The organism is Candidatus Spongiihabitans sp. (assembly GCF_965237845.1).
In the GTDB taxonomy this organism is placed as follows: Bacteria; Pseudomonadota; Gammaproteobacteria; order Arenicellales; family Poriferihabitantaceae; genus Spongiihabitans.
This window is the reverse complement of sequence record NZ_OZ250154.1, coordinates 805770-1036455: the sequence shown is the minus strand read 5'-3', so window position 1 is coordinate 1036455 and position 230686 is coordinate 805770. Positions and strand designations below refer to the sequence as shown.

Annotated in this window: 184 protein-coding genes, 12 tRNA genes, 3 rRNA genes and 9 pseudogenes (2 of these 208 only partly in view); 83 read left to right on the top strand and 125 right to left on the bottom strand. The window is 48.4% G+C overall.

The features are described from left to right. Positions 1-319: the 5' end (the start) of an NAD(P)H-dependent oxidoreductase subunit E gene (locus ACPXXB_RS05055; RefSeq protein WP_423910084.1), read on the bottom strand. Its footprint begins 1394 nt before the window's first position; only the first 319 of its 1713 coding nucleotides appear in the window; the start codon lies at positions 317-319; its stop codon lies off the left edge, out of view. Between the two features lie 288 nt (positions 320-607). Next, complete coding sequence (locus tag ACPXXB_RS05050; protein WP_423910081.1) at positions 608-1612, bottom strand: zinc ABC transporter substrate-binding protein; 1005 nt, start codon at positions 1610-1612, stop codon at positions 608-610. Between the two features lie 188 nt (positions 1613-1800). Between ACPXXB_RS05050 and ACPXXB_RS05045 the strand changes: the two genes are divergently transcribed. From ACPXXB_RS05045 to cfa, 5 genes are all read left to right on the top strand, one after another. Further along, entirely contained in the window at positions 1801-2289 is a 489-nt protein-coding gene (locus tag ACPXXB_RS05045; protein ID WP_423910078.1) for a Fur family transcriptional regulator, read from the top strand. A 32-nt stretch (positions 2290-2321) separates the two neighbouring features. Next, on the top strand, positions 2322-3110 hold the full coding sequence (gene znuC / locus ACPXXB_RS05040; protein WP_423910979.1) for a zinc ABC transporter ATP-binding protein ZnuC: 789 nt from the start codon (positions 2322-2324) through the stop codon (positions 3108-3110). Further along, positions 3103-3906 carry a metal ABC transporter permease gene (locus ACPXXB_RS05035; protein ID WP_423910075.1) on the top strand — a complete coding sequence of 268 codons (804 nt, stop codon included), beginning with the start codon at positions 3103-3105 and terminating at the stop codon, positions 3904-3906. Before znuC ends, ACPXXB_RS05035 begins: the two co-directional genes overlap by 8 nt. Positions 3907-4217: 311 nt before the next feature. Beyond that, positions 4218-4709 (top strand): RDD family protein, encoded by a 492-nt coding sequence (locus ACPXXB_RS05030; RefSeq protein WP_423910073.1) that lies wholly within the window; start codon positions 4218-4220, stop codon positions 4707-4709. Between the two features lie 414 nt (positions 4710-5123). After that, on the top strand, positions 5124-6287 hold the full coding sequence (gene cfa / locus ACPXXB_RS05025; RefSeq protein ID WP_423910070.1) for a cyclopropane fatty acyl phospholipid synthase: 1164 nt from the start codon (positions 5124-5126) through the stop codon (positions 6285-6287). Between the two features lie 344 nt (positions 6288-6631). Here the strand turns inward: cfa and rrf are convergent. The 14 genes from rrf to tyrS form a co-directional block, all read right to left on the bottom strand. After that, positions 6632-6747, bottom strand: a 5S ribosomal RNA gene (gene rrf, locus ACPXXB_RS05020). Between the two features lie 147 nt (positions 6748-6894). Beyond that, a 23S ribosomal RNA gene (locus ACPXXB_RS05015) occupies positions 6895-10113 on the bottom strand. 411 nt (positions 10114-10524) lie between these two features. Beyond that, positions 10525-10600: transfer RNA gene (locus tag ACPXXB_RS05010), tRNA-Ala, on the bottom strand. A gap of 571 nt (positions 10601-11171) precedes the next feature. Beyond that, positions 11172-11456, bottom strand: coding sequence for a hypothetical protein (locus ACPXXB_RS05005; protein ID WP_423910067.1), 285 nt, complete (start codon positions 11454-11456; stop codon positions 11172-11174). 10 nt (positions 11457-11466) lie between these two features. Continuing rightward, positions 11467-11543: transfer RNA gene (locus ACPXXB_RS05000), tRNA-Ile, on the bottom strand. Positions 11544-11893: 350 nt separating this feature from the next. Next, positions 11894-13438 (bottom strand): 16S ribosomal RNA (locus ACPXXB_RS04995). The 16S, 23S and 5S rRNA genes sit together here with 2 tRNA genes alongside, the layout of an rRNA operon. 332 nt (positions 13439-13770) lie before the next feature. Further along, positions 13771-14751 (bottom strand): hypothetical protein, encoded by a 981-nt coding sequence (locus tag ACPXXB_RS04990; protein ID WP_423910064.1) that lies wholly within the window; start codon positions 14749-14751, stop codon positions 13771-13773. After that, a complete protein-coding gene (locus ACPXXB_RS04985; protein WP_423910061.1) occupies positions 14748-15830 on the bottom strand; it encodes a VWA domain-containing protein in 1083 nt (360 codons plus the stop codon). Before ACPXXB_RS04985 ends, ACPXXB_RS04990 begins: the two co-directional genes overlap by 4 nt. Beyond that, positions 15830-16609, bottom strand: a complete 780-nt coding sequence (locus ACPXXB_RS04980; protein ID WP_423910059.1) for a MotA/TolQ/ExbB proton channel family protein — start codon at positions 16607-16609, stop codon at positions 15830-15832. The genes ACPXXB_RS04985 and ACPXXB_RS04980 overlap by 1 nt, the downstream gene beginning before the upstream one ends. 182 nt (positions 16610-16791) lie before the next feature. Then, the gene (locus ACPXXB_RS04975) at positions 16792-18852 is read right to left on the bottom strand and encodes an SUMF1/EgtB/PvdO family nonheme iron enzyme (RefSeq protein ID WP_423910056.1); all 2061 of its coding nucleotides are present in this window, start codon (positions 18850-18852) and stop codon (positions 16792-16794) included. Between the two features lie 9 nt (positions 18853-18861). Beyond that, entirely contained in the window at positions 18862-20448 is a 1587-nt protein-coding gene (locus tag ACPXXB_RS04970) for a hypothetical protein (RefSeq protein ID WP_423910053.1), read from the bottom strand. After that, positions 20448-21701 (bottom strand): hypothetical protein, encoded by a 1254-nt coding sequence (locus ACPXXB_RS04965; protein WP_423910050.1) that lies wholly within the window; start codon positions 21699-21701, stop codon positions 20448-20450. The genes ACPXXB_RS04970 and ACPXXB_RS04965 overlap by 1 nt, the downstream gene beginning before the upstream one ends. 29 nt (positions 21702-21730) lie before the next feature. Beyond that, positions 21731-22381 (bottom strand): hypothetical protein, encoded by a 651-nt coding sequence (locus ACPXXB_RS04960; RefSeq protein ID WP_423910047.1) that lies wholly within the window; start codon positions 22379-22381, stop codon positions 21731-21733. 46 nt (positions 22382-22427) lie between these two features. After that, on the bottom strand, positions 22428-23642 hold the full coding sequence (tyrS, locus tag ACPXXB_RS04955; protein ID WP_423910044.1) for a tyrosine--tRNA ligase: 1215 nt from the start codon (positions 23640-23642) through the stop codon (positions 22428-22430). Between the two features lie 186 nt (positions 23643-23828). On the opposite strand from tyrS, the gene ACPXXB_RS04950 reads away from it, so the two are divergent. Together ACPXXB_RS04950 and ACPXXB_RS04945 are read left to right on the top strand one after the other, a co-directional pair. After that, a complete protein-coding gene (locus tag ACPXXB_RS04950) occupies positions 23829-25340 on the top strand; it encodes a peptidoglycan DD-metalloendopeptidase family protein (protein ID WP_423910041.1) in 1512 nt (503 codons plus the stop codon). Between the two features lie 25 nt (positions 25341-25365). Beyond that, on the top strand, positions 25366-26580 hold the full coding sequence (locus tag ACPXXB_RS04945; protein ID WP_423910039.1) for an anhydro-N-acetylmuramic acid kinase: 1215 nt from the start codon (positions 25366-25368) through the stop codon (positions 26578-26580). A gap of 17 nt (positions 26581-26597) precedes the next feature. Here the strand turns inward: ACPXXB_RS04945 and ACPXXB_RS04940 are convergent, their stop codons facing one another. Continuing rightward, positions 26598-27707, bottom strand: coding sequence for a M48 family metallopeptidase (locus tag ACPXXB_RS04940; protein ID WP_423910036.1), 1110 nt, complete (start codon positions 27705-27707; stop codon positions 26598-26600). A gap of 2 nt (positions 27708-27709) precedes the next feature. Then, positions 27710-28912: a YjgN family protein gene (locus ACPXXB_RS04935; protein ID WP_423910033.1), complete on the bottom strand. Its 1203-nt coding sequence runs from the start codon at positions 28910-28912 to the stop codon at positions 27710-27712. A gap of 208 nt (positions 28913-29120) precedes the next feature. Here ACPXXB_RS04935 and ACPXXB_RS04930 point away from each other — a divergent pair, with 208 nt between their 5' ends. The 6 genes from ACPXXB_RS04930 to pyrC all read left to right on the top strand — a co-directional run bounded on the left by ACPXXB_RS04930 (position 29121) and on the right by pyrC (position 37154). Beyond that, positions 29121-29507, top strand: a complete 387-nt coding sequence (locus ACPXXB_RS04930) for a RidA family protein (protein WP_423910030.1) — start codon at positions 29121-29123, stop codon at positions 29505-29507. Positions 29508-29748: 241 nt separating this feature from the next. Further along, the gene (gene recG, locus ACPXXB_RS04925; protein ID WP_423910027.1) at positions 29749-31842 is read left to right on the top strand and encodes an ATP-dependent DNA helicase RecG; all 2094 of its coding nucleotides are present in this window, start codon (positions 29749-29751) and stop codon (positions 31840-31842) included. Continuing rightward, entirely contained in the window at positions 31835-32704 is an 870-nt protein-coding gene (gene ubiA / locus ACPXXB_RS04920) for a 4-hydroxybenzoate octaprenyltransferase (protein ID WP_423910024.1), read from the top strand. The genes recG and ubiA overlap by 8 nt, the downstream gene beginning before the upstream one ends. Positions 32705-32718: 14 nt before the next feature. Continuing rightward, positions 32719-33249: an NUDIX hydrolase gene (locus ACPXXB_RS04915; protein ID WP_423910976.1), complete on the top strand. Its 531-nt coding sequence runs from the start codon at positions 32719-32721 to the stop codon at positions 33247-33249. Positions 33250-33640: 391 nt separating this feature from the next. Next, entirely contained in the window at positions 33641-35887 is a 2247-nt protein-coding gene (locus ACPXXB_RS04910; protein WP_423910022.1) for a primosomal protein N', read from the top strand. Between the two features lie 199 nt (positions 35888-36086). Then, complete coding sequence (gene pyrC, locus ACPXXB_RS04905) at positions 36087-37154, top strand: dihydroorotase (RefSeq protein WP_423910019.1); 1068 nt, start codon at positions 36087-36089, stop codon at positions 37152-37154. An 82-nt stretch (positions 37155-37236) separates the two neighbouring features. Here pyrC and ACPXXB_RS04900 read toward each other — a convergent pair whose 3' ends face one another. The 12 genes from ACPXXB_RS04900 to ACPXXB_RS04845 all read right to left on the bottom strand — a co-directional run bounded on the left by ACPXXB_RS04900 (position 37237) and on the right by ACPXXB_RS04845 (position 46846). After that, the gene (locus ACPXXB_RS04900) at positions 37237-39159 is read right to left on the bottom strand and encodes a SurA N-terminal domain-containing protein (protein WP_423910017.1); all 1923 of its coding nucleotides are present in this window, start codon (positions 39157-39159) and stop codon (positions 37237-37239) included. Positions 39160-39424: 265 nt separating this feature from the next. Further along, positions 39425-39501, bottom strand: a tRNA-Asp gene (locus ACPXXB_RS04895). 11 nt (positions 39502-39512) lie between these two features. Then, positions 39513-39588, bottom strand: a tRNA-Val gene (locus ACPXXB_RS04890). A gap of 13 nt (positions 39589-39601) precedes the next feature. Beyond that, positions 39602-39874, bottom strand: a complete 273-nt coding sequence (locus ACPXXB_RS04885) for an HU family DNA-binding protein (protein WP_423910014.1) — start codon at positions 39872-39874, stop codon at positions 39602-39604. A gap of 407 nt (positions 39875-40281) precedes the next feature. Continuing rightward, positions 40282-42720, bottom strand: coding sequence for an endopeptidase La (gene lon, locus ACPXXB_RS04880; protein ID WP_423910011.1), 2439 nt, complete (start codon positions 42718-42720; stop codon positions 40282-40284). An 84-nt stretch (positions 42721-42804) separates the two neighbouring features. Further along, positions 42805-44088 carry an ATP-dependent Clp protease ATP-binding subunit ClpX gene (clpX, locus tag ACPXXB_RS04875; RefSeq protein WP_423910008.1) on the bottom strand — a complete coding sequence of 428 codons (1284 nt, stop codon included), beginning with the start codon at positions 44086-44088 and terminating at the stop codon, positions 42805-42807. A gap of 132 nt (positions 44089-44220) precedes the next feature. Beyond that, positions 44221-44844: an ATP-dependent Clp endopeptidase proteolytic subunit ClpP gene (gene clpP / locus ACPXXB_RS04870; RefSeq protein WP_423910973.1), complete on the bottom strand. Its 624-nt coding sequence runs from the start codon at positions 44842-44844 to the stop codon at positions 44221-44223. Between the two features lie 100 nt (positions 44845-44944). After that, positions 44945-46249: a trigger factor gene (gene tig / locus ACPXXB_RS04865; RefSeq protein WP_423910005.1), complete on the bottom strand. Its 1305-nt coding sequence runs from the start codon at positions 46247-46249 to the stop codon at positions 44945-44947. Between the two features lie 80 nt (positions 46250-46329). Beyond that, positions 46330-46414: transfer RNA gene (locus ACPXXB_RS04860), tRNA-Leu, on the bottom strand. An 87-nt stretch (positions 46415-46501) separates the two neighbouring features. Further along, positions 46502-46577, bottom strand: a tRNA-His gene (locus ACPXXB_RS04855). Between the two features lie 82 nt (positions 46578-46659). Beyond that, a tRNA-Arg gene (locus ACPXXB_RS04850) sits at positions 46660-46736 on the bottom strand. A 33-nt stretch (positions 46737-46769) separates the two neighbouring features. Further along, positions 46770-46846 (bottom strand) — tRNA-Pro (locus tag ACPXXB_RS04845). A 441-nt stretch (positions 46847-47287) separates the two neighbouring features. Between ACPXXB_RS04845 and htpG the strand changes: the two genes are divergently transcribed. Beyond that, a complete protein-coding gene (gene htpG / locus ACPXXB_RS04840) occupies positions 47288-49336 on the top strand; it encodes a molecular chaperone HtpG (protein WP_423910003.1) in 2049 nt (682 codons plus the stop codon). Between the two features lie 22 nt (positions 49337-49358). Here the strand turns inward: htpG and ACPXXB_RS04835 are convergent, their stop codons facing one another. Both ACPXXB_RS04835 and ACPXXB_RS04830 read right to left on the bottom strand, forming a co-directional pair. Next, on the bottom strand, positions 49359-50357 hold the full coding sequence (locus ACPXXB_RS04835) for a DMT family transporter (RefSeq protein ID WP_423910000.1): 999 nt from the start codon (positions 50355-50357) through the stop codon (positions 49359-49361). Next, positions 50314-50883 (bottom strand): DNA-3-methyladenine glycosylase I, encoded by a 570-nt coding sequence (locus ACPXXB_RS04830; protein ID WP_423909997.1) that lies wholly within the window; start codon positions 50881-50883, stop codon positions 50314-50316. Before ACPXXB_RS04830 ends, ACPXXB_RS04835 begins: the two co-directional genes overlap by 44 nt. A gap of 139 nt (positions 50884-51022) precedes the next feature. Here ACPXXB_RS04830 and ACPXXB_RS04825 point away from each other — a divergent pair, with 139 nt between their 5' ends. The 3 genes from ACPXXB_RS04825 (at position 51023) to ACPXXB_RS04815 (ending at position 54359) form a co-directional block, all read left to right on the top strand. Then, the gene (locus tag ACPXXB_RS04825; RefSeq protein ID WP_423909994.1) at positions 51023-51457 is read left to right on the top strand and encodes a GFA family protein; all 435 of its coding nucleotides are present in this window, start codon (positions 51023-51025) and stop codon (positions 51455-51457) included. Positions 51458-51560: 103 nt separating this feature from the next. Beyond that, complete coding sequence (locus ACPXXB_RS04820; RefSeq protein ID WP_423909990.1) at positions 51561-52814, top strand: cation:proton antiporter; 1254 nt, start codon at positions 51561-51563, stop codon at positions 52812-52814. A 171-nt stretch (positions 52815-52985) separates the two neighbouring features. Then, positions 52986-54359: a hypothetical protein gene (locus ACPXXB_RS04815; RefSeq protein ID WP_423909988.1), complete on the top strand. Its 1374-nt coding sequence runs from the start codon at positions 52986-52988 to the stop codon at positions 54357-54359. On the opposite strand, the gene ACPXXB_RS04810 is transcribed toward ACPXXB_RS04815, so the two are convergent. Further along, positions 54340-55083 (bottom strand): glycosyltransferase family 2 protein, encoded by a 744-nt coding sequence (locus ACPXXB_RS04810; RefSeq protein WP_423909986.1) that lies wholly within the window; start codon positions 55081-55083, stop codon positions 54340-54342. The genes ACPXXB_RS04815 and ACPXXB_RS04810 overlap by 20 nt on opposite strands. A 4-nt stretch (positions 55084-55087) precedes the next feature. Continuing rightward, on the bottom strand, positions 55088-55939 hold the full coding sequence (locus ACPXXB_RS04805; RefSeq protein WP_423909984.1) for a DUF547 domain-containing protein: 852 nt from the start codon (positions 55937-55939) through the stop codon (positions 55088-55090). A gap of 187 nt (positions 55940-56126) precedes the next feature. On the opposite strand from ACPXXB_RS04805, the gene ACPXXB_RS04800 reads away from it, so the two are divergent. The 7 genes and pseudogenes from ACPXXB_RS04800 to ACPXXB_RS04770 all read left to right on the top strand — a co-directional run bounded on the left by ACPXXB_RS04800 (position 56127) and on the right by ACPXXB_RS04770 (position 59820). After that, complete coding sequence (locus tag ACPXXB_RS04800; RefSeq protein WP_423909982.1) at positions 56127-56282, top strand: hypothetical protein; 156 nt, start codon at positions 56127-56129, stop codon at positions 56280-56282. Positions 56283-56620: 338 nt separating this feature from the next. Next, positions 56621-56802: pseudogene (locus ACPXXB_RS04795) on the top strand (SLC13 family permease); the annotation flags it as partial. Between the two features lie 249 nt (positions 56803-57051). After that, a complete protein-coding gene (locus ACPXXB_RS04790; protein ID WP_423909980.1) occupies positions 57052-57399 on the top strand; it encodes a hypothetical protein in 348 nt (115 codons plus the stop codon). A 106-nt stretch (positions 57400-57505) separates the two neighbouring features. Further along, a complete protein-coding gene (locus ACPXXB_RS04785) occupies positions 57506-57670 on the top strand; it encodes a hypothetical protein (protein ID WP_423910971.1) in 165 nt (54 codons plus the stop codon). Further along, a complete protein-coding gene (locus ACPXXB_RS04780) occupies positions 57664-57942 on the top strand; it encodes a glutathione S-transferase family protein (RefSeq protein WP_423910968.1) in 279 nt (92 codons plus the stop codon). Before ACPXXB_RS04785 ends, ACPXXB_RS04780 begins: the two co-directional genes overlap by 7 nt. Positions 57943-58111: 169 nt before the next feature. Further along, a tRNA-Pro gene (locus ACPXXB_RS04775) sits at positions 58112-58188 on the top strand. Positions 58189-58491: 303 nt separating this feature from the next. Then, positions 58492-59820 (top strand): NAD(P)/FAD-dependent oxidoreductase, encoded by a 1329-nt coding sequence (locus ACPXXB_RS04770; RefSeq protein WP_423909978.1) that lies wholly within the window; start codon positions 58492-58494, stop codon positions 59818-59820. Here the strand turns inward: ACPXXB_RS04770 and ACPXXB_RS04765 are convergent. From ACPXXB_RS04765 to ACPXXB_RS04745, 5 genes are all read right to left on the bottom strand, one after another. Continuing rightward, positions 59814-60710: a DMT family transporter gene (locus ACPXXB_RS04765; RefSeq protein WP_423909975.1), complete on the bottom strand. Its 897-nt coding sequence runs from the start codon at positions 60708-60710 to the stop codon at positions 59814-59816. The two genes, ACPXXB_RS04770 and ACPXXB_RS04765, sit on opposite strands and share 7 nt — an antisense overlap. Beyond that, a complete protein-coding gene (locus ACPXXB_RS04760) occupies positions 60688-60840 on the bottom strand; it encodes an SET domain-containing protein (protein WP_423910965.1) in 153 nt (50 codons plus the stop codon). The genes ACPXXB_RS04765 and ACPXXB_RS04760 overlap by 23 nt, the downstream gene beginning before the upstream one ends. Positions 60841-61274: 434 nt before the next feature. Beyond that, positions 61275-61535, bottom strand: coding sequence for a gamma-butyrobetaine hydroxylase-like domain-containing protein (locus ACPXXB_RS04755; RefSeq protein WP_423909972.1), 261 nt, complete (start codon positions 61533-61535; stop codon positions 61275-61277). A gap of 4 nt (positions 61536-61539) precedes the next feature. Further along, positions 61540-61851, bottom strand: coding sequence for a hypothetical protein (locus ACPXXB_RS04750; protein ID WP_423909969.1), 312 nt, complete (start codon positions 61849-61851; stop codon positions 61540-61542). After that, the gene (locus ACPXXB_RS04745; protein ID WP_423909966.1) at positions 61851-63056 is read right to left on the bottom strand and encodes a D-cysteine desulfhydrase family protein; all 1206 of its coding nucleotides are present in this window, start codon (positions 63054-63056) and stop codon (positions 61851-61853) included. The genes ACPXXB_RS04750 and ACPXXB_RS04745 overlap by 1 nt, the downstream gene beginning before the upstream one ends. Before the next feature lie 113 nt (positions 63057-63169). On the opposite strand from ACPXXB_RS04745, the gene ACPXXB_RS04740 reads away from it, so the two are divergent. Together ACPXXB_RS04740 and ACPXXB_RS04735 are read left to right on the top strand one after the other, a co-directional pair. Continuing rightward, complete coding sequence (locus ACPXXB_RS04740; protein ID WP_423909963.1) at positions 63170-63796, top strand: NnrU family protein; 627 nt, start codon at positions 63170-63172, stop codon at positions 63794-63796. A gap of 67 nt (positions 63797-63863) precedes the next feature. Continuing rightward, positions 63864-64247, top strand: a complete 384-nt coding sequence (locus ACPXXB_RS04735) for a GFA family protein (protein ID WP_423909960.1) — start codon at positions 63864-63866, stop codon at positions 64245-64247. A gap of 49 nt (positions 64248-64296) precedes the next feature. Here ACPXXB_RS04735 and betC read toward each other — a convergent pair whose 3' ends face one another. The 3 genes from betC to ACPXXB_RS04720 form a co-directional block, all read right to left on the bottom strand. Further along, positions 64297-65874 (bottom strand): choline-sulfatase, encoded by a 1578-nt coding sequence (gene betC, locus ACPXXB_RS04730; RefSeq protein WP_423909957.1) that lies wholly within the window; start codon positions 65872-65874, stop codon positions 64297-64299. Between the two features lie 118 nt (positions 65875-65992). Continuing rightward, positions 65993-67519 carry a M81 family metallopeptidase gene (locus tag ACPXXB_RS04725; RefSeq protein ID WP_423909955.1) on the bottom strand — a complete coding sequence of 509 codons (1527 nt, stop codon included), beginning with the start codon at positions 67517-67519 and terminating at the stop codon, positions 65993-65995. 168 nt (positions 67520-67687) lie between these two features. Further along, the gene (locus ACPXXB_RS04720; protein WP_423909952.1) at positions 67688-68719 is read right to left on the bottom strand and encodes a COX15/CtaA family protein; all 1032 of its coding nucleotides are present in this window, start codon (positions 68717-68719) and stop codon (positions 67688-67690) included. A 185-nt stretch (positions 68720-68904) separates the two neighbouring features. Here ACPXXB_RS04720 and ACPXXB_RS04715 point away from each other — a divergent pair, with 185 nt between their 5' ends. Genes ACPXXB_RS04715 through ACPXXB_RS04705 form a run of 3 tightly spaced genes read left to right on the top strand, consistent with a single transcriptional unit; the run spans position 68905 to position 71719 of the window. Continuing rightward, a complete protein-coding gene (locus ACPXXB_RS04715; protein ID WP_423909949.1) occupies positions 68905-69786 on the top strand; it encodes a HalD/BesD family halogenase in 882 nt (293 codons plus the stop codon). Between the two features lie 11 nt (positions 69787-69797). Then, on the top strand, positions 69798-70574 hold the full coding sequence (locus tag ACPXXB_RS04710; protein WP_423909946.1) for an SDR family oxidoreductase: 777 nt from the start codon (positions 69798-69800) through the stop codon (positions 70572-70574). Positions 70575-70600: 26 nt separating this feature from the next. After that, positions 70601-71719, top strand: coding sequence for a mandelate racemase/muconate lactonizing enzyme family protein (locus ACPXXB_RS04705; RefSeq protein ID WP_423909943.1), 1119 nt, complete (start codon positions 70601-70603; stop codon positions 71717-71719). Positions 71720-71857: 138 nt separating this feature from the next. Here the strand turns inward: ACPXXB_RS04705 and fabB are convergent, their stop codons facing one another. Then, complete coding sequence (fabB, locus tag ACPXXB_RS04700; protein ID WP_423909940.1) at positions 71858-73090, bottom strand: beta-ketoacyl-ACP synthase I; 1233 nt, start codon at positions 73088-73090, stop codon at positions 71858-71860. Between the two features lie 89 nt (positions 73091-73179). Next, entirely contained in the window at positions 73180-73698 is a 519-nt protein-coding gene (fabA, locus tag ACPXXB_RS04695; RefSeq protein ID WP_423909938.1) for a bifunctional 3-hydroxydecanoyl-ACP dehydratase/trans-2-decenoyl-ACP isomerase, read from the bottom strand. Between the two features lie 450 nt (positions 73699-74148). On the opposite strand from fabA, the gene ACPXXB_RS04690 reads away from it, so the two are divergent. Beyond that, positions 74149-74520, top strand: a complete 372-nt coding sequence (locus ACPXXB_RS04690; protein WP_423909935.1) for a hypothetical protein — start codon at positions 74149-74151, stop codon at positions 74518-74520. A 236-nt stretch (positions 74521-74756) separates the two neighbouring features. Here the strand turns inward: ACPXXB_RS04690 and moaA are convergent, their stop codons facing one another. The 9 genes from moaA to ACPXXB_RS04645 all read right to left on the bottom strand — a co-directional run bounded on the left by moaA (position 74757) and on the right by ACPXXB_RS04645 (position 81456). Continuing rightward, positions 74757-75797, bottom strand: a complete 1041-nt coding sequence (gene moaA, locus ACPXXB_RS04685) for a GTP 3',8-cyclase MoaA (RefSeq protein ID WP_423909933.1) — start codon at positions 75795-75797, stop codon at positions 74757-74759. A gap of 99 nt (positions 75798-75896) precedes the next feature. Beyond that, positions 75897-76145, bottom strand: coding sequence for a MoaD/ThiS family protein (locus tag ACPXXB_RS04680; RefSeq protein ID WP_423909930.1), 249 nt, complete (start codon positions 76143-76145; stop codon positions 75897-75899). A gap of 28 nt (positions 76146-76173) precedes the next feature. Next, positions 76174-76503 (bottom strand): hypothetical protein, encoded by a 330-nt coding sequence (locus ACPXXB_RS04675; protein ID WP_423909927.1) that lies wholly within the window; start codon positions 76501-76503, stop codon positions 76174-76176. Beyond that, the gene (locus ACPXXB_RS04670; RefSeq protein ID WP_423909924.1) at positions 76500-76748 is read right to left on the bottom strand and encodes a MoaD/ThiS family protein; all 249 of its coding nucleotides are present in this window, start codon (positions 76746-76748) and stop codon (positions 76500-76502) included. Before ACPXXB_RS04670 ends, ACPXXB_RS04675 begins: the two co-directional genes overlap by 4 nt. A 76-nt stretch (positions 76749-76824) precedes the next feature. Further along, the gene (locus ACPXXB_RS04665) at positions 76825-78069 is read right to left on the bottom strand and encodes an NAD(P)/FAD-dependent oxidoreductase (RefSeq protein WP_423909921.1); all 1245 of its coding nucleotides are present in this window, start codon (positions 78067-78069) and stop codon (positions 76825-76827) included. A gap of 17 nt (positions 78070-78086) precedes the next feature. After that, positions 78087-78563: a hypothetical protein gene (locus ACPXXB_RS04660; RefSeq protein ID WP_423909918.1), complete on the bottom strand. Its 477-nt coding sequence runs from the start codon at positions 78561-78563 to the stop codon at positions 78087-78089. Positions 78564-78614: 51 nt separating this feature from the next. Continuing rightward, positions 78615-79019 (bottom strand): hypothetical protein, encoded by a 405-nt coding sequence (locus ACPXXB_RS04655; RefSeq protein ID WP_423909915.1) that lies wholly within the window; start codon positions 79017-79019, stop codon positions 78615-78617. A gap of 91 nt (positions 79020-79110) precedes the next feature. Next, positions 79111-80967 (bottom strand): aldehyde ferredoxin oxidoreductase family protein, encoded by a 1857-nt coding sequence (locus tag ACPXXB_RS04650; protein ID WP_423909913.1) that lies wholly within the window; start codon positions 80965-80967, stop codon positions 79111-79113. A gap of 12 nt (positions 80968-80979) precedes the next feature. After that, entirely contained in the window at positions 80980-81456 is a 477-nt protein-coding gene (locus ACPXXB_RS04645; RefSeq protein ID WP_423909910.1) for a 4Fe-4S dicluster domain-containing protein, read from the bottom strand. 186 nt (positions 81457-81642) lie between these two features. Here ACPXXB_RS04645 and ACPXXB_RS04640 point away from each other — a divergent pair. Together ACPXXB_RS04640 and ACPXXB_RS04635 are read left to right on the top strand one after the other, a co-directional pair. Continuing rightward, a pseudogene (locus tag ACPXXB_RS04640) lies at positions 81643-81996 on the top strand (IS1595 family transposase); the annotation flags it as partial. Between the two features lie 6 nt (positions 81997-82002). Further along, positions 82003-82116: pseudogene (locus tag ACPXXB_RS04635) on the top strand (IS1595 family transposase); the annotation flags it as partial. Between the two features lie 41 nt (positions 82117-82157). On the opposite strand, the gene ACPXXB_RS04630 reads toward ACPXXB_RS04635, so the two are convergent. The 14 genes from ACPXXB_RS04630 to ACPXXB_RS04565 form a co-directional block, all read right to left on the bottom strand. Next, positions 82158-82234: transfer RNA gene (locus ACPXXB_RS04630), tRNA-Pro, on the bottom strand. 69 nt (positions 82235-82303) lie between these two features. Beyond that, positions 82304-82687 carry a MerR family transcriptional regulator gene (locus tag ACPXXB_RS04625; protein WP_423909908.1) on the bottom strand — a complete coding sequence of 128 codons (384 nt, stop codon included), beginning with the start codon at positions 82685-82687 and terminating at the stop codon, positions 82304-82306. A gap of 5 nt (positions 82688-82692) precedes the next feature. Continuing rightward, positions 82693-83079: an integration host factor subunit alpha gene (locus ACPXXB_RS04620; RefSeq protein ID WP_423909905.1), complete on the bottom strand. Its 387-nt coding sequence runs from the start codon at positions 83077-83079 to the stop codon at positions 82693-82695. Then, a complete protein-coding gene (gene pheT / locus ACPXXB_RS04615; RefSeq protein ID WP_423909902.1) occupies positions 83079-85481 on the bottom strand; it encodes a phenylalanine--tRNA ligase subunit beta in 2403 nt (800 codons plus the stop codon). Before pheT ends, ACPXXB_RS04620 begins: the two co-directional genes overlap by 1 nt. 12 nt (positions 85482-85493) lie before the next feature. Then, complete coding sequence (pheS, locus tag ACPXXB_RS04610; RefSeq protein ID WP_423909899.1) at positions 85494-86534, bottom strand: phenylalanine--tRNA ligase subunit alpha; 1041 nt, start codon at positions 86532-86534, stop codon at positions 85494-85496. Between the two features lie 220 nt (positions 86535-86754). Continuing rightward, entirely contained in the window at positions 86755-87114 is a 360-nt protein-coding gene (gene rplT / locus ACPXXB_RS04605; RefSeq protein WP_423909896.1) for a 50S ribosomal protein L20, read from the bottom strand. A gap of 15 nt (positions 87115-87129) precedes the next feature. Beyond that, a complete protein-coding gene (gene rpmI, locus ACPXXB_RS04600) occupies positions 87130-87327 on the bottom strand; it encodes a 50S ribosomal protein L35 (protein WP_423909893.1) in 198 nt (65 codons plus the stop codon). Between the two features lie 178 nt (positions 87328-87505). Beyond that, a complete protein-coding gene (gene infC / locus ACPXXB_RS04595) occupies positions 87506-88000 on the bottom strand; it encodes a translation initiation factor IF-3 (RefSeq protein ID WP_423909891.1) in 495 nt (164 codons plus the stop codon). A gap of 125 nt (positions 88001-88125) precedes the next feature. Beyond that, positions 88126-90024, bottom strand: coding sequence for a threonine--tRNA ligase (gene thrS, locus ACPXXB_RS04590; RefSeq protein WP_423909888.1), 1899 nt, complete (start codon positions 90022-90024; stop codon positions 88126-88128). Between the two features lie 151 nt (positions 90025-90175). Further along, positions 90176-90252 (bottom strand) — tRNA-Val (locus ACPXXB_RS04585). A 71-nt stretch (positions 90253-90323) separates the two neighbouring features. Continuing rightward, positions 90324-90414: transfer RNA gene (locus tag ACPXXB_RS04580), tRNA-Ser, on the bottom strand. 120 nt (positions 90415-90534) lie between these two features. Continuing rightward, on the bottom strand, positions 90535-91203 hold the full coding sequence (gene pdxH / locus ACPXXB_RS04575; RefSeq protein ID WP_423909886.1) for a pyridoxamine 5'-phosphate oxidase: 669 nt from the start codon (positions 91201-91203) through the stop codon (positions 90535-90537). A gap of 485 nt (positions 91204-91688) precedes the next feature. Then, complete coding sequence (ssb, locus tag ACPXXB_RS04570; RefSeq protein ID WP_423909883.1) at positions 91689-92171, bottom strand: single-stranded DNA-binding protein; 483 nt, start codon at positions 92169-92171, stop codon at positions 91689-91691. A gap of 176 nt (positions 92172-92347) precedes the next feature. Then, complete coding sequence (locus tag ACPXXB_RS04565; protein ID WP_423909880.1) at positions 92348-93544, bottom strand: MFS transporter; 1197 nt, start codon at positions 93542-93544, stop codon at positions 92348-92350. A gap of 92 nt (positions 93545-93636) precedes the next feature. On the opposite strand from ACPXXB_RS04565, the gene uvrA reads away from it, so the two are divergent. Further along, a complete protein-coding gene (uvrA, locus tag ACPXXB_RS04560; RefSeq protein WP_423910962.1) occupies positions 93637-96498 on the top strand; it encodes an excinuclease ABC subunit UvrA in 2862 nt (953 codons plus the stop codon). Between the two features lie 353 nt (positions 96499-96851). Here uvrA and ACPXXB_RS04555 read toward each other — a convergent pair whose 3' ends face one another. After that, a complete protein-coding gene (locus ACPXXB_RS04555; protein ID WP_423909877.1) occupies positions 96852-97151 on the bottom strand; it encodes a hypothetical protein in 300 nt (99 codons plus the stop codon). A 162-nt stretch (positions 97152-97313) separates the two neighbouring features. After that, the gene (locus ACPXXB_RS04550; protein WP_423909874.1) at positions 97314-99482 is read right to left on the bottom strand and encodes a RelA/SpoT family protein; all 2169 of its coding nucleotides are present in this window, start codon (positions 99480-99482) and stop codon (positions 97314-97316) included. A gap of 80 nt (positions 99483-99562) precedes the next feature. On the opposite strand from ACPXXB_RS04550, the gene ACPXXB_RS04545 reads away from it, so the two are divergent. From ACPXXB_RS04545 to ACPXXB_RS04520, 6 genes and pseudogenes are all read left to right on the top strand, one after another. Next, a complete protein-coding gene (locus tag ACPXXB_RS04545; RefSeq protein ID WP_423909871.1) occupies positions 99563-99838 on the top strand; it encodes a hypothetical protein in 276 nt (91 codons plus the stop codon). A 16-nt stretch (positions 99839-99854) separates the two neighbouring features. Further along, positions 99855-100510 (top strand): annotated as a pseudogene (locus tag ACPXXB_RS04540) (IS1595 family transposase). Positions 100511-100864: 354 nt separating this feature from the next. Then, the gene (locus ACPXXB_RS04535; RefSeq protein WP_423909869.1) at positions 100865-101806 is read left to right on the top strand and encodes an NAD-dependent epimerase/dehydratase family protein; all 942 of its coding nucleotides are present in this window, start codon (positions 100865-100867) and stop codon (positions 101804-101806) included. Then, positions 101763-104096 (top strand): glycosyltransferase, encoded by a 2334-nt coding sequence (locus ACPXXB_RS04530; RefSeq protein WP_423909866.1) that lies wholly within the window; start codon positions 101763-101765, stop codon positions 104094-104096. The genes ACPXXB_RS04535 and ACPXXB_RS04530 overlap by 44 nt, the downstream gene beginning before the upstream one ends. Before the next feature lie 86 nt (positions 104097-104182). Continuing rightward, entirely contained in the window at positions 104183-105787 is a 1605-nt protein-coding gene (locus ACPXXB_RS04525; RefSeq protein WP_423909864.1) for a methyltransferase, read from the top strand. Further along, the gene (locus ACPXXB_RS04520) at positions 105784-106509 is read left to right on the top strand and encodes a histidine phosphatase family protein (protein ID WP_423909861.1); all 726 of its coding nucleotides are present in this window, start codon (positions 105784-105786) and stop codon (positions 106507-106509) included. Before ACPXXB_RS04525 ends, ACPXXB_RS04520 begins: the two co-directional genes overlap by 4 nt. 218 nt (positions 106510-106727) lie before the next feature. Here the strand turns inward: ACPXXB_RS04520 and ACPXXB_RS04515 are convergent, their stop codons facing one another. From ACPXXB_RS04515 to rpsP, 7 genes are all read right to left on the bottom strand, one after another. After that, entirely contained in the window at positions 106728-107042 is a 315-nt protein-coding gene (locus ACPXXB_RS04515) for a fused DSP-PTPase phosphatase/NAD kinase-like protein (protein WP_423910959.1), read from the bottom strand. 21 nt (positions 107043-107063) lie between these two features. Next, the gene (xerD, locus tag ACPXXB_RS04510; protein ID WP_423909858.1) at positions 107064-107960 is read right to left on the bottom strand and encodes a site-specific tyrosine recombinase XerD; all 897 of its coding nucleotides are present in this window, start codon (positions 107958-107960) and stop codon (positions 107064-107066) included. 48 nt (positions 107961-108008) lie between these two features. Then, the gene (locus ACPXXB_RS04505) at positions 108009-109868 is read right to left on the bottom strand and encodes a tetratricopeptide repeat protein (protein WP_423909855.1); all 1860 of its coding nucleotides are present in this window, start codon (positions 109866-109868) and stop codon (positions 108009-108011) included. 170 nt (positions 109869-110038) lie between these two features. Continuing rightward, positions 110039-110389 carry a 50S ribosomal protein L19 gene (rplS, locus tag ACPXXB_RS04500; RefSeq protein WP_423910957.1) on the bottom strand — a complete coding sequence of 117 codons (351 nt, stop codon included), beginning with the start codon at positions 110387-110389 and terminating at the stop codon, positions 110039-110041. Positions 110390-110445: 56 nt separating this feature from the next. Beyond that, positions 110446-111150, bottom strand: a complete 705-nt coding sequence (gene trmD / locus ACPXXB_RS04495; protein ID WP_423909852.1) for a tRNA (guanosine(37)-N1)-methyltransferase TrmD — start codon at positions 111148-111150, stop codon at positions 110446-110448. A 79-nt stretch (positions 111151-111229) separates the two neighbouring features. Then, a complete protein-coding gene (rimM, locus tag ACPXXB_RS04490) occupies positions 111230-111802 on the bottom strand; it encodes a ribosome maturation factor RimM (RefSeq protein WP_423909850.1) in 573 nt (190 codons plus the stop codon). 130 nt (positions 111803-111932) lie between these two features. Beyond that, the gene (rpsP, locus tag ACPXXB_RS04485; protein ID WP_423909847.1) at positions 111933-112190 is read right to left on the bottom strand and encodes a 30S ribosomal protein S16; all 258 of its coding nucleotides are present in this window, start codon (positions 112188-112190) and stop codon (positions 111933-111935) included. 223 nt (positions 112191-112413) lie between these two features. On the opposite strand from rpsP, the gene xseA reads away from it, so the two are divergent. Continuing rightward, a complete protein-coding gene (gene xseA / locus ACPXXB_RS04480) occupies positions 112414-113745 on the top strand; it encodes an exodeoxyribonuclease VII large subunit (RefSeq protein WP_423909845.1) in 1332 nt (443 codons plus the stop codon). A gap of 94 nt (positions 113746-113839) precedes the next feature. On the opposite strand, the gene der is transcribed toward xseA, so the two are convergent. The 12 genes from der to ACPXXB_RS04420 all read right to left on the bottom strand — a co-directional run bounded on the left by der (position 113840) and on the right by ACPXXB_RS04420 (position 142429). After that, entirely contained in the window at positions 113840-115252 is a 1413-nt protein-coding gene (der, locus tag ACPXXB_RS04475) for a ribosome biogenesis GTPase Der (protein ID WP_423909842.1), read from the bottom strand. An 82-nt stretch (positions 115253-115334) separates the two neighbouring features. Then, positions 115335-116495 carry an outer membrane protein assembly factor BamB gene (bamB, locus tag ACPXXB_RS04470; RefSeq protein WP_423909840.1) on the bottom strand — a complete coding sequence of 387 codons (1161 nt, stop codon included), beginning with the start codon at positions 116493-116495 and terminating at the stop codon, positions 115335-115337. Continuing rightward, complete coding sequence (locus ACPXXB_RS04465; RefSeq protein ID WP_423909837.1) at positions 116492-117160, bottom strand: YfgM family protein; 669 nt, start codon at positions 117158-117160, stop codon at positions 116492-116494. Before ACPXXB_RS04465 ends, bamB begins: the two co-directional genes overlap by 4 nt. A gap of 30 nt (positions 117161-117190) precedes the next feature. Beyond that, positions 117191-118480 carry a histidine--tRNA ligase gene (gene hisS / locus ACPXXB_RS04460; RefSeq protein WP_423909834.1) on the bottom strand — a complete coding sequence of 430 codons (1290 nt, stop codon included), beginning with the start codon at positions 118478-118480 and terminating at the stop codon, positions 117191-117193. Positions 118481-118510: 30 nt separating this feature from the next. Continuing rightward, positions 118511-119578 (bottom strand): helix-turn-helix domain-containing protein, encoded by a 1068-nt coding sequence (locus ACPXXB_RS04455; protein ID WP_423909831.1) that lies wholly within the window; start codon positions 119576-119578, stop codon positions 118511-118513. A gap of 143 nt (positions 119579-119721) precedes the next feature. After that, on the bottom strand, positions 119722-120873 hold the full coding sequence (gene rlmN / locus ACPXXB_RS04450; protein ID WP_423910954.1) for a 23S rRNA (adenine(2503)-C(2))-methyltransferase RlmN: 1152 nt from the start codon (positions 120871-120873) through the stop codon (positions 119722-119724). Positions 120874-120911: 38 nt separating this feature from the next. After that, on the bottom strand, positions 120912-121343 hold the full coding sequence (gene ndk / locus ACPXXB_RS04445) for a nucleoside-diphosphate kinase (protein WP_423909829.1): 432 nt from the start codon (positions 121341-121343) through the stop codon (positions 120912-120914). A 149-nt stretch (positions 121344-121492) separates the two neighbouring features. Beyond that, positions 121493-122893 carry a tRNA (N(6)-L-threonylcarbamoyladenosine(37)-C(2))-methylthiotransferase MtaB gene (gene mtaB, locus ACPXXB_RS04440; RefSeq protein ID WP_423909826.1) on the bottom strand — a complete coding sequence of 467 codons (1401 nt, stop codon included), beginning with the start codon at positions 122891-122893 and terminating at the stop codon, positions 121493-121495. 230 nt (positions 122894-123123) lie between these two features. Further along, the gene (locus tag ACPXXB_RS04435) at positions 123124-123450 is read right to left on the bottom strand and encodes a HesB/IscA family protein (protein ID WP_423909823.1); all 327 of its coding nucleotides are present in this window, start codon (positions 123448-123450) and stop codon (positions 123124-123126) included. Positions 123451-123768: 318 nt separating this feature from the next. Next, complete coding sequence (locus tag ACPXXB_RS04430; protein ID WP_423910951.1) at positions 123769-128922, bottom strand: putative Ig domain-containing protein; 5154 nt, start codon at positions 128920-128922, stop codon at positions 123769-123771. 16 nt (positions 128923-128938) lie between these two features. Continuing rightward, the gene (locus ACPXXB_RS04425; protein ID WP_423909820.1) at positions 128939-141553 is read right to left on the bottom strand and encodes a BspA family leucine-rich repeat surface protein; all 12615 of its coding nucleotides are present in this window, start codon (positions 141551-141553) and stop codon (positions 128939-128941) included. A gap of 12 nt (positions 141554-141565) precedes the next feature. After that, the gene (locus ACPXXB_RS04420; RefSeq protein ID WP_423909817.1) at positions 141566-142429 is read right to left on the bottom strand and encodes a BspA family leucine-rich repeat surface protein; all 864 of its coding nucleotides are present in this window, start codon (positions 142427-142429) and stop codon (positions 141566-141568) included. 602 nt (positions 142430-143031) lie between these two features. Here ACPXXB_RS04420 and ACPXXB_RS04415 point away from each other — a divergent pair. The 3 genes from ACPXXB_RS04415 (at position 143032) to ACPXXB_RS04405 (ending at position 144772) form a co-directional block, all read left to right on the top strand. After that, positions 143032-143172 (top strand): hypothetical protein, encoded by a 141-nt coding sequence (locus tag ACPXXB_RS04415; protein ID WP_423909593.1) that lies wholly within the window; start codon positions 143032-143034, stop codon positions 143170-143172. Then, on the top strand, positions 143139-143363 hold the full coding sequence (locus tag ACPXXB_RS04410; protein ID WP_423909814.1) for a hypothetical protein: 225 nt from the start codon (positions 143139-143141) through the stop codon (positions 143361-143363). The genes ACPXXB_RS04415 and ACPXXB_RS04410 overlap by 34 nt, the downstream gene beginning before the upstream one ends. A 710-nt stretch (positions 143364-144073) precedes the next feature. Further along, entirely contained in the window at positions 144074-144772 is a 699-nt protein-coding gene (locus tag ACPXXB_RS04405) for an HAD-IA family hydrolase (RefSeq protein WP_423909812.1), read from the top strand. Between the two features lie 26 nt (positions 144773-144798). On the opposite strand, the gene ACPXXB_RS04400 is transcribed toward ACPXXB_RS04405, so the two are convergent. Continuing rightward, positions 144799-147231 (bottom strand): GcvT family protein, encoded by a 2433-nt coding sequence (locus ACPXXB_RS04400; protein WP_423909809.1) that lies wholly within the window; start codon positions 147229-147231, stop codon positions 144799-144801. Between the two features lie 101 nt (positions 147232-147332). Beyond that, positions 147333-148865: a trimethylamine methyltransferase family protein gene (locus tag ACPXXB_RS04395; RefSeq protein WP_423909807.1), complete on the bottom strand. Its 1533-nt coding sequence runs from the start codon at positions 148863-148865 to the stop codon at positions 147333-147335. A 265-nt stretch (positions 148866-149130) separates the two neighbouring features. Between ACPXXB_RS04395 and ACPXXB_RS04390 the strand changes: the two genes are divergently transcribed. Then, positions 149131-149943, top strand: a complete 813-nt coding sequence (locus ACPXXB_RS04390; RefSeq protein ID WP_423909804.1) for a phosphate/phosphite/phosphonate ABC transporter substrate-binding protein — start codon at positions 149131-149133, stop codon at positions 149941-149943. On the opposite strand, the gene ACPXXB_RS04385 is transcribed toward ACPXXB_RS04390, so the two are convergent. From ACPXXB_RS04385 to ACPXXB_RS04365, 5 genes are all read right to left on the bottom strand, one after another. After that, positions 149935-153054 (bottom strand): aminotransferase class III-fold pyridoxal phosphate-dependent enzyme, encoded by a 3120-nt coding sequence (locus tag ACPXXB_RS04385; protein ID WP_423909801.1) that lies wholly within the window; start codon positions 153052-153054, stop codon positions 149935-149937. The genes ACPXXB_RS04390 and ACPXXB_RS04385 overlap by 9 nt on opposite strands. Before the next feature lie 65 nt (positions 153055-153119). Further along, a complete protein-coding gene (locus ACPXXB_RS04380) occupies positions 153120-155435 on the bottom strand; it encodes a DEAD/DEAH box helicase (RefSeq protein WP_423909798.1) in 2316 nt (771 codons plus the stop codon). 9 nt (positions 155436-155444) lie between these two features. Further along, complete coding sequence (locus ACPXXB_RS04375; protein WP_423909795.1) at positions 155445-157646, bottom strand: site-specific DNA-methyltransferase; 2202 nt, start codon at positions 157644-157646, stop codon at positions 155445-155447. A 17-nt stretch (positions 157647-157663) separates the two neighbouring features. Next, positions 157664-159331, bottom strand: a complete 1668-nt coding sequence (gene betA, locus ACPXXB_RS04370) for a choline dehydrogenase (RefSeq protein WP_423909792.1) — start codon at positions 159329-159331, stop codon at positions 157664-157666. 148 nt (positions 159332-159479) lie between these two features. Continuing rightward, positions 159480-160256, bottom strand: coding sequence for a dimethylarginine dimethylaminohydrolase family protein (locus ACPXXB_RS04365; protein ID WP_423909789.1), 777 nt, complete (start codon positions 160254-160256; stop codon positions 159480-159482). 98 nt (positions 160257-160354) lie between these two features. Between ACPXXB_RS04365 and ACPXXB_RS04360 the strand changes: the two genes are divergently transcribed. Beyond that, positions 160355-160564, top strand: coding sequence for a hypothetical protein (locus ACPXXB_RS04360; RefSeq protein ID WP_423909787.1), 210 nt, complete (start codon positions 160355-160357; stop codon positions 160562-160564). Between the two features lie 4 nt (positions 160565-160568). On the opposite strand, the gene hepT is transcribed toward ACPXXB_RS04360, so the two are convergent. The 6 genes from hepT to ACPXXB_RS04330 all read right to left on the bottom strand — a co-directional run bounded on the left by hepT (position 160569) and on the right by ACPXXB_RS04330 (position 164493). Beyond that, positions 160569-160988: a type VII toxin-antitoxin system HepT family RNase toxin gene (gene hepT / locus ACPXXB_RS04355; RefSeq protein ID WP_423909784.1), complete on the bottom strand. Its 420-nt coding sequence runs from the start codon at positions 160986-160988 to the stop codon at positions 160569-160571. Continuing rightward, on the bottom strand, positions 160981-161403 hold the full coding sequence (mntA, locus tag ACPXXB_RS04350) for a type VII toxin-antitoxin system MntA family adenylyltransferase antitoxin (protein WP_423909781.1): 423 nt from the start codon (positions 161401-161403) through the stop codon (positions 160981-160983). The genes hepT and mntA overlap by 8 nt, the downstream gene beginning before the upstream one ends. A 31-nt stretch (positions 161404-161434) precedes the next feature. After that, the gene (locus tag ACPXXB_RS04345; protein WP_423909778.1) at positions 161435-161647 is read right to left on the bottom strand and encodes a hypothetical protein; all 213 of its coding nucleotides are present in this window, start codon (positions 161645-161647) and stop codon (positions 161435-161437) included. A 106-nt stretch (positions 161648-161753) separates the two neighbouring features. Further along, positions 161754-162305, bottom strand: coding sequence for a GNAT family N-acetyltransferase (locus ACPXXB_RS04340; RefSeq protein WP_423909775.1), 552 nt, complete (start codon positions 162303-162305; stop codon positions 161754-161756). A gap of 75 nt (positions 162306-162380) precedes the next feature. Continuing rightward, a complete protein-coding gene (locus ACPXXB_RS04335; RefSeq protein ID WP_423909773.1) occupies positions 162381-163628 on the bottom strand; it encodes a M24 family metallopeptidase in 1248 nt (415 codons plus the stop codon). Between the two features lie 82 nt (positions 163629-163710). Further along, entirely contained in the window at positions 163711-164493 is a 783-nt protein-coding gene (locus ACPXXB_RS04330) for a carnitinyl-CoA dehydratase (RefSeq protein WP_423909770.1), read from the bottom strand. Positions 164494-164895: 402 nt separating this feature from the next. On the opposite strand from ACPXXB_RS04330, the gene ppc reads away from it, so the two are divergent. The 4 genes from ppc to mobA all read left to right on the top strand — a co-directional run bounded on the left by ppc (position 164896) and on the right by mobA (position 169885). Next, complete coding sequence (gene ppc / locus ACPXXB_RS04325; RefSeq protein ID WP_423910948.1) at positions 164896-167712, top strand: phosphoenolpyruvate carboxylase; 2817 nt, start codon at positions 164896-164898, stop codon at positions 167710-167712. Between the two features lie 151 nt (positions 167713-167863). Continuing rightward, positions 167864-168541 (top strand): ABC transporter permease, encoded by a 678-nt coding sequence (locus ACPXXB_RS04320; protein ID WP_423910945.1) that lies wholly within the window; start codon positions 167864-167866, stop codon positions 168539-168541. Next, entirely contained in the window at positions 168538-169293 is a 756-nt protein-coding gene (locus ACPXXB_RS04315; RefSeq protein ID WP_423909768.1) for an ABC transporter ATP-binding protein, read from the top strand. The genes ACPXXB_RS04320 and ACPXXB_RS04315 overlap by 4 nt, the downstream gene beginning before the upstream one ends. Further along, positions 169280-169885, top strand: coding sequence for a molybdenum cofactor guanylyltransferase MobA (gene mobA / locus ACPXXB_RS04310; protein ID WP_423909765.1), 606 nt, complete (start codon positions 169280-169282; stop codon positions 169883-169885). The genes ACPXXB_RS04315 and mobA overlap by 14 nt, the downstream gene beginning before the upstream one ends. A gap of 30 nt (positions 169886-169915) precedes the next feature. Here the strand turns inward: mobA and ACPXXB_RS04305 are convergent, their stop codons facing one another. Together ACPXXB_RS04305 and ACPXXB_RS04300 are read right to left on the bottom strand one after the other, a co-directional pair. After that, on the bottom strand, positions 169916-170623 hold the full coding sequence (locus ACPXXB_RS04305; protein WP_423909762.1) for an alanyl-tRNA editing protein: 708 nt from the start codon (positions 170621-170623) through the stop codon (positions 169916-169918). 66 nt (positions 170624-170689) lie between these two features. Next, positions 170690-171670: a Gfo/Idh/MocA family protein gene (locus ACPXXB_RS04300; RefSeq protein ID WP_423909759.1), complete on the bottom strand. Its 981-nt coding sequence runs from the start codon at positions 171668-171670 to the stop codon at positions 170690-170692. A gap of 595 nt (positions 171671-172265) precedes the next feature. Here ACPXXB_RS04300 and ACPXXB_RS04295 point away from each other — a divergent pair. Further along, positions 172266-173009, top strand: coding sequence for a glutamine amidotransferase (locus ACPXXB_RS04295; RefSeq protein ID WP_423909757.1), 744 nt, complete (start codon positions 172266-172268; stop codon positions 173007-173009). 199 nt (positions 173010-173208) lie between these two features. Here the strand turns inward: ACPXXB_RS04295 and ACPXXB_RS04290 are convergent, their stop codons facing one another. The 6 genes from ACPXXB_RS04290 to ACPXXB_RS04265 all read right to left on the bottom strand — a co-directional run bounded on the left by ACPXXB_RS04290 (position 173209) and on the right by ACPXXB_RS04265 (position 182004). Further along, entirely contained in the window at positions 173209-174984 is a 1776-nt protein-coding gene (locus ACPXXB_RS04290) for an SLC13 family permease (protein WP_423909754.1), read from the bottom strand. A gap of 85 nt (positions 174985-175069) precedes the next feature. Next, positions 175070-177400, bottom strand: coding sequence for an N-6 DNA methylase (locus tag ACPXXB_RS04285; RefSeq protein WP_423909751.1), 2331 nt, complete (start codon positions 177398-177400; stop codon positions 175070-175072). Between the two features lie 61 nt (positions 177401-177461). Further along, positions 177462-177941 carry a transcription elongation factor GreA gene (gene greA, locus ACPXXB_RS04280; protein ID WP_423909749.1) on the bottom strand — a complete coding sequence of 160 codons (480 nt, stop codon included), beginning with the start codon at positions 177939-177941 and terminating at the stop codon, positions 177462-177464. 273 nt (positions 177942-178214) lie between these two features. Continuing rightward, positions 178215-179429: a beta-ketothiolase BktB gene (gene bktB, locus ACPXXB_RS04275; RefSeq protein WP_423909746.1), complete on the bottom strand. Its 1215-nt coding sequence runs from the start codon at positions 179427-179429 to the stop codon at positions 178215-178217. A gap of 115 nt (positions 179430-179544) precedes the next feature. Continuing rightward, the gene (locus ACPXXB_RS04270) at positions 179545-181563 is read right to left on the bottom strand and encodes an acetoacetate--CoA ligase (protein ID WP_423909743.1); all 2019 of its coding nucleotides are present in this window, start codon (positions 181561-181563) and stop codon (positions 179545-179547) included. Positions 181564-181659: 96 nt separating this feature from the next. Beyond that, positions 181660-182004, bottom strand: coding sequence for a 2Fe-2S iron-sulfur cluster-binding protein (locus ACPXXB_RS04265; protein ID WP_423909740.1), 345 nt, complete (start codon positions 182002-182004; stop codon positions 181660-181662). A 234-nt stretch (positions 182005-182238) separates the two neighbouring features. On the opposite strand from ACPXXB_RS04265, the pseudogene ACPXXB_RS04260 reads away from it, so the two are divergent. From ACPXXB_RS04260 to ACPXXB_RS04245, 4 genes and pseudogenes are all read left to right on the top strand, one after another. After that, positions 182239-182505 (top strand): annotated as a pseudogene (locus ACPXXB_RS04260) (IS1595 family transposase); the annotation flags it as partial. Positions 182506-182949: 444 nt separating this feature from the next. After that, a complete protein-coding gene (locus ACPXXB_RS04255) occupies positions 182950-186324 on the top strand; it encodes an AAA family ATPase (RefSeq protein ID WP_423909737.1) in 3375 nt (1124 codons plus the stop codon). Continuing rightward, positions 186321-187439, top strand: a complete 1119-nt coding sequence (locus ACPXXB_RS04250) for a hypothetical protein (protein WP_423909735.1) — start codon at positions 186321-186323, stop codon at positions 187437-187439. The genes ACPXXB_RS04255 and ACPXXB_RS04250 overlap by 4 nt, the downstream gene beginning before the upstream one ends. A 55-nt stretch (positions 187440-187494) precedes the next feature. Next, complete coding sequence (locus ACPXXB_RS04245; protein WP_423909732.1) at positions 187495-188034, top strand: glycosyltransferase; 540 nt, start codon at positions 187495-187497, stop codon at positions 188032-188034. A 114-nt stretch (positions 188035-188148) separates the two neighbouring features. On the opposite strand, the gene ACPXXB_RS04240 is transcribed toward ACPXXB_RS04245, so the two are convergent. From ACPXXB_RS04240 to ACPXXB_RS04230, 3 genes and pseudogenes are all read right to left on the bottom strand, one after another. After that, the gene (locus tag ACPXXB_RS04240) at positions 188149-188358 is read right to left on the bottom strand and encodes a TOBE domain-containing protein (protein WP_423910943.1); all 210 of its coding nucleotides are present in this window, start codon (positions 188356-188358) and stop codon (positions 188149-188151) included. Further along, entirely contained in the window at positions 188334-188540 is a 207-nt protein-coding gene (locus tag ACPXXB_RS04235) for a hypothetical protein (RefSeq protein ID WP_423909730.1), read from the bottom strand. The genes ACPXXB_RS04240 and ACPXXB_RS04235 overlap by 25 nt, the downstream gene beginning before the upstream one ends. After that, a pseudogene (locus tag ACPXXB_RS04230) lies at positions 188537-189141 on the bottom strand (ABC transporter permease). The gene ACPXXB_RS04235 and the pseudogene ACPXXB_RS04230 overlap by 4 nt, the downstream one beginning before the upstream one ends. 126 nt (positions 189142-189267) lie before the next feature. On the opposite strand from ACPXXB_RS04230, the gene ACPXXB_RS04225 reads away from it, so the two are divergent. Further along, complete coding sequence (locus ACPXXB_RS04225) at positions 189268-190164, top strand: fructose bisphosphate aldolase (protein ID WP_423910941.1); 897 nt, start codon at positions 189268-189270, stop codon at positions 190162-190164. Between the two features lie 43 nt (positions 190165-190207). Here the strand turns inward: ACPXXB_RS04225 and cobS are convergent, their stop codons facing one another. The 6 genes from cobS to ACPXXB_RS04195 all read right to left on the bottom strand — a co-directional run bounded on the left by cobS (position 190208) and on the right by ACPXXB_RS04195 (position 195105). Continuing rightward, complete coding sequence (gene cobS, locus ACPXXB_RS04220) at positions 190208-190963, bottom strand: adenosylcobinamide-GDP ribazoletransferase (protein ID WP_423909727.1); 756 nt, start codon at positions 190961-190963, stop codon at positions 190208-190210. After that, a complete protein-coding gene (locus ACPXXB_RS04215) occupies positions 190960-191592 on the bottom strand; it encodes a histidine phosphatase family protein (RefSeq protein WP_423909725.1) in 633 nt (210 codons plus the stop codon). Before ACPXXB_RS04215 ends, cobS begins: the two co-directional genes overlap by 4 nt. A gap of 43 nt (positions 191593-191635) precedes the next feature. Continuing rightward, positions 191636-192712 carry a nicotinate-nucleotide--dimethylbenzimidazole phosphoribosyltransferase gene (gene cobT / locus ACPXXB_RS04210; RefSeq protein WP_423909722.1) on the bottom strand — a complete coding sequence of 359 codons (1077 nt, stop codon included), beginning with the start codon at positions 192710-192712 and terminating at the stop codon, positions 191636-191638. A gap of 5 nt (positions 192713-192717) precedes the next feature. Further along, on the bottom strand, positions 192718-193227 hold the full coding sequence (gene cobU, locus ACPXXB_RS04205; RefSeq protein ID WP_423909719.1) for a bifunctional adenosylcobinamide kinase/adenosylcobinamide-phosphate guanylyltransferase: 510 nt from the start codon (positions 193225-193227) through the stop codon (positions 192718-192720). A 132-nt stretch (positions 193228-193359) separates the two neighbouring features. Further along, complete coding sequence (locus ACPXXB_RS04200) at positions 193360-194457, bottom strand: sirohydrochlorin chelatase (RefSeq protein ID WP_423909716.1); 1098 nt, start codon at positions 194455-194457, stop codon at positions 193360-193362. 447 nt (positions 194458-194904) lie between these two features. Beyond that, the gene (locus tag ACPXXB_RS04195) at positions 194905-195105 is read right to left on the bottom strand and encodes a hypothetical protein (protein WP_423911231.1); all 201 of its coding nucleotides are present in this window, start codon (positions 195103-195105) and stop codon (positions 194905-194907) included. On the opposite strand from ACPXXB_RS04195, the gene ACPXXB_RS04190 reads away from it, so the two are divergent. The 5 genes from ACPXXB_RS04190 to ACPXXB_RS04170 all read left to right on the top strand — a co-directional run bounded on the left by ACPXXB_RS04190 (position 195029) and on the right by ACPXXB_RS04170 (position 199926). Further along, a complete protein-coding gene (locus ACPXXB_RS04190) occupies positions 195029-195253 on the top strand; it encodes a CbtB domain-containing protein (protein ID WP_423910938.1) in 225 nt (74 codons plus the stop codon). The two genes, ACPXXB_RS04195 and ACPXXB_RS04190, sit on opposite strands and share 77 nt — an antisense overlap. A gap of 110 nt (positions 195254-195363) precedes the next feature. Then, on the top strand, positions 195364-196098 hold the full coding sequence (locus ACPXXB_RS04185) for a CbtA family protein (protein WP_423909713.1): 735 nt from the start codon (positions 195364-195366) through the stop codon (positions 196096-196098). A gap of 46 nt (positions 196099-196144) precedes the next feature. After that, the gene (locus ACPXXB_RS04180) at positions 196145-197947 is read left to right on the top strand and encodes a VWA domain-containing protein (RefSeq protein ID WP_423909711.1); all 1803 of its coding nucleotides are present in this window, start codon (positions 196145-196147) and stop codon (positions 197945-197947) included. 15 nt (positions 197948-197962) lie between these two features. Then, complete coding sequence (gene cobO / locus ACPXXB_RS04175; RefSeq protein ID WP_423909708.1) at positions 197963-198583, top strand: cob(I)yrinic acid a,c-diamide adenosyltransferase; 621 nt, start codon at positions 197963-197965, stop codon at positions 198581-198583. Further along, positions 198577-199926 carry a cobyrinate a,c-diamide synthase gene (locus ACPXXB_RS04170; RefSeq protein WP_423909706.1) on the top strand — a complete coding sequence of 450 codons (1350 nt, stop codon included), beginning with the start codon at positions 198577-198579 and terminating at the stop codon, positions 199924-199926. Before cobO ends, ACPXXB_RS04170 begins: the two co-directional genes overlap by 7 nt. A 105-nt stretch (positions 199927-200031) precedes the next feature. Here the strand turns inward: ACPXXB_RS04170 and recQ are convergent, their stop codons facing one another. Next, the gene (recQ, locus tag ACPXXB_RS04165) at positions 200032-201936 is read right to left on the bottom strand and encodes a DNA helicase RecQ (RefSeq protein WP_423909703.1); all 1905 of its coding nucleotides are present in this window, start codon (positions 201934-201936) and stop codon (positions 200032-200034) included. A 233-nt stretch (positions 201937-202169) separates the two neighbouring features. Here recQ and ACPXXB_RS04160 point away from each other — a divergent pair. After that, positions 202170-202661 (top strand): annotated as a pseudogene (locus ACPXXB_RS04160) (IS1595 family transposase); the annotation flags it as partial. Positions 202662-202905: 244 nt separating this feature from the next. Here the strand turns inward: ACPXXB_RS04160 and ACPXXB_RS04155 are convergent. Continuing rightward, on the bottom strand, positions 202906-203085 hold the full coding sequence (locus ACPXXB_RS04155; RefSeq protein ID WP_423909700.1) for a phage integrase N-terminal SAM-like domain-containing protein: 180 nt from the start codon (positions 203083-203085) through the stop codon (positions 202906-202908). 207 nt (positions 203086-203292) lie between these two features. Between ACPXXB_RS04155 and ACPXXB_RS04150 the strand changes: the two genes are divergently transcribed. The 4 genes from ACPXXB_RS04150 (at position 203293) to ACPXXB_RS04135 (ending at position 206316) form a co-directional block, all read left to right on the top strand. Continuing rightward, a complete protein-coding gene (locus tag ACPXXB_RS04150) occupies positions 203293-203778 on the top strand; it encodes a zinc-ribbon domain-containing protein (protein WP_423909697.1) in 486 nt (161 codons plus the stop codon). 216 nt (positions 203779-203994) lie between these two features. Beyond that, positions 203995-204264 carry a hypothetical protein gene (locus ACPXXB_RS04145; protein ID WP_423909694.1) on the top strand — a complete coding sequence of 90 codons (270 nt, stop codon included), beginning with the start codon at positions 203995-203997 and terminating at the stop codon, positions 204262-204264. Positions 204265-204471: 207 nt separating this feature from the next. After that, complete coding sequence (locus tag ACPXXB_RS04140) at positions 204472-205785, top strand: hypothetical protein (RefSeq protein ID WP_423909691.1); 1314 nt, start codon at positions 204472-204474, stop codon at positions 205783-205785. Positions 205786-206121: 336 nt separating this feature from the next. Continuing rightward, complete coding sequence (locus ACPXXB_RS04135; RefSeq protein ID WP_423909689.1) at positions 206122-206316, top strand: hypothetical protein; 195 nt, start codon at positions 206122-206124, stop codon at positions 206314-206316. 3 nt (positions 206317-206319) lie between these two features. Here the strand turns inward: ACPXXB_RS04135 and ACPXXB_RS04130 are convergent. Beyond that, positions 206320-207298 (bottom strand): annotated as a pseudogene (locus tag ACPXXB_RS04130) (IS30 family transposase). Positions 207299-207388: 90 nt separating this feature from the next. Here ACPXXB_RS04130 and ACPXXB_RS04125 point away from each other — a divergent pair. Both ACPXXB_RS04125 and ACPXXB_RS04120 read left to right on the top strand, forming a co-directional pair. Continuing rightward, positions 207389-207622: a hypothetical protein gene (locus ACPXXB_RS04125; protein WP_423909686.1), complete on the top strand. Its 234-nt coding sequence runs from the start codon at positions 207389-207391 to the stop codon at positions 207620-207622. Positions 207623-207925: 303 nt separating this feature from the next. Beyond that, a complete protein-coding gene (locus ACPXXB_RS04120) occupies positions 207926-209101 on the top strand; it encodes an MFS transporter (RefSeq protein WP_423909684.1) in 1176 nt (391 codons plus the stop codon). Between the two features lie 136 nt (positions 209102-209237). Here the strand turns inward: ACPXXB_RS04120 and ACPXXB_RS04115 are convergent, their stop codons facing one another. Continuing rightward, complete coding sequence (locus ACPXXB_RS04115) at positions 209238-209573, bottom strand: hypothetical protein (protein ID WP_423909681.1); 336 nt, start codon at positions 209571-209573, stop codon at positions 209238-209240. Positions 209574-209610: 37 nt separating this feature from the next. On the opposite strand from ACPXXB_RS04115, the gene ACPXXB_RS04110 reads away from it, so the two are divergent. The 4 genes and pseudogenes from ACPXXB_RS04110 to ACPXXB_RS04095 all read left to right on the top strand — a co-directional run bounded on the left by ACPXXB_RS04110 (position 209611) and on the right by ACPXXB_RS04095 (position 211322). Beyond that, positions 209611-209874, top strand: a complete 264-nt coding sequence (locus ACPXXB_RS04110; protein ID WP_423909678.1) for a transposase — start codon at positions 209611-209613, stop codon at positions 209872-209874. A gap of 182 nt (positions 209875-210056) precedes the next feature. Beyond that, complete coding sequence (locus ACPXXB_RS04105; protein WP_423909675.1) at positions 210057-210800, top strand: tyrosinase family protein; 744 nt, start codon at positions 210057-210059, stop codon at positions 210798-210800. 73 nt (positions 210801-210873) lie between these two features. Then, positions 210874-211104 (top strand): annotated as a pseudogene (locus ACPXXB_RS04100) (hypothetical protein); the annotation flags it as partial. A 56-nt stretch (positions 211105-211160) separates the two neighbouring features. Further along, the gene (locus tag ACPXXB_RS04095; RefSeq protein WP_423909672.1) at positions 211161-211322 is read left to right on the top strand and encodes a hypothetical protein; all 162 of its coding nucleotides are present in this window, start codon (positions 211161-211163) and stop codon (positions 211320-211322) included. A gap of 426 nt (positions 211323-211748) precedes the next feature. On the opposite strand, the gene ACPXXB_RS04090 is transcribed toward ACPXXB_RS04095, so the two are convergent. Then, complete coding sequence (locus ACPXXB_RS04090) at positions 211749-213059, bottom strand: cobyrinate a,c-diamide synthase (protein WP_423909669.1); 1311 nt, start codon at positions 213057-213059, stop codon at positions 211749-211751. 139 nt (positions 213060-213198) lie between these two features. On the opposite strand from ACPXXB_RS04090, the gene ACPXXB_RS04085 reads away from it, so the two are divergent. The 11 genes from ACPXXB_RS04085 (at position 213199) to cobN (ending at position 226785) form a co-directional block, all read left to right on the top strand. Continuing rightward, positions 213199-213900 carry a sulfite exporter TauE/SafE family protein gene (locus ACPXXB_RS04085; RefSeq protein WP_423909668.1) on the top strand — a complete coding sequence of 234 codons (702 nt, stop codon included), beginning with the start codon at positions 213199-213201 and terminating at the stop codon, positions 213898-213900. Between the two features lie 9 nt (positions 213901-213909). After that, positions 213910-215112 carry a cobalt-precorrin-5B (C(1))-methyltransferase gene (locus ACPXXB_RS04080; RefSeq protein ID WP_423909665.1) on the top strand — a complete coding sequence of 401 codons (1203 nt, stop codon included), beginning with the start codon at positions 213910-213912 and terminating at the stop codon, positions 215110-215112. Next, positions 215109-215912: a precorrin-6A/cobalt-precorrin-6A reductase gene (locus ACPXXB_RS04075; RefSeq protein ID WP_423909663.1), complete on the top strand. Its 804-nt coding sequence runs from the start codon at positions 215109-215111 to the stop codon at positions 215910-215912. The genes ACPXXB_RS04080 and ACPXXB_RS04075 overlap by 4 nt, the downstream gene beginning before the upstream one ends. 2 nt (positions 215913-215914) lie before the next feature. Next, on the top strand, positions 215915-216553 hold the full coding sequence (locus tag ACPXXB_RS04070; RefSeq protein ID WP_423909660.1) for a precorrin-8X methylmutase: 639 nt from the start codon (positions 215915-215917) through the stop codon (positions 216551-216553). 24 nt (positions 216554-216577) lie between these two features. After that, positions 216578-217882, top strand: coding sequence for a precorrin-6y C5,15-methyltransferase (decarboxylating) subunit CbiE (cbiE, locus tag ACPXXB_RS04065; RefSeq protein WP_423909657.1), 1305 nt, complete (start codon positions 216578-216580; stop codon positions 217880-217882). 9 nt (positions 217883-217891) lie between these two features. After that, entirely contained in the window at positions 217892-218644 is a 753-nt protein-coding gene (cobI, locus tag ACPXXB_RS04060; RefSeq protein WP_423909654.1) for a precorrin-2 C(20)-methyltransferase, read from the top strand. 3 nt (positions 218645-218647) lie between these two features. Then, entirely contained in the window at positions 218648-219439 is a 792-nt protein-coding gene (locus ACPXXB_RS04055) for a cobalamin biosynthesis protein (protein ID WP_423909651.1), read from the top strand. A gap of 74 nt (positions 219440-219513) precedes the next feature. Beyond that, positions 219514-220320 carry a precorrin-3B C(17)-methyltransferase gene (cobJ, locus tag ACPXXB_RS04050; RefSeq protein WP_423909649.1) on the top strand — a complete coding sequence of 269 codons (807 nt, stop codon included), beginning with the start codon at positions 219514-219516 and terminating at the stop codon, positions 220318-220320. A 21-nt stretch (positions 220321-220341) separates the two neighbouring features. Next, a complete protein-coding gene (cobM, locus tag ACPXXB_RS04045) occupies positions 220342-221139 on the top strand; it encodes a precorrin-4 C(11)-methyltransferase (protein ID WP_423909646.1) in 798 nt (265 codons plus the stop codon). Beyond that, positions 221136-222296, top strand: a complete 1161-nt coding sequence (gene cobW / locus ACPXXB_RS04040; RefSeq protein ID WP_423909643.1) for a cobalamin biosynthesis protein CobW — start codon at positions 221136-221138, stop codon at positions 222294-222296. Before cobM ends, cobW begins: the two co-directional genes overlap by 4 nt. Before the next feature lie 616 nt (positions 222297-222912). Beyond that, positions 222913-226785, top strand: coding sequence for a cobaltochelatase subunit CobN (gene cobN, locus ACPXXB_RS04035; protein WP_423909640.1), 3873 nt, complete (start codon positions 222913-222915; stop codon positions 226783-226785). A 114-nt stretch (positions 226786-226899) separates the two neighbouring features. Here the strand turns inward: cobN and cbiB are convergent, their stop codons facing one another. Both cbiB and ACPXXB_RS04025 read right to left on the bottom strand, forming a co-directional pair. Next, entirely contained in the window at positions 226900-227859 is a 960-nt protein-coding gene (gene cbiB, locus ACPXXB_RS04030) for an adenosylcobinamide-phosphate synthase CbiB (protein ID WP_423909638.1), read from the bottom strand. Then, positions 227832-229385 carry a cobyric acid synthase gene (locus tag ACPXXB_RS04025; RefSeq protein ID WP_423909636.1) on the bottom strand — a complete coding sequence of 518 codons (1554 nt, stop codon included), beginning with the start codon at positions 229383-229385 and terminating at the stop codon, positions 227832-227834. Before ACPXXB_RS04025 ends, cbiB begins: the two co-directional genes overlap by 28 nt. 185 nt (positions 229386-229570) lie before the next feature. Between ACPXXB_RS04025 and ACPXXB_RS04020 the strand changes: the two genes are divergently transcribed. Further along, positions 229571-230686: the 5' portion of a Na/Pi cotransporter family protein gene (locus ACPXXB_RS04020; protein ID WP_423909633.1), read on the top strand. 684 nt of this gene lie beyond the right edge of the window; only the first 1116 of its 1800 coding nucleotides appear in the window; the start codon lies at positions 229571-229573; its stop codon lies off the right edge, out of view.

Below are 230686 nucleotides of genomic sequence, written 5' to 3'. Positions count from 1 at the left end.
CCTCGCCCTCCTTAACGATGTCAAAGTGTGCGTAAAATGTGGCCACCTCATAGACTTCGGTCATCGACAATTTCATAATGTCGGCCAACGCCGCAAGATGTTCGCTCGACAAGCAACCGTACCGATCCTGAATCAGGTGCAGGTACTCAATCAACATATCCCTTTGCACCGGCCGCTCACCAAACTGATGGTCAAGCAAGGCGCGAACCTGCGCCAGCGCGTCGGCATCAACCTGCCGACCTTTAGGAAGCGCACGAGATTTTTTGCGGCCACGGCCGGGGTGACCGCGTTTCATCGCAACATGCTTAACAACGCTCATAATATTCTGGTTTCTCTGCCCTACTCTGATTTTTGTGTCAGCCAAGATAATGAACTAATCGTTCAAAAGCTGATTTCGGAGGTAAATTTCCAGCAACGAATTTTATCCTGAATTCATATAACAAGTGCCATTATTTTATCGTTATTCGTTTTTGACCAGTTTTTAGCATCGGTTTATCAGGTTGCCTTGAATCTATATTTCGAGATAATCACAGGACTATACGCGACCCTTGTTGAGAACATCACAGCCAATACGATAAGAGATTTTCGACCCCCTCTTTCGGCACGGCTACTTTAAGCAGTCAGTCAATGATTTACCCAATTCCGTCATCAGCTCAAACCACAATTCCGTACCGGGTTGACTATCGGTTCCCAGTGGTTCCAATTGTCCCAGACTGACACCGGTGTTTTCAATCAGGGTTGGGAGTAATCTCGATTCGAATTGGGGCTCGTTAAAGAGACATCTTACACCTTTAGCCATAATAACTTTTCTTAACGCCTGAATCCGTTTAACCCCAGGCGTTCTTTCGGGGCTTACGGTGATTGACCCCACCTGGTTTAAGTTAAACTCTTTTTCAAAATACTGATAGGCATCGTGAAATACAATATATGGAATAGTTTCTACTGACCTGAGCTGTTGGCGCAAGTGGCTGTGCAGAATGTTGATTCTCGAAATCAAGCGCTCGGCATTGCGTTGATAGGTTTCAGAATTTTCGGAATCAATGGATATTAACCAGGCGCGAAACAGATTAACCATAGTTTTAGCGTTGGCAGTGGATAGCCAAAAATGCGGATCAATAGATATCGGCTGTTTTTCCTGGTGCCTGTTTTGGCGTTTGGCAGAGGCCCCGTCTTTATGATTATGGTCTTTATTCTCATTCTCGTTAGATTCCCAAACAGCACCCACTCGAACAGGATAGGTTTGTAATTCGTGCAAACTTTCAAGAGATTTAGTTAAGTTACTTTTGCTGACCTGGGCAATCGCGCCAGCCAATGCGATTTCATAATCTGGACCGATCCAAATAATTAAATCGGCACCATAAATATGCTTAACCGAAGACGGTCTGAGCGTGTAGCCGTGAGGTGACTGACCCGCAGGAATCAGCAGTTCAGGCACCCCCACACCGTCCATCACTGCTGATACCAGAGAATGGATGGGCGCAATGGATACTGCCACGTTTGGTCCGGCCCAGATCGGTGTTGACAACAATAATCCAACACAAGCCTGGACAGCATATAAGGTGTAAGTGCAGGTTGATTTTTTGTGAATGTGCCAAACTGAATGTATCGTCATAATTTTTGCCTTTGAGACGCATAAATCGCCTGGAGAGATTGTCACCAAATTTCAACTTGTCCACAACGCATTTAGCTAGTGGCGGTAGTTGGTTGCAGGTATTGACTAATTGTTATACTATAACATAATACTTTTCCGCTGACTTATTATCGCAATTTAACGATAGAACCAACGATACAACCAACGATATGGCAAAATTTCCCGCCACCCGTTTTTATGCTCAGCGACACAATCACAACGCTTGTATCCATTCGGCTCTGAATAAAGCCCAGCATATCTGCGCCGAAAAAGAGATTCGCTTTACCCGAATTCGTCAACAGACACTTGAATTAATTTGGTCAAGCCACAAACCGGTATTGGCATATGAGTTGCTAAGAACACTACGTCGGGAAAAGCGCAATGCTGAACCTCCAACAGTTTATCGTGCGCTGGATTTTTTACTGGAAAATCAGCTAATCCACAAGATTGAATCCCTAAATGCCTATGTGGGTTGCCATTTCCCGGACAAAGACCATATCAGCCAGTTCTTGATTTGTACGGGATGTCATCAGATCGCAGAACTGGAAGACTCCAACGTTAATAAAGTTATCACCCGGCAAGCGGCCCGCTCAGGTTTTCAAGTGGCTCAGCAAACTGTGGAAATCCGGGGACTTTGCCCAATATGCCAGAATCTGTAACTTCGACCCAAATTGACAAACCGATGCCTGAAATAACAGACGCCCTGATTGAGCTGAACAATATCGGCATGAAACGGGGCGATGAAGTCATCCTCGAACGCATTAACCTGACGGTATCGCGCAATGAAATTGTGACCATGATCGGGCCCAATGGCGCCGGCAAAAGCATGCTCATCAAAATCGCTTTGAAGCTAATCAAACCAGATCAAGGTTCGGTGGTGGCGGCGAAAAACCTGAACATAGGCTATGTCCCTCAAGCGGTGAATCTGGATGAGAGCTTGCCGGTATCGGTGCAACGCTTTCTTGAAATTTCAGGAACAAAAAATAGAATCGCCTTAGTGGATGCGCTACGTCACGTTGGCGCCGAAAAACTGCTGGGAAAATCGCTTCGGGATATTTCCGGCGGCGAAATGCGTCGCGTTGTTCTGGCACGAGCTTTGTTGAATGAGCCCGATTTGTTGATTCTTGATGAGCCTACTTCCGGCGTTGATATCAGCGGCCAGACCGCACTATATGCATTGATCCAGTGGATTCGGGACACCTTTCACTGTGGTGTCCTGCTGGTCTCCCACAACCTGCATATCGTTATGGCAGCGACCGACAGAGTGGTTTGCCTGAATCGTCATTTATGCTGTTCGGGAACGCCGCAAGATGTCCAGCAGCATCCTGAATTCGTTTCTCTTTTTGGTCACGGTGATGCCGGGGAGCTGGGAATTTATCGTCATCGCCATGACCACGAACACGATCTCCATGGTGATGTGCACAAAGCTGAACCTGCACACCACAATAACGTGGAAACAAAAGAGCACAACCATGGATGAGTTCCTTGTTCGCGCCCTTGTGGGTGGAATTGGGGTCGCCATTATTTGTGGGCCATTGGGGTGCCTTGTGGTTTGGCAGAGAATGTCCTATTTTGGCGCGGCCTTATCCCACGCGGCTTTGCTCGGGATTGTTTTGGGACTTTATTTTGAAATTAATTTGTACTTGTCGATCTTGCTGATTTGTATCATCGTTTCATGCTTAATGATGCTGATGAACCGCTATAAAGATTTGTCATCGGATACCGCCATGGGCATCCTGGCACACGCGTCCCTGGCACTCGGCATTCTGATGCTTGGCTTGATGCCCGCTTTACGAATGGATCTTATGGGCTATTTATTCGGCGATATTTTATCCATTAGCTGGCTGGACATCGTTTGGATATATATCGGCGGAGGTCTGGTTATGAGTATACTGTTTTGGATATGGCCACCAATATTATCGCTAATCATCCAACGGGATCTGGCTCTGGTTGACGGCATTGACGAAAATAAAATTCGCTTGGCGTTTCTGGTTTTACTCAGCTTCGTGGTCGCAATTTCCATGCAAATCGTGGGCATTTTGTTAATCGTATCGCTGTTGATTATTCCAGCCGCTACGGCCCGCCGATTTGCAACTTCCCCAGAACAAATGGCTCTGTTTGCAATGCTCATCGGCACCCTGGCTGTGGTCTCAGGATTGGTGATATCGCTTTACTGGGATACGCCGACGGGCCCCTCAATAGTCGCCGGGGCGAGTGCTATTTTCATGCTCGCCACTGTTTTCGGCGGTACTCGCCGCCTAAAGAATATACCTTGACAGAATATACCCTGACGATGGGAATATTTTCTGACTATTTGACTTGGGCGTTCACATAAACGCATAGCCAGGTTGTGGATAACTTTGTGGATAAAGCTAAAATTTACAGCAAATGCGTGCCTGGAAAATATCATTGAAAAATTGGTGATAATTTAGATAAATTCATCTAATTGTTAAATTACCGATAGTTACAACGACTATTTACATTATGTATTATCTTTTAGGCAAAACTTCCCTGGCAGTTTCCGTAAAATTGAAATTGTGCATAAACATCCATACACTGTAATAAAAACAAGAACTTATCGGTTAAAATGAATTCAATAATCGAAAAGAATTCACCAACTGAGACTTCTGATATTGACTGTCCTCTGTGGCGCAGGTTTGCGGCTATTGTTTATGACACCATATTATTAGGATGCATGGTGTTCCTTGCCTGGCAGCCGGTGCCACTTCTTCCCGACGACATATATCCGGACCTTGGACGAACTATTCGATTAGCCTATTTGCTCACAATCTGTTTCCTGTTTTTCGGTTGGTTTTGGTGTCACGGTGGTCAAACTATGGGAATGCGCGCCTGGAGGATCAAGTTAGTTGCAACTGAATCATCGAGTCAGTCCGAGACAGGCTTACCTGCCGTAACCTGGCGAGCGGCCTGGATGCGATTCATCTCGGCCATGCTCTCTTGGGCAATTATTGGCATGGGATTTATCTGGGCATTATTCCACCACAACAAACTCACCTGGCACGACCTTTTTTCTCACACCAAACTCATTGTTTTAAGTAAAGATCAGAGTTTTAAGTAAAGATATGGTCCGTTTTGACTGCTATATCTTCTATTGTATCAATTGATTTATTCGAATTTATGTTATTAATTTTGGTTCAATTTGAGCAGGGATTGAGACATGTTTTCATGGCACATATTGAATCGAAACCCGCACCCTTTCAAGTGGTGGTAAAACCTGTGTTTGCGATACCCCTAAACCGGGCAAGACGCATTGCGGAGCCCCCCAGAAGTTCTCATGCTACTGATGTGGGCCCGGTTGCCTTGCGCGAACTCGTTGTGGCTATGCTGTATAAGCCCATATACCTTTGACACTCCTTTTGGATCGGAGCGCCAAAAGCGATGGACCTATACAGATCGTTGCACAATAGGTCGAGATAGGGCAATATTACGGCAAGTAATTCAAAGTTCCACAAATCAATAGATAGAAGTGGGCGTGTCTGATTTCACAACAGAGCAGTTTGAAGATAATAATCGTGGTTTTGCACAACAGCGCCTTGAGCGACTGTTGGCAGGTTCTGGCGTTGCATTTAATGGTCCCAACCCGTGGGATATACAGGTGTTCAATCCCTCTTTTTACAAACACGTACTGATTAACGGATCTTTAGGCCTTGGAGAGGCCTATATGAATGAATGGTGGGATTGCGAACAAATCGATGAAACCATAAATCTAATCCTGCGCACCTCTCTCGGGGAAAGTCAAAAGTTCCTGAGTAATTTTGCGACTTGGGCTCAAGCCAAATTGTTCAATCTTCAAAAGCGTTCTCGAGCATTCCATGTTGGTAAACAACATTACGACATTGGAAACGAATTGTATGTAGCGATGCTGGATGAACGCATGGTTTATACCTGTGGCTACTGGGCCAGAGCTGACAATCTTGAAGATGCGCAAAAACATAAACTTGACTTGGTGTGCAGAAAAATTGGTTTAAGAAAAGGCATGAAGATATTGGATATCGGGTGCGGATGGGGCAGTTTTGCGGAATTCGCCGCGCAACAATATGGCGTAGAAGTTGTGGGGATAACCATATCCAAGGCGCAAGCAGACTTGGCCACTGAACGCTGCCGAGGGTTGCCTATCGAAATACGTCTGCAAGACTATCGTGATGTGGGGAGCAAATTTGATGCCATCGTTTCGCTGGGAATGTTTGAACATGTTGGCCATAAAAATTATCGAACTTATATGGATGTTGCAAGAAAATGCTTAAAGAATAACGCTCGGTTTTTACTACATACCATCGGAAAAAATGATTCCCGCCCCGGAGCGGATCCCTGGGCAGTCAAGTATATATTTCCCAATGGAGAAATTCCGTCGCTACGCCAGATTTCGGCGGCTCTCGAACCCTATCTGATAATCGAAGACGTTCACAATTTTGGACCAGATTATGATCACACCCTAATGGCCTGGTTTAACAATTTTGATAACGCCTGGACTAAGCTAAAACAAAACTATGCACAAAAGTATTCTGAGCAGTTTTATCGTATGTGGAAATACTACTTACACGCCTGTGCGGGGGGGTTCAGAGCCCGCCATATGCAACTATGGCAAATTGTTATTTCCAGTAGTAGGAATCAAAATACCTATCGCAGACCGGAATAAAACAGTTACAGCGCAATTTCGTAAATTGGGTGGCGAGTCTTTTCCTGTCATTATCGAGCTTGACCCGACAATCCATACGTGAAACTCTGATTAATTCAGGGTTCCCTCATCTGGAATCAAGCCAGTAAATAAAAAGCCCCAACCCTGCCGGGTTGAGGCGTTTTCATGAACAATTGCCTGGCAGTGTCCTACTTTGCGCATATCATCCTGATACGCGTCCTGCGGACTCGCTTCGCTCTCGAAATTTTGCTCCCGGCAAAATTTTCACATTCCATGTTCAAGTAGACACATAAACTATCTTAAACAAAAACCGACCGCAAGGACCGGCTTTTTTGTGTTTAAATGCCTGGCAGTGTCCTACTTTCACATGGGGAGGCCCCACACTATCATCGGCGCAAAGCGTTTTCACTTCTGAGTTCGGGATGGGATCAGGTGGTTCCCGCTTGCTATTGCCACCAGGCAAACTGGTCATAAAGCAGATTAAAACTGCTTTATATGTTTTGCGTATCAACAGTCATCAGACCGTTAATACAATTTAGGGTAGTCATCGGCGCATATACTGCTTTTGCCGCATATAACTATTCGAGGTCAAACCTCTTGGGGTTATACGATCAAGCCTCACGGGCAATTAGTACTGGTTAGCTTCACGCATTACTGCGCTTCCACATCCAGCCTATCAACGTTGTAGTCTTCAACGACCCTTCAGTCCGACCACCCGAAAGTGGCCAGAAGGGAGACCTAATCTTGAGGGGGGCTTCCCGCTTAGATGCTTTCAGCGGTTATCCCGTCCGTACATAGCTACCCGGCAATGCCACTGGCGTGACAACCGGAACACCAGAGGTACGTCCACTCCGGTCCTCTCGTACTAGGAGCAGCTCCTCTCAAGTCTCCGGCGCCCACGGCAGATAGGGACCAAACTGTCTCACGACGTTCTAAACCCAGCTCGCGTACCACTTTAAATGGCGAACAGCCATACCCTTGGGACCTGCTACAGCCCCAGGATGTGATGAGCCGACATCGAGGTGCCAAACACCGCCGTCGATGTGAACTCTTGGGCGGTATCAGCCTGTTATCCCCGGAGTACCTTTTATCCGTTGAGCGATGGCCCTTCCATACAGAACCACCGGATCACTAAGACCAACTTTCGTTCCTGCTCGACGTGTCTGTCTCGCAGTCAAGCACTCTTGTGCCTTTACACTAACCGCACGATTTCCGACCGTGCTTAGAGTACCTTCGCGCTCCTCCGTTACTCTTTGGGAGGAGACCGCCCCAGTCAAACTACCCACCACACATGGTCCCGGACCCGGATAACGGGCCTCGGTTAGGGCCCCAAACAAGCAAGGGTGGTATCTCAAGGGTGGCTCCACAGAGACTGGCGTCTCCGCTTCAAAGCCTTCCACCTATCCTGCACATACTTGTTCAGAGTCCAGTGTGAAGCTGTAGTAAAGGTTCACGGGGTCTTTCCGTCTAGCCGCGGGTACACTGCATCTTCACAGCAAGTTCAATTTCGCTGAGTCTCTGGTGGAGACAGTGTGGCCATCGTTACGCCATTCGTGCAGGTCGGAACTTACCCGACAAGGAATTTCGCTACCTTAGGACCGTTATAGTTACGGCCGCCGTTCACCGGGGCTTCGATCAAGAGCTTCGCCCAAGGGCTAACCCCATCAATTAACCTTCCGGCACCGGGCAGGCGTCACACCCTATACTTCCTCTTGCGAGTTTGCAGAGTGCTATGTTTTTAGTAAACAGTCGCAGCCACCTCTTTATTGCAACCTCCCTCGGCTCCGAGCGCAAAGCCCTTCACCTACTAGAGGCACACCTTCTCCCGAAGTTACGGTGTCATTTTGCCGAGTTCCTTCACCAGAGTTCTCTCAAGCGCCTTAGGATTCTCACCCCGCCCACCTGTGTCGGTTTGGGGTACGATCGAATATAACCTGAAGCTTAGAGGGTTTTCCTGGAAGCATGGCATCAATTGCTTCGCGCTAATAAAAGCGCTCGTCATCACGCCTCAGTCTTAACGGATGCCCGGATTTGCCTGGGCACCCAACCTACGCGCTTAAACCGGGATAACCAACACCCGGCCAATATAGCCTTCTCCGTCACCCCATCGCAGTTATATTCGGTTCAGGAATATTAACCTGATTCCCATCGACTACGCCTTTCGGCCTCGCCTTAGGGGTCGACTCACCCTGCGCTGATTAGCATTGCGCAGGAAACCTTGGGCTTTCGGCGTGCGGGCTTTTCACCCGCATTATCGCTACTCATGTCAGCATTCTCACTTCCGATACCTCCAACATGCCTCACGACATGCCTTCAACGGCTTACGGAACGCTCCCCTACCATGCTACCCAATCCGAAGATGTGGATAGCATTCGCAGTTTCGGTACACACCTTGAGCCCCGGTATATCTTCCGCGCGGACCGACTCGACCAGTGAGCTATTACGCTATCTTTAAAGGATGGCTGCTTCTAAGCCAACCTCCTGGCTGTCTGAGCCTTTCCACATCGTTTCCCACTGAGATGTGTTTAGGGACCTTAACTGGCGATCTGGGCTGTTTCCCTCTCGACGACGAAACTTATCTCCCGCCGTCTGTCTCCCGTGATTGCACTTTCTGGTATTCGGAGTTTGCAATGGGTTGGTACCGCTAGATGCGGCCCTAGCCATGACAGTGCTCTACCCCCAGAAGTGAAACACGAGGCACTACCTAAATAGTTTTCGGGGAGAACCAGCTATCTCCGGGCTTGTTTAGCCTTTCACTCCTAACCACAGCTCATCCACTCATTTTTCAACATAAGTTGGTTCGGTCCTCCAGTCGGTATTACCCGACCTTCAACCTGGCCATGGCTAGATCGCCCGGTTTCGGGTCTAATCCCAGCAACTTCATGCTAATAAAAGCAACGCCCTATTAAGACTCGCTTTCGCTACGGCTCCCCCATAAAGGTTAACCTTGCTACTGAAATTAAGTCGCTGACCCATTATACAAAAGGTACGCAGTCGCCCATCCGAAGACAGGCTCCCACTGCTTGTACACATACGGTTTCAGGTTCTATTTCACTCCCCTAACAGGGGTTCTTTTCGCCTTTCCCTCACGGTACTGGTTCACTATCGGTCGATAAGTAGTATTTAGCCTTGGAGGATGGTCCCCCCATGTTCAGACAGAGTTTCTCGTGCTCCGCCCTACTCGATTTCACCCGGCCACTCATTTCGTATACGAGACTATCACTCTCTATGGTGCAACTTTCCAGTTGCTTCTACTACAAGAAGTCGGGCTTAAGGGCTGTTCCCCGTTCGCTCGCCGCTACTAAGGGAATCTCGGTTGATTTCTTTTCCTCCGGGTACTTAGATGTTTCAGTTCCCCGGGTTCGCTTCGCACGCATTATGTATTCAGCGTGCGATACCTGACCACTCAATCATTCTGATTAAACTGGGTCTTAATACGCTGTAACAAAAGTGTTTTCATGCGTCTATTTCGTTTTAACTTTTGTTCACGTAATTTGGCCACTCGCTTGTTGACATATGACTCGTAATACACGATACGCCAAGATTTCTCTCGCGCAGATGATTTTTTCCTACATTATGCGCTTCCAATCCAGCATTTAAATCGGAACTATAACCAAGATAGAAATCATCGTCATCATCCACATTTTGTAAAACGTAAACGTAATACATTGTTTCAAAATAATTGAGTGGTCAGGTGGGTTTCCCCATTCGGAAATCCCTGGGTCAAAGCTAGTTTGTCAGCTTACCAGGGCTTATCGCAGACTACCACGTCCTTCATCGCCTCTTATCGCCTAGGCATTCACCGTATGCGCTTTTGTGCTTGATCATATAACCCCAAAAGGTCTTAGGTTTATCTAACTTCAATAAACTAATTTATCAAAATAACCTCTCAAAGTTACATTTAGCTTGAACTCTCGAAGAGTTATGCAACATAAAAATGCAAAATATAAAAATATTTATAAAAAAAATGTACGGAGTACATTGTGCAACGTACATTTTGGTACCCGCGCTTACGGAATTTGCCGTAGTGCATTCAAACTTCAAACACACATAATAATGTGAATAACATTAACAAATTCGCGCTTGCGCGCGCCTTTGACTACCCTAGTTGTAAAAGAACAAAGTCTATATCGTTTGATACAAACCGCAAGTTATAAACGCAAACCAATGAGATTCATCAGTTTGCGTTTATAACTCTGCAAATCAGTCATGTGCCAGCCACAAACACAAACAAGGCTGGTGGAGCCAGGCGGGATCGAACCGCCGACCTCCTGCGTGCAAGGCAGGCGCTCTCCCAGCTGAGCTATGGCCCCGCTACGGAAATTTACTTATCGGGCTTCAACTGGCTTTTGGCCGGTGATTGTAGAACGCTACAAAAACCGCAAACGCCACTACTACACCACAAAGCACTATAAATTGCCAGTTCATCACAAATCTCCAATAAACCGCCAGATACTGAAAAACAGATTTAAGTATACTCCCAAAAGCTATGCAATTACAATAGCCCCCGCTACAAAAATAGTTCAATTACTTGCAGACAAATACAGATCAACAAGCCCACCAACGGTAACCACTATCGTACCGATGAACATCATTAGCAGTTTGGACCTTTAGGGCGATATCATCCCTTAGCTCATCAATTTTCGCCATTCGTCACTACTCTTTGTGAGCTCAAACCAACCGCTAAAACCCGCTTGCGGGTCAACCACCAGAGACTCTCGCGTACACCATCCTATCTGTGCTATGGCCCAGAACCAACCATCATTCCACCCGCTTCCCTAAGCAATTTGCTCTATGGATAGATATTGAATCCACCATATCCCAGTGGGCATCAGTTAAAGAATCTATCCCACCGCCAATTATGCCACCGAATACCACATTACCCTAGGCCATCTCACCTCGGACCGGAGAAACCCTTTGCGTAATCACGCTGTCACCATCTTGACACACGATGTTCAAATCATCATCGCTGTTCTTGAATATCACCGGGCCTGGTGCCGTAAAAGGCCAACTGCCCTTTTTATTGCTGGCAGTGCACTCGATAGGCTCTCCGCAGTTACTTACCGTCACTTGCAAGGTATCCGTAGTCCCTTTTGTTATGGTGGCACAACCGGACAACAACACACCAAAAGCCACACCTAAAAACCCTATTACCTCATGTTGAATCAATATTGAAAAATGGTGGGTCTGGGAGGATTTGAACTTCCGACCTCACCCTTATCAGGGGTGCGCTCTAACCCACTGAGCTACAGACCCAAATTCATTATATCCAATTCGGTTAGAGCGGTCGAAGCGACCTCGCCCCCATTTTATCCACGGGTGCGCGCTCTTAACTGACTGAGCTACAATCTGTGCACAGAACGCATAATACGCTCAACCGCTGTGGATTAATTACGGTCACTGAATTTAAAAACAATCATTGTCGCCTTTATCACAATAAGAAGAACAATGCCATTCATGAAGAATAACCCACCCGTCCCGGTTAACACAATCCCGACGCCGAGTATGGCGCACACCGGAAAGCAATCTATCAGCATCCAAGTTGAGTTTCATTTTAAAACCAAGCAAATTGTGTGGACGCTCCGAAACGAGAATCTCTATTTGGTTTAGGAGGTGATCCAGCCCCAGGTTCCCCTAGGGCTACCTTGTTACGACTTCACCCCAGTCATGAACCATACCGTGGTAATCGCCCCCCTTGCGGTTAGGCTAACTACTTCTGGTACAGCCCACTCCCATGGTGTGACGGGCGGTGTGTACAAGGCCCGGGAACGTATTCACCGCGGCATTCTGATCCGCGATTACTAGCGATTCCGACTTCATGGAGTCGAGTTGCAGACTCCAATCCGGACTACGATCGGTTTTCTGGGATTGGCTTGCTCTCGCGAGTTCGCTGCCCTCTGTACCGACCATTGTAGCACGTGTGTAGCCCTACCCATAAGGGCCATGATGACTTGACGTCATCCCCACCTTCCTCCGGTTTGTCACCGGCAGTCCCCCCAGAGTCCCCGCCATGACGCGCTGGCAACTAAGGGCAAGGGTTGCGCTCGTTACGGGACTTAACCCAACATCTCACGACACGAGCTGACGACAGCCATGCAGCACCTGTCAATCAGTTCCCGAAGGCACCGAGTCATCTCTGACAAGTTCTGATGATGTCAAGGGTAGGTAAGGTTCTTCGCGTTGCATCGAATTAAACCACATGCTCCACCGCTTGTGCGGGCCCCCGTCAATTCCTTTGAGTTTTAGCCTTGCGGCCGTACTCCCCAGGCGGTCAACTTATCGCGTTAGCTGCGCCACTAAAGGATCAAGTCCCCCAACGGCTAGTTGACATCGTTTACGGCGTGGACTACCAGGGTATCTAATCCTGTTCGCTCCCCACGCTTTCGCACCTGAGCGTCAGTATTGGTCCAAGAAGTCGCCTTCGCCACTGGTGTTCCTCCACATCTCTACGCATTTCACCGCTACATGTGGAATTCCACTTCTCTCTACCATACTCTAGTTCGCCAGTATCGAATGCAATTCCCAGGTTGAGCCCGGGGCTTTCACATCCGACTTAACAAACCGCCTGCGTGCGCTTTACGCCCAGTGATTCCGATTAACGCTTGCACCCTCCGTATTACCGCGGCTGCTGGCACGGAGTTAGCCGGTGCTTCTTGTATTGGTACCGTCAAGACACAGGGGTATTAACCTTGCGCTTTTCTTCCCAATTGAAAGTGCTTTACAACCCGAAGGCCTTCTTCACACACGCGGCATTGCTGGATCAGGCTTGCGCCCATTGTCCAATATTCCCCACTGCTGCCTCCCGTAGGAGTCTGGGCCGTGTCTCAGTCCCAGTGTGGCTGATCATCCTCTCAGACCAGCTATAGATCGTCGCCTTGGTAGGCCTTTACCCCACCAACCAGCTAATCTAACGCAGGCTCATCCAACAGCGACAGCTTTCAAGAAGAGGCCATCTTTCCCCCGTAGGGCGTATGCGGTATTAGCTCGAATTTCTTCGAGTTGTCCCCCGCTGCCAGGCAGATTCCTACGCGTTACTCACCCGTCCGCCACTTGCCACCAAGAGAACAAGTTCTCTCGTGCTGCCGTTCGACTTGCATGTGTTAGGCATGCCGCCAGCGTTCAATCTGAGCCAGGATCAAACTCTCCAGTTAAGTTTGCTGCTTCGTAGACCGAAGTCCTTGAAGCTTTTAGATGCGGAAAATCAACGCTTTACAGCATTAACTTATCCATACTGGATGAGAGATTCTGACGAATCGAAGCGCCCACACAATCTGCTTGATTTGGTTGTGAAAGAACCGGGATTTGGGCGGTTGCCTAAATCCAGGAGCGCAGATTATACGTGCTCAAACCACTCCGTCAACAACTATTTTCACTATTTTCCGGAATTTTTCCATTTTAGGTCTGTTTTCTTTGAGGTTGTTTTCATAATTTTGCCCGGTGAAATCAACGCGCGATGGGGAAATGGCGCAACCCAAGTACCATTTCAATCATTGATTCGGTATTCGGACTCGACGATGGAGGTTTTGTCTTTCAGCCCAAGCCCGACAAACGCGCCGCGATTGCGGCGTGTGACTTCGCGCATTAACGTGGCAAATCGGTCCGCAATACCGCCTTCCGGCAGAAATCCAATGCCGTGAATTCGTGCGCTAGGTTGGCCTGTTTCAGGGTTGAGGTTCAGGCTTGAAATAGTGCTCAACACCGGGTCATAGGATGAGCCGGTGTAGTCGTCGCCGAATATGTAAATGGCAAGTTTATCGGTACGTTTGGCGTAAGTTTCCAGTGCCTTCTGCAATCCTTCCACCGGGCTGCTGTTGGAAAAACTTGTCCAATTTCTCATCAAAGACAATACTGACTTTCTTCTGCCTGGCGTGTCGGGCATCCACTTTCGGGCATAGCTTTTCAACAAATAAACACCATTGTCATTCATAATCTGAAATCCTTTCACTTTTGGGTGAATGTCAAGAACATTTTCCAGTTCACGAATAACACGCGGCCATATTTTTTGCATGCTTCCGGAAGTGTCTACAATAAAAATGATGTAATTGCTGTCCACTGGAATGCCACCCACCTTGACCACTTCATCCGTCGTTGCTTTTTTTGGCACCTCGTTTTGCGCCTCCACCTCGGTTTGTATTTTTAATATCTTCGCTTTTGCCCGTCGTTCGGCAAGCCGTTGCTGTAACCGGGCCAGGTTGGAATTGGGCGCCTCCAGCTCCCTGCTCTGGGTTTCCAGTTCGCTCACTTGAGCCACCAATCGATCGCGTTCTTGTTGTGCAGCGGTCTTGCTTTTTTGTTGCGCGGTGACATCCTGTAACAAATTTTTTAACCGCTCTGTATTCAACACGCCGCCCACTACATCCGTTTTTGACAAAAGCACGAGCAACACCATTGCGCCAAAACCACAACAGATCACGTCGAGGAAGGATATGCCGAATATTTCACTGTTTCTTCTATTGCGTTTCATGGCCACGACCCTGCCGGGCTGACCATCATGCCCGTGGTGGTTGCAGCCCAAAGCCAATAAGCGTACGGCGCATCCGGGTCGCCTTCGATCGGCATCAGTACTGTATTGACTGTAGCGGAAACACTCGAAAAAGATTGAACCGCCGAGTAAAACAGTGCTATCCGGCATTTGCCGGACACAGTGGTTGTTTTGCTAGTGACAACACCGCAGCTCTTAAATCTTTGCAGCGCAGAGAGATTGCCCAGTCCTTTGGTGGGCAGGCTGTCAGTAATGACATAGAGGTCCGTGGGGTGAACGGCACTGGTTTTAATCAACTCCAGCGCCGAATGGAGATTGGTCGCATTGTGGGGATACAGGTTTTCCAGGGCCTGGAACACGGTTGAACGAGCGCTCGCATCACTGCCGCTTAGCCATTTCTTGTCCAACAGGAAATCCGCTTGGTCGTTGTAATTAATAACCATATACTTGCTGTTCTCAGGAATCCGATCAATAATCCACTGCGCTACCGCAATCGCTCGCCGCCACTTCGGCGCGGATTTTTTGGCGGCGGTATCGGCTACCTTGATTTTGACAATGTCGAGCAGGCGCTCATCCGCCATGGATGCGCTGTTATCCAGCAAAATCAAAATACGTTTTCCAGCCACGCGCAACCCAAGCAAGTGTTGTTCGTTCGATTTTTGTTTATTCGATGGCGAAGTCTCTTGCGCCAGCTCAGCGCGTTGTTTTTGCTGCGCCAGTTTTTGCTCCATGCCGGCAATTTCTTTGGTTAGTTGGATGAGTGCCTGCACGGTTGCGCCGGTCTCTTCATCCTGTTGCTCCGCGCGCTGCATCCGCTGCTGCAATTTTTGTTTTAGTTCTTCGGTCTGCGCCGCCAGCGTGCTGCTGTTTGACTCAAGGGTTTTAACCTCGTCTTGAATACTCGCCAGATCGGCGCGCAGGGCGTTCACTTCTGTATTTGGGTTTTCAGATTGATATTTCACCAGCATAAAAATCAAGATGATGGCGCCTAGACCACAGGCCATAATATCTAAAAATGCCAGATTAAAGCCTTCTGGCCTGCGTCGTGACCACCAGCGCATTAATTTTTCTCGATTCGATTTAACAAAAATTCTTCACAATACGCCCGGGTGTCCACTACCAGTTTATCTTGCAAGCGCTGTAGTTCATGCAAAAGAAACATCAATAAGATGCTGATAATCAAAGCGACCAAGGTTGAATTGAAAGCCACGCCTAGACTGTTTGTCATTCCAGAAATATCGCCGGCAAGCGCCTGGTCCGCCTGGGAGAGCGCTTGTCCAATGCCGCGCACGGTGCCGATAAAGCCGATGGACGGGATCGCCCAGATCAAATATCTGATCATGGAGTTCCCGGATTCTATGCGCGCCGCGAGCGCCTCGACGCCGGTGACGATTGCATCTGAGGTGTTTTGCACATCCTGGGTGGCGACATAACGGCGCGCGGCAGTGCTTAATGTTTTTATCAGCGGCGCATTGCGGGTGTCGCGGTCCTCGATCTTTTCAAATTCGCGCAAAGCCGATTGCATTTTTTGCATGGTGCTTTCATTCACATCCATCTCGTGGTCCTCGGCGATGAGTTCCATATTAAAAAGATAACGATGTCTGGCGATGGTGTAGCATTTATCCAAAATAAGATAGATGCCCCATAACATCAGGATAATGCAAATTTCTTGCTCATAATCCTTCAGGATAACCGAGAGCGTTCTGGTAGCCGACTGCCCTTGTTGTTGCGCCAAAAGCAAAGCCTGTTCAGCATGAGGCCTGATGACAGATAAATAAAACAGATGTACGCCCGCAGCGCTAACCACCAATGCGCCCGCAGTTTTAAGCAAATTCGGCATTGTTCCTCCTAGATATCAACCGGAAAAGTAACCGGACTGTTCAAACTGACAGAATAGGGTTTCCCATCAGCAGTAGCATCAAACACGATGGTTTGAATAAGCAGTATTGCGCCGCTAAGCGTAGCTAATGCAAGCCAAAAATGCGTTGTTTCATGGTCATGGTTTTTACCCTCAGCTAACTATTACTCTTGCCCGTATAAGTATCGTGCTATACGAAAACCGACATTATCACGCCCCCGCAACAAACCCTCCCGAAAGCTGGAGCGCAAGCCGATTATGGATGCCGAACGAAAGTTTGCGCCTTTAATCACCCAGCCATTGCCCCGGCCATCATTATGCCGTCCACCGAAAGGGTTGGTCTCAACCTGCCCGGCCCTGGGTGGCTGCAAATCGTAAACATCATGCACCCACTCGCTAACATTTCCAGCCATATCATATAGCCCAACCACATCCGCGGTAAACGAAGCCACTGGCGCAACACCGGCGAAGCCGTCATTATATCGGGGAATATATTTCGGCACACTTCCCTTCGCGCTTTGGTCGGCAAAATTACCACTGTTCTTGGGGATGGTGGTTTCATTGCCCCAAACAAATCGGGATACCTCGGAGCGGCCTGCAATTCGTGCCAGCCATTCCCATTCCGCTTCGGACAGCAGGCGATAGCCGTCGGCAGTGGGATCAAAACTGTGCAGTTGTCCATCGACAAACTTATACGCCGGTTGCAGCCCATCCTGCGCGCTCATCCAATTAGAAAAACCCGCCGCATCCAGCCACGACACATTGCGTACCGGATGTTTTTTGCCTGCGACTTGAATCGGTTTATAGTTGGCAAACTGTTGCTCGGTAATTTCGGTGATACTGACATAAAATGACTTGGTTAGATTGACCTGCCGTTGAAATTCGTTGGCGCGTCGAAACTTTTCGTTGTTTGGCGCACCCATCGTAAAGCGCCCCGTGGATTGCGTGCCGGATTGAATACGAGGATTAAAGAATTTCATTTTAATATCAACGGCGGCAGTCAAAAAAGGAGTCGCCTGTGATAATCGTGCCGCTAATTCGGTCTTAAGTTCTTCATCAATCAACAACCGGGCAATAGCAGTCGGCGTTACCAGCAGTTCCGCCGTTCGGTATCCAAAACGCATAAGGATGATTTTTTGCGGTAGCGCTTGCAGACGCAATGTCTGTGGAGTAGCGCCCATCGCCTTGCCGTTTATAAGTATGTCGGCTGACGGTGTGCTGCGAATGACAACTTCGCCGATTTCCTTTTGCAACTGAAAGGAAATTTCCGTCTGTTCGTTTGATTTGTTCTTGTTTGATTGGGGCAATACTTCTTGCGACTGCAGGATGTAACCCGGTTTTTCATACTGAAGCGTATATTTTTCCCCCGCAACCAGCGACAACGGGGAGGCTGCATTGGTTGCCACGCCATTGACGCTCAAAACGCCGTCGGCAGGCGATGCCTTGATTCGCACTGCGGTTCGGTTCAATTTGAGTCGGTAATTCCGCTTGATCTCTGTCAGTCTGTTGGTGATGGCGATGTCTTCTTCAATATTTTCATACCCGTCCAAAATAACTTGCGTGCGATACAAACCGCCCGGTACTGCTGATATTTGAATTGGCGTTACCCCCTTATTGTCACCATCAATCACGACCTGCGCGCCTTCTGGGTCGGAAGTGATGCTGATATTACCGGTGACCGGCACCAGGATTAGGTGGCGGGCAAAGTCTTTTCCTGTTTGCACCTCGATTTTCAACACTTCCGGTTGGTGGAATTCGTTATTGACTTCAATGCTTATCGCGCCCGGTTGCAATGCTTGCGAGAATCGCTCAGCGGTGGCGGCATAAACACCATTGACGCGCCATCTGGTTTGTGGAAGCGGCGGTTCGGTGGTGATGACAACGCTTACCGGCGCTTCCTGCATTTCAATAGTCAGATGTCTTGCGCCTTTTTGGAAATCAAGGTCCACTGCTTGGCTAATAAATCCGGGCGATTCAAAGCGCACAGTTGCTTGCCCGCCAAGCAGGTATACCGCATCAAAAAGCACCAACCCAACCCCATCGGACACAGAGACAGAGGCATTATTTGCGGCCAACCGAGGCGCGATACGAAACGAGACGCTATGCGCGAAGTAAGCCAGTGGCAGGACGACCGCAAACAACAAAATTCCCCCGAACGCGCTAAACATCAACTTTGCTCGAAAACCTTTCTTTGCCGTTTCCAGTTTTTGTTCAAGCCCGATCATATTTTCATGTCAAATTTTTTCATCGCAGACAATGGTAACTTCAAGCGATGGCGTCCCCGGCACAATGTCAAGCGTAACCAATTTGGACTTGTAACCGGAACGCGAGCCTTCAAAAACGCGCTTCCCGGGGCGCAGCCGAATCGTGCGGCGTGCGGTTTTCCCAACCTGCCCTTCGCCGCGCACGACGATATACGTCTTATTATCGGACACCACAACCACATCCACTTCGGTTTTGTATAAATCCACCTTGCGCGTTAATTCGACATGGATTTTCTGCAGCCGTGGACTCGCCCCGACAACAGGCTTGACTTCGCGCAAATACGCGGCAACGGAATCGAGAATATTTTTATCTCCAAGTCGTTGCTCCCGGGCAAGCATGCCGCTGATTTTCTGCGTGATCTTGACGACTTTCTGCACGGCATGATAATTGTCGGTGGCCGTTTTGGCATTCGGTTTCACTTTCCGAGCGCGCCCGAAACTCTTGGCTGCCGCCGGCCAGTCATCGCGTTGCACCGCTTGCTCGCCGAGGGACATTTGTTCTGCAAATTCCCGCTCCGTCTGCGCCTGTTGCAATCGATTTTGCAAAGGTCCGAGTGCCTTACTTGCCGGGAGGATAGTTTTGGCCAAGGCGATCTGTTTTTTTGCATCTGCTAAATTACCCGCATCCAAGGCATTTTGTGCTTTGCTTAATGCGCTGGAAAATTGTTGTTGTCTCAATTGTGTCCGTAATTTTTCCAGACGCGATTTAATCTGACCACGAGATGGGTCAATTGATAAAACTTTTTGCAACGCCACAACTTCTTTTTCGGGTCGATTCTCGTTTTCAGCAACACCGGCCTGTCTCAATAAATCCAGCACTTGCGGCATTACCTCGACCCTCTTCTGCAAAGCCAGCATTTCTGAGTCGGCCGGACTCATGCGCAACGCCTGTTGTATGGCTTTTTCCGCCTCTGGTGCTCGATTATTCTCAAAAGCCTCTTTCGCTTCGCGTTTCGCCGTCGCCAGCCGACTGACATATTCCGCCGATGCCTCCGCCGCCATCGTGCGCGCCTGTTGCAAACCCTCCCGCGCAAGCAAATATTCGCCTTTGGAAAACAATTCAATCGCGCGCGCTTTCAGGTCGGCCAGTTCGGTATGCGTTTTCGCATCCCAATACTGCAACCGTATTTCATCGATTTTCGGTTCAACTTCGTTTTCATATTGCGCCAACTGTTGCATAAACTGTTGGCGAAAAGCCGTAGTGTCAGTGCCGGCCGCGGGGCTTTCAGTGGGTTGGGTTGCCTCGGTAACATTGTCCGGCGGCAGCCCAGTGGTGTCGCCGACATCGGCGGCCGGCCGTTGCGGGCTTGACTCCTCCGCTTGCTGCAACTGGGGCCGTGCGCGATCAAGTTGCCAGGAAATATCTGCCAAGCCGAGAAACTCAAGCAACTGGGGCCGTGCGCGGTCAAGTTGAATCGCCAAATACACAAAAGCAACCACAAACAGCACCGCAAAAATCGCCAACACACTATAGCCAAAAATCTTTTTTTTTCTCGACTGGTGGGATTGCACCTCCGCAAGTTTTTTTTCCAACACGCCTGGGGACATGCTATCCACTACAACTGTTTGGCCGGCGTGACTTCTAAATCATAAATCTTTTTCAGAAATGCAATCCACTGTTTATACTGTTGCGCGGCGTCACCAACCAGATCAGCCGTTTGATTTTCATATTCGACAACTTGCGGCGCAATTTCTATATTGATTGACTGCCCAAGTTCAGCCAAAGCCTCACGGTGGACTTTCATCTCCGCCCTGGTTTGGAAACTCTGCCCCAAAACTATCGCGCCACCAATGATCGCACCCGTTGCGGCCACCTCCGTTGCAGCGTTATTATTGGAATCCGCTGCCGCCACCGCGCCGGCAACAACTAATAAACCACCCAGAATCCCCTGCACCAGGGCCTTTTTTTTTGCTTTCCTGGCGGCTTTCACCTTCACCAAACTTTGTTGTTGCCAAACCAGATAACTGTCATCCATTTTTTGGTCAAAATCGGTGTAATGGGTTTGCATTCGGTCAATGAACAGTTGATCGCGCACACGAATTGGCTTTATCCGCTGCAACGCAGGGTCATTATCCGCCGGTACGGCCGCTAAATCCACGCGCCTCCCCTCTGCTTTTAGATACCTGGAAAAAGTTTCCTCGGACAAACTGCTGCCAAAACGAATTTCCGATATAAGTTGTAGCCTCTTCAGTTCTCCGGACTTGCGCTTGTTCAACTTTTTAACGATATACGCAGCCGCTTCTTCGAACACCGGAGCATAGGGATCTTTTCCCTTGTTGCGAATGTTGCCGTGAAACCCTTCTTTTACGCGGTGCGTGAAATCTTTGGTGAACCACTGTTTGCCGGAAATATCCACAACAGTGATATTTATTTTCACATCTTCCCCGTTGGATTGAATAATTTTCCCGACAACATACAAATCGCCTGTGGCTGTCGAGTTCGGAACAACCCTTACCGCACCAAAAGCATGGGTATCCTCAAGCGCCGACTTCATTTTCAACGCAAAACGATTTGACTCGGCGCGCCGCAATTCCGCAAATATGCCTTGTTTTTCCCAGGTATCGCGGTCCTTCGGCAGGTTGGGGTCAAACACCGGCACCGCCACATCAATCTTCGGCAAATTGCCGTTGACCGAGAGCGTGCCGGTATTGCCGTAATCGGAAGAGAGAACTGGGCCAACACTGGGAACACTTGTTATGCCACCGGATGTGGTAGCACAGCCGCTTAATACGGCTGCGCCAACAAACAAAAAAATGCAATACACGCGCTTGATTTTTCTGTTCCAGGCAGTTCGGTCGAAGTGTTTCATTTTTCTCTTTGTCCGGTTAAGGTTTGGAATCAAGTTTCAGGAACATCCTGAACAGGCAGGTTTTTGTAACGTCGATATTCATTCCATAGTTTTGCTTTGGCCACCGGGTCGGTTTCCTGGATAGCCGCTTGCCGAAACTGCTTTGCGATAATATCATCATTTTCCTCCGGAGGAATATCCTCTGGCGCTTTGCCGTTGGATAATACTGCATCGCGATTATCCTGAACTGGCTGGTTTGCGGCAGTGGTTTCATCCGCGGCGGTATCGTGAGCGTCCCGTGGCTCTTCAGAGACTGGCATATCGCCCTGAATATCACCGACTGGCACTGACTCCACGTCAGTTTCCGTGCCGATAGTGCTTTCTGCCCCGGTTGCGCTTTCCGTTCCCTCAAGACCTTCGCTAGCTGCACCACTGCCAGCCGCTCCGTTATTCACGGCGGATGCGGCGGATTGGCACGGCTCAGAATTATTGAGTGACTCCAAAAGAGCCTGGTCAAGCAGTGCAATTCTCTCTTCCCGCGCGAGCAACCCGCCGTCCGGCACTTGCAAATCAATTTTCGAGCAGTCCTGCGAGGTTGAGATGTCGGATGTCGTGCTTTGGGCAATGCATTCCGCCGCAACTAATGCCACAACGCTGAATAAAACTGCTTGGTAGAATGTTTGTCCTATTGAATTTTTCATATCAAATCATATGGTTGATGATTATCTCCGGAATGTCTTGTGATGGCTAGTTTCTGGCAAGACGAACTTTAGCAAACTTTCTTTTGCCAATCTGGAAAACATGCTCGGCCCCGGCTTTGATCATCAGCTGGCGATCGCTGATTCTCTCGCCGTCCACCCGCACCGCGCCTTGTTTGATCATGCGATGCGCATCCGAAGTCGATTCCACCAAGTGCGCCTGTTTCAGCAGGTTGGCGATGGGCAGACCGTTCGCCGCCAGCAATTCAACCGCGGGCATATCCTGCGGCATCCCGCCCTTGCTGAACTGCTCGATAAAACCCCGCTTGGCGCGGCTCGCATCGGCGCTTGAATGAAACTGCGCAACGATTTCCTCGGCCAGGGCAAATTTGGCCTCGCGCGGGTTCATGCCTTGAGCGACTTCATTTTTCAATCTGGCGATTTCCTCGCTCGACTTGCAGCTCAGCAGCTCAAAATATCGCCACATCAACTCATCTGAAATCGACATAATCTTGCCGAACATTTCTGCCGGGGTATCTTCGAGAGCAACATAATTGCCCGATGTTTTTGACATTTTTTTAACCCCATCCAATCCCTCCAGCAATGGCATGGTCATCACCACCTGTTGCGGCTGGCCGTACTGCTTCTGCAACTCACGCCCGACTAGCAAATTAAATTTCTGGTCGGTGCCGCCAAGCTCCACATCCGCTTTCAGCGCAACAGAATCGTAGCCCTGAGCCAGTGGATACAGAAATTCGTGAATAGCGATGGGTTGATTGTTATTGAATCGCTTTTTAAAATCATCTCGTTCAAGCATTCTTGCCACGGTGTACCGGGCAGCAAGAGTAACCATGCCTGCGGCACCGAGTTTGTCCATCCATTCGGAATTAAACCGAATTTCGGTTTTGTCTGGGTCCAGAATTTTAAACACCTGATCTTTATAGGTTTCAGCATTGGCCATCACTTGCTCCCGCGTGAGGGGTGGGCGCGTTACATTTGTGCCACTTGGATCACCAATCAGCCCGGTGAAATCACCAATCAGGAAAATCACCTGGTGTCCAAATTCCTGAAATTGTCGCATTTTATTGATTAGAACCGTATGGCCAAGGTGTAAGTCCGGTGCGGTAGGATCAAACCCGGTTTTCACTCGAAGCGGTCGACCGGTTTTGAGTTTTTCCGTTAACACCTGCTCAAGCAGGATTTCATCCGTCCCTCTGGACAATTCGGAGATAATCTCCTGGAAATTATTTGATTTCTCATTCATGGTTAATTTATTAAAACTATTTAATACTTAAATACATAAAGTTACGGTGAAAACTTGTTTGACCTGTGAAGCATTTATGGGTAGAGTACAGCGCGGAAACAAAAGTCAGAATAACTAAAGTGATTCTTGCCGTCCACACAAAGACGCAAATACGTAAAACTCAACGATATCAGGCTCAAATATCTAATGATGACACTTGTGAAGAGATCAACACGACAGCGCAATCTTAAAGACCCGAGTGCCAGCCAGTCAACGATTGGAATGCATCGTGCCAGAATATATCGTGTCGTTTTAGCGTCGTTCGCCACAGTAATGTTATCCGCTATTTATATTTTTACCAACACACCTTCAGCATCTACTGAAAACCTTGCCGAAATTAACGCACAAAACGATTTCCTCGAAATTATCCCAAAATTGAATTTAGCGAAAATTTCGCAACCAAAAACTTCCGAGCCATTAATGTTGGAGTCAATAAGTTCGGAATCAGTTTCCGAGCCGCTCGCCGTTGAACCGTCGAACGAACCCAATCAGACCGACGATGCTGACAATAACAAAATCCGACTAACCGCGCATTTACAGTCGCAGCCATGGATAACAACCAAAGTTCGCAAAGGCGACAGCCTTTCCCAAATATTTAATCGCAATAATCTTGGCGCCAGCGACGCTTACCGACTGACCCAATTGGAAGCCGCTAAATCGCTGCTGAAAATCAAACCGGGTCAGGAAATTAAAATCAAGAAAGGTCAAACGGGCAAGTTAGCACTGTTGCAATATCCGCTAAATACTTTTGATACCCTTACCGTTCAACCGATTGATGATAAATTTGTTGTTGAGATAACAAAACGCGAACCGGAAATTCGACTCAACAATGCCAAAGCCACGATTCAGCAAAATCTTCTTGGCGCCGCCAAAAAATCGAAGATTTCGTTGAATACCATGTATAACTTCATTGCACTGTTTGGCTGGCAGGTTGATTTCACAATGGACCTTCGGGAGGGTGATCAATTTTCCATCATCTACGAGGAACTATACCTCGACAATGAAAAAGTAGGCAACGGGGAAATTATAGCTGCAGAGTTAGTGGTGTCCGGCAAAATTTTACAGGCAATTCGGCATGAAGATGAAGATGGATTTACCAACTACTACGCGCCGGATGGTGGCGGCATAAAGGGAACCTTTTTGAGAACACCGCTTAAATTCGGCCACGTTACCTCTAACTTTAGTAACAACCGCTTGCATCCAATCAAAAAAGTCTGGCGCGCACATAAAGGCGTGGACTACGGCGCTCCACGGGGAACCCCGGTGCTGACAACTGGCGACGGGAAAATCAGGCTCGCGGGGCGTAACGGTGGCTATGGCAAAACCATTGTCATTCAACATGGCGGAAAGTATGAGACCGTGTACGCGCATTTAAGCGGTTATGCAAAGGGCATGGGCTCAGGGGTTCGAGTAAAACAAGGCGAAATTATCGGTTATGTCGGCAGTACCGGGCTGGCAACCGGGCCTCATTTACACTATGAATTCAGAATCCACGGTGTTCACAAGAACCCGATGACAGTAGAACTGCCTAAATCCAACCCCATTCCTGAAAAATACAGCTCGCAGTTTCAGCAAACTGCGGGTATCTGGGTTGCCGAGCTTGAATATTTAAATCGCATATCCCTGGCGCAAAACAGCAGTAGCCCGGACAATCAGTAACCTGGAAAGTCAGGATGTGGGTTAATTGCAACCCACCATCACTCTGAATTGCCCACACTATTCGTCGTTCATACCCACCAAGCAGGAATCCATACGCTGGTATAATGTACCGATGCCCAGAAAAAAACTCCCGGTTTATGCCATTGGCTTAATGTCAGGCACCAGCGTGGATGGGATTGATGGCGTGGTTCTGAAAATTGCTGATAAAGGGGAACTGACGATACATTCGACAGTAAATTTCGACTACCCGAAGGATATCAAGGACAAAATCAGACGGTTAATCGATCGTAAAATCATGGATGCGCAACAATCGGAAAATTTGGATACTGAACTTGCGCAGTACTATGCCGAAGTTGTTTGCGGATTGTTAGAAACCATTGACAGAAAAAATATAGCTGTGATCGGTTGTCATGGCCAAACAATTCATCACAGCCCTGACAGTGATCCCTCATTTTCACTGCAAATCGGCAGCGGTGCGGAACTGGCGCGGCTTGCAAAAATCGCCGTTGTAACAGATTTTAGATCTGCCGATTTAGCGGCCGGCGGACAAGGCGCCCCTTTAGCGCCTGCATTTCACCAAGCCGCGTTTGCCAGCAAAACTGACAATCGTAGCGTGATTAATATCGGTGGAATTTCCAATATCACTTTTTTGCCGGCAGATGACAAAAACGATGTAATGGGATTTGATACCGGGCCCGGAAATACGCTAATGGATTATTGGTGCCGCATTCATTTCGACTGCGATTATGATAATAACGGTGAAATCGCAGAAAGCGGGACAATTCAATTAGACTTCCTTGATATGCTGTTAAAGGACGCCTATTTTGAAATGCCACCGCCCAAAAGCACCGGGCTTGAATATTTTAACGAGCAATGGCTAAAGGAAAAATTAAGCCTATGGGAGGGGCGCGACCACGCTACAAACACTGACATATTGATGACATTGACAGCACTCACCGCCAAAACAATTGCCGATCAATTGAATAAGCTGGAGCCCGAGGCAGCCACCGCCTATGTTTGTGGCGGCGGCGCAAAAAACCGGGTTTTAATCACTTTGCTCAAGCAGCAAACCACAATAATAATCGATACAACTTCAGCCTTGGGAATCGACCCACAGTGGGTTGAAGCGGCGGCATTTGCATGGATGGCACATCGAACGCTGAACCGACTGACATCAACCCTGCCCTCGGTAACCGGCGCTTCAAAACCCACTATAGCCGGTGTTCTAAGCCGTCCTTAGTTCCCGCCCTTTTTCAGCTAATTGTGCTTTTGTCGAAATCGCTTCGAATATTCCAGGACGGTGACAATTCGATCAGATGTGGCAGGATGACTGGAAAAATAATCCAGCACAGATTCATCCTCGGGACTTGCTTGTTTTAATTTTTCATCTTGATCGGAATATTCCTGTTCCATTTTGGGCAGGTTTGGATCAATCTTTTTAAGGACTTCAGCGAAATGGACCGGATCAATTCCTTTTTCGACCATCGCCTGCAATGCGAATAAATCCGCTTCAACTTCATGCTCCCGGGAATAGTGACTATGCAGCATGAATGTGGGTAAGGCAACAAACATTTCCCCTAACCCGGACGGCTCCCCAGCAATCATGGCTACAACAAATGACACAATGGAAGATCTAATAATTTGCTGCAATCCATGATTATTGACAACATGCCCCACTTCGTGAAGCAAAACAGCGTCAACCTGGTTTTGATTTTCGATAATCGCAAGCAACTCATCGCTAATGATAATATCCCCTGAAGGCAATGCAAACGCATTGGCGACCCCTAATTTTCTGAAGTGGAGCTTAAATTCAGCCGCCTGATTTTTCTTCAGGCTCTGGGTTAATGCGTAAAAATGCGTTTCCAGATCTCCTTGCCTGTCTGCAGAAATTTGGCTGGATTCAAAAAATAATTTGTCGAGTACCGACATAGTATGCGATGAAACTTTCTTAACCACACCATCCGGCACAGTGCGAGCCAATGCCTGGCTCGACCAGGGCAATCCCCAATTAACTCCTGCAAAACTAATCAAAATCACTGTAACCAGCGAGGAAACAATCCAGCGCCATTTCGATTCTATTTCATGTAACACGGCACCAAACTTACCCTCCGTTCCACTGAGATTAATCCATTGATCTATTTTATCGTTATTTTGCGTTTCAAATATTGAATGGTCGTTGAATGTTATCCTGCGCGGAATATTTCCGACGCGCTGACTTGTTTTCAACTCGGAGACAAATCCCGTGATTGGCCGAACGTTTTGGTTTGCATCGTCCATTTGAAGCAGATATTTATTCTTATCAAGAAGCAAAGTCGCGTTGCGACGTTCCGAGCTTCCAGCAGGATACCAGATGCCGCAGATTTCCATGCCTAAATACCTAAATCCAGATTCAGATCGAAGGCTTGGCCGATTTCTTCGCCCAAGGCAGACTGCTGTGATTGTATTTGCGTAACAAACCCATCCAAACTATCTTTGGCGGTTAAGCCGATCGTTTCCAGCTTGTAGCGAATCAGTCGAGTTACTGTCCAGGGGTAAGCCAACCCCAGGGTGAACACCAACATAAAAAAGTTTGTGGTAAATATCTTAAATAATTTCCACGCACGCAATCTGGAACTCAGCGATATGCCAGAACCCAATGTGAGCGTCCCATATGCATAATTTCTAACTCTGGATTGCAGGTAGGCTTTGCCGACAAAAGCGACATGAAATATCACCACTATTAAAAGAACACTGAATATTAGTGCGAACCTTGGCGATGCCATATAATTCGTGATTTTCTCAAAATCAACCAAATTCGAACCAAAAATCGCAATAAGGACACCGATTGAACCGAGCAGAATCGTGATCAATATTCCTAAACCTGTTAACTTCAAATAGATAATATAAAATCTCGATGGCTCCAGCCTTGCCTGAAATATCCCTTGCCCATAACGATGGTGATTAAAATAATAACTCATCAATTTTTGCTGAATGTAAGGCCCAAGCAGATATATGGCAAAAACCGCTGAACCAAAAACTGCCGCGCTGGCGGTAGGGTCGGCTATAAGACTGACACTCCCGGAGGATAGATAGTTCAGGCCAACCATTGCGCTTGCTATTAACAGTGGCAATAACGGCAGCAAAAGCAAATAAATGTAAAGTTTGGATACTTCTCCTATGAAAGCGAATCTCACGTTTCGGTAGCTCGCCATCCGTGCGTTGAATACTGTTGACCGCCAAATCACCCAGGGCGCAACCAGTGCAAGGACTACAAATATGAATAGTTGAGCGGTTGGGAAGAATTGATCACTGAGTAACACAGCCACAAAAATAGTCACTGCAATTAATCGACCTTTGAGTATCATTATCGGGGTAGCGTGATATTCAAACACCGATCCATCAAGTTCGGTATTGCCGTAAAAATAACGCTTGGTTCTAACCTTGGCCCAAGCCGAGTAAATCCCTAAGGTAATAATACTGAGCATCAAGTTCACAATCCAAATCTTGAAATATTCACTTCCTGATCCATTGAAAATTACATTAATCGATTGCCGAGAATCGAGGGCTTGTTGCAGAGGATTTTTTTCATTCATAACTTTTTGCTTTTATGTCGCAACGTAATGCCATAAGCCTGATCTTCAAAACAAAGATTATTATATCAATAATCACGATTCGAATAATCAGGGAAGTTTGAATTTTTCCGCCTGAAACAGCAACCATCATCGCATAGCAAACCTCATGACAAAGCCAATCAGTTTTATGGTTTAATCAAGCTTGCCTAAATATCAGAGTCAACAAATCATGAGCACAAAAACGATCATCAGTACAGAAAATGCGCCTGCTGCCATCGGGCCTTATTCACAGGCAGTCAAGGTTGGAAATACGGTCTATATTTCAGGACAAATTCCGCTCGACCCGAAGACCATGGAGGTCGTGGGTGGATCTTTTGAAGCGGCTGCACACCAGGTTTTTCAAAACCTTGCGGCTGTTGCCAATGCTTCTGGAGGCGATTTAACCGATGCGGTCAAACTGAATATATCATTGACCGATCTTGGAAATTTCGTTGCCGTGAATGAGGTAATGATGCACTATTTTACCGAGCCTTATCCGGCCCGCGCCGCGGTCGGTGTTGCATCGCTGCCCAAAGGCGTTGCCGTAGAAGTTGAAGCGATTCTGGTTATTGCCTAGCTGGAAATTGCCTGGTTGGAAATTGCCTGGTTGGAAATTGCCTGGTTGGAAATTGATTGACTGGAATTGACCAGATTCCATCACCATACTATTTGTGATTGGGTATTACCCGATACAACCTTGATTAGGACTACAAAATAAATTTACTCTTTGCATAGTATTCTTAAGATAGGGCACGAGTATGCCCTTCGTGTGGTGCTAGTGGCTGGTATATGCTCGTGCCCGATCCTCTAGAATCTACATGACTCGAGGTGCACTCATTACCAGTTCCACAAAACATTCCCTGCAAAATCTTTCCGGCGTCGGTCCGCAACTTGCCGCCAAACTGGAAAAAATCGGTATATTGATACCGGAAGATTTGTTATTCCATCTACCCCTAAGGTATCAAGATAGAACAAAACTTACCCCGATTGCCGATCTACGGGCCGGGGTTGAGGCGGTTATCGTCGGGCAAATTGATGCGGCGGATGTGCGATTTGGTCGGCGGCGTAGTTTGATTGTCAGCGTCAGCGACCAATCCAGCGTCATCGTAGTACGATTTTTTCACTTCACCAAAAACCAGCAACTGAGTTTTAAGCCGGGGGCCTGGATTCAGTGTTTTGGCGAAGTTCGCAGAGGACCGAAATCCCTTGAAATGGTTCACCCGCAATACAAAATATTTCAACAGCAACCGAAACCCACGCTGCAGAAATCACTAACGGCGGTTTATCCAAGCACCAAAGGCGTCGGTCCTGCTGCCATTCGGAAATTGGTGGATCAAGCGCTCGATCGGCATTTAGATAATTTACAGGAAATATTACCGGCGGCGCTGCAAAATGAATTTGGATTGATGCCGCTTAGCCAGGCGCTTTTAACCGCTCACCGCCCTCGACCTGACGCCAATACCGTTGCGCTGCTGAATGGCGCCCATGTTGCCCAGCAACGTCTCGCATTGGAAGAACTATTGGCCCACCATCTTGCCTTAAACCAGTTGCGCCAAAAACGATACCGGGAATTCGCGCCAAAAATTGTAACCTGCGGGCGATCATGGAATAGGCTGATTAAAGATTTAAACTTCGACCTGACGGTTGCACAACACCGGGTGATCAAAGCGCTTTTTAGCGATATGTCCAAGGGTCAACCGATGTTGCGATTGGTTCAAGGTGATGTGGGTTCGGGAAAAACCGTGGTCGCTGCCGCAGCGGCATTACACGCAATTGATAATGGATTTCAAGTAGCACTGATGGCGCCTACGGAACTACTCGCCGAACAACATCGCAAAACATTCCATGTCTGGTTCGATAAACTGGGAATAGAAATAGAATGGCTCACTGGAAAACTTACCACGGCAAACCGACGAAATGCTATTGCACGAATCGCGTCTGGCCAAGCAAAAATGATTATCGGAACCCACGCTTTGTTTCAGACGCAAGTCGAATTCAACCGCCTGGGACTGATGATTATCGACGAGCAACATCGGTTTGGCGTGGATCAGAGATTGGCGTTGCGCAGCAAAGGCAATCTTGAAAATGCCGTACCCCACCAGATCATCATGAGCGCGACGCCAATACCGCGATCCCTGGCAATGATATTCTATGCAGACTTGGACGTATCCAGCATTGATGAATTACCGCCTGGACGGAAAAGTGTACACACTGTGGCATTGCCCAGCACACGTCGGCAAGAAGTTGCCAGCCGAATCCGCTCGGTGTGCCAATCCGGTCAACAAGCATACTGGGTTTGCCCGCTAATAGAAGAATCGGAAAAATTGCAGGCGCAAGCCGCTACCGAGACCCATGCCATTCTGAAAACGCTGCTGCCCGAGCTGGAAGTTGAATTAATCCACGGTCGTCTAAACAGCAAAGATAAGGAATCCATCATGCAACGCTTTAGCGACGGAGATATTGACTTGCTGGTATCAACCACAGTAATAGAGGTCGGCGTCGATGTGGCCAATGCCAGTTTAATGATAATCGAAAATGCCGAGCGTCTGGGTCTGGCCCAATTACACCAATTGCGTGGCCGGGTCGGTCGAGGCGTCGATCAGGCCGCTTGCGTATTAATGTATCAACCGCCTCTCGGTACTTTGGCAAAGGAGAGATTAGGAATTTTGCGCGACACTAATGATGGCTTTAAAATCGCACAAAAAGATTTAGAACAAAGGGGGCCGGGGGATCTGTTGGGAACCCGTCAAACCGGATTACAACAATTACGAATCGCCGATTTGGCGCGGGATAAAAGCCTGCTCCCGAAAATCGAAAAAATTGCCGGAAAATTGCAACAAGACTACCCGCATCTCATTCAACCATTAGTGGAACGATGGATTGTGAACAGCGATCAATATGCCAATGTCTAAAATTTATCCCTATATTCAGCTTATGCGACTGCACCGCCCAATTGGTACATTTCTGTTGCTATGGCCCACCTTGTGGGCGTTATGGCTGGCTGGGAAAGGACAACCCAATCCGACCATCGTCGTGATTTTTATTCTGGGGACTATGGTCATGCGCGCTGCCGGCTGTGTCATTAACGACTATGCGGACCGAAATCTGGATCCTCATGTGGCACGCACCAAAAATCGCCCGCTTGCGCGTGGTATGCTGACCTCCAGGCAGGCAATGGTGTTATTTGCGCTGTTGATTTGTAGCGCGCTGGTTTTGGTTTTGCAGCTGAATCCATTGACAATCTTGCTCTCGATTGTGGCCGCGTTACTGGCTATACTGTATCCATTTACCAAGCGGTTCACTCACTGGCCCCAGTGTATTTTAGGGCTGGCCTTTTCCATGGGTATCCCTATGTCCTACGCCGCACTCACGAACTCCATTGCCGTTGAAGCCTGGATATTGTTGGCCGCAAATTTCCTGTGGATTGTTGCCTACGATACCCAATACGCCATGGTGGACCGGGACGATGATCTGTTGATCGGCATTAAATCCACTGCAATTTTGTTTGGCCGATTCGACAATCTGGCAGTCGGCATGCTGCACACCGCGACGGTTTCAATATTAACGGTCGTTGGTTGGATGAACGGGCTGACCTGGCATTTTTATCTCGGATTGGCTTTGGCGGCAGGATTAGCGATATACCAACAATATCTTTGCAAGGACCGGGTTCGGGAAAATTGTTTGCGCGCATTTCTCAATAATAACTGGATCGGTGCAGTGGTATTTTTCGGAATAGTGTTAGGATTGGACCAATCCAACATTCTTTCGCAATGACCGACATTAACGCCATAAAATTCTGTACCCACTGCGGCGGTCAAGTAACGCTGACAATTCCAGCGGGAGACAATCGGCAACGCCATGTTTGCACTCACTGCGGTGAAATTCAGTATCAGAATCCTAAAATTGTCACGGGTTGCATCCCGATTTGGGAGGAGCGCTTATTATTGTGCAAACGGGCAATCGAACCCCGAAAGGGCTACTGGACCATACCTGCCGGATTTCTCGAGAACGGGGAATCCATTGAACAAGGCGCGGCCCGGGAAACCCGTGAAGAAGCCCGCGCTGAAGTTGTCGACCAGCATTTGTACCAAATTTATAATATCCCGCGTATTGGCCAGGTCTATACCTTGTTTCGCGGCCAGCTGCGAGGCCCTGAGGACTTTGGTGTGGGGGAAGAAAGCCTTGAAGTCAAATTAGTTGAGGAAAAAGATATTCCATGGAACGAAATTGCCTTCAAAGTGATTCACTGTACTTTGTTGCGGTTTTTGTCAGAACGCCGTACCGGAGATTTCAATTTTATGGTTGACAGTATTCACTAGCCGGAGATTGCAGCAGTATGGTGAGAGGTCGCCGCGGTCCGATATTCGGATTGGATGTCAAAATTTATTTTTGAGAATTTTTTAACTTCACGAAAATTAGAAATGCTAAGTAATTGATTACACGTTAATTGTATTTGTAAATTTTCAAAAGCCCACCACCATCACAATCGCACTGGCAGTAAGTTATTCACAGACCGGAATGCGATTCATGATGAAAGTTCAATTTAGCTTATTTGCTTACTCAACAGATTTAAAATGGGAATATAACTAATTGTTTTATATGAATTATTCTGAATTTATCGCATTTTTCAGAAATCATCGCCTATCGCCATGAAAACCCTTTGCAGAGGCCAGTTTCCGCCATTTATACACAAAGTTATCCACAGAATCTGTGAGTAATTCAGCTCGGCTATTTCACGTCCAGGTCGCCATACCGGTGCCGGTCAGGCAGGCTTACGACTATATCGCCCCCCGGCAACTCGAACCTGGCATTCGGGTTGTCGTCCCATTCGGAAGACGAAAGTTAATTGGAATCATTGTTTCCAATCACCGACCTTCAGCCGATTTCACACCGGCTTTCACGATTCGGCCGGTCGAACAAGTGTTAGACCAGGAATGTTCCATCGGGGATAACATGCTGGAACTGTTGCACTGGGCAGCTGGGTACTACCATCACCCGATCGGCAAAGTCCTCAATGCTGCCCTGCCTGCAAGGCTGCGTATCGCGAAACCGCTGGAAAATCCGGTAACGGAAACGGTATATCGGAGCTTGCCGGGCCTTGATCACGCAACCACAGACAAGTCTCTGGCCCGGGCTCACCGGCAACGCGCGCTGTTTGAGCTGGTTTGCTCTCATGACTGGATTTCAGCGAAACAGATTAAATCATTATCCAGAGATAGCAGCTGCCCTATTCGTGGACTTCATATTCGTGGGCTATTGACCTCGTTACTCGACAAGGGCTTTATAGAAAGCCGAATACACACCCCAATTACGCTGAGTCCGGGACCTAAACCGTTTCAGGACAGTTTGACCGAACAGCAACAACTGGCAATAACTGCCGTTGCTTCATTGTTTGGAAAATTTAAATCCTTTGTCCTGCATGGCATTACCGGAAGCGGAAAAACCGAGGTTTACCTGCATATTACCGAAATTTGCATTACTCAAGGTCGCCAGGCTCTGGTGTTGGTACCGGAAATCGCCCTTACCCCCCAGTTGGTAGAGCGATTTACCGAACGGTTTGGCCATGGCGTATGCGTGATTCATTCAAGCATAACCGATCAACAACGCTATCGAACATGGTGGAAAGCCAGAGCCGGAAACGCGACCGTAGTCCTCGGAACCCGTTCGGCCGTTTTTACCCCGATGAAAAACCCAGGGTTGATAATTGTCGATGAAGAACATGACATTTCATACAAACAGCAAGACGGATTCCGCTACCATGCGCGCGACTTGGCGATAAAACGCGCCAGTCTTGAAGGCGTGCCCATTGTTCTTGGGTCTGCTACTCCCTCAATGGAATCAATGAACAATGTGGCATCAGGCCGCCATCAATTGCTGACCCTGAGCCACCGCATCGGTGCAGCTGAATTGCCCAAGGTGGAGTTGGTGGATTTAAAAATATTCCCGCTTCATGAAGGCATCTCCTCACCGCTTCTTGAAGCGATTAGTCGCGGCCTGGATCGACAACAACAGACCATTTTATACATAAACCGCAGAGGTTTTGCCCCGATAGTCCAATGTCGCGCTTGTGCTTGGCAGGCAAACTGCGATCGCTGCGATGCCTTCCTGACGTTCCACAAAAAGACCAACACATTTCGCTGTCATCACTGTAGCAAAATTACCAACGCTCAGTCGAATTGCCTCCAATGTGAGCAGACACTTTTTTATACGGGAATAGGGACTCAAAGAATTGAAAAAACGCTAATCGAACAATTTCCCCAGGCCCGGATCAGTCGATTTGACCGCGACCAAATCAATACCCAAAAAAAACTTGAGCGCACATTGAAACAAATAAATGATGGCAAGGTCGATATCGTGATTGGCACTCAACTAATTTCCAAGGGGCACGATTTTCCCGGGGTCACTCTGGTGGGTGTAATCGATCCCGATCAAGGGTTGTACAGCGTAGATTTTCGTGCGCCTGAATATCTTTTCCAGCAACTCGTACAAGTGGCTGGCCGCGCCGGTCGTAGCAAAACCCCAAGCCGGGTAATTATTCAAACCGCTCACCCGGAAAACCCTTATTTGCATTTAATTCGGGATTATAATTTTGATCAGTTTTACCGCTGCTGCACCGAGGAACGCGAATTGGTGAAGCTGCCTCCATTTGGTCATATCGCTCTGTGGCGAGCTGAATCGACCAATGACAAAGCGGGTCTGCAATTCCTTCAATTTGTCAGTCAGACTGGGCGCAAAATCCTGACTGGCAAACGAATCAAGGGAATAGTGGTGATGGACCCCATAAGTTCGCCGATGGAAAAACTCGCAGGAAAATTTCGCGCTCAATTATTGATTAAAGCAGACCAAAGAAAATCGCTGCACGAATTACTTGCCCATTGGTTAAAGGAAATCGAAAACTCACCCGCAAGCCGCAAGGTGCGCTGGTCTATTGATATCGACCCCATGGAAATGTTTTGAGTGGGTTCGACTATATAGCACGGAAATTGCATAGCCCAATTCATCTGGCTGATTTTGAAGGAAATCCAACAAGAAATGCAAAAGAGCTGTTTGGATTGCTGTTATTGGATGTTCTTGTTCTGATAACGCCAGGATGGCATTATTTAGCGTCTCGTTAAGATATCTGCACCATAACCCAATATGCCCAAAACTTAACACCATGACTATCACGATTACCCAGCCTGATGATTGGCATGTCCATGTCCGTGACGGCGAAATGCTGGCGCGGGTGATTCCCTATACCGCCGCGCAATTTGGGCGAGCGCTGATCATGCCCAATCTCGATCCACCCGTCAGTACCGTACAACAAGCCCTTGAATACCGTAAAACCATCTTGTCTGCATTGCCTGAGGGCGCATCGTTTGACCCAAAAATGAGTCTTTATCTGACTGATGACACCACCGAAGCCGAGGTTGAAGCAGCCGCGCAATGTGAACATATATTGGGATTCAAATTGTATCCCGCCGGCGCCACAACGAATTCGTCATCTGGCGTAACAAGAGTAAGTAGTATGATGAATGTGTTTGAATCCATGGCCCGGCATAGTGTGGTCTTACAGGTTCACGGTGAGGTAACCGATCCTCATGTGGATATATTTGATCGGGAATCGGTATTCATAGATCAAATTCTATTTCCACTGCATCATGAATTACCGGATCTTGGATTGGTATTGGAACATGTTACAACTAGCCAAGGCGTGGACTTTGTTAAAGCCACCAATCCTTTTGTTGCGGGCACTATTACGCCGCACCATTTAATGTACAACCGTAATGAAATGTTTCGCGACGGGATACGTCCACATAATTATTGTTTGCCTGTACTAAAACGGGAACCTCATCGCCAGTCTCTGGTTGCCGCTGCAACCAGCGGTGATCCATCGTTTTTTCTGGGTACTGACAGCGCGCCTCATATCCGAAGCAACAAACAAAGCGCGTGCGGCTGTGCCGGCATATTTTCGGCTCACGCGGCGATAGAATTTTATGCCGAGGTTTTTGCAGGATTGGAATGTATTGACAAACTTGAAAACTTTGCCAGCCATTTTGGCGCTGATTTCTACAAGCTTGAGAGAAATCCGAGGAAAATCACGCTCAACAATAAAACAAAGCATATTCCAGCAAGTATCAGGAAATATCAGGGTGCCGATGCCGAAGCCAGTGATGATGACATAATACCCCTAATGGCCGGCGAAACCCTTGCCTGGTCATTGAGCGGTACTCCAGATCAATAACTTTTGCGGGTTTCCCTGCCCACATGCGTTCAAACCCTCATGCAGTTTCCGGGCCAAAGTTGTTGTTATTGAGTCGTTGTTACTAAAGTTGTTGTTCCGAAATCGTGATGTCAGCGTTTTTTCTAAGCAACGCCCTGAATTGATTAAACATTCCAAAGCCGTCTCGATCTAACAATTGTTGCTGCACCATAGTGCGTTGCGAATCATCCACGGAGGCTAATTCACCCTGCTCGACCTTTTCAAGAGAAACCAGCACGTAGTCGCCATTATCAAGCACCAATCCACCAAACCGAACCTCGCCTTGTTTTGGCGCAGACAGTGCAAACACGACATCCCCTAACATAGCCAAGTGCGCAGGGATTTCGGATTTCTTATTCGCCAGCGTTAAAGCATCCAGATTTTGTTGCTCAATAAAACGCTCCCAACTTGCCTTGTTCTGAACAGACGATTCCAGAGAGGTTAATAAATCCGAACCTATTTGCAGCACTTTAGCCTGAGATTTTTCAGATTTTATGGTCGCAATAATTTCGCCTCTAACAGACTCAATACTCTTCGGACGGGCCGCTTTATATTCAGATTTTTGCACCGCAACCAACTTGTCAAACCCAATTTCGATGGCCGGACTGACCAAATTTTCGTTCAGCACGTCTTCGGCAAATGCGGCCCGCCTGACCGTTGCGTCTTCGGCTACTCCACTGCCCTGAGACACCGTAAACCAATCGCTGGATTGAATTGGCAAATCCATTTCGTCCGCCGCAGTGGTTAAATTATCAGGATCTTCAAACACCAAATTTTTGAATGATTCCGCAAGCTCGGCAAACAAATTCTCGGCTTGAAATTTCACTGCGTCCTGTAAAATCTGATCCCGCACCTGGTCAAGGGTTTGTTGGCGTTCAGCGGATAATGACGTTAATTTGATAATGTGATACCCGAACTGCGATTCGATCGGGCCTTGGATTTCCCCCTCGCGCATTGCAAAAACCGCATCTTCAAATGGTTTGACCATTTGCCCTCTTGCAACCACTCCCAAGTCTCCGCCATTTTGACTGGATCCTGGATCATCAGAGTACTGTTCTGCCAGGGCTGCAAAATCTTCGCCATCGTTAGCTTGATTCAGGATATCGCCAGCTAATTCAAACCTGCTCTGCTTCTGATCTTCGCTGGCTGATTGATCCACACTAATCAAAATATGGCTGGCTTTACGGCTTTCGGCTTGTTTGTATCGACCTTTTGTTTCCTCGTATAGCGCGTTGATTTCTTCTTCGCTTGGCGCGATGGAGTCTGACAACGACGCAACAGAGAGTTCAATATAATCCACTTTTATTCTGGATTCAGTTTGATAGCGATCACTATTTTTCTCATAATATCCCTGGATATCGGCATCGTCTATATCAAATTCCTCCTCAAATTTGTTTGCTTTTAATACGGCATATTGTGTGCTTCGGCTTTGCTCGTTGAGCACCAACAGTTGATCGCGCTCCATTTCGGTGAAAAAGGACGAATCGGCGACCCCTTCTCGTAGCTGGTTGATTGCCGCATTTTGTCTTTGCGATTGCTCAAAGCCCTGAGCAGACAATCTATTAGCATTCAATAGTTCCAGATACCGTGTTTGACTAAACTTGCCGTCTTCAAGAAACGCCGGGAATGTTCGAATTATTTCTTTTAACTGGTCATCGGAAATACGAAAATTTTGATCGATGGTAAATTGTGTCAAAAGTTGATTGTTTACCAAATTTTCGAGCACCCGACTCTTGACACCCAAATTATCCAATGATGCCGGGTCAAAATCACCGCCAAGGCGATCAATCAGGGCTTGTCGTTGCGCTGAAAGTTCTTGCTGATAAGTGTAATTGGAAATCTCTGTGCCATTTACTGTGGCCACGGGAATTTCATTTGCGCCCTGAAAATAGGAGTTAATTCCCCATAGCGCAAAAGGGATGGTGATCAGGATTACAATTACCCAGGCAATCCAGCCTGTTGCACGTTCACGTATTGCGGTCAGCATTGGTGTTCCCCGAAAGTCATCTCAATATATCGTTCAATAAAAACTAAACCCGCTTTGGCGTAACGATGCAACCTGTTAGAGGTCGCTCATTGACATCCTGTCATCGCGACATTTGAACTTCCTGTTCATCACCTACAGGCGTAATTACCGAGGAGCAGTTATTTGCCCTTACCGCCATGTAAATCGCCGCTCTTGCGCGTCCCTGCGCCCGCGGCATACATTCTCCATATAAATAAGCGGGACCTTAGGTCCAGCTTATTTATTCTGGCGGAGCGGACGGGACTCGAACCCGCGACCCCCGGCGTGACAGGCCGGTATTCTAACCAACTGAACTACCGCTCCTGAAGAAACAATGGTGGGCGCTGCAGGGATCGAACCTGCGACCCTCGCCTTGTAAGGGCGATGCTCTACCCGCTGAGCTAAGCGCCCAGGAAAAGGCGCACTAGTTTAGGGCCTCCTTAAGCCCTTTTCCTGCTTTGAATTTTGCTACGCGGGATGCGGCAATTTGAATGGTTTCTCCGGTGCGTGGATTGCGTCCGGTTCGAGCCGCTCTGTCAGAAACAGAGAATGTGCCAAAGCCAATTAGAGATACAGAATCTCCACGTGACATCGCACCTTCGATAGCCTCAAAAACAGCATCCACGGCCTTTCCCGCACTCGATTTATTAAGGTTTGCGCTTGCTACTACTGCTTCGGTTAAGTCTGATTTATTCATATTTTGGTTTCCTCGTTAACTTAGAGTTTAAAATTATAAACAGTTTATGTGGGACATCGAAACACTTCACCGAAATCTCACTGATTGTCGCGATCTTTATTTATTGTATATGGCAATTTATGAGTAATTTTTTTAGCCGCTTGTGCCTGTACTCACACGCCAGTTTAATCATAATAAAAATCCAACCTGAAAAGCAAATAAAAATAACGGTTTTTCAGTCATAATCAGAGTTTTATTTTCTTGCAATACGGTGAAAAATAATTTCTATATTGGGCAGAAATCACCGTGAACTCAATCCCTATACTATATTGCAGGTAAGTTAATTCTCGTGACTATCTGATTTTTAATGACTCTAAAATTTTTCACCCGCGATGCCAATTTGATAATTTAGTTGGAATAAGTGTCGTTTAGTGTGCCGTCAGACCAGACTGAGCATCATCCGATTTGTTCGGTTTGTTATTATTTGCCGCCTGATCATCGCTGATATCTTTTTCTGCGGCCTGTTTAGGCACCCATTCCAGCGCAAGTTCGATCACTTCGTCTATCCATTTTACCGATTTTATCTCTAAATCCTGCCGAATTTTTTCCGGGATTTCCGGCAAATCACGAATATTCTCATCCGGGATAATAACCCGCTTTATCCCCGCACGATGCGCGGCCAGGAGTTTTTCCTTCAAACCACCAATCGGTAAAACCTCTCCCCGAAGCGTAATTTCTCCTGTCATCGCTACCGTTGACAACGCCGGAATTTCAGTCAATGCCGAAACAATGGCGGTGCACATTCCAATACCTGCACTGGGCCCATCTTTGGGTGTCGCGCCCTCGGGAACATGCACATGGATATCTTCTTTTTCATAGAAATCCTGATCGATGCCCCATCGGCGACTACGGCTGCGAACAACACTGATTGCCGCAGTAATGGATTCCTGCATGACCTCCCCCAGCTTACCCGTATAAACGCGCTTTCCCTTGCCAGGCATAACAGCGGCCTCAATAGTAAGCAGCTCTCCACCAAACTCGGTCCAGGCAAGACCCGAAACCTGGCCGGCCTTATTTTCTTTTTCTATTGCGTTTCTGCGAAATCGTTTTACCCCCAGATATTTCTCCAGATATTTTGGTGTGACGTTTACTTTTTCCGACGTTTTATTAAGCAACAACTCTTTCACAACTTTTCGATAAATTTTTGAAATCTCCCTTTCAAGATTTCGAACCCCGGCTTCTCTGGTATAGGATGAGATTATTTCTTTAATGGAAGTGTTGCTTAAACTGACTTCGCTTGCTTTCAAGCCGTTATTCTTTGTTTGTTTGGGGACTAAATAACGGTGCGCAATCTCCAGTTTTTCTTCGTCGGTATATCCAGAAATTCGTATCACTTCCATACGGTCCAACAATGGGATCGGGATGTTTAATGTATTTGCCGTTGTGATAAACATCACCTCAGACAAGTCGTAATCCACTTCCAGGTAGTGATCACCAAATTTATGATTTTGCTCCGGGTCGAGCACTTCCAGTAATGCTGAAGACGGGTCGCCGCGAAAATCCATCGACATCTTATCCACCTCATCAAGCATAAACAACGGGTTTTTTGTTTTTGCCTTGGCCAGGTTTTGAATTATTTTACCCGGCATGGAGCCAATATAAGTTCTGCGATGCCCACGAATTTCTGCTTCGTCACGAACTCCACCCAGAGACATCCGAATGAACTTCCTGTTGGTCGCACGAGCAATGGATTCCCCCAACGATGTCTTGCCGACCCCAGGCGGACCAACCAAACACAGAATGGCGGCCTTAGATTTTTTGACCCGCTTTTGTACCGCTAAATATTCCAATATCCGATCTTTGACCTTTTCCAATCCATAATGATCATCGTCCAATACTTTTTGCGCTTTTGCTATATCTTTGAAAATTCGAGTTCCAGTTTTCCAGGGCAGTGCCAACAACCAGTCGACATAGTTTCGCACAACTGTCGCCTCCGCCGACATTGGCGACATCATCTTCAACTTCTTTAATTCATTCTCGGCTTTCTCCATCGCCTCCTTGGACATTCCTGATTTTGTTATTTTTTTTGCAATTTCATCGTTCTCATTAGTGCCTTCTTCCATGTCCCCCAGCTCATTTTGAATGGCTTTCATTTGCTCATTCAGGTAATACTCGCGCTGGCTCTTCCCCATCTGCTTCTTTACCCGGCTACGAATTCTTTTTTCGACCTGCAACAAATCGATCTCAGAATCGATAACACCAAATATATGTTCAAGTCGCTCATTCGCATCGAACAACTCCAGTATTACCTGTTTTTCTTCATTTTTAAGGTTCAAGTGCGCTACTATCGTATCCGCAACCCGTCCCAAATCTTCTATGCCACTCAGCGAAGTCAAGATTTCTGGCGGAATTTTTGGGTTTAGTTTGACGTAATTTTCAAACTCAGCGGTTACTGTTCGCAGCAAAATATCCGATTCTTTGGAATAAATATTGGTGTCGCTTACCAACTCGACTTCACACATAAAACAATCTTTTGGATTATTGACATCATTGGTATAATGCAAAATCCTTGCTCGCTGCTCCCCTTCGACTAAGACCTTAACCGTGCCATCCGGCATTTTCAGCATTTGTAATATTGAGGCGATGGTACCCGTATTAAAAATGTCATTGACAGTCGGATTATCTTGACTCGCATCTTTTTGGGTTGTCAACAAAACGCCTTTTCCGCTTTTCATAGCGATTTCTAATGCCTTTATAGATTTGGCCCGACCGACAAATAACGGGATAACCATGTGAGGAAACACAACGACATCCCGCAATGGCAAAATGGGCACTTCAAGGAGTTTTGCAGCTTTACGATCAGTCATAACGATAAACGGGACTGTTAACTATCCAAATTAACCAAGCCCAAATCAAAAATCCGGCTTGAGTGGGTTGGTGAAATATCCGGACTAGGTTGAAGCGATAGCCGCGGCTTTTTTATTATTCTCATTTTCGTATATATAAAGCGGTCGCGCACCTTCGGTAATCACTGAAGAGTCAACAACCACTTTTTTAACGCCTTCAATTGATGGCAATTCGTACATTGTTTCAATTAACGCATTTTCCATTATTGAGCGCAACCCTCTTGCACCGGATTTTCGTTGCATCGCTTTTTTGGCGATTTGATGTAGCGCGTCTTCGCGGAATTCCAGTTCCACCCCTTCGAATTTAAATAAAACCTGGTATTGTTTGGTTAATGCATTTTTGGGTTCGATTAGAATTCGAACCAACGATTCTTCTTCCAGCTCATCCAAAGTTGCAATTACCGGCAACCGCCCAACGAATTCCGGTATCAATCCATACTTAACCAGATCTTCCGGCTGCAACTGATTAAGCAATTCACTGGATCGTTCATTCGCGGACTTTTCTTTTATGTCGGCGCCAAAGCCAATTCCAGATTTTTCCGTTCGTTCCTGAATCACTTTTTCAATTCCTGCAAATGCGCCGCCACAAATAAACAGAATATTTCGGGTATCAACTTGCAGAAATTCTTGCTGAGGGTGTTTTCTGCCGCCTTGGGGCGGAATAGATGCGATGGTGCCTTCGATCAACTTCAATAACGCTTGCTGAACGCCTTCTCCAGATACATCCCGAGTGATCGAGATGTTTTCGGCTTTGCGGGAAACCTTATCAATTTCATCGATGTAAACAATCCCGATTTGCGCTTTATCAGTGTCGTAATCGCAAGTTTGGAGAAGTTTCTGAATGATATTCTCAACATCTTCGCCAACATAACCTGCTTCAGTGAGTGTCGTTGCATCGGCGATGGTAAACGGCACATTTAATTGCCTGGCCAAAGTTTCCGCAAGCAGCGTTTTACCGGAACCCGTCGGGCCGATTAACAAAATATTACTTTTGGAGATATCAACTTCGGAACTCGATTCCTCGTTTTCTATGCGCTTATAGTGATTATAAACCGCAACAGACAGCATCTTTTTAGCGTCAGGTTGGCCGATGACATAATCGTTCAGAATAGCGTGGATTTCTTCGGGGATCGGAAAACTGTCTGCGTTTTCCCGAGTGGCAATTTCACCAGTGGTTTCTTCACGAATGATCTCATTGCATAGATCCACGCATTCATCACAAACGAACACCGAGGGACCCGCAATGAGCTTCCTGACTTCGTGCTGACTTTTGCCGCAAAAAGAGCAGTACAGCAGCTTGTCGCTTTTACTTGAGGGATGGTTTGTCATAAATAGCCCGTAATATATTTATGTCGCAAAATTCAGTCGCAAGATTGCAGGTTTTAGTGGATATTTGCAACCGCTATTATGCCCTGCCACAAAAATATATTTGCGAATATATTTGCTGCTCTTCTTTTTTCGTCATGCTCTTTTCATCAAAATCGAATCAATTATGCCGTATTCCTCAGCATCACTGGAACTCATAAAATTATCGCGATCGGTGTCCGCTTTGATTGTTTCCATGGACTGACCGGTATGGTCGGATAATATCTGATTAAGTCTTTTCCTCATTCTTAATATCTCTTTGGCGTGAATTTCAATATCAGAAGCCTGCCCCTGGGATTCTCCCATCGGTTGATGAATCATAATTCTGGAATGAGGCAATGCATGCCGTTTTTCTTTTTGACCACCCGCTAAAATCACGGCTCCCATACTTGCCGCCTGCCCGATACAAACCGTACTGATGTCCGGTCGAATAAACTGCATGGTGTCGTAAATCGCCAAGCCGGAAGAAACCACGCCGCCTGGACTATTAATATAAAGCGAAATATCTTTTTCAGGATTCTCTGATTCAAGAAACAACATTTGCGCCACGATCAAATTAGCCATATGGTCATCAACCGGCCCAACCAGAAACACCACGCGCTCTTTCAGCAATCGGGAATAAATATCATATGCCCGCTCACCCCGCCCGGTGGATTCAACCACCATGGGCACTAAGCCTATATTCGTTGTCCTATCAGTAGTTGTGCCAGAGGAGTGCATATTTTCGAAATCCTGAAGTCTAGTATTCATAAATTTTAACCTGATAATGATTCATCGCACTTTTGAATTTTGCCCGTGTCTATATTAAATAATGCAACAGTTAATCAATCGGCTGCGGATTCATAAAAGTTTTAAAGGGTATTTTTTGTTCCTTAACAGTGGCTGTTTCTAACATACGGGCAATAACCTGGTCTTCAAGAACAACTGCCTCAATAGTTTTTAATCGTTCCGGGTCCGCATAGTGCCACTTAACATACTCTTCTCCACTTTCGTAATTGGCCGACATTTCAACAATTCTGGCACGTATTGCCTGTGCGTCAACCTCAATTTTGGATTTTTCGATGACTTCCCTTGCAATCAATCCCAGCGCAACTCTTTTTTTCGCTTGCTCCGCATAATGATTTCGGTCGATTTTATCCGTAGGCAAGCCCTGAGCGATTAATTGTTCGGTAACCGCTTTAACCGAGCGTTCAATTTCCTCCTCCACTAAAGCCTTGGGAGATTCAATATCATTTGCAGCATACAGCTCATTCATGACCTTATCCCGCATTACTGCACGCATACGAGAATCCAGCCCGCGCCGAAGGCTGATGCCTATTTCTTGTTTCATTTTCTCAATACCACCGTCCTTAATGCCTAGCGATTTGGCGAAATCATCGTCCAGAGCAGACAGTTCAGGCTTCTCGACTACTTTAACCGTAACCGTAAATTCAACATCTTTCCCGGCAACCTCAGTGTCGCCGTAATTTTCAGGAAAAGTGAAAGCGATGGTTTTAGTTTCGCCTGCTTTTAATCCAACTAATCCAGCATCAAGTTGCGCCAACATTTGCCCCGCACCGAGGATAAACACAAAATCATCAGCACTACCGTTTTCAAACACCTCTCCATCAATTTTACCTTCAAAATCAATCGTTAATCGGTCTTCTTTCTCTGATTTTTCGTTCTTGGTGACAAAATTGGCGTTGCGTTTTCGGATATCTTCAAGGGTTTGCATGATGTCCTCGTCAGTGACTGCAACCATCGGTTTTTCTATGGTTTTACCTTCCAGCGTGGGCGATGGAATTTTTGGAAACACTTCCACTGTGGCCACAAACTGAAATTCTTTTCCGGATTCGTAGGGTGTTGGGTCAATGGACACCAAACCTGCCGGAATGATTTTTTCCTGACCCAAAGCATCCCTATAACTGGCGTTGATTGTTTCGTTGATGACTTCATTGGTGACTTGAGGCGCGTACCGTTTTTTGATTACATTTTGCGGCGCTTTGCCTGGTCGAAATCCTGGCACACGCGCATTTTTAGCAACGTCTAACAATCTTTTTGCTATTTCTGAATCAATCTTTTCAGAAGGCACTGAAATGGAAAGCTTGCGTTCTATGGCGCCTGACTCTTCAACGGAAACTTGCATTAACAGATCAACCTCTAAATTAATTGCAATCAGCCCAATAGTATATTGGACAATAATTGCATAGTTGCATGCCTAAAATATGGTGCGAAAGGAGAGACTCGAACTCTCACGGGTTACCCCACTGGAACCTAAATCCAGCGCGTCTGCCAATTCCGCCACTCTCGCAAAAACGTTTGCCACTCTCTAAATCCTATCCGCCCTGAACACCTGCCCAACAAGCCATGTCTGAACGAGCCAGTGAATCAATGGATCTGGGGTGAACGATGGGACTCGAACCCACGACGACCGGAATCACAATCCGGGGCTCTACCAACTGAGCTACGCTCACCATACCGCTTCATCCGACACCTCGATTTTATACGAGATCGCTGGCATCATTACACCTCACCCAATTACACCTCACCATCAAATGGCGCGCCCGACAGGACTCGAACCTGTAACCTACGGCTTAGAAGGCCGTTGCTCTATCCGGTTGAGCTACGGGCGCAACGGATGAGCTTGATTATTATAAGCAAAAAACTGGTCGGGGTAGAGAGATTCGAACTCCCGACATCCTGCTCCCAAAGCAGGCGCGCTACCAGGCTGCGCTATACCCCGAAATTGACCAAATCCCGCCGTATAAACACTATCAAACACCATCCTGACGATCAACCCGGTCAAGGGTGCGGAATATACGAACAATATCCCCTCAGGTCAATGATTCTGGCCATAGCTCGGCTTTGGCATCCTGCGTCGCTCTACCTCCCCCGTCCCTGGGGTCGTCGGCTTTGGCATCTTCGGCAATTGCTCCTGCAGGTGATGAACAGGAAGTTCAAATGTCGCGATGGCAGGATGCCAATGAGCGACCTCTAATAAACCACGTCCATGTAGCGATGCGTCGCTCTCGACTTCTGTTCCAGACCCAGTTCTACCTCCCGCCTCCATGCAGTGGTTCGGATTTGAAAGGCGAAATGGGAAAAATTCGAGTTACCCTTGAAAGCATTGGCCAAGACCCCATTTCAAGCCCCAATACTATTAACATTGAAACCACTTGCGAACATGACTGAACAAAACAAGAGCAAACCCTCACCCAAGAAGAAAAACAACCAAAAATCCACACAAAAACCTACAGTGGAAACCCACGCTTTCCAAACCGAAGTGCAGCAATTGCTGCAATTAATGATTCATTCTCTGTACAGTAATAAGGAAGTATTTCTGCGGGAAATTATTTCAAACGCTTCGGACGCCTGCGATAGACTGAGATTTCAGTCGTTAACCGACAAAAAATTGCTGGAAGACGACTGCATGGATGCAGGAGGTAGAGCGACGCAGGAAGCCAAAGCCGACGATGAAGCGCTTGGAATTTGGATCAATCTGGACGCCAACAAACATAGCGTTACAATTCGTGATAATGGAATCGGCATGACCCACGATGAAGTAATCCAGGATATTGGCACCATTGCCCGATCCGGAACCAAAGCATTCCTCGAAAAAATGAGCAAGGACAAACCTGGCGACAATAACTTCATCGGCCAGTTTGGTGTTGGCTTCTACTCGTGTTTTCTGGTTGCACAAGAAGTTACCTTGTTGACTCGTAAAGCAGGAACACCGGCAGGTGAAGGGGTCAAATGGGTGTCGGATGGCAGTGGTGAATACACCGTGGAAACCGTTGAGCGACCCGAACGCGGCACTGAAATTATTATTTCCTTGAATAAGGATTCCAAAGAATATGCTGAAAGGTATCGAGTAAAAAGCGTCATCGCGAAATACTCTGACCATATTTCCTTACCCATTCAGATGTTAAAAGAAGCAGAAATGGACGACCGCATGGATGCAGGAGGTAGCGCGACGCAGGAAGCCAAAGCCGATAAAGATGGCAAACCCAAAAAAGATCAGCCGATAGAGTGGCAGACCATTAACAAAGGCTCGGCGCTTTGGTCACGAGCCAAAAAAGACATCAGCGAAGAAGATCACAATTTGTTTTATAAGGCTTTGACCTACGATCCTGAACCACCGGCGTTAACCATACACAATCGCGTGGAAGGCAAGATGGAATATATCTCGCTGTTTTATATTCCGGCCAAAGCGCCGTTCGATTTATGGGATCGAGAACAACGACATGGCATTAAACTCTATGTCCGACGAATATTTATTGCTGATGACGCCAAAAACTTAATGCCGAACTATTTGCGATTTGCGCGCGGGCTGGTGGACTCCACGGACTTGCCGCTGAATGTTTCCAGAGAGTTTTTGCAGCAGAATCGTGACATTGACAAAATTCGGGTGGCGTCAGTTAAAAAAATTCTGGCTGAATTCAAAAAACTGGCGGCTAACGATGTTGACAAATACAACGCCTTATGGAAAGAGTACGGTCGATCAATCAAAGAAGGCCTGATCGAGGATTTTGAAAATAAAGATACGATTGCCAAGTTGGTTCGATTTTCTTCCACGCATAAAGACAATGAGGCGCAGACCATATCGCTGGATGATTATATAACCCGGATGCCGAAAAAACAAAAAGCGATTTACTATGTGACCGCGGATAGCTACAACGCCGCCAAGTCTTCGCCGCACCTTGAAATTTTTCGTAAGAACGATATCGAAGTGTTATTGCTCTCGGACCCCGTGGACGAATGGGTAGTCGGCCATTTAACCGAATACGAAGAAAAATCATTGAAATCCATCGCCAAAGGCGACCTGGATATGGATGAGCTAAAAGGCAAAGCAAGCAAGGAAGAAAGTAAAAAGAAATCCAAGGCAATGAAGCCATTGGTGGAAAAATTCAAATCGGTTCTGGAGAACAAAGTCAAAGATGTCCGGCTTTCTGATAGATTGGTTGATTCACCAAGTTGTCTGGTCGCGGACGAACATGACCTGGGCAGCAATATGGAACGCATCCTGCAGGCCATTGGGCAAGATGCGCCAAGCGCTAAACCGATTTTGGAAATTAATCCCGAACACGATCTTGTCAAACAAATCGATGTCGATGGCGAGCTTGCCGACGAGTGGGCGAAATTGCTATTCGACCAGGCTGCACTTGCCGAAGGCGCATCGCTTAAAGATCCCAGTGATTTTGTAAAACGGATGAACCGATTGTTGGTTGGGTAAAACGCGAGGCTATTGTTTTTCGCTACTGTTTTCTCGCCATTGTTTTTTCTCTGGGCGTCACCAACGCCATGCCGACCAACAACAAAGCGAACGCGGACCAAACCCAGATAGAATGCGTTTCATCAAATAACACAATTCCCCAAAACACCCCTGCGGTTGTGATGACATAACCGGACAGGCTGGCAAAAACCGCGCCGGCCATTTTCACCAGCAGAAAAAATGTGGCATAAGCCAAGCTGCTGACCACGGCCATGGCCACGATAGACCATTCAATTTTAGTGAATGGGAAATTCAGCGGGACCCAGGCGTCCTGGAGATACAGAATCGGAATCATACCAATGCCAGCCATAATCAAGCCGCCGCTCAGTAGCGCAACCATATCGATATTGTCGGGAATCAAGACTTCCACGTACAGCGTTTCGACGGTGTAAAAAACACAAGCCAACAATGCCAATAACAGCCATTTTGTCATCCCTGGGTTGGGTAGGCTGCTTTCAGGAATCACCAATAACAAAATAGCCGTGAAACCGACAAGTATGCCAATGAAGCGCTTTCGCTGGTAAGCATCGACCCCCAAAACCAGCGACAGCACATAGGTCATCATCGGCACCAGTGTTATCGTAATCGCGAGAATACCGGATGGAACTCGGGAGGCCGCATAAAAATACAATGTGCCGGGGATGATTGAGCCAATCGATCCGATAACGACATAGCGCACCAATGAATCCTTGTCCACGGGCGGCCACACCCTGCGGACAAAACCAATGGCGAGCAGCACCAACCCGCCGCCGCTGGCCAGCCAAAACGCCAAGCCCAGGGGATGGGCGTTTTCAGAAGTCGCAATCCGAGCCAAAGAAAACGTCGTCCCCCACACCGTGCCACAGAACAACATCAAAAAATAGGGATAGATTTTCCGCAGCCAGACTGCCGGCACTCGCAAAGCCATTATGGTTATTATTATGGTTCTTGTTAAAAAATCAGGCGAGTTGATCATGCCGAAAGCACTTGACCAGATGGTCATTGACCAGACCCGTGGCTTGCATAAAGGCGTAGCAAATTGTGCTACCAACAAAGGTGAAGCCACGTTTCTTCAAATCCTTGGTCATGGCATCGGACAATACTGTATTTGCCGGTATCTGCGCTATTTTCTTCCAGTGATTTTGAATCGGTTTGTGCTCCACATAATTCCAGAAGTAGTCATCCAGCGAAATCCCTTGATCTCGCATTTGCAAATAAGCGCGTGCATTTTTTACAAATCCATTGACCTTCAATTTATTTCGCACGATGCCGGGATTGGCGAGCAGAGACGCAATCCTGGCATCGTCATAGCGCGCTATTTTTTCTGCGTCAAAATTATCAAACACTGCACGATAGTTCTCGCGTTTACGCAAAATGGTGATCCAGCTTAACCCTGCCTGAGCGCCTTCCAGACATAGAAACTCAAACAATTTTTGCTCATCATGCAGGGGTTCGCCCCACTCATTGTCATGGTAGCTTTGATAGAGTTCATCGTCGCCACACCACCCGCATCTTGTCTTATTCGACATATTCCAATCACCGTATTTTATATTTACGTTAATCCGGTTTATCGCCCAACTCAATAATTTAGAAAGTAATGACGAATAGATTTTAAACCAGTAAACTGTCACAATCTTAACCCAATTCAATTCCATTAATTGGAGTAGTATGATGGGTAAATCAACTTTCGCATCAGGCGGCTGCGCCTGCGGTGCGATCACTTATACAATAACCGGGACACCAAAAACAATGGTTCAGTGCCACTGTCATGACTGTCAAAAAGCCACCGGCACGGGGCATGTTTCCCTGGCATTTTTCGCTAAAGAAGATGTCAACATAAGCGGACCGGCCACAGGTTATACGACCACAACAGATAGCGGCAATCAAAGCTCCCGATACTTTTGCCCAACCTGCGGCAGTCGCGTTTATGGGCTGAATTCAGGGCGCCCCGGAACCATAACATTCCCTGTAGGTTGCATGGATGATCATAGTTGGTTTTCGCCCAATGCCGTGGTTTATACCAAATACAGGAATGATTGGGATATGACCAGAACCGACATTCCAAACTTTGAAGAAATGCCGCCACCCCCGCCCAAATCCTGATGCCTCTCGCTCCAAATCAAATTAAACACTTGGTAAACCAGGTCGATGAATCACTGCTTGCACACAATCTGGCCACCAGGCCGGTAATCCCCAGCGTCAATCCATGGACCTGACAAACCTGATCGCCATTATCCTGACCCTGTCGGCGGTATTTTCCTACATAAATTTTCGCTTCATCGGTCTGCCTACCACCATCGGTGTCATGCTGATTGCGCTGGTCGTTTCATTCGGATTCATCCTGCTGGGTGGATTGGGTATTATGGCCCTCCACCGCTACGCGGAAAAAATATTGTCAGGCATCGACTTCAACAAAGCATTAATGGATGGCATGTTGAGTTTTCTGCTATTTGCTGGTGCGCTGCATGTTAGCGCCAAAGATCTGGCTGAGATGAAATGGACCATCGGCGTATTGGCTACCTTGGGCGTGGTGCTGTCCACTTTTGTGGTTGGGGGCATGATGTTCGTATTGTTAACCGTGCTCGATTTCAACGCACCCTTTATGTATTGCTTGTTATTCGGCGCATTAATTTCACCCACCGATCCCATCGCCGTGATGTCCACATTAAAAAGTGCGGGCATTGCCAAAAGCCTGGAAACCAAAATCGCGGGGGAATCATTGTTCAATGACGGCGTCGGCGTTGTGGTTTTTGTGGTGATTTTGAGTATCGTGCTGCAACCCGAACAGGTATCGGTGGCACAAGTCGCCATCATATTCACCAAAGAGGCCGTGGGCGGCGTAATCTTCGGTCTATTGCTTGGAACCCTTGGATTTTACTTGTTAAAGAGCGTCGACAACTATCAAGTTGAAATTCTAATCACCCTGGCTCTGGTTATGGGGGGTTATACCTTGGCCCACGAAATGCACACTTCAGGGCCCATCGCCGTCGTTATCGCTGGATTATTGATTGGCAATCACGGCCGCACCTATGCCATGTCCAAGATTACCCGGCAACGGCTGGATAACTTCTGGGAGTTGCTGGATGAAATTCTGAACGTGGTTTTGTTCGTCCTGATTGGGCTGGAAGTCTTGGTCTTGCAGCTCAAAGGCGCCTATTTGTTGGCAGGGCTACTGGCGATTCCACTAATCCTGCTGGCTCGATTCATCAGTGTGGGGATACCCATTACGCTGCTCAGGGCGCTTACTTCCTGGACATATAGCGCGCACGTAGTGAAAATACTGGTATGGGGCGGATTGCGCGGCGGCATTTCGGTGGCGCTGGCATTAACCCTGCCCAGCGGTGCCGAGCGCGACATTTTTCTGGTCATGACTTACATCATTGTGATCTTTTCCATTATTGTGCAGGGACTCACTATCGGCAGAGTTGCGAGACACCTTAGCCATGCAGAAAAGATGTAGCCGTTAATCTGTTCAGGCTTTGGATAATCCTACAAATTGAATCGCCCACAAATAGCCGATTAACAAATAGATGAACTGATTTCGATTTCTTGCACTCAGGTATTTCCCGCAGGTATTTCCCGAGCACCATTTGGTTGCAAAAATAAAGACCGAATCACCAAACCAGCCCTTATGAACGCCGTAGGCACAGTCAGTTCGTCCAGGCAACAAGTTTCGATTCTAATAGTTGTAGGATTGATTTGTACACTGGGTTACGGTTATCTGGCGATACGATCGAATAACGATAGCGGAATTGAATTATTCGACTTTTTAGGAAGCTACTGGGCTATTGGGACGCTGGTGCTCGCATACTGGTTGTATCTGCACAACAACAATTTAACCCTGAGCTATGGCGCTGTGGTATTTTGGGCGGTGGTTTTCAGACTGATCGGCATAGTTGGATCACCGATACTGGAAGATGATTTTTATCGCTATCTGCTCGACGGCTGCGTTTTCCTCTCCACCGGATCGCCCTACGGCATTACCCCGGAATCGTTATTTCAAGGTAACTCCCTTTCCAAAGAATGTCAGGCGGCGCTGACTTGGGTCAATAATCCTGATTTACCCACCATTTATGCTCCGTTATTACAATATATTTTCGCTCTTGCCCATATTATTTCGACCGCAAACATCAATCTGTTGCAACTCATTTTAGCGCTATTTGATATTGGCCTGATTTTAATACTGTGCCGTTTCGCTCCAGCTAAAAACGTGCTGCTGTATGCCTGGAACCCATTGATTCTTAAAGAAATCGCATTTACTGCCCACCCTGACATTATCGGGGTATTTTTTCTAATGGCGGCGTTTACAGCCAGACACCAGCAAAAATCAGCACTGGCGGCAGTAATGATTGCCTTAGCCTGCGCCTGCAAAATATTTGCAGTTATCGCGTTGCCTTATTTTCTATACAAACAAAAGTTTCGGTATTGGCTGCTGATCGCCGCCATACTCGTTGTGCTCTATCTGCCTTTTTTACGCCCAAGCCATATGGATATGGGCAATACGGATATGTTGATAGTCGGAATTTTCGCGCAACACTGGCAATTTAATGCAACCGTATTTCAGTTATTCAGAAATTTTCTTCCAGATTTGATCGCCAGGGGGTTTTGTTTGGGAATCTTTGTAACCGGGTGGGGTTATTATTTTTACCGCTACCATTCAGCCCATCCTGCCAATGACCGTCCTTCCAATAATATGTCTCATGACCTTGCCTGGACAATTCCGAGGTTTGACTGGATTTTCGGCGTATTCTTTCTGCTATCGCCTGTGGCAAACCCCTGGTACATAATCTGGCTGCTACCCTTCGCAGTGCTTAGGCCGAGTTACTGGGCCTGGACCTTATCTCTGGTGGTCTCGCTAACCTACGTTACTGGAATAAACCTGATCGAATCCGATCTCAACGCCTATGAAATCGCCGAATGGGCATATGCAATTGAGATCGCTGCTATCAGTGTCGCCTTATTTTACGACTACAGAAAAAAGAACCTTACATTGAACGGGAATTGAATGCTTTATGCGCCCCCTTATGATTGTGCAAGAAAAGCCGAATTATCCAATAAAAAATCTTATATCCCGCCATTATCGACCCTCTTACCGTGCCTGAGATTTTCGATTTTCCGATTCTTTGGCGATATCTGACCGGCACTTGCAATACTGACACGCCGAGTATTGATGCCTTTAACTGCATCTCCGTAGTCCATCCGTAATTGGCGTCGGACATCTGTAAGCGCGTCAGTAGTTTCAGGCTAATACATCGCATTGGACCCAGGTCGCTAAACTTGTATCCATGCAACAGATCAATAAAACAGCAGGCCAGCCAATTGCCCCAGCGTTGATGCCACGGTAAATCGGTATGGGACAAATCGGCGTAATTTGAAGCGGTATTTTGCCGACACCCGATTGCGAACCGGTATCGCCCGTCGGCTACGGGTTGAACAACATCAATCAGATCCTCTGGATAATCGCTGTAGTCGCCGTCGATAAACGCTATCAGGTCAGTCTGCCCCACCGATCTGATTCCGGCAAGACAAGCAGCGCCATATCCCTTGTTTTTCTCATACACAACCGTAGCGCCAAATGACCTGGCGATCATATCAGTATTATCGTCAGATCCATTGTCAACCACGATAACATGATCAACAACATCAGGAATATCAGTGATTACTCGGCCAATAGATTCCGATTCGTTTAACGCTGGAATGATTACAGTGATGTGTTTGTCAGCAATCATGCCCTTACTTATTCAACGATGGCTCATTCAACGATGACTCATTCAACGACCAATCATATCGGAATTTATCAATCGACTGCCGGCCTTGCAAATAGTCCTGCAAATATCCTTTCAGGTCGGAGTCAACAAAACGGATTAAATACATGATGATTTGATGATCGTTATCACCAAAATCCTCGGCATACCAATCGAAAATACTCGATACGATTAATTGGCCGTTGTTGAATGATACGCCCCGTGGATGACTTATATATTGCTCGGCCCCCAAATCAAGCAATGCTTCCAGATTTTCGCGGGTGTAAGCCTGTGCCTGGAGATTAGGACAACCCATTGACGCACAATTCACCGCATAATGGATTCGATTGTCCTTAAAAATTGGCCGAAGAATTTGATGTTCAATGTTGTCCAGACTCAAATCTATTCCTTCTACATAAACCAGCTTTTGGCGCCACGGCCCCAGGGAGAATAAGCCATAAGAAATTTCCTGAATGCTTTCCAACGGATAGTTTTCCACTATGATCTGAACGACTAGAGCGTTGTATAAATTAATCCAATAAGCAAATTGTTCTTTTCGTTCCAGCTCGGTTACTGCAATTGTTTGTAGATATTCGATATAGTTTTTAAGCTTATTTTTATCCGCTGAGGTCACCGAACTGTATGCGAAAAGATTTATCCCTTGTTCGGTGAAAATATGGCGTTTTAGCAACTCATCCCAAGCAGTATGCTCAACTTCAACAGGGCTGCCTGGTGAAAATTTCCGCCAATGCGCGGTGATTTCCGATTCTGGCAATAAAGTAAACCCGAATGTACTGGCAAAAACCAACAACCCGACCACAAGGACAACTAATTTTTTCATGCTGACTGATTTCTATTCAAAATAAATCGATAACTCGAGGTGCAATTGATTGACCTTGATTATGACCACAAAGGGTCTGGAATATCGCAAGCCAATCGCTGTGCCGATAAATTATTTGGATATTGCCAACCAACCGCAAGGGAATTTGCAGTAATATAGCATTGTCTTAGTGTGATGAGATGCTTATATGCAAGATCTACCTCCACTACTCGGCAAGCTACTTTGCTGGTTAGGGTTCCACGATTTTCAAGTGATTAGCAAAACCTTCGGGTTCGGCGATGGCGGCGGCGTGGAAAAAGTCGAATGCAAACGATGCGGCGTTATCATGACCCGGAAAATCTGATTGAACCAAACCGATCGAAATTAAGAGTCGGCAAATGCGCACTATAAACTCATGCACCCGCTGCCCCTGATTTTGAATAGCCTGATTTATGTCGCTGTATCGGCATGGCATAACCTTGCTGGGGGCGTCCCGCTAGGGCAAGTCGTTCCGCGACTGGGTGCGGAAACTGACCATACAGGCCGGCGACGTACTGCTGCTGGGGCCCCACCGAGCGGCTGCCCTCCATCGGCACCTGGCTCGGCGGCTTACCGTTGCAGCAGCTGACCTGTGGGTGCTGCAGTGCAACAAGGCATGGGTCTCGGTGGGCGGTTTCGTCACCGCCATCGCCGGGCGCCTCCGGGGCCAACCCGGATCCGTTCCGGATGGCGGTGGCCACATCGTGCGCGTTCCTGACCCCTATCGACCACAAAAACAACACCCTGATTATGGGCCCGGCGATTACCGGCGAATGGGCCTGCCGCTGGAAGCCATCGTCATCGTGGTTTCCATTCCGATGATTTTGCTGGTGTGGCCGTTTTAGGGCACGGACCTCCATTTTTCCGGATCGTAATTCCCTCAGAGTACTTGCTTGACTGGCACGGATACGACACTATACCCGCATCGTCAAATATCCATTGTTTGGTGACCGTCCCGGCAACTTCGTGAGCCGGAAGATAAAATCCAACTCCAACGGAGGGCACCATGTATTCTTTCATTTTTCGCCTGGCGCGAACTTGTTCGCGTCGTCTTTTTACCCCCCCCCCTCCCGATCAGAAAAATTTTATTTTCTGTGCCACTGGTTTTTATGGTTGCGGGTTGCGCGACCCTGACTGAGGATGCCAACACACCCATTGCGCTTTCGCTCAGTGACGGGGCCAACGGCAAGTGTACTCTGTCAAACAAACGAGGATCGTGGGAGGCGACAGTTCCCGTGACGGTTTCCGTCAGAAAATCAGATGATGTACTGCAATATAACTGCGAAACCGAAGATGGTCGAACAGCAAGCGGCGCTATCCCCAGTACGATGGGCGGAAAAATCGTTGCAAGCGCTATATTTCTCGACTTTGGGATCGTTGATGCCATTACCGACAAACACCGTAAATACCCGCCAAGTTTCGTCATTCCAATCCAGAAGTGATCTGCAACGGCTTGACGTTTGCGCCGAAAGTTACAGCCGATTTCAAGGAGAATGGCTTTTATGTTTATGTCTTGTCCGTGTCCGTTGATAACGCGATTGAACCTCGCTGTCATCCAATGATCATACATTTATAAAATCGCTCATGGGTGAAATTCCGCTGTTAGAACACAACCGACCGGCGCTTTCCCAATCCGGGGTAATTCTCGACTATCTGGCAAAAAAACTGATAAATTTGGCGCTAAAAATGAAGCGCAACGTCGTGAAATTCTAAGATGGATATTATTCGACAATCATAAACCCACCAGCTACATCGCCACCATCAGGTTCCTTCGCACATTCACTGATCGGGGAGAAAATGATGTCACCAAATTTCTCGAGGCGCGCTCCAAAACCGCATTAAAAGTGCTGAATAGTCTTCTCCAGGATGCCCGGTTCGCAATCGGCAATCGAGTCACCATCGCGGATTTCTCGATGTGCGGCTATCTATATTTTCAGGATGAAATTGGAATCGATTTTGCCGAATATCCCCATATCACTCGATAGTTAGCGGAAATTCAAAACCTGGAGAGATGGGCGCATCCCTATGATTTGATGCCAGGAGAATCCATCAAGCACAATTAACGTACCAATGGATAATTACGAATAGATAATTTACGGAAATTCCCAATACTGTGCTTTAATCCCGGTTGCAAATCTGAGTAGTCACACAATTCGGGGTGTAGCTCAGCCTGGTAGAGCACTGCCTTCGGGAGGCAGGGGCCGGAGGTTCGAATCCTCTCACCCCGACCAATAAGTGAAATTCTATTAACTATCGTGTCGTTATTATGGGTAACAAAACCCATAGTTTTCAGAAATTGGAGAAAGGTATTAGCAATTAACCCTGACTTTATTTTTAACCCAACAAAATTCTATGTTTCTATCAAAAGACAAGAAAGTGGTACTAAACAACTAGTTATGACCCTAGATAATTTTCAATATGACGACATTGAATCAAAAATTAGCGCAAACGGACATACTCATTATCGGCAATGGTGCTCTTGGGCTATTCATCGCTGATGAGTTAACTCGGCGCCCAACTAAGAAAATGTGGCTGTGGTCGGTCCAAGAGACCGTGAAAGCGGTGCTAGTCAGGCCGCAGGGGCAATGCTGGGATGCTTTGGTGAGGTGACAACCGAAACACTTTGTTCAGATGCAGGGCGAACCAGATTTGAAATCGGAGTCACTGCGCACGATCATTGGGACACCACATTACAGCGACTCGAGGAGGCATCACCTGTGGGAAAGTCTCTCAAAGTAGCCGATGATACTTATGTAATTCTCAATTCCATCGGTGGTGAACTCGACTCGGATAACTTTTCTGCCATTGTCGCCGCCTTAAATACTTATGAAAAACCTTGGACAGACGTAGATGCTCACGATATATTAGGTTTTAATCCAAGAACAGATTGTCGGGTTTTCCGTGCAATTCATCTCCCGACTGAAGGATCTGTTGATGCCAGAGGTGTTCTAGCTGCGTTAGAGACAAGATTACAAAGTGAAAATGTTCCTGTCATCGATCAGACTGTGCGCAAAATTCGAAGTAGAGCTGATAAGGTAACCGGAGTCGAGCTTCATGATGGCAGCATTATCGAAGCGGATATCGTCGTAGTGGCTGCTGGTGCCCGTAGTGAGGAACTGATTCACAGTGCGTCAGATGACTTGGAAATCCTACCCACGTTCCCGGGCCTTGGTTTAGGGATGATTGCTAAGCGCTCAAGGGGAAAGGCATTCCGTAGCGTGGTTCGGACTCCAAATCGCGGTTTCGCCTGCGGACTGCACGTTGTACCTCAAGGCGACGGAAGAGAGTATATTGGTTCCACTAACCGTATTGTACAGCATGTGATGAACGTTGTATGGTTGGAGGACGTTCGCTATCTCGCGCAATACGCAATGCAGCAACTAGATGAAGAGATTGCCCATCACCAAATAGAACAGTTCCTTCGGGGGAATCGTCCTATTACCCTCGACGGATTCCCATTGGTAGGATGGCTTCCGCTCTCTGGATTATATCTGATGACTGGAACGTATCGTGACGGCTTACATAGCGCTCCGCTTTTGGCTACTCACATTGCAAACGAGTTACTAGAACAACCTGGGACGATTGATCCCATGTTTAAGCCGACACGCGAACCGATCGTCACTCGAACCATCGAGCACTCAATCGAAGAATATGCGCATCATAGTATAGCTACTTGGTACGAAACTGGCGCGGATTCTTCCCAGATGCCAACTAAAGATATTTACAAATATTATCGAGACAACGCAACGAAACTGTACGATGAGCTTGGTATCAATTATGCGCTCGGACCGGATGTGTTGTGGTATGCAGCAGACGACACAATTGGATCGGAGCACATCAAGCGTTACTTACTTACTCATTGAGTCGAGGATTGAAAAGTCGCAACCAGAACCGCTATCAATACGATAGCCCCACCAACAATTGTCGAGAGCACCGGAATTTCGGAAAGAATTAGCCATGCCCAGATTGGTGCGAGGGGAGTTTCGAGAATACTCAAAAGAGCCGTGAGAGTGGGCGATAGAATTTTGGCTCCTTCCTGTAACGTGATGTACGCTGTAACAAAGAGTAATCCAAAAAATGCTAAGATCGCGATCTCGTGAAACGGGACCGAAAACGGAGTGCCAATCAATGAACACATTAATACCAGAATCGCACACGACAATATATTAACTCCACCTGAAGGTGTATCTGGATATTTTCGAAAGAGCACTATGATGAGAGCCAATGTGACGGCCATTACAATGGCGAGGCCATCGCCATAGATATTGATTTGTCCTACAGAGCCATTGACTACGACCGCGACTCCAATGATAGCAAAAATACTGGCAATCAGTTCTTGCTTCGATATGTGCTCTCGCAATATCACCCAGCCCAAAAGTCCAGACATCAAAGGCGTCACGGCATAGATCATAGCTACATTGGCAATTGAAGTGAACTTAAATGAAGACAAAAAAGCTGTGGTGCAGATCACTGCAAGAAGTGCTATTGAAAACCCGCTCATGCGTAATCGCAATTGCTTTCCAAGCTGCAACCGAAATCCGTACCAAATAACCACAAATATTACCCCGAATAACGCACGCCAATATATGACATCCCAACTTGAGGCCTCTACCCCTTTTACGAAAATTCCAGCAAAGCTAAACAACACGGCTGATATCAAAAGGTAGAATATACCGATCTTCTGATTGTTCAGATTTTTTTCTCTGTTAATTCTGCATATTCTATTTTCTTCATTCGAAGTCGTACTCTCCAATATTATAGTACCTGATAAATAACTCTTCACCAGCGTCAATGTTTCGTTTAGCAATCAGCTTGGCCTGCGCGACATCTCCCTCTAATTTCCATTTTATCCGGCAATTTTCATTGCTACTGTGATTAACGATGGAAATGGGACAACGACCAAGTGTAAGGAAGAGGTATCATCCTTCGAACTATAAGTGTCTCGGTCAACGAAGAATATGTGATAGGCTTTTGTTTTTCGCAAAAGCGCGGAATCCTGTCCGCTGAATGTCCGTACCGGATCGCACAATATTTCAGTATTATTGGTAATACCCTTAACTGCGATCACTCCTAAACCCATCCGTTTTGGAGTATGAAACCATATCATTAATAATCCAGCTTGTTTTAATATTAATCATCACTCATACTCTATTTTGCAGAAATATTGTTGGTAAGTTGCCGGATTGTTTCAGGCTCATTTTCTCCTAGAACTTTGCATATCTGAAAGCCATCGGTGAGGGTAGAATGCCCCCCTTCAGCGTCATTATCCAAAAAATGAAGTCATTGATATGCGGGCGGAGTCTCATGGTGCGCAATATCAGTATGTGTCAGAATTCATTGTACTTATGCTTGGGCATTGTTTCTCGGTAAAATGCGTTAATCGCTCTCGTGTGGTTGGGTGCAAACATTTTTTGCAATAACAATTGTCATGCAACCAAACTTCATCAAATTCACTTATTTCACCATCATTCCATTTAAGACTAACGGTGTTATCTGCGTGACCTACAGAAACAATCTTACTGCTTGTTTTATATTTTCTGTAAGCACAATATGCATTAGTGTTGGCGATGTGTGGCATTCATTCAAATCTGATATTCGTAATCCTTGAGACGTTGGGCACAAACATCAAGTTCATCTTCTGTGAACAGAGAATGATACTTTTCCGTTCGCATAATCATTGCTTCAACAGTTAAATCCAGATGTTGCCGTTCCCAAAGCGTGGTGTAGCCCTCCGAAACCGTTGCCGCATTTATAAGCCTTCTTGCGGATTCAATCCCCCCATGGGTTTCTACCATTTGAATAAACCGCCGTGCGTCATAACTCGCCTCGCTCTTGGCTTGGCGGTAGATATTCAGCATTGCCTCGTGGAATTCATTTTCGAGCTGATTTAACATCAAACTATTCCGTCATTGGCAAAATCCTCGGCAAACACCGTCCGATAACCAAACAGCGCTGCCGAGCCGCCGGTGTGTATAAACACCACGTTATCCGTGGGTGAAAAAAATCCTTTGCGCGCCAAGTCGATCAGTCCGGCCATGCCTTTTCCTGAATACACCGGGTCGAGCAATATGCCTTCCAGACGCGCCAGTAGCGAGACCGCTTCCAGCATGCCGTCGGTGGGTATGCCGTAACCTGCGCCGACGTAGTCACAGTTCGCTTGAACGGATTCGCGCAACAGTTCTTGTTTTATACCGAGATGCGCGGCCGTGGCGCGCGCCAAGTCGAACACTTTTTGTTCCTGTTGCTGGCGTGGCAACCTGACACCGATGCCAAGTATTGGGAATGGCCATTGCGAAGCGCCCGAAAAAAAATCACCACCGAGGTGCGAAGTGCCCGAACAAAAATCACCACCGAGGTGCGAAGTGCCCGAACAAAAATCACCACCGAGGTGCGAAGTGCCCGAACAAAAATCACCACCGAGGTGCATCGCATGACAGCCGGCCACTAAACCGGCTTGCGTTCCGGTGCTGCCGGTGGCGTGAACCAGATGGTTTATGCGCAACCCCAGGTGCGCGGCTTGCTCGGTCAATTCCAACGCGCAGTTGGCGTAACCCATCGCACCGACCGGGTTGGAGCCACCGCCGGGAATCAGGTAGGGCTGTTTGTCATCGGCCTGTAGCTCATTCGCCCGTGTCGCCATGGCGGCGTCCATATCCGTATCTTTGGGGTATTCGTTTCGCTTCGCGCCGAGCAAACCGGTGAGCAGAACATTGCCGGATACGACATAATCTTGATCAGCCTGGTTGTTAATTTGATTTGGGTCGACCCGGTGTTCGTATAGCACTTCGCAGTCCATACCAACCATGGCCGCTGCCGCTGCAGTCTGACGCACATGGTTGGATTGTAGCGCGCCGTGGGTGATGACTGTATCGGCGCCTTTGGAGATGGCATCACCAATCAGATACTCAAGCTTTCGCGCCTTGTTGCCGCCGGTGGCAAGGCCGGTGCAATCGTCTCGTTTGATCCACAGATTCGGACCTTTCAGGTGCGCGCTCAGGCGTTTCAACGGCTGCAACGGCGTCGGCAGATGGGCGCAGGAAAAACGGGGGGCGCGTTCAAGCACGGCCGCGAGGTGTGCGGTTGAACTTTTGGCGGGCATGGTCATCGTTTTGTCGTGTTGATTTGTTGTGTCAGCTTGTTCGGTGTTGGATTTGCGGAGTATACTATCATGCTCTAAGTTTTAGAAACCCGATTGCGCCAGAGGAGATTAGTATGACTTGGTTGATTGTTGGCATCGTCGTTTTTTTCGGAATCCATCTGTTTCCGGCGAACCCGTCGTTGCGTGAAAAACTGGTTCATAGCATCGGGGAATTGCCATATAAAGGCGTGTTTGCGGCGCTTTCTTTCGCTGGCCTGGCGCTCATGATAAAGGGGATGGGCGCGACGCAATACATGGCAGTTTGGCATCCGCCGGTAGCGGCCGCAACCGCGACGGCTGTGTTTATGGCACCGGCATTGATTCTGCTGGTGGCGATGAATTTCGATAACAACATCAAGCGCATCGTGCGCCATCCGATGATGTGGGGCGTGTTGCTGTGGTCGCTCAGCCACCTACTTGCCATTGGCATCGGCGCGACCGCCATGGACGGCGGAAGTGCAGATACTGTCGGGAACAAGTATCTGCCGCTGGTGCTATTTGGCAGCTTCGCGGTGTATGCGTTATTTTATTTATACTCGGCCAAGCAACGCGCCGCGCCGAAACAACCGAACTCGACCAAGGCGGCGATAAAAACGACCCCGATAAAAAGAGATGTACTCGCCTTTGTCATTGGCTTGATAGCGTACGCTTTGCTGGTCGCATTTCACGACACCCTGTTTGGTGTTGCGGTCTTTTTTTAGACGCGCTTTTGTAGCCCTGCGCGGATGGATAAACCACTTCGATAACCCACTTCAAACATAATCAACCATGACTGAAATCAAAACCGGACAGTGCCACTGCGGCGCGGTGGAATTCAAGGTTACCCTGGAAAACGGCCTGCAAAATCTCAGGCGATGCAACTGCTCGTTGTGCCGCCGAAAGGGCGCCATCATGGCCGGTGTGCCGCTGGCATCGCTGCAAGTTACCCGTGGCGCCGACAACCTCGGCCTGTACCAGTGGAACACCAGGATTGCCAAGCATTATTTTTGCAAAACCTGCGGCATCTATACGCATCATGCGAGACGCAGCAATCCAAACGAGTACGGTTTTAATGTCGCCTGCCTTGATGGCGTTGATCCTTATGCGTTGGGGGAGAGTGCGGTCGGCGATGGCGGCTCGATGAGCGTGGTATCGGATAACAATACTGTATAACGCGAAAAGCGCAGGTGTTGTGAAAAGCGGCCGCTACGGCGGTGTTACGCTACTTGCGCTTGAAGGGCTTGGGCTTGAAAGGCTTGGGCTTGGGATAGCGCGAAGCAACATCAAAAGCCGTTAAATCCATATGGCTTCGGGTGTATTGTTCACCAGGATCCAGCGCAGGATTAAAGTCCCATCCCTGATAGCGTCCGATTGTCAATGCGCTATGAACAGCACGTCGCCTTTGCTGATCGGTGATGACTTTTTCTCTAATCAAATCGACATCCCAGTGGTCGGCCGCTTGATCTTTAAAACTTCGCACATCCTTTGAATGAGCATCGTCAGCCGCCAGATTATTTTTCTCATCAGGGTCGCGCTCAAGATCAAATAATTGATCCAGGTCTGTTGGACAACTGATATATTTATATTGCGCTTGACGAATCATCAGCATTGGCGCGCTCGTGCCTTCGGCGAGATATTCACTGATCGCCCGGTCCGTATCCCCGGATTCATTGCCACTGCATAATGGCAGCAAGCTACGGCCATCCAATGGATCAATAGGGGCCGGTTGGTCGGCGTCGGCGCCTTCAGCAGCGATATCGACCAACGTCGGCAGCATATCCACATGCGCCACCGCCTGTTTCACTCGACGCGGTTTGAATCTCGACGGATTGTATATGATCATGGGAATTCGACATGACCACTCACGAAACGACATTTTGTACCATAAGCCAAATTCACCGAGCATATCGCCGTGATCGGAGGTGAAAATGATGGTTGTGTTTTTCGCCATGCCACATTCATCCAGGGTGTCCTGTAATCGCCCCAGCCATTCATCAATATACGATACATTGCCGTAATAGGCGCGTCGCGCGTCGATAATTTCCTGCTCGCTGAGCGCCACCGCATCGACGCCAATGGCGCTTTCCAGGCGCCGGTTATGGGCATCTTGCCGGCCGGCAGCGGGACGCGCGACCTGCGGCAAGGAAATATCGGTGTCTTCGTATAAGTCCCAATATTTTTTACGGGTCGCATATGGATCATGGGGATGAATAAAACTCGCCACCAAACAAAGCGGCCGCCGGTCTTCTGAACGGGCATAATCATAAATCACTTGCACGGCACGGCTGCCCACCTCATCGTCATAGCTCAGTTGATTGGTGATCGCCGCCACCCCGGCCTGCTTGACGCTGGACATATTGTGATACCACAAGTCGATGCGCTGGTCGGCGTTGTTCCAGTCCGGCACCCAACCAAAATCCGCCGGGTAGATATCGGTTGTCACGCGCTCTTCAAAGCCGTGAAGTTGATCCGGTCCGACAAAGTGCATTTTCCCTGAGAGGTATGTTTTATAGCCCATTAACCGCAAATAGTGGGCAAAGGTGGGCATGGTTGCCGGCAAGTATGCCGCATTGTCGTATCCGCCGCATCGGGAAATATTCTGCCCGGTCATAAACGCATAACGTCCCGGAGCGCACAACGGGCTGCTGCTGTATGCGGTTTCAAACAACACTCCTTGATTGGCGATGCGGTCGATATTCGGGCTGATGACTTCGTTATGCCCATAACAGCCGAGCGCCTTGGCGGTCAGTTGGTCGGTCATGACAATAAGGATATTTTGTTGGTCTGTTTTGTGGTTCATCGATCAACTCATCCTGGTGATTTCGCTTCGATAGATTGATTCTTTTGGTTCGGGCGCAAGTGTTTGTTTTCTTGAAGGTCTTTAGCGAGAAAGACCAGGGCTCGTACCTTTAGAATTATCATGCCCGAAGCGCTCCACCGCTTTCGATTGCGCGGCGAATATTTTGGCGGATATTTTTATAACGCAACGTTGCCGGGTCGGCATGAACGACGCCGGGGGCAGAGACAATGAAAATCTTGCTCGCCAGTTTCTCGAAGTCGTTACGAAAATGCACCGAGCTTTTTAGCGCAATATAATCCCTTTTACCCGGCTCGATGCCAAGGTGTCGAAAATGCGCTTGATCTGCGGTTTGCACCGCCTTGCAACAAACCACAACCGCTATCCCGGAGATCGACAACCAGGCACAAAGACCAAGCTCCATATTTGCGCCTTTATACATCGGGCCGGTCGCGGTGAAGCGGCCATCGCTCAGATTCCTGACTTCGACTTCGCATTGGAACTGGCTTTGACCCGGGTCCGTTTTACCGCCCAATTGTGCAATAAATCGCCCGCCTATTCCGACCTGGTGGGCGATAGTGGCTACGTCCACGTCATTAATCACGCCCAGTGCGGCATTCTCAAGATTATGTTCAATCATTGCCTGTAATACACCGGTGGTATCACCCGCACCGCCACCGCCTGGATTGTCCTGGGTGTCGGCCAGCACCACGGTGGCGCCGTGATGCTTAAATGCCCGCTTCGCCTGGACCATGCCCTGAGCAACCGGCCAGATTTTCTCATAAAATTTTTGTTTATTATCATGGATTAAATCTGCTAACGCTTGCACAGCATTATTTACCTCCGTCTGGTTGTTGCCATAACCCACAACCGCCGGACCGGCATCAAAAATGTCGGACAAATGAAACCCGCAGGCAAAAGACAATGATGACACTTTTTCGGTAATTAATTTGGGTAGCGCGCGGTAGATCATCTTGCAAGGCTTGATCAATGTGCAACCGGCGTTGAGCGGAATCAAAAAATCAATTTGGCGAAATGATTTGTAAAATGATTTGTACGGCGGTCGCCGGTTTTTAAGGTAATCAATAAGCAATCCAGCAACCCGATAACCCGTTTCTGCCATGTCGATGTGCGGGTAGGTTCGATAAATATCAAGCACATTGGCATGGTCGACCATCGACTGAGTCACATTTGCATGTAAATCCAAACTCACGAAAACGGGTACCTGGTTACCCACTAATTTTCGAACTCGGGCTAAAAACGCACCTTCTCCGTCTTGCAAATGCTCGCATACCATTGCACCGTGAAGATCAAAATAAATGCCATCCACCGGCAATGCCCGGCGCAACAACCCCAGCATGTTCTCGCAAATCCTTTCAAATGCATCTTCTGTCACATAAGCGCAAGGCATCGCCGAACACCACATCAAAGGCACGATCTCATGCTTGCCCCCGTCAGGCCGCGGTTGGTTTAATGCGCTTATGGCCCCGGCAATCGGTAGATGCACTTGCTTAACTGCGTCTATCATCGCCTGGCCTTGATTCATCCCGGGCCATTCGTCGGCGCTTTCAAACGCCGCGAAATCAGCTTTTACCGTGGCGAAGGTATTGGTTTCGTGTTGCCAGCCGCCTATTGCAATTCTTGCCACGTGATCTCAGACATTATTAGTTGAACGCAGTACACAAATTCAGGGGTACCGCATTTTAAGTTGAGGGGTTAATTCCAACTTTAATTTATCGCCATCAGCCTGGATTATAACAACTTTTGATTTTGGTATCGCATCGTCTAAAATTACTAAACGTGAGCGCCATCGTCATCAAGCACCGGTGTCATCATTGACTAATGCCGGCAACGAAACAGAAATGACCGCTATCGTCAGCAAAATCAAAGCGCCCGCCTGGTGAGCCACACCGAGTACTGGCGGGACGCCAGAAACCAAAGTCACAATACCCAAACCAACCTGAAAGACAACCGCAATTAATAACCCAATGCCTATCAACACGCTATGAACTTTCTGATTCCCGCCCATCAGCATCAAGGCATAGACAACCACAAGACTCAGCACCAACATTGCCATCGCCCGATGGGTGAATTGAATGGCAACCGGATTTTCAAATAAATTTAGCCACATCGGCGTTAGCGCACCGATTTCGGTCGGCAGCCATTCTCCGCCCATTGTGGGAAATGTGTTGTAAATGAACCCGGCATGGGTGCCGGCCACGAATCCACCACTGGCAATCATCAACAAAATCACCCCAACCACGGCAATGCCGAACTTTTGAGCGCGCGGCGGATTAATGCACCGCATCGGCAGCAATCCTGTCAATACCCTGATCATGTAGGCGTAAATTATAACTGCGATGATTAAATGCAGCGCCAATCGGTACGGGCTTACTCGAGGATTATCCACCAGCCCGCTTTTAACCATATACCAACCCACACTGCCCTGGATAACGCCCATTGCAAATAACAGCCAGAGTTTAGGCGCAAGGTTTGGCATGAGTTTTTTGGTGATAACAAAATAAATGAACGGCAGAAAAAAAACCAGGCCAATCAGTCGGCCCAGCATTCGATGGGTGTATTCCATCAAGTAAATAAACTTGAATTCCTCCAGGCTAATTTGGGCATTGACAATTTTAAATTCAGGAAATTTCTGGTATTGCTCAAAAACCCGTGTCCAGGCAATTTCACTTAGTGGCGGAAAAACGCCCATAATCGGCTTCCAGTCAACCATGGATAACCCCGAACCGGTGAGTCGCACGGCGCCACCCAGCAACACCATAGTGAAAACAAGCGCGCAGCATACCGAAAGCCATACAATAACCATCGTGCGAGGTTGAGTTGTCATGCTGAATTGAGGCGACTTTCCAAAGTTTTAATACGCGCGCCGATCGTGGCTTGGGTCACGCACAGATTCCATGTTCATTAATCATAATTATATTGAATTATTCGATTAAATATAGTTTATATTGGTTTGCTTTGTTAACGTGATTTGTGGAAAATTCGATCACTCAATTTTTGATGGAGATAGCCATGAACGCAATCGCATCCACATTAAAGGTTATGCGAAAAAGTCCGCCGGGGCATATTTTTGATTTGGATAAACAGCCAATCAATCAACTAGATCATCCTGACACACAAAAATTAATCACGCGATGCCGCAAGGAATTGGATGCAGTTGGTTGCGCTGTGATTAGAAATTTGGTGCTTCCAAAATCGCTAACCCGTATGCAGGCAGAGGCCGAACGACTGATGGATCAAACCTATTGGTCAGAAGACAGTCACACCCCCTACCTGACCAAAGATAATCCCTCATTGCCAGCCGATCACCCAAAACGGTTTTTCCAAAAACGCGAAGGCGGCTTTATCAATTCTGATATTCTGGATGCCGATTCCGATCTGCGCGCCATTTATGCTTCACACGCAATGCTAAAGTTTGTGAGCGAATGCTTCGGTGTCTTTCCCATCTATTGCTGGGCGGACCCATTGGGGTGCAACCCCTATTCGGTCATGGATGATACGCACTATTTCCCCTGGCATTTTGATGGCAATGATTTTACCGTCAGTATCCTGGTGCAAGAAGCGGACGAAGGCGGCGTATTTGAATACGTGCCGGACATTAGAAATCCCGAAAGTGAGAATTTTGACTCTGTAAAAGCAATCTTGAATGGCGGGCGTGAGGGAATCCAAAGCCTGGAACTTCGTCCGGGTGACGTGCAACTGTTTAAAGGCCGATTTTCACTACACCGCGTAACGTCTGTGCATGGGGCAAAGAAACGCATTATCGCTCTACCCACCTACGTGGTTGACCCCTTTACGGTGAACCGCCCGGAACGCGCCAAGCGATTCTATGGCCGCGCCATGCCTATTCATTACCAACGCGAACAACATCGCTCAGATACGCTGACTGATTAACGAGCTAAACAATGCAAATCTCTCTGGAAGGAAAACGTGCTGTGGTAACCGCGGGTGCGGCGGGCATGGGCCGCGCCGCTTGCCTAGCGATGCTTGAACTTGGAGCAGAAGTTTTTACCTGTGACATTAACGAGACCGCCTTAGCCAAATTGCCACCCGACATTAAAAGCTATGTTTGTGATGTCTCGAAACCAGATGAAGTCGATGCCATGATGCAAGACATCATGGCAGACGGGCTGGATATACTGGTCAATAACGCCGGCATCGCAGGGCCAACAGCGGCTATTGAAACTGTAACCAATGATGAATGGCGTCAAACCATGGCCGTTTGTATTGATTCCCAGTTTTACTTCACTAAAAATGTCGTGCCCCATTTTAAGGAAAAACAGATGGGCGCGATCATCAATTTGATCTCTGCGGCGGGTATTCTGGGTTTTCCGAATAGGTCGCCCTACGTTGCCGCAAAATGGGCCGTCACAGGGCTGGTCAAATCTCTGGCGATGGAATTGGGGCCTGATAATATCCGCGTGAATGGCATCGTCCCGGGCAATGTGAACGGGGAGCGGATGGAACAGATTATTGAAGCCCACGCAAAAGCCGCGGGATTGCCCGCAGACAATATCCGCAAGCGCTACGCCATCGGCACATCCATGCGCTGCTATGTGGAAGCGGAAGAGATTGCTGATTTGATTGTGTTTCTGTGTAGCGATTATGGGCGACATATTTCGGGGCAAATAATTGGTGTGGATGGCAATACCGAAACCCTTTTTCCAAGAACACTGGATTAGGAGCGCATGATAATGCGCTTATGGTAATGCTCTTGCCGACAAAGATTAACCAAATATCAGCCTATCAGGTGGAGTTGCCGGTTGTGGGCGGGGAATATCGTATGGCGATGGGCAAAGTTGTGAGTGCATTACTCACAACGGTTGTGCGTATTGATACAGACACCAAACTTTCGGGATATGGTGAAGTTTGCCCGCTTGGGTCCAATTATTTGCCTGCCTTTGCGGGCGGCGTGATACCCGGACTTCAGGAATTGGCTCCTCATTTGCTTGGTCAGGACCCCTTAAATATCGGTCATATTAATCAGCTGATGGATGGCCATTTAAAGGGTCATCTGTATCTGAAATCACCAATCGATGTTGCCTGTTGGGACTTGTTGGGCAAGGCCTCCGGTCTGCCGGTTCACACCTTGCTTGGTGGATGTTTTCAGCAAAAATTGCCGTTGTATTTTTCGCTCTCGAATGCAGCGCCTGAAGTGATGGTCAAAGCCGCATCCGTAGCACGCGCCAAAGGATACAGGCAGTTTCAAATCAAACTTGGCGGTGATGTCGAAGCCGATATAGAATGTGTGCGCCGCCTCTGTCGCGCCAGAGAGCAAGGCGAGATCTTTATGGCAGATGCCAATCAGGGTTTTTCGCAGCATGAGGCAGTAAGATTTGTTCATGCCTTGAGAGATGTCGATGTTTATATCGAACAGCCTTGCGACAGTTTGGATAACTGCCTGGCGGTGCGCCAGAAATCCGTCCACCCTTTTAAACTGGATGAAAGCATTCATAATCTGGAAAGCCTGCTCGCAGCGTTAAGCAAACAGGCAATGGACGTTGTCTGCGTCAAAATTAGTAAATTGGGCGGGCTTAGCAAGGCAAAACTTGTGCGGGATATTTGCGCGGCCTGTGGTCTCGTCATGACGGTAGAGGATTCGTGGGGTAGCGATATCGTCACCGCTGCCCTGTCACACCTGGCAGCGAGCACGCCAGTTAAAGCGATGCTTAACACGACCGACCTGAACAATTATATGATGGGGCATATTGCGACCGGGACGCCAAAGGCAACAGCCGGTTTTCTGGAAGCGCTGAATAAACCGGGGCTAGGTATTGAACCCGCTTGGGATATTCTAGGCGACCCTGTTTTTATAGTCAGATCGTAGATGTCATGTATAACGATAAGCAGGCTTCACGCCTCGCATCACCAGCAGTTCTATTCCAAACTGATATGCAATTTTTTCTGCTTCACGATTTTCCTGTTTTTGTAAATTCTAAACGATTATCCATCAACCCCTCAGTGCTCAACTGCCCCAGCGTTGAAAAATCAATGAGCAGTTGGTGCCGCCGAATCCAAAACTGTTGCTCATGGCAATGTCCAGTTCAACACCATTTCTGGTTTCGGTAACGATAGGGAACCCCTGGGCGCGTTCATCCAGATTTTCGATATTGGCTGAGGCGGCGATAAATCCTGACTCCATCATCAACATAGAATAAATAGACTCATTGACACCCGCCGCGCCCAGTGCGTGTCCGCTGAGTGACTTGGTTGCGCTGATTGGCGGGCAATGTTCCCCAAATACTTCGGCAATAGCTTCCAGTTCCTTGATGTCGCCTGCCGGCGTGCTGGTGCCGTGGGCATTGATATATTGAATGGGTCGCTCAACCCCGCTTTCATTCATTTGCCGCACTGCCTGACGCATACAACGCGCCGCGCCTTCTCCTGACGGCTGCACCATGTCGTAGCCATCGGAAGTCGCGCCATAACCGACTAGCTCAGCATAAATCGGGGCGCCCCGCTTTTGCGCATGCGCCAGGCTTTCAAGAACCACGACGCCAGCGCCGCCAGAGATCACAAACCCATCCCGATCATTATCATAAGGACGGGATGCGCTTTGCGGCGTGTCGTTGTAGTTCGAGGAAAGCGCGCCCATGCCGTCGAATAACACCGACAAAGACCAGTGCAATTCTTCCCCGCCGCCGGCAAAAATCACATCCTGTTTTCCGAGTTGAATTAATTCCGCGCCGTGCCCAATGCAATGCGCACTGGTTGAACATGCCGAGCTAATGGAATAGGAAACACCCTTGATTTTGTATGCGGTGCCGACACACGCCGGAATCGTACTCGACATGGTTTTAGTTACCATATAGGGGCCTACACGTTTCACCCCGCGTTGGCGTAATGTATCGGCAGCAATCACAATATTTTCCGGAGACGCGCCCCCGGTGCCCAGCAATAGTCCAGTGCGCTCGCTACTAATGCTGTCTTCGGACAGATGCGCGTGATCAATGGCTTCCTGCATCGCAAGATAGCTATAGGCGGCGGCATCCCCCATAAATCGGTATAGTTTTCGGTCGATCAAAGATTTGGGGTCAATGTTTATTGCACCATGAACACCGCTTCGCATCCCCAAATCAACGTACTCCTGAGCCTTGACAATGCCTGAGCGGCTTGATTGAAGCGCGCTTCGAACTTCCTCTTTATTGTTTCCCAGGCTACAAATAATTCCAAAGCCGGTTACTACCACTCTTTTCATTTAAAACTCACTGTGCGGACACTGGGTAATGGGTTAAACACATTGGACATGAGGCCAGGTTAAATTGAGTCATATTAAATGGAGCGATGTTAAATGGTTTCGACACCCTTGAACAACCCCACCCGAAGGTCTTTACAACTATATACTTGATTATCATCAACACCAACCAGACCGTCCGCAACGCCCATGACCAATTTACGCATTATTACCCGCTTGAAGTCTATACGGTAGGTAATTTTTTTACAGTCCGGTGTAATTTGACCATTGAATTTTATTTCTCCGGAACCCAATGCACGACCGTGTCCCTGACCACCACGCCAGCCCAATGAAAACCCTACCAATTGCCATAACGCATCCAACCCCAGACAACCGGGCATGACTGGATCACCTTCAAAATGACATTGGAAAAACCATAAATCCGGCGAAATATCCATCTCGGCAATAACCACTCCTTTGCCGAACTTGCCACCATCTTCATCGATATGGGTAATCCGGTCAAACATCAACATATTTGGAAGGGGCAATTGTGCATTCCCTGGACCAAACATTTTCCCATGACCACATGCAAGAAGTTCATCACGGTCAAACTGATTTTTCTTTTGGTTCAATAGCGCATCCAGTGTTTAACAGGTTTTAATTCTAACCTACGCCGTTACAGTGACAATATATAGAAACCATAACAACGTATTCATTAAACGTAATTTTTTGTTTGCCTATCATTGGGCTATACTGCACCGACAATAAGAGAAGCACTTGTTGGATAGTTCATCCATAATTATAACAATTTTTTTGTTTAGAAAATTTTCCCCAGAATATTTTATTACCCAAAATATTTATTATAACGAACTCTTTCAAATTGTGTTGACTTTGAAACAAAGATAACTTACTTTTCGTTTTCGTAACTTATAGTATAGATTATCAACCTTATTATACTTAAATTAACTGCACGAAATTATCTAATGAATTAGTGTTTATTGTTGACCACTGCATTATTGTAGCGATTACGACACTACTGTTCGATAACACCATCCCCTTTTACGACCACGAGGTAAATACCAATGGCAAAAAAGAAGAAGTCAGTTTCATCAAAGAAAAAAGTTTCCAAAAAGAAGGCAGCTAAGAAAAGCGGTTTCAAGAAAAAGTCAACCAAGAAAAAAACCATCAAAAAGAAGACCGCTAAAAAGAAAGCCTCCAAGAAAAAGACGGCCAGGAAAAAAACCGCCAAAAAGAAAACCGCCAAAAAGAAGGCATCTAAAAAGAAGGCATCTAAAAAGAAAGCCGCCAAAAAGAAAGCCGCCAAAAAGAAAGCCTCTAAAAAGAAAGCCGCCAAAAAGAAAGCCGCCAAAAAGAAAGCCTCTAAAAAGAAAGCCTCTAAAAAGAAAGCCTCTAAAAAGAAAACCGCCAAAAAGAAGACTGTGCAAAAAAAGTAGGTTAAGAAAGGGCGGGTTGAAAATTCGGCTTCCTTTCTAAATCTAAAAAGGCCGTACAAGCCCCCATAGAGATTGCATCACCTCTATGGGGGCGACCTCTTTATAAAACAATTCGCTGGCAAATCCAGTCGCGGTATCCAATCCGTAGGCATTCAGTCCATAGTACGGAGGTAGTCTAAGGATAATTGTATTCCTTGTTTCAGATAATCGAATAAAACTCAAGCAAGCCGAGCCTGCTAACCGCCGATATAGGACATTTCGACTTTTTGGGATTGTTTCCCAACCGATCTTGTTTTCAAGTTTCCCGCTCTTAATTTTTGTGTTCTTAACATCGAATATTGATCGTCGCGCCCGGCCCATATCGATGATATTTTTTCCCTTATTTCAATCTCAGACATGCCTTGGGATAACAGTTGTTTCAGATTATAGCCGGAAGTCGCAAACAAACACGTGAATAACTCGCCTTTGGCGGATAATCGGGCGCGGGCGCAGTCACCACAAAATGGTTGGGTTATTGAAGATATGATGCCGATTTCCCCCTCGCCGTCGACAAATCGCCACCGTTTTGCGACTTCACTCGAATAATTTGCCCCAACAGACCGTAATGGATAGATTGGATTGATCCGATCAATTATTTCCCGGCCGCTCAATACCTTATCCATGCTCCAGCGATTGTGGTTGCCCACGTCCATAAATTCGATAAATCGTAATATCGCGCCAGTGCCCCTGAAGTTTTTCACCATGGGCAAAATGTCGCCATCATTGATGCCTTTTTGCACAACCATATTGATTTTGACAGCCTCAAACCCGGTCTCCAAAGCGTGGTTTATGCCATCCAGAATGTCCTGTAATGGATAAGGGATCTGGTTGATTTTCTGATAAATCTCCGGCGTCAACGCATCCAGGCTGATATTGATTCTACGGATTCCGGCTGCCCTCAATGATCTCGCGCGGGATTGGGTCAACAGCGAAGCATTGGTTGTGATCGTAATATCTTCAATAGCGGGAATCTCGGACAGCATGACAATTAGCCGCTCCAAATCCTTGCGCAACAGCGGCTCGCCGCCGGTCAATCGAATTTTTCTAACGCCAAGCTTCGCAAAAACTTTGACCAGCGTTTCGATCTCATCGTAGCGCAGTAACGCGCCGGATTTTAGAAACGGGTAACGCCTGCCGAACACACTTTTTGGCATGCAATACCCGCATCGAAAATTACATCGGTCGGTAACCGAAATTCTCAAATCGTGGAGCGGGCGGTTATGCGTGTCTGTTAACAATTAAATATCCGAAAACGGGCTTGTCGGCGAAACAGGATACACCTATTTCCCCCCCTTTATCACAGTCCAGCGGCATCAATCCGGGTATTATTTTATGGATTATCCGCCCTGAATAGTGGGCCATATTGACAAAACGTCACCCTCTCGCAGGGGTTGGCTACGCGCTTCAACGGGCAGGAATACGCCATTGCACATCATCATTTGCGCTTCTTCCCGGGGCACTTTGTAACGCTCCAACAACTGATTTGGAGTCTGCGTATCACTAACCGTCAGCTCAATAGCATTGCCATCCGCAGTATCCGGCAGATATTCCATCAAACTAGAAAAAAACTTGATTGTTATGTTCATTTATTTATGTGCATAGATTCATCTTCATTTAGCCGCCGCCTCGATGCAAATATTTTTTAAATCGATCCATAAATTTTCTATATTGGATTTCAGAGAAATTTTCGAATTCAATAGCGATTGCTGTCACCGGCAATTTAATCGATGCAATTTCCCGTGTTTTCTCCGGCTCAAGATGCAAATAGGCAACGCGATTCTTAAAGGATAAGGCAAAGGATGTGGCATAACTGCTTTGGGTTAGTCTGCTGACAACATATGGTGCAACTGCCGATGGCAGGCACTTGAGCAATTCGGCGTGGGAAAAGCCGGTCTCAGAACTGTACGCCCAGCGACTATAAACATGACGGCCGCCGACACTCATCCTCCCGCAACAGGCGGCCAGATTGCCAGCGTGTCATGCGACTTCAGCGGTCTATCCCGGCCCGCTTCATCGACATAGACACCGTTAATTAAAACCAAATGCACTTCGGAGCGCGGCACACAATAGGTGTCGATTAACTGGTATGGGGTGGTATTTTCCGCAACATCGAGTGTAATTGCATTTTTCACCGCGCCATCCGGCAAATAGCCCATCAACGTTGCGAATAACTTAAACTCGATTTGCATGGTTCGACTCGGCAAATTTGTTCAAACTATGCTGGTCTGAGTTATCCTGGCGCCTAACTAGCTGAACTACCCTGAGCTAGCCCTGGGTCGTAGCCAGATAGGCCTCCATCACTAACAGTGGATTGTCCATCAGTTTGTCTTTCCATTGGCCCAATTTAAACCGGCCCTGCACTAAACCACGGAGCACGCCGATATGTTGGGTCATTCCCAGGGTATTGGCGCCCACTAACCGATCATCATCAAATTGAAGCCGGATGTAACGAAAATTATCTTGGTCCACCAGGGTTGCGCTCTGTCCCCCTTTAACGCCTTCCCATTGGCCATATGAGGTTGAAATCAGTCCAATGGTATCCAATACGTTCATGAGTACGCTGCCTTGATGACGCACCGAGCCATGATTAAACATATTATTTGCCGCAACACGGCCATGCTCGACGGCAGTCGGCTGTATCGCTTGAACGGTGTATTCGCCGGTGGAAAAATCCTTGCCACAAGCAACATCCCCGGCAGCATAAACATCTGCGACCGAGGAGCGCATATACTCATCAATGACCACTGCACCGTTGGAAAGCAGCACCCCGGAACCTTCTAAAAAGGCGGCATTGGCACTCACACCCGCCGCTGAAATTACTAATTCCGCCTCCACTTCTCTGCCGCCGCTGACTTTCACATTGACACTGTCACCCGCAGATTCAATGGCTTCAACTTGGGAGCTGGTCATGACGTTCACGCCTTTTTGCTGGCACCACTTTTCAAGCAGGGCGCCGCAGGTTTCATCGAGCATTCTAGGCACCATGCGATTACCCATCTCGATAACAGTCAGGTTTGCGCCCGAGGAAACCAGCGCCTCCAAAATGATGCAGCCAATAAAACCTGCGCCAATGAGGACTACGGATGCGCCCGGTTTAATGCCGTTGGCAATTTTTCTGGCATCTTCCAGGGTCCAGCAACTGGTCACTTTTTCATGCTCAATGCCCGCAATCGGTGGCGTTACCGGCCGTGAACCGGTGGCAACAAGCAGATTGTCGTAGGCCCGCGAACCGCCGCTTGTCAACACCAATTTTTTTGATGACGGGTCAACGGATTTAACCGTATCCACCACAACCTCGATCGCGCTGTCCTTAAAATGGCGCGCCTGCTTACGCAGATGGGTGCCTGGTTCATCGATGTTATTGATCAGCAAATAAGGAATCGCCATTCTGGAATATGGCGGTTCAGGCTCATCGCCGATAATCGTTATTTCAGCGGTGGCATCCAGTTTGCGTAGCGTCTCAGCGGCAACCACGCCGGCCGGGCCTGCACCTAAGATAATGTGTTTCATAGTGACAAAAAATTCCGCTAGTTGCTGGAGCGAATGAAAAGCACACTTTCAATTCTCTCAAAAGCATTTTGGTAGACCTTCGCATCCAATATGGGTGTGTCTTGTTTGCTATTCTGCCCGTATTCCGATGAAGTTGACTTTTTGGCAACGATGTTCAGCCGAATTTTGGTAATCTGTCCGATTTCCTCAACGAAAGCGGTTGCTATGGTTTGCGAATTAACGGCTATCCCTGCAAAAGCATCCCAAAATCCGGTGGTGTTATTAGTTGGGCTTTCCGCGGTAATAAACCCAGTATCCTTGTCCGCGGTTTTGACGATATACCCCAAATCCTGGAACACCGACAACACGCTCGGAAACACAACTGCTTTTGTTTCCTCGTATTCACGCGACTGCAAGCTTTGGATTTCCAGCGGGGTCAGTTTCGGTGCTTGGGGGGTTATGCATCCTGCTACCAAGACGACTATAAAAACTACAGCAAACTTAAGACTGTTCATGACTGAGTCATAATAAAATGGAAAAGTTGGAATATAGGTAAAAAAGAAAAATTAAAAATTGGAAGTTCGGCTACGAAAATCGTTCACGACATCATTCTCATCAAACTTGATGATCAAAGTCATCATCCGGGAACTGCTTTCAAACCCCGATACCTGCGAACTTTGTCCCACCAAAATCAACGTCCAGTAGCCAGACTGCGCTGAGGATTGCGACACTTGTGCAGCGCGTTGGTAAGTCCAAACCTCGCGCCCTGCCCCGTCACGAGTGGTAATGTTGGGGGCGCCAAAGGTTTCCAGTACTTCCGCTTTCGTGGTTTCCCCCACCGCCATGGTCAACTGTACATTGCCTTGCGTTAGTGCCGAATTTTGTTTAGTGAGCGACTCTGGCGGCTGCACACAACCGCTCACCAACAATCCACCGCAAACTGTTAAAGTTGCGAACGTAATTTTGTTCATACGGGCTAGGATATCCTATAAATGAATACGGAAATGAGAAAATAAGGGGTGATGAAACCACGATTAAGCCATTATATGTCAACCCGCACTTCTACGCCGGCAACGAAAACTGCTGACGAACCGCATCGGTGAGTTGACCATCTTCGCTCCAACCACGCAGTGAATAATATTCCGGCAGCATTTCATCCAGTCCACAAACCTTGCCTTTGGCCGGGCCTGTCTTGGCAGCCTCTTTCAGCAACCTTGGCGGCAGGGTATCGTCGGCGCCGGTCAGCCCGGCTTTCAAATTATAATCTCGTTCAAGATTCCAGATTCGCTCGCCGGCTTCAAGCAATCGCTCGACGCTCCAATCGCCGTCGCAGGCGGCGTCAATTTGCGGCGCCATATTATCCAAAGTCCAAGCGAATGTGGTGAATAAGCAAAGCCCCATGGAATCAACCGCGGCGGTGGCATCCTGAAATGCCTTGACCAATCCGGCTTTGCCTTCGGTGACCAGAGGATCGGTTTTTTCGGGAATGCCGAGCACTTCTGAGGCCACGGTATAGCTGCGTAAATGGCAGGCGCCGCGATTTGCGGTGGCATAGGTCAGGCCCATGCCCTGAATGCCACGCGGGTCATATGCCGGGAACTCCTGACCCTTGACCGTCATTGACAATTCGGGATGGCCATATTTTTCACAAAGCCGCTTGGACCCCATGCCTAAATCCTTGCCAAAACCCTCCCCGGTTGCCACTTTTTCAGCGCACCAAGACAAGGCTTTAGCGGATCCAAAGGTTAGTTCCATCCCGTCGGTCTGTTCTGTGGTAATCGCGCCGATGTCAAATAACTCCATCGCCGCTGCTACGGTCGCACCAAACGAGATGGGGTCGAAACCATCTTCATTGCATAAAAAATTGGTGTAGGTAATCGCATCAATATCATCAACGCCGGTATCAGCGCCCATCGCCCAAGCCGCTTCGTATTCCAGTCCGCCGGAATTACCCCAGTACTCCGGTTTGTTTTCCACGGTGAAATGCTGTTTATCGATGGTCGAAATCCGCCCACACGCGATGGTGCAACTAAAGCATGCGGCATTGGTGGTCAAATTAGGCTTGCCATCGCTTTCGCGGGCTTCGAGCATGGCTTCCCCGGAAATGTTATTGGCGCCGTCAAACTGAACATCACGCATGTTATTCGCCGGTAGCGCGCCGACTTCATTAATAACGTTCATCAACACCTGAGTGCCCAGCGCGGGAAGACCCTGGCCGGTTACCGCGTTATCCGCCAATACCTGCTTTTGCTCGGCAACGCTTTTCATGAATCGAATCGGATCTTTAATGTTGCCCACGCCGCGGTTGCCGCGCACCATTACCGCCTTTAGATTTTTCGATGCCATCACCGTGCCCACGCCGGAGCGACCGGCCGCGCGATGCAGATCGTTGATGATGCCAGCATACAGACATCCGGCTTCGGCAGCGCGCCCCACTGCGGCAACTCTAATCTGAGGATCCTGATACTTTGCATGGATAAGCTTGTCGGTTTCCCAAACCGTCTTACCCCATAAATCATCCGCAGGCACCAGTTCGGCAACTTCATTTTCGACCCGCAACATCACCGGGGATTCGGATTTGCCTTCAAAAATAATCATGTCCCAACCCGCGAATTTGAGCTCTGCGCCGATAAATCCCCCGGAATTTGAACACGCCACAGCGCCGGTCAACGGACTTTTGGTGATGACTGAATAGCGACCACCGGTTGATGCCGTGGTGCCGGTGAGGGGACCGGTTGCAAAGATCAGTTTATTGTCAGGCCCGAGCGCATCGCATTTAGGGTCGGTCTCTTCGACCAAATAACGGGTGCCGAGCCCCCGTTGTCCAATATATTGCGCGGCCCATTCCATGTTCAATGCCTCTTCGGCAACCACACCTTTGCTTAAATCTACTCGAAGTACTTTTTTTGTCCAAGACATAACATTATCCTCCTAGTTTACTGAAGCTGAGTTATCGGTTTTCGCTGCCCAGGCTCGCATTTTTTCGAGCCCGGTTGCGTCGGCATCCACATAGGTAATGGCCTCAGTCGGGCAGGCAGCGACACATTGAGGATCACCGCCACATAAATCACACTTAATAACTTTTCCGGTGTCCTGATTGTAATTAACCGTTCCGAATGGGCAGGCGATGGTGCAAACTTTGCAGCCAACACAAACAGAATCGGCCACCACCATGGCCCCGGTTTCTCTGTTCATGGTGATTGCTTCGACCGGGCATGCATGCAAACACCACGCTTCATCGCATTGAGTACAGGTATAAGGCACGAATCGGCCTTCATCATGAAACGTAAAAACCTTTATTCGTGATTTTGCCGGATTAAATACGCCTTCGTTTTCATATGAGCAGGCCATTTCGCATTGTAAACAACCGGTGCATTTTTCAGGGTCAATATAAAGTGATCGTTGCATGCTTATTCTCCAAGATTGGTATCGTTACATGGCTCAATAACCTGCAAACCGATCATTGAGCGTGGTTTTATTGGGAAACTATATCACTTCATTTTGCTATATTCAATACTTAGACTTATTTATTGGGCGCATACTACTGTTATCCGTTGGATAACAATAGATCTAGGGTCTTAACTAGTTAAGACCCTAATTAATAAGTGCGACAGAGCAACATTACAAAGCATTATCAAGCAAAGAACCAGTACTGATAGCGTGATTAATGCCGATGGCTGGCGAGGGTATAATGGTTTAGTGGATTTTGGGTATAAGAAGCATTATAGAGTGCATCATGGGATGAATGAATTTGCTCGGGGTAATTCCCATATTAACGGCATGGAATCATTCTGGGGTTATGCTAAAACGAGGTTATCAAAGTTTAGAGGAATGGATAAAAAAATGTTTGAACCACATCTCAAAGAATGTGAATTTAGATTCAATAATCGCAAGCAAAATCTTTACAAAATATTGCTTGAAATTTGTAGAAAAAAGCCGCTTAACTAGTTATGACCCAAAAATGTGTTTGAATTACACCTTAAAGAATGTGAATTTAGGTTTAATCATAGAGGGCAAAATCTCTACGAGATTTTGCTTAAAGAGTTAAGAAAAAGGCTTCTTAACTAGTCAAGACCCATTCTTATTATTTGATTTATTTGGTCGGGTATTGGTCGGGGTGAGAGGATTTGAACCTCCGACCACCGCAACCCCATTGCGGTGCGCTACCAGGCTGCGCCACACCCCGAATAATTTAAGATTTTAATATTGGATATTCTAGTGGCCCCGGTTAACTGGAAGGCCGCCCGCAAAGAAACTAGCTCAGAATTTCCTGCACCTCGGTCAATTCCGTAACAAGCAGGGACACCATCTTGCTCGTATCTTGATTGGCAACCGCTGGTGAGGATGCCGTTGTCGTTGTTTCGTTTTCGGAAGCAAGTTGTTCAAGGCGAATTCTCGCACCGCTAATCGTAAATCCTTCAACGTAGAGTAATTTCCGGATATGCCGAATCAGTTTAACTTCATGGCGCTGATAATAACGACGATTGCCTCGGCGTTTGACTGGTTTTAATTGCGGGAATTCCTGTTCCCAATAGCGCAATACATGCGGTTTGACCTCACATAATTTACTGACTTCACCAATAGTAAAATATCGCTTGGTAGGGATTGGCGGCAGTTCAAAGCCGCTTGGATCAAGCATTGTCACTATCTTTTACGCCCCAGCTTTTGGGTCAATTCAAACGAGTTATCGACTACATTTTCCTTTAATTGCTGACTCGAACGAAAAGTGACCACCCTCCTGGCGGAAATTGCCACTGCTTCCCCGGTCTTTGGATTACGTCCCGGCCGGGAGGTTTTGTCCCTAAGCGTGAAGCTGCCAAATCCAGATAGCTTGACCGCAGAACCACGCTCTAAAGATAAGCGAATTTTTTCAAAAAACAATTCAACAAAGTCCTTGGCTTCGCGTTTGTTCAATCCGACTTCATCAAACAATGTATTACCTAAATCTGCTTTTGTTACGGTCATCCAGGTTTTACTCGTAGCTACTTTTGTGTATTTTAGTTTGGTTCTACGTTTATCAACTTCGACCATTATTTTCGAAGACGAGCATCCATTTTTTGTTCAAGCACCTCAACAATTTTTTCCATAACCGCTTCTACTTCCAAGGCAGTAAGATTGCTTGATTCTGACTGAAAGGTCAAGCCGAAAGCAAAACTTTTCTTGTTTTTTTCCAGATTATCACCTCTATAGACGTCAAATAATTCCAAATTCCTTAATAATCCACCAGCGGATGAGCGCACCAACTCCATGATTGGTTGTACATTAACTGTCTGGTCCACTAAAACTGCCAGGTCCCTTTGCATCGACGGGAATTTGGAAATATCCAAAAAAACAGGCAATAAACAGGAGGACAATGGCTCAAGATCAATTTCAAATAGATAGACTGCCTGATCAAGATCATAAATTTTTTGATGGGATGGGTGCAACTTGCCCACAAAACCAATTCGTTTTTTTCCGATGAAAATTTGTGCACATTGCCCCGGATGCAACGCAGGATGCCGAGCTTGTTGTAACTGAAAATCAGCCGTGGATCCGGTTAGATTGATTAATGCTTCAAGATCGCCTTTTATATCAAAAAAATCAACTTCAGCAGCTTGACTAGCCCATTGCCGGGGTAAGGATATTCCGCTAATTAACCCGCCAAGACGTGATTTTTCTTCACTTTTTCGAGAATTTTGCGCCTTTGCATAGACATGACCTGTCTCAAATAATCGTACCCGATCTTCCTGACGATTTAGATTCGATTTCAGGGCTTCCAACAATCCGGGCCATAAACTCTGACGCATTACCGACATGTTATCAGCGATCGGATTTATCAAACGGATTGCATCACTTTTGTTCAGCAATTGTTGTTGAAATTTTGAATCGACAAAACTATAAGTAATGGCTTCATGATAACCCCGATGAATCAGGGTTTGTTTAATGTCGTATAAAGAAAGTTTGTTTTCAGGATGGGCGCCTATTCCAGATTCAGTATCCGGCATACGCGGCGGCACTTTTTCGAATCCAAAACAGCGACCAACCTCTTCGATCAGGTCGTGTTGACCTTGAATATCATATCGCCAGCTTGGCGGCTTAACCTGCCAACCAATTTTCGAACTCTTTACCGACATCCCCAAATTTTTCATTATCGATACGATTTTGTTATTCGGAACAGTCATACCCAACACCCGATAAATTTCAGATTTATGAAAAGCAATATCAGGAGTCTTTGGCAATGATGATTTTTCCACTGTATGGGTCACGGGCCCGGCTTGCCCGCCCGCAATGCCAACAACCAATGCTGTCGCCCGTTCCATTGCCTTGAGTTGAAGCTCGCTGTCAACCCCCCGTTCAAATCTATGCGAGGCATCGGTGTGCAGGCCTAATTGTCGCGCTTTGCCCAAAATTACGGCGCAGGAAAAGAATGCGGACTCGAGGTAAATATCCCTGGATTTACCGGAAATCGCGGAATTGGCAGCCCCCATAATTCCAGCCAGGGCGATGGCCTTGCTTTGATCGGCAATCACCAGATCATGTTTAGCCAGTTTTACCGAACTACCATCCAATAGTTTGATTTTTTCGCCATTCTTCGCCATCCGCACGACAATACCGCCTCGAATTTTTTTTAGGTCAAAGGCATGCATGGGTTGGCCGAGTTCGTGCATGACGTAATTGGTAATATCGACTATGGGATTAATGCTACGCATCCCGGATCGACGTAAACGCTCTACCATCCAATCAGGCGTTTTCGCCTGCATATCGATATTCGTTATGGCGCGACCGACATAACGCGGACACCCTTCTGGCGCTTTTAACTGAACTTTAAGCGCCGTTCGGGAAACGATCTTAGCTTTAGAAATTTCGGGAATATTCAGATTTGCCCCGGTCAGTGTCGCCACTTCCCTTGCCACCCCGGCAATGCTCAGGCAATCCCCTCGATTCGGCGTTAGTTCTAATTGAAAAACATAATCCTGCAAATCGAGATAATCCCCGACCGCTCTACCCACATCCGCACCAGAATCAAATTCAAATATTCCATCAGAGGAATCTGCGAGGCCCAGTTCCGCGGCAGAGCAAAGCATGCCATTCGATTTGACCCCGTGTATTTCTCGGGCATGTATTTCACCGGCAGACACTTGCCTCCCCGGCAATCTAGCTTTAGCCAGTGCCACCGCGGTTTTCATACCGGTTTTTGCATTGACCGCACCACATACAATGGAAAGATTCCTGGATTTACTCACATCGACTTCACAAATCTGGAGATTAGTGGCATTTGGGTGGGGTTCAGCTGAGACAATTTGCCCGACGATTATTTTCTTATTATCCAGCGAAGGCCCTGCGGATTCCACCGAATCCACCTCTAGTCCTGCCAGCGTCAATCTCTCTGCCAATTCGTCGGAACCGATTTTGGGCGAAGCCCATTCTCTGAGCCAGGATTCGCTAATTAACATGCTTGCTAGTCATTAAAATTGCCTTAGAAACGCCAGGTCATTGCTAAAAAACAAACGCAAATCATTAACCCCGTAACGCAACATCGTAAGACGCTCAACGCCGATCCCAAAGGCGTATCCGGTATATATTTTGCTGTCGATGCTGCCGTACCGCAACACCTCTGGATGAACCATGCCGCAACCTAATATTTCCAGCCATCCAGTTTGCTTACAAATTCGGCAACCCTTGCTTTCACAAAATACACATCCCATGTCCACTTCGGCTGAAGGCTCGGTAAACGGGAAATATGAAGGCCTGAATCTTACTTGCAAATCTTTTTCAAAAAACTCGCGGATAAAATGAATCAGTATCCCTTTGAGATCGGCAAAAGTAATGTCCGTATCAATGGCCAGACCTTCGAGTTGATGAAACATCGGCGTATGTGTCACATCTGAATCGCAACGAAAAACCCGTCCCGGCGCAATCACCCGAATCGGAGGTTTGTTAATGCTCATGTAGCGGATTTGCACCGGTGAAGTATGGGTGCGTAGCACGACATGATCGTCTATATAAAAAGTATCGTGCATCGCCCGGGCCGGGTGGTTGGCCGGGATGTTTAACGCTTCAAAATTATGATAGTCATCTTCAATCTCGGGCCCGGTCGCGATGTCAAAACCGAGCCGAGCGAAAATTTCTTCCATACGTTTCAAGGTGCGCGTAATCGGGTGCAATGTGCCTGCTACTTGTCCTCTTCCCGGCTGGGTAACGTCGATGCATTCGTTTTCGAATTGACTGGAAATTGCCAGCGCTTCCAACTCCTGGCGTCTGGATTCCAGCAACTTAAGAATTTGGGACTTTATTTTATTGACTTCCTGTCCAATTCCCTTGCGTTGCGGTGCAGCCAATCCACCTATCTGTTTCAATCGTTCGGTGACAACGCCTTTTTTACCCAGGTACCGGACACGTAAATTATCCAGCTCCGACAACGTCTCGGCATTACTGACAGCGTCATGGGCAGTGGCGTACACGCTGTCCAGCGATTGATTTGACCGGGTTTGGTGAGTGGCAGACACTATAATTAAATATTACATAATCAGATAGTTACAATAGTATCTTAATCTAAATACTAAAATTAAAGGAAGCAATCCTCAAATCAAATTTCGGATAAAACCGATATCAACTCCAGAGATTACTCTGTAAAAGGACTATCTCCTCCGATACAGACTGATCGATAAGTTGGTTTTTTAATCCTTTGTATTATTTCTGCCGGCGCAACTGACTATCAACTGGCTATCAACTAGCCAATGCCCGCTTCGCCTGATCCACTAATTGACTGAATGCAGGTTTATCGTGAATGGCCATATCGGCTAGAACTTTGCGGTCCAGTTCAATAGCGGCTTTGTTCAAACCTGCAATTAATCGGCTATAACTCATTCCATTGTTACGCGCTTCAGCGTTTATACGGACAACCCACAGTGCGCGAAACTGGCGTTTTCTCTGTCGTCGATCACGATAGGCATATTGCCCAGCTTTATCAACCGCTTGCTTGGCCACTTTATATAAACGACTTCGAGCGCCACGATAACCTTTAGCTTGCTTAAGGACTCTGATGTGCCGGGCCTTTGCGGTGACCCCTCTTTTAGTTCTTGGCATATTCTCGTCTCCGGATTAGGCGTATGGAAGCAGCTGTTTAATAGCGGCATGATCTGCAGCATGAACCAATGATCCGGAACGGAGATGACGCTTCCGCTTGGTCGATTTCTTGGTCAGAATATGACGTGAGTGAGATTGTGAGCGCTTGAACTTTCCAGTCGCTGTGAGTTTAAAGCGCTTGGCGGCGCCCCGGTTTGTTTTAAGTTTTGGCATCTTGACTCCAGTATTTTGGTGGCGTCAGGTAACGCCACAATTATTAAATAATAACGATGGTAGTTCTGGAATGGACTACTTTTCGTTGTTCTTACCGATATATCGTAATTACAATATCGGGCACATATACATATTTACAACAGACACTTGCAACGGTCGCTTGCAACAGCCGTGAAGGTTATCCCCTCTTTGGCGCCAGCACCATAACCATCTGGCGACCTTCCAGCGTAGCCGCCTGCTCAACTTCTGCAATTTCCGCTAAATCTTTCTCAACCCGATTCAACATCAGCAACCCGAGTTCCTTATGCGCCATCTCCCTGCCACGGAAACGCATAGTGACTTTAGCCTTGTTCCCGACTTCGAGAAATTTAGTCAGCTTCCTGACCTTTATATCATAGTCGCCGACATCCGTTCCCGGGCGAAATTTAATCTCTTTAACGATAACCTGTTTTTGTTTCTTTTTTGCGCCGTGGCGTTTCTTACTCTCGCTATAGAGATGCTTGCCGTAATCCATCACTTTGCAAACTGGGGGATCCGCATTAGGTGAAATTTCCACCAAATCCAGATTCACTTGTTGCGCTGCGAAAAAGGCTTCTTTCAGCGCCAGTATACCTAATTGCCCCCCATCCAATCCGATAACCCGTACCGGATCGCTTTTAATTTGATCGTTCACACAAATCGGTTTTTGTTTTGCTATGTCTGCTTCCTCATAATGCTTATCTTACCATTCGCCAACAAAATAATCTGGAGAATAATCCGGTTTCAAACGTGATTATCCAGCGTCGACTAACCTGATTTTTAAGCGTCATTACTTAGGGAATCCGCAATGAACTGCTCAACAGACATGCAACCAAGATCTTCTCCATCTTGCGCCCGAACGGCTATGGACTTTGTTTCAACTTCCCGATCGCCTACTACAAGCAGGTATGGGATACGCTGTAACGTGTGCTCGCGGATTTTAAAGCCAATCTTTTCGTTTCTCAAGTCCGATTCCACTCTGAAACCCTGTTTTTTCAGTGTATTTACAATTTCTCGGGCATATTCAGACTGTTTGTCGGTAATATTCATGACCACGGCTTGAATCGGTGCCAACCAAACCGGGAATTTACCTTCCCAGTGTTCGATCAAAATTCCGATAAAACGCTCAAATGTCCCGAGTAACGCACGGTGCAACATGACCGGCGTTTGCCTGCAACCCTGTTCGTCAACATACTGTGCATCGAGTCTGCCGGGCATGGAAAAATCCACCTGCATAGTGCCACATTGCCAAACCCTGCCGATGCTGTCTTTCAAAGAAAACTCAATCTTCGGTCCATAGAATGCGCCCTCACCTTCCAGCATTTCCCATGGCAGGTTTTTGTCATTTAATGCTTGTGCCAATGCCGCTTCGGCTTTGTCCCAGATTTCATCGCTGCCAACTCTATTATCAGGGCGGGTGGCCAGCCGATATACAATTTCAGTAAATCCCATGGCCTGGTATACGTGATGCAAAAAGTCAATAAAGTCTCCAACTTCGCTTTGTATTTGTTGTTCGGTGCAAAAAATATGGCCATCATCCTGTATGAATCCACGTAACCGCAGCAAGCCATGCAGAGCTCCGGATAATTCATTGCGATGACATGACCCGAATTCCGCGAATCTTAACGGTAAATCACGATAGCTTTTCAGTCCCTGGTTGAAAACTTGAACATGGCATGGGCAGTTCATCGGTTTGAGCGCAAATTCCCGACCCTCTGAGGCTACCGAAAACATGTCGCTGCCAAATTTATCGGCGTGACCTGAGCGTTTCCACAAGGAGAAATCCACCACTTCCGGGGTATTAATTTCCTGGTAGTTTCGTTTGCGTTGTTCGGCGCGCATGTATTGCTGCAACACCTGATACAACGCCCAACCCTTTGGATGCCAGAACACCATGCCCGGCGCTTCTTCCTGCATATGAAACAAATTTAATTGCTTGCCGAGCTTGCGGTGATCTCGTTTCTCAGCTTGTTCAAGTTGTCGGAGGTACGCTTTCAGTTGTTTTTTGTCAGCCCAGGCAGTACCGTAAATTCGTTGCAACATTTCATTGTTTGAATCACCACGCCAATATGCGCCGGCAACCTTCATTAACTTGAAGGCTTGCAAATGCCCGGTGCTCGGAACATGGGGTCCGCGACATAAATCGATAAAATCATTTTGTTCATAGAGCGAAACTTGTTCTGTTTTCGGGATGCCAGCGATGATTTCGGCTTTATATATTTCGCCCTGTTGTTCAAAAAAGGCGGCCGCCTGAGCGCGATCCATCACCGATCGCTCAACCGGATAATCCGCTTTCGCCAAATCCGCCATGCGTTTTTCGATGGCATCAAGATCGTCTTCCGAGAATCCCGGGGCATAGGAAAAATCGTAGTAAAACCCATTTTCAATCACCGGGCCAATCGTAACCTGAGTTTCTGGGAACAATTGCTTAACCGCCTGAGCTAACAAATGCGCGGTCGAATGCCGAATGACATCCAATCCAGCGTCGTCTTTTGCGGTAACGATTGCCAATTCGCAATCTTCTGTCAACAAAACGCCGGTATCTACAATTTCACCATTTACCTTGCCGGCGATTGCAGCTTTGGCAAGGCCGGGGCCGATATCTTTGGCGACCTCGGTAATGGTTAATGGATTATCATAAGAACGAACTGAGCCGTCGGGAAGAGAAATTTGTGGCATTACACTACAATAGTTGTGGCAATAATATTTATGGCACCCTGTCGGTGGCTCTCACTACTAAAGAGCGCGCGTGTTATCAGACGAAGCAAAGCTTAAAGTCATTGAAATGTGAAACGAAAGCACAAGGTGCAATCAACCAAACAGATGATTTTGGTAGGCACGAGTGGATTCGAACCACCGACCCCCACCATGTCAAGGTGGTGCTCTAACCTGCTGAGCTACGCGCCTGCCGAGAGCGCGGGAGTTTACACATTATAAGACCCCAATTCAATAAATTGCATCAGTCCACCAGACTTGGTTGGCGGAGAGAGAGGGATTCGAACCCTCGATACGCTATAAACGTATACACACTTTCCAGGCGTGCTCTTTCAACCACTCAGACACCTCTCCACTATTCACCTGGTTAGTTTTACCCGGTTTGTTCGCAGCCACAAAGGCGGCGAAGGGTATAACAAGATTTTCTTTATAACAAGTTGCCAGCCCCTGTGCCAGACCCTCTTGGTATTGCGGCTATGGAGATAACCGTACAATTTCCCATTGTTTATCTTTTCGGGGGTTATCTTCCAGGGCGTTATCTTTTTTGATGTAGAGAATTCGATCATGCAATCGGTGGGCGCGCCCTTGCCAAAACTCAAAACGCTCAGGACTGATATGGTAGCCACCCCAAAATGTCGGTAGCGGTATTTCCTGGTCGCCGAATTTTTGTTCTATTTCTTGTTGTTGTTGTTCGAGTACATGCCTCGACGCAATCGTCTCGCTTTGACGAGAGGCCCAGGCGCTGATCTGGCTATCTCGGGGCCTGGACTTAAAATATTCGCGAGATAATTGGTCGTTGACCCGACTCACCGTGCCTTCGATGTTTATTTGACGATGCAGTTCATACCAGGGAAACAATGCTGAAACCTTATTATTCTCTGCAAGTTGCTGTCCCTTGCGGCTATAGTGGTTGGTGTAAAAAACCAAACCATCATGGTCGCAGGATTTCATCAGCACGGTTCGCTGGGATGGCTTGGATTCTTCCGACACTGTGGAAAGGCAAAATCCATTCGGTTCGGCGATGCCCGAATCAACCGCCTGCTTAAACCATAACCGGAACTGCTCAACCGGATCTTTGCAAACGTTATCCTTGCTAATTCCCGCATCAGAATATTGTTTTTTAAGCTTCTTTACGTTTTTCATCTATGACAATAATGCGTAGGCACTCTCAACCAACCAAATCCGGATTATACGGTCTTAGTTGTCATTTGTGGGTGAAAGCTGTTTCACCTGCGCCGACGTACTCAATACAAGAAAACAAGTTTAGAGCGTAATGGATGGCATCAAAGGCGGTAGGTTTGTTGCTTGCAATAAAAAGCCCAAGCCGTTACGGCTTGGGCTAACCCTGTGTCATGCAAAGAAATTCCATGGCAATATCAGTATCCGGTTTATGCAATTACGCATTCCGATACCACTCAACACTCAGTCCTTCCCTATGAGCCTGCCTATCTTTTTATCCAACCCATTGGTCACATGTTCTTGGGTAATTGGATTATCCATTGCTTACAAAAATAATTATGTGACTTTTGTCACACTTTAACCATTATTTTCGCTCTATTTACGGTCGTCGCTGTCGACAAAATTGGGTAAATCCGCCTGCAACAACCCGAAACCTCTAAAATCGCCCTCTAAAACGGGATGTCATCATCAAAATCGTCTGCTGCACTAGCGGGTTTCGCCGCCGATTTTCCAGGCATCGATTTTGCAGATGAAGTGTCCGACGGCGCGGACTGATCGAAGTCCGCATCGCCAGAAGCCATTGAACTTCCGCCGCCCTTGCTTCCCAGCATTTGCATTTCATTACCAACAACCTCAGTAGTGTATCGATCCTGACCGCTTTGGTCCTGCCACTTTCTGGTTTGTATTCGCCCTTCAACGTAAATCTGCGATCCTTTTTTCAAATATTCCCCGACAATTTCCGCCAGGCGACTAAAAAAGACGATTCTGTGCCATTCGGTTCGCTCCTGCTGCTCCCCGGTTTGTTTGTCTTTCCATGAATCAGTAGTTGCCAGGGTAATATTTGCTACTGCCGCACCACTTGGGGTGTAGCGGATTTCCGGGTCTTTCCCCAAATTTCCCACTAGTATGACCTTGTTAACACCTCGTGCCATTGTTGACCTCCTTAGATCTTAATATGTTGTTCAATGTTGGCGTCATCGTAGACTTCTTCGTCTGCATCTAAGCAACCACTGTCTCGCCACAAACAATAGTTGCATCCTCAATTCCGTTGAGTTGCTCTATTCTAGCAATCCATTCGCTTCTTTGCGAGTGTTTAAGCGCTCCAATTTTAATTGCTTTTAGTCAGCTTAAAATTGGTGGCAAAACAGGAAACCAGCAGCCATCCAAAAACCGCAATGCTGCAAAAAACAAAAACACCGGTTACGCCCTGCCTTCCAAGTATCCATCCTCCCGCTAATCCACCCAAAAATATTCCGGAAAATTGAAAGGTGTTATAAATTCCGATCGCGGTGCCCTTGCTATTGGCTGGCGCTAGTTGGGACACCAGGGAAGGCAGCAATGACTCCAGGGCATTAAATGCGCTAAACAATAAAGTGAGCGACACCAGTAACCAGGCTAAAGAATGATCTTGACCGATGACTAGCGCTACCAGGGAAATGAGCAGCAGGGAAATTGCCAGCCGATAGGCGATGCTCACGAATTTCGGTTTAGAGCCGATGATGACAAACGGCATCATGCCCAATACCGATATCAACAAGATCGGCGTGTATAGCTTCCAGTGCTCGGATAGCGACAATCCACTTTGCGTTATCAGCAAATTTGGTAATACCAAAAACAGGGCGGTTAAAACAAGGTGCAATATTAAAATGCCAAAATTGAGCGGCATCAATTGAGAATTTTTCAGCGCGCCTTCAATCTGACCCCGAATCGGGGCATGCTGGTTGCGCTCTGCGGTCGGCACGACATCCGGAACTACCTTATACAGCACCAGAATTGCCATTACCGCCAACACCGCAATCAACCAAAACAATCCATCGACGCCCATAATGCTTTGCAGGATCGGGGCTAAAATCAAAGACATCAGAAAAGTGGATCCGATGCTAATCCCGATGATTGCCATGGACTTGGTACGCTGCTCGCTACGGGTTAAATCTGCATTCAACGCCAGCACAGCCGCGGATATCGCACCGGTACCCTGCACCGCCCGGCCGATTATCAGCCATTCAATTGAGTCCGACAGCGCCGCTATAATGCTGCCCGCCGCAAATATGATTAACCCGCATGTGATTACTTTCTTGCGATCAATTCGATCTGACAACATGCCGAATGGCAGTTGAAAAATTGCCTGGGTTAATCCGTAAACCCCCAGCGCCAACCCCAGCAATACCGGTGTCGTTCCGCTCAGTTCATCAGCATAAATAGCCAGCACCGGCAAAAGCATAAATAAACCGAACATGCGCAACGAAAAAATACTGGCCAGCGAGAACACCGCTTTGCGCTCGGCCGGCGACATCGGTTTAGTCATCGGCTTGAAAATATTTTCCAATTAGTTATTGCCCGTGCTCAAAGGGCGGGTATAGTATCAGGTTTGCTTTTTGAAATCGGAATGTTGTGACCATAGAAAAAATTCAAATTCGCGGCGCCAGAACCCATAACTTGAAATCGGTCAATCTCGACCTACCGCGCAATAAACTGATTGTCATTACCGGATTATCGGGATCGGGAAAATCTTCTCTTGCGTTCGATACCATTTACGCTGAAGGACAGCGGCGTTATGTGGAATCCCTGTCCACTTATGCACGGCAATTTCTGTCGATCATGGAAAAACCGGATGTGGATTTGATCGAAGGGCTGTCCCCGGCAATCAGCATAGAACAAAAATCATCTTCTCACAATCCACGCTCCACAGTCGGCACCGTAACCGAAATATACGACTACCTGCGTTTGTTGTTTGCAAGAATTGGCGACCCCAAATGCCCGCAGCACGAGGTTACGCTGGAAGCACAAACCATCAGTCAGATGGTCGATTTGATAATGGATCAACCTGAGGGAGCCCGATTGATGCTGCTGGCGCCCATGATAAATAATCGCAAGGGAGAATTCCATCAGTTGCTCGGTGAGCTGCATTCCCAGGGTTATATACGAGCCATCATTGATGGCCAAACCGTTGAGTTGGATAACCCGCCAAAACTGGATAAACGCTATAAACACGATATCGACGTGATTGTCGACCGCCTGGTGGTTAGAGAGGGTAATCAACAACGACTTGCGGAATCTTTTGAAACCGCGTTGAACCTTACCGACGGAACAGCCACAGTTGCGGTGCTGGACGATCAGAAGAATGTTCAACAAACTCTTTTGTTTTCAAGCAAATTTGCTTGTCCACACTGCGGATACAGCCTGGATGAGCTGGAGCCCAGACTGTTCTCATTTAACAATCCTGCTGGCGCCTGCGGAGATTGTGACGGCTTGGGCGTGCGCCAATTCTTTGATCCCGACCGTATTGTGCATAACCCTGAATTAGCATTGACCGCTGGCGCAATTCCAGGCTGGGACCGGCGCAATGGCTACTATCATACGCAACTTGCATGTCTGGCCAAACATTATGGATTTGATGTCGAAGCCCCGTTTCACACACTGTCAAAAAAGCACCGGGAAATTGTATTTTATGGCAGTGGCAATGAGCTGATTAATTTTGTCTATGCAAGACCGGGCAGGAAATTTGAGAAACGGCATGCATTTGAAGGCGTCATAAATAATTACAACCGCCGCTACCACGAAACTGAATCATCCGCGGCGCGGGAAGAGTTGGCCAAGTACATGAGCGCCAAAATATGCGATGGCTGCAGTGGCAGCCGATTGAGGGCCGCAGCTCGTCATGTATTCATTGAAGGGCAAACCATTCAGGGATTAACAAAATTGCCGGTGGGGAAAACGCTGGAGTTTTTCGAGAACCTTGATTTGCATGGCAGGCGGGCTGAAATTGCGCACAAAATTGCACAGGAAATCAAGGCTCGACTGGGATTTTTAATCAATGTGGGCCTGAATTATTTATCCTTGTCCAGAGCCGCAGAAACTTTGTCGGGTGGTGAAGCACAGAGAATCCGACTGGCATCACAAATTGGATCCGGTCTTGTCGGGGTCATGTATGTCCTGGATGAGCCTTCGATAGGTCTGCATCAACGAGACAACGCCCGATTATTAAAAACCTTGTTTCATCTCAGGGATTTAGGCAACACCGTTATTGTCGTCGAACACGACGAAGAAGCGATTCGAAACGCAGACCATGTCGTCGATATAGGCCCGGGCGCAGGCACTCATGGCGGCGCCATTGTCGCCCAGGGCAAACCGGATTCAGTGATTAACGAAAAAAATTCCATTACCGGACAATTCTTGAGCGGTAAGGAGCGCATCGAAGTTCCGTTATCCCGTACAGCCGCGGACCTGAATCGAATGCTTGAAATTGTCGATGCCACCGGGAATAATTTGAAGAACATATGTGCAAAGATTCCGGTGGGATTGTTTACTTGCATAACCGGTGTATCCGGGTCTGGAAAATCCACTCTGGTCAACGGCACGCTGTACCCTGCCGTGGCCCAGCAGTTGAATCTGATACGGGCAAAGCCGCTGCCTTATGCAACGATATCCGGTCTTGCTCATTTCGATAAAATTATTTCAATTGATCAAAATCCAATCGGCAGAACGCCACGCTCGAATCCAGCCACCTATACCGGATTGTTCACCCATATTCGTGATTTATTTTCCAACACCCAGGAATCCAGAGCCCGCGGCTATAAACCTGGCAGGTTTTCATTTAACGTAAAAGGCGGTCGCTGCGAAGCTTGTCAGGGCGGTGGATTGATTCGCGTAGAGATGCATTTTCTGCCTGATATTTACGTTCCCTGCGACGTCTGCAAGGGCGAGCGCTATAATCGTGAAACCCTTGAGGTCCGCTATAAAAGGAAAAACATAAGCGAAATTCTGGAAATGACGGTTGAAGACGCTGCGGTATTCTTTTCAGCCATTCCGGTGATTAAGCGAAAACTGGACACTTTGCTTGATGTCGGGTTGGGATATATTACCCTTGGGCAAAGCGCGATCACGCTTTCCGGCGGTGAGGCACAACGCGTGAAACTTTCTCGGGAACTGTCAAAACGCGATACCGGGAGAACGCTCTACGTATTGGATGAACCTACCACCGGTCTGCATTTTCATGACATACGCCAATTACTGACCGTCCTGCACCGATTACGAGACCACGGCAACACGGTCCTAGTCATCGAGCATAACCTGGATGTGATAAAGACTGCGGACTGGATTTTAGACCTGGGGCCGGAAGGCGGCGACGGCGGCGGAGAAATTGTCGCCTTCGGCACTCCTGAACAAGTCGCAAAAGTTAAAGCATCATATACAGGCGCTTACTTAAAGCCGCTGTTGCGGCGGAGACAGGGAAAAGCAGATTCAAGCACGTTGCGGTAACTGGAATCTGATTTGGTCGCTATAGACAGGACGAAGAATCCAAAACGGATAAGCAGGCGCCCGGCTGACGCTACAATATCCGGGTAACGCCACTTGTCAAGCAGAGTCGTACTATTGTCAGCGCGGTTTAGGCTGTGCTCTGCTCGAAACCAGTGAATGTGCAGTTTTAGCGGTTTTCCTGGCGTTTTTATTATAGCGCTATCAGTTCCTCCTAGTTAGCCGCCAATTAACCTAGCCGGTTATACTGCGCTAGTTCTTCATCGGTAATATCCGTTGACAAAACCAGTTCATAATGATGTTCGGCAACCTTTTTTATCTCGCCGCTTCGCATAATAAATTCAAAAATAGAAATTTTAACGGTTTTGCAATGAGTAGCATGTAACACCCGTAAAAATATCCAATAAACGACTATACCTGAGCTTCGTCAGCAGTGCCCGCTCATCATCAAGAGCATATTTACCCACTATGCTTGGCGTTGCATCTGGTATTTTGGTTTCCAACATCATTTTATCGGGCAAGATTCTCGCTTCTGTTACTTGTTCAAAGGCATACTGCGCTCGCCTTGCGTTTTTGATTATCCATACTTTATTTTCTGATGTTTTCTCAGCATGTGCAAGAGGCGACCCGGCACTCCCTGACCCGGTATCCGGCATAATGGATTTACATGACATCATCTTGATTGGGAATGCCGAATGTTTCTGATTTTATGCAATACTTAAAATACGCTATCGCACGGATACAAGTAGTTTCATGCAGAAGTTTTCACATTCCCGAACGCAACCATAAGTAAACTGAAATCTACTACCTCATTCGATCTAGTCTCTTCTTACTTCAAACACATTTTGTATTGAAGATAATCGACTAATCAGTTGTTCGGGTCGCAGTGCTGCAGAAATTTCAAGACGAAACTGTAATCGAGTCACATGTTCTTGATCGGTCTCCATATTAACTTTTAGCACATCTACATTGGCCGCTTTTAGCATCTCTATAATTTCATGCAACAGTCCGCTACGGTGGTAGGCGGTTACCCATAGCCCCAAGTTATAAGATGACCGGGATTGTTGCCCCCAATCCACATCAACCAGTCGGTTGGTTAAATTTTCATCTATGTGAAGTATGTTATTGCAATTTATTCTATGAATAGAAACCCCTCGTCCTGAAGAAATAAATCCAATGATTTCATCGCCTGGAACGGGTTGACAACACTTGGCGATACGAGTCAGCAAGTTGCCTACGCCTTGCACACTAAGGCTATCCTTGTTTTGTTTTTTTGTGGATTGTCTCGATTTAGTTACTACAGATTCCAATTCATCGTCTAAGGTCGGCCGGAAAATCGTTTTGAACGGATACAGCGCTTTGGATAACTTGAAATCCTTGGCGCCGATTGCCGCCAATAAATCATCGATTTTATGAAAATGCGTATGCTGATTTATTTTTTCGTAACTTAGATCCTCCAGGCCCAGACGGTGCAATTCCCGCTCCAGCATGCCCCTCCCCTCGGACACATTTTGATTGTAATCCGCATGCTTAAACCATTGTAAAATTCTGCTGCGCGCTCTATTTGTCTGAACATTGCGCCGACCGTCACCGTGATCGTTACGTAGCCAATCCCTGCTTGGACCACCCGTTTTAACAGTATGGATATGCACCTGTTCTCCGGTTTGCAACGGGTAGTTTAGCGGCACCATCTTGCCATTAACCTTGGCCCCACGGGCTTGATGACCGACTTCGGAATGAATCGCGTAGGCGAAATCTATCGGTGTCGAGCCAGCCGGCAAATCCATAATGGTTCCCTTCGGGGTGAACACATAAACTCGCTCCTTGTGGCGCGAATCCTTTTGTCCGGCATCATCCGCGCCGTCGCTGGCTTGCTTCTTCTCTGTCGCCGCTGATCCCATGACTTCATTTTTCCAGTCCAGCAGTTGCCGCAACCACACCACTTTGGCATCGATGCCACTGTCTTGCCCGAGTTTTTCTTTATAGCGCCAATGCGCGGCCACGCCCAACTCGCTTTCTTCGTGCATTGAATAAGTGCGTATCTGGACTTCCACTTTTTTATTTTCCGGGCCGACGATGACGCTATGAATTGATTGATAGCCATTGATCTTAGGCATGGCGATGTAATCGCTGAATTCATTCGGAACATGCTTCCAAGCTGAATGAATCTCGCTCAACGCCGAATAACACTGTTCCACATTGTGGACAAGAATTCGCACACCTCTGAGATCCCATAATTGCTCGAACTCCAAATCCTTGCGCTGCATTTTTTTCCAAATGCTATGGATATGCTTAGGGCGGCCCTGCACCTCGGCATTGATTGCCGCAGATTGAAGACGAGTTTGTATTTCCGACACCAGGCGCGCAATATACTGCTCCCGCGCCGGTCGTTTTTCTTGCAACGCGCTGGCCAGCGCGTGATAACTATCAGGGTGTAAATAACGAAACGCTAAATCTTCCAATTCCCATTTAAACTGCCATATTCCCAATCGATTGGCCAGTGGCGCATAAACATCCTGGGTCAGTCGCGCCTGACATTTTTGAAATTCAACGGTTTTTGATTTTGATGCCCTGAGTAAGATTAATTGATTGGCCAGGCAAATTTGCACCACTCGGACATCATCCACCATCGCAATTAACATTTTGCGGAGATTTTCCTCATCCGTTTCAGCGCGGCTGCGACCAGGGATGCCCACGCTTAACAGGTCGGATAGTTGCCGCATTCGATTTATGCTACGGTATAATTTAATCACATCCGCGCCAAAATTCGTTTCGATACGCTCGCACTCCAAGTCGGAAAGCGGCATGAAACCTTGAAGCAACCCGGCCATCAACCCCACCGCATCCATATCCAAATCCTGCAAAAATCCAACCATCTGCAAACCCGATTCGATACCCTCGCCACCCTCTCTTGGGCAAGCCGATTCCAGCCAGGACATTGCTTGCTCAATTGTCCAGTTGTCTTGGATGTTTTGTAATGAAGACACTATAATTAATAGGGTAATAAAAGGGCAGCGTCCCCTTTACTCTTTCGTTGTCAGCTCAATTTCCAGGCGCAAAATAGCTTATGCTATTAATGAATGTAAGTCATGTACTGGTTCAAACATCTATGAGACCGCAGGAGGATAAAAAAATCAGGCAGTCTGAGGTGAAATCCATTCACTTAAATCATCGGCAACCAGCCGATGCGGATCATAAGCGAAGCATATCAAATTCTATGACCGCCAAGGATGGCGGAAATGCAGGTTTTGCAGGAGCAAAAACCTGTCCGCAGTTGGGCGGTGAATATAACGCCCTGTTCAGTATCATTTTAGAAGGGTCTGGTGAACTTCAGCCAATATAATGTAGGCTAAAGCGCTATGGCGAAAGGGGGAAACAAGTATTATCGCCGCTCGCATATTTCAGAAAACAAATTCAGACAACTGCTGAAATGTTTTGCCCTAGACTTGAATGCTTATGAAACCCATCAACTGACTCATGTTTCCCAGCAAAATTGCGTCGCCGTATCGTGGCATGTTTCATGGCAAGTCATGCGCATGCAGGCATTTTCGAATTAGATGAAAGTTATTTCGGAGCCCGTCGAATTCGGGGTAAGCGCGCGGTCGTGGAGCAGTCGGCAAACACCGGTCTTTGGGCTTCTCCAAAGAGCAGGGAAAGTTTACGTCGAAATTGTGAATAACTGTTCACGTGAGAGCCTGTTGCCTATCATACAAGGAAACATCCTTGAACGGAGTACGATCCACAGCGACGGATGGAAAGCGTATGAGGGACTCATTTTGAACGGATACGATCACTACCGGGTGTTCCACTCCAAAATGAATTTGCGCTCGGGAAATGTCACGTCAATGGCATCGAAAGTTTCTGGTCATTTGCAAAAAGACGGCTAGCCCAATTCAATGGCATTGCCGAGAAAGCTTTCTATCTGCATCCATAAGAATGTGAATACAGATTTAATCATCGAAGCAAAAATCTGTATGCCATACTACTCATGGAATTAAGAAATAATCCTATATGAAGTTCACCAGACCCTTTTAGAATTGGAATAGAGTTTCCCGCCTCCGAATGTCGCGGCTAATGCCGCCGCGAACAAACCACTGGTCAACTGCCAGACTTGTTGCGATACCTATCAATCTCATGGTAGTATGGGATCGGGAACGTTTGGGTATTATCAACAACTCACCTTGGCTACCCAGTTTCGTCTCATAATATGATAAACTCAGACACAATCATAGCTTCAGCCTGCAATCTCCTGTAACCTTCCTCATACAAAATTAACCAGAATGCCAAAAGTGGTGGATTTATACAATACCAGTATTGAAGCGATGCTCGATAGCATCAATGCGAAGGCGACTAGCCCGGCTGTCTAGTAATGTCGAGCACGATTTTTTTGACGGGTGCGAGTGGATTGATCGGGCAAGCGGTGCGTGATATGTTGCAAACGCGCGGATTTTCCGTCATCGGTTGCGATTTGCGTGCCGCCCATGAGGCCGAGAAATATGATTTTCGCGATGCCCGCAACGTGCAAAAAAATATAAACCAGTGCGACGGCGTGATTCACTTGGGCGCATTGTCGCGCGTTATTTGGGGGGAGCAATATCCGGCATTGTGTCGCAGCATCAACATTGATGGCGCCCGCGCAGTTCTGTCGGCGACGGTCGGCTCAGCGCGAAAACCATGGTTGATTTTTGCCAGTTCGCGCGAGGTATATGGCACACCGCCAGCGCTGCCCTGTTCTCCAGATACGCTGCCGAACCCCGAAAACACCTATGCCAAAAGCAAGTTGGCGGGAGAAACCATGGCTTTGGATTTACGACGTCACGGCAATCGCGTAGCGGTGGTGCGGTTTTCTAATGTTTTCGGCACAACCACCGATTATCATGACCGCGTCGTGCCAGCGTTTGCTAAAGCCGCGGCCAACAACGGCATCTTGAAAATCAGGGGCGCCGACAATGTTTTTGATTTCACGACGCTGGACGATGTCGTTGCCGCCGTGTCAAAAACGATGGACGCGCTCATTGCCGGCATCGGCGATTTGCCGCCGATTGATATTGTCAGCGGTCGCGCCACATCGTTGCGGGATTTAGCGGAAATGGCGCTGGCAAAAGGCGGCGGCAGGATAATCATCGTTCCGCCACAAGGATTTTATCCGAAAAATTTCCAGGGAGATCCGCGCCCCGCTGAAAAACTTCTGGGCTGGCGTCCGCAACAGGTTTTGGAAGAAGTAGTTGGTCGATTGGTTGATGATTTTCATCGTATCGGAGAGAAAAATGCGCATACTAAAAGTCATACATGGGTATCCGCCCTGCTATAACGCCGGGTCGGAGGTGTATTCACAAACACTGTGCAACGAGTTGTGCAAAAAGCACGAAGTGCATGTGTTCACCCGGGAAGAAAATCCTTTTACGGCGGATGGCGGCCTGAAGCAAAAGGCCGATTCGCTGAACCGCGACATTCGCTTGCACATCGTTAACGCCGCGCGCGTCAACATCAATTACTGCAATCCGGTCATTGATCAAGCTTTCGCCGATACTCTGGCAAAGGTCAATCCCGACATTGTCCACATTGGCCATTTGAATCACCTGTCGCTGGGCATTGTGCCGATGGCGGCAAAGCAAAACATTCCCGTTGTTTTTACTTTGCACGATTTTTGGTTGATGTGCTTGCGCGGGCAATTCATTCAATACTCGGCCGCGGGAAAAGAGGAAGTTTGGCCCTTGTGCGACGGACAGGAAGACAGCAAATGCGCCGACCGTTGCCTGAAAAGATTTTATTCCGGCGCAAAACTTGAAGCGCAAAAAGACGCCGACTATTGGACGCAGTGGGTGACGCAACGGATGGCGGAAGTTCATCGGGTGACCGAATTGATCGATATTTTTATTGCCCCTTCCCGTCATCTGACCAGGCGTTTTCATGACCAATTTGGCTTGCCCAGGGGAAAAACCGTGTTGTTGGATTATGGTTTTGAGCGACAACGCCTGCAAGGTCGGCACCGCCCGCCGGGAGAGCCGTTTACTTTTGGTTACATTGGCACGCACATTGCGGGCAAGGGAATCCACCATTTAATGGAGGCTTTCGGTCTTCTGATGAAAACACACAGTGATTGCCGTTTGCGTATTTGGGGGCGCGAAACGGTCAATACCACCCACTTGAAAACGATGCCCGCCGCCGCGGTTCGACAAAACATCGAATGGGTTGGCGAATACCAGAACCCGGACATCGTGCAAAGCGTGTTCAACCGCGTGGATGCCATTGTTGTGCCCAGCATTTGGGAGGAAAATTCACCGCTGGTCATCCACGAGGCGCAACAAGCGCGCGTGCCGGTCATCGCTTCTGATATGGGCGGCATGGCGGAATATGTTAGGCACGAAGAAAACGGCCTGTTGTTCGCCCGGCGCAACCCGGATGCGTTGGCGGCGCAAATGCGCCGCTTTATCGACAACCCGAAGTGGGCTGAAAAACTTGGCGAGCGCGGCTATTTGTTTGATAAAAACGGCAATGCGCCGGATATTAAATCGCATGTGCTGAAAATCGAAGAAATTTATCAGCGCGCGATTACCGCCCGCGACAACGCCGCCGTTCCCATCTTACCGGCACCGTGGCGAATAACATTCGACACCAACCCCGACCACTGCAACTATCGTTGCACGATGTGCGAGGAACACAGCCCGCATTCCGCCTTGCAACGCATGCGCCGTGCCAATGGAATATCCAAACGGGTCATGCCGTTTGAACTGATGGAGCGAAACGTGCGCGCCCTTGCCGACAAGGGATTGCGCGAGATCATTCCGTCCACCATGGGAGAGCCTTTGCTATACAAGGATTTTGAGAAAATTATCGCCCTGTGTGAGGAAACGGGCGTGCTGCTTAACCTGACAACCAACGGTTCGTTTCCACGATTGGGCGCGTGCGAATGGGCCAAACGGCTGGCGCCGATCACCTCCGATGTCAAAATCTCATGGAACGGCGCGCACAAAGAAACGCAAGAGGCGATTATGCAAAACGCCGATTGGGAAACCATGGTTGCCAACGTAAAAGATTTTATCGCGGTGCGCGATGCTTGCGCGCAAGCGGGAGGCAATCGTTGTCGCGTCACTTTTCAGATGACTTTTATGGAAACCAACAGCGGCGAATTGCCGGATATCGTTCGTCTTGCCGCATCGCTGGGCGTTGACCGGGTAAAGGGGCATCATTTGTGGGCGCATTTTGCCGAAATTAAAAATCAGGACATGCGCCGCAACACAAAAGCCATTGCCCGCTGGAACAACATTGTCGCCGAAACCCGTCGAGTTGCGCGCGCCTGTCCACTGCCCAACGGGCAACACGTTTTGTTGGAAAACATAGCAGAAATCATTGCCGCCGAAAATGGCCTGGCGCCGGACGGTCAATGCCCTTTTTTGGGCAAAGAGGCGTGGGTCAGCGCCCAGGGAGTTTTTAACCCTTGTTGTGCGCCGGATGCCGAACGGCAAACGCTGGGAGATTTTGGATCCCTGCACGACACCGATTTGTTGGATATATGGCACAGCGACAAATATCAGTTACTTACACAAACCTATCGCTCGCGAGCAGTTTGCCAAAAGTGCAATATGCGAAAAAACCGATAAATTGCCGCGACTGGCAAAACACGCGAGTGTCTCCTTGCGGGACGCATCATGTACGCGATGGCGAACCATTATACGCGCAACGTTTTTTGCGCGTACAGTCTTTTCATGCACCCGGGCTTGCGCCAATCTGCTTCGACAACAAAGCATGGCATATCAGTATCGACGGGGAAACGGCTTATGGTCGCACCTTTCGAAACGCTTTCGGCTTCTACGAAAATCTGGCGGCGGTCAATGATGAGCGCGGCTGGTTTCACATCCACCCCGACGGGGTGTCCGCCTATGCCGAGCGACATTCATGGTGCGGCAACTTTCAAGGCGGACGGTGCGTGGTTTGCACGGGCGGGCGGTATTACCACATTGACCCCGAAGGCCACTCGCCGTATTCCCAAACATACGCTTATGCGGGCGACTTTCGCGAAGGCTGCGCGGTGGTTACAAACGCCGATGGCTTGTGCGGGCACATTTTGGCGAATGGGACGCCGGCCCATCCACACCGCTATCGCAATCTTGATGTCTATCACAAGGGCTATGCGCGCGCGCAAGATGAAAACGGTTGGACGCATATTGATCGAAGCGGCATGCCGGCTTATGAAAATCGTTATTCGTCGGTGGAGCCTTTTTACAACGGCAGAGCGCTGACGCAAACATTCAACCACAAAACCTTGCTAATTAATGAGCTTGGCGATGCCGTTGTTGTTATCAAAGATCCCGCGCCTTCGGCAACGGAAAACAATACTAGCGAACGATACCGGCAGTTCCATGAGTTGTCATCGGACATGGTCGGTTATTGGAAAACCTTCGCTATTGCCGCGTCGGTAAAACTGAATGTGCCGGAAAAACTGCCCCTGGCGGACACGGCGATGACGGATTGCTTCGGGGAATCCGCCGCCAACATGAAACTGTTGCTTGCGGCATTGGCGCAAATGAATATCACCGCAAACACCGATGGCGTTTGGAATCTTACATCGAAAGGCTCGTTGCTGCTGGCGAATGGCGACTTTTCGCTTGCGGATGCGGCGGTTTCCTGGGGGACATTCGCCACCAGCGGCGCGGATGCGTGGGTGGATGCGATTAGCGGCAAAAACAAGGCCGATTTCTTCGCGGAAATTTCGCGGGATATTTCAAAGGTGGAACGAAGCCAAAAAACGCTCGCCGCCTACGCCAAAAACGATTACGAATTTTTGGCGGATATGTTGCCTTTGGATAATGTGCGGCATCTGCTCGATGCCGGCGGCGGGAGCGGTACAGTCGCCCGGATGATCGTCCGAAAATGGCAAAACCTGAACATCACGATCCTTGACCGAGCGGATGTTCTGTCCTTGTTTGACGACCGAGACAATCCCGGTGGACGGATAACAAAATTGGGCGGGGATATTTTTCTGGATTGGCAAACCGGGGCCGATGCGGTGCTATTGGCCAGGGTGCTACACGATTGGAACGACCAAAAAGCCGCCCTCATCTTGGCAAAGGCCAATCTGGCATTGCCGCTCGGGGGGAAGTTGTTCGTCGTTGAAGCCGACGGGGAAGCGACCGGAGCAATGGTTTCCTTGCATTTGCTGACAGTCGGCGGCGGACGGCAAAGAACCCGGCAGGAATATCAAGCATTGATGGCGGAAAACGGTTTTTCATTTGTTGAACACCGTTACCTGAACCGGTCCGCATCTTTATTGATCGGAGAAAAAATCAAATGACCGGCGCAAAATCCTTGAGCGCTTTGCAACACGCCGCTCGCGCGTTAGCGTTGATTCCGTCCACAGCACGGGTTGCCGTTTTGATGCGCCATGCCGAAAGAGACATTATTCCAAAAGGGCAGCACGGCAACGAGGCGCCTTTGACTCCGCAAGGAGAAAAGGACTCCGCCACCATGGGCGATTTGTTGAAAGAACGAAACATTGAACTGTTTCACAGTCCAGCTCGCCGTTGTGTGCAAACGGCCAACAGCATCGGCGGCGCCAACCATCCACCGCTTGCGTCGAAAAAATCCATGTCTTTGCGTTGCGATGCTTATGTTGAAGATTTTGAAAGCGCGCTGCCGACATTAAGCCGCCTTATTTCCGAACACGGATTCTACGATCTGTTTGTGAAGCAGTTGTCGAAAGAAGCGCGCAATCCGCCGTATCCACATTTCCGCCCGCCGTTGTCAGCGGCCGCGGAGTTGATGGCAGGATTGCTTCCGCACGACAAAGGACAGGCGGGCATTGGCGTTACCCACGATTGGCTGGTCAATGTAGCGGCGTCCCACGCAACCGGCCTTATCATTGAGCGCAAACATGACGCCCATTTTTTGGGCGCGTTGTTTATATGGAAAGACAGCGGCGGCGTTTGCTACTACCACAAGGGAAGAGCCGGGAAGTGCCCGAAGGATTTTCAACAAATCTTTGTTCGTGCATTGAAAAACGATCACGACCAATAGTTTGCGGCGTAACTTTGCGCTAACTTAAAACGTCCTTGCGGCCATACGCTCACTAACCATCGCGCAAAAATAAAACAAATCCAAACCCGCAAGCAAACCCTTCATTTGTGCAAACATTCGACAACAAAACCCCGGTCATTAATAAACTCGGGAACGCCGTTGTTATTAAAATCCCGCGCCTTCGGTGCCGGAAAACAATGTCCGAATAAAAACGGGCATCACCCTTTTTCAGGCTTTCTTTGCGAATGATAAAGGGCGGCGTCCGCTTTACTGTAATTCAAAACAAATTTTCGGAAAGCGTTATAGCGTGGTCTTTGGAAGTTACGGCCAAAAGTCGGCAGCGTCTTGAAAATAGTTTCATTGTCCTCGTTGTGATAACGTTTTCTGTAAACCGCAATCATCATGCCGGTCCGCAACACGCCCTGCATACAATGCACGGGTATCGGATAGCGATCGCTATTGTCGCAAACATCAACAAATTGCTGAATCTGATATTGCGGGCGGGGTGTTGATGTTAGCGGACATGGGTTGATTTTGAGATTGGCTGATCATTGCTATCCTCGCGGGTGGTGGTGTTCATGCAGCTCTTTCAACCGCGCCTGGGCGATATAAGTGTATATCTGTGTGGTCGATAAATTGGAATGACCCAACAGCATTTGCACACTCCTCAAGTCAGCGCCATTGTTCAATAAATGCGTGGCAAACGCATGCCGTAAAGTATGCGGAGATAGCGGGCTTGAAATTCCGGCGATAAGGGCATAGCGTTTTAAGTTCTGCCAAAAACCTTGGCGGCTCATGGCAGCGCCGCGGCGAGTAATAAACAAGGCGATACTTTGCGCCGAACCGAGAATCTCCAGCCGCGCCTCTTTTAAGTATCGGGTAATCCATTCAACGGCATCATCGCCGAGGGGCACTAACCTTTCCTTGTCGCCCTTGCCGATGACACGGCAAACGCCCGCGGTTAAATCGATCTGGTTGACCGACAATCCAACCAATTCGGTGACGCGCATTCCGGCAGCGTATAGCGTTTCAATCATCGCCCGATCACGAATGCCCAGCGCGGTGGTTATATCCGGTGCTTGAATCAGTTTTTCGACATCATCTTCCGATAGGGATTTCGGCAACGATTTTCCAATCGAAGGAGAAACCACGTTGGCGCACGGGTTATGGTCGATTTTATTTTCCTGCAATAAATAATTATAGAACCGTTTTATCGAGGACAAAGATCGAGCAGCGCTTCGATTGGATGACCTCAATGCGCGCTCAGACACAAATAGGGCGACGGCTTCAGGACTGAGGGCAGTCGGACTCAAGCCTTTCGAATCAGCCCATACAAAAAACTGGGTTAGATCATTGCGGTAAGCCGACAAAGTATTATTACTTAGCCCAGATTCCATCCATACCACATCCAGGAAAAGGTCAATCAACGTATTCTCTGTTTCCTCGGTCATCGATCGATCAGGTTGGTCTGTACGCATTCATTGGTTATTGGCCGTGGGTTATTGAACTGACTCAATTGAATTCAAACTTGATTCATGCAGCCATAGTTGTTGAAGTTTTTGTTTCAGTTGTGTTTTTCGACTAGCGGTAGAGGCTCGCGCCAACAGGTCTTTGAAAAGCGCCCGTGAATCTGAAATCAAATTAGCGGAAAGAAGAGATTCCGCTGCTCGATATCTTGCTGACTCACCCCACTGGTCAAATCCATTTTTCTTTTGTAACGCCGAGAATAAAAAATAATTCGCAGCTTTAATATATTGACGTGTTGCCTGGTAAGACTCCGCAATCCAATAGGCAATTTCACGCCGATGTCTAGCTGAAGACGAACGAGTATTCACTGCATGCAGCAGTTTCAAAGCCAACTCATGCTGATTAGCGGTTTGCAAGTCAAAAATCGGCTGAAGCACCCGGTCAGTTTGCTCAGGTTCAAGTTTCTCAGACTCCTCAATCCACAGCATTAAATCATTCGCGCCTTTGTCATAGTCTCCTGCGATAATTGAAATTCGCGCAGTGTGCAACAACCAATCGGCGCGGTCCATTCCTTGAGGAAGTTCAGTCAGCGCCTGGTTAACTTCCGCTGCCAACCGGATATTCCCCATCGCCAGTGCAGCATTTGATAATTCGAGACCAACGTCTCCGCTCAGTGCCAGCTTCCCAAAAGGTTTGTGTGCCCCGTAAAGTTGAGGAATAATATCAATGCGATCAGATTGAATCAAAGAAGTTACGAACAGGTTGTTAAGTTGCTGCCGAACAAATTGATCTTTTGGGCTTTGTAATAAATAGCCGTATAGGGTTTTTTTCCTTGCAGCCTCTTTGGCAGGCAGTTGAATAACGTAGTCAAGCAATCCCAAATTGTCGCCATTCAGCAATTTCGCCTGGATGACTTCGGCCAGTGCAGTTTCTTTGTACGCGGCCAGCAAATCAGCTATGTTGTATTGTGGATACACATTGTCAGATTCAGAAATTTCATCTCCAATCTCAATTAAGTATTGTTCGAGTTCGTCAACAGCGGGAGGGAACAGATCACTGGAATGTTTGGCATAAATAATCACCGCTAAAACTTGGTGCGCTTTGACTGCGCTTCGGTCGGATAAAAATTGGAGTTCGGCAAATAGTTGTTTCGCCTCACTAACCGCCCGAGCCTGGTCTATGGATTGATTTTTCAAGCGCGAGAATATACGCAATAATCGGGCTGCAGGGATCGTTATTGTCGAAAGCAAGTTGGCCGCGGAATTAGGGTAATTGTGCTTGAGATAAATCTTCGCGCTGAGCAATAACCAATCTTCTTCCGCGGAATCAAAATCGGACTGGTAATTTTTCATCGCCACACCGGCCTCAGTCAACAAGTCGTCCGCCAGATAGCTTTCAATGAGTAATTTTCGGAATCTTCGCCTTTCAAGTTCTAATAAATTACCTGATGACAAGTGCTTGCGTAGCAAGACACGGGCTTTTTTTCCATCGTTCAGCTCGACCAACGCATAAATTGCCTGGGTATCCGCCTCCTTGTGTATTTTTTTCGGAAATGCGGGCGGGATTTGCCTGGTACGTTGATAAAGACCTTGCCAGTTTCCTCTGACCTGATAAAGCTTCCACAATTGCCGTTCCCAGTTTAACCATGCTTTATTCGGCAAACCTGGCGGCCCTTCAGTTTCGAGAATCAATTGCGCCAAATCCAGAACATTGGCTTTTACCAATGTACGCACGCTGAGCAATTCAGGGGAAAACGATGGGTCATCATTGTCATACAGCTGCGGGGACGACGATTGGCTATAGGAAGGCAAACCGACCAGTAACAGTATAATTGCCACAATAAACTGGCTAACCGGGAGTACTACACCAGACTGGGAATTATGCTTATTCATTACCAAACACATCACGAAAAATATTGCGACACGCTCAATAATTTAATTCGGGTATCGCTAAAATAATCGAGGGAGCAAACGCGCCCTGACCATACTGTTTTTAGTCCCGTTTTTATGTATAACTAGTAAACAAGCAATTGACGCAATCTACCCATATCACAATCTGAATACTATTTTCGCACTTTCTCCTTAATGCGTGCCGCTTTTCCGGATCGATGCCGTAGATAATACAATTTTGCGCGTCTCACATCACCTTTTCTTAGCACCTGAATTTCGCCAATAAGTGGACTGTGAGTCTGAAAAACGCGCTCCACCCCTTCTCCATTGGCTACTTTTCGAACAGTAAATGAAGAGCTTAAGCCCCTGTTCTTCTTAGCGATTACAACACCTTCATAAGCCTGCAGACGCTCTCGCGCACCCTCTTTAACCCGAACCTGGACTCGCACCTGATCACCAGGACCAAATTCAGGAATATCATCTTTAAGCTGTTCTGCTTCGAGTTGGTCAATTATATTCGTCATCTTGCTATTAGTCATCTTGTCGCTCCAATTGAAATTCTTTCAATAATTTAATCTGTTCAGTATCGAAACTCACCCGCTTCCAAATTTACCCGTTCCAGCAAATCTGGTCTATGTTCACCGGTTTTAGCAATCGATTGATTCAACCTCCATTGCCTGATTTTTTCGTGATCACCATTTAATAATACCTGGGGTACATTCAACCCCTCAAAACACTCAGGCCGGGTGTAATGCGGGCAATCCAGCAGTCCATTCGAAAACGAGTCCTGCCTGGCTGATAAATCATTCCCCAATACGCTTGGTAATAATCTCGCAATCGCGTCGATTACCGTCATCGCCGGAATTTCCCCCCCCGCCAATACATAGTCACCAATCGAAACTTCTCGATCCACACGACTTTCAATGACTCTTTCATCGATACCTTCGTATCGTCCGGCGAGCAACGTTAAACCGGCATAATCGGCTAATTCTTCAACCAATTGCTGATTGAGCAAGTCACCCTGGGGTGACAAATACACCACAGGACCTGAGTTGGAAACCCTGGCATCGTCAATACAACGCGCCAAAGGCTCAGGCTTCATCAACATACCGGGGCCGCCGCCATATGGCCGATCATCGACCGTTCTATGTTGATCCTCGGTATAGTCCCGAGGGTTCCACAAAACCAGTTTCAATAAACCTTTTTCGATGGCCTGTCGGGTAATCCCAAATTCGAGAACCGCATCGAACATAGTTGGAAATATCGATATAACATTTATTTCCATTGGTTTATTTCCATTATTTTTTTGTTTAGAATGCCAAAAAATATTCAAAATTTCTTCAGGTATTACCTCAGGTTCACATTCAGTAATCTTCTTTCCAGTCCACTGTCATGACCCCGCTTTCGAGGTCAACCCGAGTCACCACATTTGGCGTCCACGGCAATAATCTTTGTTCGCCATTATTTTCTTCTCTGGCATCCTGAGACGACCCGGAATGAACCACCAGGACATCGTTCGCACCTGTTTCAAGCAGGTGATCGACCTTGCCCAATATCACGCCTTCAAGATTGACCACACTCAATCCTATCAAATCCAACCAATAGTAATCACCCTCTGGAAGCGGTTCAAGCCGGGACCTATCTATCCCGATATTATTGCCAATCAGCACTGCCGAAGCTTCGCGGCTGTCATAGCCCGCCAGTTTAACCACGAGTCCGTTGGCATTTTCTTTAAATGCCGATACTTCGGCCCCTACCCGGAGCCGTTTATCGTTTAAACAACCCGACTCGCCTAAACAAACCAAAGTCCAATTATCATACTGAAAAATTTGGCTGGCTGGACGAGTATAAGAAACGATCTTAAGCCAGCCTTTTACACCAAAATGCCCGCAAATTTTACCCAGTGTTACGGGATTTTCCCTTATGAGGTTTGCCATCAGGTTTGTGACCGGATCGGAATTCACTTTTGCAGTCTCACTGCTTTGCAAATCCCCTGATTAACCGCCCAATACTAATGCCATACTGGCAGGTCAATGTTATCGGTCCCCAGTATATCGGGGCAGGCGATCAGCTGACAGTAGCCGCGGATTTAGCCTGCTTATAAAGCTGTTTAACACGATCGCTGGGTTCAGCGCCCAATCCAACCCAATGCTCACAACGCTCGGTGTCCAGACGAAGTTTTTCTTCATTGCCACGAGCCACAGGATTAAAAAATCCTATTCTTTCAATATACCTGCCCCGTGTCGAACGACGTTGATCTGCTACTAAAATCGAATAAAATGGCCGCTTCTTGGAGCCGCCCCGCGATAAACGAATGGTTACCATATTTTGCCTGTTCCCCGCTGGAATTATTGCCTGTATCAAAAGCGTGGAATTCTACCACAAATGTGAATTTATAAAACAGCGCCTAAATGAATCAGGTAGATTAAAAATGGACTCTGACTGGAGAACTATCCGGATTAACGCTACAATTGAAATCATATAGAATTATGGGCACCCTTATAAATTCGTTGCCCGGTTATCCCAAGTGGAACTACACATTATTCCGATGATATCCAAAACGAGTAGATTTGTTTATACCGTAAAACAGCTTAACCGCGAACTTCGTGATTTACTGGAAACAGGTTATCGCTCAATTTGGGTTGAAGGAGAGATTTCTGGACTCGCCGCCCCCGCATCAGGACACCTGTATTTTTCTTTAAAAGACAAAAATTCCATCCTTCGCTGCGCATTTTTTCGCAATCGGCAAAATCAAAATAACGCCTCTCCAATGGAGGGGATGAAAGTATTGTTGAACGGTCAAATTTCTTACTACGAACCGCGCGGCGACCTGCAATTCATTGTCAGTTACATGGAACAAGCTGGAGAAGGCGCACTGCGCCGTGCATTTGAAATTCTTAAACAAAAACTCGCTGCAGAGGGATTATTCGAGCAACAACATAAATCAGAAATACCAACTCATCCAGGCTCTATCGGCATCGTTACCTCGGATAGTGGCGCGGCATTACACGACATTCTGGTAACCCTTAAACGTAGATTTCCATTGGCCAATGTGGTTCTCTACCCCACTTTCGTTCAAGGGGCTAAAGCACCGAAAAGCATAGTAGCCGCAATCGACTTAGCGGAAAAACGTAACGAGGTTGATACCATCATCCTTGCCCGCGGCGGAGGGTCAATGGAAGATCTCCGGGCATTTAATGACGAAGGGGTTGCCAGAAAGGTATTCGAGTGCTCCATCCCAATCGTCTGCGGCGTCGGACATGAAGTGGATTTTACAATTTGTGATTTTGTCGCGGATCAGCGCGCACCTACTCCGACCGCTGCAGCGGAATTCGTTACCCCGGATATCCGTCAGATAAAACAGGAATTTCTTTTACGACACAACCGCCTATACGAGAACACACTTAAATATATTCGGGGTTTTCAACAATCAGTAGATTATTTCACTTCCAGATTGGTCCGCCCAAAACAGAAACTGGCCAATTATCTGACTGAACACAGATATTTATATAAACAACTTACCTTTTATATTCATAGATACATAGAATTAATCAATAGTTCACATAAAAAATATTTAAGTTTAATCGCAGCGCATTCCCCCGCTTCCAGGATTCAATATTTGGAACAGCAACTTCGCGCAAATCGGCATGCGTTGAGTCATTCTGTTGGTATTCAAATCAGCAACAAGCAACATGCGTTGTACCAAAATCATGGAAAAATTAAACTAATGAGCCCGCAACACACGTTGCATCGTGGTTATGCCATTGTGCAAAACCGTAAAAATAAAGTCATTACTGACCCCCAGCACACCAAACTTGGGGAATCGCTCCGAATCAAGGTATCCAAAGGTCGGATCAGCGTTTTAGTTGATGAAATTTAAGCTGCGAAGATACCGAAATGCGGTAGTTTTGCCGTGCCTATGGTTGCTAAAACGTAAAAATCGATATGTGTAATTGATCCTTTGATTGATTTTTTTACAATTTTCGCCTTCGTCCCGAGCGTTTTTTAAACACGATATGCGCTGGATTGCCTGATTTAAGACTGCCTGATTTAAAACTGCGCGACCTAAATGGATTTTCACTGACTCGGGGTATGATTCGCACCGGCGTGCCCACTAAGTGATAGGCTTTGGCGAAAAATTTGGACAAATACTTCTGATAAGAAACCGGTATGGTATTCACCAGATTGCCATGTATAACGATTACTGGTGGGTTTTTTCCTGCCTGGTGGGTGAATTTCAACCGTACCGATCGCTGGTTGTGCATGGGCGGCGGGGTTTGGATTAAGGCGTTTTCAAGGGTTCGATTCAAACTGGATGTTGCTATGCTAATCATGGCGGAATCATAGGCTCGTCGCGCAGCCGGCATAATTTCAATTATGTTCGAACCATGCAGGGCTGATATATAAATCATTTCTGGATATGGGAGAAAGGAAAGTTTGTTTTTTATCTCTTGTTTAATCTTGTTTCGCTGCCGAATACTCAGCCCATCCCATTTGTTTACAACGATGACGATGGAGCGACCAAAATCGCTGACCATCCCGGCTATGGCGGCGTCCTGAGTGCCGATTTCAGTTGAAGCGTCCACAACCAGCAACACAACGTGGCAAGTTTCAATGGCCTGCAACGTTTTTATGACCGAGAACTTTTCAATGACCTCATCGACTTTTGATTTTTTTCTTACGCCGGCGGTATCAATCAATACGTACTTGTTGTGGTCAACAACGAGGGGGATGTGCACACTGTCCCTGGTTGTCCCCGGAATATCGCTGACAATTACCCGATGTTCACCCACAAGTTTATTGATCAGCGTGGATTTCCCTACGTTAGGTCTTCCCACAATCGCAATCTTCGGCGTGTGCTTAGCATATTCATCTTCTATCTCGGCATGGTTCTTCATGACCTTCATTACTTGCGTAATCAGGCGCTCTACGCCATCGCCTCGTTTTGCCGATATGGCGATGGGATTCCCTAATGCCAGTTCCTGAAATTCTGAAGTTGCCAAACTTGATGCAACGCCTTCAGTCTTGTTCACCAGTAGACAAATCTCCGTGCCGCTTTGCCGCAACTGCATCGCAATTTCCTTGTCCTGATGGACCATTCCCTCACTGGCATCAACCAGAAACAAAACAATTTCCGCCTCTTCGATGACCTGGTCCACTTGCTGTTTTACCAGAGATGTAAAATCCCCTTCATCCCCCTCACCCTCTATGCCACCCGTATCAACCACTAGATAAGGTTTATTTCCGATTCGACCTGGTCCGTATAATCGGTCTCGGGTTACCCCAGGTTGGTCGTCAACCAACGCATCCCGGGAGCGAGTCAACTTGTTAAATAAAGTTGACTTACCGACGTTAGGGCGACCCACCAATGCGAGTACAGGGAGCATAATTAATCAGGAAATTCAAAATTGCGCGGGTTAGATGGAACGCAAACTTTTAGCGGCTGGTCAACGTAACCAGCCAAAAATTCTACAATGTTAATGTAGAAATATTGCCTTTAGACGAGAATACTGCCACTTGCGAATCTCCGGTGATAATGCCAACAACAGCGCCAGACACCACTTTCTTGCTTTCTACCAGATTCCCGGTTTCGATATCCAGAGTGTGAATTCTGCCGCTTGAATCACCCACAATTACGCGATTATTTAATACCACTGGCTGGCTGATTCCGTGACCACGAAATGCCTGCTGTTCCCAAACCATGCTGCCGTCATTAATATTCAATGCGATCACATCGCCGAGTTCTCCAGTGACAAAAAGATATTTTTGTGAAATCGACATCGGCAATCGAGTGGAAATTTTTGTACGCCAATTGACCGCAGCATTTTGTAACTGCAAAGCGACCACGCTGCCTTGATACGTTGCGGTATATACTGTCGTGCCTTGAACAATTGGGGCCGTATCTGAATCGGTCAGTCTTTCCAACTCGTCCTGACCCCGAATAAACGAAATTTCGGTTTCCCAATAATCCCTGCCATTGATCACACTATTGGCAATCAACTTGCCGCTCGATAGGCCTGCCAAAACCGCGTCTCCAGTGATCACCGGCATAGAATCGCCATGCACGCTCAATCCAGGAGTGGCTTTTTTAATCCGCCAGACAATGTCTCCGGTATGCATATCAATGCCTATAATCAAGCCATCCGCTGTGCGAATAAGAACGCGCTGTTTGCCGATAACCGGAACGGCTGAAATTTGACGTTTGATCGAAGTATTCCAGGCGACCGAACCATCATTTGTATTTAACGCAGTAACATCACCATTATCATGGGTAACAGCCGCAAAATTGTCATTTGCCCCAATCGCAGAAAAAATCGGCGTTTCCAGATCTTGCGTCCATTGTACGGCACCGGTTTCCGAATCAAAACTAAACACTTTGCCGGTGCGGTTGGCAACGTATATGTTGCCGTTGTAATAAATCGGCTTCAGCAGGGCGAAACCGATGGCGGCGCCGCCGCCAATATTTTTTTTCCACAAGGTTTGTAATTCGTGTACGCCGCTGTCCTTAGGCAATGCATTGGGTTTGATGGGCTCCTGATAGACCCCCCAAAGGGATTCCTTTTCTTGCTTACTCTTACAACCCGACACCAGCGCCAGGGCGACAATCGCCAGGATCAGATATTTATTCATTGGCTTTCTCCGACATTATCCAGCTTTAACTGAATGAACCCGGCGTGGGAAGAACCGACAGGCAACGTTTCCAAGCTTTTTTGGTATTCAATCCTGGCTCGTTCACTATCTCCGCCCTGGTTATCTCCGCCTTGGCCTCGTTGCGCATAAGCGTCCCCGGTTAACTCATGGTACCGCGATTCGAAACCGCCTTTATCCGTTATCGCCAATATTTCCAGTCCTTTATCAGGGGTTTCCTGAGCCAGCACCACCGAAGCCAACCTTAATCTCGCAATATGCCGGAATCCTGAATCTTGTGAATTATCCATCACCCAATTAAGCTCATGCGCCGCAGATTCGAGGTCATTTTTTTCGACAAATTGTTTTGCCATCGAAAATGCTGCCAAGTCCGCATATGCTGTGGATGAGTATTTTTCCTTCAACTCATCGGCCACTGGACCCATGTCAATGTCATTGTCAGTCTGACCGAACCTCAATTGATCGAATAAAACTGATGCATTTTCCCCCTCGGTTTGTTGGTAACTTTTCCAGTAATTGAATCCAACTATGCCTCCCAGCCCAATAATAACCCCCGCTACGATGGACTTTCCATTTTCATTCCAAAACGCTCTGGCTCTGACGACATTGTCGTCTTCAGCAAATTGAGGTAATTTATCTTCTGCCATTACGATCTCTTATTAAATAAATTTTGAATTTTATAGTATGTTGGCGTTGCACCATGCCACTAAATCATCTATGGGAATTTCGTGCTGGTCGATATTGTCACGCAAATGCTTCACCTGAACAACGTTTGCCTGGCGCTCGGCCAAGCACTCGGCCAAGCACTCGGACTGGCCCATAATTAAAGCGATGACAGCCGCGGATTGATCGGCGCGTTTTAACTGAGACTTCAGCTTACCCCCACCGCAATGACTAATCACCCGATGACCGTTATCTCGCAGTTGTTCCGCAATAATCCCGGAACTGGCGTTCGCCGATTCTGTAACATCTATCAAGTATATTACGTTTCGTTGGCGATTTTCATTATTACCCTGATTAGCAACCAGCTCAATTAGCCTTTCCATTCCCATGGCGAAACCAATCGCAGGTGTGGGTTTGCCGCCGCGATGTTCAACCAGAGAATCATATCTGCCGCCAGCGCAAACCGCACTCTGTGCGCCCAGCTGCTCGGTGTTCCATTCAAAAACCGTACCGGTGTAGTAGTCAAGCCCGCGTACTAATTTCGAATTTATAGTATAACCGATGGCAGAATCTTCCAACGATTCACATAACCCGTCAAAATGACTTCTTTCCGATGGCTCCAGATACTCAAGAATATGGGGGGCATTCACTAAAATTTCCTGGGTTTCAGGTATTTTACTGTCCAGGATACGCAAAGGATTATTCTCCAGTCTGCGAACGCTGTCATCGTCTAATTGTCCGAGATGATCTTTTAAAAAGTTTTGAAGAGCAATGCGATAGGCTTGCCGTGACTTAGTCGAACCCAGTGTATTGATCTGCAGCGTTATGCCTTCAACATTTAAATTTTTCCAGATGCGCTCGCCAACGCGAATAACTTCAGTATCAATATCTGGCCCAGCCCACCCAAAAGCCTCGATGCCAAATTGATGGAATTGCCGATAGCGCCCTTTTTGAGGGCGTTCGCGACGGAACATAGGCCCCATATACCAAATGCGTTGTTGCTGATTGTGCACTATTCCATGCTGGATGCATGCGCGTACCGTACTGGCGGTAGCCTCGGGCCGCAATGACAGACTTTCTTTCCCGCCATCCGTAAAGGTGTACATTTCTTTTTCGACGATGTCCGTTTGGTCGCCAATGGATTGCTTGAATAATGCGGTTTTTTCCAACATGGGTGTACGAATTTCCTGATACCCGTATTGCCATCCGATCTCCCGTAACACAGATTCCACGTGCTGCCAGATATCAATTTCATCAGGCAGCAAATCGTTCATACCGCGAACGGCCTGAATTCTATCGGTCATAGAAACGCGCTCTGAATAAACATGCGCTGCTTACTCGCCTCGACCCACCTGAAAGCGCGCAAAAATACCGTCGTCGGATTCCAACTCAATAGATTCACCCAAATATTCAACCAATACCCCATCGACAGCGCCCACAAACACATAAAATGGAGGCTGCCCATACAACTGTATGGCTTCACCAATATTCGCAGTACGGTAAATCAGCTTTTCGCCGGTAACATCCCGCACATCTAACCATGTGTGTTTTTCTGCCTTCAAGAATATCCAGCTCGGGGAATCCGCCGCCGGGGTTTCAGCTGCCTGCGGATATTCACCTGGGGGTTCACTTGAATTTTCAATGGATTGAATCGAAGCTTGAATTGACTCAATCTGGGTTTCCTCAACTTCTTGTTCCTGCGCTGCAAAAACGTCATCAGGTTCAATTTCGTTTTCAACTATTACGCTGTCTTCATTGTTCAACTGTCCTTCTGAATTTTTTGACACTGCTGATTGGTCAGTATAAAATTGATCAGCAAAATTAGGTTCAGGTAATGCGATGATGGAATATTGATCCGATTCCAGGGCAGTTACAGGTGTTGCCTCATGGTTTACAGACTGCCTTTGATTATCTCCATTATCAGCATTTATTCTGGGCAATTGGCGATTCGATTGATTTTCAATCCATTGATTTATGGGGTTGTCATCCGGATTTTGCCAATACCATATTCCTGTCAGGGATATCACCGACAACAAACAAAAAAGCAATGCAGTTTTTTTTCTGTATTTTTCATGTTGGCTATGGTCGCGTTGGTGGTGAGCGTCCAATGCAATGGTGGAATCAGACCCCTCAAGATTATTTTTGTGAAATTCGATTGATTTTGAAGCATCAATTTTGAGTAAACTCGCGTAGCTCCGCCAGTATCCAATAATGTAAGTAGCACTTGGCAACTTGTCATATTCATCATTTTCCAACGCCTCAACCTGACTGGTCGATAACAGCAATGCTTCAGCCACCTCTTTTTTGGTCCATCCATTTTCTCTTCGTTTGCGTTCAAACAGTTTTCCGGGCGTGACAACGGAAGGCGTGCCTGAAGATAAATCTGCGGCTGACTTTGACATCGTGATTCTTTATTTAAGAAGACTCCAATTTACTATTTAACATGTAGGCATGATAAGCCGTATCCGATTGCGGGCAATCGAAATTGCCATGTCAAATTCACGGCTCGCAAATTTACAGATTGCAAATTCACAACTCGCATGGTTCACGAAAACACCCCGGTTTGCTGTTGCATCCGCCTTGACCGACTGGTCCGATCCACAAAATCACCCACCAACTGCCCGCAAGCTGCATCAATATCGTCGCCTCGGGTTGTTCGCGTCACCGTGAAAATATTTTTAGCCAATAAAGCATCACGAAAACGATCGATGGTTTCTGCTTCCGATCTCTCGAACCGGGTTTGGGGGAACGGATTAAATGGAATCAAGTTAACTTTGGCTGGCACCTGGCTGAGAATTTTCGCTAACATCCTGGCTTGTTCCGGGCTATCGTTTATATCCTTTAGCATAACGTATTCAAGCGTTACCCGTCGCCGATTGTTCTCACCAACGTATCGCCTGCAACAATCAAGCAGCGGGCCAATCGGATATTTTTTGTTTAGGGGCACGAGTTTGTCGCGCAAGGCATTGTCGGGAGCGTGCAAAGAAACTGCAAGGCTGACAGGACATTGTTGCCGTAGTTGATCCATGGCAGGAATCATTCCGGCCGTACTCAACGTCACTTTTCTCCTTGACAACCCAAACGAATAATCATCCATCATTAATCGCATTGCAGAAACAACATTGTCAAAATTGAGCAACGGTTCTCCCATTCCCATCATCACAACATTAGTAACCGGTCGGCGTTGATTCTCAACATTGCTGACAAAACACTTTTCCTGTTTATTCTTAATCGACTCCGACCCAATCGACTCCAGCACGCTGTTCGCAATCCATACTTGAGAAATAATTTCATCCACGTCCAGATTTCTATTAAAGCCCTGTCGCGCAGTAGAACAAAAAGTGCAATTCAAGCCGCACCCGACCTGAGAAGAAACACAAAGTGTGCCGCGCTCATATTCCGGGATATACACGGTCTCAATGCAGTTGCCGTCTTTGAGCTTGAGCAGCCATTTAAATGTGCCATCGGTTGAGCGTTGCTGACTAACGATTTCGGGTAAATCCAGATTAGTATTTTGTTGGAGCGTTTGGCGCAAGGTCTTACTCATATCAGTCATCTCCGGAAAACGGGTCACCTTCCTTTGATAAACCCATTGCAACAACTGCTTCGCGCGGAAACTCTTCTCCCCCATATCCAGGAAATAGTTTTCCATGGCGGATCTGTCCAATGACAGCAGATTGATGGACGCGCTTTGCATTTCAGACATTCAGGCTAGACCTCCAAACTGGCGGCAAGCTAACGAGTTCGAGGACAAATTTCCGCTTCATCGAAGAAAAAAGCAATCTCGACCGCTGCGGTTTCCGGCGCATCGGAGCCATGCACGGCATTCTGTTCAACTGAACAAGCAAAATCCCAGCGTATTGTACCCGGTGCCGAGTCTGCTGGATTTGTTGCCCCTATCACTTCACGATTTTTAGCGATAGCATTTTCACCTTCCAAAACCTGCACCACCACTGGTCCGGATGTCATAAAATTGATCAAGTCATTATAAAAGGGACGCTCACTATGAACGGCATAGAACTGTTGCGCTTGCTCACGGCTGAGATGCAACATTCGTGATGCCACAATATTTAAGCCCGCATCCTCAAAACGCTGATAAATGCTGCCGATATTATTATCGGCGACGGCATCTGGTTTTACGATGGAAAAAGTACGTTCAACAGCCACTTAAAGTTCCAAAATGAAAAATGTTAAATAAAAAATACGTCAGGTAAAAATCGAGAGCCGATTGTACATCCCTGAGTATCTTTATGAGTATCTTTATGAGTATTCTGAACTAATCTCAAGGGCGCTAATTGGTCAATTGCCAGCAATTTTTAGCTCAATCTACGGCCTAATAATGTGTTGTCACCCACACCGATAATTTCCAAATCCACCCAACGGCATTTTTGATCTTTCTGGCTTTGATCTTCCCGGCTGCGATATTCATGGCGACTGGATTTAACCGGAAATGTATCTCGAAATTTAACCGGAAAGTAATTCGCTGCTCTACCGACCATCCAATCCGGGTTAATGTGTGCCTTGTCGTTAGCCGATTCAACAAGCACTGTTTTATGCTGGCCGATCTGACGTTTGGCCACCCTTTTCCAAACTTCTTTTCCTGCTTCGCGAGCCGCTTTTGCCCTTTGCTTGCATGCAAGCATTGGAACCTGAGCAGGAATTCTTGCTGCCGGGGTTGCGGGCCTGGGGGAATAACGGAACACATGCGGATAGGCAATTTCGAGTTCATGTATAGCAAACAAGGTATCCGAGAAGCGCTTTTCACTTTCTGTCGGAAAACCCACCAAAATATCGGCACTCAAAATCAAATCTGGAACTGCAGCACGCAGCGCGCCAATTCGATCGTATATAAGCGCTTTTGCCGCACGGCGTTTCATTCGTTTCAATATCAGGGTATTGGCGCTTTGAAGGGATAAATGCAGTTGTGGACAGATTCTGGAATTGTTGCTTAAAAGATCAATAAATTCATCTGTAATGTGCGCCGGATCAATAGAACTCAACCGCAACCGATAATCACCGTCGAGATCCCCTTTGATCTCAAGCAGCGACCGCAATAACGCCGACAGGTTGACCTGGCCGATTTCGCTATCCTTGAAATCGGAGCCATACGAGCCAATATCGACGCCACAAAGCACAATTTCACCATAGCCGTTCATTAGCAGGCGTTGGCACTGTCGTTTGATCATTTCCGATGAGAACGACCGATTGGGGCCCCTGGCGGTATGAATGATGCAAAATGTGCAACCCTGATCGCAACCCTGCTGAATTTGCACAAAGGCCCGACTATGTCCCGCAAAACCCTGAAGCAACTGATCGGGCAGACTAATCTCCCGGTCAATATCCTTCAATAATATGGATGGCAGATTTCCTTGATACAGGTCGTCCAGCAATTCAGGAATATCCAACTTTTGACTGTTGCCCACCACTAAATCAACACCTGGAATTTCAGCACAAGTTTGCGGGTCCATTTGTGCATAGCATCCGGTAACGACCACCCAGGCATCTGGATTTTGCCGCACCGCTCGCCTGACTAATTGCCTAGCTTGACGATCTGCTTCAGCCGTCACAGTGCAGGTATTGATGACATAAAGGTCTGCTTGCTCGCCGGCGTGTACTCGGTGGTATTGATCGCCAACTATTTTTTCGGCCATCAATTCCGATTCAAAGACATTGACTTTACAACCAAGTGTTGAAAAGGCAACGCTCTGTATAGGCATCGCTCTGGATGCCGGTTGTTTCGGAACAGATACGTTTACAGAAGCCACTGCCATTAGCTCAAAATATTAACTTGAATATGAACGCTTGAATATCGCTCAAGAATTAACGCCTGATGAGCATGGGGATTGGCCCAGTTATGACCAAATAGAGTGAACTGCGCGGTCAATAATTCTGCTGCAATAATTATGCCGTAAATAATTCTGGTTCTAGTTTTAATTTCAGTACCAGATTATTTGACCGTAAAACTCTCACCGCATCCACATTGCTCGGTAACATTAGGATTATTGAAATGAAATGCCGATGATAATCCATCCTCAACATAATCCAGTTCCATGTCCTGAAGCAATTCAAGATAATCCTGTTGCACAACAACCTTCACGCCGTGGCTTTCAAACACCTTGTCGATATTGTTTATTTCTGTCGCATAGTCCAGTTGATAGGCATACCCGGAACAACCGGAATTTTTTACGGTTATACGCAAACCCATGCCTTGACCACGGGTTGCCAGATGAGTGCTCACCTGTTGGGCAGCAGCCTGTGTTAATGTAATAGACATGATTTCTTAAGTATACTATTTATAATAAGAGATATATTCAGAATAATAGTGACTAATTAAGTAATTGCAAAACCAATTATATCACGGAATTATCCATTCTGCTCATTCTTGTATAGGTCCATAACATCTGGCGCTCCGGGTGGCTGATAAACAGGGATTGTACAGGGGAGCGCAGGGCCAGGGCTTGGCGAGGCCGCTCGGCGTTGTAAAACACCAGCAGCGCCTATGCGCCGAACTCCTTGCCGTTTGATGTTCCCATTGAATTGGCGGGCGCAGCCCACCCTGCGCCGGTCGGCGACCGCCTGCTGACGCCGAAGGTTAAAACCGCACTTCGCTCTTGATCAGGATGGCATGCTCGGTCGGGCCGCTGTTGCTCTCGCTGCGCTCGCCCGCCAGGTTCAGGTCAAACCGCGAACCCGCCTTCCAGTTCAGGCCGATGCGGTAGCTGTCGGTCGCGCCGAGGGTCATCTCGCCATATGGTGTCAGCACGCCATCGCGTTCGCGCAAGGCAAAACCGTAGCCCAGGCGGGCCTCCACTCGCGCGCGGTAGTCGGCGGCGGCGTTATCATCCCCATCCTCCAGCAAACCATCCCGCCATAACTCCTGAATGCCGCTGCCGCTCTCGCCGTAACTCGGGACCAAGCTCAGCGACAGACCTTGTCCATCAGCCCCGGGCTGCACCGCCAGCTTCCCCTGAATTCCCCATTCCTCATAGCCGCCGCTATGCCCGAGCAGCGCCCGCGCCCGAACTTCAACGGTTGCCCTCGTGACCGGATTGCGATAACTCAGCCGGCCGCCTATCTCCGCCCCGCTGCCGGTCTCGCCATCGCCGCCGTCATAGCGCACTCCGACTTCCAGCGATGACTCAAACAGACCGCCAGCCGACAGCGTGCGCGACTGACTCCCTTCCAAAGCGGCACGCAGACGGACGGCATCCACTTTCGCCGCCCCGGCAGCGCCCTTCACTTCCAGCTCGCTCCGCATGGCTTCGCCCTTGAGCCGATACCCGCTCGCCCCGACCTCCCACAACTGGCCGCTGCCGCCCGCGCCGACCGTGCGCAAGTCCACATCGCTTGACAGCATCGCCTTGCCCTTCTCGGTTTTCTCCAACTTGCCTTCACCGTAACCGACGGTCGCCCACAAATCCAACTGTCCAGCGCCCCAGCCGATATACGGATGCGCGCTGGTCATGTTCAAGCCATATTCGCCCTTGCCCAAATCCAGCAGGTCGCCGGCGTTATCGTCTTTATAGTTGAAGTCGCCCTGCATCCGCGACGCCGCGACGCCGACCAGCAGGTCGTCTCCCAAGCGCGCATCCACCCCAAGATGAACGCCGGACAGGTCGCCATCCCAGTCCAAGGCGACGCTGTCGCCAGACAACTTGCGGTATTCGCCGAGACCCCAGAAGACCGCCGAGGAGCGGCCAGCCGCGCCATCGCCGGCGTTCAACGGCAGCACAAAGTCGGAGCCAGCCAGCATCTCCTTCAAATCGCGGCGGTCTTCGGCCATGGCCTTGCCGTGGGTGCTGAGTGCGCCTGCCAGAGTGCGCTGCCCGCCGACGGCAAGCGCGCGCGCCGCGCTCCCGGACTGCCCAATCCGCCGCTCGATGGCGCTGACGACGCTGCCGGCCATGGCGCGCGCGACTTGCGGCAGGATTATGTCATTGAGCGCGGCAAATTCGCCCTCCGCCATGTTCACCACCTCTACCGCCATGTTCACCACGGCTACACTGAACGAAGATAAAGCGTTGCCGTACATATCAGTAATTTTGCCTGTGCCCTCAGGAGTATAGGATACCTGAATGGTCGCCCTTGGCAGGATAACCGGGGTTACGGTCAGGATGATGCTCCCGAAACTGATACCGGTGACCTCGTGGTTCTTATCATTGCCGTTCAGGGTGGAGGTGACGGTGAAGTCGCCATTATCAGCAGCCCTGACATTCATCGGTACGCTGGTCGGCAGGGTAATGGTACTGCCTTTATCATCAGTCCTCGGCGGAAGTAGGCCCAAACGCTTCGCTTCCGTTATAGTCACTATGGACACGGCCGGATTGACGGTGATCGCCACCGTAGCGGTGGCCGTGCCACCGGCATTGCGGGCGGTGATGGTGTAGGTGACCGCATCTGCCGCCGCCGTGGGTATCCCGGAGATGGCGCCGGTTGACGTGTCAAACTCCAGGCCATTGCCAATCATCGGCTTGATGCTGTAGCTGGCCACCGCGCCACCGCTTGAGGTGATGGTCACCGACGTGATGGCGGTGCCTACCGTGGCGGTCAGCGTCGCGGGGCTGGCGCTGATGATCGGGGCGGCCGGGTTAACGGTGATCGGCACGGCGGCCACGGTGACCGTGACGATGTAGGTCTCAGTCGTCGTGCCATCGGCGGCGGTGACTTCAATGGTGATGGCGTTAGCGCCCACTGTTAGACCGGAAACAGTCGTATCGGTGATCGTCAAGGCTGTGCTGGCGTCTGCCGCGGTGCCGCTTATGACAAAGCTGGCATCGCTGCTGGTTGTGGTCGGCGTTACCGTGATGCTTGTCACCGCATTGCCGACGCTGGCGGTGTAGGTCAGTGTGGCATTGGCGAAGGCCGGGGTCAGGGCGCCGGCGGACAAGGTCAAGCCGCTCAAGGACGCATCAGCAGCAGCCGCGCGGGCCACGGTGACCGTGTAGGTCCGCACCGTCGTGGCGTCCGCAGCTGTTACCACGACCTTGATTTCAGTCCCGCCCACCGCCAGACTGATGGCGCCGCTGGCAGCACCGCTGGCGACGGCCGCGCCATCCACCGTGAGGCTGGCGTTGGCGTCATTGAGCGTCGGCGTGACCGTGATGCTCGTCACCGCATTGCCAACGCTGGCGGTGTAGCTAATGGCGTCTGAGGCGAAGGCCGGGGTCAGGACAGCGCCGGCGGACAAGGTCAAGGCGCTCAAGGACGCATCAGCAGCGGCCGCGCGGGCTACGGCGACGGTGTAGCTAGCGGTGTCTGAGGCAAAGGCCGGGGTTAGGGTGCCGGCGGACAGCGCCAAGCCGCTCAAGGCCGCATCATCGGCAGCGTCAGCGGCAACACGGGTGACCGTAACAGTGTAGGTCCGCTCCGTCGTGGCGTCCGCAGCTGTTACCACAACCTTGATTTCAGTCTCGCCCACCGCCAGACTGATGGCGCCGCTGGCCTCGCCGCTGGCGACGGCCTCGCCATCCACCGTGACGCTGGCGTTGGCGTCATTGAGCGTCGGCGTTACCGTGATGCTATCCACCGCATTGGCGACGCGGGCGGTATGGCTAATGGCGTCTGAGGCAAAGGCCGAGGTTAGGGCGCCGGCGGACAGCGCCAAGCCGCGCAAGGACGCATCAGCAGCGGCCGCGCGGGCCACGGTGACCGTGAAGGTCCGGGTGGCGACGGCGCCGTTGGCGTCGGTGACGGTGTAGGTCAGTGTGCTTGTTCCTTTTGCGGTCGGTATGCCGGACAGAATGCGGGTGTCTTGGTCAAAGCTCAGTCCGGCCGGCAGATCGCCGCCCTCCGGGCCGGTCAGGGTGTAAGTGAAGGGAGCCGTACCGCCGCCGGCTACCAGCAGTTCCAGGTCGGTGATCGCTGTGCCGGCCGTGTAGGCCTGGTCGGTCGGCGCGCCCGACAGAATGCGGGTGTCTTTGTCAAAGCTCAGTCCGGCCGGCAGATCGCCGCCCTCCGGGCCGGTCAGGTCGTAGGTCAGGGGCGCGGTACCACCAGTGGCTACCGGCAGGGTCAGGTCGGTGATCGCTGTGTCGGCCGTGTAGGTCTGGCCTGCCGGCGCGTTCAGGGTCGGTCCATCGCTAACGGTGACCGTGAAGTCGGCATCAACGCTGGCGCCGTTGGCGTCGGTGACGGTGTAGGTCAGTGTGCTTGTTCCTTTTGCGGTCGGCGCGCCCGACAGAATGCGGGTGTCTTTGTCAAAGCTCAGTCCGGCCGGCAGATCGCCGCCCTCCGGGCCGGTCAGGTCGTAGGTCAGGGGCGCGGTACCACCAGTGGCTACCGGCAGGGTCAGGTCGGTGATCGCTGTGTCGGCCGTGTAGGTCTGGCCTGCCGGCGCGTTCAGGGTCGGTCCATCGCTAACGGTGACCGTGAAGTCGGCATCAACGCTGGCGCCGTTGGCGTCGGTGACGGTGTAGGTCAGTGTGCTTGTTCCTTTTGCGGTCGGCGCGCCGGACAGAATGCGGGTGTCTTGGTCAAATCTCAGTCCGTCCGGCAGGGCGCCGCCCGATGGACCGGTCAGGGTGTAGGTCAGGGGCGCGGTGCCGCCGGCGGCGGCCGGCAGTTCCAGGTCGGTGATCGCTGCGCCGGCCGTGTAGGCCTGGTCGGCCGGCGCGGTCAGGGTCGGTCCATCGCTAACGGTGACCGTGAAGGCGGCATCAACGCTGGCGCCGTTGGCGTCGGTGACGGTGTAGGTCAGCGTGCTTGTTCCTTCTGTGGTCGGCGCGCCGGACAGAATGCGGGCGTCTTGGTCAAAGCTCAGTCCGTCCGGCAGGGCGCCGCCCGATGGACCGGTCAGGGTGTAGGTCAGGGGCATGGTGCCGCCGGCGGCGGCCGGCAGTTCCAGGTCGGTGACGGTGTAGGTCAGCGTAACCGCAGCAGCTGTTGCCGCAGTCGGCGCGCCCGACAGAATGCGGGTGTCTTGGTCAAAGCTCAGTCCGTCCGGCAGGGCGCCGCCCGATGGACCGGTCAGGGTGTAGATCAGGGGCGCGGTGCCGCTGGCGGCGGCCGGCAGTTCCAGGTCGGTGATCGCTGTGCCGACCGTGTAGGCATGGTCGGCCGGCGCGGTCAGGGTCGGTCCATCGCTAACGGTGACCGTGAAGGTCCGGGTGGCGGCGGCGCCATTGGCGTCGGTCGCGGTGTAGGTCAGCGTAACCGCAGCAGCTGTTGCCGCAGTCGGCGCGCCCGACAGAATGCGGGTGTCTTGGTCAAAGCTCAGCCCGTCCGGCAGGGCGCCGCCCGATGGACCGGTCAAGGTGTAGGTCAGGGGCGCGGTGCCGCCGGCGGCGGCCGGCAGTTCCAGGTCGGTGATCGCTGTGCCGACCGTGTAGGTCTGGCCGGCCAGCTCGGTCAACGCCGGCACGGCGGCCACGGTGACCGTGAAGGCGGCATCAACGCTGGCGCCGTTGGCGTCGGTGACGGTGTAGGTCAGTGTGCTTGTTCCTTTTGCGGTCGGCGCGCCGGACAGAATGCGGGTGTCTTGGTCAAATCTCAGTCCGTCCGGCAGGGCGCCGCCCGATGGACCGGTCAGGGTGTAGGTCAGGGGCATGGTGCCGCCGGCGGCGACCGGCAGTTCCAGGTCGGTGATCGCTGTGCCGACCGTGTAGGCCTGGCCGGCCGGCGCGGTCAGGGTCGGTCCATCGCTAACGGTGACCGTGAAGGTCCGGGTGGCGGCGGCGCCATTGGCGTCGGTCGCGGTGTAGGTCAGCGTAACCGCAGCAGCTGTTGCCGCAGTCGGCGCGCCCGACAGAATGCGGGTGTCTTGGTCAAAGCTCAGCCCGTCCCGGCAGGGCGCCGCCCGATGGACCGGTCAGGGTGTAGGTCAGGGGCGCGGTGCCGCCGCCGGCGGCCGGCAGTTCCAGGTCGGTGATCGCTGTGCCGACCGTGTAGGCATGGTCGGCCGGCGCGGTCAGGGTCGGTCCATCGCTAACGGTGACCGTGAAGGTCCGGGTGGCGGCGGCGCCATTGGCGTCGGTCGCGGTGTAGGTCAGCGTAACCGCAGCAGCTGTTGCCGCAGTCGGCGCGCCCGACAGAATGCGGGTGTCTTGGTCAAAGCTCAGTCCGTCCGGCAGGGCGCCGCCCGATGGACCGGTCAGGGTGTAGGTCAGGGGCGCGGTGCCGCCGGCGGCGGCCGGCAGTTCCAGGTCGGTGATCGCTGTGCCGGCCGTGTAGGCCTGATCGGCCGGCGCGTTCAGGGTCGGTCCATTGCTAACGGTGACCGTGAAGGCGGCATCAACGCTGGCGCCGTTGGCGTCGGTGACGGTGTAGGTCAGCGTGCTTGTTCCTTCTGTGGTCGGCATGCCGGACAGAATGCGGGTGTCTTGGTCAAATCTCAGTCCGTCCGGCAGGGCGCCGCCCGATGGACCGGTCAGGGTGTAGGTCAGGGGCGCGGTGCCGCCGGCGGCGGCCGGCAGTTCCAGGTCGGTGATCGCTGTGCCGGCCGTGTAGGCCTGGTCGGCCGGCGCGTTCAGGGTCGGTCCATCGCTAACGGTGACCGTGAAGGCGGCATCAACGCTGGCGCCGTTGGCGTCGGTGACGGTGTAGGTCAGCGTGCTTGTTCCTTCTGTGGTCGGCGCGCCGGACAGAATGCGGGCGTCTTGGTCAAAGCTCAGTCCGTCCGGCAGGGCGCCGCCCGATGGACCGGTCAGGGTGTAGGTCAGGGGCGCGGTGCCGCCGCCGGCGGCCGGCAGTTCCAGGTCGGTGATCGCTGTGCCGACCGTGTAGACCTGGTCGGCCGGCGCGTTCAGGGTCGGTCCATCGCTAACGGTGACCGTGAAGGTCCGGGTGGCGGCGGCGCCATTGGCGTCGGTGACGGTGTAGGTCAGTGTGCTTGTTCCTTCTGGGGTCGGCATGCCGGACAGAATGCGGGTGTCTTGGTCAAATCTCAGCCCGTCCGGCAGGGCGCCGCCCGATGGACCGGTCAGGGTGTAGGTCAGGGGCGCGGTGCCGCCGGCGGCGGCCGGCAGTTCCAGGTCGGTGATCGCTGTGCCGACCGTGTAGACCTGGTCGGCCGGCGCGTTCAGGGTCGGTCCATCGCTAACGGTGACCGTGAAGGCGGCATCAACGCTGGCGCCGTTGGCGTCGGTGACGGTGTAGGTCAGTGTGCTTGTTCCTTCTGTGGTCGGCGCGCCCGACAGAATGCGGCTGGCGGGGTCAAAGCTCAGTCCGTCCGGCAGGGCGCCGCCCGATGGACCGGTCAGGGTGTAGGTCAGGGGCGCGGTGCCGTCGGCGGCGGCCGGCAGTTCCAGGTCGGTGATCGCTGCGCCGACCGTGTAGGCCTGGCCGGCCGGCGCGGTCAGGGTCGGTCCATCGCTAACGGTGACCGTGAAGGCGGCATCAGCGCTGGCGCCGTTGGCGTCGGTGACGGTGTAGGTCAGTGTGCTTGTTCCTTCTGTGGTCGGCGCGCCGGACAGAATGCGGGTGTCTTGGTCAAAGCTCAGTCCGTCCGGCAGGGCGCCGCCCGATGGACCGGTCAGGGTGTAGGTCAGGGGCGCGGTGCCGCCGGCGGCGGCCGGCAGTTCCAGGTCGGTGATCGCTGTGCCGGCCGTGTAGGCCTGATCGGCCGGCGCGGTCAACGCCAGCACGGCGGCCACGGTGACCGTGACGGTGTAGGTCTCAGTCGTCGTGCCATCGGCGGCGGTGACTTCGATGGTGATGGCGTTAGTGCCCACTGTTAGACCGGAAACAGTCGTACCGCTGATCGTCAAGGCGGTGCTGGCGTCTGCCACGGTGCCACTTATGACAAAGCTGGCATCGCTGCCGGTTGTGGTCGGCGTGACCGTGATGCTTGTCACCGCATTGGCGACGCGGGCGGTGTAGGTTAGTGTGGCACTGTCGAAGGCCGGGGTTAGGGCGCCGGCGGACAAGGTCAAGGCGCTCAAGCTAGCAGCGCTGGATGCTGACACGGCCACGGTTATCGCTCTGGCGTTAGCGTCGCCGAAGTCCACATCGCTTGCGCCAATGCGAACACTGTAATCGCCGGCTGCGGTGCCGGCTTTAGCGCTTAATGCTGCGCCGGTTAGGGTGAATTTATCATTATCGTCATCCCCGGCTCCTGCAGCCAGTGCATACACCGGGCCTTGGCCGGCTAAACCGCTGTTCTGCGCAGCGAGATTGAGCACGACAAAATCAGTAGCGCCGTCATAGTCAGTGTTTCGAGTTCCAGCAATATACCAGCGACCGAGGTTTTGGCTAAAGGCGGCGGCGCCATCGAACATGGATCCCATATACTGCACATTGCCCACATCCCAGCCGCCGATGTCCTGGTTAAAGGCACTGGCTTCAAAAAACATGATGGTCATATTCGTCACATTGCCCACATTCCAGCGGCCGATGTCCTGGTTGAAGGCGGCGCGAACGAACATGCCTCCCATATCCTCCACATTGCTCACATCCCAGTCGCCGATGTCCTGGTTAAAGGCGGCGGCGTTCTGGAACATGCCTCCCATATCCTCCACATTGCCAACATCCCAGCCGCCGATGTCCTGGTTAAAGGCGGCGGCGCCACCGAACATGCCTCCCATATTCTTCACCTTGCTAACATCCCAGTCGTCGATGTCCCGGTTAAAGGCGGCGGCGTCATTGAACATGCCTCTCATATCCTCCACACTGCCCACATCCCAGCGGCCGATGTCCTGGTTAAAGGCGCTGGCGTCAAAGAACGTGTATGCCATATTCGTCACCTTGCCCACATCCCAGCCGCTGATGTCGCCGTTAAAGACGCTGGCATCTCGGAACATGTCACGCATAGTGCCAACATTAGAAAGATTTGGCGCATCCGTTGCGCTCATCCGCATATTTTCGGCGCCATAAAATGCGTTTTCCATGTTGCTCCACTGCGCGCCGCCCCATTGTTTTACATCTATCAGTTTCTCTTTATCCGCGCCATTATTTAGGTTAAAGTGGGTAATGGTGTTTGAGGCGGTGATGTCGTAGTCGCCGGCGGCGGCGTAGGTATGGTTGACAGCGCCGGTAACGATGTCAATCGCGCTGCCGTCCCCCCAGTCAATGGCGTAGGCGCCTTCGCCGGGGAAGGTGATGGCGTCGTTCGCCGTTGCGCGCCAGGTGGTGATAAAGGCAGTCGTCGTATCAATAGCACGGTTGACGACGGTGACATCCACCACTGCCGCGTTAGCGGCGCCGAAGTCCACACCGCTTGCGCCAATGCGCACTTTATAGAGGCCGGATGCGGTGCCGGCTTTAGCGCTTAATGCTGCGCCGGTTAGGGTGAATTTATTATTACCGCTATCCCCGACTCCTGCAGCCAGTGCATAGACGGGGCCTTGGCCGGTTAAAACGCTGTTCTGCGCAGCGAGATTGAGCACGACAAGATTATCAGCGCCGTCATAGTCAGTGTTTCGAGTTCCAACAATATACCAGCGACCGAGGTTTTGGCTAAAGGCGACGGCATCTCGGAACATATCTAACATATTCGTCACATTGCCCACATTCCAGCCGCCGATGTCCTGGTTAAATACTTTGGCGGCGGCGAACATGTATTCCATAAGCCTCACATTGCCCACATCCCAGCGGCCGATGTCCTGGTTGAAGGCGGCGGCGCCACCGAACATGTATACCATATTCGTCACCTTGCCCACATCCCAGTCGCCGATGTCCTGGTTAAAGGCGCTGGCGTCAAAGAACATGTATGACATATTCGTCACCTTGCCCACATCCCAGTCGCCGATGTCCTGGTTAAAGGCGCTGGCGTCAAAGAACATGTATGACATATTCGTCACCTTGCCCACATCCCAGCCGCCGATGTCCCGGTTAAAGGCGGCGGCGCCATTGAACATGCCTGCCATATCCGTCACATTGCCAACATCCCAGGTTCCGATGGCGCCGTTAAAGACGCGGGCATCTCGGAACATGTCACGCATAGTGCCAACAGCAGAAAGATTTGGCGCATCCGTTGCGCTCATCCGCATATTTTCGGCGCCATCAAATGCGTTTTCCATGCTGCTCCACGTCGCGCTGCCCCACTGTTTTACATCAATGAGTTTGCCGCTATCCTCGCCACGATTTAAGTTAAAGCGGGTAATGCCGTTTGAGGCGATGATGTCGTAGTCGCCGGCGGCGGCGTAGGTATGGTTGACAGCACCGGTAACGATGTCAATCGCGCTGCCGTCCCCCCAGTCAATGGCGTTGGCGTCATTGAGCGTCGGCGTTACCGTGATGCTTGTCACCGCATTGGCGACGCGGGCGGTATAGCTAATGGTGTCTGAGGTGAAGGCCGGGGTTAGGGCGCCGGCGGACAAGGTCAAGCCGCTCAATCTAGCAACGCTGGATGCTGGCACGGCCACGGTTATCGCTCTGGCGTTAGCGGCGCCGAAGTACACACCGCTTGCGCCAATGCGCACTTTATAGAGGCCGGATGCGGTGCCGGCTTTAGCGCTTAATGCAGCGCCGGTTAGGGTGAATTTATCATTATCGTCATCCCCGACTCCTGCAGCCAGTGCATAGACCGGGCCTTGTCTGGTTAAAGCGCCGTTCTGCGCAGCGAGATTGAGCACGACACGATTATCAGCGCCACCATAGTCAGGGTTTGGAGTTCCAACAATATACCAGCGACCGAGGTTTTGGCTAAAGACGGCGGCGCCATCGAACATGTTTCCCATATTCGTCACATTGCCCACATCCCAGCCGCCGATATCACCGTTAAAGGCGACGGCACCATTGAACATGTTGAGCATATTCGTCACATTGCCCACATCCCAGCCGTTGAGGTCCTGGTTAAAGGCGACGGCACTACCGAACATGTAGTACATATTCTCCACCTCGCTAACATCCCAGTCGTCGATGTCCTGGTTAAAGGCGACGGCGAGACCGAACATGCCTGCCATATTCTTCACCTTGCCCACATCCCAGTCGCCGATGTCCTGGTTAAAGGTGGGGTTTTTATTGAACATGCCTTCCATATCCTTCACCTTGCCCACATTCCAACTGCCGATGTCCTGGTTGAAGCCGGACTGAATGAACATGAGGGACATATCCTCCACATTGCCCACATCCCAGAGGCCGATGTCCTGGTTGAAGGCGGCGGCATAGAACATGCCTGCCATATTCGTCACATTGCCCACATCCCAGCCGCTGATGTCGCCGTTAAAGGCGGCGGCGCTATGGAACATGACACGCATAGTGCCAACATTAGAAAGATTTGGCGCATCCGTCGCGCTCATCCGCATATTAGCGGCGCCATGAAATGCGTTTTCCATGCTGCTCCACTGCGCGCCGCCCCATTGTTTTACATCAATGAGTTTCCCGCTATCCTCGCCACGATTTAAGTTAAAGCGGGTAATGGTGTTTGAGGTGGTGATGTCGTAGTCGCCGGCGGCGGCGTAGGTATGGTTGACCGCGCCGGTAGCGGTTTCAATCGCGCTGCCGTCCCCCCAGTCAATGGCGTAGGCGCCTTCGCCGGGGAAGGTGATGGCGTCGTTCGCCGTTGCGCGCCAGGTGGTGATAAAGGCAGTCGTCGTATCAATAGCACGGGTGACGACGGTGACATCCACCACTGCCGCGTTAGCGGCGCCGAAGTACACACCGCTTGCGCCAATGCGCACTTTATAGAGGCCGGATGCGGTGCCGGCTTTAGCGCTTAATGCAGCGCCGGTTAGGGTGAATTTATCATTATCGTCATCCCCGACTCCTGCAGCCAGTGCATAGACCGGGCCTTGTCTGGTTAAAGCGCCGTTCTGCGCAGCGAGATTGAGCACGACACGATTATCAGCGCCACCATAGTCAGGGTTTGGAGTTCCAACAATATACCAGCGACCGAGGTTTTGGCTAAAGACGGCGGCGCCATCGAACATGTTTCCCATATTCGTCACATTGCCCACATCCCAGCCGTTGAGGTCCTGGTTAAAGGCGACGGCACTACCGAACATGTAGTACATATTCTCCACCTCGCTAACATCCCAGTCGTCGATGTCCTGGTTAAAGGCGACGGCGTTCTGGAACATGCCTTCCATACTCTTCACCTTGCCCACATTCCAACCGCCGATGTCCTGGTTAAAGGCGGCGGCGCCACCGAACATGTATGACATATTCGTCACATTGCCAACATCCCAACCGCTGATGTCGCCGTTAAAGGCGGCGGCGCCATTGAACATGCCTAACATCTTCTTCACCTTGCCCACATCCCAGTCGCCGATGTCCTGGTTAAAGGCGGCGGCACGATAGAACATGCCTGCCATATTCGTCACATTGCCCACATCCCAGCCGCTGATGTCCTGGTTGAAGGCGGCGCGATCGAACATGCCTGCCATATTCGTCACATTGCCCACATCCCAGTCGCTGATGTCCTGGTTGAAGGCGGCGCGAACGAACATGGCTGCCATATCCGTCACCTTGCCCACATCCCAGTCGCCGATGTCCTGGTTGAAGGCGGCGGCATAGAACATGCCTGCCATATTCGTCACATTGCCCACATCCCAGCCGCTGATGTCGCCGTTAAAGGCGGCGGCGCTATGGAACATGACACGCATAGTGCCAACATTAGAAAGATTTGGCGCATCCGTCGCGCTCATCCGCATATTAGCGGCGCCATGAAATGCGTTTTCCATGCTGCTCCACTGCGCGCCGCCCCATTGTTTTACATCAATGAGTTTCCCGCTATCCTCGCCACGATTTAAGTTAAAGCGGGTAATGGTGTTTGAGGTGGTGATGTCGTAGTCGCCGGCGGCGGCGTAGGTATGGTTGACCGCGCCGGTAGCGGTTTCAATCGCGCTGCCGTCCCCCCAGTCAATGGCGTAGGCGCCTTCGCCGGGGAAGGTGATGGCATCGTTCGCCGTTGCGCGCCAGGTGGTGATAAAGGCAGTCGTCGTATCAATAGCACGGGTGACGACCACGGTGTAGGTCCGCTCCGTCGTGGTATCTTCGGCGGTGACCACGACCTGAATTTCAGTTCCGCCCACCGCCAGATCAATGGCCCCGCTGGCCTCGCCGCTAACGACGGCCGCGCCATTCACCGTGACGTTGGCGTTGGCGTTGGCGTCATTGAGCGTCGGCGTTACCGTGATGCTTGTCACCTCATTGGCGACGCGGGCGGTATAGCTAATGGTGTCTGAGGCGAAGGCCGGGGTTAGGGCGCCGGCGGACAAGGTCAAGGCGCTCAAGCTAGCAGCGCTGGATGCTGGCACGGCCACGGTTATCGCTCTGGCGTTAGCGTCGCCGAAAAGCACATCGCTTGCGCCAATGCGCACTTTATAAATGCCGGATGCGGTGCCGGCTTTAGCGCTTAATGCAGCGCCGGTTAGGGTGAATTTATCATTACCGCTATCCCCGTCTCCTGCAGCCAGTGCATAGACCGGGGCTTGATCGTCTAACAAAGCACTTTGCGCAGCGAGCCTGAGCACGACAAAATCAGTAGCGCCGTCATAGCCAGGGTTTGGAGTTCTAACAATATACCAGCGACCGAGGTTTTGGCTAAAGGCGGCAGCGCCATTGAACATGTTTGCCATCTCCGTCACATTGCCCACATTCCAGCCGCCGATGTCCTGGTTAAAGGCGTCAGCGTTATAGAACATGTAGCCCATATTCGTCACCTTGCCCACATCCCAGCCACCGATGTCCTGGTTAAAGGCGGTGGCGCCATTGAACATGCCTTTCATATCCGTCACATTGCCAACATCCCAGTCGCCGATGTCCTGGTTAAAGGCGGCGGCACGATAGAACATGCCTCCCATATCCTCCACATTGCCAACATCCCAGTCGCCGATGTCCTGGTTAAAGGCGGCGGCGCCATCGAACATGGCTACCATATTCTTCACCTTGCCCACATCCCAGTCGCCGATGTCCTGGTTAAAAGCGGCAGCGCCATGGAACATGAACCTCATATCCTCCACATTGCCCACATTCCAGTCGCCGATGTCCTGGTTAAAGGCGACGGCGCCGTTAAAGGCGACGGCGCCATTGAACATGCCTGCCATATCCGTCACATTACCCACATCCCAGCCGCTGATGTCGCCGTTAAAGGCGGCGGCGCGATGGAACATGTCACGCATAGTGCCAACAGCAGAAAGATCTGGCGCATCCGTTGCGCTCATCCGCATATTAACGGCGACATGAAATGCGTTTTCCATGCTGCTCCACTGCGCGCCGCCCCATTGTTTTACATCAATGAGTTTCTCTTTATCCTCGCCACGATTTAAGTTAAAGCGGGTAATGGTGTTTGAGGTGGTGATGTCGTAGTCGCCGGTGGCGGCGTAGGTATGGTCGATATAGCCGGTAGCGATGTCAATCGCGCTGCCGTCCCCCCAGTCAATGGCGTAGGCGCCTTCACCGGGGAAGGTGATGGCGTCGTTCGCCGTGGCGCGCCAGGTGGTGATAAAGGCAGTCGTCGTATCAATAATAGCACGGTTGACGACGGTGACATCCACCATTACCGCGTTAGCGACGCCGAAGAACGCAATGCTTGCGCCAATGCGCACTTTATAGAGGCCGTTTGCGGTGCCGGCTTTAGCGCTTAATGCAGCGCCGGTTAGGATGAATTTATTATTACCGCTATCCCCGACTCCTGCAACCAGTGCATAGACGGGGGCTAGATCATCGAAAAAAGTATTTTGCGTGGCGAGATTGAGCACGACACGATTATCAGCGCCGTCATAGTCAGTGTTTCGAGTTCCAACAATATACCAGCGACCGAGGTTTTGGCGAAAGGCGCGGGCGTTAACGAATATGCCTCCCATATTCGTCACATTGCCAACATCCCAGCCGCCGACGTCCTGGTTAAAGGCGACGGCGTTCTTGAACATGAACCACATATTCGTCACATTGCCCACATCCCAGGTTCCGATGTCCTGGTTAAAGGCGGAGGCATCAAGGAACATCTTTTGCATATCCGTCACACTGCCCACATCCCAGCCACCGATGTCCTGGTTGAAGGCGTAGGCGGCATTGAACATGCCTAGCATATCCGTCACCTTGCCCACATCCCAGCCACCGATGTCCTGGTTGAAGGCGTAGGCGCTATTGAACATGTTTGCCATCTCCGTCACATTGCCCACATCCCAGCCGCCGATGTCCTGGTTAAAAGCGAGAGCGTTGGTGAACATCTCTATCATATTCGTCACATTGCTCACATCCCAGCCGCTGATGTCGCCGTTAAAGACGCGGGCATCTCGGAACATGGCTTCCATATTCGTCACATTGCCCACATCCCAGCCGCTGATGTCGCCGTTAAAGACGCGGGCATCTCGGAACATGGCATGCATAGTGCCAACAGCGGAAAGATCCGGCGCATCCGTTGCGCTCATCCGCATATTATGGGCGCCATTAAATGCGTTTTCCATGCTGCTCCACTGCGCGCCGCCCCATTGTTTTATATCAATGAGTGCCCATCTATCCTCGGCACGATTTAAGTTAAAGCGGGTAATGGTGTTTGAGGCTGTGATGTCGTAGTAGCCGGCGGCGGCGTAGGTATGGTCGATAGGGCCGGTAGCGGTGGCAATCGCGCTGCCGTCCCCCCAGTCAATGGTGTAGGCGCCTTCGCCGGGGAAGGTGATGGCGTCGTTCGCCGTGGCGCGCCAGGTGGTGATAAAGGCAGCCGTATCACCAGCACGGGTGACGCCGGTGACATCCACTATTGCCGCGTTAGCGACGCCGAAGTCCACATCGCTTGCGCCAATGCGCACTTTATAAATGCCGGCTGCGGTGCCGGCTTTAACGCTTAATGCAGCGCCGGTTAGGGTGAATTTATCATTACCGCTATCCCCGTCTCCTGCAGCCAGTGCATAGACCGGGGCTTGACCATCTAAAAAAGTATTTTGCGCGGCGAGCGTGAGCACGACACGATTATCAGCGCCGTCATAGCCACGGTTTCGAGTTCCGACAATATACCAGCGACCGAGGTTTTGGCTAAAGGCGGCGGCGCCATTGAACATGTTTGCCATCTCCGTCACATTGCCCACATTCCAGCCGCCGATGTCCTGGTTAAAGGCACTGGCGTCAAAGAACATGTTTTGCATATTCGTCACATTGCCAACATCCCAGCCGCTGATGTCGCCGTTAAAGGCGGCGGCGCCATGGAACATGCCTAACATCTTCTTCACCTTGCCCACATCCCAGTCGCCGATGTCCTGGTTAAAGGCGGCGGCACGATAGAACATGCCTCCCATATCCTCCACATTGCCAACATCCCAGCCGCCGATGTCCTGGTTAAAGGCGGCGGCGCCATGAAATGCGTTTTCCATGCTGCTCCATTGCGCGCCGCCCCATTGTTTTATATCTATCAGTTTCTCTTTATCCTCGCCATTATTTAAGTTAAAGCGGGTAATGGTGTTTGAGGCGGTGATGTCGTAGTCGCCGGCGGCGGCGTAGGTATGGTTGACAGCACCGGTAGCGATGTCAATCGCGCTGCCGTCCCCCCAGTCAATGGTGTAACTGCCCACACCGGGGAAGGTGATGGCGTCATTCGCCGTGGCGCGCCAGGTGGTGATAAAGGCAGTCGTCGTATCAATAGCACGGTTGACGACGGTGACATCCACCACTGCCGCGTTAGCGGCACCGAAGTCCACACCGCTTGCGCCAATGCGCACTTTATAGCTGCCGTCCGCGACGCCGGTATTAGCGCTTAATGCAGCGCCGGTTAAGGTGAATTTATCATTATCGTCATCCCCGTCTCCTGCAGCCAGCGCATAGACCGGGGCTTGGTTGGTTAAAACGCCGTTCTGTGCAGCGAGACTGAGCACGACAAAATCAGTAGCGCCGTTATAGCCAAGGTTTGGAGTTCCAACAATATACCAGCGACCGAGGTTTTGGCTAAAGGCGTCGGCGCCTTGAAACATGCCTGCCATATCCGTCACATTGCCCACATCCCAGCCGCCGATGTCTTGGTTAAAGGCGGCGGCGCCACCGAACATGTATGACATATTCGTCACATTGCCCACATCCCAGGTTCCGATGTCCTGGTCAAAGGCGGCGGCACCATTGAACATGGCTACCATCCCCGTCACCTTGCCCACATCCCAGGTTCCGATGTCCTGGTTAAAGGCGGCGGCGCCATTGAACATGCCTGCCATATCCGTCACATTGCCAACATCCCAGGTTCCGATGTCCTGGTCAAAGGCGGCGGCGCCACCGAACATGCCTGCCATCCCCGTCACCTTGCCCACATCCCAGGTTCCGATGTCCTGGTTAAAGGCGGCGGCGGTAAAGAACATGTACCTCATATACTCCACATTGCCCACATCCCAGCCGCCGATGTCCTGGTTAAAGGCGGCGGCACCATTGAACATGCCTACCATATCCGTCACATTGCCCACATCCCAGCCGCCGATATCACCGTTAAAGACGAGGGCAGCTCGGAACATGTCAGACATAGCGCCAACAGCGGAAAGATCCGGCGCATCCGTTGCGCTCATCCGCATATTAGCGGCGCCATGAAATGCGCCTTCCATGCTGCTCCACTGCGCGCCGCCCCATTGTTTTATATCTATTAATTTCTCTCTATCCGCGCCCTTATTTAAGTTAAAGCCGATAATGGTGTTTGAGGCTGTGATGTCGTAGTCGCCGGCGGCGGTGTAGGTATGGTTGACAGCGCCAGTGGCGTTGTCAATCGTGCCGTCCCCCCAGTCAATGGTGTAACTGCCCCTGCCGGGGAAGGTGACGGTATCGTTCGCCGTGGCGCGCCAGGTGGTGATAAAGGCAGTAGTCGTATCAACAGCACGGGCGACCGCGACGGTGTAGGTCCGCGTCGTCGTGGTGTCTTTGGCGGTGACCACAACCTGAATTGCAGTCTTGCCCACCGCCAGATTAATGGCCCCGCTGGCCTCGCCGCTGACGACGGCCGCGCCATTCACCGTGACGCTGGCATCGGCGTCATTGAGCGTCGGCGTGATAGTGATGCTTGTCACCGCATTGGCGACGCTGGCGGTGTAGCTAGCGGTGTCTGAGGCAAAGGCCGGGAACAGGGCGCCGGCGGACAGCGCCAAGCCGCTCAAGGCCGCATCGGCGGCATCGGCGGCATCGGCGGCATCGACGGTGACATATACCATTACCGCGTTAGCGACGCCGAAGAGCGCACCGCTTGCGCCAATGCGCACTTTATAGCTGCCGTCCGCGACGTCGGTATTAGCATTTAATGTAGCGCCGTTTACGGTGAATTTATCATTATCGTCATCCCCGTCTCCTGCAGCCAGCGCATAGACCGGGGCTTGACCATCTAAAAAAGTATTTTGCGCGGCGAGCGTGAGCACGGCAAAATCATCAAGGCCGTCATAGCCAAGGTTTGGAGTTCCAACAATATACCAGCGACCGAGGTTTTGGCTAAAGGCATCGGCGCCATTGAACATGCCTTCCATATTCGTCACATTGCCCACATCCCAGCGGCCGATGTCCTGGTTAAAGGCGGCGGCGCCAAGGAACATGTTGTGCATATTCGTCACATTGCCCACATCTCAGCGGCCGATGTCCTGGTTAAAGGCGGAGCCGCCGAACATGTTTTGCATATTCGTCACATTGCCCACATCCCAGGTTCCGATGTTCTGGTCAAAGGCGGCGGCGCCAGAGAACATGCCTGCCATCCCCGTCACATTGCCCACATCCCAGCCGCCGATGTCCCGGTTAAAGGCGGCGGCGCCATTGAACATGCCTGCCATATCCGTCACATTGCCAACATCCCAGGTTCCGATGGCGCCGTTAAAGACGCTGGCCTCTCGGAACATGTCAGCCATAGTGCTAACAGCAGAAAGATCCGGCGCATCCGTTGCGCTCATCCGCATATTATAGGCGCCATAAAATGCCCTCTCCATGCTGCTCCACCGTGCGCCGCCCCATTGTTTTATATCTATTAATTTCTCTCTATCCGCGCCACGATTTAAGTAAAAGCGGGTCATGCCGTTTGAGGTTGTGATGTCGTAGTCGCCAGCGCCGCCGTAGCCGGAATGGCTGAATCTCTGGTTGATACCGCCACCGTTAGTGGTAGTGATGGTGCTAAACGTGTTGTCCCCCCAGTTCATGTCGTAATTGCCTTTGCCGGGGAAGGTGATTCTGAGGTCGTCCGTCGGTACGCGCCAGGTGGTGATAAACTCTGCCTGTGCCTGTGCGGCCAGGCCGAGCAGGAGGACGCCGCCCAGCAACGCGACCAGGCGTCGGCAGGCTTGGGTCAGATTTGAACGCAACACCAGCCGCGCCCGGGCAGGGGCGCACGGGCTGTGCGGATTGATGATTGTTCGCCGTGCGCACTGGTCCGGCGCCCATGGGAATGGGGTGTGCTCGGTCGTAATTGCGCTTGAAGTTTGATTGTTATGCGTGGTGAGCATCATATTTGCCTGTCAGAATATAATTTTGAATTGTTGATCACTGCGGAGACGGTCCGTGTGGCACACGGTTGCCGTTTTACTCATGCCTTCATTCCGGGCTTTCATTCCGTGCCTTCATACGGTGCCTTTATCCGGGGACCGTTATCCGGTGAGAATAACCTGTGCGCGCCTGTGTGCGGGTGAGACGCTGGCTGTACGCTGGATGTGTGGGGGGGGGGGTAGCCTGTTTGCGTTGCTATATTTAGACCGCCGCATGGCCAATGATGGGCGTTGCCCTTCAGAACCCTGCGTCGGTTGCACTTTGTTTCAGGCTGGATATACAGCTGAATATACACGGTTACGACCCGGTTGGTTTCATTGTTGCCCCTGCAATGTTTTGTTGTGCATCATTAATAGCGAAGGTTTTTGCCTTTCGCCGATTGTCCATACATGGTACAAGTATATCATTGTGCATTTTCACTTTCAAGCATTGTGTATAAGCTCAGATACCTTTGGCACTCCGATGCAGAAGGAGAGTCATGCAACATCAGCATATCGGATACCGAACAAAGGCTTTTATCGGGTAGCTGCTTTAGGGCAGCTTTGGGAGATGACTTCCAAACATGCTCAACAACGCCTTAAAATCCTCGGTTTCTTCAGCGGATTATGGCGCAGCCGCGACCAGTGATGCCTTTGATGTCAGCCGCACAACCCGGTATCGCTGGAAACAGTGCGCCAAGCCAGCGGCGACCCGGCCGCCCTGACTGCCAAATCCTGCGCCGAGCGCTTCAACCGCACCATCCAAGAGCAGTTGGTCGATTATCACGAGGATCAACTATTCCATGACCTGAACGGCTTTAACCTTGCGCGGATAAAGCCGCACTTCCGGCAATTACTGTTCCATGACCTGAACGGCTTTAACCTTGCGCGGATAAAGCCGCACTTCCGGCAATGACTGTTCCGTGACCTGAACGGCTTTAACCTTGCGCGGATAAAGCCGCACTTCCGGCAATTACTGTTCCGTGACCTGAACGGCTTTAACCTTGCGCGGCTAAAGCCGCACTTCCGGCAATGACTGTTCCGTGACCTGAACGGCTTTAACCTTGCGCGGCTAAAGCCGCACTTCCGGCAATTACTGTTCCGTGACCTGAACGGCTTTAACCTTGCGCGGCTAAAGCCGCACTTCCGGCAATGACTGTTCCATGACCTGAACGGCTTTAACCTTGCGCGGCTAAAGCCGCACTTCCGGCAATGACTGTTCCATGACCTGAACGGCTTTAACCTTGCGCGGCTAAAGCCGCACTTCCGGCAATGACTGTTCCGTGACCTGAACGGCTTTAACCTTGCGCGGCCAAAGCCGCACTTCCGGCAATGACTGTTCCGTGACCTGACCGGCTTTAACCTTGCGCGGCTAAAGCCGCACTTCCGGCAATTACTGTTCCATGACCTGAACGGCTTTAACCTTGCGCGGCCAAAGCCGCACTTCCGGCAATTACTATTCCATGACCTGACCGGTCTCACCTCATGGGTGGAGGTGCAATATGTTTCTGAGCTTATGCAATTCTACCCGGGGCAGAATGAGCAGAGGTCAGATGTTCCTAAAACGCTGGCATCAAAATAATATAGAATACGGCGCTTTTATCCGCAACTTGTTTATTGTATTGAATGCAAATCAAGGATTCCACTGACAAGCTTATCGGTCGGCCCGCGCAATTCGCGTTATTTGATATGGACGGTTTATTGTTGGATACCGAAATAATCTATACTCAGGTAACTCAAAGCATTGTCGGTCGATTCGGAAAGACCTTTGATTGGTCAATAAAAGGCAACATGATCGGCCTGCCGGCTATGGTTGCCGCAAATTATCTGGTCGGCGCACTGCAACTGCCGATCAGCGCTGAAATCTATCTGGCCGAGCGCGATCAATTATTGCGAGCAAAGTTTCCGAGTTGCAAGGCGATGCCTGGCGCTGAAAACCTGATACGCAATCTTGATAGCCATAATATTCCAATTGCCGTAGCGACCAGTTCCAGCCGCGAGCTTTTTCAATCGAAAACTTCCAATCATCAGGATTGGTTCAAGCTTTTTAATATTGTCGTTACCGGAGATGATGCTGAAGTTAAGCAGGGCAAACCGGCCCCGGACATCTTTAATGTTGCGGCCAAACGTCTCGATGCCAATCCGCGGAACACCCTGGTATTCGAGGACGCACCGTCAGGATTGGCGGCCGGCATCGCTGCGGGAATGCGAGTCATTGTGGTTCCTGATCCAAATATGGATAAATCGCGTTATCGACGCGCCGAACGCATCCTGAATTCTCTGGAAGAATTTAATCCCGCGGAATTCGGCTTACTGAGTAGCTAACGAATTGCTGGGTCGCATGGCTTCCTTTACCCTCTCATGCGCTTGCCATCTGGATCGAACAGGGTCCCGGTAAACAAAGTAGCGTGGCGTCTGTCGCCGAGTATTTCTATTTCAACGTCACGACCTTGCTCAATCAATTCAACCGGCAGGAAACCGATTGCCACGCTGTTTTGCGAATAGTGGGCGTAGCCGCCAGAGGTGACGAAACCGACCACTTTGCCGTCATGCCAGATTGGTTCATCTGCGACCACATCAGCGTCGTCCGCATCCACAATAAAAGTGCATAACTTTCTCGATGCCCCTCGATTTTTTTCCGCCAGCGCTGCTTCTTTTCCAATAAAATCACTCTGCTTGTTATACGCCACGAAACGGTCCATGCCGGTTTCCAGAGGCGTGTAATCGGGCTTGTATTCCCGCAACCATGAACCGAAAGATTTTTCCAGACGAAGACTCATCATCGCGCGCATACCAAAAGGTCGCAGACCTAAATCCCTGCCCGCTTCGCTAAGTATATGATAAAGACCGACTTGTTGACTGGCCGGAACGTAAATTTCATAGCCCAAATCCCCGGTATAGGATACGCGCTGAACAATAGCCTGGCACGGACCGACCTGCATGTGTTGTACGCCAAGGAACGGCAGCGCATCGGTTGAAACATCTCCACGCGCCACTCTGGATAATAACTCTCTTGATTTAGGTCCGGCAATCTGGAAACCAATGCGCTGTTGAGAGATGTTTCGGATATCAACCCCGGACTCAGGCAGATGTTGTTCAAACCAGCGCATGTGAAAAGACTGAGCCGCATACGAGGCATTCATTTGGAATACTTCCATACCCATTTCATCTTCGCCCAGATTTGATATCGTGAAATCCCCAATCAGCCTGCCGCGGTGGCTTAACATTGGCGCCAAGGTTAATCTGCCCGGTTTTGGAATTCTTCCAGCCATGATGGCATCAATCCAGGCTTGTGCGCCTTGCCCCTTAACCTCGAATTTACTGAAATTATGGATTTCATTTATGCCCACGCCATTACGCACCGCATTACATTCTTGTGCGACGGCGGCGAACGCATTAGAGCGTCGGAAGGTCGGATTTTCATAAGGCTGCTCGCCCGGCGGCGCAAAATAGTTCACTTGCTCCATACCATATCCTGAACCGAATACCGCATTCCGCTGCTGCCAGATTGCATAAGCTGGCGTGGTTTTGAATGGTCGTGCAGCAGGCAATTCTTCGTTGGGGTAAGACACGGAAAATCGACGTTGGTAATTCTCGGTAACCTTTAGTCGGGTATAGGATTTAGTGCAGTAATCGCCAAATCGGGAAACATCCATAGCAAACACGTCCCGAGACGGCTCTCCTTCAATCATCCACTCCGCCAGAATCAACCCAACCCCGCCACCCTGACTAAAACCCGCCATCACGCCACAAGCCGACCAATAATTTCTTAAACCGGGGACCGGCCCGACCAACGGATTGCCATCCGGCGCAAAGGTAAACGGGCCGTTGATGATCTGTTTTATTCCGGCTTTAGCCAATACCGGATATCGCTCAAAGGCGTTAGCCATGGCATCGCCAATTCGATCAAGATTGTCCTCAAGCAACTCGTGACCAAAATCCCAGGGAGTGCCATCCACGGCCCAGGGGATGCATTGTTGTTCATAAAATCCGATGACCAGCCCCTGCCCTTCCTGACGCAGGTAGCTCTCGCCTTCCGGGTCCATGACATGGGGCAACTCCGTGGGATGGTTAACCACTTCATCTATTTTTTCCGTGGCTAAGTATTGATGCTCCATAGGATGCAATGGCAAATATACCCCTGCCATTTCCCCGACCTCACGGGCCCATAATCCACCCGCATTGACCACGTGCTCGGCGATCAAATTCCCCTGTTCGGTAATGATCTCCCAGTTGCCATTACTATTCGGTTTAGTCTCTAAAACGCGATTGCGCAGCATGATTTCAGCGCCCTGTTTTTTCGCTGCGCGGGCATAGGCATGGGTCGTCCCGGATGGATCAAGATGCCCGTCCAACGGGTCGTAAAGCGCGCCCAGCACACCATCGGTATTGGTAATGGGCGATAACTCGCGTATTTCTTCAGGAGTAACCAGATGGGTATCCAGTCCCATATAGCGATGTTTTGCCCGCTCTGCCCGCAGATAATCCATCCGGTCCGGTGATCCTGCCAGAGTGATGCCACCGACATGATGCAACCCGCAGCTTTGCCCGGAAATCTCCTCCAGCTCTTTGTACAAACCGATGGTATAACCCTGCAAGGCAGCCATATTGGTATCCGCATTCAGGGTATGGAAGCCGCCGGCGGCATGCCAGGTCGAACCAGAGGTTAATTCTGAGCGCTCGATTAATGTGACATCGCTCCACCCAAGTTTTGTCAGGTGATAGAGCACGCTGCACCCGACTACGCCGCCACCAATAATCGCTACCTGAGTATGTGTTTTCATAAAATTTGTCAGCCTTGTGTTTTTAAGTGATTCTGGTTGATTCTAATTCTTTTTGGCTGCTTGCTTTTGGAAACTTGCTTTTATAAAAGTTACCAATAGGCCTACCAGGCAGGCTTGATTTCACCCTTGCGCTTCATGACATATTCATCTAATTGTTCTCGAATAGCGATATCCAATTCGGGTTCCTCGAAATCATTGAGAATTTGCTTGAATAATTTATTGGCGCGCTCGGTGGTGTGCACTGACCCATGTTCCTGCCACGTTTCAAAGTTACGCCAATCCGTTGCAATGGGGGCGTAAAATGCGTCTTTGTAGCGCTCGATAGTATGGCTGGCACCGAAAAAATGCCCGCCCGCACCGACCTCTTCAATCGCATCGAAGGCTAATTCCGATTCGTTCACTTCAATTGGCTTGAGTGTCTCAACCATCATTTGCACCATTTCCATATCGACGATCAATTTTTCAAACGAAGCGCACAACCCACCCTCCAGCCAACCGCCGCTGTGTTTGATCATATTGCCATGCGACATCACCGCAGACCAAAGCGACATACCGGATTCCCAGGTTGCCTGAGCATCCACACAGTTGGACGCATTAACATTGGAGGTGCGATAAGGAATTTTATATCGACGGGCTAATTGGCCGCCTGCCAGCACCGCTTTGGCATATTCCGGCGTACCAAATGCCGGCGCGCCGGACTTCATATCCACATTGGAGGTAAAGCCGCCATACATGGCTGGCGCCCCAGGCTTTACCATTTGTGTCACCGCCAACACCCCCAAAGCCTCCGCATTTTGCTGTGCCAATGCGCCTGCTAGCGTCACCGGGCTCATCGCCCCGGCCAGGGTAAATGGCGTGACCACGACCGGTTGTCCAAATTCCGCCAAGGTCATCAGTCCATCCAGCATAACACCGTCTACTTTCAACGGTGAATTGGTATTGACCACGGTCATAATACTGGGTTGACTTTTAAGCGTTTCCTTGTCGATAGCGCGCGCCATACAAATCATTTCAATGGCATCTTCAATTTTTCCGTTGCCCAAACTATAGGCGTGCCAAGGTTTCTCAGTGAGCGTAATGAAAGCACGATAGGCATCGAGATGGCGATTGTGGGCCGGTAAATCGACCGGCTCAACCGGGTAACCGGAATGTGCGCTAATAACATTAAATGTTTGACCTAGCTTCAAGAATTTGCAGTAGTCCGCGTAATTTCCGGTGCGGCGGCCACTATCCAGATCAGAACAATTTGGCGCACTGGCAACCAAAGTGAAATTGATATGATTGCCGCCATAAATAGAATTGAACTTTGGGTTGCGGGCATGAAGTGTAAACCGGACTGGAATTGTGGCAATCTTTTCCAACACCATATCCCGATCCATCTTGACGTAACCGGTTTTATCATCGATAGTCGCGCCATGCTCCAGCATTAACGCACGCGCCCGATCATTGACCACTTGCAACCCAATCCGCTCAAGAATTTTCATCGAGCCGTCATGGATAAGTTCCAGAGATTCCTCGCTCAAAACCTGGATAGGCGCATAGGGATTTTGTAATTGCCGCACCGGTAATTGTTCGAGTTTGAAGGCTGGCGCTTCTCTTACTCGGGGCCTTGCTCGACGGGAACGTCTGCTCATGGATTACAACTGCTCATGGATTACCACAAAATATTGGTGTGTCCTTCGAATATAATGAATATCAATTTATAAAGATATAAATTTGTGGCTAACCTTAATTCCGCTATAAATCAACCCTCGCAATTTGAAGAATGCGACTTGAAAAAAGTAATATACAATATCAATATCATCGCTTTATCGACGTTGATTAGACTAACATTATCCCATCACGCACTTCCAGCGATTGATTGTGCCACTCAATTATTCACGAGAAGCTAAACCAACCATGCCTAACCCAGCGGACAAAACTATCATTAGTTGCGGCATGTATGCCTTTACCCATAGACTGCGAGGCGCCTGGAGGCAAATTCTTGGAAGCCTTCACCAACATCTGCCGGCCCCTTATAGTCAGGCGTTTGATCTTCGTTTTGATGATGCAACAAAAATATTAAGCGACCCGGGTTTGTTTATTGGTCAAACCTGCGGTTATCCCTATGTGGCTAAATGGCAGCACACGCACGATGTTATTTGCGTTCCTGAATTCACCATTGATGGTTGCGAAAATATTAAATGCTCAAGCTGGTTTATCACCCGCGCTGACTCCGGGAAAGTCAGTCTCGATGAATTTTCCAATACCATCGCGGTTATAAATAACACTGATTCAAATAGCGGAATGAATGTTTTTCGTTATGAAATTAGTAAGCATGCAAATTCCAAACCATTTTTCAAAAATGTATTGGTGAGTCATTCTCATTTAGAAAGCCTGAAGTTGATTGCCCAAGGGACCGCCGACATCACAGCTATTGATGCCGTGTCCTATCATTTTTCGACAACCCAGGCTCTGATTAATGCGGATAATCTAAAAATTATCGGGCAGTCGCAGCATACCACCGGATTGCCGTTCATCATCCATAAGGCGTTGGAAGTGAATCAGCAACTTATTGTTAATGCGTTGAATACATCCCTCAAGGCAATGTCGCCAAAAAATAAAGCCTTCCTGAATCTTAAACAATTTACACCGGTCGATAGGCTTGACTATGCCTCGATAAAGGCACTCGAAACGAAAGCCGAAGACAATGGCTACGCGGTTTTACAATGAGTACGGTGCGCCTATTACAGTCGTTGCAGTCGTTGCAAAATCCTCTTTCAATACTTGCTCCAATGTGGCGGTGAATTGATTAACATTTTCTTCGGTGAAACATAACGGCGGTTTGATTTTTAGTACATTGTGTAACGTGCCATCTGCGCTTATCAACACCCCCTCCTGCTTCATCCTTTCAGCAATATAGTCGGCTTGCTCAGCGGCTGGGTGCAAAGATTCGGGGTCAGTGACTAATTCGATGCCGATAAACAAACCCAACCCTCGCACATCACCAATCAGGGGATAATTCTCTTTTAGCGCATTGAGTTGAACAAGCAATTGAGTTCCCACATTCCACGCATTTTGTTGCAATTTTTCCTGATCAATAACATCAAGCACCGCATTGCCAATGGCGCAAGAAACCGGATTTCCACCGAATGTTGAAAAGTATTCCATGCCATTGTTAAACCCATCAGCGATTTCTCGCGTAGTAATTACCGCGGCCAGTGGGTGACCGTTACCCATCGGTTTACCCAAAGTTACAATATCCGGAACCACATTGTGGGATTCAAAAGCCCAAAAATGGCTACCTATCCGACCAAAACCCACTTGCACTTCATCCGCAATACAAAGCCCGCCAAAATCCCGAACCTGTTCGTACACGGCCGCAAGATAACCATCGGGCAGCACTATCTGGCCACCGCAACCCAGCATTGATTCAGCGATGAATGCGGCCGCTCCGGACTGATCTTCCGCTGCGTGCAGCGCGTCTTTTACCGAATCCACGTATTCCAGCACAGCATTGGCTTCACTGGAATATGGGCCACGATAGCGGTCCGGCATCATGGCAACATGAATGTGACTGGGGCGGCCTGCTCCTCCGGGAGCATTGTGTTTGTAGGGACTGATATCGATCAGGCTGGCTAGATTGCCATGATAAGCGTGATCGAGAATGATGATATCTTTTCGGCGGGTATGGTTTCTTGCCAACCGCAGGGCCAGGTCATTGGCTTCGCTGCCGCTGTTAACCAAAAAACAAACACGCAATGGATCCGGGAACTTATCCAGCAGACGCTCAGAATATTTTTCTATCTGCGAATACAAATATCGGGTGTTGGTGTTCAACACGCCGCTCTGCCGCTGCGCTGCTTCTACGACTTTCGGGTGGCAATGGCCGACATGGGATACATTGTTAACGGCATCAAGGTATCTTCGTCCGGTATAGTCATACAGATACTGCATACTGCCCCGGGCTAGATGAATGGGTTGCCGATAGGAAAGGCTAAGTGACGGGCTAAGTGATTGCGCCCTGCTCGATAAAATGCGTTCAGCGAGCCTGTCCGGGTCGTTCGCTTGTGGATTTAACCGGGAATCCGAGAGGCACGGAAGGCCCAGAATAATATTTGCATCAGGACATAAATTCAGCCAAATATTTCGATGGGCATGGGCGCCAACGCCAGCGAAGGTATCGGTTTGCCCCAGCATATCCGTGACAATTTGAAAATGCACATGCGGCGGCCAATTGCCGTTTTCGTGAATGTCGCCCAATTCGGCGATCTTTTGAGCCGATTCAACGGCATCCCCTATAGTGTGGTGCGTCAACGAGTCTGGTTTCAAATGGCCATATAATGTGTAGAACTTTAGCGCGCCATCCTTATCATCAGCTAGATGCTCCAATATCAAAGTCCCGCCATAGTTCAAGGAAGCATCATTATTTTCGACCCCGTAAACTTTTCCGGCCAGTGGCGCGTATATGGCTGATTCCGCAGGCATAAAAATATCAATGCCGAGGTGGAGGGTTCGGCGATGGCCGGTAGCGTCGGTAGAATCTTCGGAACTGTATATCAATCGGTACTCATCGTATTTACCGATTGCAGCGATGCATTGCGCGTCTTCAATCGCTCGAAATATATTTTTCGCTTCTCGTATTGGATCAATTGTTTTTCCCGGATTCGGCATTTGCGCGCTGCCGACACTGATATCCAGAATCAGCAGTGGGTCAGATCTGAGATCACCCTCTACGATAGATTTGAATTGTTCAGAATGTGACTGCAGCCATGACACTACCCGTGCCGTTGTCGGTATCGGCGCATAACCGCAACTATCTCGAAACAAATAATGTGCAAAATCAGAAGATATAAATTGCAACTTCGCCAATGCGGTCCATGCGGATTGCTCGCTGATTGTTAAGTATTGATTGTCCGGGTGCAGAGATTGTTGCTCGGCACAAACACAAACACTCATGCACAAGCGCATGCACATCAAATCGAACAAAACGCTTATTTCAACCTCGGTTAACGGAAATTTTCGGTGATAGCCTTTGATAACGGATGCCGCTGCGTCCAATGGATGAGATTTATCCAGCATGGCATAGGCTGCTGCAACGGCTGGATCCACAGCGATCCATGAATACACCATATCGCCGTAATCAATGATTCCCTTTACCCGTTGGTTCCACGGGCCACTGCCTTGAACAACAACATTATTGTCGTTTGCATCGTTATGAATCGCGCCGAAGCGTAATCTATCTGATACCGGCATTACCCGGCTGGTAAAACGATTCTGGAAAAGATTTATTAGCTCTGTTTTGTTGTCATCGCCAAGTAACGGTTTATATCTTTCCAGAATTTCGATAGCATGGTTCATATTCCACAACAATGGTCTTTCGATGGCATGATGTTTAAAATCTGCGAGAACCCTGTCAACCTGGCCGACGGTTTCGCCCAAGCTTTCAAGCAACTCGGCGGTTTGCGGGTTGACCGCAGACATCAATCGGCCTGCAATAAAGCTGACAGCGCGGCAAAAGTGTTGTTCTCCGCTTGCGGATATGACTGACTCGACCGGCTTGCCATTGACCGATTGAATGGTTTTCGGCGCGGATATTTCGCTATCGCCCCGATCCACTTTAGCCATTGCGGTAAACACGTCATGCTGACATTCCAGCATGGCCGCATTTTCCTGGCTATTGGCAATTTTGAAAACGACTTGCTCGTCTCCTGATTGAATCAAAAAGTTTAGGTCGCGTTCACCGTTGAGGCGTTTGATTGGGCCTTCAATGTTATATCGGGTTTTCGCTGCATCTGCGGCTTGTTGATCTGAAAATTCGGGGAGAAGGCAGGTTTTGGTCATGGCGTGCGGTCAATTGAATAAGGGGCTGGCTAGATAACTGGTTATCTAGCCAGCCCCCTTATATATTAGTTAATCAACTCTTCTAAATAAACCCAATCATTGGGTTTTTCTTGAAAACTTGAATAGATTTTTTTTTCGTTAATTCTAAAATGTTGACCTTCCTTAACAATCAAACCGCCAAAAATATTTTTCTTTTCCTCTGTTATGTATTTTTGTAGAGCCTCGCCTTTTAATTTGTTGTCGTCTTCCCTATTACCACTTGCTTTAGTATCAAAAATTCCAAGTTTTCCATTTTCAAATAAAACAATAAAGTCAGGCTGAAATGTTGATTTTCTATTGTATTTTATACCAAAGTTTAAGGACATGTGTTCATTGCCATTTTGCCACCACCATTTAACAGCAGCTTTCTTATTTTCTAAATATTTAATAAAATCTGTTTCAACACCACTGTCTATATTCAAATAACATGGAGTATATAAAGATAGTGCATAGTCAAATTTCTTGTAACTATGTGGATTTAAATTTCTGCTTTTGGCAATATCCCATGCGTTATTCCATTCTTCAATTTCTTCAATTTTTTTATTTATTTCCTCATCTTTTACTGGCTTATATTCTCTGGTTGCCCTATCAAATAGTTGTGAAAAAATATCAGCATTGTTAAGTGTAATATTTTGAATGTAAATTATTCCATTGCCAACAAGATTTATATCAAGATACTTTCTAAACCATCTGTATAAAGCCTGCTTTACAGTGGGCACGGATCGCTTAAAAGAAAAACCGTTTAAATTAACTCTAATGAGCGATTCAAAGGCATGAAACAGATCATCTTGTGATAAATTTGCGGCTATTAATGTTTTCTCAGAAAATAAATCCGCCTCTCTGCCTGAAATTTCATGTTCTGGTAACGCATCAAACAACTTTGCATCAAGATGTACATCTAATATGATTTCATCCCTGTTATCTAAGTTTTCAAGGTTTATTTTTTGTCCAACTTTCTTTCTATTTCGTTCAAGAATTTCATCTTCATCTATTTTCAAACCAAAATATTTACAGAATGTTTTGTCCAAAACCTTATAAAAACTTAAAGTAATATCGCCAAAATCCACTCTGTTTCGATAGTATGATTTTAATTTAAGCGGCTCATAAACATCCTTTCTTTTTACGATAATTGGTTTAATAATGTTCGGATTATAGGTTTCCTTTTTAACTTCAAGACTTTTGACATTGGTATATACAAAACCTTTGTTTAGATTATCCTCTTCATAATGCGCCGCTTCCGGCATTCTGAGTATTCTGCCAATTGTTTGAATTTCAAATACAATACTTCTTATCTCTCTAAAACGAACAAGAATAGAAGCCCTCGGACAATCCCAGCCGGTATCAATTGCCTGTTTAAAAATCAGGAAATCAACTTCGCTGTCATTTGGCGTCACAAACATATTTTCATTATTTACTTTTTCTTCGCTTAACCATACTGCAAGCCTTTTGTTTTCATAATTAATATCCTTTTCTGCTAAAAACCCCTCCACAAACTCTTTTTTATCTTCACCTGCCTCGCCTGAAGGGAGTTGAACCATTACTAAAGGATTTATATCAATATCCATTTTTTGATAAAGTTGCCTTAATTCCTCCCGCTTTTCAAAAGCGGCCTGCATGATGAGTTCCTGGGATGTAGTTTCATCGTCATCTATTTTGCCAATATTTTCATTAATGATAATTTCCTTTTTTATCATGCCTTCTTCAATAACATCATTGGGTTCAACAACCACCTTTTCGTTATATTCGCCCTCGCGTAAAACAGGCGTGGCGCTCATTTCAATAGTCAGGTCAGCATTAACAACCTTGTCCCTTAACTCCAATGCTCTTTCGCTGGTGGAATTGGAATGACTCTCATCAATTATCATGATAATTGTTGTTTTATCTTCCTTAGTGTTTCTAATCAGCTCTCTAAAATTAGTGGTTTCTTTATCTTTCATTAAGATATTCTTCCATTCGCCTGTTTTATTGTCTTTGGCCCTCAGCTTTTCCCAGTTGACAACAACAATTTCATTTCTGGTAATTGTTTCACGAGAACCGAAAAATTCTTGTTCCAATAAATAAACGTCGGGAAATCCCTGAAATTCCTGGTTCAAAGAGTTATAACTTTGAACATGCAGATTACCTTTGCCGATACTTATCCATAAAAAACATAAGTCCGTATCTTCGAATTCTTTTATAAGTTGCTCAATATACTCAGTCATCATCAAGGTCTTTCCGCTGCCTGTGGGCGACTGAAACACAATCGTTTTTTTATCCAGGCTCTTATCCAAAAGCAGTCTTGTTTTTAATAATAATTCATCTACCGCTTTTTCCTGGTATCTCTTCAGGGTTTTTGTGGTCATATTATCGCCCTATATGTTGTAGCTATTCAGCAACGATTGAATATGCTGGTAAAACTGTTCAACCTGTTTTAACTCGTAATCGTCATAATCACCATGAGCGGCGTTATTGCCAATGGTTAAAAATAAACGGTTTGCATTATATTCAATGTTTGTGATGATATTTTGATTAAAAAGATTGTCGTTTAGTGTTGATATTTTCTGTTCTTTACTATTTGCATTTAAAATATTGATTCTATTGCCTTGCGATATTTTTTGAATCACTTTTTCCAAAACAATCCTCAAAGTCCGCGCCCCCGCATCCTTATCCTGGTCGGTAAAAATACTTGTTTTCGCTTTATGTAAATCGGTAAAAATGACATTGGTTTTAATGGATATATTCATCTTAACAAGCTGTTTATATACATCCAGAATATTTTGTGGAATCGCTTCCAGTTTGATATTTTTAATTCCCGCAAAGAGGTTTTTTTGAACTTCGTTTTCCATAGAAAACATATAGATAATTTTCTTGCCCTTGAGCTTTTTGATTTCAGCAAGAAAACTATCAAAAGTATCGTCTATTAAATTGTAGTAGATAGAGAGGGACTTATCCTGTTTGTTGGATAAAAATATCTTGTAATCCTTTTCTTCGATTTCCAAATTAAAGATATTCTCTTTAACACAAAGCATTTCCGTGCATTTTCTAGTGAGATTTATTTTTACTTGGTCACGGTTCTTTGTTTTTTTGATAAGGGCGGTTTTGAAGTATTGGAGGTTACCGTTTAATCCGTTTATAACATCATCCTTTCCATTCTTCTTATATCCTTTGATAACCTTTTGAATTCTTGGATAAGTGACTTCTGTGCAGATATTGTTTTCATTATCTGTACAAAGGATAAATTTTCTGTTGCCCCCATCTTGCTTGTTTAATTCTAATACGGCATGGCCTGTTGTCCCTGACCCCGCCATAAAATCACAAATGACATTTGCTTTTGGATGTATTGCAGAAAGCAAATCTTTTGATACGCTCACAGGTTTTGGATATGGGAAATTTATATCTAAACCTAAAAACATAACATCATCACTTGATGCATTCTCGTAAATTGAGTTAGTATTCTCGTATAAATTTTCTTTCAGTAGATACTTCCTTCGAGGCTGAGTTGTTTCATCTTTCCCAAAAAGAATTAATTTATTATTCAGTAATTTCTGCATTGTTGCAGGTGGATTTCTCCAGCCTCTTGAAGGAATTGGACAGGGTTTATTTATAATTGGATGAATTAAAGGAATAAAATAATCATCTGGAGCCTGTTTCTTATTTGGCCATGCCATTGAAACTGATTGATAAACATCTCCATTTCCATCAATAAAATTATATGCCTTTTCACCATTAGAAAAGCCTTGTCGTTTTAGCCAGTTTTGAAATTCTTTGTTGATCAAATCAAGCGTATATTTCACTTTAAAATCATTTAAGGTTTCTCTGGGATAATTGAATGGCTTAATAACTTCTTCGATTTCATCAGGGATTATAGTTTTATCAAGATTTTTGAATAATAATTTTGCCTTGTTTAGTATTTTTTCTGAATTTGGCTTAGTGCGTTCTAAAATATTAGTTAAGGCTAAAAACTTCTCTTTGTTTTTGGCAAAACATAAAATGCTTTCGTGCATTACTGATACACCCTTGCTATCACCTTTTGGATTCTTTTTGTTCCAGATAATGGTTCCTAAACTATTATTTTCTCCAAATATTTTTATGAGAAGTAAATTTAAAGAATTTTGTTCATGTTCATCTATATGAACAATAATCACCCCTTTTGCTGATAAAACATTTTTAGCTATATTTAGGCGTTTTTCAATGAAAGTTAGCCACTTAGAGTGCTTGAAGGAGTCCTCTTTATCAACATAACTATCGTTATACTTAAAATCCTTCTCTCCTGTGTTATAAGGCGGATCAATATAGATAACGTCAATCTTCGCTTTATGAGTATAGTTCAAAACCGTTAAAGCATGATAATTATCCCCTTCAATCAGGATATTATCTTCGCTGTCATCGGTTCTAATCTCTTTGCCTTTGATTCGCTTTAGAATTGGCAGGTTGTTCTCACAATCAAGTACAACCTGTTCCGGTTCTCTTTCGCTATCCCAGACAAGTCCGTATTTCTTGGCTCTAAGCTCTTTTTCCTGTTTTGCGATAATTTTCAGCAATTCAGTTCTATCGCATGTTGAATAATCACTCATGTTTATAGATGAGGTTTTTAACGTTGACTATCCTGCCAGTTATCGGCCAAGCCAATTGCGGCGCTGGACGGCTTGAGCATGCCTTTTCCTTTGATAATATCGGCGGCGCGTTCGGCGGTCATAATTGTTGGCGAATTCAGATTGCCGTTGGTGATGACCGGGAAAATCGACGAATCCACCACTCTTAATCGGTCTATGCCATGCACCCTGGTTTCAGGGTCAACAACCGCCAGCGCATCGGTTCCCATCTTGCAGGTACAGGACGGATGGTAGGCGCTTTCTACGCCCTGTCGAATATAAGCATCGATTTCATCATTGCTGACTACCGTTTCGCCAGGTTGTATTTCCGCTCCCCGGTATTCATCCATGGCCGGCTGATGCATAATTTCCCGAGTCAGTCTTACACACTGCCGGAATCCTTCTCGATCGCTTTCTTTTTCCAGATAATTGAACAGGATTGACGGTTTGTCTAACGGATGCGCCGATTTAATTCTGATTCTGCCGCGGCTTTCGGGTTTGTTGTGCCCGACGTGAACCTGAAAGCCATGGCCATCAAACGCGGCGTTGCCATCGTATCGCATAGCGGCGGGTAAAAAGTGGCATTGAATATCGGGTGCTTTTATTCCAGGTTTTGAGCGTATAAACGCGCACGATTCGAAGTGATTGGTGGCGCCCAATCCGCTTTTAAACAAATACCAGCGCGCACCAATCAGGAATTTATTCCATAGATCCAGTTTGCCATTCAGGGTAATGTTTTGTTTGCATCGAAATTGAAAATAAAACTCAATATGATCCTGAAGGTTTTCTCCGACTCCGGGCAGATCGTGTATCACCTCGACGCCTGCCGCCTTTAATACTGCGCCCGGCCCGATACCTGACATTTGCAGTAGTTGCGGCGAGCCCACCGAGCCGGCACTGAGTATGACTTCTTTTCTGGCTTCAACCGAATGAATCTGTTCGCCGATTTGGTATTCAATGCCCCATGCCGTTTTTCTGTCCACTGTATTGTCCATGACGATGCGCCGGCTTAGCGCATGGGTGACAACCTTTAGATTTTGTCGTTGCATGACCGGCTTGAGATAGGCGTTTGCGGTTGACCAACGCACTCCATTTTTGACCGTCATCTGCATGGCGCCGAAACCTTCCTGACGATGACCGTTGTAATCTTCTGTGGGCATATAGCCGGCTTGCACACCGGCATCAATAAATGCCCGGTAAAGCGGGTTTTTCATTTCATTTCCATTGTTCACCGCCAAAGGCCCGCCCTGATCCCGGTAGTCGTCTCTACCAAATTTCCAATCGTCCGCTTTTTTAAAGTACGGCAAACAATGTGCATAGTCCCAACCTGTGGCGCCGCTGTCTTTCCATTGCTCGTAATCCATTGCATGACCACGCACATAGACCATGCCGTTTATTGAAGATGAGCCGCCCAGCACCTTTCCCCGGGGGCAATGCAGCGATCTGTTATTGAGGTATGGTTCGGGTTCGGTGTGAAACTGCCAGGCAAACTTTTCCGTACTCATTGGAATCGACAATGCGGTTGGCATTTGCAGGAAAATGCTATTGTCCTTGCCGCCAAATTCCAGCAACAACACGGTCACGGCGGGATTTTCCGTTAGCCGGTTAGCCAGGACACACCCTGCAGAACCCGCGCCGACGATAATGTAATCGAAACTCTCAGCCATAGTTACCCAACCCATTTATATTTTAAGTATCCCCCTTGCGGGAGAATACGTAACGCCGTATCATATCAAACTTGAACTCTGGCAAGGTCTTCAATGAAACGACCAACATTTTTAGTGTTGCCAACGCCCCCAATCACCTAGCCGCCGCTCATGTCAAGCGTAACGACAGACAGGTTAAGCCACCATCCATTTTTGCAATTTCCGATACCGGCATCGCAATCGTTTGAAAACCATTTTCTTCGAGCAGGCGTTGTGTCCCGGGATAACCGTCAGGAATCAACACCTTGCCATTTATCCACACCACATTGGCGGCATACTCTTCACCCTCTGGCACAACCAGTTTTCTGTAAGCCGCTAAGCAATCCAGCGAAAAACAGGTTTGGGTTACCAGCAAGGTGTGTGAGTCGATAAAATTCACGCTGGATTTAAAGTGCAAAGCTTCGGGTACGTCCACAACATCGCCTTGGTAACCATACTCGCTTAATATGTCGCAAAGTTGCTCGGCACCGGGTTGATTGGTGCGTGCGGACAAACCAACGATACAGTGCCGCTTCACATAAGATTGATCTACAATTAAAACATCGCCGCCGTCGATGATGCCGGGTTCAGTAATATATTTTAGCTCCCGAAATTTTGCCAGAACATCGGTGATATGCAACGTCTCACCACGCCTGGAGTCCGCACCAGGGCGCGTGATTACCGATATTTCCGGCGTAACGATGGCGACATCCTCGGTAAAGTAGGCATCAGGGAATTCTTCCAACGCCTCAAGTTCGATAACCTCCAATCCAAGACTCGCCAGGGCATTCGTATAATGACGATGTTGTTCAATTAATCGCTCAAAGTCCGGCTTGCCCCGGTCAACCGAAGTTAGCCCGCGCACCGAACTCTTACCCGGTCGCCGAACGATTGCGTGTTTGTACATTTTCATGGATTTTTATTAACTGGTTTAGATAACCTGAATTGAAATTGCTCCGTTATGCCATCCGCCTTTGGCAAGAAATGCTCTGTTTCAAACCACCAGTGCAACAAGCTGATATTGGTGTCTGTCGCGCCTCGGTAATTTCAATCACGCCATTCCTTCACTTGCTGGCGCAATTTCTGCATCCACGACGGCAATTTCTCCATGCACGCATCGGGTTCGTCTGGCAGCCAGCGGGTAGCGGGGTCTGGAATGACGTGAGGGGAGGCAGAGAAATCAGTGGGGATGGGCATGAAGAATGTGCATTATGAAACGTTACTTCGCTATCGCGGCAGCGACAAGTATGCCAGCGAATTCAATCAAGTCGTCGGCATGTTTGTTGACCACCGTTTCCACTTTTTTATAGTCAATATCCCGATACTGATGAACGACGATATTTCTGAAGCCCAACATGCCAATCAGTTTCCTTTCCAATTCGGCGCTGATGATGTTCGCTTTTCGGAGCAAGGTAAAACTCTCGGCGCTGTCGGATGGAAGTCCCAGCTTTTTCAGGCGGATCACATGATTTGCCAGATCAATACACTGCTCGCAAGCTCTCTGTAAATTGATGACAACCACATCCTGCTTATACAAATCATCAGAGAAAGACTTTTCCGATGGCATGGCGTAATAGTCCCGCGCCTGCTTGATGCACCGCTCTACGCTGGCTTTTTGCTGCATGAGAATGTCAGACATTGTAAAATCTTCCGCTGCTCAAACCGCTTTCAACGATTCCCCGTCGTTCGTCGTTGAGCTTCTGATAGAAAGACAGCGTCAACATTTCAAACTCATCGGTCGCATTCTCATCGGCGCAGTAAATACGTCGCTCGGCGGCGATAACCTCCTTACACAACATTGTCGAGGTATCACGCAAGTTAACCAGATCCGCACGCTCCACCTTCGCCGCCCGCGCTACCTCAACCGAAAGCAGCCCCCAATCCCAAAGGTCAATCATTCGCGCCGTCTCAACCGGCAACAGCACGCCAACATCCACATCGCTATCCCGCCGTTGATGCTCGGTGCCCCAAGTGCCGTAGAGGTAGATGGCCTGGGTGTTTGGGTGGGTGGCGAGGATGGGATGGACGAGATCAGATGTGATTGCCTTATTCATAATTCCCCAATTTGTTGAATTGTTTGTGTTTTCATAGGTCTATATCCCCCACTTCCAAAATCTTTATCGTATCATTACCAAAAATATCCACCACTTTATTGCGCACCTCGTTGCTCTTGCCATTCCACACCAGTTCCACCTCACGCTTGTTTTCAAACAGCATAAAGCGATACTTATCAGGCATCGGCTGAGCGGCTTGCAGATGTTCGTTGATGTCTCTTATTTCCGTGCCAGCGAGCTTCATTTATCGCCCCGATATGGTCGCAAGGTTGGTGGAAAGTTGGCCGTGCATCAATTCTAATGATAAGTAGCGCATTGCATGATTGGATAATTGCCTGATTGTAAGGCATTCACAACAGCGGTATGTCAATTGGCGGGGCATTGGCATTCCCGCTGATTGGATTTTCGCCGGGTTGCGCCTTGGTCAGGATCTTTTCCATAAAAACCGACATTGAATCATCAGGGTCATCAAGATATTGACCAAACCGGTCGCGTTTTTGGTATCCGAATTTTTCATATAAGCCAATGGCTGCAGGTTGATAGATGCCGGTTTCAAGACGCACAATTTTGACGCCTTTTTTACGAGCATCATTTTCAAGGTACGCCATGATAAGTTTTGATATACCCTGGCCGCGACCCGCCGCCCTGACATAGACCCTTTTAATCTCTCCATAGTCACAATCGTGGCATAAATACTTTATCGCGCCAATGCCAAGTAAGTTATTTTCATGGTCATGTTCATTGTAGGCGCCGACAAAACAGACGTTGGGCTTAACTAATTGTTCAACAGGATCCAAATGGTTTGATTGTTCCGGGTAGATTGCCCGTTGATAGTCATCCAATTCAGCGATCAATTCTCGAACGCCAACATCAATCGGGTTGGTTTGTCGTATTTCGATCATGTTTTTAATTCGGGCGCAAAATAATTCCGACCTGGGATCATCAAGGGCCGCCGCATATAAAACCAGATATGCCCGTTACAACCAATCCATCTCCATCGGATAGCCGGTCAACTGCCGCACACCCTGCTGTGTTACCAGCACCTGCTCTTCGAGCTTGACCCCTTCACCGGCATTTTCACAGCCGATATAGGACTCCACGCACAGGGTCATATTTTCCTCGACTACGCCATCGAAACCTTTTTCATCATACGACCCGATATGTTTGATGCTTGGGTATTCGTCGGCCAACCCGATGCCATGAATGAGCGAGCCGTATTTAGTATTGGAAAACGCTGACGGGATTTCCCAGGCAGCCTCGGAAACTTCACGAAAAGTCATGCCCAGCTTAATTACGGACTTGTTGTGCTGGATTTGCTCATATGCAAATGCATAGATTCGACGTTGTTGGTCGGTAGGTTTATCGCCACACACCCAACTGCGCGACATATCCGCGCAATAGCCATATGGGCCGATCAAATCCGTATCGAAACTGACCATATCACCTTGTTCGATGACGCGCATTGAACTTTCTCGAAACCACGGATAGGTTCGTGGCCCCGAGGACAACAAGCGGGTTTCAATCCACTCGCCGCCCATGGAAATATTGGCTTCATGCAGTTTTGCCCACAATGCGTTTTCGGTGATGCCGGGCTCAAGCGCGGCGCGCATTTTTCCAATGCCAATCTCGCACACGTCGATTGCACACTGCATCAGCACCAACTCGTCCGCCGATTTAATCACTCGCGCAAGCTCAAGCACCTCAAGACCATCGTGAATTGAAAGGCCTCTGTTGAGTAATGGCTCGCAACCGGTATAAGACAGCCGGTCGATGGCAAGGCGTTTATTTCCGCCGCCGTGGGTGTTTATTAAATCCGCAATATCATCGGCAAAATTTTCCGCTTTTTCCCGAGTGCGGTTTCCTGCGGTGAAAAAATAAAAAGAGGCGTTAACCCGATATTCATCAATGGTTGAAATCCCTTCTGCCAAATGCGGGTAGTACCCATAATCAAATAAGATCAATGGGCCGTCTGTGGCGATAAAAACACAGCGGGTTTCATAATGAGAACACCAAACCTGCATATTGGTGGCATCGCAGGCATAGCGGCAATTCAGCTGATCGAATAATAAAATTCCCGCATAATCGTGCTTGCGTAGTTGCGCCTGAATGCGTTCCAGGCGGTATCTGCGGACTTTGTCTATATCAACCGGCGGCTTGGTATATTCCATAGCGCCGTGCTGTCGTGCGGCCACATTTCCACAAGAAAGATTCCCGTAAAGATTCATTGATAACGCCGATTCAGATAGGATAAACCGCGTATTTGATACATTGCCCTCTATACATTATTGGGTCACCACGAGGGCTAGCTTACTTGCCTTTCCACACCGGTTTGCGCTTTTCCACAAACGCTAACGCGCCTTCATGCATATCTTCGCTGTTATACAGTTTGTTGACGGTTTTAAGCGCCTGTGCATTAACCAAATCGATGGCCTCCTGAAATGGCAGCGTCTGAGTTGCGCGAACGGTCTCCTTGATCGCCGCAAAAACCAGTGGCGGACCCTGGGCCAGCATCTGTGCCAATTCGTCCGCTCTAGTCATTAGCTTATCGGCCGCGACAATTTCATTCACCAAACCCCATTTAGCCGCCTCGATGGCATCCATCCAACGACCGCTCAACAACATATCCATGGCGATATGGTGCGGCAGCCGTTTTGGCAGCTTGATGGTGGCGGCGTCGGCCAAAGTACCGGCGTTAATTTCAGGCAGGGCGAATGTCGCATGCTCGGCCGCGATAATAATATCGGCGGATATCATCAACTCAAATCCACCGCCGCAGGCGATGCCGTTGACCGCCGCAATAATCGGTTTATTCAAGTCCGGCAATTCCTGCAACCCACCAAAGCCGCCCACACCAAAATCAGTCGTTACGCTCTCGCCTTCCGCCGCCGCCTTAAGATCCCAGCCAGCACAAAAGAACTTTTCTCCGCCACCGGTAATAATGGCCACGCGTAATTCGGGATTATCACGAAACTCCGCGAATACCCTCCCCAATTCCTGGCTGGTCGCGCTGTCGATGGCATTGGCCTTAGGCCGATCCAGGACGACTTCCAGCACCAAACCTTGAATATTTGTTTTTACCGCATCGGACATATTGATTCTCGAATGAAATACTGCTTAATTCAGAGCGTCCCCATAGTATCCTATGAGCACAAGGATGTTCTGATGGAATCTCAAAGGATAGCATTAGATTATTCAGTCCAGCAATAAAAACTCGCGCTTTCAAGTAATAAGTGCAATTAAATGACGCAGCGGTCAAGTGATTCGATAACCGAATTGAATTACGCATACCCTGGAGGCCAGGCATCCACGCACTCCGCCAACCGGCCGGATGCAAGACTGCAAGACCTTCTCGTTTGCTCGAAGATTTCACTTGGCAAACCGATGGCGTCCAGGTACGAGGTTCATTATATTGAATATCAGCTATTAAAAACTGTACTCGTATAAAATATAATAACTTCTTTTGTCAACCATAAAAAATTACCTTTGGAACATATCAATTCAAGCCAGGCCAAATCAAATCAGGCCAAATCAAATCAGGCCAAATCAAATCAGGATCAGCATGAAGCCTTACGCGCCGATGTGCGCCTACTCGGCAATCTGCTTGGTGAAACAATCAAAAAGCGGCATGGCGACAAGTTGTTTAACCTGGTCGAAGAGGTGCGTGGCGTAGCCAAACAAGCGCGCCGGGGTGATCCCGACCAAACTCAAAAACTGATCGAAATCTTGTCTGGATTGAGACCGGTGCATCTTTTCAATCTTGCCCGGGCCTTCACTTTATTCCTGAATCTTGCAAACATCGCAGAGCAACACCACCAAATACGTCAGCGGCGCGCCCTTACGGTGCAAAAATACAGGTTTGCCGGCTCCACTGATGAACAATCCGCAACAACCCACCCCGGTGGATTTTTAGAATCGGAACTGAGAAATTTAATAGATGCGAATATAAAACCTGAAGATTTATACGAGCAGGTTTGTAAACTTAATATTGAACTCATACTGACCGCTCACCCTACCGAAATTTTACGGCGCAGCGTATCTTCCAAGTTTCAAAGGATTGCCGGCCTGTTAGCCGAGCAGGACCGTCACGATCTGTCGGATACCGAAAGGTTTGAAATTAAACTTGGGCTGCATCGAGCCATTACCGAAGTCTGGGAAACCGATGAAATAAGACGGTTACGCCCGACGCCGGTGGATGAAGCAAAAACCGGACTGGTTGCCATGGAACATTCTCTTTGGGATGTTGTGCCTCGAATTTTGCGCGAACTTGACCACGCAATGCATAAGGTAACAGGAAAACGGCTACCCCTGGAAGCCGTGCCCATTCGCTTTGGCTCGTGGATGGGCGGCGATCGAGATGGCAACCCCAATACCACGCCAAAAATTACCGCTCAGGTTTGTGCGTTGTCGCGATTAAAAGCAGCCGAAATGTTTTGGGTGGAAATCGATGAATTGCGCCGCGACCTGTCGATGTCCAAATCCAATCAAGCATTGCGGCATGTGGTCGGCGACCAGGTTTTGGAGCCCTATCGGGCGTTGCTTGGAAGCGTTTTAACGAAATTGAACGCAACGGTAAAGTACTACACCTGGGTTCTTGATAGTGCTGTATCGGTGAAACAATCAAACACAGTATCTATTCCAAAAATCAGCCCGAAAATCGACCCCAAAATTGACCCGGAAATCGACCCGGAAATCGACATCTACCAATTCCGTGAACACCTGAAACAACCGTTAATGTTGTGTTACCAATCGCTAATTGATTGTGGCGATGAAATGATTGCCGATGGTCGGTTAACCGACATTCTGAGGAGATTGGGTATATTCGGTCTGACCATGTTTAAGCTGGACATACGTCAGGAAGCGGCGCGCCATACCGAAACCCTGGACGCGATTACCCAGTTTTTAGGACTCGGCAGCTACGCTGAATGGAACGAACAACAACGTCAGGAATTTTTGTTGAAGGAACTTCAAAGCAACCGTCCGTTAATTGCCTCAACTTTCCCCGAAGCCGATGATGCCAGCGAACAGGTGAAAGAAGCGCTAACCACATTTCGAATGATTGCCGCAGAAAATCACCAATCCTTTGGCGCTTATGTCATATCAATGGCCGCCAGTCCGTCCGATATTCTCGGGGTGACTTTGCTGCAGAAAGAATGCCGAATTAAGCGCCCGTTGCGGGTAGTGCCGCTTTTTGAACGACTGGATGATCTGGACGGCGCCAGTCGATGTATGGATACCCTGTTCAGCAATCCGTGGTACAAGCAATATATAAACGGCAAACACGAAGTCATGATTGGCTATTCGGATTCTGCCAAGGATGCTGGAATTCTGTCCGCATCATGGGGGTTGTACCAGGCACAGGAACAACTGGTCGAAGTATTTGAAAAACATAACATTGAACTCACTTTATTTCACGGCCGTGGCGGCACAGTGGCACGCGGCGGCGGGCCCGCTAAAGAAGCCATATTATCCCAACCTCCGGGCTCGGTGAACGGCTCGATTCGCATCACCGAACAAGGCGAAGTCATCCAAGCCAAATATGGTTTGCCAGGGATGGCGACGGAAACCTTGCAGGTTTACTTGGGTGCAGTGCTTGAAGCTACGCTGACACCGCCGCCTAAACCCAAAAAGCAATGGCGCCAACAAATGACCGAACTGTCCAGGGAGGCGGTAGGCGAATTTCATAGCGTCGTCAGGCATCATGACGACTTTGTTGAATACTTTCGGCAAGCAACCCCGGAACAGGAAATTGGCAATCTAAAAATCGGCAGCCGACCGGCGCGAAGACGCAAAGGCAGTGGCATACAATATTTGCGTGCTATTCCGTGGATATTTGCCTGGACTCAAACTCGATTGCTTTTGCCCGCATGGTTAGGCGTCGGCAGCGCATTACAGCATGCCGTGGATAACGGCAACAAGGATACCTTAATGGAAATGGAACAGAATTGGCCTTTTTTCAAGGCCACGTTGAATGCCATCGAAATGGTATTTTCAAAGTCAAATCCAAATATTTCCGCGATATACGACGAACGCCTGGTGCGCAAGGAACTCCAGTATTTCGGTCAAAACCTAAGAGAAAAATTTCACCAAACCGTTGGGCTGTTGCTGGACATCACCCAACACAAAATACCGCTCGAAAACGTACCCGTTGTCCGCCAATCAGTTGATGTCAGGAACACATATGTGGTGCCGCTAAATCTGTTACAGGTTGAATTACTGGCAAGGATACGGGAGAAAGACGATGACAAGACCCTGGATGCGTTATTAGTCACCATTAACGGCATTGCCGCAGGAATGCGAAATACCGGATAAAATACGATTACCGTATCAGGGAATATCCCCATCAATCTCCGCCAGCGATCTCCCCCCGTCGATGCGTCATCACATTTGCGTATAATTCGGCAATTTGACTATCGTGGCTGACTATTGAACATTTGCCTTGCAATCTCTTGCCTCGACCACTATGGACGCCCTCAACCTGCTATTTAGCGGAGATGTTGCGCTATGGGAAATAATTGGCATCTCTTTTAGGGTTTCATGCACTGCCATACTGGTCGCAAGCCCATTTGCGCTTGGCGTTGCCTTCATATTGGCTTATTTCAATTTCATCGGTCGGCAGCTGTTAATTTCGATATTCAGCACGCTGCTGGCTTTCCCCGCTGTCGTAGTGGGGTTGGTGGTTTACATACTGTTATCCAACCAAGGGCCGTTAGGCGATTGGCGCTTGCTATTTTCCCAAACCGCGATGATTATCGCTCAAATAATTCTATGTCTGCCGATCCTGATTTCAATCAGCCATGCGGCTTTCCAGGCGAACGATCATCATGCATGGGAAACCACAAGAACATTAGGAATTCCCGGGTTTAGAGCCTTTCTTTTAATCATCTATGAGGTCAAATTTGGGCTTCTTGCGGCATTCCTCGCCAGCTTTGGCCGCATCATTGCCGAGGTCGGTGCATCAATGATGGTGGGTGGCAATATTCTGCACCATACCCGCAATATTCCGACCGCGATTGCGCTGGAAACCAGCAAGGGTAATTTTTCCCAAGGTATTGCTCTGGGAATTGTGCTATTACTTTTGGCATTTATATTGAATATCCTGCTTCAATATTTCCAGGGGCGGGGTAAACTATCGCCATGACTGGGAAAATAACCTTCAGCAGGATCACGAAATCGTTCCCTGGGTCGTTTTCCGGGGCGTTTTCCGAGACCAAGTTACTCAGCGATGTGGATATTGCGCTGCATGGCGGAAAAGTCACACTGCTGACCGGGCAGAACGGAACCGGGAAAACCACACTACTTAGGATACTTGCTGGCCTGTTAAAACCGGATTTCGGCATCATCAATTTTGGCGCAACTGATGAGCATTGGAAACAGGCACGTAAACGTCTCCTGAAAAATGTGATGTATCTCCACCAACGACCCTATATGTTCGAAGGCAGTGTGTCGCGCAACATGGCACTGGCGGTACCCGGATCAATGACCAGAAAACAAACTAGGGAACGAGTCAATCAAGCTTTGGAATGGGGCATGTTGACCAGACATGCGTTAGCCAATGCTAAAACTCTCTCTGGCGGGCAGCAACAGCGTGTCGCGTTAGCACGAGCATGGTTACGCCAATCACCGATAATGCTGCTGGATGAACCGATTGCAAATATGGATACCCAATCCAGCGCTCGGACAATTAAACTGCTGCATCAACTAAAGGGTGCAAATACAGCAATTTTGATTTGTAGTCATAACCATCAGATTTTTGATAGCCTGGTCGACCGACACGTTGAGTTAGCCAATTATCAATTGACCGAAACTCAATCGATCAAAGCCGACAATCCGTACCGCGGTAATATCACCCACATAAACAGAGAAAAATTCAAGGACAATGCCGCACGGTAATATGGAAGGCGAAACCATTTGCGATATAACCGGATTGATTCTGGCTGGCGGATTGGCTCGAAGAATGAACGGTCAGGATAAAGGATTAATTCTATTCCAGGGTGAAGCGATGGCGCAGCGTATTGCGCGAGCGTTACGGCCTCAATGTAGTCGCATTTTAATTAATGCTAATCGCAATATCAGTGAATATGAAAAATTTGGTTACCCGGTAATCTCGGACCGATCCACGGGTTTTCAAGGACCGCTTGCCGGAATGCTAACCGGACTGAATCACATTTCAACCTCGTGGATGGTTACCGCGCCCTGTGATGGCCCTTTTATGGCAATCGACTATGTGAAAAAAATGAATCGGGCAGTTACCTTAAATAATCATGCTATTGCGGTTGCATCCTGCAATGACCGGCTACAACCTGTGTACGCCATGATTCATCAATCACGTATAGAAAGCCTGGAAGCATTTCTTGGTGGCGATGAACGAAAAATTGATAAATGGTACGGCCAGCATGACTATACCCTTGTCGATTTCTCCAACTCCCCGCAAATGTTTGAAAACATCAACACGCCGGAACAATTACGCGCTTGGAACGATTAAGCCAACCTGCCGGGGACTGACTAGCCTGACCTAGCTCGCAAATTCGATGGTAATTCTACGATTTTGCTTGCCCTTATTTTTGATGCTTTGTACCCGAACCGGGCCGATTTCTGCGCTATTGGCGACATGTGTGCCGCCACAAGGTTGCAAATCCGCTTCCCCAAATTTCACTAATCTGACCTTGCCACTTCCCATTGGTGGCAATACGGACATCGTGCGTATTAGTTCAGGTTGTTGCTGCATTTCCCGGTCGGTGATCCAGCTTAATGTCATGGGATGGTTTCCCTGAATAATTTCGTTTAGCCGTTGATCGAGATCCTCTTTTTCCGGCGGATGGGGTAAATCGAAATCCAATCGACCGTTGCCATCGCTAATCGAACCGCCGGTTACCGGCGCGGCAACCGCGACGCAGAGCATATGCATACAGCTATGCATACGCATCAGCCGATGACGCCGCTGCCAATTTAAGGTCAGGGTTACGGTTTCACCCGTTTCCGGCATCAACGCCCCTTCTTTAACGATATGCAGATGTGCGCCACTATCCCGGTCCTTGTAACAATCCAAAATTTCCAGTTGCTCACCGGTTTCACGGGTCAGCATGCCAACGTCACCGGGTTGACCGCCGCCGAGGGGATAAAAAACTGTCCGGTCAACGGATATGGCATTCGGATAAACCGCTGTTACCTCCGCCTGGCAAAATTTCAAATAACCATCCTGCCTGAATAATTCTACTGTCATTGGTCGAAACTCATTGGTTAAAACTCATTGTTGCTGTAATTTTGATGCCGCAATTTTTTGCGCGTATCATCCGTAATACGCGCCCCTACGGGGCTTGCGCGAAAAATCGCTCCCGGCAATTTTTTCTCGTACCAGTTGTGCAACTTTGACCGAGAGTAACCCATCGTCCCCTGACACCAGAGGTTGTTTGTTATGCGAAACGCAATCGATAAAGTGCGCGAGTTCCGCATTTAACGGAAGTTGCGGCGTTACCTCGATATTTCGGTGTAACAATTCAGGAAACTTGCTCCCCGATTTAATTTTACCCGGTTTAACCTCTTCAAGTTGCTGATCGCTAAAATTCAACCCCAGATACATTTCATGGGAAAACACTCTGATACGTCTGAACTGGCTACGTGAAACCCGGCTCGCAGTAACATTGGCAACCGCGCCATTATCAAATTCCAGTCGGGTATTGGCAATATCAACATGATCGGTGATAACCTGAGTGCCTGTGGCAGATATATTAGTAAGATCTGAGTGAATCAGCGATAACACGATATCAATATCATGAATCATTAAATCCGTCACCACGTCAACATCGGTAGCCCGTTCAACAAATTCACCTAATCGATGTGCCTCAATAAATCTCGGACTGCTGGCTAGTTCAGCAAGTTTCATGACTCCGGCATTGAACCGTTCTAAATGACCGATCAGCAGGATCACCCCATTTTTCCTGGCAAGTTCTACAATTTCAGCGCTTTCCGCAACACTGGGCGCAACCGGTTTTTCCAGCAACATATGCACGCCGGCCTTGAGGAAGGATCGAGAAACCGCTAAATGCAAACTGGTGGGGACAACGATACTGACCGCATCGATTTGACTCTCAAGCCCGGAAGTGCAGGTTAACGCCTGACAGTTATTCTTATCCGCAATGCTGGCAGCAACCGATTGGTCGGCATCAACAACCGCAACCAACTCCACGTTATCCATATTGGCGTAGATCTTGGCGTGAATGCGCCCAAGATAACCGACTCCAACCACTGCCACACGTATTGGTTTAGACATAATTAAACATTGGATTTCTTGATATTTTCAGTCATAACAACTCAATGAAAGACGGTTCTTGCTTTTTCAGGGTATTCCAATCCTTATTTTGTTTCCCTTTATCAGGACACTAGCCCGTTCAAGAAAACACCACCGCCTCATGTATAGACCTGATTCATCAACTCGATTTCCGTACATGTCCGTATCAGACCAATACAGCATACCGTCTTTTTACGCAAATTACTTTGTGCGGGTTGACTATCTATGGGACAAAATCAAGCGGCCTGCATGAGTTGTTGATAATACGCCATCGGCATCATTAAATCCAAACTATTGACCGGACACACCCGTCTTGAATGCGTTGATACCCAATCCCGCTGACAATCCTGCGCGCATTAGGGCCAATCTGTATCAGCTCACCGGGCGGCCTGGAGCGCATGAAGATGATGTTGGCCTTCGGCCATGCTTGACCTAACCGCTTCACCAACAACGCCAGAACCGCTCAGGCGTGTTTCACGCCATCATTAGTGTATGCTTGTGTGTTTTTCCGACCGGCATTTGGGGTAGTTGTGGCGACAAATATACTATTACTTTACAGACCATTAAAAACAACAACATGCCAAGCAAGAAAAAACCATTTCTGATTATTCAGCTGCGGCCCGAGAATGAGACAGCGAACAGCGAGTTTGAAGCGATTCTGCAATACGGCGGGCTTCGGGAAAATGAGGCGGTCCGAGCTCGGGTTGAGCGCACCGGTCTGCCTGACATTAACCTGGACGACTACGCCGCCATCATTGTCGGAGGCAGCCCGTTTGATGTGAGCACGCCAGAATATCAGAAAAGTGAAATACAGAAAAAGATTGAAGCGGACTTTATGAAACTGTTCGCAAGCGTGGTTGCAGCGGATTTCCCATTTTTAGGCGCATGCTCCGGCAATGGATTGCTGGGCTCATTTTGCGGAGCGAATGTCTCAACAAAATACGCCGAGCCGGTTGGCGGAGCCGACATTACGCTTACAGCGGAAGGAAAAAAAGACCCGCTGCTGAGCGGATTCCCAACAACATTTCGCGTGTTGCTCGGACACAAAGAGGCATGCGATGAAATCCCGCCAGGCGCGATACTTTTAGCGCGCTCAGAGGCATGTCCGGTGCAGATATTTCGGGTGAAAAACAATATTTATGCCACCCAATTCCATCCAGAAGGCGATTGTGAGGGATTTACAGTACGAATCAATGCCTACAAACATCACGGCTATTTTCCTCCGGAAACCGCCGAACAGCTTATTGCCGTAATTAAAAATGAAGATACGCCGGTGCCAAAGCGGATTCTCTGCCGATTCGTCAAGCGGTACCGGAACTAGCCCAGGCAATTCAGGGGGTAATACTTGAAGGATACCAAGGGCAGGTTTCACATTGCACACACAAGACGATTAGTATCATGGCGATATGCCCTCATTACTCGACAAGCCCATGCTCACATCATTTTGATCACAGCGCCTTGATCACAGCGGGTTGGAAATTTAATCAGTGTTTTGCCGGCCTCTTATAACAAGCCTACAATCAAAGCGGCCATACCCAAATAATCATTGGAATCGATACCGCAATGACAATGATCTCCAACGGCAATCCCATGCGCCAGTAATCACCAAATCCATAGCCGCCTGGCCCCATAATCAGGGTATTATTTTTATGGCCAATGGGCGTCAAAAACGCGCACGATGCGGCCACCGCCACTGCCATAAGAAAAGGATCGGCGCTAACCCCCAGGCGGTTTGCGATGTCGATGGCGATGGGCGCAGCAATGATTGTGGTGGCGGTGTTGTTGAGCACATCAGACAGCGTCATGGTCACCACCATTAATAATGTCAACACAATCATCGCACCATAACCCTCGGAAAAACTAACAATACTTTGGGCGATAAGTGCCGTGCCCCCAGACGCCTCCAGCGCAGAACCAATCGGAATCATGGCACCAAGCAAGACGATGACCGGCCATTCAATGGCGCTATAGATTTCACGTACCGGGACGATGTTAAATCCGACCATAATGATACAGACTATCGCTAACGCGACTGGCAAATGCAGTATGCCCACGCTGGCGGCAGCAATGGCGAGAACGAACGCGCCGACTGCGACTCCAGCTTTGTTGCGTTGTATCACTTGCAAATCCCGTTCCTGCAGGGGTAGCCCGCCCAACCAGATAGCAATATCCGCTAATCGCTCGGTGGGACCAAGCAACAGCAACACGTCGCCAGCCTGAATAGTCAATTTTCGAACCCTATCCCGAAACGATTTGCCCCGACGTGAAACGCCCAGCAAGGTGACACCATGGCGATAAAGCAGTCTAACGCCCAATGCCGTGCGCCCTTCAATTCTAGCCCCTTCAGGAATAACAATTTCAATCAGCGAAAGATCTTCCCCGATTAAGCTATCGTGTTTTTCAGAACCGATATATTCCAGGCCATGCCCGCCAACAAATGCATCTATATTGGTCGCATTCGCCTGTATCACTAGTAAATCGCCCTGCTTAATTCCCTCTCGTCTTGCATGCCCTGGAAATCTTTTACCTCGCCGAACCAGGCCGATAATGGCCACGTCGGCATCTTCACCGTCGGCATCCAGGTCTCGGACTTTTTTACCGATTACCGATGACTTTGCCCCTACTCTGACTTCCGCCACATATTCCTGGATTTGGAACAACTCCCTGGCCGCACCCTGGTCGCTGGTCACATTTGGAATAAGACGCCACCCGACCAGTGTCACAAATAGAACGCCGGCTACTGCTGCAACAATACCCACGGGTGAAAAATCAAACATTCCGAATGGTTGGCCAAATGCCTGCTCCCGAAAACTGGCAATAATGATATTCGGCGGTGTCCCGATTAGCGTAATCAAACCGCCCAGGATGGATGCGAAGGACAAAGGCATCAGTGTTAGCGCCGGACTCCTTTTCGCCTTTGCCGCGGCCTGCATGTCGATAGGCATGAGTAACGCCAGAGCCGCGACATTGTTCATAATCGCCGATAAGCCCGCGGCCACCGCGGACATAATGCTGATATGAAAAAACAATGAGCGACCGGCATCAACCACATACTTGGCAATCAGTTCAATGGCGCCGGAATTTGAGAGACCTCGACTGACAATGAGCACCAGTGCAATAATGATGGTGGCATGATGCCCGAATCCATCAAAAGCATTTTCTTGCGGCACGACGCCGATGATGATTGCTGTGATCAATGCGCCAAAAGCAATCAGGTCATAGCGTATCTTCCCCCAAATCAGCAGGGCAAATACGGTGCCCAGCAATGAAAACAGCATCATCTGGTCAGAAATCATGCCAATCTAATAAAATGGGCTAATAAACTCAGGCCTTTGCACGAGCCGTGAACGCGGTTTTATTTTGTCCGAGCACTGCGCCTTGTTATGTGCGCACACTCAATGATGATGAGTAAGGCATTGATTTAATGCGCTGATCCATAAATTCGAAATCTGGTTTTTTGTTTTTGGTTGGCAGTTTTATGTTTATTTCTTTCATTCTTGTTTGACTGCATTTTCTGCCGTAATTGTATCTATACTGTTCTAAATTTAAAATTGTCACTAAAAACATTGCTACATATTTATTCATTTCAAAATTAGGGACTAATTTTTCAACATGGTCGCTCGCTGAGAAAGGCAGTTCTTGATAAGCGCAATATCCCAGAACAGCGCTGTCAATGGTCAGGCATCCTCCGTATTCAGTATAAAAATCATAAAATCCTTCAATGCCGTTATTTGTTGCTTGCGTAGTCACATAAGGATATTTCCCTTTTCCGTATTCTTCCAGTTCTAACAGCGGGGTTGTTTTGCTTCCCGTGATTTTAAAGATTTCAGATAATTTAAAATATTTCCAATTTTCAATATTTAATTCAATATTTTTTATTAAAAACGGTTTTCTATTGACTTGATTAACCAAACCATTTCCTAATAAATAGGTAACATAACCTAATAATGTCTTTATGAAAAAAGTTTCTTTCAACTCAGAGTAATTTGTTTCCATATAAGACTCTGCGGCCCACTCCATTTTATTTGTCACTGTTTTTTTTACGCAAAAACCAGGTTCATCTTTTCTATTGACATAGTTTGCAAGCCACTTTTCTTTTGTGGACTGCCAGCATCCATAGACATCAATTCTGCCTTTGCCTTTTCTTTTTACAAATCCATCAGTTTTGTAATAGCCAAAATAAGTTTCTTTGTGATATAGGTGTGGTCGGTGGGCAGTGAAAATCATGACACAAGAAACAACCGATACTTTAGAATTAAAAAACAATTCATCAGGCATGGATAACACTGCTTCAAGAGTATGTTTTTCTAAGAGTCTCTTTTTTAATTCTAAAATTTTGCCTTTTTGCGCTAATGCACTTTGCATTGGCACAATTGCAATGCAAGTTCCACCATCAACCAAGCATTCCAAATTATTTAAAATAAACTCCAGTTCATCTGTATCAGTTTTTTTATTCGATTTGTACGGTGGATTTAGAAAGCCAACGGTGGGTTTCTTTTCTTTGACTTTATTTATAACCGATTGATTAAAACAACTATCATTTATAATGTTTGTTTTTCCATCTTGATGCACATACATATTAGAAATTGACAAGGCAAAAATATGTGCTTGATATTCAGTTCCTATTAGTTGTTTAAATTTTATCTCTGCAATTTTTTCTTCGTCGCCTTTAGCGTCAGCGATCATTGTTTTCATCGCGCTGATCAAAAACCCGCCCGTTCCAGTACAATTATCATAGATAATTGAGTGTTTATTAACCTGAGCTAAATCAGAAAAAAGTTCTGTGATGTGCGGGGGAGTTAGAACAATTCCAAGTCCTTTGTCGCTATTGGCATACCGTAGAAACTCAATATAAAGTTGCCCTAAAATATCAAAGTATTTATGGGTTTTAATGAAATTATTTATATTTTCATCAATATCATCAATCGTTTCCTTTAGTATTTTGTCGGTTTTGGATAAAGATGTGTCAGTTTGTATAAACCCGAATTGAATTTTCAAGTTTTGTAATTTATTTCCTGTGATATCCTGGCTTTCTAGCTCATCCGCAACGATTTTAACAAGTGAATCGGCGAGATTTTGAGAGGTTTTATGTGAAGCATATGATCTTTTAAAAGCAGTATTTTCCAAGGCGATTAAAATTGCGCTAATCAGTAAACTTCTTTGACTTTCTAATATCTTGTAAGTATGTAATTTTTCATTGAGTTCTTTAGTGAACACTAAAAGAGCATTATAATCCTGCCTGAATTTTTCAGGGCTTTTTAAGTATCCGTTTAAATAATATTCCGCATTTAAAAGTTTATCAGCAAAAATGGAGATTGCTTTTTTCTCGCCTTTTAAATGCAGATAATGAGAAACCCTTAAAGACTGTTTCGTTTCACCGCTTATGGCAATCGCTAAGACATCGAAACCTTTTGACAAATAAGAGGCGTAAAGCAATGCTCCATCAACGGCGTATTCTGAATATTTATCCCTATCTCCGCTTTCATGCTTTGCCGTACTTGCTTTACATTCAACAACAATTAGCAAATCAGGATTTTCTTTATAAGTAAGTATAAACTCAGGATAGCCCGTGCCACCTCCTTTTTTGGAAGCGAATTTTAACAATTTGTTAATTTTTGGATTGTCCGAGATTTGTTCTTCTATCTCAATATAATCGGTAAAATTTTCAAAATGTTTTCGCGCTATTGCTTCAGTTTTTCTTTCGTTTGCCATTGTTCTACTTGCCTCCAACACTCAGGACAATTGCCGTCTGTGAAATGAAATCTGCGGAACGCTATTTATAGGCCACGCTGATAATTTCGTAAATTCGTTTTCCGCCCGGCGCGATGACTTCGACTTGATCGTCAACATGTTTTCCAATTAACGCCTTTCCGATTGGGGAACTGATGGAGATACGCCCTTTGTTAAGATCAGCTTCCAGATTACCGACCAATTGATAACTCACATTGCTATCTTGCTCGGTATCGTATAAATCCACATAGGCGCCGAACACGACCTTTCCTTCCTGGGCAATTTTGACCGGGTTAATTATTTCTGCTATGGACAGGCTGGATTCAAGCTCCGCGATACGCCCTTCTATAAAACCCTGTTGTTCTTTGGCGGCATCGTATTCCGCATTCTCCGACAAGTCACCGTGCGATCTTGCTTCCGCAATAGCGGCGATAACATTCGGGCGATCAAAACTTTTCAATCTCATTAACTCGGCGCGCAATTCGCTGGCGCCATTGCTGGTCAATACCACTCTATCGTTCATTTCAAAAGCCTATGGATTTCTGTCTTGACACTTTAAGGGTGTCATTCAAATAACGTTCAAGTCTTTTAGTTATTCCAATTGCGCAGCATTATACCTCAAAACATCATTAAGCACTTCTTTGGTATCAGCATCATAAATGGGCGGCGTTTTTATCTATTCAATTTCTGTTTTAGAAAATTGCAACGGATTGGCAACCCCAAGCACGGTGCCTGCAACTGGATGCGGCAAATCAATTTTCATGCCTCTGACGTTTATCTTCGGCTAGGTAAACATCTAACCTTCTCTTTCAAACAATGCGGCAATGCCCTGTCCACCACCGATACACATGGTGACTACCGCATAACGTCCGCCAGTACGTTCAAGTTCTGAAATCGCTTTTTCGGAAATGATGACACCGGTCGCACCAACTGGATGCCCCAATGAAATACCGCTGCCGTTGGGATTGAGTTTCTCTGCGGGAATGTCGAGCTCCCGGGCCACGGCAATCGCCTGGGCGGCAAACGCTTCGTTGACTTCCCACAGGTCGATGTCTTTGACGGTAAAATCCGTGCCTTCAAAAAGATTTTTAACCGCAGGCACCGGACCGATGCCCATGTATTTTGGCTCAACCCCGGCATAAGCATATTTAACCAGTTTAGCGCGCGGCGTCAGCCCATTCGATTCACAACGCTCGCGCTCCATCAAAACCATCGCCGCCGCCCCGTCATTAATCCCCGAAGCATTTCCGGGCGTGACCATGCCGTCTTCCTTGAACACTGGTTTAAGTTTCGCTAGGTCTTCCAGCCTGGCATCGAATCGAACATGCTCATCCTGCTCGAAAAACCCGTTTCCCTTTAACGCGCCGCCCTTTTTTCCTCTTGCTTTGATGGGCAACTCGATGGGCAATATTTGAGATTTGAAATAACCCCGCTGTATGGCATTTTGTGCGCGCTGGTGACTGGTTAACGAAAACACATCCTGTTGCTCTCGGCTTATACTCCATTTTTCCGCAATATTTTCCGCGGTAATCCCCATATGACAATGTTCTATGGGGCAATGCAGCGCTGCCAGCATCATGTCGATTAACTTGCCATCGCCCAGGCGGTTGCCAAATCGTGCGCCAGTGGCGAGGTATCCACCCTTGCTCATCACTTCAACACCGCCAGCAACGGCGGTGTGGCATATTCCCAATTCGATCTGCTGTGCCGCGGTGATGATCGCTTGCATGCCGCTACCGCACAATCGATTAACGGTCACTGCGGGGGTGTTATGATGCAATCCACCGTTAAGCGCCACGACCCTGGAAATATACATATCCTGGGCTTCGGTATGAATAACATTGCCAATCACGCAGTGGCCGACGGCGTCCGCATCAATCCCCGCGCGCCTGACCGATTCCGCTACGACCGCCGCGCCAAGCTGGGCCGGCGTATGGTTTTTCAAACTGCCGCCGAAGGTTCCAACGGCAGTACGAACACCACTCACAATAACAACTTCTTTCTTATTCAAAATTTAACTCCCAAGATATTTCCGGTATTGGAAATAACACTTTAATCAATCATAAATGAACCCGAGTAGGCTTAAACTAGCAACACCCACCAGCGACATCCAATGACCCTGATTTTTATTGTTCCTGCAATTCCTTTATATCCCGAAAGTTTTCCAGCGCCTCCGGGTTTGCCAATGCATGGGTATTTTTCACGTCATGTCCATGAACAATATTGCGCACCGCTAATTCTACAATTTTGCCGCTCAAAGTTCTTGGAATATCGGCAACGGCGACAATTTTTTTCGGGACATGGCGGCGGGTTGCATTGTCTTGAATAGTCTGACGAATTTTCGCTTTTAATTCATCGGTTAATTCAAGGTTATCGCGCAACAGTACAAACAGCACAACTCGGACATCGCCTTCCCATTGCTGAGCGATACATAAACTTTCAAGCACCTCATCCACTTTCTCGACCTGGCGATAAATTTCCGCGGTGCCTATTCGAACCCCGCCGGGGTTCAATACCGCATCGGATCGACCATAGATGATTAACCCATCGTTCGGTGTAATTTCAGCATAATCTCCCTGCATCCAAACATTGTCAAAGCGTGCGAAATAGGCTGCATGATAGCGTTGATTATCCGCTTCATTCCAAAACCCCAAAGGCATACTCGGAAATGGTTTTGTACAAACCAACTCCCCACGTTTCCCTCGAACTGGCTTGCCATGCTCGTACACATCCACCGCCATCCCTAATCCTCTGGATTGAATTTCGCCACGATAAACCGGGCGCAACGGACATCCAAGTACGAAACATGAAACGATATCCGTTCCCCCGGATATTGAAGACAGCATTAAATCCTGTTTAACGTGCTGATAAACATAGTCAAAACTCTCTGCTGCCAATGGCGACCCGGTCGAGAGAATCCCGCGCAATGTCGGAAGTTTTGATCTTTCTTTCGGTTTTACCTGATTTTTCGCGCAAGCGGCGATAAACCGGGCGCTGGTACCGAAAACTGTTATCCCTAATTTATCAACAAAATCCCACATGCTGTTTTTGCTCGGATAAAACGGTGAGCCATCGTAAAGCACTATGGTGCATCCGCTGGCGAGTCCGCTAACCAGCCAATTCCACATCATCCAGCCGCAGGTGGTAAAGTAAAACAACTTGTCGTCGCGCTTGATATCGGTATGAAGTTGATGTTCTTTTAAATGCTGTAATAACGTCCCTCCGGCAGAGTGAACAATACACTTTGGCTTACCAGTAGTGCCCGATGAATACAATATGTACAAGGGGTGATCAAACGGCAACTGGGCGAAATCAACTTCTTTCTTGTCTGTTTCAAAATCATCGTACATCATCACATCCCGAATTTTGTTGATCCGAATGTTATTGACCTCGGCCAATGGATTTAAAAGCGGGTTCAAAAACGGAACAATAATGACTTTGTCTATACTGGGTATTTTTTCAACAACCAATTTCACAGAGTCCAGTACGTCAATACTTTTGCCGTTATAATGATACCCATCGACGGCGAACAATACTTTTGGCTGAATTTGGGCAAACCGCTCCGACACTTCCTCGACGCCAAAATCCGGGGAACAGGACGACCAGATAGCACCGATACTGGCGGTCGCCAGCAAGGCAATGACCGTTTCTGGCGTGTTCGACATATAACCGGCGACACGGTCTCCCTGTATTACGCCCAGAGACTTCAATAACTCCACACACCGAGCCACTTCCTTGTATAAATCGGAATATGTCATTTCACGAACGATCTGATTTTCTCCAGTTTGATCTTTTCCAGTGTGACTCTCCCCACGAAACTCCCCCTGAAACACAATCGCAATTTTATCGTCTCGAAATTTAAGCAGATTTTCCGCAAAGTTTAACCGCGCCCCGTTAAACCATTCCGCACCCGGCATGGCCTTGGGATTGGTTAGCACAGTATCCCAATGTTGGCTGCTGATGACTCCAGAAAACGCCCAGACCGCAGCCCAAAACTGAGCGCTCGATTCCACGCTCCATTGGTAAAGAGAATCATAGTCTGTTACCGATGTATTGGTTTTTGATACCCAATCTATGAATGCGGTAAGGTTGCTGTTCGCAACTGATTGCGATGACGGCTGCCACAAAGGAGATTGAGTGCTCAACTTGGATTCGGCTTCGGGTTCAGGCGCAAAGTGAATGGTGAATTACGATTGCCTATTGTAGGGTAATTTACCGCAAACCACGACTTACCGTTCATTTTACGGTTCATTTTTTGCGGCGGCGCAATACTGGAATTCTGGCACATGCACAATCAGCCCATCCATTTCGTCCGTAATTTTAATTTGACAACTTAACCGACTCATATCATCCACCCCTTCCGCGAATTCCAGCGTTTCCTGTTCGTCATCCTCCATTTTTGGTAACTTGGAAATCCACCGTGGGTCGATATGCACATGGCAGGTTGCGCAACAACACATGCCGCCGCACTCCGCCAGTATGCCTGAAAGTTCATTTCTTTTGGCAAGATACATAACCGGCGTACCGACTTCTCCGTCAATAGCATGTTCTGTACCGTCAGCAAGTATGAAGTTAATGGTGGGCATATTACCTTTGAGTTTAGCGTAATTACGCAACCCGTTTACTATCAATGTACATCCAAATCCCGATCTAGAAAAATAAATTCAAGCAAGCAAGGTCACTGCTTTTGATATTAAAATGGTGAGTGGAACCGGCCTACATTAACTCGCTGCTGTGAAAGTTAATGGGACAGCAGTGTTAAATTATGGGCTTGCTCAAATCTTCCAGGTAGCCTTAGAGCATCAGCATAATTCATAGGGTATAATGGCTTGGTGGGTTTTGGTTATAAAAAGCATTTCAGGGCGCATCATGGCAACCATGAATTCGCCAGGGGCAACGCCCATATTAACGGCATAGAGTCTTTTTGGGGCTATGCTAAAACCAGGCTGTTCAAGTTCAGGGGCATGAATAAAAACCTGTTTGAACTGCACCTCAAGGAATGCGAGTTCCGGTTCAATAATAAAGAGGGTGACTTGTACAAAATATTGCTGGGGATGTTTAGAAAAGAGCCGCTTAAGTTGTCATGACCCTAAATAATTCCTGAAACCATCCAGCCTTCAGCGGCATTTACTTTCTTAATTTTGGCTGCTTCACGTAGAAATACGTTTAGCATCAAATTCACTTGGTAAATTTTCTTGATTGTATCTTCAAATACGCTCTAGCAACTGATCAGTAGCTGTTTTTGGCAGTGGGTTAGGCATAATATATAATCGTCATTAATAATGTAACTACATAAATCAGCAGTATGAAGTTGTTTGACTTGATTGCAACACAAAAGTTAGATTATAAGCAATGCAGCGGATAAAAAGGCAGTGAACACAATTTCTGAAGATTTAAAAATATCTAATAACTTATTAGACCGATTAAACGAAAAATATTTGGTTGAACCGTTTCTGCATTCTCATGGATACTGAAAATAATAATTTAACCGGATAATAATTTAACTAGGCTGTATTTAATCTATTCAACGCATGTCAAATATCAATAAGTGGCTATCAGGGCTTGGACTGGAGCAATACGCTGAAAGCTTCGAAGCAAATGACATCGATATGGACATCCTCGGCGAGCTTTCGGAAATTGATCTTAAAGCACTAAACGTATCTCTCGGGCATCGTAAAAAAATTCTAAAAGCGTTCAGAATATTAAAAAATAATGCTGACGGCATAAACGACCATTTATCAACACCATCGCCTGCTGCCCCATCACCCGATCCGATTGCAGGTAATATTGATCCGGAACGGCGGTATATGACGTTAATATTTTGCGATCTTGTGGATTCGACCAGGATAGCGGCTGGGCTTGATATTGAGGACATGCACGATCTTAACCGGGCTTATCAAACGGCCTGCGCCGAAGCAATAAAGAAATTTGACGGATATGTGGCCCGTTACATGGGCGACGGTGTGCTTGCCTATTTTGGATACCCCGTAGCCCGGGAAGATGATGCCGAGCGTGCGATATGGGCCGGGCTGGAACTTACCCGCCGGGTGAATCAATTAAACAAGATTTTTACCTTGTCAGATGGCCTAACCCTGTCAGTCAGAATTGGAGTCGCCACAGGACGGGTGGTCGTTGAAACCATCGGCAGCGACACAATCAAGGAAAATGCGGTAGTCGGTGAAGCACCCCATTTGGCAACAAGACTACAGTATCTGGCTACACCAAATGCCATTGTAGTTGCACCCGATACACATAGACTCATCGTCAACACATTTGAATTTATTGACTTGGGCGAAAAATCAATAAAGGGTTATGTTGAGCCTGTCCAAATCTGGCAGGTGCAACAGAAACGCCTCATCGAACAACGTTTTCACGGGAAACGACGCAAACAACTAACGCCGCTAATCGGTCGAGAAGAAGAACTGATTTTACTGACTTCGCGCTGGCGCCGAGCATGCAAAAATGAAGGACAAGTGGTAATGCTGTCCGGCGAAGCCGGGATAGGCAAAACCCGGCTAATTGAGGCCTTGCTTGAGCAAATAAATGAACCGCATCAATTATTGAGATTCTATTGCTCGCTCTATCATTCCCAGAGTCCCCTGTATCCCTATCTTGCAAACTTGATGCGGGAATCCAGGATTTTGCCCGACGACGATGAGCAAGCTCAGTATTTGAAACTCAAACAATTAGTGTTGGAGAAATATAAATTTGACGAAAACTTTTTGCATACCATTACCTCGTTGATTGCACTGCAGGTGGACGACAATACCCGGTTTTCCGATACCGACCCGCAGCGCCAATTGCAATTGGCACAGGAGAGCTTAATAAACTTTGTCATTAAATTATCTGAAAGCGAACCGGTATTTTTCGTTGTGGAAGATACTCACTGGATTGACCCTACAACGCTGAAAGTTTTAGATTTGCTGGTAAACAGAAATCATGCTCATTCGATAATGCTGCTTTTGAGTCAGCGCCCGGATAAATCCCGCCTGGATAAAACATACTTGGATAAACCTTTGTATTACGTTCAATCCCATGTTACAAATCTTTCGCTGACCAAATTAACCGTCCAACAATCGCAGCGGTTGATTGGAGAAATATCAAAAAACACCGGGTTAGATGAGACGATAATTCAGAGCATCAGCGACAAGAGCGCAGGAATACCCCTATTCATTGAGGAAGTCACCAAAGTCATGTTGGACGCCCGCAATAAACCCCGGAATTATCCCCGCAATGGTCAAGCTGGATCGAACGCCAACCAATCCATACGTGTTCCAGACACACTACAAGCTTCTTTGCTTTCAATGCTGGACAGGTTAGGCGAAGCAAAGCATCTGGTGCAGTGTGCTTCTGTCATTGGCAACTCATTCGAGAAACCGTTACTGCGCCATATTTGTGAACAGACGGATGAAGCCGTTGAATCAGGACTTGAAAATCTTGTTAATCAAAACATTGTTTACCAATCAAGCATGTTAGATTCCAAGTTTCTATTTCGACACGCCCTGTTGAGAGATGCGGCCTACGAAAGTCTGCTCAAGAAAAATCGACGAAACATTCACGGCATGATCGCCAACTATCTTTCTCAGCCTGAGAAATCCGGCTCGGCATCAGGCAAGCAAGTAACCGCTTACCATTATGGCCAGGCCGGAGATGACAAAAACGCATTTGATCATTGGCTGGACGCTGGAGAAACCGCGTTCAATTCCGGCGCGACTATTGAGGCCGTCGAGCTGCTCGATAATGCGGTTTCTCATCTACTTGAAATTGACCAATCCAGCACCAGCCTGAATCAGATCTATCGACTATATGTGACCAGAGGGCGCGCTTTGAATGCCGCTTTAGGCGCTGTCTCCGAGGAAGCGCATACCTCCTTTCGTAACGCAGTGTCGATCGCGCAGCAGATGAATAACATTGAAAAGGAAATTGATGCGCTGGATTGGGAATTCGGCATTACCTTCAACGCCGGCATGATTCGAAAATCATTGATTCCTGCACAAACCATTCTGGATATCGGTATCGACAATGATCACCTTGCTGCAAAAGTCAGCGGACATCAGGTGCTGGGCATGGCCTATTGTGTATTGGGTGAATTCGTCACCGCGCAGCAACATCTGGAATCCGCACTCGACACCAAAGGATCTGCCATAACCGGATATGAAGTAACCGGGCTTAATTGTTATCCCAGCATGACCCTGGATTATCTATCCTATGTTAAGTTCTTTATCGGCGATAAGAAATCCGCGAAGGCGCTGTGTAACCAGGCAATCGAAAGCGCGCGCCAGGAATCGGATTACGCCACGGCATCGGCGTTAAGCAACAGTTGCTTTACCCAAATGCTGCTCGGGGACACGGTTGCTGTACGGGAATATAGCGAAGAAGTCATCGACCTAGCTCGCGATCGTGGACAGCACATGTTCATCAATCGCGGGCTGCTTTTCCAAAACCTTGCCATTGCCAGCATCGATCAGGATTCACTGGCACTGGAACAAGTGGTTCAAGCCACCAATGCATTATTCGAATCCAAAGAAGAAATCGATTTGACCTATCTGCTTGGCATGGCCGCAGAAATACAAATTTCTCTGGGTGACTATCGTGCTGCACAAGAATCTCTGGAACGCGCCTTGACATTGAGTCGCAAGAATGAGGAATTGTTTTATCAGGCGGAATTATATCGTCTTAAAGCTGAACTCGCCTTGACCACTCGCAGTGAGACCAGTGGCGGCGTCGCCGACGGCCAGAATAATTACCAGAAAAATCACCCCAACAATCACCCGGACGACCCAAGGTCTTATCTCGATAAAGCGCTGGAGATTGCCAACCGACAAAAAGCCGGTGGCTGGACCGACAAAATAAATCACACCGCATCAAAAATCATTCCGGCATTCAGGGTTGATCATTGCCGATGATTTCACCCAGGGAAATTTCACGGTTATTTCGCACCGCACAGAATATTGATCCCACGCTCTCGATAAAACCGCGCTCATTGCCGAAATTATCCGGTCTGGCGATAGAAGCCGGGAAATATAATCGCAACCGCCTGTTTAAAAATATGGCAACTGGCAAAATATCTATTTTCGAGGATTTTCCATCTCCACTCAGAACGGCCAGACAGAGAAATTTAACCAACCCAACCGCTCTAATCCTGGATACACTTTACCATTCCGACATTCAGGATCGCATCCGCACAAAATCCGGGAAAAAAGGGGCGTGGAAATATTTTACCATTAGCGAACTTGCAGAAAAATGGCGACGAAAAAAAGCCAACATCAATGTAACGGATTTGCATTTTAGGGACACCCTGATTGAAAATGTTATCGATGCGAAACGTCTAAGCCAATTTAATCTTTATCCCTGCTCAACTGAGCATACCGCCTGGCTGGAAATGATGACCCTGGTAGTCAGCAGCCGAGCCGGATTCTCTGATTCCCATTCCGATGATTCCGATGGCAGCAATCACTGTTTCACCGGCAAGAAATTGTGGCTTGCCTGGGACACCAACGAAGGCATTGCCAACGGGTTGGAAGATTTGGACCGACAAAAAATTGCGGGTAAATGCGCATTCGATGTGGAAACATACTTATCGCTGCAAAGCGCGTGCTGGTTTACAATCGGAACTGGCCAAACCCTGTTTATGCCGGGCCATTTAACCCACAAAGTTCTGACCCTTGAACCCTATTTAGGCGTGGGCAGCTTTTATTTGGCATTTCCAAATTTGTTAAGAACGCTCACGCGATGGCTCGCGCATTCCCCCAACTGGGAAAAACTGGAGCGCAAAGGATACCGCGATTTGGTCTATCCCGATTTGATAAAAGCCGCCGTTAAAAAACTTAAAACCCTGCAGCACGCGACTGAGAATTCAAAATTAATCTGGGGCTTGGACTATCTCAAATACGCCATCAACGCCTGGAACAGGCAGACTGCAAATGCGGAAAAACAGAAACTGCTTGAGCTTGAAGGTTGGGGTAAACGGGATAACATCGCGCAGGACGACATCAATCTGTTGTGGCTGGCAACAAGGTAAAATTAAAAATCCTCCTTTCTTATTCGTTCCCACGCCCCAACATGGAAATGAGAAAATGGGTATTGTGTCCTCGGATTGCCAAAAAGAAAAACATGCAATGTCTCGAATTTTAATCACAAATTTCCATCCAATTGGTGGTGGCGGTCACGTCCCATATATTGAGGCGCTCACGAAAATAGCAGATTATTCCAATCATATTGTGGCGGTTGCATGTCCTGAACGGTCACGACTCTATCGGTACTTAACAGATAAAAACTACCCAAACTTATATCCTTGTGATTTTCCTGCAAAGGTTCATAAAGAGCTGCCCAGCATTATTAGAAATATTGCAAAGTTTAGAAACATAGTAGAGCACTTTAAGCCTGATATTGTGCATACAAACGGTTCCGATTTGTTTGTAAGTTTGTGGTCTTACGGATTCTCCAATAAATTCAAAATAGTACGAACACACCATGCAATAAAACACATAAGCGATGATGTATACCACCGATATATTTATAACAAACGCACTGTGGCCAACATTTATGTATCAGAAACTGCGTGCCAATTATCTATATCTAAGGAACTTATTCCTAATAATCGTGATTTGATATAGCGAATCAAATAAAATCAGATGTATCGTTATATGATCGCCTGGTTCCTCATCTTTAATCTGCGTAATTCCCTCGTTCCCACGCTCCAGTACGTTAATTCGTAATTGCTTTTTCCATCACCCGTCCAAAGTAATCACATCCTCAGTACGCCACCACACAACCGTCTGCTGACCGGCTACTGGAGCGGCGGCGTTGCGGCGGCTGTTAGGCATGGTGACGGTGAGCGTCGTGCCGGCTGCTGTATTAACAGCCGCGGTTTTCATCGTAAGCACGGTCTCGCCGCCGTAATATGCGATATTTTCTATGGTCGCATCACAAAAATGGATGCCCTCGCCCGCGGGTTTTTCCGTGGCGATAGACAGTTTTTCCGGGCGGATAGCGAGGAATGTGGCTGCTGGCGGATTTTCATTAAAAATTCCTGGTCGTAAATGTCCAGCGAAACATCGTTGACCGCTTTTTCTCGGCCAAAAGTTTTACCTGGGTTGCGTATTTCTATCAACGGTTTCATGCCGCATCCTGTTTTGGGCGCATCCTCATTTTGGCGTTTTGGAATCGCATGGCCAAAACGGCGATGGTGATGACGATGAGCATGGTGGATGCAGCGTTGACTTCGGGGGTGACCGAAAACGCACCATGGCGTTGATTTTGACCGGTAGCGTGATGCTGTTCGGACCGGCGGTGAAGTAGGTGATAACAAAATCGTCCAGCGACAAGGTGAAGGTGATGTGGGCGATCATAATGTTACCCAAGCTGAGCGGCCACCATTGATTGAAGAACACCAGCATGGCGACCCCCATGCAGATTTCCGGGATGACGATGGGCAGGAACAACAGTCCGTCGGCGGCAAAGCGAAACGGAAAACGAAAGCGCCACAGCAGCACCGCAGCGGCCACCCCGAGGATCACGCTGACGATCATGTTGACCACGGCGATGGTCAGCGAATTGACGAACGCGGAAATCAGCGAATCGTTTTCCATCGCTTTGAGATAATATTTTGTGGTGAAGCCGTGCCACACGATGTTGCGTTTCGAATCATTGAAACTGAACGCCACCAGTGCCACGATGGGCGCATACAACACCACAAAAAACAGCCCCCGAAACCCCCGCATCCACCAGCGGCCAGCATAGTCCAGCGGCTCCGGCCTAGATATCGCCGTTCTTGCCGTAACGCCAGAATTTTGGGACAATAGCTTCTATATCTTAATCAACTTCATAAACCTATTTATTCCTTCAAAATCATGACTCAAGCCACTGAACAGCTAGAAAAAGTAAGAAACTCCACTGGATTTATCGCGGCCCTGGACCAAAGTGGCGGTAGCACTCCCAAGGCGCTTGCAATGTATGGGGTCAACCAAAACGAGTATTCAGGGGATGAAGAAATGTATGGCAAGGTTCACGAAATGCGCACCCGTATTATGACCAATGAAAATTTTACCGGGGACAGGATTCTGGCAGCAATTTTGTTTGAAAACACCATGGATCGGGAAGTGCAGGGCAAACCGACCTGCCGTTATCTTTGGGAAGAGAAAAACATCATCCCAATACTCAAAGTGGATAAAGGTCTGGCTGACCAGGAAAATGGCGTGCAGATGATGAAACCCATGCCCGATCTCGACGCGCTATTAAACCGCGCTGTCGCTAACGGAATTTTTGGCACGAAAATGCGCTCGGTCATTAAACTCGCAAATGCCGATGGCATCAAAGAAATTGTCGCCCAACAATTTGAAATTGGCAAGCAGATTATCGCCAAGGGGCTGGTGCCAATCATTGAACCTGAAGTGGATATTAACTCTCCCGAGAAAGCGCAAGCCGAACATATTTTACGAGATCAGTTATTAACCCATCTGGATACGCTGAGTGAAAACGAAAATGTAATTTTCAAACTTACCCTGCCGGAATCTGCGAATTTTTATCAATCCTGTATCCGGCACCCGAATGTTCTAAAAGTTGTTGCACTTTCTGGAGGATACAGTCGAGCAGACGCAAACCAGAAGCTGAGCCAGAATAACGGCATGATCGCGAGTTTTTCTCGAGCGCTAACCGAAGGGCTGGCGGCACAACAATCTGACTCTGAATTCAGCGCAACGCTTGGCGCCTCTATCGATACGATTGTGGCCGCTTCAAACACCTGATTGATTTTGCTCGATGCTCGACCCGGCAGTGTGTAGCGTCTTGTTAGCTTCCGACCACCAAGCCAACCAGCACAAACGCTTCTACCGTTTCGACCAGAGCCCCGTAAATATCTCCGGTGGCGCCTTTAACTGGCTTTATAAAACATCGATAGATTAGCAAAAATGCGATTGCGCTCGCGATTGCTGCAATAATAAATGATTGAAACGAAACCATACAAAGCACCAGCGACAAAACCAATCCAGATATCCCAATCTCTTTGGTTGATACATTGGATTGCAACGACCAACCAATGCCTTCAGATCGAATATAAGGCATTGAGCAAATAACGATGCTCAAGGCAATGCGAGCAATCACTGGCGGGAAAATCAATAGCATCCAATCACCCTGCGCCAGCAATACCGACAACGCGCTGAGCTTCACCAATAGAACAAGCGCTACAGCCACAATCGCACCGACGCCGCAGGAAGTATCTTTCATAATCTCCAACATTCGCTCGGCCGTATGCCCGCCCATCCAGGCATCACCACAATCTGCCAAGCCGTCCAGATGCAACGCGCCAGTAATGCCTACCCAGGTTATCAGCACGACAATCCCAACTATGGATGGCGGCAGTTGAATCCATTGCGACAAAAACCAGGCGATCGCAGTCATCAAAATACCGATGAGCATGCCCACTGGCGCATACCAGACCACCGTATCGCCGGACAGTGCAGCCGGATGTTCAAGTTCTTTTCCCAACGGCAGGCGGGTCAGGAATTTAGCGGCGCACAAGAAAGAATTCATCATCGACTTCATCATGGAGAACTCGAATTGTGGGAGTCGAGCTGGAACCAGTCTGCGGCATTTGCCTGGTGATAAGCAATGATTCGACTATGGCAAGCGTGAGGCACGCGAAATCGAAAAAGCGTACCTGGATTGAGATCGAAAACGCTGGCGAAAATTGCCCGGGTAACCCCGCCGTGAATGACCAATAATATTCGTTTGCCTTTGCACCGATTGATCAGCGCGACCCAGGATTGATGGATACGATCCAGAAATTCTCCGTATTGATCGCCGCCGTGCGGGGCCGGCCTGGTCGGTTGCTCTAACCAGGATTGCCACTGCCCTGGATAGGTATTTGCTATTTCATTGTATGACCAACCTTCCCATTGTCCGAAATTAACTTCCGAGAATCCATCCTCAATGACACAGTCGATAGCAAGACGCTGACTCAAGTGTTCGGCAAATTCGGCGCAACGTTTACGTGGCGAAGTGATACAGACATCCCACTGAGCCCCCTGTTTAACCAGCCTCGCACACTGATTATGTAACTGCCGCCATCCTGTTTCTGATAACTTCGGATCGGTGGCCCCGCAAATCACGTCTCCGAGAACATGCTCGCCGTGCCGCAACAAATCAACTTCTGTGCGGTTTATGTCGTTATTCATCCGCCCAGTCATTTGCCCTGGTCATCTGCCCGGGCCATCTACCTTAACCATCCGGGACCCCGGCCTCGGCAAAAGTTGCCATGCCGTTTTGCAAAGCGCATGCACATCTCAGTAAGTTTACCGCTACCGCCGCACCGCTGCCCTCTCCTAATCTCATTCCCAGCGAAAGCAAGGGTTGCGCCGATAAAGATCGTAATACCAACTGATGACCGGGTTCGGCAGAGTCATGAGAAAAAAGCATCCACTGCCTGACTCCGGTATTAATTTGGCATGCTGCAAATGCCGCAATTGTAGATATAAAGCCATCAACCAGAATAGTAATACCGCGCTGTGCCGCGCGGATATAAAAACCGACCAGGGCAACAATCTCAAAACCACCCAATTCGGTTAATAAAGCGATGGGCTGTTGTGGCTGTTGCGGATTTTGTGGTTGTGGTGGCTGCTGGGTTTGTTGCAGGCGCATCAATGCTTTTTCGATGATTTTCAGTTTATGGGAAACCCCCTGACGGTCCAATCCGGTTCCAGGACCAACTAATTTTGCGGCCGCGGAAATTCCAAAGGCGGCCGCCAGCGCAGTCGCTGAGGTGGTATTGCCGATTCCCATTTCGCCACCAATAACCAATTCAATATTGCCAGTATATTCGTCAATAATACTTTTCCCCAACGCCAGCGCCGCCATACATTGCGGGTTTGTCATCGCCGGCTGTATCGCAATATTATCAGTGCCATGAGCAATCGGTCGATCTATCACCGGCGCACCAAAATCTTCTTTGCTAATGGTGCCGGCATTGACTACGGTTAATCCGGCGCCAATCTGTTTTGCGATAACACTGATGGCGGCACCGCCGCTAACAAAGTTTTTTACCATTTCCCCGGTAACCGCCTGAGGGAACGCGCTGACACCCTCATTGGCGACGCCATGGTCTCCAGCGAATATAGCGATTTCAACATTGTCCACCGCCGGCGCTATGTTCGATTGCATTGACGATAACGCCACCGCAACCTGCTCCAAACGACCCAGGGATCCGGGTGGTTTGGTCAGTTGCAGTTGTCGTTGTTGCGCCAACTTGGCCACATCCTCGTCTATTGAAGGGCACCTGTCTAAAAACCAGTCATTCATATTCATTACGATTTTAATATTTGGGGAATACCATACATCATCGTGGTCACACGGCTGGCAATTTGTGCAAGATCCTGATGCAACCACCCGCTTTCATCAATAAATTGTCGGCTGAGACGGTTTGTCGGGGTAACGCCCATTCCGACTTCATTGCTAACCAGCAACCAATGCGCCGGGGACTGCTGCAAACCATGCTGAAAATTTTGTTTTTCTTCGTGCCATTGCTGTGGCATGTCGGAACATAACCAGTTTGATAGCCAAAGCGTGAGACAATCCACCACCAGCACATCGGTTTCGCTGAAATCTTCAGTGGTCCGCGACAAATATCGCGGCTCTTCGACTAAATTCCAGCGCGGCCCTCGCTGGCGTTGGTGGCGTTCGATGCGGGCAGTCATTTCATCGTCTGCAGGTTCTGCGGTAGCGATAAAATGCAAATTGGCATCACGCGCTTCGGCAATGGACAATGCGTAACCACTCTTTCCGCTACGCGCACCACCGATGATTAGTTCAATCATGAGCGCACCTTATACATGTTCTCTTTAAAGGTAACGGCACGAGCCAAATTGCAAATACATAACCTTAAATACAAAGACGTTTATGCCCTATCCAAGAATATTGTGAAAAAGGGTATATCAAAAAACTTGGTTTTAGCGGTTTTGGCATTGAGGTGTTTGATCATCGGCACCAGGCGGCCCGCGTTTTTGCCGCAACCGCCGTTCTTGTTCAATGACTTGTTCAGGAAACTGACTCATAAAACAACAACAAACATGCTCATCAATCATGGTTCTTGGGCCATGCGGATGGGCAATGTGACGATAACGTTTGTGCTTGTGACCGTGGTCATGGCTATGAGAATGGTCGTGCTCAAGTTGAAATTCAGCATGATGATGATGAACGGCCGTCTCTCCTGCGGCCAGTTTGGCCTGGAAGTTTTCCATCAACCCGTCATTTTCCGAAGGCTGAGATACCGCTTCCTCAATTCTGATAATAAATGCATTAATAACATGCGTCTGATCACGCAAATAATCCGCTAGCATAAACGTTATGTCGGGGTTTTCTGCCGCGACCTTTTCAACATAGGCATTAATGCGCCCAATCAGCCTTCCAGAGAAAAGAAAATACGGGGCGACTACAATCTTCTTGAATCCAAGTTTGACTGCCATTTCCAGGCCGCGCCCCACCGATGGAAAGGTTACCCCGGCGTACACCGTTTCGCACCAGCCAAACCCCATATTCTCGGCCACAATCCGGGTCAGTTTCGCGGCATCGGCGTTTGCAGTCGCGACCGAGGTGCCTCGTCCAACGACCACAAGCAGAGTGTCGTATAGCGCACCCGGTTCAGGCCGGCATTCCAATCCCGCCGCCGCCATAATCCGATGCTGAAATGCCTGAATCATTTCATCATGCAACCCCAATGCAGTTCCATATTTAACGGTAAGCCCCGGATGTTTTTGCATATAGGTGGTCAACACCGAAGGAATGTCATTTTGGGCATGGGTTGCGCTGAACAACATTCCAGGCACCGCAAATATATTGTTAACCCCGCTTTCGATCAATCGATCCAGCGCCATGTGAATATTCGGCGAAGAGTATTCCAAAAACCCATATTCAATCTGAAGATTGGGGCAGCGGGCGCGCAAACCCGATACTAGCAGGCTGAACTCTTGTTCGGCGATTTTCGCCCGGCTGCCGTGACCGCAGATGATTATTCCCGAATTTTCGGGCAGCGCATTTAGAATTGACATTATAAAATTGATATTGTGCTTTTGGATCGGCGGATTATACATTTCAATTTCAAGGCGATGTTATAAATGCGCGGTCTGCAAAATATATCTGAAATGACACGGTCGCAGACCGACCGGTATCGGTCAACACAAAAAACCGCAGAGTAAAGAAATCACAAAGAAACAAATCAACTGGATTACTTTTTCAATATGTTTGCTATAATACAGTGGATTAAGTCAAGGTCTCTTTCAAAGTTTACTGGCAGAGTTTATTGGGAAGACAGGATATTTTGTGGTATTGCCTGCTAATGCAAGCAAGTTCAAGATTAGCCTGCGCTGCCCCCGCAACGGTTCAAATGCGAATTTGATAAAGCCCGGAACCAAGCCTTGCTTGATTGGGATACAAAGTGCAAATAATCAGCGTTTGCTGTCTGTCTTGTGATTTGCATTGCGTATTAAAATGAATCACTACTTGCACACGGGTGTGTGTGTACCGGAGAAATCACAAATGCAACAAACTTCGCAACAAATTTCTGGAGCGGCAGTACCAAGCAGTCCAGTCATCGCAGTCAGATCCTTCGCCGTCAGGTTCATTGCCGTCAGGTTCATTGCCGCCAGGTTCATTGCCGCCAGGTTCATTGCCGCCAGGTTCATTGCCGCCAGGTTCATTGCCCTTAGGCAGTCCGCTATTGTTCAAATTTTTGGCGCGATTTTGCTTGGCATGATCATGCTTTATGGGGTCGGCTTCGCCTCAATCAACCTGGCACACAATGCGGCCCATGATGGACGTCACGCGGTCGCGTTTCCCTGTCACTAGTACGTCGGCAGTATTTAAGCTTTAGTTTTTCCTGGACACCCTTTGCGGTGTCGGCTTAGATATTCGTATAACTCTTTACTCAGGGTTTATCGGTCAGGGGTTATCAGTCAATGACGTTTAGAAACATCGTGTTTTCCGCATTGGTGGCAGGCATCATCGCCGGCTCTTTATACGGGCTTTTCCAGCAACTGAAAATCAACCCGATTATTTACGCAGCCGAAGTGTATGAAGTCAGTGAGTATCAGAATCAAGATCGGGATGATGCACACAGCAGTGATTATGCATCCTGGGCGCCTGCAGACCGGAGGCAACGAATACTGTCCACTCTCGGCGCCAATATCCTGATCGGCATAGGATTATCCCTGCTGCTGATTTGTGCAATGTCATTACACAACCTGAAATCCAGCAAACCCAAAGTCAATGGGAAAACAGGCATAATATGGGGCATTGGACTGATGGCGGCAATGTTTGTCGCACCATCGCTATTGGGACTTCAACCGGAAATACCCGGCGCCCTCGCGCAGCCCCTGGAACATCGTCAAATAGGGTGGATTGCTGCTACGACCGCTACCGCCGCAGGATTGTTGATTGTTTACTACGGCGGCAGACTGGTTAAACTTTTAGGGATTATAATGATTGCCCTGCCCCATTTTATTGCCTTGCCTTTTATTCCTATTTCAACGCCAATCCACGGTTACGCCAATAGCGACCCTTCTGCGGTGGCGGCATTGAACGAATTGTCTCACCAATTTGTAATCATGTCGTCCATCGGCATGCTGATTTTCTGTATTCTGCTGGGCTCGCTGAGTGGATTCATCAGCACTCGTTTTGTGCGATTCGACTGATCTCGGTCTGACTCAGGACTATAATGGCAGGGCGATAATAAGATCGATGCAGCCGAACTTCCCTTTTTCCGCAATTGTCGGTCAGGATCGATTGAAGACGGCGTTATTACTGATCAGTGTCGATCCGCAAATAGGGGGGGTGTTACTCAGCGGGCCGCGAGGAAGCGCGAAATCAACCGTGGTGCGCGGTCTTGCCAACCTGACCCAAAATCAGCCGTTTGTTAACGTGCCGCTGGGTGCCAGCGAAGAAATGATCACCGGGTCATTCGATTTGGAAAAAGCCCTGAACAATTCTGAAGTCGCGTTCCGGCCAGGTCTGTTAGCAAAAGCCAACGGCGGTATTCTCTACGTTGATGAAGTCAATCTGCTCACAGATAACTTAGTCGACCTGCTGCTGGACGCCGCTGCATCAGGCATCAATCTTGTCGAGAGAGATGGCATCAGCCACAGACATGACGCCAAATTTTCACTGGTCGGCACGATGAATCCTGACGAAGGCGAACTTCGGCCTCAGCTACTGGACCGGTTTGGTCTGATGGCGCAGGTTGCAACCACGTTTTCATTGGCACAGCGAAAACAAGTCGTTCGACAGCGATTAGCCTATGACCGGAATCCTGATAAGTTTATCCAACGCAATCAGGCTGAACAAGACTTACTTCGAGATAAACTTGAGTGGGCTAAAAACAATTTGTCTTCCGTGGCTATGCCTGATTCGATTAGCGCTCAGATCGCGCAACGTTGTGCTGACGCCAACGTTGAAGGTTTTCGGGCGGATCTCACCATGCACCGTGCAAGTTGCGCCAACGCAGCATTGAATCAGCAACTCGAAGTATCTGCGTCTGATCTGGAGCAGGTAGCGCCTTTGGTATTGGCGCATCGCCGCCAGTCACCCGAGCGCAAACAACCGGCGCCACCAGACAACAGCGGGGCATCGGACAATGCTCCCGACGATCCTGCTGCCCGGAATCAGGGGGGTTCATCGATACCAGGCTCAGCTATACAAGGATCACGTGTACAAGGCTGCTGGGGTGCGATGGACACGGTATCAACGGCCACAGCGCCGGCTCGCCTGATGCCCCTGCTGCCGGCGCGAAAACCATTGCTAACCAGCATTAACGGCACGACATCGGCATCAGCACAATCAGTCTATGCGGGCAACCGAAAAGGCGAATCGCTGTCCCCACGTTTTACCAGCCAACCCATCAATAACAAATGCAAGAATAACAAACGCCCGATAGACTGGTTCCGAACCTTGGGAATGAATCACCGTTTCGCCAAATTAAAATATTGTGGCTTAAAATGTCGTAACCTGAAATCCCGGAACAGGCATCATAGCTTGAAATTTCGTTACCCCCGATCGGTTTCCATCGAACTCGATCTGGTGTTGCTGGATATATCCGCATCAACATTAAGCGGACAGGGGTTAAGTCAGGCCAAAGGTATGCTGAAAGCGTTATCACAAAGCAGTTATCGAAAACGACGACAACTGAGTATTATTACTTTTGGCAATGATCGAGTCAGCACTTTGCTTCATCCGCAACGCGCGCCCCATGATATTCAGGATAAACTGGACTCGATTCGCGCCGGTGGTGGCACCCCGGCAGGAGCAGCGCTAAATTATGCTGGGAACCTGCTTGCTCGCCAGCGTTACCGGCACTTCGAATGTTCAATTTTTCTGGTGACCGACGGCAGATTGAACAAATCGGCGATGCACCATGCCTTGTTGTCAGCTTACCCAATAACCATAGTGGATATTGAATCGAGTCGTATTAAACTTGGACAGGGCAAGCAGTTGGCGGAACAAATATCCGCACAATATATTCATGTCTCCAAATTGCCGCTTGCCTGAATTACGAGTGCGCTGATGACCGATACCCACAAAAACGATAGCAGCGGGGATGACCGGCACCGCGCCAGGATGCTAAAGAAAAAAGCTGTGGTTGACCAGCGCATAGCCAAAGCCAATGAACAACGCGGGGTTTTGATTCTGATGAAAGGCAATGGCAAAGGCAAGAGTTCGTCGGCATTCGGCACGCTGGTTCGCGCACTGGGTCATGGCCAGCAAGCGGGCTTGATTCAGTTCATCAAAGGCAGAAAAGAAACCGGCGAATACCGGTTCTTCAAAGATCACCCGAGCGTGGATTTCCACGTAATGGGACATGGCTTTACTTGGGAAACCCAGGATAAAAATCAGGACATTGCAGCAGCAGCGCAGGCTTGGCAAATAGCGCAGAAAATGCTACAGGACGAACGCTATAATATTCTGGTATTCGATGAAATGTCGTACATGTTTAAGTATGAATATCTGGATGTTGAACCTGTGGTTGCGGCGTTGAAAGCGCGCCCTGAAAATCAAAATGTCATTATTACCGGGCGCACCATGCACCGTGCGCTGATGGACGTTGCCGACACGATTAGCGAAATCGCAGACATTGAGCATGCTTTTCGCAAAGGCGTAAAAGCGCAACCCGGTATCGAATGGTAAACCAGGCAGCTCAGGTAACCCGGATAACCCGGGCAACTCCGGCAAAAGTCAAATGCCCTGCCCTGTTCTTTTGTGCGCCTGCTTCCGGCCAGGGAAAAACCACCATCACCGCCGGTATCGCCCGATACCACCGCAACCAGGGTCAGGAGGTGCGGGTTTTTAAAACCGGCCCTGACTATCTCGACCCGCTGATTCTGCAACAAGCTTCGGGCAAGCCCGTGACCCAGCTTGATTTGTGGATGGTGGGCGAGGCCGAATGCAAACATATTTTATATCAAGCCGCATGCGAAGCAGACCTTATTCTGATTGAAGGCGTTATGGGCATGTTCGATGGCGATCCCAGCGGCGCTGACCTGGCGGAATATTTTGGCATTCCCATCGCCATCGTGATTGATGCCCGTGCCATGGCGCAGACCTTCGGCGCCGTTGCCTTGGGGTTAGCCACGCATCGGCCGCGGCTGGAGATTGCCGGGGTGATCGCCAATGCGGTGGCTGGCGAACGACACCAGCAACTGATTTCTGAATCAATGCCACACCAAGACAAACTACATCAGGTTGAACTGCTGGGCTGTGTTGGTCGCCATCCAGATATCGCTCTTCCAGAGCAGCACCTGGGCCTGGTGCCTCCCCACGAAGTGGCCGATATCGATCAGCGATTGGATGCGCTTGCCGAGGTGATGGCGCAATCTGGCCTGACAAAAGTACCCGCTCAAGTAGAGTTTGAGGAGCATGACACTACCGAACCAGAAAGGCTGCTCGGTGGATCAACCATCGGCATAGCCAGGGACGACGCCTTTTCTTTTATTTATGCCGCAAACATAAAATTACTAGAACAAATGGGTGCCTCCTGCGTTTACTTTTCGCCGTTAAACGACCGGGAAATTCCATCGGTGGACACATTATGGTTGCCCGGCGGTTACCCGGAGCTGCACCACCAAAAATTGTCGTCCAACCATGCCATGAGACAACAAATCAAGGAATTTCACGCCAGCGGAAAGAAAATTCTGGCGGAGTGTGGCGGCATGCTTTATCTGATGAATTCCCTTACCGACGTGCATGGTAATCGAGCGGAAATGATGGCTATTTTGCCGGGCGATGGCATTATGCGCGAGCGTGGCGGCTGCCAGGGCATGCAAATTGCCGCCCTGCCCCAGGGCCCACTTCGCGCCCACGCCCATCACCGCACCCGCTGTGAAAATACGGCGAAGCCGATTGCATTCGGCACAAGACTGCGCCACTCCGCCGCAGGAGAACCGATCTATCAAACGGGCAATGTTACCGCCAGTTATTTGCATTTCTACTTTCCATCAAATCCCCGCGCAATCGCCAAACTACTGTCATAAAATCCTTCTTTTTTGATCTCTGGCGCTGGTTTGATTTTGAACGCAGGGGGAGTGGTCTTAACAACTCGTATTGCGGTGGCTGGCGCCAGAATTCAAAACAGGCGATCAAGCTTGGTCTGCAATAACACCTAGAAATCGTTCGCCATATCGTTCCAGTTTGGTATCGCCGACGCCGTTAATGGTCAGCAGTTCGCTCAGCGTCTTTGGGCGCAGAAGCATCATTTCCTTCAAGGTGCTGTCGTGAAAAATAACATAAGGCGGCACGCCATTTTGTTTGGCAAACGCCATACGGCAGCGTTTCAGCGCGTCCCACAATTCCGGGAATTCCTCGGGCCCGCCAGATATCACGCCAGGCAAGGCGGTCGGCGTATCTTTGCGCCTGCGTTTAATTTGGTCATCGCTATGGTCATCGCTATGGGCTTTGCTTTGGCTCTTGGCAACAACGCCATCATGGCGTAGCGTCAATGCGGTTTCTCCACGAAGCAAGGGACGACTCTTTTCGGTCAACCTCAGCGCGCCATATCGCTCCGCATCAGTATACAAGTATCCCTGAACGATGAGCTGCCGAATGACCGACCGCCAATGTTGTGCGCTATCTGACTGACCCAATCCAAAGGTGCTAAGCCGGTTATGTCGATGTTGTTTTACTTTAACTGTGGCTTTTCCCCTCAGCACGTCTATGACATGAATGGCGCCGAAACGCTGCCCGGTTCGGACGACACCGGACAGCAGTTTCTGTGCATCCAGGGTCGCATCCCAGGTTTCCGGCGGCATCAAACAGATGTCACAATTTCCGCAAGGCGATTGTTCTAAGGGCGGGCGTGATTCTCCAAAATAATCCAGCAACGCAATACGGCGGCAACAGCTGACTTCGCACCAACCCAACAAGGCATCCAGTTTGGAGCGCTCTACTCGTTTGAATTGTTCATTGGCCTGCGACTCGGCCAGCATTTGCGATAGCCGAACGACATCCTGCAATCCATAAACCATCCAGGCCTCGGCCGGCAAATCATCACGACCGGCGCGGCCGGTCTCCTGATAATAGGATTCGATGCTTTTAGGCAAATCCAGGTGCGCCACAAATCTGACATCAGGTTTGTCGATGCCCATGCCAAACGCAATGGTGGCAACCATGATGACACCTTCCTCAACGAGAAAGCGTTGTTGACGGCTTGCGCGCGTCTGGCTGTCAAACCCGGCATGATAAGGCAAGGCTGGAAATCCTTTGTTGTTCAACCATTCGGCAGTTTGCTCGACTTTTTTGCGCGACAGGCAATAGATAATTCCGGATTCATGCTGATGGGTTTGCAAAAAGGTCAATAGTTGTTTACGAGCATCCAGTTTTGGCTGTACCAAGTAGCGGATATTGGGGCGATCAAAACTGCTGATAAAAAACTCGGGTTTTTTCAAAGCCAGTCTGAATACAATTTCCTCACGCGTTCGTTGATTGGCAGTCGCCGTCAACGCCATCCTCGGTGTTTGCGGAAAATGCTGCGCCAAGGTATCCAGGGAAAGGTAATCCTGTCTGAAATCGTGGCCCCACTGGGAAACGCAGTGGGCTTCATCAATGGCGATCAACGACAGTTTTATTTGCGTTAGCCGCCGTAGTGTATCGGGTTGCAGTAATCTCTCTGGCGCGACATAAAGGATTTCTAATTTATTACCTGATTCATTGTCCCGCTGACCGGACTCAAGCTGACGAAAAATTTCACGTTGCTGGTGAAATGAAAGGGTGGAGTTTAAAAATACGGCATTAAAACCCAGTTGACGCAATGCCGAAACCTGATCCTGCATCAGCGCGATGAGCGGAGAAACAACCAGTGCAAGTCCCTCGCGAAGTATCCCGAGAATCTGGTAACAGATGGACTTGCCGCCGCCAGTGGGCATCAATACAACACAGTCGCGTCCCGCCAATGCAGTCTCAATGATTGCCGCTTGCGACCCACGAAAGGCCGGATATCCATATCGTTGTTTTAAAATCTCAAGCGCTTGTTCCATGGTGGCTGTCATGATGACTGAATGAAATCCTTAAAAAATATTCCGTGAATTCTATACCTCATTTCCTAATTTTTTACGAAACACCTAACGGACTTTACGCCCCTTGTCCACCAGACTTTAACACATGCGTATAGATTATCGTGGTTTCCACCACTCCGTCTTTGTTACCCTTGCCATCACGAACTGCTATTTGTTTAAAGGTCATGACAACTTAAGCATATTTAAAATCGTGCTAAAGTGTTGTTATGGCAGTAAAAAACAAGTATGTGATTCGTTCGCGCATTTCTGAGAGGAAATTCAGGGAGCTTGTCAGGTATTTTACTGTGGATATAAACGCGGTGCAAATAGCGGCGCTGACTGGCCTGAGCTGGCAGACCATCAATAAACATCTCATGGCGATCAGGTTGAGAATAGCCACCTGCTGTCAGCGGCAGGCCTCTGCGTTGCAGGGTCAAATTGAAGTGGATGAGAGCTACTTTGGCGCGCGCCGCGTCAAGGGTCGGCGCGGTCGTGGCGCGCTCGGCAAAACCATTGTTTTTGGTTTGCTGAAAAGAGGCGACCGGGGGTATGCCGAAATCGTGCCTGATTGCTCCGCAGCCACGCTGCAGAGCATTATCAAGGGCAAGGCAAGCATTGACAGCGTGATTCATTCCGATGGCTGGAAAGGGTATAATGGCTTGGTGGACTTTGGTTATAAAAAGCTTTTCAGGGTGCATCATGGCAACCATAAATTCGCCAAAATATTGCTGGGGATGTTTAGAAAAGAGCCGCTTAAGTTGTCATGACCCTTGTTTAAAACTAAAATCAATATCAGCCACCCTAATACGCACTGCTTCTGAAATCCGCAAACCACCCGTAACAAAAGTTTAACAATAATGCCTGTGCTACCATCAATTAAAGTCAAAACTTGCCCTACCTATTCCTTGGTTAGCATAACAAGAATTCTAAGCTCTGTGCGAGAACGAGTGCTTTTCACCCCTTCTAATGGTTGTTGGTTGTTGCAAAACTTAATAATGCTTCTCTATTTTTCAAACCGTGAAATTTAATAAATTTAGCCGTCCAATCACAATAAATATTTTCAGTGGCATAAACATAACCTTGCCAGCGTAATGTCTCTCGCATTTTTTGCAGTAGAGTTTTATTTTTGGTTATAATGGTCACAGCATTAAATTAGTTATTGACAGGTTTTTAAAATACATACCAATCGTTAAGTGTTGTTGATAAGATTTAATTAAGGGTCTTGACTAGTCAAGACCCTTAATTAATAGTAATGAGAAAATACATAGTTTTATTTTAATACAGCATACAAAGGCAATAATGCCTTATATTTAATGTTAGAGAAAAGAAAAAATCGAGGGAATAATCAAAATGTTAGTATGTGATAAATGTGGATCTGGAATAAATGAAGGGTCGAAGTTCTGCCCACAGTGTGGCGATCCAGTTACTGAGGCAGATCGAGTATTCGTTCCTGCTACAGAGTCACAAATAGCTAATGTTGAAATTTCGTTTGGTCAAAGTTCATCGCCAAATTTCACTAAAGCAGTAGAAATATGTAAAAACATACCGTCTTATTCCACTTCTGATAAAGGCAAACAGACTCAGCATAAGATTAGTCTTCGAATCACAGAAGTTGATTTGATTATCAATCTATTTGAGTTGGTTGGTAGCTGGAAATCCTCTCAAATGCTAATTAACGGTCACACCGCCACCAAGAAAGATCTAATCTATTATGGTGTTGGTTGTTATAGAAATAGACAAAAAGCATACAAACCTGAACAGTTCTGTTTTGGCGAGCACGAATATGAAGTCAATATCTGGGGATGCAAGAGGCTAAATATGCCCATCAATGAATGAGGCGGTGGATGGCTTGATTACGGTGAGTTCAATAAATCAGGAGTTTGGTACTTCGACAAAGATAGAATTAAACATGAATTAGAACTCACATTAAAAGAAAATGAATTATGTCCAGTTCTTGATAGAAAACGTGTTCTTGAAACACTAGATAAACTTCCCGACAGCATAAACCCAAAAAGAGATAGCAATTGGCAGTATCGAACAAACTATGAAGAAGTGAACGGTGATTATAAAGAAGTAGCTCTTGGGGTGAAGCCAGTTATCAAGAAAATCAATAGATATGTGATTGGCGATTTTAAGCCAAGTTGGGAAATAGAAGAATCAGAGCATCATTCAAGCAATGAGCATGTAATAAAAGTAAATCTGCAACTTGAAGATGAAGCGCCAAAGCGAAGAAGAGCGTCAAAGTCCAAGAAAAAGAGTGGCTCGTCTGCAATTTGGTGGGTTGTCGGTGTGATTGTTGTTCTGTATTTCTTGCTCAAGTGAAAATTTCTCTAACAATCGCAAGCACTTGAACAGCAAAAAGCGACGCTCGTTCCTCGCTCTGCTTTTTACTGCCGCTGATTTGCAACGTTAGCAGTAATAAAAAGAGGGGTCTGGTGAACTTCAGCCAATATAATGTTAGGCTAAAGCACTATTGAAATTAAGAAAAAATCCTATATGAAGTTCACCAGACCCAAAAAAGAGTTATAAATGAAGATTATAAAGATTACATTGTTAGCTCTATGCTTATTATTAGCAAACATAGGGATAGCTGTAAGTGAGATTAACAGTGATGGAATACTTAGGGAAGGATCTTGGGTTCTATCGCCTTATCCAGATCCTTTTAATAATAAATATCCGGTAGTTGGGTATTTGCCGACAGGAACAATTATATTGGAATCGAAACCTCATGATGTTATGAAGAAATATAATGAAGTATTAACGCATTTTGGCCACAGAGTTCTTGTACAGAAAACAGTAAATATACAAGGAAGGAGCAGGCAAAGCGTTGCACCTTTTAAAGGAGTGGTTATGCCGCCTAAAGAAGGTAACAACAAACTTATTCTACATAAAAACATACTGTGCTTAAATGAACAAGATAGGATCAAAGTTGAAAACGAAAGATGTCGTTTTAAAAAAGAAATAAATGCAGAGCAACTGGAAGGGTCTACCCCAAAGATTGGCAAGGGTTGGATTTACTCTTTTAAACCAAAAGAAGATTCTAGCGACTGGTTTTGGCTGGAAGCACAGCTAGATGATTCGACGAAAAATACCATCGAAAGTTATGGCCTTGACGTAGTAAGTGCAAACTTTAGTATTTCAAAAGCAGAACTAAACCACTATGAGAATCTTGGATATATTACTTTATTGAATAAGGAAATGCCTTTAATGGAGTTTGAGTATATGCCTGACACGCTTTTTTATCTTGAGTGTGGGCTGGAAAATGTAAATAAAAAGTATATTGAAGGAAAACTAGGCGGACGTGTAGGGGTGAATAGAGAATCACAAGCAGCAAAGATTATTAATTCGTTTATCAAGGTAGATGTTGGGGCTGAAGGTAGTGTTGGTGTGGACAATGAGACAATAGTCACAATTAGTACAAAAAATAATTCTTACCTATTTTATAATGTGATAATGAGGGAAAGGGGGAATGAGGAAGAAAGTGTCATTAAGGTAAGAAAAGATTTTAACTGCGTAAGCGGGGCCGTAAATCAACCGGGGCTTGATATTAATGAAGTTAAATTTACCATTCAATCTAATGAACCTACCGATCCAGATGCATACGTCTTTGAAAAAGAAGATATAGCTATAAAAACTCCAGAAGAAAACAAGAAAACGATAGGGAGACCTGTTTATGTAAGTGTTAATAGCGTTTCTCAACATAGTAAGCTTTTACAATATATTATAAAACGTCACAAAGTGAATATACAAATGGCCCATTTTATGTTGGTTAATATTAATAACACATGTAAGGCAGGGAGTAGAAACCACATTAGAGAAAAGTGCTTGATGTTGTCGAAGTGAAATAACTGCTAACAAATGGGTCAAGAGGGAAATACTACGTCGTCCTCTTTACGCTGGCGTTAGGCAAAAAACAAAGGGGGTATAGGTCATTGGAGCAAATAAATATGTCTAACAAGTTCCCGAGGCGACGAGAGTACTAACCGCAGGCACTGTGCGAGCCGTCTTCCACCATTTCAGTACCCGAAACTATTTTCTGGACGACCAATTACTCTCGACACCCCATTAATACTTCTTATACTCTTGCAAGTTGTTGTTTTACGCATTATATTGCACATAAATCATTTACAATTGTCTTGGAGAATGTATGTACAAACCCTACAGAGTAAGAGGTTAGTTATGAAAAATGTTTTTTTGCTCAGTTTGTTGTTTGTGTTTTTTGTTCCTGTTCAGGTTTTTTCTTACACTGATAAGGAATGGTGCGACAGCCTTCCTCCTTATTATTATGGCAATTCGTATTATGACGCTGATAAGGATAAACCTTATTGTCTTTTGGTGTGTGGTGCATCTTTTAAAATGCTGGGTGGTCTCTAGTTTCTATTGCAACAGTTCATTAAAAACCTCAAAAGGCGTTTTCCAGTTTAACACGTTACGCGGTCGTCCATTTAATCGATCTTGAGCCTTGCGCACTGCATAAGCGCTGACTTGATTAAAGTCCGTGCCTTTCGGAAAATACTGCCTGATCAAGCCGTTGGCATTCTCATTGGCGCCGCGTTCCCATGGGCTGCGCGGATGGGCAAAATAGACCTGCATGTTGGTCTCTTTGGTGAACAAGCGATGCGCCGCCATCTCTTTGCCCTGATCGTAGGTCAGGGTCAGTTTCATCTGTTTCGGTATCGTTCGCAGTTTGCGCGCAAACGCCTTGCGCACCGTTTCGGCGTCCTGTCCCTTCAAGCGCGCCAGCAACACCGTCCGGGTGGTGCGCTCAACCAGCGTGCCAAGCGCGGATTGATTGTGAGCGCCCTGGATTAAGTCGCCTTCCCAATGCCCGGGCACAGTGCGTTCAGCCACTTGCGCCGGCCGCTCCTCAATACTGATCATCTCTGGAATCCGACCCCGCCGGTCAAGGCCCCGGCTGCGGGGCCGCCGCGCCTTTCGATGCTGCCGCAAACAACGCAACAGGGATTGACGCAGACCCCCCCCGAGGCAACGCATACAAATACGTGTGGATGGTTTCGGCGCACACGCGCATGCGTTCATCCCCAGGATAATCCAGCTTGAGCTTGGCGCTGATTTGCGCCGGCGACCACTGCTTGCGAAGTCCGTTGATGACGACCCAACGCAAACCCTTGTCTTTGGACAACTTGCCCGAACGACGATAACATCGCCGCCGAGCCTTGTTGTCCGCGGTGACCGCCAAGTAATAAAATCCGCTCTTGCTGCGGTTGAGTTCACGACTGATGGTTGATGGACTGCGATAAAGTTGCCGGGCAATTTCACGGACGCCCGCGCCACAATGATACAATGCGCCGATGGCTTCTCGCTCCACCAAGCTTAGACGATGATAAACCTTCATTCTTCAACGCCTCGCTCGATATTGTTGTATTCATACTATAGGTGTTGCGTTAGAATTTAGAGACCACACACTGATTTATTTCGTGCCTATATGACACGAATAAATCCAGAATTTTCAGTTAAAGATTTCAACGTTAAGTCTTTTGTAGAGATTTCTAACGATTTGATTGAAAAGCTGGAAGTATGTGTGGAATTTTTACGTAATAACTTTGAGCAAAATAAAAACGTGAGCCATTGTCCTAGGGACTATTTATTGCATTCACTGGAATTTGCTCTTCAGAATCAATCCATTGCATTGACTCCAGGTCGTTTTCAGTTATCCTAGGTGATTGCAGCTTTAGATAGTTGGCTAGAAAAATTCGAGGTATTTATTAGCAATCCTTCAGATATTTATTGGTGGACTAAAGGGTTAGCGTACGTTGCATATCCAATAATGCCAAAACTAGGAAACTGGCTGTGGAACAACCTCGGGCACACTGGCTCACCTAATGGCGATGACTTTTTATCGAAGCCAGCTTTAATTGGAAGTTTTGATACCTCGCCTGTTAGAGGCAAAATTTCATACAAGGATTTGAATGCATGCCTCCCTGCATCACTACGGACAAGTTAACTGGATATGGATAGCACAATGACAAAAATCTCTAGAAAATGGTTTTTTTGTTGGTTTTTTATAGCGACATTCTTCCAGGCGGGAACATATGGACTGACATTTCTGCTGCCGATTCTATTCTCGAATATAGGAGGGAATGAAAAAGATGTAGGTACTGTGCTTCTTTGTACCGCAATAATGACGATACTAACCGTCTTATATTCTGGTCATATGACGGACAGACGTGGTCGAATAAAAACGATTGCCTACAGCGGAATAATTATTGCTTCCTCGCTTTACTTATTTTCAATACTTTCGTCCATTACTTTGTTTGCATACTTGGCCGGAGCTTTATTAGGTATAGGGTGGGGCTTGTTTTATACCTTGACACCAGTGGTTCTGACAACAATGACTGATCCGGAGGAAAGGGTTCGTTACTTTACCTTATTATCCGTCTTTATCATGGCAGGCTTTGGGCTAAGCCCTATTATTGGAAAATATCTCGATCAGTTAGGCTACGGTATTAATGCTGTATTTCAACTTACGGCGGCTTTATGTATTTTTAGCACTATTATATTTTATGCGTTAAGTTTTGCTACTAAAGAATCTGAAACAGAGAACCAAGGCTCGTCTAAGCAGGCAAAGTTAACTTATGCTTCGTTAAGGCAGCTATTAAAATCTAAAGCAATAGTACCAATAGTTATGGTCGGATTAGGCGCTAGCGTATTTGCAGGAGTAACCAATTTTCAGACAGAGTATGCTATCCAAAAGGGGCAAGATTATTCTATCTATTTTATTACGTACACGATTACCGTGATTGTATGTAGAGTTATTTTCGCGGAGTTTATTGGCGGAGACAAGCCATATTTTGTTATTTTTGTACTTTTGGCGATAATGTCGATAAGTATATTAGTATTTATCTATTTGGATAATAGTCAATGGTTGTATATTGCGGGCGCATTATTATTTGGCATTGGTTATGGAGTCTCTTATCCTATCGTTAAAGCGATGGCTGCGAATGAAGCACGCGAGGATATTATGCCTCAGACCATGCAATTTTTTGGGATATCCTACTTTCTAGGTGTTTTTGGATTTCCCTTGATTGCAGGTATTTTGATTAGTGAGTTTAGTATGCTGCATTTGATGATTTTGATTACGGTGTTATCACTACTAGAATGCGTATTGGCATTCTGTAGATTTCAACGAATATTATGAAGTCTCCCTGACTATTTGCCCACGAGGTTATAAAGCCCGTGGATGTAAAAAACACTGTTGTATTCAGCGGACAACCCGACGGTGGACTGCACTATGAAAATGTTTGCGAGGCGGGAGAACAGGGTCAGAGTAGAAATTATTGGGGCTTGGGACCAAGTTTTTTTGGCTTCACTCTTCGTTGATAAAGTTGTTCAACTTGCTCCTTAAACCTTGCACTCCCAAATGCCATACCGCTATTTGTTGCATTTCTCAAACCATCAACTAGTTCAACACTCTTGAATTCAACTAGCAAGTGCAGATCCATAGTGTTGGAAGAGGCAATCTGCGGTAACATCGTGGCTTTCTCGACCCAACAAAGCAGGAGGAGCGCAAGTCCCGCTACACCATTATCCGCGCAGTCCTGCGCAAGACCGCCGAGGCCGTGCGCAACGCAGTCACGGCGGGGCTGGCACCGCATATCAACCAGGTTCATGCCATCACATATGACAACGGGCGCGAATTCAGTTACCATGCCAATGGCCAGAGACCTTGAGGCGCGGATATGCTTCGCTCATCCTTATGCCTCGTGGCAGCGCGGACTGAACGAGAACACCAATGGCCTGATTCGCCAATACTTCCCGAAACAGCGGGAGCCGACGGCCGTGCGCAACGTCGAAATCAAGCATGCCATGGATAAATTTAGCCACCGCCCAAGAAAGACCTTGGGCTTTCGCACTCCCCATGAGGTCTTTTTTAATACCAAGACTTCGTTAACTGTTGCACTTACGAGTTGAATCCACGAATGATAGATGCAATAATATTAGTAATTGGCAGTAGATATAACAAGTTGCTCAAGTTTACTCCAGCCACAAAAGGCGTGGCTTCCGTGGGACTGGCTACGCGCTGCTTCGCCAGCCCCTTAGCAAGGCGTTAGAAAAAATCTTAGCCAACTAAAGGAGGAAAACGAATAGCAATTTTGAGAAAAAGCAATGTAGCGTTTTATAAATGGCACGAATTTAGGTCGGCCATCAATGGGATGATAAATAGTGGTGTCTATAAATCTCTTGTAGATATTCATGGTGCTATGGAAAGAGATCCTGATGGACTGAATAGAACACGGCATAGAATGCATGGTTCAATGTACGGCCCAGTAGGATATCGCAGATTTCTGGCATGGCACCGAGCATTTTTGATAGCGTTTGAGCGAGAATTAAGAAACGTCAATACAGAATTATCTATACTATATTGGGATTGGGATAATGACGCTGGCCGACTCGTTGGAGTTAGAAATATTATTGGTTTGTCTAGCGGAAGGACTTTAGGTCGATTGCCAGGTGAGCCGAACGATGGAACAGGTCGTCCGGAATGGTTTTCTACTCCCACCCAAACTCAAGCTCTTGAAGAGTTTGAAGGAGACTACTATGTGTTTTCACATTTTCTAGAGCGTGAGCCGCATAACCGGGGACACGGCTGGGTAGGGGGCGATATGGGTAACACGCGGATATCACCAAATGACCCAATATTTTGGATGCACCATGCGCAAATAGACCGAATTTGGTCTGAATGGCAAAAACGTAATCCTGGAGAAAAGCCTTTTTTAGATGCAAATGAAAACAAACTTGATTCCTGGGAGAACAAATTTGATATCGACTCGATAAATGACATATCCAATATTGGTAATGATAGTTATGAGTATGAGCCACTAGCCACTGCGCTTTAAAATTTCTAACAATTCAATCAGCCGACCGCTAAAAAGCGTCGGCTGATTGAGGTGTTAGCACCCAAAGAAAGATATGAAACACATCAAACTTAAAACGGTGAATTTGAAAAACCATCCACAGCTTAATGAAAGATGGTTGCAGGACATTATTGCTGACGACCCTTCAATTATCGGTGTTGGTAATGTCATTCTAAAAGATAAAGAAAGAAGTCATATTGGTGCTGGTCGGTTAGATTTGTTGTTGCAGGATGCAGATGGACATGGAAGGTATGAAGTGGAAATACAGTTAGGTGCAACCGACGAATAAAACAAGAGTGGTATTATAAAATCATACAGATACAACATAGGCGAAAATTATGAGTGAAAAACAGAAAGTTATATCAGGATGAACTAAAAAATGCCTCATTAAAGAACGAAACCAAGAATGTGATGGACAAAACGGCAAAAGGAATTCGCTGGATGGAAGAGCAATGGGATGAATCGAAAAAATGCAGAACATCCTGGCAAGAAGATAACGCATGATGATTGATGACTGCCTATGTTAGGTGAAACATTCACATGGATAGGTGGAGGATTTGCCTTGGTCATTCTCTATATCCTTATCTCAAATACTTTGTGATTATTGTTTGGTTCAAGACTTGTTCAATGTTTGCCCAGGTCAATATCAACGGATTCCGCGGAACCATAAAAATAGCCATAATGCTTGTTCTATCGGCAATCGGCATTTTACTCCGGATGGTTAAGTATGCTTTATGGTAGTAGCGAGAAAAAACAAAAGCCGGTACTTCAGTGAGGAAGTAGATCCATTAAACAGGGGGCTAAAGTTATGAGTAACAATAATGACTGTCACCCAAAAGCATAACAAGGCAAATTCGCCCGGACGATAAAAAGCGTTGCTCCTCGCTTTGCGCCGCTAAACTTGGTCGGTACACACACAGGAGATGATCCTCAACCGAAAATTGCCGCCACTGCCGCCGGGTTGGACGCAAAATAGTGATGCACATAAGTCATGATGGTTTTCCCGTGACTATAAACCGCCTCGCCTTGTTCGCCCTCGCCTTGATTGACGTGTTGTTTTAATCCGTATCTTACTGGAGAAACCGAGGTTACAAGTTTGGAATGGTGGAATGAATGCCCATTTATTTTTCCCTGTCCATAATCAACGCTTTGCAATCCCACGCTTTGGAATCGGGTTTGCAGGTGGCAGTGCGCGTCAAACAATCCGCACCCTGATCCGCTGATGCCATCAACATTGGTTATGGTGTTGCACAGATACATCATGCCGCCGCATTCGGCCAGGATGGGTTTGTTTGCATCCTGATGCAGTTTGATTGCTGCTCGTGTTTGATCGGCACAGGTCAATGTATTGATATGCAGTTCAGGATAGCCGCCTGGTAGCCAGAGTGCATCGCATGGGGGTAGTGGCTGATTGGCAATGGGTGAAAAATACACCAACTTGGCGCCCAAACTTTCGAGCAGATTTAGATTGGCTGGGTAAATAAAACTAAATGCCGCATCTTGGGCAATGGCGATGACCTTGCCAGAAAGCTGGCCAGAAAACCGGCCAGAAAACAGCGTGGCCGGGATTGCATCCTCTTCGGACGCGGGTAATTCGACATGAGGCAATGAAACCTGCTGCAATGAATCGGTGATACCAAAATCAGTGATCGCCTGGGCTGCCTGATCAAGCTGCTGATTGAGGTCGTCGATATCCTGTGCCTGTACCAATCCCAAGTGCCTTTCAGGCAGCGCCATTCTGGGATCGCGCCGGATACTTCCGGCATAGAGAACGCCGACTGCTTCGCGCATTAACCGATCGTGGTTATCGCTGCCTACTCGATTGCCGATGACTGCGGTTATATTGGCGCCTACGCCATAGCGCGCCATTCCCGTCACGATTGCGGCCGCCGTCTGCGCGAATTTGGCAACGTCAATGACCAACGTAATCGGCAAGTTAAATAATTTAGCGAGTAGCGCGTTGCTGGGGTCATTGTCGTGCAAGCCCATCAAACTTTCTACCAGAATGATGTCGTTATCGGCAGATGCTTGCGCCAGCAGCAGTTTACAATGCCGCTGTCCCATCATCCAAAGATCGAGGTTATAAACCGGCTGCCCTGAAGCCACTTCCAAAATAGTAGGATCCAAATAGTCCGGCCCGAGCTTAAATATCTGGACTCGCTCTCCCTGGTTCACCAGCCGCCGCGCCAACGCCGCGGTCAACATGGTTTTACCCTGGCCCGAACCGGGAGCTGCGATCATAGTCGCCATACATTGATTGGTTTTGCGCCTAGCCATTTGGTGGGCCATTTGGCAGGACATTTTTGCGGCGGCCTGCTGTGGTGACTTGCTGTGATAAAATAGCCTGGTTGTAATTTAACTTCATTGTTCAAACAGTTTTATGGAACCGTCTGTCTTATATAGCATACTTACTCTGGGTTTCGGCTTCGGCTTGCTGCATGCGCTGGATGCCGATCACATCATGGCGGTGTCCGCGCTGGCACATTCTCAGGCATCCGGCGGAATTCAAAATCCAAATAGATGGTCGATCAAGCATATGATGGGTTTTTGCTGCACCTGGGCTTTGGGTCATGGCGCGGTATTGTTCGCGCTCGCGGCATTGTTGATATTCGCAAAAATTGAGATTCCCGCTATTGTCGCCGATTTCGCCGAAAAACTTATCGGCGTTGTTTTGATTGGTCTTGGCGCCTGGATATTCTGGCAGATACGTCGACACAAATTATCTCTGGAAGTGCATAGCCACGATGCAATAACGCATGTCCATCTGTTCAATACCGGCAAAACCCATCACACCCATCAATCCGTGCTTGTAGGCACTACTCATGGTCTTGCCGGCAGCGCGCCTGTTCTGGCGTTGATTCCCGCTATGGAAACAACCGGCAGATGGATTGGCCCATGGATTGGATTAAGCTATGTCGGGTTGTTTTCGTTGGGTGTGCTGAGTGCCATGTTGGTATTCGGATTATTTTTCGGACAACTGCAAAAATGGATCGCCGGGTTTGGACAAAAATTATTCCGGTTTAGTCGAATGGCCGTGGCCTCAGTGTCCATCGCCGTTGGTTGTTACTGGCTGTTCGCGTAGATTTCCGCTATGCGCGAGGAATCATCGGAAACAAAACAAAAACTTCGCAGTGGATTCACCACCGGAGCGTGCGCCACGGCGACATCGCTGGCCGCTGCCAATCTGCTGATAAACAATATATTCAGTGAACGTGTGCGCATCGTGCTTCCCCAGAGAAGTCAGACTAGGGGAAGTCAGACCAGCGAGAATCAGACCAGCGGCAAGCAGGTGAACTTCAAACTCGAACGCTGTGAGCGCATCGGCGAGCGCAGGGCTATCGCCAGCACGATCAAGGATGCGGGAGACGATCCGGATGCCACTCATCTGGCGACTATATTTTCAGAGGTTGAATTGTCGGCTGTCGCCGGGGTGCGGTTTCATGCGGCTGCAGGCGTCGGCACGGTCACTCGGGATGGGTTGTCCATTGCCGTTGGCGAGCCTGCCATCAACCCGGTGCCGCGCAAAATGATGACCGAACACCTGCTTTTGCTGGCCGATGAAAGTGGTTATGCGGGCGGATTTGAAGTGCATATCGGCGTGCTCAATGGCGCAAAGATCGCGCTCGATACGATGAACGGAAAACTTGGAATCGTGGGCGGCCTGTCGATTCTCGGCACCACCGGCATCGTCAAGCCGTATTCTTGCTCAGCTTTTATCGCCTCGATTCATCAGTCCATCGATGTCGCTCATGCCAATGGGGTTGAGCATATCGCAGCAAGCACGGGTTCTACCAGCGAACACTATATTCAAAAACGTTTGCAACTACCAGAAATTGCACTGGTGGAAATGGGTGATTTCGCCGGTGCTGTATTTAAGCATTTACGAAAAGTCCCGATGAAGAAATTATCGCTATGCGGCGGCTTCGGAAAGATGAGCAAAATGGCAGCCGGACATCACTCGCTGCACAGCCATGACTGGCCGATTGATTTTAGCTTTCTCGCCGGATTGGCTGATGAGTTGGGTGCTGGCAAGGCGTTAACCGACAAGATCGAACACGCCAACACCAGTTTGGCGGCACTGAAATACTGTCAGGCAGACGCCATTCCGTTAGCGAATAAGATCAGCCAACTGGCGCGTCAGACCGCCTTAAAGGCGGCCCAAAACAAAGTGCATATAGATGTTTACTGCATCGATAAAGCCGGAAACTGCGTCGGCACCAGTTTCGTATCGTCAGCAGGCGATGACTATCAGGGTGTTGAAGACCAAGACCAAAACATGATAACCAGGACATGAAAATTCTTATCCTCGGTGGCGTTGCCGAATCCAAGCTCCTTGCCAGGAAACTAATCGACCACGGCCATATCGTTATTTATAGTTTAGTCGGGCTGGTGCGCCAACCGGATTTGCCGTGCGAAATTCATGTTGGTGGATTTAGTCACGCCGGCAAGAGTGGCGCGCAGGGTCTGTCCGAATATTGCGCTCATCACCACATCGAATTATTGCTGGATGCGACGCATCCATATGCGGTGGAGATTTCCGCTAATGCGGTGCAGGCCGCTAAACAAACTGCTATCCCCTGCTGGCGGTTCAATCGCCCAGGATGGAATCCAGCGGATTACCCCAATTGGCATAGCTACAATAACTGGGATGATCTATTTCCGCAAATCATTCGTTACCATCGGCCGTTTTTTAGTATCGGCATCAGCGCCCTGAAGTTTGCTGAGCAGAGACCCCCTGTCAGGCAACAAGGGCAACCAGGACAACAATGGATTGTTCGCAGCGCCCGCCCATTTCCCGAAACCGAGGGCATTATTCAAATTATTGCGATCGGCCCATTTAGCTATGCCGACGAGCGAGCGCTGATGCTGGAACACAAGGTGGATGCGCTGATTAGCAAGAATAGCGGCTGTAGCCGAGTTTCCCGGAAACTTGATGCCGCCCTTGACCTGAATATTCCGGTGTTTGTTCAGGCGCGCCCCGCTCTGGTTGAAGTTGATCAAAGTTTCAACGAAATAGACGCGCTAGTCGCTGCTATAAATCACAGTGCAAATAACAATATTACTCTCGGAATTATGCGCCGTACTGGAAGCTAACATTGGACGATTATCTTAAAAACCCTGCTGAGATTGAGGCGCAATCGTTGCAGTTAGTCCGCGCCGCTGCTGATTTTTCTGGTTTCGATGAACGGCAACAGCAGATCGTTATGCGGCTGGTGCACACCTGCGGGAATCCTGAAATTGCCCGGCAGGTGCGTATCAGCTCCGCCGCCATTGATTCGGGCATCGATGCGCTGAACCGTAACTGCAATGTATTGTGCGATGTGGAAATGGTGAAACAGGGTTTAACCAAACGCGGCTTAACCGGCGATCCGCTGTGCTTTCTCAATCACCACAAGACGGCTGCGCGCGCTGTCGCAACTGGAGAAACCCGAACCATGTCGGCGCTGGCGCTGTGGAAACCTTATCTGGAAAACAGCATTGCCATTATTGGCAACGCGCCAACCGCATTGTTTCGACTGATGGAAATGCTGGAAAGCGGGTCTGTCAAACCGGCTCTGGTAATCGGCATGCCGGTAGGATTTGTCGGTGCGCCGGAGTCGAAGAATTATCTTTGGAATCACTATCGTGAATTAGGCATAGAATGTATTACCCTGGAAGGCCGCGTCGGCGGCAGCGCGCTGGCGGCGGGTGCATTCAATACACTGGTCAGATTGAAAAATGACTCGCGACCGTGAAAATGGGCAGTTGATTTTATGACCGTGACCGATTCAACCCCGATTGATCTAAACATGCCGGGCATTTATTTCAAGCTGCTCAAATCAAAACCAATCCAGTGGCGAGGCCGCCCGATTTGTGTGGTCAGCCTGGGTTGCAACGAGCGTAGCGTGCTGATGCCAGCGGCCGATATTGCACTTCAGCAAGCCGAAATAATTTTCGGCTCGGCACGCCATTTTGATGAAATTACACATATTGCAACCGTTGCGGAAAAACTGATTTTCCCCTCCCCTTTTTGCGGGTTGGCCGACCAGCTTGCGCGTAATCAGCAAAAGTCGATCGCGGTTTTAGCCTCCGGTGATGCGCTATTCCATGGCATCGGCAGTTGGCTGACTCGGCTGGTCGGCAACACCCATTTAATTTTCCATCCGAATATTTCCAGCGTTCAAGCGTGTTTTCATCATCTTGGCTTGCCTTGGCAGAGCGCGCAAATAATCAGCCTGCATGGGCGGCCTCTAAGCGCACTTCGGCGTTATTTAAAGGATCAACAGCTCATCGCCGCCTTTACCGACCAGCAATCCAATCCGGTCGCTATTGCACAAGAGCTGTTGCATCAGGGTTTTCCTGAATCACGGATTTGGGTTTGCGAAGCCATGGGCGGCAAACAACAACGAGTAACACAATATCGCGCGGCCGAGTTGGCGACCTTGCAACAAAGTTTCCATACGCTCAATGTTTGTGTCATCCATCTGCACGGCAACCCTCCCGCTCTGCCCGCTTTTCCGGGCATCGCCGACCATTTCTTTTCCACCGGAGCGCAACCCGGATTTGGCATGATCAGCAAACGTGAAGTTCGTCTTGCAATTTTGTCATTAATGCAACCCGGCAACGGTGAGATTGCCTGGGATATTGGCGCCGGATGTGGCAGCGTCAGCGTCGAATGGGCACGCTGGAACGACCAAGGTCGGATTTATGCGATTGAGCGGAACCTTGAACGTATCGAACATATACAAACCAACAGCGAGCGCTTCGGCACCCGGTTGAATTTAACCGTCATTGAAGGCGAGGCGCCGCACTGTTGTGCATCGTTGCCTGATCCTGATTGCGTGTTTATTGGCGGCAGCAATGGCTTGAGTGGAATGCTTGAATATGCCTGGCAACGGCTTAAACCCGGTGGCAAGTTGGTGGCTTCGGCAGTTACCGCGTCGAGTCGATTGTCATTAGAAGAATTTACCCGTGGCAAGGTGCGGCGGGAATGGATTGAAATCCAGATTTCAAAAAATTTGCCCGACAGCGACCATCAAAAAGCGCTATCGCCGGTGGTGCTGGCAAAATGCCTTAAACCATGATTTGGCAAGATGGCGGCATTGAATAAAACCTCGGGCACTTTCTACGGCGTCGGCATCGGCCCCGGCGATCCGGAACTGTTGACGCTAAAAGCGTTGCGCATTATCCGGCAATGCGATCTGATAACGTATCTGCGTAGTGAGCGCGGCCATTCCATGGCCCGGGATATTGCTTCGGCGGCAGTGTCCGCGGCAACCCATCCTGACCAAAAAGAGTACGCAATTATAATGCCCATGTGCGAGACTCGGGAGGTTGCCAATGCGGTTTATGATGAGGCCGCTCGGGTAATCGCCGACCATCTTGATCAGGCGCAAGACGTTGGGTTTTTGTGTCAGGGCGATCCGTTTTTCTTTGGCTCATTCGCCTATCTGCACGATCGATTGAATGATCGATACCCGATCGGAATTGTGCCTGGCGTGACTTCGATCAACGCATCGTCAGCCTTGTCAGGAAAACCGTTGGGCTTGCTAGCGGAAAACCTGGCGGTTATTTCAGGCCGACGATCCGATGAAGACATCCTGCATACGTTAAGCCATTTTGACAATGTTGCGATCATGAAGCCGGGCAGACGGCGATCTGAGTTGTTACAACTGATAGCTCAAGCGGGCCGTACTCAAGATGCTTGTTACCTCGAATATGCCGGGCAGGAAAAGCAAAAAATTATTTATGACATCTCGCTTCTCGATGCACAGCCAGGTCCTTATTTTTCGCTTTTTTTAATTAATCGCTCTCGCGACTATACGCCATCCTCCAAAAAATCATAATTGATGATAATTAAGAGCGCCATACCTGTCGATATATTCAGCCTGACCGATCAGGGTGGCGAGATTGCGGCTCGACTGCGGATGCTGATACCCGGCGCATCCTGCCATCATCGGGTAAAACCCTTTATCGAAACCGCACAATCAAGTTTTCGCAGCGGCCACCGATGTATTTTTATTTGCTCTACCGGCATAGTCATACGCGCATTGGCGCCGGTGTTACGCGACAAATATCGCGATCCAGCAGTCATCGTCATTGACCAATCCGGCGACTATGTCATCCCCTTGCTATCCGGGCATGAAGGTGGCGCGGTTGCATTTGCCCACGATATCGCCCAAGCCATTTCGGCTCAATGCGTTGTAACCTCAGCCATGGATTACAGTCACCCGGTTTACACGATCGGCATGGGCTGCGAGCGCGGCTGCCCGTTAGCGTTTTTGCAACCGTTGTTTGAGCGAGTTTCCAGGGAAATGGATGCGAGGGAAATGGATGCGGCTGTAACTTACTCTGGCTTGGCCAGCATCGATCTCAAAGCCGATGAGGCCGGGTTGCTCGAACTATCGAAATGCCTTAATCTTGAATTCCATCTGTTTTCTGCGCTTGTGCTCAAGCAGGTTGAACATCTGCTCAGCGAGAAATCCGAAATGGTATTCAGAGCGGTCGGTTGTTACGGTGTAGCAGAAGCCGCGGCGTTGTGTTGTGCCACAAAATTGACCGGGATGCCTGCGGAATTGGTGCTTTGCAAACAAAAAAATGCGCGTGCGACTATTGCTGTTGCACGCAGTTACGCGCCTTGATTTCTTGTGCAGACCTTTGCACAATTGTCATTTTTCAGCTTTACAACGCACGACCTTTTCAACACAAAAATTTCATGACCCAACTATTTCTGGTCAGCATCGGCCCTGGTGATCCTGAGTTGATTTCACCCAAAGCGATCAATGCTATTGATGCATGCAGCGATGTTGTGGCTTATGGCCTATATCTTGAGTTGCTGGACAAAGCCTGCCAAGGCAAGACCGGCCCAAGCAAAATAGACCCGGGCAAAACCCACCATGAATTACCGCTTGGACAGGAAATCGAGCGCGCTCGTCTGGCGCTGGATTTGGCGGCATCCGGGAAAATAACCGCGTTAGTTTCCAGCGGAGACATCGGCATCTACGCCATGGCCTCTGCGGTATTTGAACTGCTCGACTATCAATTATCCGGTCATGAGCGCAACCCGAAGTGGCTGGATGTTGATCTTGAAATCATTCCGGGCATCAGTGCCATGCAAGCCAATTCCAGTGCAGTGGGCGCGTTGCTTGGCCACGATTTTTGCGCTATTTCCCTATCCGATTTGCTGACCCCATGGGAAACCATCGAAAACAGGGTTCATAGTGCTGGAAGCGGTGATTTTGTGGTCACGTTTTATAACCCGGTATCCAAAAAGCGCGACTGGCAATTAAACACGGCGCGGGATATCCTGTTGCAATATCGACCTGGCGCAACTCCGACGGTGCTTGGTCGCAACCTGACCCGGGATGGGCATAGCGTGAACATCATCACGCTCGACCAACTGAATGCTTCGCAGGTCGATATGTTTACCTGTGTATCCGTAGGCAACCGCGAATCCAGGCATATAATCAACCACCACACACATTGGGTTTATACCCCGCGCGGTTATTCGCCACGGCATTAAAATTATGGCAAAATTATAGTTATGACGGTCTATTTCATCGGCGCCGGCCCCGGCGATCCGGATTTAATCACAGTCAAGGCGCGGCGCCTGATAGAACAATGCCCGGTCATTCTCTATGCCGGCTCTCTGGTGCCGATCGAAATTCTGGATAGCGCCGCGCAAGACGCGGTTATCGAGGACACCGCATCGTTGAATCTCAATGAAATCATCGAGCGTATCGAAGCCGCGCATAACAACAATCAGGATGTCGCCCGGGTGCATTCCGGCGACCCCTCGATTTATGGGGCCATCGGCGAGCAGATGCGACAACTGGATGAACTTGATATTGATTACGAAGTCATTCCGGGCGTCACTGCCGCCAGCGCCTCGGCGGCACTGCTGAAACGTGAACTCACGCTTTCCGGTGTTACCCAAACGGTGATTTATACCCGTTACAACGCAAAGACGCCAATGCCGGAAAAGGAAAACCTCAATGCCCTGGCGCGTCATGGCGCTACTCTGGCGATCCATCTCGGGGTCAGTCATATTCACAAAATTGTGCAACAACTCAAGCCGCATTACCGGGCAGACTGTCCGGTGGCCGTGTGTTACCGTACCAGTTGGCCGGATCAGGACTATGTGACCGGCACACTGGCGGATATCGTGCCAAAAGTCCGGGCGAAAAAATTTACCCGAACCGCTTTGATACTTGTCGGACGCACCCTTGATCCGGCAGCTTGCGATGCCTCCTTTAATGATTCCTTTTTATACGATGAAGGCAAGGCGCATATCTATAGACCCAAAGTCAAACCCGAAACACCAAGACAGGTGAAACGATGAATCTTGAAAAAATACCCGCTACCGTGGTGACCGGATTTCTCGGCAGCGGTAAAACCACGTTGCTGACCAACATTATCAAACAAGCCAGCGGCAAACGTATTGCCGTAATTATTAATGAGTTCGGCGAGCTGGATATCGATGCCGATTTGCTTCGTAGTTGTCCACTGGACTGTGCGGATGGCGAAGACGACCAGCATGCCTCAGGTAATCTGGGCAGCATAGCCAATCAGAAACCATCGCAACAGCCTTCGGCCGCTATCCCTGAAGACGGCATTTATGAACTGGCCAATGGCTGTATTTGCTGCACCGTCGAAGAGGAATTCCTGCCGGTAATGAATCAGTTGGTGGAACGGCGGGATGATATCGATCATATCCTGATTGAAACCTCCGGGCTGGCGCTGCCCAAGCCGCTGGTGCAGGCTTTTAACTGGCCTGAAATAAAACAGCATTGCACCGTGGACTCGGTGATTACCGTGGTCGACGGACCTGCGGTCGCTGATGGTCGTCTCGCGCATAGACCGGATCAGGTGGAAAAACAGCGTGCCTCGGATGATAGCTTCAATCCTAAGCCCTCGCTTATTCCCTTGCATGAGCCTTCGCTTCAGGAATTGTTCGAAGATCAATTAAGTTCCGCGGACTTGATCATTATCAGCAAAACCGATCTGATTGATGGCGAACAACTGGATTCAATCAAAAGTCAGGTCAGCAATTATATTAAACCGCAGGTCAAGATGCTGGCAGTCAACAACGGGGAAATCAGCAGCGAATTGATTATGGGACTCGAGTTTGCTTCGGAAAACAACATCGAAGCGGTGCATACCCACCACGACCATCATCACGATCAGGGTGCAGATCATCATCATGCCCATGACGACTACAACTCGGTATCGATAAAACTCGGTGAGGTCGATACCGATAAACTGGTGGAAATTATCGGTCGGTTGATTGCCGCTCATGCCATTTTTCGGGTAAAGGGTTTTCTGGCTTTGCCCGGCAAACCCATGCGACAGGTATTGCAGGGCGTTGGCCAAAGAATCGATCAATACTTCGATAGACCCTGGAATAGTGATGAACCCCGGCAAAGCAAGATTGTAATGATTGGCAAAGATCTGAGCGAAGGGGAATTGCGAACAGCGTTACAGGCGGCAGTGGTTTAATGCTTTTGATGTCCACGTCTTTGATGCTTGTGCCGGTTCGCTGATTTTACGGTACACCTCGTTTAGTTATTTTTTGGAACGGGCGCCGAGTATAGGCTAAGTCTATTGTTGAATTCATGCTCGCGCTCGTTCCTCAAAGGGCGCGAAGTGCACCTCGTTTAGTTATTTTTTGGAACGGGCGCCGAGTATAGGCTTCGTTTAAGTCTATTGTTGAATTCATGCTCGCGCTCGTTCCTCAAAAATATTAGGGGCGCGAAGTGCACCTCGTTTAGTTATTTTTTGGAACGGGCGCCGAGTATAGGCTTCGTTTAAGTCTATTGTTGAATTCATGCTCGCGCTCGTTCCTCAAAAATATTAGGGGCGCGAAGTGCACCTCGTTTATAAATTCTTTGAACGTGGCGCCGAGTATAGGCTTTTTAAGTCTATTGTTGAATTCATGCTCGCGCTCGTTCCTCAAAAATATAAGGGGCGCGAAGTGCACCTCGTTTATAAATTTTTTGGAACGGGCGCCGAGTATAGGCTATATTTAAGGGTGGCCTTGAATTCATGCTCGCACTCGTTCCTCAAAAATATAAGGGGCGCGAAGTGTAAATATTAATCCGAAGTACGCTCTTGTATGCACTTGCTTGCGGCAAAACCTGGCGGCTTTATTGATGAACCAGGCATCGTCGATCTCCAGCAAACACCTGGCGACATCGTTATCCTCTCTGCTCAGGATACCTCATTAGGCATATTGGCAGAGATTGCCGACCAGTTGCCCAATCACTACCCGGAGGTGCGTCTGGCAAACCTGATCAACCTGGCCAAACCAGCGGCTTATGATCTATACGAACACGACGTACTCCAACATAGCAAAGTCATTATCGTTTCCTTATTGGGAGGCATGAACTACTGGCGATACGGCATTGAACAGCTACATGCCTTGGTCACCCAGTCAATCGGCAGCGGCATTAAACTGATTCTGGTGCCCGGAGATGACCAACCAGACCTGGATCTAATCAACCACTCCAATTGCGATGCACATCAGTGTCACGACATCTGGCGTTACCTGCGTGAAGGCGGAAAACGAAATACCCGTAATCTGTTTAAATACATTGCCTTCCAATTTCTTGAACTGCGTGGCGCGGATTACGCTTTTGAACCGGCGCGAGCGCTGCCACCCTGCCTGATTTTTGGTCGCGACGATACCCATCGTACCCTCGAAGCCTGGCAACAAATAAAGAATAAGTCACTACCCACAGCACTCATGTTGTTTTATCGGTCGCATGTGCAGTCCGGCAATACCGGGGCTTTCGATGAGTTCATTGAACTTTTGCAGCAAAGATTCAACGTCTTGGCGGTGGCTACGCTTTCATTGAAAGACTCCGCCTGCTTGGCCACAGTGAATCATCTTATTGATGCCATCGATTGTGATGTCGTGATTAATACCACCAGTTTTTCCCAGCACGTCGAAGGCAATGCCGCGCTGTCATCCGAGCCACAGCAACCGACCCAATTATTCGACAAAGATATCCCGGTCATCCAGGCCATTCTGGCAGCTAACGGCGAACAGGACTGGTCGCAATCTGACCAAGGACTCAGAGCGCGTGATATTGCAATGAATATTGCACTGCCCGAATACGACGGCAGAATTATTAGTCGGGCAATCAGCTTTAAGGAATTATTTCGCCGATCAAAATCTGCCGAAATCGATGTCGTTCGTTATCAGCTCCAAGCCGAGCGCGCACAATTTGTCATTGAACTCGCCTGTCGTTGGGCGCAGTTAAGGCGAAAGCCCAATAATCAAAAACGAATTGCGCTGATCCTGGCCAACTACCCGGCCAAAGACGGCCGCATAGGCAATGGCGTCGGGCTGGATACGCCAGCGTCTGCGCTGAATATTCTCAACGCCATGAAGGATGCGGGATATCCGCTAAAAGATATTCCGTTAACGGGTGATGCGCTCATCGCGCAGCTCCAGTCCGGGGTGACCAATGACCTCGATTGCTTGCCGATCAAACCTTGTTTTCAAAGCATATCCAAACCGGATTACCAGCGTTCGTTTAATAAAATTCCAGTTTATAATCAACGGTTAATAATAAAACGTTGGGGCAATGTCGAGGATGACCCCAAATACCGCCAAGGGCGTATCATGGTGGCCGGTATTCGGCTCGGCGAGACCTTTGTGGGGATTCAACCGGCTCGTGGGTTTAATGTCGATGTGGTCGCTAACTATCATGACCCTGATTTGGTGCCGCCGCATCACTATCTGGCGTTTTATTTCTGGCTGCGTCATATTTATGCTGCCGATGCCATCGCCCATATTGGCAAACACGGCAATCTGGAGTGGCTGCCCGGCAAGAGCGTGGCATTGTCCGACGCTTGCTGGCCCGATATTGTTTTCGGACCAACCCCCCATCTTTATCCATTTATAGTCAATGATCCGGGCGAAGGCGCTCAAGCCAAGCGGCGCGCCCAGGCCGTCATTCTCGATCACTTAATGCCACCGATGGCGCGCGCTGAAACCTATGGTGAATTGCAGGAACTGGAAAAACTGGTCGATGAATATTATCAGGCCATGGGACTGGATCAGCGACGGGAAAATCACCTTCGCAAGAAAATCGTGGCGTTGGTTTGTCAGACCAATCTGGTGAAAGAACTAAACCTGGCTATAGACCCTGAACTGAACAAGGATGCCCCTCCACAAAACGATGTGCCACAAGACAATCTGCGGCAGGACGATCTACTGAAGAAAGTAGATACCTATTTATGCGAACTAAAGGAAGCGCAGATTCGCCACGGCCTGCATCGATTCGGGCAACTGCCTGATGGTCATAATCTGGATGAGACTCTGGTCGCACTGACTCGATTGCCCCGAGGCGAAGGGCCTAATGATTCAGGTATTTTGCATTGCCTGAGCGCTGATTTGGAATTGTCTAATGGCAATGAGAATGTATTTAACCCGCTCAAGTTTGATGCCACAGCCGATTGGCAAGGCGACAAACCGCAATTGCTGCAAGACCTTAGCCCGGCACACTGGCGAAATGAAGCGGATACTCGTGAACGCCTCGAATTACTGGCGCAAGAGTGCATCAACAAAATGCTTAACGGCGAAGCGATTCCAGCAACGCTGAACCAGACCCGGCGTTTGCTGGGGTATATCAAAAATATTGTTCTAAAGGCAGTAACCCAGTCTGGCAATAACGAGATAGAAAACTTTTTAGGTGCGCTAAGTGGCAAGTTTGTTCCAGCCGGACCAAGTGGCGCGCCTACTCGCGGGCGGCTCGATGTCCTGCCCACCGGGCGTAACTTTTATTCTATTGATGCAAGGTCGATACCCACTCAAAGCGCTTGGGAACTGGGTCAGCTTTCCGCCGAGCAACTACTCATGCGGCATCTACAGGAACACGGCGAATATCCCGAGCAATTAGGGGTTTCGGTTTGGGGGACTTCCACTATGCGAACCGGTGGTGATGATATCGCTCAGGCGTTGGCGCTAATGGGTGTCCGACCGATATGGGCCGAAGGCTCTAACCGGGTGGTGGATATAGAAATTATTCCCGGCTTTCAACTCGGACGCCCCAGAGTCGATGTGACCTTGAGAATTTCCGGGTTTTTTCGGGATGCGTTTCCTAATGTCGCACGATTGTTTGATACCGCGGTTCAGACATTAGCCGACTACGAAGAACCTGGTGAATTTAATATATTACGACAACATATTAAAGCAACACGTGAAAAATTAATCGATCAAGGGCTGGATTCAAAACAGGCCGATATCCAGGCCCGATTTCGTGTATTTGGTTCCAAACCAGGCTGCTATGGCGCTGGATTACAGGGTTTAATCGACCAAGGTGTTTGGAAAGACAAGTCCGATCTTGCCCAAGCGTATATCACTTGGGGCGGGTACAGCTATACTCAGGAACATTTTGGTCAAGCTGCATTTTCCGCATTCGAATCACGCCTTGGACAGATCGAAGTTGTGATTCAAAATCAGGATAATCGGGAACACGATTTACTGGATTCTGATGACTACTATCAGTTTCAAGGCGGAATGGCTAATGCCGTCGAAGTGCTTAAAGGCCAGCTGCCGGAAATTTATCATGGTGATCACTCCGATCCATCCAACCCAAAGATCCGAACCTTGAAAGAAGAGTTAAACCGGGTAATTCGCGCCAGGGTCATCAATCCCAAATGGATCGAAGCGATGCGCCAGCACGGTTACAAAGGCGCATTCGAGATGGCCGCTTCCGTCGACTACCTGTTTGCTTATGATGCGACCACCAACCTGATTGACGATTATCAGTACGAGATGGTCACGGATGCCTTAGTGATGGATCAGGAAAACCGGGAATTCCTCGAGAAATCCAACCCCAATGCGCTAAAGGAAATGTCGGAAAAGTTGCTGGAAGCACAACAGCGCGGACTATGGCAATCCCCCGGCAAGTATCGTCAACAGCTCATCGATATCATTTTGGAAATCGACAATTCTCTTGAGGTCGCTTTTCAATAACACGAAATATCCAGATTATCGGTCGTCTAACGGGGTCAATATTTTATGGCACCCATACCTTATCCATTTCGCACAATCAAACAAACGATCAGTCCGTGGTACACCCTACCCCTTTCATATCCAAATTTGATTGAATACGAAGAGCAGTAGTGTAAACAGGACAAGCCACACCACCAAACTCTTTTGAATTAACCGGATTGCTCTTTTGATATCCGCGGGTTTGGCCACGGATTTAACTTGATCGCCGACACCAAGATAGGGTTTGTCCTGGCGTACGCCGTGGTAAACTGCGGGGCCGCCGATGACAATATCCAACGCCCCCGCTCCAGTCGCCATAACCAAACCGGCATTGAGGCTTTTATGCGTCCCAATCTGATTTCGCCACGAATTAAGTGCCTTCAATGAAGAACCGCTAATGGCATAACAAATGGCGGTGAGGCGAGCCGGCAACCAACCCAACAGATCGTCAAATCGCGCCGCAAAACAACCGAATTTTAAATATCTTTCATTTTTGTAACCCCACATCGCATCCAGGGTATTTACCAGACGATGCAACAAGGCCCCCGCCGGGCCCAACAACGCATACCAAAATAAGGACGCAAAAACACAATCATGGCCGTTTTCAAGAACTGATTCGATGGTTGAGCCGGCGACCTCGGTTTCATTCATGCCATCCGTTTGCCTGCTGACAATCATTGAAAGGTTGTTTCTGGCGTTTTCCAGGTCCCCGGCTAAAAGCGGCACAGCGACAGCCATCGCATGTTCTTTCATGCTTTGCCAACCAATAACAAACGTCAAAATGACAATATCCAGAATAATTTGAATCAATCGTGATTCGGCGGTGGACTGAATCAGCCAGACCAAACCCACTGGTAAACTGATTAGTATGAATACGGCGATGGCGCCTCTGAAACGCGACTGTCGATTGTTCAATCGCTGCTCAAGCCAGGCTGCGACCTTGCCAAACCAAATTAAGGGGTGAAATTTAGGTTCGCCGATAAGCCGATCTAACAGTAACGCACCCACGCAAATCAGCACTGGGCAAATCAGTGCTGGCAATAATACTTCGAGCATTTAGGTTCGTTTAGTTTTATTCCGATACTGGCAATCAACTGTCGGTAATCTATTTCGGTTTCCAGCATCTTTGCCACTCTATCTATCTGACGATGACGAAAGGTTTTGTAGTCAAAGCCGCCACCATTTTTCAGGTCATTTTCAAGCCCGGCCCATTTTAAAAGCGCATCGCAGGCTTCATGGCAGTCGAACACACCGTGCAGATAGGTACATAAAATTTGATTATCTTTTGAAATCACCCCATCAAAACGATCCCCCAGGTTGATCGCGGGGCGGTCCAGGTCTGGCCCGGTGGTTGATCCCAAATGAATTTCATAGCCTTCTACCTCCGCTTCATCAGACAAAATCCCGGCAAACAAAGTGCCCGACACCCGGGTCAGTTTTTTAACCGGTTCGAGCCGGGTTTCAAAATCCATCAACTGTAGCCCTTGCCGGGACCCGGCCTTGCCTTCTATGCCATTCGGGTCGTGTATCGCCTGCCCGATCATCTGGTAGCCGCCGCAAATGCCAATCAGTTTCCCGCCATAACGTAGGTGCTTTTTTACATGTTCCGTCCATTGGTTTTCAATCAGCCAATTTAAATCGTTGATGGCGTTCTTACTGCCCGGCAGCACAATCAAGTCGCTCGGCGGAATATCCTGCCCTTCATCAATAAACCGCAACTCGACCTGCGGATGCAATCGCAACACATCGAAATCCGTGTGGTTGCTGATTCGCGGGAGGCGAGGAACGATAACTTTGAGGCGAGTTGCCTTCCTATTTTCATCGTGGCTATTTTCATCGTCGCCGTTTCCATCTCGGCAACGATGATCCACGGCATCTTCCGCTTCAATATGCAGCCCTGTGAGATAGGGCAAAACCCCCAAAGTTTGAATCCCGGTTTTTTCAGTGAGCCAATCAATGCCGGAATCCAGCAGCGTTTTGTCGCCGCGAAAGCGATTTATCAGGAATCCACCAACCCGTTTGCGTTCGTCATCGGCCAGGCAATCCAGCGTGCCTGCCAAATGCGCGAATACGCCGCCACGATCTATATCCGCAACCAGTAGCACTGCACAATCCACCGCGGTTGCAAACCCCATATTGGCGATGTCATTTTCTCGCAAATTAATTTCCGCCGGACTGCCGGCGCCTTCGACAATAATTAGATCATACTGCGCGGCCAGGCGATGATAAGATGCCAGAGCATATGGCATGGCGTCTTTTTTGAAGGCATGATATGCCGTCGCATCCATGTTACCGATAGAATGACCGTTAATAATCACCTGCGCGCCCTGGTCGCTATTCGGCTTGAGCAAAATAGGATTCATATCGGTATGCGGTTCAATCCCGCAAGCCAGCGCCTGCACTGCCTGGGCACGGCCAATTTCGCCGCCATCTATAGTCACCGCGCTGTTTAATGCCATATTCTGCGGTTTGAACGGGGCCACTCGAAACCCCTTCGAGTGGAACAAGCGGCACAATCCCGTGGCAATGACGCTCTTGCCGGCGTTGGAGGTTGTGCCCTGAATCATAAGCGTGGAAGTCATCTGTAGTATTCTAGTGCGTTATCGCAGCATTTTATAGCGCGCCGCCGCTTTGTGGGAAACGTTAACTGATGATGTCTTGTTGGGGGCAAAATTACACCATTACATAAAAACAAAATGAATGGTATTATGAATACTCAATTCAAAGTCCACTTCAAGTTCACTTCAAGTTCACTTATACGGAGACCATGATGTTAAGAAAAATATTTTTACCCACGATAATTCTGATTCTCGGTTATGGATTCTGGGTCAGTCCCGATTTCAAGGAAATTGCCGCTGGCGTTTCGATTTTCTTGTTTGGCATGTTATTCCTCGAAGAAGGGTTCAAGGCATTCACCGGCGGATTGCTGGAAAAATTGCTGCAAAAAACCACCGACAAGACCTGGAAAAGTTTGACCTTCGGCATCGTCTCCACCACGATCATGCAGTCCAGCTCGCTGGTTTCCATAATCACTATATCATTTATCAGCGCCGGTTTGATTACCCTGGTTGCTGGCATTGGCATCATTTTCGGCGCCAACATCGGCACCACAACCGGGGCCTGGTTGGTGGCCGCTTTCGGGCTGAAAGTCAAGATCTCCGCCTATGCCATGCCGATGCTGGTATTTGGCATTGTTTTGGCGTTTCAAAAATCCAGGTATTTGAAAGGAGTCGGCTCGGTTCTGGCCGGGCTTGGCTTTCTGTTTTTGGGCATCCACTACATGAAGGAGGGCTTTGAAGCGTTTAAGGACAGCTTTGACCTGGCATCGTTTGCAGTCGCCGGCTATCCGGGATTATTCCTGTTTGCCGGCATTGGCGCTGCGGCAACCGTGGTCATGCAATCGAGCCATGCCACGTTGGTGCTTATTTTAACGGCATTGGCGGTCGGTCAAATTACCTACGAAAACGCCCTGGCGCTCGCCATCGGCGCCAATGTCGGCACCACGATTACCGCGATTATTGGCGCGTTGAGCGCCAATGTTCAAGGCAAGCGGCTGGCCGGCGCGCACCTGATCTTCAATGTCGTGACCGGGGTTATCGCCATCGTGTTCATACACCAATTCGTTTGGGCGGTGGACATCATCAGCGATAAAGTCGGCATAGCCGAAACCAACTACACCATGAAACTGGCGGTGTTTCATACCTTGTTCAATATAACCGGCGTTCTGGTAATGGTGCCATTGATTAATCAGTTGGCCGTCCGATTATGCAATTTTCTGCCTGAGCAAGCGCCGGACCTTGCCGAACCAAAATATCTGAGCGATGCGGCGATAGAATTTCCGGAAACCGTTTTATCTTCGGTCAAGAAAGAGGTTTGGCATCTG

Excerpts from the sequence above, each read along its gene's own strand:
- ACPXXB_RS05050 (WP_423910081.1), bottom strand. The coding sequence starts at position 1,612 with ATGACGATACATTCAGTTTGGCACATTCACAAAAAATCAACCTGCACT.
- ACPXXB_RS05045 (WP_423910078.1), top strand. The coding sequence starts at position 1,801 with ATGGCAAAATTTCCCGCCACCCGTTTTTATGCTCAGCGACACAATCAC.
- ACPXXB_RS05035 (WP_423910075.1), top strand. The coding sequence starts at position 3,103 with ATGGATGAGTTCCTTGTTCGCGCCCTTGTGGGTGGAATTGGGGTCGCC.
- ACPXXB_RS05030 (WP_423910073.1), top strand. The coding sequence starts at position 4,218 with ATGAATTCAATAATCGAAAAGAATTCACCAACTGAGACTTCTGATATT.
- ACPXXB_RS04990 (WP_423910064.1), bottom strand. The coding sequence starts at position 14,751 with ATGAAACGCAATAGAAGAAACAGTGAAATATTCGGCATATCCTTCCTC.
- ACPXXB_RS04985 (WP_423910061.1), bottom strand. The coding sequence starts at position 15,830 with ATGCGCTGGTGGTCACGACGCAGGCCAGAAGGCTTTAATCTGGCATTT.
- ACPXXB_RS04980 (WP_423910059.1), bottom strand. The coding sequence starts at position 16,609 with ATGCCGAATTTGCTTAAAACTGCGGGCGCATTGGTGGTTAGCGCTGCG.
- ACPXXB_RS04975 (WP_423910056.1), bottom strand. The coding sequence starts at position 18,852 with ATGATCGGGCTTGAACAAAAACTGGAAACGGCAAAGAAAGGTTTTCGA.
- ACPXXB_RS04965 (WP_423910050.1), bottom strand. The coding sequence starts at position 21,701 with ATGAAACACTTCGACCGAACTGCCTGGAACAGAAAAATCAAGCGCGTG.
- ACPXXB_RS04960 (WP_423910047.1), bottom strand. The coding sequence starts at position 22,381 with ATGAAAAATTCAATAGGACAAACATTCTACCAAGCAGTTTTATTCAGC.
- tyrS (WP_423910044.1), bottom strand. The coding sequence starts at position 23,642 with ATGAATGAGAAATCAAATAATTTCCAGGAGATTATCTCCGAATTGTCC.
- ACPXXB_RS04950 (WP_423910041.1), top strand. The coding sequence starts at position 23,829 with ATGATGACACTTGTGAAGAGATCAACACGACAGCGCAATCTTAAAGAC.
- ACPXXB_RS04940 (WP_423910036.1), bottom strand. The coding sequence starts at position 27,707 with ATGGAAATCTGCGGCATCTGGTATCCTGCTGGAAGCTCGGAACGTCGC.
- ACPXXB_RS04935 (WP_423910033.1), bottom strand. The coding sequence starts at position 28,912 with ATGAATGAAAAAAATCCTCTGCAACAAGCCCTCGATTCTCGGCAATCG.
- ACPXXB_RS04930 (WP_423910030.1), top strand. The coding sequence starts at position 29,121 with ATGAGCACAAAAACGATCATCAGTACAGAAAATGCGCCTGCTGCCATC.
- recG (WP_423910027.1), top strand. The coding sequence starts at position 29,749 with ATGACTCGAGGTGCACTCATTACCAGTTCCACAAAACATTCCCTGCAA.
- ubiA (WP_423910024.1), top strand. The coding sequence starts at position 31,835 with ATGTCTAAAATTTATCCCTATATTCAGCTTATGCGACTGCACCGCCCA.
- pyrC (WP_423910019.1), top strand. The coding sequence starts at position 36,087 with ATGACTATCACGATTACCCAGCCTGATGATTGGCATGTCCATGTCCGT.
- ACPXXB_RS04900 (WP_423910017.1), bottom strand. The coding sequence starts at position 39,159 with ATGCTGACCGCAATACGTGAACGTGCAACAGGCTGGATTGCCTGGGTA.
- ACPXXB_RS04885 (WP_423910014.1), bottom strand. The coding sequence starts at position 39,874 with ATGAATAAATCAGACTTAACCGAAGCAGTAGTAGCAAGCGCAAACCTT.
- lon (WP_423910011.1), bottom strand. The coding sequence starts at position 42,720 with ATGACTGATCGTAAAGCTGCAAAACTCCTTGAAGTGCCCATTTTGCCA.
- clpX (WP_423910008.1), bottom strand. The coding sequence starts at position 44,088 with ATGACAAACCATCCCTCAAGTAAAAGCGACAAGCTGCTGTACTGCTCT.
- clpP (WP_423910973.1), bottom strand. The coding sequence starts at position 44,844 with ATGCACTCCTCTGGCACAACTACTGATAGGACAACGAATATAGGCTTA.
- tig (WP_423910005.1), bottom strand. The coding sequence starts at position 46,249 with ATGCAAGTTTCCGTTGAAGAGTCAGGCGCCATAGAACGCAAGCTTTCC.
- htpG (WP_423910003.1), top strand. The coding sequence starts at position 47,288 with ATGACTGAACAAAACAAGAGCAAACCCTCACCCAAGAAGAAAAACAAC.
- ACPXXB_RS04835 (WP_423910000.1), bottom strand. The coding sequence starts at position 50,357 with ATGACCATCTGGTCAAGTGCTTTCGGCATGATCAACTCGCCTGATTTT.
- ACPXXB_RS04830 (WP_423909997.1), bottom strand. The coding sequence starts at position 50,883 with ATGTCGAATAAGACAAGATGCGGGTGGTGTGGCGACGATGAACTCTAT.
- ACPXXB_RS04825 (WP_423909994.1), top strand. The coding sequence starts at position 51,023 with ATGATGGGTAAATCAACTTTCGCATCAGGCGGCTGCGCCTGCGGTGCG.
- ACPXXB_RS04820 (WP_423909990.1), top strand. The coding sequence starts at position 51,561 with ATGGACCTGACAAACCTGATCGCCATTATCCTGACCCTGTCGGCGGTA.
- ACPXXB_RS04815 (WP_423909988.1), top strand. The coding sequence starts at position 52,986 with ATGAACGCCGTAGGCACAGTCAGTTCGTCCAGGCAACAAGTTTCGATT.
- ACPXXB_RS04810 (WP_423909986.1), bottom strand. The coding sequence starts at position 55,083 with ATGATTGCTGACAAACACATCACTGTAATCATTCCAGCGTTAAACGAA.
- ACPXXB_RS04805 (WP_423909984.1), bottom strand. The coding sequence starts at position 55,939 with ATGAAAAAATTAGTTGTCCTTGTGGTCGGGTTGTTGGTTTTTGCCAGT.
- ACPXXB_RS04800 (WP_423909982.1), top strand. The coding sequence starts at position 56,127 with ATGCAAGATCTACCTCCACTACTCGGCAAGCTACTTTGCTGGTTAGGG.
- ACPXXB_RS04755 (WP_423909972.1), bottom strand. The coding sequence starts at position 61,535 with ATGCCACACATCGCCAACACTAATGCATATTGTGCTTACAGAAAATAT.
- ACPXXB_RS04750 (WP_423909969.1), bottom strand. The coding sequence starts at position 61,851 with ATGTTAAATCAGCTCGAAAATGAATTCCACGAGGCAATGCTGAATATC.
- ACPXXB_RS04745 (WP_423909966.1), bottom strand. The coding sequence starts at position 63,056 with ATGCCCGCCAAAAGTTCAACCGCACACCTCGCGGCCGTGCTTGAACGC.
- ACPXXB_RS04740 (WP_423909963.1), top strand. The coding sequence starts at position 63,170 with ATGACTTGGTTGATTGTTGGCATCGTCGTTTTTTTCGGAATCCATCTG.
- ACPXXB_RS04735 (WP_423909960.1), top strand. The coding sequence starts at position 63,864 with ATGACTGAAATCAAAACCGGACAGTGCCACTGCGGCGCGGTGGAATTC.
- betC (WP_423909957.1), bottom strand. The coding sequence starts at position 65,874 with ATGAACCACAAAACAGACCAACAAAATATCCTTATTGTCATGACCGAC.
- ACPXXB_RS04720 (WP_423909952.1), bottom strand. The coding sequence starts at position 68,719 with ATGACAACTCAACCTCGCACGATGGTTATTGTATGGCTTTCGGTATGC.
- ACPXXB_RS04715 (WP_423909949.1), top strand. The coding sequence starts at position 68,905 with ATGAACGCAATCGCATCCACATTAAAGGTTATGCGAAAAAGTCCGCCG.
- ACPXXB_RS04710 (WP_423909946.1), top strand. The coding sequence starts at position 69,798 with ATGCAAATCTCTCTGGAAGGAAAACGTGCTGTGGTAACCGCGGGTGCG.
- ACPXXB_RS04705 (WP_423909943.1), top strand. The coding sequence starts at position 70,601 with ATGCTCTTGCCGACAAAGATTAACCAAATATCAGCCTATCAGGTGGAG.
- fabB (WP_423909940.1), bottom strand. The coding sequence starts at position 73,090 with ATGAAAAGAGTGGTAGTAACCGGCTTTGGAATTATTTGTAGCCTGGGA.
- ACPXXB_RS04690 (WP_423909935.1), top strand. The coding sequence starts at position 74,149 with ATGGCAAAAAAGAAGAAGTCAGTTTCATCAAAGAAAAAAGTTTCCAAA.
- ACPXXB_RS04680 (WP_423909930.1), bottom strand. The coding sequence starts at position 76,145 with ATGAACATAACAATCAAGTTTTTTTCTAGTTTGATGGAATATCTGCCG.
- ACPXXB_RS04675 (WP_423909927.1), bottom strand. The coding sequence starts at position 76,503 with ATGAGTGTCGGCGGCCGTCATGTTTATAGTCGCTGGGCGTACAGTTCT.
- ACPXXB_RS04670 (WP_423909924.1), bottom strand. The coding sequence starts at position 76,748 with ATGCAAATCGAGTTTAAGTTATTCGCAACGTTGATGGGCTATTTGCCG.
- ACPXXB_RS04665 (WP_423909921.1), bottom strand. The coding sequence starts at position 78,069 with ATGAAACACATTATCTTAGGTGCAGGCCCGGCCGGCGTGGTTGCCGCT.
- ACPXXB_RS04660 (WP_423909918.1), bottom strand. The coding sequence starts at position 78,563 with ATGAACAGTCTTAAGTTTGCTGTAGTTTTTATAGTCGTCTTGGTAGCA.
- ACPXXB_RS04655 (WP_423909915.1), bottom strand. The coding sequence starts at position 79,019 with ATGAACAAAATTACGTTCGCAACTTTAACAGTTTGCGGTGGATTGTTG.
- ACPXXB_RS04650 (WP_423909913.1), bottom strand. The coding sequence starts at position 80,967 with ATGTCTTGGACAAAAAAAGTACTTCGAGTAGATTTAAGCAAAGGTGTG.
- ACPXXB_RS04645 (WP_423909910.1), bottom strand. The coding sequence starts at position 81,456 with ATGCAACGATCACTTTATATTGACCCTGAAAAATGCACCGGTTGTTTA.
- ACPXXB_RS04625 (WP_423909908.1), bottom strand. The coding sequence starts at position 82,687 with ATGCTTGATCCAAGCGGCTTTGAACTGCCGCCAATCCCTACCAAGCGA.
- ACPXXB_RS04620 (WP_423909905.1), bottom strand. The coding sequence starts at position 83,079 with ATGGTCGAAGTTGATAAACGTAGAACCAAACTAAAATACACAAAAGTA.
- pheT (WP_423909902.1), bottom strand. The coding sequence starts at position 85,481 with ATGTTAATTAGCGAATCCTGGCTCAGAGAATGGGCTTCGCCCAAAATC.
- rplT (WP_423909896.1), bottom strand. The coding sequence starts at position 87,114 with ATGCCAAGAACTAAAAGAGGGGTCACCGCAAAGGCCCGGCACATCAGA.
- rpmI (WP_423909893.1), bottom strand. The coding sequence starts at position 87,327 with ATGCCAAAACTTAAAACAAACCGGGGCGCCGCCAAGCGCTTTAAACTC.
- thrS (WP_423909888.1), bottom strand. The coding sequence starts at position 90,024 with ATGCCACAAATTTCTCTTCCCGACGGCTCAGTTCGTTCTTATGATAAT.
- pdxH (WP_423909886.1), bottom strand. The coding sequence starts at position 91,203 with ATGAAAAACGTAAAGAAGCTTAAAAAACAATATTCTGATGCGGGAATT.
- ssb (WP_423909883.1), bottom strand. The coding sequence starts at position 92,171 with ATGGCACGAGGTGTTAACAAGGTCATACTAGTGGGAAATTTGGGGAAA.
- ACPXXB_RS04565 (WP_423909880.1), bottom strand. The coding sequence starts at position 93,544 with ATGACTAAACCGATGTCGCCGGCCGAGCGCAAAGCGGTGTTCTCGCTG.
- ACPXXB_RS04555 (WP_423909877.1), bottom strand. The coding sequence starts at position 97,151 with ATGCCGGATACCGGGTCAGGGAGTGCCGGGTCGCCTCTTGCACATGCT.
- ACPXXB_RS04545 (WP_423909871.1), top strand. The coding sequence starts at position 99,563 with ATGCTATTAATGAATGTAAGTCATGTACTGGTTCAAACATCTATGAGA.
- ACPXXB_RS04535 (WP_423909869.1), top strand. The coding sequence starts at position 100,865 with ATGTCGAGCACGATTTTTTTGACGGGTGCGAGTGGATTGATCGGGCAA.
- ACPXXB_RS04530 (WP_423909866.1), top strand. The coding sequence starts at position 101,763 with ATGCGCATACTAAAAGTCATACATGGGTATCCGCCCTGCTATAACGCC.
- ACPXXB_RS04520 (WP_423909861.1), top strand. The coding sequence starts at position 105,784 with ATGACCGGCGCAAAATCCTTGAGCGCTTTGCAACACGCCGCTCGCGCG.
- xerD (WP_423909858.1), bottom strand. The coding sequence starts at position 107,960 with ATGACCGAGGAAACAGAGAATACGTTGATTGACCTTTTCCTGGATGTG.
- ACPXXB_RS04505 (WP_423909855.1), bottom strand. The coding sequence starts at position 109,868 with ATGAATAAGCATAATTCCCAGTCTGGTGTAGTACTCCCGGTTAGCCAG.
- rplS (WP_423910957.1), bottom strand. The coding sequence starts at position 110,389 with ATGACGAATATAATTGACCAACTCGAAGCAGAACAGCTTAAAGATGAT.
- trmD (WP_423909852.1), bottom strand. The coding sequence starts at position 111,150 with ATGGAAATAAATGTTATATCGATATTTCCAACTATGTTCGATGCGGTT.
- rimM (WP_423909850.1), bottom strand. The coding sequence starts at position 111,802 with ATGGCAAACCTCATAAGGGAAAATCCCGTAACACTGGGTAAAATTTGC.
- rpsP (WP_423909847.1), bottom strand. The coding sequence starts at position 112,190 with ATGGTAACCATTCGTTTATCGCGGGGCGGCTCCAAGAAGCGGCCATTT.
- xseA (WP_423909845.1), top strand. The coding sequence starts at position 112,414 with ATGATATCCAAAACGAGTAGATTTGTTTATACCGTAAAACAGCTTAAC.
- der (WP_423909842.1), bottom strand. The coding sequence starts at position 115,252 with ATGCTCCCTGTACTCGCATTGGTGGGTCGCCCTAACGTCGGTAAGTCA.
- bamB (WP_423909840.1), bottom strand. The coding sequence starts at position 116,495 with ATGAATAAATATCTGATCCTGGCGATTGTCGCCCTGGCGCTGGTGTCG.
- ACPXXB_RS04465 (WP_423909837.1), bottom strand. The coding sequence starts at position 117,160 with ATGGCAGAAGATAAATTACCTCAATTTGCTGAAGACGACAATGTCGTC.
- hisS (WP_423909834.1), bottom strand. The coding sequence starts at position 118,480 with ATGACCGATAGAATTCAGGCCGTTCGCGGTATGAACGATTTGCTGCCT.
- ACPXXB_RS04455 (WP_423909831.1), bottom strand. The coding sequence starts at position 119,578 with ATGTCAAAGTCAGCCGCAGATTTATCTTCAGGCACGCCTTCCGTTGTC.
- rlmN (WP_423910954.1), bottom strand. The coding sequence starts at position 120,873 with ATGCAAAGCGCGTCCATCAATCTGCTGTCATTGGACAGATCCGCCATG.
- mtaB (WP_423909826.1), bottom strand. The coding sequence starts at position 122,893 with ATGCCTATACAGAGCGTTGCCTTTTCAACACTTGGTTGTAAAGTCAAT.
- ACPXXB_RS04435 (WP_423909823.1), bottom strand. The coding sequence starts at position 123,450 with ATGTCTATTACATTAACACAGGCTGCTGCCCAACAGGTGAGCACTCAT.
- ACPXXB_RS04420 (WP_423909817.1), bottom strand. The coding sequence starts at position 142,429 with ATGCTCACCACGCATAACAATCAAACTTCAAGCGCAATTACGACCGAG.
- ACPXXB_RS04415 (WP_423909593.1), top strand. The coding sequence starts at position 143,032 with ATGCTCAACAACGCCTTAAAATCCTCGGTTTCTTCAGCGGATTATGGC.
- ACPXXB_RS04405 (WP_423909812.1), top strand. The coding sequence starts at position 144,074 with ATGCAAATCAAGGATTCCACTGACAAGCTTATCGGTCGGCCCGCGCAA.
- ACPXXB_RS04400 (WP_423909809.1), bottom strand. The coding sequence starts at position 147,231 with ATGAAAACACATACTCAGGTAGCGATTATTGGTGGCGGCGTAGTCGGG.
- ACPXXB_RS04395 (WP_423909807.1), bottom strand. The coding sequence starts at position 148,865 with ATGAGCAGACGTTCCCGTCGAGCAAGGCCCCGAGTAAGAGAAGCGCCA.
- ACPXXB_RS04390 (WP_423909804.1), top strand. The coding sequence starts at position 149,131 with ATGCCTAACCCAGCGGACAAAACTATCATTAGTTGCGGCATGTATGCC.
- ACPXXB_RS04385 (WP_423909801.1), bottom strand. The coding sequence starts at position 153,054 with ATGACCAAAACCTGCCTTCTCCCCGAATTTTCAGATCAACAAGCCGCA.
- ACPXXB_RS04380 (WP_423909798.1), bottom strand. The coding sequence starts at position 155,435 with ATGACCACAAAAACCCTGAAGAGATACCAGGAAAAAGCGGTAGATGAA.
- ACPXXB_RS04375 (WP_423909795.1), bottom strand. The coding sequence starts at position 157,646 with ATGAGTGATTATTCAACATGCGATAGAACTGAATTGCTGAAAATTATC.
- betA (WP_423909792.1), bottom strand. The coding sequence starts at position 159,331 with ATGGCTGAGAGTTTCGATTACATTATCGTCGGCGCGGGTTCTGCAGGG.
- ACPXXB_RS04365 (WP_423909789.1), bottom strand. The coding sequence starts at position 160,256 with ATGTACAAACACGCAATCGTTCGGCGACCGGGTAAGAGTTCGGTGCGC.
- hepT (WP_423909784.1), bottom strand. The coding sequence starts at position 160,988 with ATGTCTGACATTCTCATGCAGCAAAAAGCCAGCGTAGAGCGGTGCATC.
- mntA (WP_423909781.1), bottom strand. The coding sequence starts at position 161,403 with ATGAATAAGGCAATCACATCTGATCTCGTCCATCCCATCCTCGCCACC.
- ACPXXB_RS04345 (WP_423909778.1), bottom strand. The coding sequence starts at position 161,647 with ATGAAGCTCGCTGGCACGGAAATAAGAGACATCAACGAACATCTGCAA.
- ACPXXB_RS04340 (WP_423909775.1), bottom strand. The coding sequence starts at position 162,305 with ATGATCGAAATACGACAAACCAACCCGATTGATGTTGGCGTTCGAGAA.
- ACPXXB_RS04335 (WP_423909773.1), bottom strand. The coding sequence starts at position 163,628 with ATGAATCTTTACGGGAATCTTTCTTGTGGAAATGTGGCCGCACGACAG.
- ACPXXB_RS04330 (WP_423909770.1), bottom strand. The coding sequence starts at position 164,493 with ATGTCCGATGCGGTAAAAACAAATATTCAAGGTTTGGTGCTGGAAGTC.
- ACPXXB_RS04320 (WP_423910945.1), top strand. The coding sequence starts at position 167,864 with ATGGACGCCCTCAACCTGCTATTTAGCGGAGATGTTGCGCTATGGGAA.
- ACPXXB_RS04315 (WP_423909768.1), top strand. The coding sequence starts at position 168,538 with ATGACTGGGAAAATAACCTTCAGCAGGATCACGAAATCGTTCCCTGGG.
- mobA (WP_423909765.1), top strand. The coding sequence starts at position 169,280 with ATGCCGCACGGTAATATGGAAGGCGAAACCATTTGCGATATAACCGGA.
- ACPXXB_RS04305 (WP_423909762.1), bottom strand. The coding sequence starts at position 170,623 with ATGACAGTAGAATTATTCAGGCAGGATGGTTATTTGAAATTTTGCCAG.
- ACPXXB_RS04300 (WP_423909759.1), bottom strand. The coding sequence starts at position 171,670 with ATGTCTAAACCAATACGTGTGGCAGTGGTTGGAGTCGGTTATCTTGGG.
- ACPXXB_RS04295 (WP_423909757.1), top strand. The coding sequence starts at position 172,266 with ATGCCAAGCAAGAAAAAACCATTTCTGATTATTCAGCTGCGGCCCGAG.
- ACPXXB_RS04290 (WP_423909754.1), bottom strand. The coding sequence starts at position 174,984 with ATGATTTCTGACCAGATGATGCTGTTTTCATTGCTGGGCACCGTATTT.
- ACPXXB_RS04285 (WP_423909751.1), bottom strand. The coding sequence starts at position 177,400 with ATGGCAAACGAAAGAAAAACTGAAGCAATAGCGCGAAAACATTTTGAA.
- greA (WP_423909749.1), bottom strand. The coding sequence starts at position 177,941 with ATGAACGATAGAGTGGTATTGACCAGCAATGGCGCCAGCGAATTGCGC.
- ACPXXB_RS04265 (WP_423909740.1), bottom strand. The coding sequence starts at position 182,004 with ATGCCCACCATTAACTTCATACTTGCTGACGGTACAGAACATGCTATT.
- ACPXXB_RS04255 (WP_423909737.1), top strand. The coding sequence starts at position 182,950 with ATGTCAAATATCAATAAGTGGCTATCAGGGCTTGGACTGGAGCAATAC.
- ACPXXB_RS04250 (WP_423909735.1), top strand. The coding sequence starts at position 186,321 with ATGATTTCACCCAGGGAAATTTCACGGTTATTTCGCACCGCACAGAAT.
- ACPXXB_RS04245 (WP_423909732.1), top strand. The coding sequence starts at position 187,495 with ATGGGTATTGTGTCCTCGGATTGCCAAAAAGAAAAACATGCAATGTCT.
- ACPXXB_RS04235 (WP_423909730.1), bottom strand. The coding sequence starts at position 188,540 with ATGAAACCGTTGATAGAAATACGCAACCCAGGTAAAACTTTTGGCCGA.
- cobS (WP_423909727.1), bottom strand. The coding sequence starts at position 190,963 with ATGATGAAGTCGATGATGAATTCTTTCTTGTGCGCCGCTAAATTCCTG.
- ACPXXB_RS04215 (WP_423909725.1), bottom strand. The coding sequence starts at position 191,592 with ATGAATAACGACATAAACCGCACAGAAGTTGATTTGTTGCGGCACGGC.
- cobT (WP_423909722.1), bottom strand. The coding sequence starts at position 192,712 with ATGAATGACTGGTTTTTAGACAGGTGCCCTTCAATAGACGAGGATGTG.
- cobU (WP_423909719.1), bottom strand. The coding sequence starts at position 193,227 with ATGATTGAACTAATCATCGGTGGTGCGCGTAGCGGAAAGAGTGGTTAC.
- ACPXXB_RS04200 (WP_423909716.1), bottom strand. The coding sequence starts at position 194,457 with ATGTCAATTCTAAATGCGCTGCCCGAAAATTCGGGAATAATCATCTGC.
- ACPXXB_RS04195 (WP_423911231.1), bottom strand. The coding sequence starts at position 195,105 with ATGAACCTGGCGGCAATGAACCTGGCGGCAATGAACCTGGCGGCAATG.
- ACPXXB_RS04185 (WP_423909713.1), top strand. The coding sequence starts at position 195,364 with ATGACGTTTAGAAACATCGTGTTTTCCGCATTGGTGGCAGGCATCATC.
- ACPXXB_RS04180 (WP_423909711.1), top strand. The coding sequence starts at position 196,145 with ATGCAGCCGAACTTCCCTTTTTCCGCAATTGTCGGTCAGGATCGATTG.
- cobO (WP_423909708.1), top strand. The coding sequence starts at position 197,963 with ATGACCGATACCCACAAAAACGATAGCAGCGGGGATGACCGGCACCGC.
- ACPXXB_RS04170 (WP_423909706.1), top strand. The coding sequence starts at position 198,577 with ATGGTAAACCAGGCAGCTCAGGTAACCCGGATAACCCGGGCAACTCCG.
- recQ (WP_423909703.1), bottom strand. The coding sequence starts at position 201,936 with ATGACAGCCACCATGGAACAAGCGCTTGAGATTTTAAAACAACGATAT.
- ACPXXB_RS04150 (WP_423909697.1), top strand. The coding sequence starts at position 203,293 with ATGTTAGTATGTGATAAATGTGGATCTGGAATAAATGAAGGGTCGAAG.
- ACPXXB_RS04140 (WP_423909691.1), top strand. The coding sequence starts at position 204,472 with ATGAAGATTATAAAGATTACATTGTTAGCTCTATGCTTATTATTAGCA.
- ACPXXB_RS04135 (WP_423909689.1), top strand. The coding sequence starts at position 206,122 with ATGAAAAATGTTTTTTTGCTCAGTTTGTTGTTTGTGTTTTTTGTTCCT.
- ACPXXB_RS04125 (WP_423909686.1), top strand. The coding sequence starts at position 207,389 with ATGACACGAATAAATCCAGAATTTTCAGTTAAAGATTTCAACGTTAAG.
- ACPXXB_RS04120 (WP_423909684.1), top strand. The coding sequence starts at position 207,926 with ATGACAAAAATCTCTAGAAAATGGTTTTTTTGTTGGTTTTTTATAGCG.
- ACPXXB_RS04115 (WP_423909681.1), bottom strand. The coding sequence starts at position 209,573 with ATGAACCTGGTTGATATGCGGTGCCAGCCCCGCCGTGACTGCGTTGCG.
- ACPXXB_RS04110 (WP_423909678.1), top strand. The coding sequence starts at position 209,611 with ATGCCAATGGCCAGAGACCTTGAGGCGCGGATATGCTTCGCTCATCCT.
- ACPXXB_RS04090 (WP_423909669.1), bottom strand. The coding sequence starts at position 213,059 with ATGATCGCAGCTCCCGGTTCGGGCCAGGGTAAAACCATGTTGACCGCG.
- ACPXXB_RS04085 (WP_423909668.1), top strand. The coding sequence starts at position 213,199 with ATGGAACCGTCTGTCTTATATAGCATACTTACTCTGGGTTTCGGCTTC.
- ACPXXB_RS04080 (WP_423909665.1), top strand. The coding sequence starts at position 213,910 with ATGCGCGAGGAATCATCGGAAACAAAACAAAAACTTCGCAGTGGATTC.
- ACPXXB_RS04075 (WP_423909663.1), top strand. The coding sequence starts at position 215,109 with ATGAAAATTCTTATCCTCGGTGGCGTTGCCGAATCCAAGCTCCTTGCC.
- cobI (WP_423909654.1), top strand. The coding sequence starts at position 217,892 with ATGGCGGCATTGAATAAAACCTCGGGCACTTTCTACGGCGTCGGCATC.
- ACPXXB_RS04055 (WP_423909651.1), top strand. The coding sequence starts at position 218,648 with ATGATAATTAAGAGCGCCATACCTGTCGATATATTCAGCCTGACCGAT.
- cobJ (WP_423909649.1), top strand. The coding sequence starts at position 219,514 with ATGACCCAACTATTTCTGGTCAGCATCGGCCCTGGTGATCCTGAGTTG.
- cobM (WP_423909646.1), top strand. The coding sequence starts at position 220,342 with ATGACGGTCTATTTCATCGGCGCCGGCCCCGGCGATCCGGATTTAATC.
- cobW (WP_423909643.1), top strand. The coding sequence starts at position 221,136 with ATGAATCTTGAAAAAATACCCGCTACCGTGGTGACCGGATTTCTCGGC.
- cobN (WP_423909640.1), top strand. The coding sequence starts at position 222,913 with ATGCACTTGCTTGCGGCAAAACCTGGCGGCTTTATTGATGAACCAGGC.
- cbiB (WP_423909638.1), bottom strand. The coding sequence starts at position 227,859 with ATGCTCGAAGTATTATTGCCAGCACTGATTTGCCCAGTGCTGATTTGC.
- ACPXXB_RS04025 (WP_423909636.1), bottom strand. The coding sequence starts at position 229,385 with ATGACTTCCACGCTTATGATTCAGGGCACAACCTCCAACGCCGGCAAG.